This is a genomic window from Pseudomonas rhizophila, assembly GCF_003033885.1.
GTDB classification, from domain to species: Bacteria; Pseudomonadota; Gammaproteobacteria; order Pseudomonadales; family Pseudomonadaceae; genus Aquipseudomonas; species Aquipseudomonas rhizophila.
On the sequence record NZ_CP024081.1, the window covers coordinates 3,107,053 to 3,332,689 of the forward strand.

General features: G+C 60.6%; 208 protein-coding genes, 12 tRNA genes and 4 pseudogenes (2 of these 224 running past the window's edge). 124 read left to right on the forward strand and 100 right to left on the reverse strand.

The window, feature by feature from the left end:
- The 3 genes in view from pvdO to pvdM are tightly spaced (at most 24 nt apart) and all read right to left on the reverse strand, a layout consistent with a single transcriptional unit that may run on beyond the window.
- Nucleotides 1–256 carry the 5' portion of a dihydropyoverdine dehydrogenase gene (gene pvdO / locus CRX69_RS14415; RefSeq protein ID WP_107322208.1) on the reverse strand. It extends 620 nt beyond the left edge of the window, so 256 of the gene's 876 nt are visible here — the first part of the coding sequence; its start codon is at nt 254–256; its stop codon lies beyond the left edge, outside the window.
- A 24-nt stretch (nt 257–280) separates the two neighbouring features.
- Nucleotides 281–1,561 carry a pyoverdine-tailoring periplasmic protein PvdN gene (gene pvdN, locus CRX69_RS14420; protein ID WP_107322209.1) on the reverse strand — a complete coding sequence of 427 codons (1,281 nt, stop codon included), beginning with the start codon at nt 1,559–1,561 and terminating at the stop codon, nt 281–283.
- A complete protein-coding gene (pvdM, locus tag CRX69_RS14425) occupies nt 1,558–2,928 on the reverse strand; it encodes a pyoverdine-tailoring dipeptidase-like protein PvdM (RefSeq protein WP_107322210.1) in 1,371 nt (456 codons plus the stop codon). The genes pvdN and pvdM overlap by 4 nt, the downstream gene beginning before the upstream one ends.
- 314 nt (nt 2,929–3,242) lie before the next feature.
- On the opposite strand from pvdM, the gene pvdP reads away from it, so the two are divergent.
- Nucleotides 3,243–4,859, forward strand: a complete 1,617-nt coding sequence (pvdP, locus tag CRX69_RS14430) for a pyoverdine maturation tyrosinase PvdP (RefSeq protein WP_107322211.1) — start codon at nt 3,243–3,245, stop codon at nt 4,857–4,859.
- 200 nt (nt 4,860–5,059) lie between these two features.
- On the opposite strand, the gene CRX69_RS14435 is transcribed toward pvdP, so the two are convergent.
- The 4 genes from CRX69_RS14435 to CRX69_RS14450 all read right to left on the reverse strand — a co-directional run bounded on the left by CRX69_RS14435 (nt 5,060) and on the right by CRX69_RS14450 (nt 10,463).
- Nucleotides 5,060–5,386: a DUF6124 family protein gene (locus CRX69_RS14435; RefSeq protein ID WP_107322212.1), complete on the reverse strand. Its 327-nt coding sequence runs from the start codon at nt 5,384–5,386 to the stop codon at nt 5,060–5,062.
- A gap of 549 nt (nt 5,387–5,935) precedes the next feature.
- Nucleotides 5,936–7,330 (reverse strand): efflux transporter outer membrane subunit, encoded by a 1,395-nt coding sequence (locus tag CRX69_RS14440; protein WP_107322213.1) that lies wholly within the window; start codon nt 7,328–7,330, stop codon nt 5,936–5,938.
- A gap of 10 nt (nt 7,331–7,340) precedes the next feature.
- Entirely contained in the window at nt 7,341–9,311 is a 1,971-nt protein-coding gene (locus CRX69_RS14445) for a MacB family efflux pump subunit (protein WP_107322214.1), read from the reverse strand.
- Nucleotides 9,312–10,463 (reverse strand): efflux RND transporter periplasmic adaptor subunit, encoded by a 1,152-nt coding sequence (locus tag CRX69_RS14450; protein ID WP_107322215.1) that lies wholly within the window; start codon nt 10,461–10,463, stop codon nt 9,312–9,314. It lies immediately after the preceding gene.
- Nucleotides 10,464–10,585: 122 nt separating this feature from the next.
- Here CRX69_RS14450 and CRX69_RS27595 point away from each other — a divergent pair, with 122 nt between their 5' ends.
- The 12 genes from CRX69_RS27595 (at nt 10,586) to CRX69_RS14505 (ending at nt 25,169) form a co-directional block, all read left to right on the forward strand.
- Nucleotides 10,586–10,903 carry a hypothetical protein gene (locus CRX69_RS27595; RefSeq protein WP_155417191.1) on the forward strand — a complete coding sequence of 106 codons (318 nt, stop codon included), beginning with the start codon at nt 10,586–10,588 and terminating at the stop codon, nt 10,901–10,903.
- Between the two features lie 27 nt (nt 10,904–10,930).
- Nucleotides 10,931–11,413: a sigma-70 family RNA polymerase sigma factor gene (locus tag CRX69_RS14455; protein ID WP_107322216.1), complete on the forward strand. Its 483-nt coding sequence runs from the start codon at nt 10,931–10,933 to the stop codon at nt 11,411–11,413.
- 145 nt (nt 11,414–11,558) lie between these two features.
- The gene (locus CRX69_RS14460; protein WP_107322217.1) at nt 11,559–12,893 is read left to right on the forward strand and encodes a lysine N(6)-hydroxylase/L-ornithine N(5)-oxygenase family protein; all 1,335 of its coding nucleotides are present in this window, start codon (nt 11,559–11,561) and stop codon (nt 12,891–12,893) included.
- A 197-nt stretch (nt 12,894–13,090) separates the two neighbouring features.
- A complete protein-coding gene (locus CRX69_RS14465) occupies nt 13,091–16,375 on the forward strand; it encodes a transporter substrate-binding domain-containing protein (RefSeq protein WP_107323261.1) in 3,285 nt (1,094 codons plus the stop codon).
- Nucleotides 16,376–16,503: 128 nt separating this feature from the next.
- A complete protein-coding gene (locus CRX69_RS14470) occupies nt 16,504–16,938 on the forward strand; it encodes an ANTAR domain-containing protein (protein ID WP_107322218.1) in 435 nt (144 codons plus the stop codon).
- Between the two features lie 115 nt (nt 16,939–17,053).
- Entirely contained in the window at nt 17,054–17,668 is a 615-nt protein-coding gene (locus CRX69_RS14475) for a response regulator transcription factor (RefSeq protein WP_047229283.1), read from the forward strand.
- Between the two features lie 181 nt (nt 17,669–17,849).
- Nucleotides 17,850–18,716, forward strand: coding sequence for a pirin family protein (locus CRX69_RS14480; protein ID WP_107322219.1), 867 nt, complete (start codon nt 17,850–17,852; stop codon nt 18,714–18,716).
- Between the two features lie 180 nt (nt 18,717–18,896).
- On the forward strand, nt 18,897–20,339 hold the full coding sequence (locus CRX69_RS14485) for a mechanosensitive ion channel family protein (protein ID WP_047229281.1): 1,443 nt from the start codon (nt 18,897–18,899) through the stop codon (nt 20,337–20,339).
- 111 nt (nt 20,340–20,450) lie between these two features.
- A complete protein-coding gene (locus CRX69_RS14490) occupies nt 20,451–20,891 on the forward strand; it encodes a carboxymuconolactone decarboxylase family protein (protein ID WP_107322220.1) in 441 nt (146 codons plus the stop codon).
- A 219-nt stretch (nt 20,892–21,110) separates the two neighbouring features.
- The gene (locus tag CRX69_RS14495; protein WP_107322221.1) at nt 21,111–21,611 is read left to right on the forward strand and encodes a sigma-70 family RNA polymerase sigma factor; all 501 of its coding nucleotides are present in this window, start codon (nt 21,111–21,113) and stop codon (nt 21,609–21,611) included.
- Nucleotides 21,612–21,648: 37 nt separating this feature from the next.
- Nucleotides 21,649–22,632: a FecR family protein gene (locus CRX69_RS14500; protein ID WP_076383901.1), complete on the forward strand. Its 984-nt coding sequence runs from the start codon at nt 21,649–21,651 to the stop codon at nt 22,630–22,632.
- 98 nt (nt 22,633–22,730) lie between these two features.
- Nucleotides 22,731–25,169, forward strand: a complete 2,439-nt coding sequence (locus CRX69_RS14505; RefSeq protein ID WP_107322222.1) for a TonB-dependent siderophore receptor — start codon at nt 22,731–22,733, stop codon at nt 25,167–25,169.
- 213 nt (nt 25,170–25,382) lie between these two features.
- On the opposite strand, the gene CRX69_RS14510 is transcribed toward CRX69_RS14505, so the two are convergent.
- A complete protein-coding gene (locus tag CRX69_RS14510) occupies nt 25,383–26,534 on the reverse strand; it encodes an MFS transporter (RefSeq protein ID WP_047229274.1) in 1,152 nt (383 codons plus the stop codon).
- Between the two features lie 177 nt (nt 26,535–26,711).
- Here CRX69_RS14510 and CRX69_RS14515 point away from each other — a divergent pair, with 177 nt between their 5' ends.
- Nucleotides 26,712–27,704 carry a diaminopimelate epimerase gene (locus CRX69_RS14515; protein ID WP_107322223.1) on the forward strand — a complete coding sequence of 331 codons (993 nt, stop codon included), beginning with the start codon at nt 26,712–26,714 and terminating at the stop codon, nt 27,702–27,704.
- 125 nt (nt 27,705–27,829) lie between these two features.
- On the opposite strand, the gene codA is transcribed toward CRX69_RS14515, so the two are convergent.
- From codA to CRX69_RS14565, 10 genes and pseudogenes are all read right to left on the reverse strand, one after another.
- Nucleotides 27,830–29,077: a cytosine deaminase gene (gene codA, locus CRX69_RS14520; protein WP_107322224.1), complete on the reverse strand. Its 1,248-nt coding sequence runs from the start codon at nt 29,075–29,077 to the stop codon at nt 27,830–27,832.
- Nucleotides 29,078–29,091: 14 nt separating this feature from the next.
- A complete protein-coding gene (gene codB, locus CRX69_RS14525; RefSeq protein ID WP_107322225.1) occupies nt 29,092–30,363 on the reverse strand; it encodes a cytosine permease in 1,272 nt (423 codons plus the stop codon).
- Nucleotides 30,364–30,534: 171 nt separating this feature from the next.
- Nucleotides 30,535–31,365, reverse strand: coding sequence for an alpha/beta fold hydrolase (locus CRX69_RS14530; RefSeq protein WP_107322226.1), 831 nt, complete (start codon nt 31,363–31,365; stop codon nt 30,535–30,537).
- 78 nt (nt 31,366–31,443) lie between these two features.
- Nucleotides 31,444–31,800, reverse strand: a complete 357-nt coding sequence (gene queD, locus CRX69_RS14535) for a 6-carboxytetrahydropterin synthase QueD (protein ID WP_107323262.1) — start codon at nt 31,798–31,800, stop codon at nt 31,444–31,446.
- Nucleotides 31,801–31,863: 63 nt separating this feature from the next.
- A pseudogene (locus tag CRX69_RS14540) lies at nt 31,864–32,084 on the reverse strand (helix-turn-helix transcriptional regulator).
- A gap of 167 nt (nt 32,085–32,251) precedes the next feature.
- Nucleotides 32,252–32,458: a hypothetical protein gene (locus CRX69_RS14545; protein ID WP_107322228.1), complete on the reverse strand. Its 207-nt coding sequence runs from the start codon at nt 32,456–32,458 to the stop codon at nt 32,252–32,254.
- A gap of 36 nt (nt 32,459–32,494) precedes the next feature.
- Nucleotides 32,495–32,878, reverse strand: coding sequence for a hypothetical protein (locus CRX69_RS14550; RefSeq protein ID WP_107322229.1), 384 nt, complete (start codon nt 32,876–32,878; stop codon nt 32,495–32,497).
- A 50-nt stretch (nt 32,879–32,928) separates the two neighbouring features.
- A complete protein-coding gene (locus CRX69_RS14555) occupies nt 32,929–33,270 on the reverse strand; it encodes a hypothetical protein (RefSeq protein WP_157952127.1) in 342 nt (113 codons plus the stop codon).
- 99 nt (nt 33,271–33,369) lie between these two features.
- Nucleotides 33,370–33,603 carry a hypothetical protein gene (locus CRX69_RS14560; protein WP_107322231.1) on the reverse strand — a complete coding sequence of 78 codons (234 nt, stop codon included), beginning with the start codon at nt 33,601–33,603 and terminating at the stop codon, nt 33,370–33,372.
- A gap of 367 nt (nt 33,604–33,970) precedes the next feature.
- The gene (locus tag CRX69_RS14565; RefSeq protein ID WP_420821173.1) at nt 33,971–34,240 is read right to left on the reverse strand and encodes a hypothetical protein; all 270 of its coding nucleotides are present in this window, start codon (nt 34,238–34,240) and stop codon (nt 33,971–33,973) included.
- A 949-nt stretch (nt 34,241–35,189) separates the two neighbouring features.
- Here CRX69_RS14565 and CRX69_RS14575 point away from each other — a divergent pair.
- Both CRX69_RS14575 and CRX69_RS14580 read left to right on the forward strand, forming a co-directional pair.
- Nucleotides 35,190–36,128 carry an SGNH hydrolase domain-containing protein gene (locus CRX69_RS14575; protein WP_157952129.1) on the forward strand — a complete coding sequence of 313 codons (939 nt, stop codon included), beginning with the start codon at nt 35,190–35,192 and terminating at the stop codon, nt 36,126–36,128.
- Nucleotides 36,129–36,199: 71 nt separating this feature from the next.
- A pseudogene (locus tag CRX69_RS14580) lies at nt 36,200–36,356 on the forward strand (lysis protein); the annotation flags it as partial.
- Between the two features lie 12 nt (nt 36,357–36,368).
- Here the strand turns inward: CRX69_RS14580 and CRX69_RS14585 are convergent.
- Nucleotides 36,369–36,929, reverse strand: coding sequence for an acyltransferase (locus CRX69_RS14585; RefSeq protein WP_107322234.1), 561 nt, complete (start codon nt 36,927–36,929; stop codon nt 36,369–36,371).
- Between the two features lie 209 nt (nt 36,930–37,138).
- On the opposite strand from CRX69_RS14585, the gene CRX69_RS14590 reads away from it, so the two are divergent.
- Complete coding sequence (locus tag CRX69_RS14590; protein WP_240539534.1) at nt 37,139–37,351, forward strand: hypothetical protein; 213 nt, start codon at nt 37,139–37,141, stop codon at nt 37,349–37,351.
- Between the two features lie 92 nt (nt 37,352–37,443).
- Here CRX69_RS14590 and CRX69_RS28245 read toward each other — a convergent pair.
- Nucleotides 37,444–38,603, reverse strand: a pseudogene (locus tag CRX69_RS28245) (tyrosine-type recombinase/integrase).
- 271 nt (nt 38,604–38,874) lie between these two features.
- Nucleotides 38,875–39,954 carry a patatin-like phospholipase domain-containing protein gene (locus CRX69_RS14600; protein WP_047229268.1) on the reverse strand — a complete coding sequence of 360 codons (1,080 nt, stop codon included), beginning with the start codon at nt 39,952–39,954 and terminating at the stop codon, nt 38,875–38,877.
- A 163-nt stretch (nt 39,955–40,117) separates the two neighbouring features.
- Here CRX69_RS14600 and CRX69_RS14605 point away from each other — a divergent pair, with 163 nt between their 5' ends.
- From CRX69_RS14605 to CRX69_RS28255, 7 genes and pseudogenes are all read left to right on the forward strand, one after another.
- A complete protein-coding gene (locus CRX69_RS14605) occupies nt 40,118–40,423 on the forward strand; it encodes a PepSY domain-containing protein (protein ID WP_047229267.1) in 306 nt (101 codons plus the stop codon).
- The gene (locus CRX69_RS14610) at nt 40,423–40,734 is read left to right on the forward strand and encodes a PepSY domain-containing protein (protein ID WP_047229266.1); all 312 of its coding nucleotides are present in this window, start codon (nt 40,423–40,425) and stop codon (nt 40,732–40,734) included. Before CRX69_RS14605 ends, CRX69_RS14610 begins: the two co-directional genes overlap by 1 nt.
- Nucleotides 40,734–41,402, forward strand: a complete 669-nt coding sequence (locus CRX69_RS14615) for a response regulator transcription factor (protein ID WP_047229265.1) — start codon at nt 40,734–40,736, stop codon at nt 41,400–41,402. Before CRX69_RS14610 ends, CRX69_RS14615 begins: the two co-directional genes overlap by 1 nt.
- The gene (locus CRX69_RS14620; protein ID WP_107322235.1) at nt 41,399–42,712 is read left to right on the forward strand and encodes an ATP-binding protein; all 1,314 of its coding nucleotides are present in this window, start codon (nt 41,399–41,401) and stop codon (nt 42,710–42,712) included. Before CRX69_RS14615 ends, CRX69_RS14620 begins: the two co-directional genes overlap by 4 nt.
- 248 nt (nt 42,713–42,960) lie before the next feature.
- Nucleotides 42,961–44,277: a Na+/H+ antiporter family protein gene (locus CRX69_RS14625; protein ID WP_177513945.1), complete on the forward strand. Its 1,317-nt coding sequence runs from the start codon at nt 42,961–42,963 to the stop codon at nt 44,275–44,277.
- 219 nt (nt 44,278–44,496) lie between these two features.
- A pseudogene (locus tag CRX69_RS28250) lies at nt 44,497–45,318 on the forward strand (cache domain-containing protein); the annotation flags it as partial.
- A gap of 102 nt (nt 45,319–45,420) precedes the next feature.
- A complete protein-coding gene (locus tag CRX69_RS28255; protein WP_371264138.1) occupies nt 45,421–46,176 on the forward strand; it encodes a methyl-accepting chemotaxis protein in 756 nt (251 codons plus the stop codon).
- Nucleotides 46,177–46,445: 269 nt separating this feature from the next.
- On the opposite strand, the gene trhP is transcribed toward CRX69_RS28255, so the two are convergent.
- The gene (gene trhP, locus CRX69_RS14635; protein ID WP_076386590.1) at nt 46,446–47,771 is read right to left on the reverse strand and encodes a prephenate-dependent tRNA uridine(34) hydroxylase TrhP; all 1,326 of its coding nucleotides are present in this window, start codon (nt 47,769–47,771) and stop codon (nt 46,446–46,448) included.
- A 146-nt stretch (nt 47,772–47,917) separates the two neighbouring features.
- On the opposite strand from trhP, the gene CRX69_RS14640 reads away from it, so the two are divergent.
- Nucleotides 47,918–48,979, forward strand: a complete 1,062-nt coding sequence (locus tag CRX69_RS14640; RefSeq protein WP_047229261.1) for an AI-2E family transporter — start codon at nt 47,918–47,920, stop codon at nt 48,977–48,979.
- Here the strand turns inward: CRX69_RS14640 and CRX69_RS14645 are convergent.
- From CRX69_RS14645 to CRX69_RS14660, 3 genes are all read right to left on the reverse strand, one after another.
- Nucleotides 48,976–49,158 (reverse strand): hypothetical protein, encoded by a 183-nt coding sequence (locus tag CRX69_RS14645; RefSeq protein ID WP_047229260.1) that lies wholly within the window; start codon nt 49,156–49,158, stop codon nt 48,976–48,978. The two genes, CRX69_RS14640 and CRX69_RS14645, sit on opposite strands and share 4 nt — an antisense overlap.
- Before the next feature lie 88 nt (nt 49,159–49,246).
- On the reverse strand, nt 49,247–49,441 hold the full coding sequence (locus CRX69_RS14650; RefSeq protein WP_047229259.1) for a hypothetical protein: 195 nt from the start codon (nt 49,439–49,441) through the stop codon (nt 49,247–49,249).
- Between the two features lie 245 nt (nt 49,442–49,686).
- Nucleotides 49,687–49,762, reverse strand: a tRNA-Asn gene (locus CRX69_RS14660).
- Between the two features lie 234 nt (nt 49,763–49,996).
- Between CRX69_RS14660 and CRX69_RS14665 the strand changes: the two genes are divergently transcribed.
- Nucleotides 49,997–50,224 carry a hypothetical protein gene (locus CRX69_RS14665; protein WP_047229257.1) on the forward strand — a complete coding sequence of 76 codons (228 nt, stop codon included), beginning with the start codon at nt 49,997–49,999 and terminating at the stop codon, nt 50,222–50,224.
- A gap of 212 nt (nt 50,225–50,436) precedes the next feature.
- Here the strand turns inward: CRX69_RS14665 and CRX69_RS14670 are convergent, their stop codons facing one another.
- Nucleotides 50,437–51,633, reverse strand: a complete 1,197-nt coding sequence (locus tag CRX69_RS14670; RefSeq protein ID WP_107322238.1) for an amino acid aminotransferase — start codon at nt 51,631–51,633, stop codon at nt 50,437–50,439.
- 332 nt (nt 51,634–51,965) lie between these two features.
- Here CRX69_RS14670 and uvrB point away from each other — a divergent pair, with 332 nt between their 5' ends.
- From uvrB to CRX69_RS14725, 11 genes are all read left to right on the forward strand, one after another.
- Nucleotides 51,966–53,981: an excinuclease ABC subunit UvrB gene (gene uvrB, locus CRX69_RS14675; RefSeq protein ID WP_107322239.1), complete on the forward strand. Its 2,016-nt coding sequence runs from the start codon at nt 51,966–51,968 to the stop codon at nt 53,979–53,981.
- Between the two features lie 231 nt (nt 53,982–54,212).
- Entirely contained in the window at nt 54,213–55,694 is a 1,482-nt protein-coding gene (gltX, locus tag CRX69_RS14680) for a glutamate--tRNA ligase (RefSeq protein ID WP_107322240.1), read from the forward strand.
- A 146-nt stretch (nt 55,695–55,840) separates the two neighbouring features.
- A tRNA-Ala gene (locus CRX69_RS14685) sits at nt 55,841–55,916 on the forward strand.
- Nucleotides 55,917–55,995: 79 nt separating this feature from the next.
- A tRNA-Glu gene (locus CRX69_RS14690) sits at nt 55,996–56,071 on the forward strand.
- Nucleotides 56,072–56,124: 53 nt separating this feature from the next.
- Nucleotides 56,125–56,200: transfer RNA gene (locus CRX69_RS14695), tRNA-Ala, on the forward strand.
- Nucleotides 56,201–56,275: 75 nt separating this feature from the next.
- Nucleotides 56,276–56,351, forward strand: a tRNA-Glu gene (locus CRX69_RS14700).
- A 180-nt stretch (nt 56,352–56,531) separates the two neighbouring features.
- Entirely contained in the window at nt 56,532–57,071 is a 540-nt protein-coding gene (locus tag CRX69_RS14705) for a TetR/AcrR family transcriptional regulator (RefSeq protein ID WP_076383913.1), read from the forward strand.
- A 28-nt stretch (nt 57,072–57,099) separates the two neighbouring features.
- Nucleotides 57,100–57,933 carry an alpha/beta fold hydrolase gene (locus CRX69_RS14710; RefSeq protein WP_047229252.1) on the forward strand — a complete coding sequence of 278 codons (834 nt, stop codon included), beginning with the start codon at nt 57,100–57,102 and terminating at the stop codon, nt 57,931–57,933.
- Nucleotides 57,934–58,018: 85 nt separating this feature from the next.
- Nucleotides 58,019–58,468 (forward strand): acyl-CoA thioesterase, encoded by a 450-nt coding sequence (locus tag CRX69_RS14715; protein ID WP_047229251.1) that lies wholly within the window; start codon nt 58,019–58,021, stop codon nt 58,466–58,468.
- 247 nt (nt 58,469–58,715) lie between these two features.
- Nucleotides 58,716–59,675 carry a tRNA dihydrouridine synthase gene (locus tag CRX69_RS14720; protein WP_107322241.1) on the forward strand — a complete coding sequence of 320 codons (960 nt, stop codon included), beginning with the start codon at nt 58,716–58,718 and terminating at the stop codon, nt 59,673–59,675.
- A 120-nt stretch (nt 59,676–59,795) separates the two neighbouring features.
- Nucleotides 59,796–60,248 (forward strand): Hsp20 family protein, encoded by a 453-nt coding sequence (locus CRX69_RS14725; RefSeq protein WP_047229249.1) that lies wholly within the window; start codon nt 59,796–59,798, stop codon nt 60,246–60,248.
- Between the two features lie 75 nt (nt 60,249–60,323).
- Here CRX69_RS14725 and CRX69_RS14730 read toward each other — a convergent pair whose 3' ends face one another.
- Together CRX69_RS14730 and CRX69_RS14735 are read right to left on the reverse strand one after the other, a co-directional pair.
- On the reverse strand, nt 60,324–63,602 hold the full coding sequence (locus CRX69_RS14730; protein ID WP_047229248.1) for an EAL domain-containing protein: 3,279 nt from the start codon (nt 63,600–63,602) through the stop codon (nt 60,324–60,326).
- A 69-nt stretch (nt 63,603–63,671) separates the two neighbouring features.
- Nucleotides 63,672–64,562: a LysR family transcriptional regulator gene (locus CRX69_RS14735; RefSeq protein ID WP_047229247.1), complete on the reverse strand. Its 891-nt coding sequence runs from the start codon at nt 64,560–64,562 to the stop codon at nt 63,672–63,674.
- Nucleotides 64,563–64,718: 156 nt separating this feature from the next.
- On the opposite strand from CRX69_RS14735, the gene leuC reads away from it, so the two are divergent.
- From leuC to CRX69_RS14830, 19 genes are all read left to right on the forward strand, one after another.
- Nucleotides 64,719–66,137, forward strand: coding sequence for a 3-isopropylmalate dehydratase large subunit (gene leuC / locus CRX69_RS14740; protein WP_107322242.1), 1,419 nt, complete (start codon nt 64,719–64,721; stop codon nt 66,135–66,137).
- A gap of 11 nt (nt 66,138–66,148) precedes the next feature.
- Nucleotides 66,149–66,793, forward strand: coding sequence for a 3-isopropylmalate dehydratase small subunit (gene leuD, locus CRX69_RS14745; protein ID WP_047229245.1), 645 nt, complete (start codon nt 66,149–66,151; stop codon nt 66,791–66,793).
- 135 nt (nt 66,794–66,928) lie between these two features.
- Nucleotides 66,929–67,693: a class I SAM-dependent methyltransferase gene (locus CRX69_RS14750; protein WP_107322243.1), complete on the forward strand. Its 765-nt coding sequence runs from the start codon at nt 66,929–66,931 to the stop codon at nt 67,691–67,693.
- Nucleotides 67,694–67,744: 51 nt separating this feature from the next.
- On the forward strand, nt 67,745–68,827 hold the full coding sequence (gene leuB, locus CRX69_RS14755) for a 3-isopropylmalate dehydrogenase (RefSeq protein ID WP_047229243.1): 1,083 nt from the start codon (nt 67,745–67,747) through the stop codon (nt 68,825–68,827).
- A gap of 54 nt (nt 68,828–68,881) precedes the next feature.
- Nucleotides 68,882–69,994: an aspartate-semialdehyde dehydrogenase gene (asd, locus tag CRX69_RS14760; RefSeq protein ID WP_047229242.1), complete on the forward strand. Its 1,113-nt coding sequence runs from the start codon at nt 68,882–68,884 to the stop codon at nt 69,992–69,994.
- Between the two features lie 250 nt (nt 69,995–70,244).
- Nucleotides 70,245–71,255 carry an aspartate-semialdehyde dehydrogenase gene (locus CRX69_RS14765; RefSeq protein WP_107322244.1) on the forward strand — a complete coding sequence of 337 codons (1,011 nt, stop codon included), beginning with the start codon at nt 70,245–70,247 and terminating at the stop codon, nt 71,253–71,255.
- Between the two features lie 208 nt (nt 71,256–71,463).
- Complete coding sequence (locus CRX69_RS14770) at nt 71,464–74,028, forward strand: FimV/HubP family polar landmark protein (protein ID WP_047229240.1); 2,565 nt, start codon at nt 71,464–71,466, stop codon at nt 74,026–74,028.
- 304 nt (nt 74,029–74,332) lie between these two features.
- Nucleotides 74,333–75,157, forward strand: coding sequence for a tRNA pseudouridine(38-40) synthase TruA (truA, locus tag CRX69_RS14775; protein WP_047229296.1), 825 nt, complete (start codon nt 74,333–74,335; stop codon nt 75,155–75,157).
- A 62-nt stretch (nt 75,158–75,219) separates the two neighbouring features.
- Nucleotides 75,220–75,843: a phosphoribosylanthranilate isomerase gene (locus tag CRX69_RS14780; protein WP_047229239.1), complete on the forward strand. Its 624-nt coding sequence runs from the start codon at nt 75,220–75,222 to the stop codon at nt 75,841–75,843.
- A 265-nt stretch (nt 75,844–76,108) separates the two neighbouring features.
- Nucleotides 76,109–77,029, forward strand: coding sequence for an acetyl-CoA carboxylase, carboxyltransferase subunit beta (accD, locus tag CRX69_RS14785; protein ID WP_047229238.1), 921 nt, complete (start codon nt 76,109–76,111; stop codon nt 77,027–77,029).
- Entirely contained in the window at nt 77,026–78,333 is a 1,308-nt protein-coding gene (gene folC / locus CRX69_RS14790) for a bifunctional tetrahydrofolate synthase/dihydrofolate synthase (RefSeq protein WP_047229237.1), read from the forward strand. Before accD ends, folC begins: the two co-directional genes overlap by 4 nt.
- Nucleotides 78,317–78,985, forward strand: a complete 669-nt coding sequence (locus tag CRX69_RS14795; protein WP_047229236.1) for an SPOR domain-containing protein — start codon at nt 78,317–78,319, stop codon at nt 78,983–78,985. Before folC ends, CRX69_RS14795 begins: the two co-directional genes overlap by 17 nt.
- 99 nt (nt 78,986–79,084) lie before the next feature.
- Nucleotides 79,085–79,645: a CvpA family protein gene (locus CRX69_RS14800; RefSeq protein WP_039593931.1), complete on the forward strand. Its 561-nt coding sequence runs from the start codon at nt 79,085–79,087 to the stop codon at nt 79,643–79,645.
- A gap of 41 nt (nt 79,646–79,686) precedes the next feature.
- The gene (purF, locus tag CRX69_RS14805; RefSeq protein ID WP_047229235.1) at nt 79,687–81,192 is read left to right on the forward strand and encodes an amidophosphoribosyltransferase; all 1,506 of its coding nucleotides are present in this window, start codon (nt 79,687–79,689) and stop codon (nt 81,190–81,192) included.
- 56 nt (nt 81,193–81,248) lie between these two features.
- Nucleotides 81,249–82,460 carry an O-succinylhomoserine sulfhydrylase gene (locus CRX69_RS14810; RefSeq protein WP_047229234.1) on the forward strand — a complete coding sequence of 404 codons (1,212 nt, stop codon included), beginning with the start codon at nt 81,249–81,251 and terminating at the stop codon, nt 82,458–82,460.
- Nucleotides 82,457–83,230, forward strand: coding sequence for an SDR family oxidoreductase (locus tag CRX69_RS14815; RefSeq protein ID WP_047229233.1), 774 nt, complete (start codon nt 82,457–82,459; stop codon nt 83,228–83,230). The genes CRX69_RS14810 and CRX69_RS14815 overlap by 4 nt, the downstream gene beginning before the upstream one ends.
- Nucleotides 83,231–83,332: 102 nt before the next feature.
- Nucleotides 83,333–83,408 (forward strand) — tRNA-Val (locus tag CRX69_RS14820).
- 58 nt (nt 83,409–83,466) lie between these two features.
- Nucleotides 83,467–83,543, forward strand: a tRNA-Asp gene (locus CRX69_RS14825).
- A gap of 89 nt (nt 83,544–83,632) precedes the next feature.
- Nucleotides 83,633–83,709 (forward strand) — tRNA-Asp (locus CRX69_RS14830).
- A gap of 208 nt (nt 83,710–83,917) precedes the next feature.
- Here the strand turns inward: CRX69_RS14830 and CRX69_RS14835 are convergent.
- Nucleotides 83,918–85,201 carry an NAD(P)/FAD-dependent oxidoreductase gene (locus tag CRX69_RS14835; RefSeq protein WP_107322245.1) on the reverse strand — a complete coding sequence of 428 codons (1,284 nt, stop codon included), beginning with the start codon at nt 85,199–85,201 and terminating at the stop codon, nt 83,918–83,920.
- A 183-nt stretch (nt 85,202–85,384) separates the two neighbouring features.
- Here CRX69_RS14835 and CRX69_RS14840 point away from each other — a divergent pair.
- Nucleotides 85,385–85,461 (forward strand) — tRNA-Val (locus tag CRX69_RS14840).
- A 132-nt stretch (nt 85,462–85,593) separates the two neighbouring features.
- Here CRX69_RS14840 and CRX69_RS14845 read toward each other — a convergent pair.
- Nucleotides 85,594–85,881 (reverse strand): type II toxin-antitoxin system Phd/YefM family antitoxin, encoded by a 288-nt coding sequence (locus tag CRX69_RS14845; RefSeq protein ID WP_107322246.1) that lies wholly within the window; start codon nt 85,879–85,881, stop codon nt 85,594–85,596.
- Nucleotides 85,882–86,412: 531 nt separating this feature from the next.
- Between CRX69_RS14845 and CRX69_RS14850 the strand changes: the two genes are divergently transcribed.
- The 10 genes from CRX69_RS14850 (at nt 86,413) to CRX69_RS14900 (ending at nt 91,565) form a co-directional block, all read left to right on the forward strand.
- Nucleotides 86,413–86,736 carry a DUF2388 domain-containing protein gene (locus CRX69_RS14850; protein ID WP_047230558.1) on the forward strand — a complete coding sequence of 108 codons (324 nt, stop codon included), beginning with the start codon at nt 86,413–86,415 and terminating at the stop codon, nt 86,734–86,736.
- A gap of 71 nt (nt 86,737–86,807) precedes the next feature.
- Nucleotides 86,808–87,089 carry a hypothetical protein gene (locus CRX69_RS14855; RefSeq protein ID WP_076383936.1) on the forward strand — a complete coding sequence of 94 codons (282 nt, stop codon included), beginning with the start codon at nt 86,808–86,810 and terminating at the stop codon, nt 87,087–87,089.
- A 298-nt stretch (nt 87,090–87,387) separates the two neighbouring features.
- Nucleotides 87,388–87,519 carry a YHYH domain-containing protein gene (locus CRX69_RS14860; RefSeq protein ID WP_107322247.1) on the forward strand — a complete coding sequence of 44 codons (132 nt, stop codon included), beginning with the start codon at nt 87,388–87,390 and terminating at the stop codon, nt 87,517–87,519.
- 457 nt (nt 87,520–87,976) lie between these two features.
- Nucleotides 87,977–88,408 carry a papain-like cysteine protease family protein gene (locus CRX69_RS14870; protein WP_275112863.1) on the forward strand — a complete coding sequence of 144 codons (432 nt, stop codon included), beginning with the start codon at nt 87,977–87,979 and terminating at the stop codon, nt 88,406–88,408.
- A gap of 207 nt (nt 88,409–88,615) precedes the next feature.
- Entirely contained in the window at nt 88,616–88,816 is a 201-nt protein-coding gene (locus tag CRX69_RS14875; RefSeq protein ID WP_007895617.1) for a hypothetical protein, read from the forward strand.
- Between the two features lie 112 nt (nt 88,817–88,928).
- The gene (locus CRX69_RS14880) at nt 88,929–89,435 is read left to right on the forward strand and encodes a P-loop nucleotide/nucleoside kinase family protein (protein WP_047228563.1); all 507 of its coding nucleotides are present in this window, start codon (nt 88,929–88,931) and stop codon (nt 89,433–89,435) included.
- Between the two features lie 181 nt (nt 89,436–89,616).
- On the forward strand, nt 89,617–89,814 hold the full coding sequence (locus CRX69_RS14885; RefSeq protein ID WP_047228562.1) for a hypothetical protein: 198 nt from the start codon (nt 89,617–89,619) through the stop codon (nt 89,812–89,814).
- 205 nt (nt 89,815–90,019) lie between these two features.
- Complete coding sequence (locus tag CRX69_RS14890; protein WP_076383939.1) at nt 90,020–90,388, forward strand: hypothetical protein; 369 nt, start codon at nt 90,020–90,022, stop codon at nt 90,386–90,388.
- A gap of 161 nt (nt 90,389–90,549) precedes the next feature.
- Complete coding sequence (locus CRX69_RS14895; RefSeq protein ID WP_047228560.1) at nt 90,550–91,260, forward strand: AzlC family ABC transporter permease; 711 nt, start codon at nt 90,550–90,552, stop codon at nt 91,258–91,260.
- On the forward strand, nt 91,257–91,565 hold the full coding sequence (locus tag CRX69_RS14900) for an AzlD family protein (protein ID WP_107322250.1): 309 nt from the start codon (nt 91,257–91,259) through the stop codon (nt 91,563–91,565). The genes CRX69_RS14895 and CRX69_RS14900 overlap by 4 nt, the downstream gene beginning before the upstream one ends.
- Nucleotides 91,566–91,614: 49 nt before the next feature.
- On the opposite strand, the gene CRX69_RS14905 is transcribed toward CRX69_RS14900, so the two are convergent.
- Nucleotides 91,615–91,821, reverse strand: coding sequence for a hypothetical protein (locus CRX69_RS14905; RefSeq protein WP_047228558.1), 207 nt, complete (start codon nt 91,819–91,821; stop codon nt 91,615–91,617).
- Between the two features lie 204 nt (nt 91,822–92,025).
- Nucleotides 92,026–93,240 carry an MFS transporter gene (locus CRX69_RS14910; RefSeq protein WP_047228557.1) on the reverse strand — a complete coding sequence of 405 codons (1,215 nt, stop codon included), beginning with the start codon at nt 93,238–93,240 and terminating at the stop codon, nt 92,026–92,028.
- Between the two features lie 125 nt (nt 93,241–93,365).
- On the opposite strand from CRX69_RS14910, the gene CRX69_RS14915 reads away from it, so the two are divergent.
- Nucleotides 93,366–93,884 (forward strand): anti-virulence regulator CigR family protein, encoded by a 519-nt coding sequence (locus tag CRX69_RS14915; protein WP_107322251.1) that lies wholly within the window; start codon nt 93,366–93,368, stop codon nt 93,882–93,884.
- A 99-nt stretch (nt 93,885–93,983) separates the two neighbouring features.
- Here the strand turns inward: CRX69_RS14915 and CRX69_RS14920 are convergent, their stop codons facing one another.
- Entirely contained in the window at nt 93,984–95,828 is a 1,845-nt protein-coding gene (locus CRX69_RS14920; protein ID WP_047228555.1) for a sigma-54-dependent Fis family transcriptional regulator, read from the reverse strand.
- A 418-nt stretch (nt 95,829–96,246) separates the two neighbouring features.
- Between CRX69_RS14920 and CRX69_RS14925 the strand changes: the two genes are divergently transcribed.
- Genes CRX69_RS14925 through CRX69_RS14950 form a run of 6 tightly spaced genes read left to right on the forward strand, consistent with a single transcriptional unit; the run spans nt 96,247 to nt 102,196 of the window.
- Nucleotides 96,247–97,341, forward strand: coding sequence for an ABC transporter ATP-binding protein (locus CRX69_RS14925; protein ID WP_047228554.1), 1,095 nt, complete (start codon nt 96,247–96,249; stop codon nt 97,339–97,341).
- Nucleotides 97,341–98,450 (forward strand): ABC transporter ATP-binding protein, encoded by a 1,110-nt coding sequence (locus CRX69_RS14930; protein WP_107322252.1) that lies wholly within the window; start codon nt 97,341–97,343, stop codon nt 98,448–98,450. The genes CRX69_RS14925 and CRX69_RS14930 overlap by 1 nt, the downstream gene beginning before the upstream one ends.
- Nucleotides 98,447–99,313 (forward strand): carbohydrate ABC transporter permease, encoded by an 867-nt coding sequence (locus tag CRX69_RS14935; protein ID WP_047228552.1) that lies wholly within the window; start codon nt 98,447–98,449, stop codon nt 99,311–99,313. Before CRX69_RS14930 ends, CRX69_RS14935 begins: the two co-directional genes overlap by 4 nt.
- Before the next feature lie 10 nt (nt 99,314–99,323).
- The gene (locus CRX69_RS14940) at nt 99,324–100,124 is read left to right on the forward strand and encodes a carbohydrate ABC transporter permease (protein ID WP_047228551.1); all 801 of its coding nucleotides are present in this window, start codon (nt 99,324–99,326) and stop codon (nt 100,122–100,124) included.
- Nucleotides 100,125–100,134: 10 nt separating this feature from the next.
- Nucleotides 100,135–100,407, forward strand: coding sequence for a DUF2160 domain-containing protein (locus CRX69_RS14945; protein ID WP_047228550.1), 273 nt, complete (start codon nt 100,135–100,137; stop codon nt 100,405–100,407).
- Between the two features lie 46 nt (nt 100,408–100,453).
- Nucleotides 100,454–102,196: an ABC transporter substrate-binding protein gene (locus CRX69_RS14950; RefSeq protein ID WP_047228549.1), complete on the forward strand. Its 1,743-nt coding sequence runs from the start codon at nt 100,454–100,456 to the stop codon at nt 102,194–102,196.
- A gap of 186 nt (nt 102,197–102,382) precedes the next feature.
- Here the strand turns inward: CRX69_RS14950 and CRX69_RS14955 are convergent, their stop codons facing one another.
- From CRX69_RS14955 to CRX69_RS15040, 17 genes are all read right to left on the reverse strand, one after another.
- A complete protein-coding gene (locus CRX69_RS14955; protein ID WP_107322253.1) occupies nt 102,383–103,324 on the reverse strand; it encodes an alpha/beta hydrolase in 942 nt (313 codons plus the stop codon).
- 96 nt (nt 103,325–103,420) lie between these two features.
- Nucleotides 103,421–104,215, reverse strand: a complete 795-nt coding sequence (locus tag CRX69_RS14960) for a ChbG/HpnK family deacetylase (RefSeq protein WP_107322254.1) — start codon at nt 104,213–104,215, stop codon at nt 103,421–103,423.
- Entirely contained in the window at nt 104,187–105,365 is a 1,179-nt protein-coding gene (locus tag CRX69_RS14965) for a GNAT family N-acetyltransferase (protein WP_076386594.1), read from the reverse strand. Before CRX69_RS14965 ends, CRX69_RS14960 begins: the two co-directional genes overlap by 29 nt.
- Before the next feature lie 5 nt (nt 105,366–105,370).
- Nucleotides 105,371–106,060, reverse strand: coding sequence for a hypothetical protein (locus tag CRX69_RS14970; RefSeq protein WP_047228547.1), 690 nt, complete (start codon nt 106,058–106,060; stop codon nt 105,371–105,373).
- Between the two features lie 214 nt (nt 106,061–106,274).
- Nucleotides 106,275–106,964 (reverse strand): GNAT family N-acetyltransferase, encoded by a 690-nt coding sequence (locus CRX69_RS14980; protein ID WP_076383944.1) that lies wholly within the window; start codon nt 106,962–106,964, stop codon nt 106,275–106,277.
- A gap of 239 nt (nt 106,965–107,203) precedes the next feature.
- On the reverse strand, nt 107,204–108,508 hold the full coding sequence (locus tag CRX69_RS14985; RefSeq protein ID WP_076383945.1) for a lipopolysaccharide biosynthesis protein: 1,305 nt from the start codon (nt 108,506–108,508) through the stop codon (nt 107,204–107,206).
- On the reverse strand, nt 108,505–109,509 hold the full coding sequence (locus tag CRX69_RS14990; RefSeq protein ID WP_107322255.1) for a polysaccharide deacetylase family protein: 1,005 nt from the start codon (nt 109,507–109,509) through the stop codon (nt 108,505–108,507). Before CRX69_RS14990 ends, CRX69_RS14985 begins: the two co-directional genes overlap by 4 nt.
- An 11-nt stretch (nt 109,510–109,520) precedes the next feature.
- Nucleotides 109,521–110,657 carry a glycosyltransferase family 2 protein gene (locus tag CRX69_RS14995; protein ID WP_047228542.1) on the reverse strand — a complete coding sequence of 379 codons (1,137 nt, stop codon included), beginning with the start codon at nt 110,655–110,657 and terminating at the stop codon, nt 109,521–109,523.
- Nucleotides 110,650–111,606, reverse strand: coding sequence for a glycosyltransferase (locus tag CRX69_RS15000; protein WP_047228541.1), 957 nt, complete (start codon nt 111,604–111,606; stop codon nt 110,650–110,652). The genes CRX69_RS14995 and CRX69_RS15000 overlap by 8 nt, the downstream gene beginning before the upstream one ends.
- Complete coding sequence (locus CRX69_RS15005; RefSeq protein ID WP_047228540.1) at nt 111,603–112,973, reverse strand: O-antigen ligase family protein; 1,371 nt, start codon at nt 112,971–112,973, stop codon at nt 111,603–111,605. The genes CRX69_RS15000 and CRX69_RS15005 overlap by 4 nt, the downstream gene beginning before the upstream one ends.
- Nucleotides 112,970–114,073 (reverse strand): glycosyltransferase family 4 protein, encoded by a 1,104-nt coding sequence (locus tag CRX69_RS15010; protein WP_047228539.1) that lies wholly within the window; start codon nt 114,071–114,073, stop codon nt 112,970–112,972. Before CRX69_RS15010 ends, CRX69_RS15005 begins: the two co-directional genes overlap by 4 nt.
- A complete protein-coding gene (locus CRX69_RS15015) occupies nt 114,070–115,662 on the reverse strand; it encodes a GumC family protein (RefSeq protein WP_047228538.1) in 1,593 nt (530 codons plus the stop codon). The genes CRX69_RS15010 and CRX69_RS15015 overlap by 4 nt, the downstream gene beginning before the upstream one ends.
- A 2-nt stretch (nt 115,663–115,664) precedes the next feature.
- Nucleotides 115,665–116,714 carry a polysaccharide biosynthesis/export family protein gene (locus CRX69_RS15020; protein WP_107322256.1) on the reverse strand — a complete coding sequence of 350 codons (1,050 nt, stop codon included), beginning with the start codon at nt 116,712–116,714 and terminating at the stop codon, nt 115,665–115,667.
- A gap of 21 nt (nt 116,715–116,735) precedes the next feature.
- Nucleotides 116,736–117,380, reverse strand: a complete 645-nt coding sequence (locus tag CRX69_RS15025; RefSeq protein WP_047228536.1) for a CpsD/CapB family tyrosine-protein kinase — start codon at nt 117,378–117,380, stop codon at nt 116,736–116,738.
- Nucleotides 117,381–118,127 carry a sugar transferase gene (locus CRX69_RS15030; RefSeq protein WP_047228535.1) on the reverse strand — a complete coding sequence of 249 codons (747 nt, stop codon included), beginning with the start codon at nt 118,125–118,127 and terminating at the stop codon, nt 117,381–117,383.
- Nucleotides 118,124–119,194 (reverse strand): NAD-dependent epimerase, encoded by a 1,071-nt coding sequence (locus CRX69_RS15035; protein ID WP_107322257.1) that lies wholly within the window; start codon nt 119,192–119,194, stop codon nt 118,124–118,126. Before CRX69_RS15035 ends, CRX69_RS15030 begins: the two co-directional genes overlap by 4 nt.
- Complete coding sequence (locus CRX69_RS15040) at nt 119,191–120,555, reverse strand: UDP-glucose dehydrogenase family protein (RefSeq protein ID WP_076383950.1); 1,365 nt, start codon at nt 120,553–120,555, stop codon at nt 119,191–119,193. The genes CRX69_RS15035 and CRX69_RS15040 overlap by 4 nt, the downstream gene beginning before the upstream one ends.
- A gap of 378 nt (nt 120,556–120,933) precedes the next feature.
- Here CRX69_RS15040 and CRX69_RS15045 point away from each other — a divergent pair, with 378 nt between their 5' ends.
- Nucleotides 120,934–122,685, forward strand: a complete 1,752-nt coding sequence (locus CRX69_RS15045) for a sulfatase-like hydrolase/transferase (protein ID WP_107322258.1) — start codon at nt 120,934–120,936, stop codon at nt 122,683–122,685.
- A 291-nt stretch (nt 122,686–122,976) separates the two neighbouring features.
- Here the strand turns inward: CRX69_RS15045 and CRX69_RS15050 are convergent, their stop codons facing one another.
- Nucleotides 122,977–124,896: an acyltransferase family protein gene (locus CRX69_RS15050; RefSeq protein WP_107322259.1), complete on the reverse strand. Its 1,920-nt coding sequence runs from the start codon at nt 124,894–124,896 to the stop codon at nt 122,977–122,979.
- 247 nt (nt 124,897–125,143) lie between these two features.
- Here CRX69_RS15050 and CRX69_RS15055 point away from each other — a divergent pair, with 247 nt between their 5' ends.
- From CRX69_RS15055 to CRX69_RS27685, 5 genes are all read left to right on the forward strand, one after another.
- A complete protein-coding gene (locus CRX69_RS15055; protein WP_047228530.1) occupies nt 125,144–125,812 on the forward strand; it encodes an ABC transporter ATP-binding protein in 669 nt (222 codons plus the stop codon).
- Nucleotides 125,812–128,280 carry an ABC transporter permease gene (locus CRX69_RS15060; protein ID WP_107322260.1) on the forward strand — a complete coding sequence of 823 codons (2,469 nt, stop codon included), beginning with the start codon at nt 125,812–125,814 and terminating at the stop codon, nt 128,278–128,280. The genes CRX69_RS15055 and CRX69_RS15060 overlap by 1 nt, the downstream gene beginning before the upstream one ends.
- Nucleotides 128,270–129,343 (forward strand): lipocalin-like domain-containing protein, encoded by a 1,074-nt coding sequence (locus CRX69_RS15065; RefSeq protein WP_047228528.1) that lies wholly within the window; start codon nt 128,270–128,272, stop codon nt 129,341–129,343. Before CRX69_RS15060 ends, CRX69_RS15065 begins: the two co-directional genes overlap by 11 nt.
- Nucleotides 129,344–129,408: 65 nt before the next feature.
- A complete protein-coding gene (locus tag CRX69_RS15070) occupies nt 129,409–129,651 on the forward strand; it encodes a hypothetical protein (protein ID WP_047228527.1) in 243 nt (80 codons plus the stop codon).
- 31 nt (nt 129,652–129,682) lie between these two features.
- Nucleotides 129,683–129,853, forward strand: coding sequence for a hypothetical protein (locus CRX69_RS27685; RefSeq protein WP_177218183.1), 171 nt, complete (start codon nt 129,683–129,685; stop codon nt 129,851–129,853).
- Between the two features lie 313 nt (nt 129,854–130,166).
- Here CRX69_RS27685 and CRX69_RS15075 read toward each other — a convergent pair whose 3' ends face one another.
- The 4 genes from CRX69_RS15075 to CRX69_RS15090 all read right to left on the reverse strand — a co-directional run bounded on the left by CRX69_RS15075 (nt 130,167) and on the right by CRX69_RS15090 (nt 134,850).
- Nucleotides 130,167–130,685 (reverse strand): Hcp family type VI secretion system effector, encoded by a 519-nt coding sequence (locus CRX69_RS15075; protein WP_047228526.1) that lies wholly within the window; start codon nt 130,683–130,685, stop codon nt 130,167–130,169.
- A 230-nt stretch (nt 130,686–130,915) separates the two neighbouring features.
- Nucleotides 130,916–132,292 (reverse strand): 2-oxoadipate dioxygenase/decarboxylase HglS, encoded by a 1,377-nt coding sequence (gene hglS / locus CRX69_RS15080; protein ID WP_107322261.1) that lies wholly within the window; start codon nt 132,290–132,292, stop codon nt 130,916–130,918.
- A gap of 157 nt (nt 132,293–132,449) precedes the next feature.
- Nucleotides 132,450–133,379 carry an alpha/beta fold hydrolase gene (locus tag CRX69_RS15085; protein ID WP_047228524.1) on the reverse strand — a complete coding sequence of 310 codons (930 nt, stop codon included), beginning with the start codon at nt 133,377–133,379 and terminating at the stop codon, nt 132,450–132,452.
- 16 nt (nt 133,380–133,395) lie between these two features.
- Nucleotides 133,396–134,850, reverse strand: coding sequence for a flavin-containing monooxygenase (locus CRX69_RS15090; RefSeq protein ID WP_107322262.1), 1,455 nt, complete (start codon nt 134,848–134,850; stop codon nt 133,396–133,398).
- Between the two features lie 182 nt (nt 134,851–135,032).
- On the opposite strand from CRX69_RS15090, the gene CRX69_RS15095 reads away from it, so the two are divergent.
- From CRX69_RS15095 to CRX69_RS15105, 3 genes are all read left to right on the forward strand, one after another.
- Nucleotides 135,033–136,118, forward strand: coding sequence for a diguanylate cyclase (locus CRX69_RS15095; RefSeq protein WP_107322263.1), 1,086 nt, complete (start codon nt 135,033–135,035; stop codon nt 136,116–136,118).
- 124 nt (nt 136,119–136,242) lie between these two features.
- Nucleotides 136,243–136,929: a cysteine hydrolase family protein gene (locus CRX69_RS15100; protein WP_076383957.1), complete on the forward strand. Its 687-nt coding sequence runs from the start codon at nt 136,243–136,245 to the stop codon at nt 136,927–136,929.
- A gap of 2 nt (nt 136,930–136,931) precedes the next feature.
- Nucleotides 136,932–137,819, forward strand: a complete 888-nt coding sequence (locus CRX69_RS15105; protein WP_107322264.1) for a LysR family transcriptional regulator — start codon at nt 136,932–136,934, stop codon at nt 137,817–137,819.
- Between the two features lie 122 nt (nt 137,820–137,941).
- Here the strand turns inward: CRX69_RS15105 and CRX69_RS15110 are convergent, their stop codons facing one another.
- Nucleotides 137,942–138,859, reverse strand: coding sequence for an AraC family transcriptional regulator (locus CRX69_RS15110; RefSeq protein ID WP_107322265.1), 918 nt, complete (start codon nt 138,857–138,859; stop codon nt 137,942–137,944).
- A 247-nt stretch (nt 138,860–139,106) separates the two neighbouring features.
- Between CRX69_RS15110 and CRX69_RS15115 the strand changes: the two genes are divergently transcribed.
- From CRX69_RS15115 to CRX69_RS15125, 3 genes are all read left to right on the forward strand, one after another.
- Nucleotides 139,107–140,129 carry an alpha/beta hydrolase gene (locus CRX69_RS15115; protein ID WP_076386596.1) on the forward strand — a complete coding sequence of 341 codons (1,023 nt, stop codon included), beginning with the start codon at nt 139,107–139,109 and terminating at the stop codon, nt 140,127–140,129.
- Nucleotides 140,130–140,250: 121 nt separating this feature from the next.
- Entirely contained in the window at nt 140,251–141,471 is a 1,221-nt protein-coding gene (locus tag CRX69_RS15120) for an MFS transporter (RefSeq protein ID WP_107322266.1), read from the forward strand.
- Between the two features lie 123 nt (nt 141,472–141,594).
- On the forward strand, nt 141,595–141,855 hold the full coding sequence (locus CRX69_RS15125; protein ID WP_177513908.1) for a hypothetical protein: 261 nt from the start codon (nt 141,595–141,597) through the stop codon (nt 141,853–141,855).
- A 75-nt stretch (nt 141,856–141,930) separates the two neighbouring features.
- Here the strand turns inward: CRX69_RS15125 and CRX69_RS15130 are convergent, their stop codons facing one another.
- On the reverse strand, nt 141,931–143,082 hold the full coding sequence (locus CRX69_RS15130; RefSeq protein ID WP_047228517.1) for a mechanosensitive ion channel family protein: 1,152 nt from the start codon (nt 143,080–143,082) through the stop codon (nt 141,931–141,933).
- Nucleotides 143,083–143,274: 192 nt separating this feature from the next.
- On the opposite strand from CRX69_RS15130, the gene arsN2 reads away from it, so the two are divergent.
- On the forward strand, nt 143,275–143,706 hold the full coding sequence (arsN2, locus tag CRX69_RS15135; RefSeq protein ID WP_107322267.1) for an arsenic resistance N-acetyltransferase ArsN2: 432 nt from the start codon (nt 143,275–143,277) through the stop codon (nt 143,704–143,706).
- Here arsN2 and chrA read toward each other — a convergent pair.
- Nucleotides 143,703–145,058, reverse strand: coding sequence for a chromate efflux transporter (gene chrA, locus CRX69_RS15140; RefSeq protein ID WP_107322268.1), 1,356 nt, complete (start codon nt 145,056–145,058; stop codon nt 143,703–143,705). The genes arsN2 and chrA overlap by 4 nt on opposite strands.
- 300 nt (nt 145,059–145,358) lie before the next feature.
- On the opposite strand from chrA, the gene CRX69_RS15145 reads away from it, so the two are divergent.
- The 4 genes from CRX69_RS15145 (at nt 145,359) to CRX69_RS15160 (ending at nt 150,422) form a co-directional block, all read left to right on the forward strand.
- A complete protein-coding gene (locus tag CRX69_RS15145) occupies nt 145,359–146,930 on the forward strand; it encodes a sensor domain-containing diguanylate cyclase (protein ID WP_107322269.1) in 1,572 nt (523 codons plus the stop codon).
- Nucleotides 146,931–147,037: 107 nt separating this feature from the next.
- Complete coding sequence (gene xth / locus CRX69_RS15150; protein ID WP_107322270.1) at nt 147,038–147,832, forward strand: exodeoxyribonuclease III; 795 nt, start codon at nt 147,038–147,040, stop codon at nt 147,830–147,832.
- A 110-nt stretch (nt 147,833–147,942) separates the two neighbouring features.
- Complete coding sequence (locus CRX69_RS15155; RefSeq protein WP_107322271.1) at nt 147,943–148,761, forward strand: arylamine N-acetyltransferase family protein; 819 nt, start codon at nt 147,943–147,945, stop codon at nt 148,759–148,761.
- Between the two features lie 140 nt (nt 148,762–148,901).
- On the forward strand, nt 148,902–150,422 hold the full coding sequence (locus tag CRX69_RS15160) for a nucleobase:cation symporter-2 family protein (RefSeq protein ID WP_092400548.1): 1,521 nt from the start codon (nt 148,902–148,904) through the stop codon (nt 150,420–150,422).
- A 96-nt stretch (nt 150,423–150,518) separates the two neighbouring features.
- On the opposite strand, the gene CRX69_RS15165 is transcribed toward CRX69_RS15160, so the two are convergent.
- Nucleotides 150,519–150,869, reverse strand: coding sequence for a hypothetical protein (locus CRX69_RS15165; RefSeq protein ID WP_047228510.1), 351 nt, complete (start codon nt 150,867–150,869; stop codon nt 150,519–150,521).
- Between the two features lie 161 nt (nt 150,870–151,030).
- Here CRX69_RS15165 and CRX69_RS15170 point away from each other — a divergent pair, with 161 nt between their 5' ends.
- Nucleotides 151,031–151,849 carry a shikimate 5-dehydrogenase gene (locus CRX69_RS15170; protein WP_107322272.1) on the forward strand — a complete coding sequence of 273 codons (819 nt, stop codon included), beginning with the start codon at nt 151,031–151,033 and terminating at the stop codon, nt 151,847–151,849.
- Here CRX69_RS15170 and CRX69_RS15175 read toward each other — a convergent pair whose 3' ends face one another.
- On the reverse strand, nt 151,850–152,497 hold the full coding sequence (locus tag CRX69_RS15175) for a YceH family protein (protein ID WP_047228508.1): 648 nt from the start codon (nt 152,495–152,497) through the stop codon (nt 151,850–151,852). It abuts the gene before it with no gap.
- Nucleotides 152,498–152,627: 130 nt separating this feature from the next.
- On the opposite strand from CRX69_RS15175, the gene CRX69_RS15180 reads away from it, so the two are divergent.
- On the forward strand, nt 152,628–153,137 hold the full coding sequence (locus CRX69_RS15180) for a DUF1993 domain-containing protein (RefSeq protein ID WP_107322273.1): 510 nt from the start codon (nt 152,628–152,630) through the stop codon (nt 153,135–153,137).
- 189 nt (nt 153,138–153,326) lie between these two features.
- On the opposite strand, the gene sstT is transcribed toward CRX69_RS15180, so the two are convergent.
- Nucleotides 153,327–154,559 carry a serine/threonine transporter SstT gene (sstT, locus tag CRX69_RS15185; protein WP_047228506.1) on the reverse strand — a complete coding sequence of 411 codons (1,233 nt, stop codon included), beginning with the start codon at nt 154,557–154,559 and terminating at the stop codon, nt 153,327–153,329.
- A gap of 283 nt (nt 154,560–154,842) precedes the next feature.
- Between sstT and CRX69_RS15190 the strand changes: the two genes are divergently transcribed.
- Entirely contained in the window at nt 154,843–156,000 is a 1,158-nt protein-coding gene (locus tag CRX69_RS15190; RefSeq protein ID WP_047228505.1) for an MFS transporter, read from the forward strand.
- Here CRX69_RS15190 and nhaR read toward each other — a convergent pair.
- Complete coding sequence (gene nhaR, locus CRX69_RS15195) at nt 155,997–156,893, reverse strand: transcriptional activator NhaR (RefSeq protein WP_107322274.1); 897 nt, start codon at nt 156,891–156,893, stop codon at nt 155,997–155,999. The genes CRX69_RS15190 and nhaR overlap by 4 nt on opposite strands.
- 136 nt (nt 156,894–157,029) lie before the next feature.
- On the opposite strand from nhaR, the gene CRX69_RS15200 reads away from it, so the two are divergent.
- Entirely contained in the window at nt 157,030–157,281 is a 252-nt protein-coding gene (locus CRX69_RS15200) for a hypothetical protein (protein ID WP_107322275.1), read from the forward strand.
- Nucleotides 157,282–157,309: 28 nt separating this feature from the next.
- On the forward strand, nt 157,310–158,059 hold the full coding sequence (locus CRX69_RS15205; protein WP_047228502.1) for a TerC family protein: 750 nt from the start codon (nt 157,310–157,312) through the stop codon (nt 158,057–158,059).
- Between the two features lie 76 nt (nt 158,060–158,135).
- Here CRX69_RS15205 and CRX69_RS27690 read toward each other — a convergent pair whose 3' ends face one another.
- A complete protein-coding gene (locus CRX69_RS27690; RefSeq protein WP_171061342.1) occupies nt 158,136–158,303 on the reverse strand; it encodes a hypothetical protein in 168 nt (55 codons plus the stop codon).
- A 223-nt stretch (nt 158,304–158,526) separates the two neighbouring features.
- Here CRX69_RS27690 and CRX69_RS15210 point away from each other — a divergent pair, with 223 nt between their 5' ends.
- Together CRX69_RS15210 and CRX69_RS15215 are read left to right on the forward strand one after the other, a co-directional pair.
- Complete coding sequence (locus CRX69_RS15210) at nt 158,527–159,204, forward strand: peptidase C39 family protein (RefSeq protein ID WP_047228501.1); 678 nt, start codon at nt 158,527–158,529, stop codon at nt 159,202–159,204.
- Between the two features lie 99 nt (nt 159,205–159,303).
- Nucleotides 159,304–159,507 carry a DUF6021 family protein gene (locus tag CRX69_RS15215; RefSeq protein ID WP_076383965.1) on the forward strand — a complete coding sequence of 68 codons (204 nt, stop codon included), beginning with the start codon at nt 159,304–159,306 and terminating at the stop codon, nt 159,505–159,507.
- A 45-nt stretch (nt 159,508–159,552) separates the two neighbouring features.
- On the opposite strand, the gene pbpG is transcribed toward CRX69_RS15215, so the two are convergent.
- Nucleotides 159,553–160,491, reverse strand: a complete 939-nt coding sequence (gene pbpG, locus CRX69_RS15220; RefSeq protein WP_076386598.1) for a D-alanyl-D-alanine endopeptidase — start codon at nt 160,489–160,491, stop codon at nt 159,553–159,555.
- Nucleotides 160,492–160,760: 269 nt separating this feature from the next.
- Nucleotides 160,761–161,615, reverse strand: a complete 855-nt coding sequence (folD, locus tag CRX69_RS15225) for a bifunctional methylenetetrahydrofolate dehydrogenase/methenyltetrahydrofolate cyclohydrolase FolD (protein ID WP_047228500.1) — start codon at nt 161,613–161,615, stop codon at nt 160,761–160,763.
- A gap of 281 nt (nt 161,616–161,896) precedes the next feature.
- Here folD and CRX69_RS15230 point away from each other — a divergent pair.
- From CRX69_RS15230 to CRX69_RS27695, 11 genes are all read left to right on the forward strand, one after another.
- Nucleotides 161,897–161,973: transfer RNA gene (locus CRX69_RS15230), tRNA-Arg, on the forward strand.
- Nucleotides 161,974–162,022: 49 nt separating this feature from the next.
- Nucleotides 162,023–162,098, forward strand: a tRNA-His gene (locus CRX69_RS15235).
- A 57-nt stretch (nt 162,099–162,155) separates the two neighbouring features.
- Nucleotides 162,156–162,240: transfer RNA gene (locus tag CRX69_RS15240), tRNA-Leu, on the forward strand.
- Nucleotides 162,241–162,655: 415 nt separating this feature from the next.
- A complete protein-coding gene (gene tig, locus CRX69_RS15250) occupies nt 162,656–163,966 on the forward strand; it encodes a trigger factor (protein ID WP_047228499.1) in 1,311 nt (436 codons plus the stop codon).
- Nucleotides 163,967–164,059: 93 nt separating this feature from the next.
- Nucleotides 164,060–164,701: an ATP-dependent Clp endopeptidase proteolytic subunit ClpP gene (gene clpP / locus CRX69_RS15255; protein ID WP_003183177.1), complete on the forward strand. Its 642-nt coding sequence runs from the start codon at nt 164,060–164,062 to the stop codon at nt 164,699–164,701.
- Nucleotides 164,702–164,808: 107 nt separating this feature from the next.
- Nucleotides 164,809–166,092, forward strand: a complete 1,284-nt coding sequence (clpX, locus tag CRX69_RS15260; protein WP_047228498.1) for an ATP-dependent Clp protease ATP-binding subunit ClpX — start codon at nt 164,809–164,811, stop codon at nt 166,090–166,092.
- A gap of 161 nt (nt 166,093–166,253) precedes the next feature.
- Complete coding sequence (gene lon, locus CRX69_RS15265; RefSeq protein WP_047228497.1) at nt 166,254–168,650, forward strand: endopeptidase La; 2,397 nt, start codon at nt 166,254–166,256, stop codon at nt 168,648–168,650.
- 148 nt (nt 168,651–168,798) lie between these two features.
- Nucleotides 168,799–169,074 carry an HU family DNA-binding protein gene (locus CRX69_RS15270; protein WP_047228496.1) on the forward strand — a complete coding sequence of 92 codons (276 nt, stop codon included), beginning with the start codon at nt 168,799–168,801 and terminating at the stop codon, nt 169,072–169,074.
- A gap of 225 nt (nt 169,075–169,299) precedes the next feature.
- Complete coding sequence (locus tag CRX69_RS15280; RefSeq protein ID WP_047228495.1) at nt 169,300–171,171, forward strand: SurA N-terminal domain-containing protein; 1,872 nt, start codon at nt 169,300–169,302, stop codon at nt 171,169–171,171.
- A gap of 221 nt (nt 171,172–171,392) precedes the next feature.
- The gene (locus CRX69_RS15285) at nt 171,393–172,343 is read left to right on the forward strand and encodes a DUF2242 domain-containing protein (RefSeq protein WP_047228494.1); all 951 of its coding nucleotides are present in this window, start codon (nt 171,393–171,395) and stop codon (nt 172,341–172,343) included.
- A gap of 116 nt (nt 172,344–172,459) precedes the next feature.
- On the forward strand, nt 172,460–172,606 hold the full coding sequence (locus tag CRX69_RS27695) for a hypothetical protein (RefSeq protein ID WP_171061343.1): 147 nt from the start codon (nt 172,460–172,462) through the stop codon (nt 172,604–172,606).
- A 41-nt stretch (nt 172,607–172,647) separates the two neighbouring features.
- On the opposite strand, the gene CRX69_RS15290 is transcribed toward CRX69_RS27695, so the two are convergent.
- Both CRX69_RS15290 and CRX69_RS15295 read right to left on the reverse strand, forming a co-directional pair.
- A complete protein-coding gene (locus tag CRX69_RS15290) occupies nt 172,648–173,685 on the reverse strand; it encodes an AraC family transcriptional regulator (RefSeq protein ID WP_047228493.1) in 1,038 nt (345 codons plus the stop codon).
- Between the two features lie 4 nt (nt 173,686–173,689).
- Complete coding sequence (locus CRX69_RS15295) at nt 173,690–174,820, reverse strand: carbon-nitrogen hydrolase family protein (RefSeq protein WP_076383970.1); 1,131 nt, start codon at nt 174,818–174,820, stop codon at nt 173,690–173,692.
- A gap of 209 nt (nt 174,821–175,029) precedes the next feature.
- Between CRX69_RS15295 and CRX69_RS15300 the strand changes: the two genes are divergently transcribed.
- Both CRX69_RS15300 and CRX69_RS15305 read left to right on the forward strand, forming a co-directional pair.
- Nucleotides 175,030–177,069 (forward strand): oxidoreductase, encoded by a 2,040-nt coding sequence (locus CRX69_RS15300; protein ID WP_107322277.1) that lies wholly within the window; start codon nt 175,030–175,032, stop codon nt 177,067–177,069.
- Between the two features lie 202 nt (nt 177,070–177,271).
- Entirely contained in the window at nt 177,272–178,180 is a 909-nt protein-coding gene (locus CRX69_RS15305; RefSeq protein WP_047228490.1) for a 1-aminocyclopropane-1-carboxylate deaminase/D-cysteine desulfhydrase, read from the forward strand.
- Between the two features lie 6 nt (nt 178,181–178,186).
- Here the strand turns inward: CRX69_RS15305 and CRX69_RS15310 are convergent, their stop codons facing one another.
- The gene (locus CRX69_RS15310) at nt 178,187–178,735 is read right to left on the reverse strand and encodes a cytochrome b (RefSeq protein ID WP_107322278.1); all 549 of its coding nucleotides are present in this window, start codon (nt 178,733–178,735) and stop codon (nt 178,187–178,189) included.
- 189 nt (nt 178,736–178,924) lie between these two features.
- Nucleotides 178,925–180,331, reverse strand: coding sequence for a type VI secretion system Vgr family protein (locus CRX69_RS15315; protein WP_107322279.1), 1,407 nt, complete (start codon nt 180,329–180,331; stop codon nt 178,925–178,927).
- A gap of 220 nt (nt 180,332–180,551) precedes the next feature.
- Between CRX69_RS15315 and CRX69_RS15320 the strand changes: the two genes are divergently transcribed.
- The gene (locus tag CRX69_RS15320; protein ID WP_047228487.1) at nt 180,552–181,256 is read left to right on the forward strand and encodes a YebC/PmpR family DNA-binding transcriptional regulator; all 705 of its coding nucleotides are present in this window, start codon (nt 180,552–180,554) and stop codon (nt 181,254–181,256) included.
- Here the strand turns inward: CRX69_RS15320 and CRX69_RS15325 are convergent.
- From CRX69_RS15325 to CRX69_RS15360, 8 genes are all read right to left on the reverse strand, one after another.
- Entirely contained in the window at nt 181,253–182,608 is a 1,356-nt protein-coding gene (locus tag CRX69_RS15325) for a leucine-rich repeat-containing protein kinase family protein (RefSeq protein WP_107323263.1), read from the reverse strand. The two genes, CRX69_RS15320 and CRX69_RS15325, sit on opposite strands and share 4 nt — an antisense overlap.
- 151 nt (nt 182,609–182,759) lie before the next feature.
- Complete coding sequence (locus tag CRX69_RS15330; protein ID WP_076383975.1) at nt 182,760–183,821, reverse strand: ABC transporter substrate-binding protein; 1,062 nt, start codon at nt 183,819–183,821, stop codon at nt 182,760–182,762.
- Between the two features lie 18 nt (nt 183,822–183,839).
- Nucleotides 183,840–184,955 carry an NAD(P)/FAD-dependent oxidoreductase gene (locus tag CRX69_RS15335; RefSeq protein ID WP_107322280.1) on the reverse strand — a complete coding sequence of 372 codons (1,116 nt, stop codon included), beginning with the start codon at nt 184,953–184,955 and terminating at the stop codon, nt 183,840–183,842.
- The gene (locus CRX69_RS15340) at nt 184,952–186,307 is read right to left on the reverse strand and encodes an FAD/NAD(P)-dependent oxidoreductase (RefSeq protein ID WP_047228484.1); all 1,356 of its coding nucleotides are present in this window, start codon (nt 186,305–186,307) and stop codon (nt 184,952–184,954) included. The genes CRX69_RS15335 and CRX69_RS15340 overlap by 4 nt, the downstream gene beginning before the upstream one ends.
- 154 nt (nt 186,308–186,461) lie before the next feature.
- Nucleotides 186,462–186,752 (reverse strand): (2Fe-2S)-binding protein, encoded by a 291-nt coding sequence (locus CRX69_RS15345; RefSeq protein ID WP_047228483.1) that lies wholly within the window; start codon nt 186,750–186,752, stop codon nt 186,462–186,464.
- A 7-nt stretch (nt 186,753–186,759) separates the two neighbouring features.
- Nucleotides 186,760–187,554, reverse strand: a complete 795-nt coding sequence (locus CRX69_RS15350; RefSeq protein WP_047228482.1) for an ABC transporter permease — start codon at nt 187,552–187,554, stop codon at nt 186,760–186,762.
- A gap of 6 nt (nt 187,555–187,560) precedes the next feature.
- Nucleotides 187,561–188,430 (reverse strand): ABC transporter permease, encoded by an 870-nt coding sequence (locus CRX69_RS15355; protein ID WP_107322281.1) that lies wholly within the window; start codon nt 188,428–188,430, stop codon nt 187,561–187,563.
- Nucleotides 188,427–189,452 carry an ABC transporter ATP-binding protein gene (locus CRX69_RS15360; protein ID WP_107322282.1) on the reverse strand — a complete coding sequence of 342 codons (1,026 nt, stop codon included), beginning with the start codon at nt 189,450–189,452 and terminating at the stop codon, nt 188,427–188,429. The genes CRX69_RS15355 and CRX69_RS15360 overlap by 4 nt, the downstream gene beginning before the upstream one ends.
- Nucleotides 189,453–189,698: 246 nt before the next feature.
- Between CRX69_RS15360 and CRX69_RS15370 the strand changes: the two genes are divergently transcribed.
- Nucleotides 189,699–190,535 (forward strand): IclR family transcriptional regulator, encoded by an 837-nt coding sequence (locus CRX69_RS15370; RefSeq protein ID WP_107322284.1) that lies wholly within the window; start codon nt 189,699–189,701, stop codon nt 190,533–190,535.
- A 44-nt stretch (nt 190,536–190,579) separates the two neighbouring features.
- Here the strand turns inward: CRX69_RS15370 and CRX69_RS15375 are convergent, their stop codons facing one another.
- Complete coding sequence (locus CRX69_RS15375; protein ID WP_047228478.1) at nt 190,580–191,332, reverse strand: anti-sigma factor family protein; 753 nt, start codon at nt 191,330–191,332, stop codon at nt 190,580–190,582.
- The gene (locus CRX69_RS15380) at nt 191,329–191,835 is read right to left on the reverse strand and encodes a sigma-70 family RNA polymerase sigma factor (protein ID WP_047228477.1); all 507 of its coding nucleotides are present in this window, start codon (nt 191,833–191,835) and stop codon (nt 191,329–191,331) included. The genes CRX69_RS15375 and CRX69_RS15380 overlap by 4 nt, the downstream gene beginning before the upstream one ends.
- 164 nt (nt 191,836–191,999) lie before the next feature.
- Between CRX69_RS15380 and CRX69_RS15385 the strand changes: the two genes are divergently transcribed.
- Both CRX69_RS15385 and CRX69_RS15390 read left to right on the forward strand, forming a co-directional pair.
- Complete coding sequence (locus tag CRX69_RS15385; protein ID WP_047228476.1) at nt 192,000–193,082, forward strand: catalase family peroxidase; 1,083 nt, start codon at nt 192,000–192,002, stop codon at nt 193,080–193,082.
- Nucleotides 193,079–193,615, forward strand: coding sequence for a cytochrome b (locus tag CRX69_RS15390; protein WP_047228475.1), 537 nt, complete (start codon nt 193,079–193,081; stop codon nt 193,613–193,615). The genes CRX69_RS15385 and CRX69_RS15390 overlap by 4 nt, the downstream gene beginning before the upstream one ends.
- 98 nt (nt 193,616–193,713) lie before the next feature.
- Here the strand turns inward: CRX69_RS15390 and CRX69_RS15395 are convergent, their stop codons facing one another.
- Both CRX69_RS15395 and CRX69_RS15400 read right to left on the reverse strand, forming a co-directional pair.
- Nucleotides 193,714–194,865 carry a M14 family metallopeptidase gene (locus CRX69_RS15395; protein ID WP_047228474.1) on the reverse strand — a complete coding sequence of 384 codons (1,152 nt, stop codon included), beginning with the start codon at nt 194,863–194,865 and terminating at the stop codon, nt 193,714–193,716.
- A 490-nt stretch (nt 194,866–195,355) separates the two neighbouring features.
- Complete coding sequence (locus CRX69_RS15400) at nt 195,356–195,697, reverse strand: DUF6124 family protein (RefSeq protein WP_047228473.1); 342 nt, start codon at nt 195,695–195,697, stop codon at nt 195,356–195,358.
- 129 nt (nt 195,698–195,826) lie between these two features.
- On the opposite strand from CRX69_RS15400, the gene CRX69_RS15405 reads away from it, so the two are divergent.
- Entirely contained in the window at nt 195,827–196,474 is a 648-nt protein-coding gene (locus CRX69_RS15405; RefSeq protein WP_107322285.1) for a LexA family protein, read from the forward strand.
- A gap of 30 nt (nt 196,475–196,504) precedes the next feature.
- On the opposite strand, the gene CRX69_RS15410 is transcribed toward CRX69_RS15405, so the two are convergent.
- Genes CRX69_RS15410 through CRX69_RS15425 form a run of 4 tightly spaced genes read right to left on the reverse strand, consistent with a single transcriptional unit; the run spans nt 196,505 to nt 202,066 of the window.
- A complete protein-coding gene (locus CRX69_RS15410) occupies nt 196,505–198,454 on the reverse strand; it encodes an acetyl/propionyl/methylcrotonyl-CoA carboxylase subunit alpha (RefSeq protein ID WP_047228471.1) in 1,950 nt (649 codons plus the stop codon).
- Nucleotides 198,454–199,269 carry a gamma-carboxygeranoyl-CoA hydratase gene (locus CRX69_RS15415; protein WP_047228470.1) on the reverse strand — a complete coding sequence of 272 codons (816 nt, stop codon included), beginning with the start codon at nt 199,267–199,269 and terminating at the stop codon, nt 198,454–198,456. The genes CRX69_RS15410 and CRX69_RS15415 overlap by 1 nt, the downstream gene beginning before the upstream one ends.
- Before the next feature lie 13 nt (nt 199,270–199,282).
- A complete protein-coding gene (locus tag CRX69_RS15420; RefSeq protein WP_107322286.1) occupies nt 199,283–200,890 on the reverse strand; it encodes a carboxyl transferase domain-containing protein in 1,608 nt (535 codons plus the stop codon).
- 12 nt (nt 200,891–200,902) lie between these two features.
- Nucleotides 200,903–202,066 (reverse strand): isovaleryl-CoA dehydrogenase, encoded by a 1,164-nt coding sequence (locus tag CRX69_RS15425; protein WP_047228468.1) that lies wholly within the window; start codon nt 202,064–202,066, stop codon nt 200,903–200,905.
- Between the two features lie 187 nt (nt 202,067–202,253).
- Here CRX69_RS15425 and CRX69_RS15430 point away from each other — a divergent pair, with 187 nt between their 5' ends.
- Nucleotides 202,254–203,951: an AMP-binding protein gene (locus tag CRX69_RS15430; RefSeq protein ID WP_107322287.1), complete on the forward strand. Its 1,698-nt coding sequence runs from the start codon at nt 202,254–202,256 to the stop codon at nt 203,949–203,951.
- A 629-nt stretch (nt 203,952–204,580) separates the two neighbouring features.
- Here CRX69_RS15430 and CRX69_RS15435 read toward each other — a convergent pair.
- The 3 genes from CRX69_RS15435 to CRX69_RS15445 form a co-directional block, all read right to left on the reverse strand.
- Nucleotides 204,581–205,480 carry a hydroxymethylglutaryl-CoA lyase gene (locus tag CRX69_RS15435; RefSeq protein ID WP_107322288.1) on the reverse strand — a complete coding sequence of 300 codons (900 nt, stop codon included), beginning with the start codon at nt 205,478–205,480 and terminating at the stop codon, nt 204,581–204,583.
- A 47-nt stretch (nt 205,481–205,527) separates the two neighbouring features.
- On the reverse strand, nt 205,528–205,929 hold the full coding sequence (locus CRX69_RS15440) for a MerR family transcriptional regulator (protein WP_047228465.1): 402 nt from the start codon (nt 205,927–205,929) through the stop codon (nt 205,528–205,530).
- Nucleotides 205,930–206,121: 192 nt separating this feature from the next.
- Nucleotides 206,122–207,051 carry a LysR family transcriptional regulator gene (locus CRX69_RS15445; protein ID WP_047228464.1) on the reverse strand — a complete coding sequence of 310 codons (930 nt, stop codon included), beginning with the start codon at nt 207,049–207,051 and terminating at the stop codon, nt 206,122–206,124.
- Nucleotides 207,052–207,229: 178 nt separating this feature from the next.
- On the opposite strand from CRX69_RS15445, the gene CRX69_RS15450 reads away from it, so the two are divergent.
- Nucleotides 207,230–208,459, forward strand: a complete 1,230-nt coding sequence (locus CRX69_RS15450) for an acyl-CoA dehydrogenase (protein WP_047228463.1) — start codon at nt 207,230–207,232, stop codon at nt 208,457–208,459.
- A gap of 74 nt (nt 208,460–208,533) precedes the next feature.
- On the opposite strand, the gene CRX69_RS15455 is transcribed toward CRX69_RS15450, so the two are convergent.
- From CRX69_RS15455 to CRX69_RS15495, 8 genes are all read right to left on the reverse strand, one after another.
- On the reverse strand, nt 208,534–209,403 hold the full coding sequence (locus tag CRX69_RS15455) for an isocitrate lyase/PEP mutase family protein (RefSeq protein ID WP_047228462.1): 870 nt from the start codon (nt 209,401–209,403) through the stop codon (nt 208,534–208,536).
- A 234-nt stretch (nt 209,404–209,637) separates the two neighbouring features.
- Nucleotides 209,638–210,672, reverse strand: coding sequence for an arginine N-succinyltransferase (gene astA / locus CRX69_RS15465; protein ID WP_047228461.1), 1,035 nt, complete (start codon nt 210,670–210,672; stop codon nt 209,638–209,640).
- A gap of 61 nt (nt 210,673–210,733) precedes the next feature.
- The gene (locus CRX69_RS15470; RefSeq protein ID WP_047228460.1) at nt 210,734–211,750 is read right to left on the reverse strand and encodes an arginine N-succinyltransferase; all 1,017 of its coding nucleotides are present in this window, start codon (nt 211,748–211,750) and stop codon (nt 210,734–210,736) included.
- A gap of 111 nt (nt 211,751–211,861) precedes the next feature.
- Entirely contained in the window at nt 211,862–213,211 is a 1,350-nt protein-coding gene (locus CRX69_RS15475; protein WP_076383984.1) for an APC family permease, read from the reverse strand.
- 74 nt (nt 213,212–213,285) lie between these two features.
- Nucleotides 213,286–214,038 (reverse strand): N-formylglutamate amidohydrolase, encoded by a 753-nt coding sequence (locus tag CRX69_RS15480; protein ID WP_047228458.1) that lies wholly within the window; start codon nt 214,036–214,038, stop codon nt 213,286–213,288.
- Nucleotides 214,022–215,374, reverse strand: a complete 1,353-nt coding sequence (locus CRX69_RS15485; RefSeq protein WP_076383985.1) for a type I glutamate--ammonia ligase — start codon at nt 215,372–215,374, stop codon at nt 214,022–214,024. Before CRX69_RS15485 ends, CRX69_RS15480 begins: the two co-directional genes overlap by 17 nt.
- On the reverse strand, nt 215,371–216,015 hold the full coding sequence (locus CRX69_RS15490) for a cysteine hydrolase family protein (RefSeq protein WP_076383986.1): 645 nt from the start codon (nt 216,013–216,015) through the stop codon (nt 215,371–215,373). Before CRX69_RS15490 ends, CRX69_RS15485 begins: the two co-directional genes overlap by 4 nt.
- Nucleotides 216,016–216,017: 2 nt before the next feature.
- Nucleotides 216,018–216,872, reverse strand: coding sequence for a MurR/RpiR family transcriptional regulator (locus tag CRX69_RS15495; protein WP_047228455.1), 855 nt, complete (start codon nt 216,870–216,872; stop codon nt 216,018–216,020).
- Between the two features lie 300 nt (nt 216,873–217,172).
- Between CRX69_RS15495 and CRX69_RS15500 the strand changes: the two genes are divergently transcribed.
- Together CRX69_RS15500 and cobF are read left to right on the forward strand one after the other, a co-directional pair.
- Nucleotides 217,173–217,751: a histidine phosphatase family protein gene (locus CRX69_RS15500; RefSeq protein WP_047228454.1), complete on the forward strand. Its 579-nt coding sequence runs from the start codon at nt 217,173–217,175 to the stop codon at nt 217,749–217,751.
- The gene (cobF, locus tag CRX69_RS15505) at nt 217,748–218,503 is read left to right on the forward strand and encodes a precorrin-6A synthase (deacetylating) (protein WP_047228453.1); all 756 of its coding nucleotides are present in this window, start codon (nt 217,748–217,750) and stop codon (nt 218,501–218,503) included. The genes CRX69_RS15500 and cobF overlap by 4 nt, the downstream gene beginning before the upstream one ends.
- Nucleotides 218,504–218,551: 48 nt before the next feature.
- Here cobF and ftrA read toward each other — a convergent pair whose 3' ends face one another.
- The gene (gene ftrA, locus CRX69_RS15510) at nt 218,552–219,526 is read right to left on the reverse strand and encodes a transcriptional regulator FtrA (protein WP_047228452.1); all 975 of its coding nucleotides are present in this window, start codon (nt 219,524–219,526) and stop codon (nt 218,552–218,554) included.
- Nucleotides 219,527–219,629: 103 nt separating this feature from the next.
- Here ftrA and CRX69_RS15515 point away from each other — a divergent pair, with 103 nt between their 5' ends.
- The 4 genes from CRX69_RS15515 to CRX69_RS15530 all read left to right on the forward strand — a co-directional run bounded on the left by CRX69_RS15515 (nt 219,630) and on the right by CRX69_RS15530 (nt 223,029).
- The gene (locus tag CRX69_RS15515) at nt 219,630–220,064 is read left to right on the forward strand and encodes a rhodanese-like domain-containing protein (RefSeq protein WP_047228451.1); all 435 of its coding nucleotides are present in this window, start codon (nt 219,630–219,632) and stop codon (nt 220,062–220,064) included.
- A 187-nt stretch (nt 220,065–220,251) separates the two neighbouring features.
- Complete coding sequence (locus tag CRX69_RS15520) at nt 220,252–221,031, forward strand: ABC transporter substrate-binding protein (protein ID WP_107322290.1); 780 nt, start codon at nt 220,252–220,254, stop codon at nt 221,029–221,031.
- 104 nt (nt 221,032–221,135) lie between these two features.
- On the forward strand, nt 221,136–222,248 hold the full coding sequence (locus CRX69_RS15525) for a M14 family metallopeptidase (RefSeq protein ID WP_107322291.1): 1,113 nt from the start codon (nt 221,136–221,138) through the stop codon (nt 222,246–222,248).
- 64 nt (nt 222,249–222,312) lie between these two features.
- Nucleotides 222,313–223,029, forward strand: coding sequence for an alpha/beta hydrolase (locus tag CRX69_RS15530; protein WP_107322292.1), 717 nt, complete (start codon nt 222,313–222,315; stop codon nt 223,027–223,029).
- A 214-nt stretch (nt 223,030–223,243) separates the two neighbouring features.
- Here CRX69_RS15530 and CRX69_RS15535 read toward each other — a convergent pair whose 3' ends face one another.
- The 3 genes from CRX69_RS15535 to CRX69_RS15545 form a co-directional block, all read right to left on the reverse strand.
- Complete coding sequence (locus CRX69_RS15535; RefSeq protein WP_107322293.1) at nt 223,244–223,831, reverse strand: DcrB/PsbP domain-containing protein; 588 nt, start codon at nt 223,829–223,831, stop codon at nt 223,244–223,246.
- 70 nt (nt 223,832–223,901) lie between these two features.
- Nucleotides 223,902–224,687, reverse strand: a complete 786-nt coding sequence (locus CRX69_RS15540) for a hypothetical protein (protein ID WP_047228446.1) — start codon at nt 224,685–224,687, stop codon at nt 223,902–223,904.
- Between the two features lie 53 nt (nt 224,688–224,740).
- A protein-coding gene (locus CRX69_RS15545) for a LysR family transcriptional regulator (RefSeq protein WP_047228445.1) crosses the window boundary here: on the reverse strand, nt 224,741–225,637 show its 3' portion. Its footprint extends 36 nt past the window's final position; the window shows 897 of its 933 coding nt (coding positions 37–933); its start codon lies beyond the right edge, outside the window; the stop codon is at nt 224,741–224,743.

Consider the following 225,637-nt stretch of genomic DNA (forward strand, 5'->3'; position numbering starts at 1 on the left):
CGCCCTTCAAGACTTGGAAGCGGCTGATCGCCAGTGGCTTGGCGAACGTCACCGGGTGCATCGGGCCTTCGTCGGGCTCGCGACCCACTTCGTCTTCCGGGGTGCCCATCTGAAAGGTGCCGGTGGGCAGCACGACCATTTCCGGGCAGTCCTTGCAGTCGCGAAAGACCTGGCCCGGTTGCGAGGCCTGGGCACCGGAGGGCAGCAGGGCGGCGAGGGCCAGTGCCGGGAATAGCTTCAACGAAAAACTGTTCATCCATCTCTCTCGATAAAGTCAGGTTCAGAGTGTCTTGCCCAGCAAGCCCATGAAGCGATCGATCTCGGCTTCGGTGTTGAGCAGGCCCGGCGCGGTTCGAATGACAGGCCCGGCGTCGCGATGCACGGCGTCGGCGATCACCCGGTTCTGCATCAGGTAGGCGGCGATCTCGTCGCTCTTGCGGCCCTTGACCCGGAAGAAGGTGAAACCGGCCGACACGTCCGGGCTTATGGGCGTGACCAGCTCGATTTGCGGCAACGCCAGCAGCTGTTTTTTCAAGTAGGTGTTGAGCGCGTGAATGCGCGCCTGCACGTCGGCCTTACCCAGTTGCAAGTGCAGCTTGAACGCCTCGTCCGCCGCCCAGCGATGCTCGAAGGCGTGGTAGCCGCCGGGCGTCATGGTGGTGGAAAACGCCGTGGCTTCGGAGAAGGTCGGGATGATCGGCGTGACGTACTTGAGCTCTTCGCTGCGGCTGCACACCAGGCCGGTGCCGCGGGGACCGAACATCCATTTGTGGGTGCCGGCGATGAAGAAGTCGCAATTCATCGCTGGGAAGCTCAGGTCTTCAACACCGAAGCCGTGCACGCCGTCCACCACGTAGATGATGCGTTGCGTATCGCTGCGGCCCTGGTTGTGCTTGTCCACCAGCGCGCCGATCTTGTCGATCGGCAGCTTCACGCCGCTGCCCGAATGCACCCAGGTCATGCCCAGTACGCGGGTTTCGGGACGGATGTTGCGGTCGATGGCGCTCAGGATGTCATCGTGGCTGGCGCTGTGGGCGTTCTCGAACAGTTTGATCTTGCGCACCCGGGTGCCGTCGCGTTGGTTGCGTAAATCAAGGATGGTATGGGTGGCGTAATGTTCGTGGGCGGTGCTGAGGATTTCCTGGTCGGCTGCCACATGGACGCCGCCGTAGATGATCGACAAACCTTCGGTGGTGCTGCCGGTGAGGGCGATCTGCTTCGGGGTCGCTTGCAGGTAGCGGCCGGCCCAGGTGCGGACGTTTTCCTCGCGCTCCTCGGTGACGCCCAGGTCCCAGTCCATCAACAGTCCCGGGTTTTTATCCAGCGCGGCGCGATGCCGGTCGATGGCCTCACGTACCGGGCGCGGGTGGGTGGTGACCAGGAAATTGGAGAAGTGCAGGTAGTCCGGGTCCTGGTTGAACAGCGAGCGCAACTGCGCCCATTTGTCCCGGGGCAATGGCGGCAGGGGATCGGCAATGGCCGGGGCGGGAAGACTGGCGGCCAGCGGCAGGCCGGCGACAAGGATCCCGGCGTGCTTGAGAAAGGTCCGGCGCTCATTCATGGCTGGACCGCCTTCTGGGTCGAGGCCACGGCAGGCCGCGCGGCTTGCTGGACCTGATCCCAGACCCGCAGAAAGTTGCCGCCCCACAGTTTGGCGATGTCCGCTTCGGAGTAGCCGCGGGTCAGCAGTTCGGCGGTGACGTTGCGGATCTCGCCCACGTCTTCCCAGCCTTTGACGCCGCCGCCCTCGTTGAAGTCCGAACTGATGCCGACATGGTCGATACCGATCTTGCGTACGGTGTAATCGATGGCGTCGCCCAGGTCCTTGAGGCTGGCCTTGGGTTCCTCCTCCAGAATGCCATAGAGCTGGCCGGCGTATTCACCGAATTTCTGTTCCGGCCACGCGGCGATGATCGGATCGCCCGGCATCAGCGCCATGGCCAGGTTGGGCAGCGGTGGCAGGTCGAAACGTTGGCGCAGGTCGTTGAGTTTGTCCTGGGTCTTTTGCGTCAGCGGGCGCAGGTATTGGGAGAAACCGACGACCTGTACCACGCCGCCGCTGGCCTTGATCAGCTGCATTTCCTTGTCGCTGAGATTGCGCGGGATATCCACCATGGCCCGGGGTGCGGAATGGGAGGCCACCAAGGGCGTGCGGCTCAGTTGCGCAACTTGCTCCAGGGCCTGGGTCGACATCTGCGACACGTCGATGATCACGCCCAGGTCGTTCAGGCGCGTCACCGCTTGCTTGCCAATCTCCGACAGGCCGCCGAGGGCGTCAGGTGAGTCGTTGAAGAACGGCAGAGGGCGCGAGGAGTCGGCCCAGTCGTTGTTGCCGATGTAGCTGAAGCCGAACATGCGCATGCCCCGCGCCGTCCACAGGTCCAGCAGGCTCAGGTCATGGCCAAGGGGATAGGCGTTGAGCATGCTGATGAAAATCGCGAACTTGCCTTCGCCATGCAGGCGCCGGAAGTCATCCGGGGTGTAGGCGATGGCGACCTGGTTGGGAAAGTCGCGGACCATGCCGGTGATGATCTTGAAGCGCACTTCCTGCTGATTGCGCGCTTCCTCGACGAAGCCGGCGGTGGGCTTGTGCGGCGCGTTGGGGCCGTTCCACAGCTCCGGCCAGCCGAAGATCGTCAGGGCCGCGCCGGACAGGTGCCCGCGGTTGGCTTTGACCAGGTCGAACTGGCCTTTACCGTCTTTGTCCGCCTCGTGACCGGCGGTGCCGAAATTCAGTGGCACGGAGATGCGGCTGTCGAAGGACAGCAGGCGCTCGTGCAGTTCCCTGGCCTCTTTCATCACCTTGACCGGGTAGCCAGGGTTGTCCCGCCACCAGTGGTCCCAGGCCGCCAGGCCGCCGCCGACCGCCAGTGCAAGGGCCAGGGGCACGCCGATGAAGAGAGCTTTTTTCGAACGTGGTGTTGTCATTGCCGATCTCAGTCAGGTTCGCTGCGGGGGGGCTTTGCTATCTGGGGAGAACGAGTGATCGGCGGGGAAATTTAGGTGGGGCCAATGGCCCTATCGCGAGCAGGCTCGCTCCCACATTGAACGCGCTCACCTGTGGGAGCGAGCCTGCTCGCGATAGCGGTCTGACGGTCGACCGATCTCTCGCGGATGTACCAGATCCATTGTGGGAGCGAGCCTGCTCGCGATGAGGCCCTCGCAGCCCCTATAAATTTGTCAGTCCCCCCATCGTTCTAGCTTGGATAAAGCCCGCTCCAGGGCCGAACACAGGTAAGGCAATGACGATTTCTCGACGATGGTTCATGGCGGGCCTGGCGCTGACCGGTGCCGCCGTGCCTGCGGTGTATTACGGGCATCGCGAACTGACCCGGCCGGACCCCACCATCACCCCCGGCGAGGCCTCATTCGATGTGGCGGACGTGGCGGGGCAGCGCCGGGCCGATACGCTGCGGGGTATCTGGACGATCCGTTTTTCAGGAAGCGACGCGGGCCTGGACGGTTTGCCCGGCGACGGTCTGCAAGTGTTCCTCGACATCGCCCACAAGGGCCGTGGCCTGGTGGGCTGCCTCGACACCGCTGAGCGGTTGCGCGCCGGTGATGAGCCGCATTATCGAGTGCTGGGCGACTTGGCGGGGGATGACAAGAAACAATTGAGCTGGCGCCTGATCGGGACCCGGCAGGACGCGCCGGTCTACGAATTCATCATGACCCTCGACGAGGTCTGGGCCGGCTTCGGCAATGCCGGCACTGCCACCCTCAGCGGTCGCGTGTTGCGCCTCGATCGCCCGTTGGCGCTGCCGGAACTCGACAATCAGTTCATCGCCCGCAAGCTGCCGTTCCCCGAAGCCCGGGAACGCACGCCGCTGAGCCCGCCCTTGCTGGCCTGGCTGGTGTCGCCGGAGCATCGGTTGTTCCATCAGCTCTGGCACGCCTCGCGGGACAAATGGCACAGCCTGGACGAAGACAAGCGCAATGCCTTGCGAGGCATCGGCTGGCAGCCCGGCCCGCGGGACCATGAACGTGACGCTCGTGGCAAGCGCAAGGATCGCAACGGCTCGGGCGTGGATTTCTTTTTCATGCACCGGCACATGCTCGGCACGGCCCGTTCGTTCCAGCCGCTGCAGTCGTGGCCGCGCTTCCCGTTGCCGCAGCCGGAACTGGAGCGTGATCGACTGGGCTTTGCCCGGTATTTCGATAACCACGATGGCACAGCTTTGCCGCCCACCTGGCTGGCCAGTGGCGACGAGCAGTACGCCCAATGGGTGAGTGACATCAAGACTGCCGAGACCTATCACAGCAATTTCCAGGTCTGGGAATCGCGCTACCGCGACCCGCGCTACCTGTCGAAACTGACCCTTGGCCAGTTTGGCTCGGAAGTGGAACTGGGCCTGCATGACTGGCTGCACATGCGCTGGGCTTCGGTGCCCCGCGATCCTTCCAACGGCCACCCGGTGCCCTTCGCCCGCGACCCGGCGGACTTCGCCCAGCGCTGGTATGAACCGGAAAATGACTTTCTCGGCGACCCGTTTTCCTCCCATGTGAACCCGGTGTTCTGGGCCTTCCACGGCTGGATCGACGACCGCCTCGAAGACTGGTTCCGCGCTCACGAACGTTTCCATCCGGGTGAAGTGAGCCGGCTGGAAGTCAACGGCGTGCCCTGGTTCGCCCCCGGCCGCTGGGTAGAAATCGCCGACCCCTGGCTGGGCCCGGTCACCCACGGCTGCAGCACCACGCCGGGTTTGCAGCCCGGACGTTCGGTGGAAATGGACCCGGAAACCATGAAACTGGCCCTGCGCATCACCTTCGGCAGCGACGACAAAAAACTCTCCGAACTGTTCCGCCGCGTGCCGCAGCGGCCGTGGTATGCGCGTAATCTCAAGAGTACGCCGGTGTAAAGCTTCGCTTCCCAAAGAAAACCAAAGCGAACGCTGTTGTGGCGAGGGGATTTATCCCCGCTGGGCTGCGAAGCAGCCCCAAACCAGCGCACTCAAAACAACTGACTCACCGAGGTGCCGGCTAAAGGGGCTGCTGCGCAGCCCAGCGGGGATAAATCCCCTCGCCACAAATATCACTTGGCTTGAGAGGGCATGCGCCTTTAACGCGGCACTGCGATGTCCAGGGCGCGGTTCGCCAGCAGCTCACTCAGCTCGACCATCTGCTGGATCCCCAAGGCAAAACTCCGTCGCGCGCCGTCCAAATCAAATGCCAGGTCGCTGGCCATGACATTGACTGACGCAAGGGTTTCGCTGAGGTTGGCCAACAGGCATTCCAGGTCCGCACCTTCCGCAACGGTGAACAACTGGCCCGGCGGTAGAGTGGGGTTTTCAGGTTTGGGGTCGAGGTAAAAGGCGAGGGCGCGGTCGGCGGCTTCGTTGAGTTTTTTGGAATCGTCTTCGGGGGGATTGGGGGTGATCTTGAACATGGTGCAGCTCCTGATTATTCAAAGGGCGCTGCCAGACATCACTTGCAGATGATGGGGTGGCAGCTATGCGCGGGTCTGCAAGACCGGGAAACCAGGAACCCGGCAGACCCGAAGGTCTCCCGCACACAGCCGCCATAAAACGAACACGAACGTGTCGATTGGCTTCGGCTATGCGCCTGGTATTCGGCGGGCTTGCAGACCCGATCACTGATGAGCAGTGACGGGGAACAAGTTATCGGCAGGGGACCAAGCGCACAAGCCGACGGATTCTGGCGCAGTTGTAGGCAATGGCGCAAGGCAGCGTAGCCTTGCTCGGACGTCCTACATGGCCGGATAAACAGAACCTAAGCCGAACCCCCTTTAATGAAACGTGGAGAATTATCTGTGGCGAGGGAGCTTGCTCCCGCTGGGCTGCGAAGCGGCCCCAAAACCAGCCCCCTCAAACGATCTGACCCACCGAGGTACCGGCCATTGGGGCTGCTGCGCAGCCCAGCGGGAGCAAGCTCCCTCGCCACGGGTGTCACTTGGCTTGATAAGGCGGGCGAAGGTTTACATCACCCGCCAACCCCCACCCAGCGCCCTGTACAACGCCACGCTCGCCTGCACTCGCGCCAATCGCAATTGCACGTTCATGTCCTGGGCGGCGTACAGCGTGCGTTGGGTTTCCAGCACGGTGAGCAGGTCTTCGGCGCCGGCCTGATAACGGCTCTGGGCGATGTCGAAGGCGCTCTGGGCTTGGTGCAGTTCTTCGCTTTGCCATTGTCGCTGCTGGTCGAGCCCGTGGATGCCGTTCAGGGCTTTTTCGACGTCGGCGAAGCCGTTGATGATGGCGGCGCGGTAGAGCTCCAGCAGTTCTTCCTGGCGCGCGGTGGCTCGGTCGCGTTCGGCCTTGAGGCGGCCATTGTTGAAGATCGGCGCGGCCAAACCTGCGGTGAGGTTGTAGACGTTGTTGCGCAGCAACTGCTCGGCAATGTCGGCGCCGGTGGCGAGGCTCAGGCCCAGGGTCATGGAGGGCAACATCGCCGCGCGGGCTACGCTGATGTCGGCCTGGGCGGCGGCGAGGCGGGCTTCGGCGGCGGCGATGTCGGGGCGGCGACTGAGCAGGTCGCTGGGCACCCCGGCGTCGATGGCGGGCCAGTGCAAACGGTCGAAATTCTCATCGTCGAGTGTGACCGACTGCACCGGTTGCCCCAGCAGCGCCGCCAGGCTGATCAAGGCTTCCCGGGCCTGCTGCTGCACTTGAGGCAACCTGCGCTGTTGCGCCGCCACCAGGCTTTTTTGCTGGGACAACTCCAGGGCCGTGGCACTGCCGGCGTCGTAGCGGGTTTGCACCAGATCGAGTACGCGTTGGGCGTTGTCCAGGTTCTGTTCGGCGATGCGCTGTTGCTCGCGCAGGGACAGCGCCTGGGTGTAGCTATTGGCGACGCCGCTGAGCAGGGTCAATTCCACGGTCGCCCGGTCGAACTGGCTGGCTGACAGACTGCTCAGCGCGCTGTCCCTGGCCGCTCGTTTGCCGCCCCAGAAGTCCAGCTCATAGCTGGCGCTGAGGTGGGCGTCGTAGTAGTCGATGGTGCGGTTGTCCCGATTGACGTCCAGTTGGCTGTAACCCTTGCCCCGCAACAACTCTTGACGAGTGCCGTTGAGTCCGGCCGTGACCGCCGGCAGCAACGGCGCGCCGGCGATTACTGCGCTGGCCTCGGCCTGGCGCACTCGGGCCATGGCGGCAGCGAGGTCGTGGCTGTCCCGGCGCGCCTGCTCGATCAAACGGTTCAATTGCGGACTACCAAAGTGCGTCCACCATTGCTGGTTATCGGTTCGAGCGGTGGCGGTGTCGAAACTTTGCCAGGCCGGTGGCGGCTGGATGCCGCTGTCCGGCGTCGGCGGGGGGGTGCCGCAGGCCGCCAGTAACAGGCCTGCGGCCAGGAGGGTCAGGTGCGCTTTCATAAGGTGAGGTTCATTCACTGGTGAGGGCCGCGACCGGGTCGAGGCGAGCCGCCTTGCGGGCCGGCATGAAACCGAAGACAACGCCGGTGACCAGGGCGCAGCCGAAAGCGCCGAACACCGCCAGCCATTCGAAGGCCACGGCGATCTTGCCTAGCAGCAACGCACCGCCCACCAGCAAGGCCAGGCCGATCCCGGCCAACCCACCGACCACCGAGAGCATCACCGCTTCGGTGAGGAACTGGCGCAGGATGTCCCGCTGGCGCGCGCCGGTGGCCATGCGAATGCCGATCTCGCGGGTTCGCTCGCGCACGGTCATGAGCATGATGTTCATCACGCCGATGCCACCCACTAGCAGCGAAATCGCGGCAATGGCCCCGAGCATCAGCGACAGTGTGCCCTGGGTGCGCGCCTCGGCCTGGATCATCGCGGCGTTGTTGGTCAGTTCGAAATCCTGCTTGCCGTCATGCAGGCGCAACAGGGTGCGGGAGATGGCCTGTTCGGCCTCCCTGACCTTGCCCGCGTCCCGGGCGGCGATCACCACGTACTCGGGATGCCGGCTGCCGAACAAGCGCACGCTGGCGGCGGAGTAGGGCACGGCGATGCGGTTGTCGGCGTCCGAATCCCCGGAACTGGCACCTTTTTCCGCCAGCACGCCGACCACCTGAAAGGGCACGTTCTCAATCAGGATGTAGCGGCCGATGGGGTCGTCGACCTCCTTGAGCAGCTTGTGCCGGACCTTGTGACCGATCACCGCCACTGCCGCCGCGCTGCGTTCATCGGCATCGGTGAAGTAGCTGCCCTGGGCCACCGGCCAATTGAAGATGGTCGGGAAGTTCGTATCGTTGCCGCCGACGTAGCTGGTGTGGTCGAGGTTGCCGAAACGCACGCTGGCGTCGGCGCCGTTGACCGGCATGATGCGCTGCACCTCGGGCAGGGCGGCGAGGGCCGCCAGGTCGTGTTCGCTGATGATGCCCTTGGCGGCGCGCGGGGTGGGCGCGGTGCCGTTGAGGTAGATGATGTTGGAGCCGAAGGCGCCCATCTGGGCCATGACCTGACGTTTGCTGCCTTCGCCCACGGCCAGCATCACCACCACCGAGGCCACGCCGATGACAATGCCCAGCAGCGTCAGGGCGGTGCGGAAGCGGTTGATCCACATCACCCGCCACGCCGCTTGCACGGCGTCGAGCAGTTCGCCTTTCCAGGCGCCGTTGTGTTCGCTGCCGGCGCTCAGGCGCTGGCGCAGGTCCACCGCTTGCAGTGCCTTCGGATTGGCTTGCACGTGGTGCGGCAAAGCGCCGGCGTTGTCGCTGATGATCAGCCCGTCGCGAATCTCAATGATGCGCTTGGCCCGCGCCGCCACCTCGCGGTCGTGGGTGATCAGGATCACCACATGACCCTGGCTCGCCAGTTCATCGAGCAACGCCATGACCTCGATGCCGCTCTGGCTGTCGAGGGCGCCGGTGGGTTCGTCGGCGAGGATGATGTGGCCGCCGTTCATCAATGCCCGGGCAATCGACACCCGTTGCTGCTGACCGCCGGACAGTTGATGAGGGCGGTTGCCGGTGCGGCTGGCCAGACCCAGGCGTTCGAGCAGGGCGCTGGCCCGGGCGTGGCGCTCGGCGGCCGAAGTGCCGGCGTAGATGGCCGGCATCTCGACATTTTCCTGGGCGGTGCCGGACGGGATCAGGTGATAGCCCTGGAACACGAAGCCGAAGGCTTCGCGTCGCAGCCAGGCCAGTTCGTCACTGCCCAGGCCGGCGACGTCTTCGCCGGCAAACCAGTAATCGCCGCTGGTGGGGCGGTCGAGGCAGCCGAGGATGTTCATCAAGGTGGACTTGCCGGAGCCGGACGCTCCGACAATCGCCAGGAATTCCCCGGCGTGAATGGACAAGTCGATGCCGCGCAGTACCTCCACCCGAGGGCTGTCGCCACCGCCGTAAACCTTGCGAATGTCCCGCAGTTCGATCAGGGGCGCGTCCATTCAGCCTCCACTGCCGACGGCCGGACCGATCAGCACCCGGTCGCCTTCACTCAGGCCGTCGAGAATTTCGGTACGCAGCCGATCGCTGGCGCCGGTGCGAACAGTGCGCGGCTGGACATCGCCATTGTCGGCCACCACCTGCACTTGCCTGGCGTTGGCCTGCAACGCAGCGCTGGGCACGGTCAGGACATCGCGTGCCTGGGCGGCAACAAAAAACACCTGGGCGGTCATTTCCGTCATCAGGGCGCGGTCGGCGTTATCCACATCCAGCAACACGGTATAGAGCACCACCCGTTCGCTGCCACTGCGCCCGCCCGTGAGGCTGCCGCCCTGGCTCGCTTCCAGCGGGCGCGGCGGCACCGGCAGGATCTGGCGCACGGTGCTGCTCCAGCGGCGGGCGCCGCCGGCCAGGGTGGTGAAGTAGGCGGTCATGCCCGGTTTGACGTGGCCGATGTCCGCTTCCGAGACTTCGGCCCAGACCGTCATTGGCGACAGGCGCGCGATGCGCAGAATCAACGGGGTTTGCTGCTGGGCGTTAAGAGTCTGGCCTTCCCGGGCACCGACGGCGACCACGGTGCCGCTCATGGGCGCGAAAATGCGCGTGTAACCCAGCTCGGCCTCGTCACTGCGCAGGTTGGCCTGGGCCTGGCGGATCTGGGCCTGGAACATGTCGATGCGCGCCTGGGTCGCCCGCACTTCGGCCTGGGCAGTCTGCACGTCTTCCTCGCGGGTGGCGCCGCCGGCCTTGAGTTGCTGCTGGCGGCGGAATTTCTGCTGGGCCAGATCGTGCTGGGCTCGTTGTTCCTGGAGCTGGGCCTTGAGGTTTTCAATGGAGAAGCGTCCGGCGTCCAGCTTGGCCTTTTGTGTGGAGGGATCGATCTCAACCAGCAATTGGCCTTCGCGAACTTCGTCGCCGGCTTCTACATGAATCTTGCGGATCTGCCCGGACGCCTGGGCGCCGACGTCCACGTAACGCCGCGGTTGCAGGGTGCCGAGGGCGGTGACGCTGTTTTCGATATCGCCACGGGTGACGGGGGCGGTAATAAGCGATTCACGGCTCGGGGCCACCGCTTGCCAGGCGGCAAAGGCCACGGCTGGAAGCAGGGCGAAGGTTAAAAGCCAGGCGCGTCGGGTAGGGCGGGGACGTTTCATGCAGGGTTCCGGCCGGTGGTGTCGGGCCCGTTCCATGAGGGGCAGGGACGGGAGGCTGTCTTGGTAAACGAGCGCTTCGGACGGGAATTTACTGTGTGAAACACTTGGTAGCAGGATGGCGGATGGGCAACGCAACAACCAAGACAGGTGATGTTGTGGCGAGGGGATTTATCCCCGCAGGGCTGCGCAGCAGCCCCAAAACCTGCTACTCAAAACATCTGGCACACCGAGTTGTTGGCTATGAGGGGCTGCTGTGCAGCCCAGCGGGGATAAATCCCCTCGCCACAACATCAGTGTCGGTGCCAGTAGAAATGAACGAATCAGCCTTGATACAAACCAAAGCTTTAAATCTATATGAGAATTACTATAAATTACGCGATGAAATCTGCCACTATCGTGCCATTGCCGATTTCAGGCACGCCGATCTGGCACAGGGATAGCTGTCGCAGCCATTGCGCAGGGGAGTCATGTTGGAAAACTACTATCGCGAGCTGGTGTGTTTCCTGAACGCCAGGCTAGGCAACCGCCAGGCGGCCGAGGATGTGGTGCATGACGCCTATGTGCGGGTACTTGAGCGCGCCAGTGACACGCCCATCGAACAGCCCAGGGCGTTCCTGTACCGCACCGCGTTGAACCTGGTGATCGACGGGCATCGGCGCAATACCCTGCGCCAGGTCGAATCCCTGGACGTGCTGGACAGCGAAGAGCGTTTCTTCACGCCATCGCCCCATACCAGCCTTGACCACGGTCAGCGCCTGGACCTGCTCCAGCGCGCCCTGGCCGAATTGCCACCGCTGTGCCGCGAGAGTTTCCTGCTGCGCAAGCTCGAAGGCCTGTCCCACCCGCAAATCGCCGAACGCCTGGGCATTTCCCGGGCGCTGGTGGAAAAGCACATCGTCAACGCCATGAAGCATTGCCGCACTCGTATGCGGCAGTGGGACGCGCATTAATCCGTCCACGCCGGTCGCATCGCGGTAAATTTTTTTTCACTGTCCTCGTTCCTCTCAACAGACGACTTGCCGGCTTGCCAAAGATCGGTCGGGTCACCCCAGGCTTTTCGCGCCCTGTTGAGGGGCCCTCCAGAGGACACTGGACATGACACAGGCAATTGCTTCGCCCAACGTTCACGACTTGATCGGTATCGGCTTCGGCCCCTCGAACCTGGCGCTGGCCATCGCGCTGCAGGAGCGGGGCCCGGTCCAGGGCGAACTGGATGTGCTGTTCCTCGACAAGCAGGCTGACTACCGCTGGCATGGCAATACCCTGGTGACCCAGAGCGAGTTGCAGATTTCCTTCCTCAAGGACCTGGTAACCCTGCGCAACCCCACCAGCCCGTATTCGTTCGTCAATTACCTCAAGCATCACGGCCGCCTGGTGGACTTCATCAACCTTGGCACGTTCTACCCGTGCCGCATGGAGTACAACGACTACCTGCGCTGGGTGGCCGGGCAGTTCACCGGGCAGAGCCGCTACGGCGAAGAAGTGCTGCGCATCGAGCCGGTGTTGCACAACCAGCAGGTCGACGCCTTGCGGGTGATTTCCCGCGACAGCCAGGGCGAAGAGCTCGTGCGCAGCGCCCGCTCGGTGGTGGTCAGTGCTGGCGGTACGCCGCGTATCCCCGACGCGTTCACCGCCTTCAAGGAGGATGCTCGGGTGTTCCACCATTCCCAGTACCTGGAGCGCATGGCGACTCAGCCGTGCGTGAACGGCCAGCCCATGACCATCGCCATCATCGGCGGCGGGCAGAGCGCGGCGGAAGCCTTCATCGACCTCAACGACAGTTTTCCTTCGGTGCAGGTCGACATGATCCTGCGCGGCTCGGCCCTCAAGCCTGCCGATGACAGCCCGTTCGTCAACGAGGTGTTCTCCCCGGAATTCACCGATCTGGTGTTCCAGCAGCCCCACAGCGAACGCGAACGGCTGGTCAACGAGTACCACAACACCAACTATTCGGTGGTGGACATCGACCTGATCGAACGCATCTACGGGATTTTCTATCGCCAGAAAGTCTCGGGCGTCGCCCGTCATGCCTTCCGTACCCTCACCACGGTGGAGAAAGCCACGGCCACCGATGCCGGCGTGGAGCTGGCGGTGCGCAACAACGCCACCGGCGAGTTGAGCGTGCGCCGTTATGACGCGGTGGTGCTGGCCACCGGTTACGAACGGCAGATGCACCGCACATTGCTGGCGCCACTTGAGCAATACCTGGGGAATTTCGAGGTAGATCGCAACTACAAATTGATCACCGACGAGCGCTGCAAAGCGGCGATCTACATGCAGGGCTTCTGCCAGGCCAGCCACGGCCTGAGCGATACCTTGTTGTCGATCCTGCCGGTACGCGCCGATGAGATCGCTGGTTCGCTGTACGAGCACAGCAAACATCGCGGACAGAGCCGTTCGGTGCGCGACCTGAAGCTGGCCACGGCGTAAGCAATCGGCAGTCTCGCCAGGAAATTCTTCAGAAACTTCCTACACTCACCTCACGTGTCCTGTCTTTCAGGCAGGCGCGTTGACGGTTCGCTGTTCTCTCGCTTTGGCAGTCTGAACCCATCAGCCGGTCTCCCTGACTTGACGTGAAGTCGGGGGTGTTCCGGGCCGACTACGCCAAACGAAACAACCTGAGCCAAATGACGCTGTTCTTACGCACAGGCCTGGTGGCGCTGTTGCTGGGCTTATCAAGTGTGACGCCGCAGGTTGGCGCGGCACCTGAGTCGCTGCAAGTGCTCGGGCGCTCCAGTGTGAGCGACTATTCGGTATCCCTGGGGGAGGCCGACTGGAACTGGCTACGCGGCAAGGGAACGTTGCTGTTGGGGGCCTCGGCGCCGGATTACGCACCGTTCGGTATCACCAGCAATGGCCGCGACTATGAAGGCCTCACTGCTGACTATGCCCAGTTGCTGGGGCAGATGTTGCACGTCGATGTGCGGGTGCAGCGTTACGCGTCACGGGAGGCATCGCTCCAGGCGCTGCGCAGCGGTGAGATCGACATGCTCGGCACGGCCAACGGCTTCGAAGCCAGCGACCCGGCGTTGGCGATGTCCCAGGCCTATGCCGATGACCTGCCCACCCTGGTGGCCCGCGTCGCGGATAGCCAGGACTTGCCCACGGACCTGGCGGGCATGCGCGTGGCGATGCTGTATCACTATTTGCCCACCGAGACAGTCAAGGCGTTTTATCCGGATGCGGCCTTGCAGTTATACCCCTCGACCTTGAGCGCCATCGGCGCTGTGGCGTTTGGGCAGGCCGACGTTTACCTGGGGGATTCGATCAGCTCCAATTACCTGATCAGCAAGAACTACCTGAACAACGTCCAACTGGCTGATTTCTCACGCATGGAAGTACAGCCGTTCGCCTTTGCGGTCAGCCGCGAGAACGCACGCCTGCTGCGCATTATCAACGCCGCGCTACAAGCCATCCCCGCCAGTGAACGCATGAGCATCCTGCGGCGCTGGAGCGCTGGCGGTGCGAGCATACCCGGTCAGCAACCCCTGCATTTCAGCGTCAAGGAACAGCGTTGGCTGAATGCACATCCGCGGATCACAGTGGCCGTCAACCAGAACTTCCCGCCACTCACGTTTATCGATGAACAAGGCCATTTGCGCGGTATCAGCGCCGATGTGCTGGCCCGGATCAGCCTGCGCACCGGCCTGAAGTTCGATATCCAGCGGGGTAACTCGCTTCATGATGTGATCGGGCGCGTCAGAAGCGGTCGGGCCGACGTACTGGCCGCCGCTCCACCGAGCACCGAACTTGAGGGGGCGTTGCGTTTTACCCGGCCCTACCTGAGCAATCCGTTCGTGTTGGTGGCGCCCTTGAGGAGCAAGGTCCCGTTGACGTTGGACCAGATGGAGGGCAAACGCCTGGCGCTGATCCGGGGCAATGTGCTGCGTGAGTATCTGCTGGAACAATTTCCCCGAGTGCACCTGGTGCCGGCTGAAAACGCGGCGGACGCGATGTCCATGGTCGCCGCCGGCACGGTGGACGGCGCAGTCAATTCGCTGATCAGTGCCCGCTATATGATTTCCCGCCAGTACCGCGGCAAACTGCAAATCACCAGCACCGTGGGAACGTTTCCGGAGAGCGTGGCCCTGGCGACTCATCGTGATGCGCCGGAGCTGCATTCGATCCTGGACAAGGCGCTGCTGAGCATTTCTCCCGAAGAAATGGACGAGCTGACCAATCGTTGGCGCAGTGAAGTGGTGATCGACGACAACTACTGGTTGCGCAACCGCACCACCATCGTCCAGGGGTTCGCCATCGCCGCGCTGCTGTTGCTGCTGGCATTGGGGTGGGTCGTTTACCTGCGGCGTCTGCTGGAACAACTGCGCGTGGCCAAGCAAAGCGCCGATGATGCCAACCGGGCCAAGACCACTTTCCTGGCGACCATGAGCCATGAAATCCGCACCCCCATGAACGCGGTGATCGGCATGCTGGAGCTGGCCCTGAAAAAAGCCGACCAGGGTGTCATGGACCGGTTCGCCATCGAAGTCGCGTCGGGCGCCGCTCGCGGCATGCTCGACTTGATCGGTGACATCCTCGACATCGCCCGCATCGAGTCCGGCAGGTTGTCGCTGACCCCGCAGCGGGCCAACCTGCGGGAACTGATCGAGTCGGTGGCACGGATCTTTGAAGGCCTGGCCTGGCAGAAACAACTGCACTTACAGCTTGAACTCGACGCCGCGATCAACCGCGACGTATTGATTGATCCGTTGCGTTTCAAGCAGATCGTGTCGAACCTGCTGAGCAACGCCATCAAGTTCACCGACCAGGGGCAGGTGCGCTTGAGTGTGCGAGCCGCACCGGGCGATGACGCGCAGTGCCTGCCGATCCGCTTGCGCGTCGAAGACACCGGCTGTGGTATTTCGGCCGAGGATCAGCGCCGCCTGTTCAGCCCCTTTACCCAGGCCAGCAACAACACCCAGTCGGCCCGCAGCGGCTCCGGGTTGGGGCTGGTGATCAGCCGCACGCTCTGCGAAATGATGGGCGGCACCCTGACGTTGAGCAGCGTGCCGGGGGAGGGCACGCAGATTGAAGTTCTGCTGAGCTTGCCGGCGCTCGATGCCTTGGCTCAAGCGCCGTCGGCGCAAGTCGAGGCGCTGGCACCGGTGCGGGGGCTGAACATTCTGGTGGTGGACGACTACCCGGCCAACCGTTTGCTGCTGTCCCAGCAACTGAGCTATCTGGGCCATCGCGTCCGCGAAGCCGACGATGGTGTCCAGGGGTTGCGCGCCTGGCGTGCTGAACGATTCGATGTCGTCATTACCGACTGCAACATGCCGTTGATGAGCGGCTACGAACTGGCCCGGGCCATTCGCGAGGCGGAGCGGGCCGAGGGTTTGTCGCCGGGGGTGATCCTGGGTTTCACGGCCAATGCCCAGCCCGAGGAAAAGGCCCGCTGTGTCGAGGCCGGCATGGACGATTGCCTGTTCAAACCCATCAGCCTCAAGGAACTGAACAGCTGCCTGGCTTCGGTCACGCAGGATTGCGCCGCAGTGCCCGATGAGCGGGTGCCTGCGCCGACCACCGGCGACATCGACTTGAGCAGCCTTGAACTATTGAGCGCAGGTGACACGGGCTCAATCAAAAAACTGCTAGTGGAAATGGTCAACAGCAATGCCGAAGACCTGGCGCAATTGATGCGTCTGCTCGCCCGACAAGACCTGCCAGGGCTGGCGGACCTGGCGCACCGGGTCAAGGGGGGCGCGCTGATGATCAGGGCCCAGCGCCTGATTGCCGCCTGCGAAGCCCTGGAAAGTGCCTGCCGTGGCGGCGACCGGTCGTTGCTCGCCGCCGCGGTGGATGACGTGCGCCAAGCCATGGAGCACCTGACTGAACGACTGGAGGCCTATGTGGCGGGGGAGCTTGCTCCCGCTGGGGCGCGAAGTGGTCCCCGCGGGTCTTCTCATGGATAAGCGAGCCGCGTAGTCATCCCGAAGCTACATGCGAAGTACCTTTTTCCTCCCTTTTTTGGGATTCGTCCTACAGCGCCTCTCAAAAGCTTCCTCTAGCCTGACGCCCCTTAACGATTGGGATGCCTGTCATGCCGAACAAAGCATTACGTATCATGATTGCCGACACGCAACATGCTCATCGAATGAGGCTTGAGCACCTGTTCAATCAACAGGGTTATTTTCGGATCGCCCCCGTGAGTGGTCTGCAGGAGCTGTTGACGCTGGTGGAATACGGCAGCGAGCCGTTCGACCTGGTCGTGGTCAATGCCGGCTTGGCCAACGGCGCGCTGAACCTGCACGATTTCATTCTCGATAACCCACAGCTTCGTCACGCGATGATTTACAACACACCACAGGTCGGTCTGTCCTCGGCGGCGGTCGCGCGGCGACCGGGCATGCACTTGAGCACGGCCCAGTTGCCTGACCTTGCGTCACTGGCAAGTCTGATGGAGCGGATTGATCCCCAGGCCAGCGAGTTGACGCGACCCTGGCTTCGCCCTCTCAGGCAAGGTCACGCAGGGTGAAGCTGCACCGTTGGTCGGCACTGTCAGACCTGACAGGTGGCATGGCCCGGCGCCTGTGCAACAGTCCGAAGCAGTCATGGCATCGGCGCCGTTTGCATTTACGTGGGGAGTTGCCTTGAAAGACGTATTGATCGTGGATGACCACCCTGTCATACGAGGGGCATTGCGGCTCATTTGCCAGAACGAGGGGTTTACCGGAGTCAGGGACGCGAGCGGTGTCGCCGACGCCAGGGCGTTGATCAAGGAAAAGGCCCCAGACCTGGTGATTCTGGACCTGGTGATGAACGGATTCGATGGCATGGATCTGTTGGTCTGGATCATGACCCAGTTCCCAGAGTGCGGGGTGCTGGTATTCACTTCCCAGGACGCGCAGCACTTCTGCAACCGCTGCATCTCGGCCGGAGCCAGGGGCTTTGTGACCAAGAAAAGCGACCTGAAAGAACTGATCAAGGCCATTCATGCGCTGAAATCCGGCTACTCCTATTTCCCTCAAATGCCAGTCAGGCTGGATTTTCAACAACGCACTGAACAGCAGACCCTGGAAAGTCTCTCGACCCGCGAGCTATCCATTCTGCGAATGCTGGCCATGGGAATGCGCGGCAAGGACATCGCCGAGGCCTTGTTCCTGAGTCCGAAAACCGTCAGCACCTACAAGACCCGTCTGCTGGAAAAACTCGGACTCAAGACGCTGGTGGGTCTGTCGGATTTCGCCAAGCGCAATCATTTGTGATCCCTGTGTGCGGGCTCATTGCAGCCCCGTGCGATGGCATATCAGTGAAGTTGGGGGGGCGATCGTTCTCTCTATAGAACGCTAAGACTGATTTTTGCAGTCTAGTGCGGCTGCGTTCGTGGTTTTAATCTGTGTCCATCGAATCGCAACGTCTGATTCGCAACACGATTGGAGCCACCGCATGAAAAACATCATCGGCGTCTACACCAGCCCCCGAGCCCATTGGGTCGGTGACGGCTTCCCGGTTCGCACGCTGTTTTCCTACGACAACCTGGGCAAGCACATCAGCCCGTTCCTGCTGCTGGACCACGCCGCTCCCACGCAATTCGAACCCACCGCCGAGCGTCGCGGTGTTGGCCAGCACCCTCATCGCGGTTTCGAAACCGTGACCATCGTCTACCAGGGCGAACTGGAACACCGGGATTCCACTGGCAGCGGCGGCAAGATCGGCCCTGGCGACGTGCAATGGATGACGGCGGCTTCCGGGATCATTCATGAAGAGTTCCACTCCGAGGACTTCGCTCGGCAAGGCGGGTTCATGGAGATGGTCCAGCTGTGGGTCAACCTGCCCGCCAAGGACAAAATGGCCCCAGCCGGCTACCAGACAATCCTCAAGAGCGACATTCCGAGCATCGACCTGAAGGACAACGCCGGCAGCCTGCGCCTGATTGCCGGCCGCTTCGAGGGGCATCAGGGCCCGGCGAAGACGTTTACGCCCATCGATGTCTGGGACATGCGCTTGAATGCCGGGAAAGACCTGACCCTCGACGTACACGATGGCCACAACACCGCACTGGTGGTGCTGCGTGGCACGGTTCAGGTCAACGGTCGCGAGCGGGTCGAGGCCGGGCAACTGGCGTTGTTCGACCGGGCCGGCGAGCAGTTGCACCTGCACGCCAATCACGACGCGGTGGTGTTGCTGCTCAGCGGCGAGCCCATCGACGAACCCATCGTCGGTCATGGCCCGTTCGTGATGAACAGCGAGCAGGAAATTCACCAGGCCTTCAACGATTTCCACTCCGGTCGTTTTGGCGCGATGGACGACTGACCAGAGACAAGTCCTGTGGGAGCGAGCCTGCTCGCGATAGCGGTCTGACAGTCGATGCATCATTGACGGATACGCCGCAATCGCGAGCAGGCTCGCTCCCACATGAGTTTCTGCGGTGCTCTCTACGCCGCGTTCAATTTGTGCCAATCTTCGCCCCATGACCTTCCTGGAGCTGTCGCGATGCTGTCTCTGATCTCCGATCACCCACTGCTGAGTGCCTTGGTGCTGTTGGTGCTCGACATTCTGCTGTGGCGGCTGGTCAGCGCTGATCGGACTTATTGGAAGATCGGCGGGCGGCTGCTGATTTTTTCGTTGTTCAGCGCGCTGCTGTTCAACGAAGGCCTCAACCCCCTGCAACCGGCGCAGTGGGTTGACGACGTGCCACGCCACTTGGCGGCCACCGGTTTACAAATTGCCTGGTGGCTGTTCGCTGCGCGGACCCTGACGGTGATGATCGGCGCGGTGATGATGCAACGGGTGGGTCATACCGGGCGGCTCTTGCAGGATCTGATCGGCGCGGTGATCTTCCTGATCGCCGTCATCGCTGCCCTGGCGTATGTGCTGGACTTGCCGGTCAAGGGCGTCCTGGCAACCTCCGGGGCGATGGCGATCATCGTCGGCCTGGCCTTGCAGAGTACCCTCAGTGACGTGTTCTCCGGGATCGTGCTCAACACCACCAAGCCCTATCAAGTCGATGACTGGATTTCCATCGATGGCACCGAAGGCCGGGTCACCGACATCGACTGGCGCGCCACGCGGTTGCAGACCGCCCAGGGCAGCATGGCGGTGATTCCCAACTCCTTGGCGGCCAAGGCCAAGATCGTCAACTTCAGCCGGCCCAGCGATGTCCACGGGTTATCCATCAGCATCCCGGTCAGCCCGCATGCACGGCCACAAACCGTGATCGATGCGCTGGAGCGGGCGATGATTGGTTGTCGTTCCCTGCTTGCCAGCCCGGCTCCCTGCGTGACACTCAAGAGCACCGGCAGCACCGGGGCGGAATATGAAATCAGCGGGTTCGTCGCGTCCATGGGCCAGAAGCGCGAGGTGCGCAATCAGTTGTTCGACCTGGCTTTCCGGCATTTGCAGGCATCGGGCGTAAGCCTGTTGTCCACCAGCGAAAGCGCGTCCACCAATGGCGTGTCGCGGCCCCGTGCGCTGCTGGAAAGCTCGAGCATTTTCTCCACCTTGCGCCAGGATGAGAAAGACACCTTCAGCCAGAACATGACCCTGCAGACCTTCCGCGCCGGCGACATGATCCTGCCGGCCGGGGAGGTCAGCGATCATTTGTTCATCATCGAGTCGGGGGTGGTCAGCGTGACCCTGTTTCGTAACGGCCAGCCGTTCGAGGCCGGACGCATGGGGCCGGGAGAGGTTATTGGCGAAGCCGGGATCGTTTCCGACCAGGCCGCGCTGGCGAACTTTTCCGCCAAGACCTTCTGCACCCTTTATCGCATCGAGAAGAGCTACCTCAAACCCTGCCTGGACGCTCGCCGCGACATCAACGACGCGATGAAAAACCTGCTGGACGTGCGCATGCACCTGGCCCAGAACCTGACCCGCGACGTCCCCAAACCGGTGGCCAAGAAGCGCTTCCTGCAATGGTTGCGTAGTCGGGCCTGAGCAAGTATCAAGGGCGTGCATTGGCCCCCCGAACTTCCCAATAATTGGCTATTTGTACCGCGCCACCGCGAGGCTAACGTAGCGCCACACCCAATTGTTCTGGAGTTCACCATGCAACCGCGTATCGATTTCTACACCGCTTCCCCTGAAGCTTTCAAAGCCATGCTGGCGTTCGAAACCGCTGTTTCGAAACTGGGCCTGGAAAAATCCCTGCTGGAACTGGTCAAGCTGCGTTCCTCGCAAATCAACGGTTGCGCCTTCTGCATCGACATGCACACCGCCGATGCCCGCAAGGACGGCGAGACGGAGCGTCGCCTGTATGCCGTGACCGCCTGGCGCGAAGCCCCGTTTTTCACCCCTCGCGAACGCGCCGCGCTGGCCTGGACCGAAGCGCTGACCCGCTTGAGCGACACCCATGCGCCAGACGCCGACTACGAACTGCTGAACCAGCATTTCACGCCCAAGGAAATGGTCGACCTGACCGTGGCAATCAACGCCATCAATGGCTGGAACCGCTTGGCGGTGGGCTTTCGCAAGATTCCTGAGGCGTAGTCGAAAGCAGACACTACCTGTGGGAGTAAAGCTTGCTCGCGATAACGGTCAGACAGTTCGATGCACCATCGACTGACACACCGCCATCGCGAGCAAGCTTTGCTCCCACATAGATTTAATGCTCGGCTTGAAAGCTTCGGACGACAGGCACTGCAATAGGTTTGCTTCGGCTTAATAGGAAGCATTACTATTCACGCCCCGTCCCTACAGCGCAGTGCGATGACCCCCAAGCCGCCCCGCAGACCTGGCTTTTTCGAGCATTACGAAGAGTTGATCGGCACCTGGACTCGTCGCCTGCGCAATCGCCAGCAGGCCGAGGACCTGGCTCACGATACTTTCGTGCGGGTGCTCGAGTCCGATTCGGCTGATGTCCAGCAGCCGCGGGCTTATTTGCACCAGACGGCGCGCAATATTGCGGTGGATGGCTATCGGCGCGAAGATCGGCGGGGCGCCATGGAGGAGGCGGCGCTCGATCACAGCCAGTCGCTTTCGGGCGACCCGGAGCACTACATGCACGCGATCCAGTTGGCAGACTCCATCGAAAGGGCACTGGCCGAGCTGCCGGCCAATTGCCGTACGGTGTTTGTCTGGCAGAAGATCGAAGGCTTGACCCAGGCGGAAATCGCCGAGCGCCTGGGCTTGTCAAAAAACATGGTGGAAAAGTATATGATCCGCACCCTGCGGCATCTGCGCGATCGTCTGGACGGGGCTGGCCAATGATCCGTCGTTATCTTCCACCTGAGCCACAGGACCTTCCATGATGGATAACCGTGAATGCCCGTGCGGGCAGAACCGGGTTCGCGACGAGGCGGCGCAATGGTTCGTACGCTTGCAAGCTCCCGTCATGGGTGTCGATGAGCGCCAGCGTTACGAGGCCTGGCTGGACGAGCATCCTAATCACCGCGACGAAATTCTACTTCTACAGGGGATCTGGAGCGCCACGGATCTGCTGCCCAAGGAACGTCTGCAAGCGTTGTGCGAACCACCCGCCAAACGTCCCCAGCGTCGACCGCTGCTGCGCTTCGCCGTGGCCGCCGGGCTGTTGGCGATGGCGGTCGGGCTGGGCTTGTTCAGCGGCTTGGGTGCTTCCAGCGATTACAGCGCTGAATTTGCCACGGCCCTGGGCGAGCGCCGGCACATCGCGCTGCCGGACGGTTCGGTGATCGACCTCAACAGCCGCAGCCGCGTGCGTGTTCAGTTCGTCCACCATCAACGGCGCGTGGAACTGGCCGAAGGCGAGGCGTTGTTTCGCGTCGAGCATGACGCTGGCCGGCCGTTTACGGTGGAGGCGGGCAACGGCCGGGTGACGGTGACCGGAACGCGCTTCGATGTGCGCCGCGATGCCGACTCAACCCGGGTGGCGGTGGAGCAGGGCAGTGTCAAGGTTCAGGGGCGCGACGCGGCGCAGGCCGAGTTCGTCAGCCTCACGGCCGGCCTTGGCACCCGTATCGATGCGCAGGGCAAGGTCGCCGCACCTTATGGCATCAACGCCGATGAACTCACCGCCTGGCGCCACGGCAAACTGGTGTTCAACAACGCTCCCTTGAGCGAAGTCGTCCAGGAGGTTTCCCGTTATCGCGCTAAACCCCTGCGCGTCGGCAGCGCGGCGGTGGGCAACTTGCGCCTGACCAGCGTGTTTCGTGCCGATAACCCCGAGGCGCTGCTCAAGGCTTTGCCCAACATCCTGCCGGTGGCCGTGCGCACCCTGGATGACGGCAGCCAGGAAATAATTGCGCGGTAAATTCAGGTTTTTTTCGAGTTCTTCGTCTTCTTGTCCAACTGCAACTGGTTTGCATTAACAGGCGCGTATTCTTGCGATTCAACAGGACAAGGTTCGACGTGAAAACCACCTTCAAAAACAACAACCGCGCCCCCGCCCGCTGGCTGCCGCTGGCCCTGACCCTGGCCGTCAGTGCCGCATTGCCCCAGGCCTTCGCCGATCAGGCGGCCACGTCCATTCACATCCAGGCGCAGCCGCTGGGCCAGGCCTTGAGCCAGCTCGGCCAGCAGACTTCTTTGCAGGTGTTCTTCAGCCCGGAGCTGGTGGCCGGCAAGCAAGCCCCGGCGGTGGACGGCAACTTGTCCCCAGAAGCGGCCCTGGGCCAACTGCTGCAAGGCAGCGGCCTGCAATACCAGATCAATGAAGGTTCGGTGACCGTGCTGCCGGCGCCCTCGGCGTCCACTGGCGGTCCGCTGGAACTGGGGGCCACCGACATCCAGGTGGTCGGTGACTGGCTCGGCGATGCCAATGCCGAAGTGGTGCAGAACCATGCCGGCGCGCGCACGGTAATCCGCCGCGAAGCGATGGTGGAGCAGGGGGCCATGAACGTCGGCGATGTGCTGCGGCGGGTGCCGGGGGTGCAGGTGCAGGATGCCAATGGCACCGGCGGCAGCGACATCTCCCTGAACGTCGGCGTGCGCGGTCTCACTTCGCGCCTGTCGCCCCGTTCCACGGTGCTGATCGACGGCGTGCCGGCGGCGTTCGCGCCTTACGGTCAGCCGCAACTGTCCATGGCGCCGATTTCTGCGAGCAACCTGGACAGCATCGATGTGGTGCGCGGCGCCGGGTCCGTGCGTTACGGGCCGCAGAACGTCGGCGGCGTGATCAACTTCGTGACCCGCGCCATTCCGGAAAAAGCCACCGGTGAAATCGGCACCACCCTGGAAACCTCCCAGCGCGGCGGCTGGAAGCACATCGACAGCGCTTTTCTCGGCGGCACGGCCGATAACGGCATGGGCGTTGCGCTCCTGTATTCGGGGGTCAACGGTAATGGCTATCGCCGCAGCAACAACGACAATGACATCGACGACGTCATCCTCAAGACCCATTGGGCGCCCACCGAGGTGGATGATTTCTCGCTGAACTTCCATTACTACGACGCCAAGGCTGACATGCCCGGCGGCCTGACCCAGGCGCAATACGACGCGGACCCGTATCAGTCCGACCGTGACTGGGACAACTTTGCCGGCCGGCGCAAGGACGTGTCGTTCAAGTGGATCCGCGAGATCAGCGACCGCACCCAGGCCGAAGTGCTGACCTATTATTCCGACAGCTACCGTGGCAGCACCATCGCCTCCCGGGACCAGCGCAACCTGGCGTCCTACCCGCGTACTTACTACACCTTCGGCATCGAACCGCGGGTGTCCCATGTGTTTGACCTGGGCTCGACCACCCAGGAAGCCAGCGTCGGTTATCGCTACCTCAAGGAAGGCATGCACGAAGAGGCCAGTCGCCTGGCGCTGCGCGATAACCAGCCGGTGGTGCGGCCGGGGTCCGATGGTCACGTCTATCAGGACCGCACTGGTGGCACCGAAGCCCATGCGGTCTACATCGATGACAAGATTGATGTCGGCAAGTGGACCATCACCCCGGGCATCCGTTTCGAACGCATCAGCACCCAATGGCACGACCGCCCGGTGCTCGACACCGACGGCAGTCCGGTACAGGAAAAACGCCGCAGCATCGACAGCAACGAACCGCTGCCGGCCTTGAGCGTGATGTATCACCTGTCCGATGCCTGGAAGCTGTTCGCCAACTACGAGACGTCGTTCGGCAGCCTGCAATATTTCCAGCTCGGCCAGGGCGGCGACGGCAACAACACCGCCAACGGCCTGAACCCGGAAAAAGCCAAGACCTACGAGATCGGTACGCGCTACAACGATGACGTCTGGGGCGGGGAAGTGACGCTGTTCTACATCGACTTCGACGACGAGTTGCAGTACATCAGCAACGACGTGGGCTGGACCAACATGGGCGCCACCAAGCACCAGGGCCTGGAAGCCTCGGTGCGCTACGACATGGCCGCGCTGGACCCACGCCTGGAAGGCCTGAGCGCCAATGCCGGGTTCACCTACACCCGCGCAACTTATGAAGGTGATATTCCAAGCTTCAAGGGCCGTGACCTGCCGTTCTACTCGCGTCAGGTGGCGAACCTGGGCTTGCGTTATGAGATCAATCGCTGGACTTACAACCTCGATGCCTTTGCCCAGTCCAAGCAACGCTCACCCGGCAACAGCGTGAACCCCGACGGCAGTTTCAGCGACGACTACATCACCGACGGCAGCGCCGATGGACGTTACGGTGACATGCCGGGTTACGTGCTCTGGAACGTGCGCGCTGGCTACGACTTCGGATCGCAACTATCGAACCTGAAGGTCGGCGCCGGGGTGAAGAACCTGTTCGACCATCAGTACTACACCCGCTCCAGCGACAACAACTCGGGCATCTACGTCGGCGCACCGCGTACGTTTTTTGTGCAGGCGAGTGTAGGGTTCTGATGAAAAACCAGGATTGACGCGTACTCCTGTGGCGAGGGGATTTATCCCCGTTGGGCTGCGCAGCAGACCCAAAGCGGCAGACTCAATCTGCCTGACACACCGAGTTGGTGATTTTAGGGCTGCTTCGCAGCCCAACGGGGATAAATCCCCTCGCCACAAATAAATCCCCTCGCCACAGATAAATCTCCTTTCCACAGAGAGGGGTGTAACGCCTCAAACCTTCAACACTTTCCCACTGACCGCCACCGCCACCAACGACAGCGCAATCAACCCGAACGCAAAGCTCAGGCTGCTGCCATGGGCGACGAATCCGATCAGCGCCGGGCCTGCGAGGATGCCGGCGTAGCCGATGGTGGTGATGGCCGGTACGGCGATCGCTTCAGGCATCAGCGTCTGCTTGCCGACCGCGGTGTACAACACCGGCACGATGTTCGAACACCCGGCCCCGACCAACGCATACCCCAACAGCGCCGCCTGCCACATCGGTGCCAGGGTCGCCAGCAGGAACCCGGCCGCAGCGGTCGCGCCGCCGTAGATAATCACGCGTCTGGCGCCCAGGCGATGCACCACCGAATCCCCCGTCAGGCGGCCGACGGTCATGGTCAGCGCGAACGCGGCATAACCGAGCCCGGCATAGGCGGTTTCCACTCCACGCTCGGCCGTCAGAAATACCGCGCTCCAGTCCAGCACCGCGCCTTCGGCCAGGAATACGATGAAACACAGGATGCCGATAAACAGCACCACGCCGTGGGGAATGGCAAACGCCGGGCCCGAACTTTCACTGCCATAGGGCAGCAGATGCGGCGCCGCCTTGAACAGCGCCACCAGCAACAGTGCATTGACCACCAGCGTCGCCCCCAGGGGCGAAAGGCCGAGGCCGAGCAGCGCGCTCACACCGGCCGCGCCAATGATCCCGCCGAGGCTGAACATGCCGTGAAAACCCGACATCATGGTCTTGCCGCTGGCCCGCTCGACGATCACCGCCTGCAGGTTGACGGTCGAGTCCACGGTGCCGAGGCCGGCGCCAAACAAGAACAAGGCTGCCACCAGCCAGGGCAAAGACGTCATCGTTGCCAGCGCGGGCAAGGCCAGGCAGATCAGAATCGTGCCGCCACTGAGCACCCGCCGGCAGCCAAATCGCGCCGCCAGTGCGCCGGAAATCGGCATCGCCAGAATCGACCCCACCCCAAGGCACAACAGCAGCAACCCGAGAGTGCCTTCGTCCAGGTTCGCCCGCACCTTGGCGTACGGCACCAGCGGCGCCCAGGCCGCGATCCCGACACCGGCGATGAGATAGGCGATGCGGGTGGACATCTGTTCCAGGCGTCCGGGGATGAAGGTTGGCGGTGGGGTAATGGCAGTCATGAAACGTCCTTGGTTTGGCGAGGCGATGGTGCGGGCGGGCCCTATGCTTGCACATCCACTGACCGCGCCGCGACCTCAAGGTGCCGAAGAGGTGCGTGGGTGGCAAGCACGCTTTGCCTGCACAGCCTTGGCCGGAATAAAGTACCGGCTTTCGCTGGCTGAATCCGGGTCTGGTCCATGACGCAGTTCTATGATGCACGGGGCAATATTTATGGCGTGGTCTCACCGCAGCAGGTCCGTGCCCAAGGCATTGACCTGCCGCCGACAGCCGCCCAGGCTGCCCAGGCCCGCCAGGCCTGGACCCGCGCCGCAGTGCAGGCCTTCTGTAGTTGGGCGCCGGGTCAGGCGCCGCCGGATGCCAAGGCCCATTGCAGCGATGGTCTGCTGATCGGCCCGTTCCAGAATGAGCTACCTTTTGACCTGTTGATCGTTAACACCGATGGGACCCTGGCCGAGCGCAGCGGCAATGGCCTGACGATTTTCTCCCAGGCGCTCAAAGAGCAAGGCTTGATGCCGAGCGACGGCGAATGTGTTCTACAGGTTCATCACGACAAACGTGAAGGCGTGTCACCGCTGCAAACGGCGGTCCGCGTAGCGGAGTTCGAAGGTCTCTCGGGTTTCTGGCTGGACTTGGGAAAACCACTTTTCGGCCCCGGCGCTGTCGCGGCTCAAGGCGTGCAAAGCGTGATCGTCAACCAGCGCGAAGTCAGCCGTGTGGCTGCGCTTCATGCTTTGAATCCGGCCTGGGGCAGCAGTCAGTTCGTGAACATTGGCAACCCGCACTGCGTGACCCTGGTGGACAGCGCCGAGACGTTGCCAAGTAACCCGCAGATGCGTGCCCCAGCGTTGGCCCAAAGCCTGACGCGCATTGCCTATGCGCCGCCCGGTGGGTCCGGGATTCCCTGCCCGGCGGGGGTGAATCTGCAGTGGGCCTGGCGCCAGGCCGAAGCAAGCATTGCCGCGCGGATTTTTGAACGAGGGGAAGGTCCCACCGCTTCTTCGGGCACCAGTGCCAGTGCGGTGGCGTGCGCCGCGTGGCGAGTGGGTTGGGTGAAGGCGGGGGCGGTGAGTGTGGTGATGCCGGGTGGCACTGCACCGATTCTGCTGGAGGAGCAGGCGGGTGAGCTGCTGCGGGTCAGGTTGTTTGGTGTTGCGCGGTCTGTGTCATAGACGATCTGCGCCGCAGCCAATGACGCCATCGCGAGCAGGCTCGCTCCCACATTCGATCTTCAGCGGGCACAAAAATGCGCGTACGGCGCCGCTCCACTGTGGGAGCGAGCCTGCTCGCGATGACCTCAGCCTGGCTGAACCGCAAACTCCACCATCGGCATCTGCCGCTTCATCAGCACTTCGCCATTGCGAATGGAGTAAAGCGGTAGGCCCTGGCTGCGGATCACTTCGTAGTCACTGTCGGCCGAGAGGATCAGCAGATTCGCCGGGCGCCCGGTTTCCAGGCCGTAGCGCTCGCCCAGGGCCATGGCCTTGGCGCTGTTATCAGTGACCAGGTCCAGGGCGCTTTGCAGGTTGCGGTAACCCAGCATGTGGCAGATGTGCAGGCCAGCTTCCAGCACCCGCAGGATATTGCCGTTGCCCAGGGGGTACCACGGGTCGACGATGGAGTCCTGGCCGAAGCACACGTTCATCCCCGCTTCGAGCAATTCGTTGACTCGGGTGACGCCGCGGCGTTTAGGGAAGTTATCGAAACGTCCTTGCAGGTGGATGCTTTCGGTGGGGCAGGAAACGAAGCTGATGCCCGAGTGCCCGAGCAGGCGAAACAGCTTGGCGCAGTAGGCATTGTCATAGGAGCCCATGGCCGTGGTGTGGCTGGCGGTGACGCGGGCGCCCATGTCGCGGCTGCGGGCTTCTTCGGCCAGCACTTCGAGAAAGCGCGAGTGCGGGTCGTCGGTCTCGTCGCAATGCACGTCCACCAGGCAACCGGTGCGCTCGGCCAGGTCCATCAGGAATTTCACCGAGCTTACGCCTTGATCCCGGGTGTACTCGAAATGCGGAATGCCGCCCACCACGTCGGCACCCATTCGAATTGCTTCCTCCATCAGTTCGCGGCCGTTGCGGTAGGACTCGATGCCTTCCTGGGGAAACGCGACGATCTGCAGGTCGATCAGGTGACGACTTTCCTCACGCACTTCAAGCATGGCTTTGAGGGCGGTGAGGTCAGGATCGGTGACATCGACATGGGTGCGCACATGCTGGATGCCATGGGCGGCCAATGCCTGGATGGTTTTTTTGGCGCGGGTCTTGGTGTCTTCCTGGGTGATGGTGGCCTTGCGCTCGCCCCAGCACTCGATGCCCTCGAACAGCGTCCCGCTCATGTTCCAGCGGGGTTCGCCGGCGGTGAGGGTGGCATCCAGATGAATGTGCGGTTCGACGAACGGCGGCACCACCAGATTACCGCCGGCGTCGAGGTCTTGCGGGCCGAGGCTCGGGGCTTCGGTCTGGCGTGCAATGCTGGCGATCAGGCCGTTTTCCAGGTGCAGTTCATGCAAGCCTTCGCGGTTGCGCAGGCGGGCGTTGATGATGTGCATCAAGCGAGTCCTTCTCAAAGATCTTGGAGGGGGGTATCGGTGGCGCGAATTCCCAATAGGCCGATCAATATCACATACGTTAGCGCGCCGGTGGCGATTCCTACCAGTGGCGCAACCCAAGGCGAAGTGAACGCCGCGAGGGTGCCTGCGCCGTACGCAAACAGCCCCGGCCAGTTGAAGGCCGGCAGCTGCGCTTGGGCCAGACGCGGATAGCGGCCGCGCCAGCGGAAGAAGAAATCGGCCATGATCACTCCGCCAATCGGCGGGATCACCGTGCCCAGCAAAATCAGGTAAGGCACCAGCAGATCGTACATGCCCAGCAGGGCCAGCAGTGTGCCGATCGCCGCGCCGCCCAGGGTCACGGTTTTGCGCCGACGGGTGCGCAGCAGGTTGCAGCCGGCCACGGCAAAGTTATAGATGGTGTTGTCCTGGGTGCTCCAGATGTTGAGCAGCAGCATCGCCATCGCCGCCATGGCGAAGCCTTGCAACAGCAGAACTTCCACTACGTCCGGCTGCTGATAGACGATGGCTCCGTAGGCGCCGATCAATACCATCAGGCCGTTGCCGATGAAAAAGCCGATCAGGCTCGCCAGCACCGCGATCTTCGCCGAGCGGGAAAACCGCGTCCAGTTGGTCGCCTGGGTGGCACCGCTGACGAACGTGCCGAACACCAGCGTGATGGCGGTGGACCAATCGAGGCTGCCCGTCGGCACCACCGCCAGCAACCCATCCAGGCCACCGACCTTTACCGTCGCGACCCACATCGACAACATCAGCAACAACATCATGGCCGGCACGGCGATGTACGACAGGATCTCCAGCCCGCGATAACCGATGTAGGCGGTGACGCAGAACCCCAGGCCGAACAGCACCATCAGCCCCAGCACGGTGCCTTCGTTCAAATGAAAATACTTGCCCAGTACCACCGCCGCCGTCGCCGTGCCCCAGGCGTACCAGCCGATCTGGGTGAGACCCAGGATCAAGTCGCTGAGCTTGCTGCCCACCTCACCGAAACAGAAGCGACCCATCAGCACCGAATTGAGCCCGCTCTTGAAGGCGATATAACCCAGGCCGGCGGCGTACAGGCCCAACAGCAGATTGCCGATCACGATGACCGTGAGCATTTCGGCAAAACCGAACGCTACCCCCAGCTTGCCACCGGCAAACATCGTGGCGGTGAAAAAGGTGAAGCCCAGCAGCACCATGGCCGTGGAGGCCAGGCCCTTGCGGGCATGCATCGGGACTTCGCTCAAGGGATAGTCGTTGCCCGGATCGTTTTGAGTCATGTGGAGGTCCTTGCGCAGGAGGAAGATGTCGCAAGCGTGCAGCGCCCGTGCCAAGCGAGTGATCGCGAGGTTATTTATAGCCAATCCGTGGGATTGGGTAAGTGAAGAGAACGAAAGCGGTGCGGCGGTGGTTCAAGTTGGAACACAGTTTCCACTGCCTATGCGGTTTCTTCAGGTGGGAGAGTGCAGCGCTAGAAACCGCAACACTGCCGCGACGATGGCCTCCGGCGCGTCTTCCTGGACCAAATGCCCGGCATTGGGAACGGGATGAAACTGTGCGCCCGGTATCATCCGTTGCAACGCACGACCGCGTTCGATGGGGATCCACTGATCGTCCTCTCCCCAAAGGATCTGCGTCGGGCAGCGCACGGTTGCATACAGCGGTTCGACCTCGCGGGTATAGCGTTCGTCCATCTGCGCGATCTGCCGATAGAGCGCGGCCTGGCCGGTCTCGCCAAGCCAGGGCTGCACGTACGGCGCCAGTTCTTCATAGGGGATCTGCCTGTTGATCGCACCCCGGATATAGGTCGGTACGATGGCCCGCTGAATGTAATCGGGCAGGCCGCTGAACGCCGCTTCGTACTGGCGCACATGCTGGACAAAAGGTGAACCCCAGGGCGACAGCGCCACCGGATCGATCAGGGTCAGGCTGCGGTAGTGCTTGCCGTTGAGCAGGTGCGTGCGCAGGGCGGTTGCGCCACCAAAATCGTGGGCCACCACGTCCGGGCAATCCAGGCCCCAGTGGTCCAGCAACTGTGCGAGCAACTGGTTTTGCACACCGAGGGAAACGTCGGCGTCCGGTTGTGCGGATTGGCCGTAACCCAGCAGGTCAAAGTAATGCACCTTGCGAGTGGCGAAGAACAGCGGGGCGATTCGGTGCCACACGTAGGAAGAGAAGGGCGTGCCGTGGACAAACACCAGCGGCGGGCCGTCGCCGTGGACGGCGTAACGGATGCGGTGTCCGTTGAAGTCGTATTCGTGATCCAGGGGCCAGTGGCTCATGGTCGCGTCCTCTTGGCATGTTCGAGCCAAAAAGCATAGACACAAAAAAAGCCAATGCCACAGGTCCCTGTGGCCCGCTTACTCGCCGCGGTAGATGCAACCGCTGGTGCAGGTCTCATGGATGCGAATGGCACTGAGTTCCGGCAACAATGGCTTCAACTGTTCCCAGATCCACTTGGCCAGGACTTCGCTGGTGGGGTTTTCCAGGCCGGGGATGTCGTTGAGGTAGTTGTGGTCCAGGCGCTCGTAGAGCGGCTTGAAGATCGCCTTGATCTCCGAGAAGTCCCGAATCCAGCCGGTGTGCGAGTCGATGTCGCCGCTCAGGTGAATCGCCACTTTGAACGAGTGGCCGTGCAGGCGGCCGCACTTGTGACCGTCTGGCACGTGGGGCAGGCGGTGGGCGGATTCGAAGGTGAATTCTTTGAAAATTTCCACGGTTTGACCTGTAGGGCTTGAATACAGCGGGTTCTGATGAGGTGTCAGCATCTGGTGTACTGATCAATGTACTGATTGGTCGTTGCTGGGCGTGATTGAGGTCATCCATTCAGCGATTGCCGACTGGCGCCAGGCGACCGAGTTCGGGCCTATTCTAACCTGTTTTGGGAACGTGCCCTCCCTGATCCTGCGACAAACAGTGTTTCGGCCCGGGCTGGTGGTGTGACGCACCTCGTCGAGGCGCAGGAACGGTCAATGTTCTCGGTCGTCGCTCGGTTGTTCATACCTTTCTCCAGGCTTCACGTTGTGCCTTGTTCCAGCCGTCAATCCATCTCTGCTTGGAGAAAGGAGATGTGTCGTTTTCCGTATCGAACGGGTTTTGCTTGAGGCTCTGCCCCTTGAGGAAGGTCGAGTATCCCTGCTCGAACGGGTTGATCTTCGTCCGTACAGCTCAGCAGTTGCCGTGGCGGGCCACCTCCGTGACTTGATTGATGCCATTGGCGTAATCCGGCGGCCGAATCCTGGCGACTTCCTCCAGGTTGCAGGCCGTTGTTTCAACTGGCCCGCGCTCGTCGAACATGCACTTTGGCAGGTGTGATGCAGACTCAAGCATCTGCACCGCGAAGACTTGGCCTTCGCGTAATTCGATGTGAGACATGGTGTGCTCCATGCCGCGCGTGGCGGCAGAAGGTGGTTATTCGTTTTTTGCGGGGAACCACTCGTTGTCGTATTCGAACTGGGTCACCAGCTCAGGCGTGAGACTCGGCAACTGGCGATCGAAGACCAGGTAGCCGAAGGGCTTTTCGATCCATTCAGGGGCAAGCTTCATGAGCTCGCCCTTGTAGATCCGTAGCAGGTGATCGGCCGCTTTCTCGAACTCATCCTCGCGATAATTGCCCTCGCAGGTGATGCCGTTACTGACGCGCCAGACGGTGCGCTTCGGCTGGGCCTGGGCGGCTTTGATCTTCTGGTCCATCTGATCGCGGGCGTAGACGAGCTGGTCCAGGGTCAATACAGCAACCCAATCGTAGGTGCTGACGTTCTGCTCATGGCCGTGGAAGCACTTTATTACGGGCATAGCGATATCCTCCGCCCGCCGCTCACCGGCAGGCTGAAGGTGGATTGGGGTTAGGGTTTGAGCTGTTCGGCGGCAGCCCGGACAATTGCGCGGCGCATAGCAGAACCTGGTCCCTGATTCTGGTTCCAGTGCCAATACCAATACTCGACAGCGAAGCCTTCAGCTAACCACTTGGCGACGCATTTCTGTTCGGCGGAGTACGAGTAGATCAGCAGGTCCAGTTGCACGACCAAACGCAGCGCATCGCCGGCATCGCTGTGGTCGTTAAGCGGATCCCACCAGTGGCCATTTTCAGCGGTGCCGACCCAGGCGGAGAGCACGCCGTTCTTATCGAATAGCGGATCCATCCCAACTGCATTTGCGGCAAGCTCGAGCAATTGCTGATCTCTCATGGCCTAGGTCCCCTATACACGAGCCAGGCCATGTAGAGCAGGGGGAGAAATCGTGGGGCTTCCTTGCTCATGGCGACGGTGGCCAGCCAAGCTTTCCCGTCAGCGGTATTCGGGCCCTGCCCGGAAGACAATTTTGAACGCGCTGACTTGCCCGCCGTCAGTGACACGATCGCTAATCGCCTGGCGCAGCGCCTCGTTCTCGGTGATCAGGGCCAGGACTGCCGACGGGAAAGCTTCGATCTCGGCGAACCAGCTGGCCCGCATGCCGAGCGGCTTCCATGCAAGCGTTGCAGCTTCGATGCCTGAGCACACCGAACCATATGTGACTTCCATGCGTAGGCCTCGCCGGTTGGCGTGATTCGAGTTTGTGGGTATCTGGACAGCAGACTTCGGCATCAGGCTTTTTATCGTACCCCTCCTCGCGAACAGGGCAGACCCAGACGGCCGTAACCTCCGGGGCGCAGCACGATTCAGCCTGGTGTTCGTGACTGTGAAGTTTATTGCATGATCCGCACTCCCACTTGCGGACAACCTTATCTCTGATGCCCATAGTTGGCCCTCAGGATGGCGACGCCCTCCGGTGACCGGATGCGCAGCATGGGGTAGGGGCTATTTCGGAACTTCGATTTCGTCGTCAGGCTCAGACGGATCGTCGGCGAGCGACTTCAGTCCAGCAGCCCGGATAATGAGTGACACCTTTTCAGTAACAGCGAAAGGTGTCGTGTCTCGATGCAGCATCTTTACCGGTCTCTAAGTCCGCTTCAATCAGGTTCGATAGAAGTCTCTGGTGAACGTCCTGCTGGTTGTTGATGCCGTGGGCCTTCATGACTCTCTGCAGGTCCGACTTGAACACGCCCGCTACCTCAACCGTGAACTTCTCGATGCCCAGCGCCGCAGCCTTCACCGCTGCCTTCTCGCGCTTTCGGCGCTGTTTGAGCGCTTCCGCCGTTGGCTGTTGTGTTTCGGCCATGGCCCGCTCCTTCAATTCCACTGGCCGACAGTGCCAGCCAGGTCTGTCGTTTGCGTTGTTGGGTGCGGAAACGTCTCACGTGGCTACCTTGGCCTGATTCCACACACCGACGGCGTTGAAGATGGCGTAGGCCTGGGCCTCGTCGAGCGAAACCACGTCAGGCATGGCAATCCAGCCTGACGCTATCAGGTGCATAGGGTTTGCGCTATTCAAGCCACTACTGCACACGTGGTCGCTGAGTGTCGAGGAGCAGTTTTTATCTAATTTGGCTGTTGTCACTTTTTCTGCTGATGAAGTACCTGCCTAGGTGGCTACTGATTCCCTCAGTTGTGGTTGGTGGCCTTGCCAGCCTTGGGCTCAACCTCGTGCTGCAAGACGGGCATAGCAGTATGCTTTCCACCATTAGCCCATTAATAGCGTCTTTGTTCGCGGATGGTCAATCGTCGATCTTCTATCTGACTCCATTCAGGATATTTGAGTTTGCCATTGGCGCTCTGTGCATATGGCTACCAACGGCAAAGTCCCGCGATTCCATCCTGTTGGATGTGCTTCTTGCCATTGGCTGGGCGCTGATCTCTTATGCAATATTTTCATTCGATGAAAGAACGGTTTTTCCTTCTACAATGCATTGATTCCATGCATAGGAACAGCCTTAGTTATTTGCTCATGCGGGGCTAAAAGATTTGTCTTTCTCGTCAGTAACAAGCTGTCAGTCAGAATTGGGCTTATTAGCTATTCGATATATCTGGTTCATTGGCCGATAATTGTTTTTTATAAGTACTACACCATGAGCCCGCTCGGTTTAATGGAGAAGTGCGCAATAGTGGCTATTTCGATATTCCTGGGATGGCTGCTCTATAGCTTCGTTGAGACTCCTTTCAGAAGGGTTAAATCAGATAGCCCTACATCAGATGGCTACCGGTTCGGTCTTATGTGCACGTTGCTATCGATGACTCTCATCTTGCCGGCGGCAACGGCATGGGGCGGCGGCTGGGCTTGGCGCACGGGAGCCATGCCGGCATGGGTAACTGCTCAGCTAAATAATTCCAAACAGTTTCACACCGATCAATACGGTGGGGCCGGCTACCCATATAATGGCTGGATCAGCGGTGGGACATCTGCCGTCGCAGACCTTGTGGTTCTGGGCGATAGCCATGCCAGACATTATGCCGAGGGATTGAACAAGGTCATCGGCGGGCCTAAATCGAAGAGCATCTATATCAGATCCACCAGTTGCATCCTTTTGCCAGGGATTACCCGGCTGACGCCAGGCGAGGATTGGGACAAGCTTTGCGCCGGTGCATTGAACTCTGCCATTCAGGTGATAAAGAAGAGTCCGGGCGCCGCGGTCATGCTGAGCGAGAGCTGGGGCGAACAACTACAAATGGGCGGGCTCATGGAGTCCCGGAAATCAATCCCTGGAGGCGACACCGATCAGGGATACCGGTTCATCGCCGGCAAGATCGAAGAGTTGAGAAACGCAATTCGTGGCCATCAGTTGATCCTGATCGGCAATGTCCCAGGCGCAGGAAGTCCGGACGTCATCGGCTGTTTTGCCAGGCCAAAATACTTTCCAATCGATTGCGCGTCGAAGCTTGTGCGGCGTGAAGCTGATATCCCCACCCGGTCTGGGAGCTTGATCCTCGAGGAATACGCGAGCTCAAAAGATGACGTAACTTATCTCAACCCGTATCGGGCTTTTTGCTCTGGGGGGTACTGTCGTGCGATTGATGACGATGGCGTCTTTTATAGCGACACCTATCACTTGTCGAAGCACGGGTCCCTAGAGTTTGTGCGCTACTTTGAAGCGCAAATTTTTGGCATTTTGAGTCAAGACTTGAAGGTTTCTGGGCGCGGAGTTACATCCAACTCCGCACCTGACGGGTGATGCATTAATCGTGTTTGCCGAAGAAACAGCGATGCGCTTAACCCTTCCAGAATCCAGTCAGTTGCAACGCAGTGCCTGCCACCGCCGGCGCCGTCGGCGTGGTTCATGGCAGAGCAAGAGTCCAACTTGACCCAGCATGCTCAACGAATTGTCGCCATCACCGACGACGGCGACCGAGGGTTCAAGCTGGCGGCGTGCCAGGCCTATGTCAATGAGTTGAGCCAGTAAAGTATGCCCGGCTTACTTCTCGGATGCCAAATATTCGGATTCGAGCTCAAGCAGATCTTTACTTCTGTTTTTCAGGCGTTTAGCTGGAATTCCGAAGTAGATTCCCCATGGCGTAGTGGACTTTGTCACCATCGACATTGCACCAACCGAGCAGCCTTCCGCCAAGTGAACTCCAGGCAACACAATCGACGATGTTCCGATGATGACGTGGCGCCCTATATAGATGGCTGACTTGACTTCTTTTTTGTAAGTGGCAGGCACCGTTGGATTCGTCAGCGCTTTCCCAGAGTAATCGTCAGACTGCGAAAAGACCTGACAGCCGTATGCCAGCCCTGAAAAATCATCCATGGTGACGCCCTGCTCGCCGCCGGCGATGTTGCTGAAAATTGCGACATGCACGTTACGGCCCAGCGTCACCTTTCCGGAGATAACGCAGAAGTCATCAATTCTGGTGTTGTCGCCAATTGAGATTTTATCGCAGTTATAAATCGCTGCTTTGTCGCTGATCTTTACGTTCTTTCCGATGCTCTTGAAGCCCATGTCGCGGAGCTGAGTGTCTGTCATGAATGCCATGGTCTATCCTTGGTTGAATTGATTGAGGCGTCAGTATCGGGTGAAGGCGCATTCTACAGTTTGCGCTTTTCCATGCCAGCATGGATGGCATTCTTAAACACCATCGTCACCCGTATGAGCCTATAGATTGAAACCGCGCTCGTCGGCATGATTTGAATTGGCTTGGTTCTGGTACCGGCACTGTAATTTTGTCCAGTATCGAGTTGAACATGAGATTTCTGATCGTCCAGCGGCGCGTCTTTGGCGTTGCCATTCCGAAAGAACAGCTAAGGCAAATCGCTCCCATCAAGGGTGACGTCATTTTCAGCGAGTGTCCCGATCCAGAATTTGGTCGGTCGGTATTCAGCACCTGTGTTTACAGTTCTAGTCCTGGGCTGGACATCATTCCTCGGCTGCATGACGTAAGGATTACCGGAAAATGATCCAGGGAGGCCTGAATCTGACGGGAGTGGAAAAGATTGGCGATGCTTACTATTCACAGTCGTGGTGGTGCCCGTTTGCGCGATAGGGAAGTTTATAGTTGCGGCGAAATTAGGTCGGCCCAAACTTGCATCATTTCCCTGCGCTGCTCCAGGTACGCCGCGTGGTTGTACACATCACGGATGAAGCCGGTGTCGGCGTGCGCAAGCCGTCGCTCAATCCAGTCACGGTTATAGCCGCGGCCATTCATTTCTGTTGAGAACAGGTGACGGAAGCCGTGGGGTGACTGTCTGCCAGTCAGTCCGCGTGCCTCCATGACGTTGTTGGCGTAGTTGGTGCCGATTGGCATGGTCGGGTCGCTGCGGTTCGTGAAAACGTAGCGCAGGTGGCCGGTGACGGGGAGTATTTCCCGCAGCAGCTTTACGGCCTGTCTCGGTAGTGGCACCACGTGATCGCGGCGCATCTTCATCTTCGAGGGCGGCGTGGTCCAGATGGCGGTGTCGAGATCGATCTCTGACTATTCCGCATGGCGCACCTCGCCCGGGCGTGACGCCGTGTAGATCATCAGCATGAAGGCCGACCGGAGCTGTTGGCCGGTAACGCTCTGTTGAATGGTGGCCATGGTCTTCGGCAGTTCGCTGGACGGAAGGAATGGATGGTGCTTGTGCTGACCAATCTTTTCCGTGACCGCATGCATCTCTGCAGTTGGATTGGCGTCGATCAGGCCTATGGCGATGGCGTAGCTAAACACCTGGCCCATGCGCTGGCGAATCTTGACTGCTGTGGCCGCCGACCCGCGCTTCTCGATTCTGCGGATAAGGGCGATGACATCAGCACGCTTAATGGACTCGATCTGTCGGCCACCAAATGTCGGAAGAACGTCAAGCTCCATGGCGTTGCTGATGATCCTGTAGGTTCCCGGCGAAATGCTTCCCTTCCTGAATGCCAGCCACTCGTCGTAGATTTTTCGAAAGGTACTGGTATTGGCCTCGATCATTCCTACCTTTTCTCCTTTCTTGATTCGCGCGGATCAATGCCGCGCGCGATTCTTCCCGCGCCTGATCTCTCCTAGCGCGCCTCCTTAAACCCGGTGTCCGGGTATGTCCCGAAAGAAATCCTCACCTGCTTTCCAAGCCAAGTGAATCGGAAATACCATTTCTTTATCCCGCTTGGCGCGACAAAGAACGATAGCCCGAGCGGGTCTGGTAGCGTGTACGCCTTATCCTTCGGCTTTGCCTGCCTGGTTGCGGTAATGCTTGATCGCCATTTAGCACATCCTCTGAAATCTGCTTTCGATGTACTGATTAATGTACTAACCAAATGGCGATGGGAGGTATTCGGTGGTACACGCTGGTACATTCAGCGCTCGGTAGTGCTGGGGTTTTGGTGATCCGGCGCGGTTTTCGAGGGGAGGCAACCGTAGAATCTTTGAAAATTTCCACAGGTTCAGGCTCTTTAGGGTAGCGGTCGCGAGGCAGGCGGCGGAGTTTATCAGTTTGGTTCCGGCGTTGCGCGACCGTGCTGACTAAAGGGTCAGCAAACGCCCGCCCAGCCCACCGTTGGCCGCCAGTTCAAGAAACTCGTCACCGAGCCGGCGGCTTTCGTCCATCGCCGTGCGCCAGTATTTGCGGCGGCTGGTGTCATCGCCCATGAAACGCTTGAAGTCGTTACGGTCCGGCAGCTTGCCGAAGGGCAGGCGCGCCAGGTATTCGCGGGACGGCGCTAGTAGCAGCACGTCCTGCAGACGCTCGACGTTCCCCCGGCGCCATGGCAGGCCCTTGTCGAACCAGCCGGGAATGACCCGGTCGGTGAAGTGCGGATACAGCACGATGTCTTCGCCGCTGTAGGGCAGGTCCAGGTGGTAGTCCAACAGGCCGCCGTCGCGGTAGGTGCCAACGCCGGCGCCGGGTAGGTCGCGCACGCCCTCCATCACCATCGGGATCGAGCCGGATGCCAGCAGCGCCTGGCGCAGATTACCGGCCTCCAGCGCGACGAAGCGTGACGGAAAGTCGTTCAACGGGTGCAACGGCGGCGCCCGGCGTGGGTCGTGGACGATCAGCCGTTCGAAATGCCGCGACAGGCGCGCTCGGCCCCGCAGGTTGTCGGCGATCACCGACGACAATCCCAGGCCGAGCCGCCCGCGATGATCCTGGGCCAGCAAACCGTGACTTTTGACCACCATGATATTGAGCCGGTAATGCGGGTTTTCGAGGATCGACGTGTCGCGGCCCTGGAGCAGATCATCGAGCATGCGCTGCGAACTCTGGCTCACCCCGGCCATAGTCACGCCTTTGGCAAAGCTTTGCTCGTTGTACAAGGTGCCCAGGCGCCGGATCCCCTCGGCGGCATCCGGCAGGCAGGCGCTGGCGAAGCGCCAGGAGCCCACCGAAGCACCGATCAGCGAGCGCTCCCGGGGCGCGGCGGGCAGCCACTCGCCAAACAGCGCCAGGTCCAGCCCCTGAATGCCCAAGGCCTTGGGGCCACCGGCGGCGCCCGGCAGAATGCCGACATCGGCAGCGTTCAGGCCAGCCTGGCGAATGCGTGCCAGAGCACGAGGGCCGGCCTTGAGGGTCAGGGCAGGGAACTTGATGTGGATGGCGGTCATACCGGTCTCGAATGGTGCAACGGATAATTTAACGGCGTCAGCCCTGTGGCAGCGAACAGGCTCGCTCCCACATTGATCTGTGTTCAATGATGGCAATTCAGTTTCAGTTAAGTTCGCCCCGATACAGTTCCCCGGTGAAGATTACAAAAAAAGGAGACAACCCATGAACCGCCTGACTGCCTTTTTCATCGTTACCCTGATGGCCATCAGTGGCCTGGCCAGCGCACGAGACCTCACGGCCGACGAAGCCCAAAAGCTACAGGACGCTGGTACCATTCTGTCGGTTGAAAAACTCAACGCCACTGCCTTGTCCAAACACCCTGGCGCCACCTTGACCGATACCGAGCTGGAACAAGAATACGGCAAGTACATCTATCAGGTGGACTTGCGCGATGCCCAGGGCGTTGACTGGGAACTTGAATTGGACGCGGTTGACGGCAAGGTACTCAAGAATCATCAGGATCTGTAATGAAGCTTAATTTACGCCCCCGCAGCCGTTGGGGGCTGGCGCTGCTGGTGTTCTGTTCACTGGCCGTCGCTCGAGACCTGGACCAGGATGAGGCCCTGCAATTGCGGCAGCAGGGCGTGATCCTGCCCCTGGAACATTTGCTGCAACAGGCGCTGGATCGCCACCCCGGCGCCAAACTGCTGGAGGCCGAGCTGGAAGAAAAACACGGCGTCTATATTTACGAGGTCGAATTGCTGGCTACCGACGGCGTTGTGCGCGAACTGGACCTGGAGGCCGCGACCGGCCGTTTACTCAAAGATGAGGAAGACTGATGCGCCTGCTTCTGGTGGAAGATCATGTTCCCCTGGCCGACGAAGTGATGGCCGGGCTGACGCGGCAGGGTTATGCCGTCGACTGGCTCGCCGATGGTCGCGACGCGGTTTATCAGGGCAGCAGCGAGCCTTATGACCTGATCATCCTCGATCTCGGCTTGCCGGGGGTGCCGGGGCTTGAAGTGTTGGCCCAATGGCGAGCGGGCGGCCTGAGCACGCCTGTGCTGATCCTGACCGCCCGCGGTTCCTGGGCCGAACGCATCGAAGGCCTCAAGGCCGGGGCCGACGATTACCTGACCAAACCCTTTCATCCCGAAGAGCTGCACCTGCGGATCCAGGCATTGCTGCGCCGCTCCCATGGCCAGGCCAACCAGCCGACGCTCCAGGCGGCCGGGCTGCATCTGGATGAAGGTCGCCAGTGTGTGAGCCGCGACGGCACCGAAATCCAACTGACCGCGGCCGAATTTCGCCTGCTGCGCTACTTCATGCTTCATCCCGAGCAAATCCTTTCCAAGAGCCATCTCGCTGAACACCTGTATGACGGTGAAACCGAGCGCGATTCCAATGTGCTGGAAGTCCATGTCAATCACTTGCGGCGCAAGCTGGGCCGCAGCGTGATCGAAACCCGTCGCGGCCAGGGTTACCTGTTCGGCGGGCAGGCGCAGTGAGATCGATCCAGCGGCGTCTGAGCCTTGGCCTGATCGGTGTGATGGTGGTGGTCGGCCTGGTTCTGGCGCAGACCAGTCTGTGGTTGTTCGAGCTGGGTCTGCAGCGGTATCTGGAGGCGGGGTTGCGCAACGACAGCGAGAACCTGCTAGTGGCCCTGGTGCGTGGTCCGCAAGGCCTGCAACTGGATGAGCGACGCTTGTCGCCGGCTTATCTGCGACCATTTTCCGGGCATTATTTCCGCATCGATTTTGCCGATACGCATTGGCGCTCCCGCTCCCTTTGGGACCAGGAGTTGCCCCATCTCGACCATCCGGGGCTGCACAGCAACCTGCAATTGGGGCCTGAAGGTCAGAAGCTGCTGGTCCTGCGCACCGACTATCGGCGTCTGGGCCAGGCCATTTCCATCAGCGTGGCCCAGGACTACACGCCCGTGCGGGACAGCTTCCTGCGCATGCAGCAGATCGGCCTGGGACTTGGGTTGGCGGGGTTGCTGTTGATTCTGTTGTTGCAACGCATCACGGTGCACCGCGCCTTGCGCCCGCTGGACAAAGCCCGGGAGCAGATCGCCCAGTTGCAGCGCGGGCAGCGTTCGCAACTCGACGAACAGGTGCCGCGGGAACTGGAACCGCTGGTGGCGCAGATCAACCATCTGCTGGCCCATACCGAGGACAGCCTCAAACGTTCCCGCAACGCCCTGGGCAACCTGGGTCATGCCCTGAAAACCCCGCTGGCGGTGCTGCAAAGCCTGGCCTCGAATGAAAAACTCGACCCTTACCCCGAGCTGCGCAAGCTGTTGCTCGAACAACTGGAACAGGTCCGTCAGCGCCTGAACCGCGAACTCAACCGCGCCCGACTGTCCGGCGATGCCTTGCCCGGTGCCCATCTTGACTGCGACGCGGAATTGCCGGCGTTGCTGGCCACGCTGAACATGATCCATGGTGAGCACTTGCACTTGGCTTACGTCGCGCCGCCCGGCCTGCACCTGCCCTGGGATCGTGAAGATCTGTTGGAACTGCTGGGCAACCTGCTGGACAACGCCTGCAAATGGGCCGACGCGCAAGTGCGCCTGACCGTGAGCGAGACAGCCGAGGGGTTCAGCCTGGCGGTGGAAGACGATGGGCCAGGCATTCCCGCAGACCGCCGCGATCAGGTCTTCAGCCGCGGCACGCGGCTCGATGAGCAGACCGACGGCCACGGCCTGGGGCTGGGCATCGTGCGGGACATCGTCGACACCTGGGGCGGGACGCTGGCGCTGGGCGACAGCGAGTGGGGCGGGCTGAAGGTCACGATCGGATTGCCTAAGCGCTGATCTCTGGTGGGAGCGAGCCTGCTCGCGATAGCGCCGGGTCAGCCACTTCAATATCAACTGACAGACCGCCATCGCGAGCAGGCTCGCTCCCACATTGTTTTGGGGCTGGACTCAAGATATCGGTGCGTTCCCGCTCTCATGCGGATATAAAACCCGCCGCATGACCCTTGCAGCTTCTCGCCGCTTCCTGCAAAGTCGCGACCTTTTTGTCCGGTGGCTCTCCATCGCTGTGCTTTGAGGTAATGATGATAAATGCAGTAATTGCCGCGGTTGGCGTGATGCTGGTGCTCAGTCTGTCCCGCGTGCATGTGGTGATCGCGCTGATTATCGGCGCTCTGGTGGGCGGTCTGACTGGCGGCCTGGGCATCGACGCCACGCTCAAGGCGTTCAATGCCGGCCTCGGGGGCGGGGCAACCGTGGCGTTGTCCTACGCTTTGCTGGGTGCTTTCGCCGTAGCGATTGCCAAGTCCGGCATGGCTCACGCCCTGGCCGACAAAGCCCTGACCATGGTGGATCGCCAGGACGTCGCCGGTGGCTCGGGGGTCAAATGGGTCCTGATCGGCTTGCTGGGAACGGTAGCGGTCGCCTCCCAGAATATTCTGCCGATCCACATCGCCTTTATCCCGCTGTTGGTACCGCCGCTTCTTTATGTACTGACCAAGCTGCAGCTGGACCGCCGGTTGATTGCCTGCGTCATGACTTTTGGCTTGATCACGCCCTACATGTTCTTGCCGGTGGGCTTTGGCAACATCTTCCTCAACGAGATCCTGCTGGCCAATGTCGCCCGCAGCGGCGTGGACGTCAGTGACATCAACATCACCCATGCCATGGGCATTCCGGCGCTGGGCATGGTGTTTGGTTTGGTCATGGCGTTTTTCACGTATCGCAAAAAACGCATCTACGACCTGAAAACAATCGCCAGGGCCGAACAGGTGACCGTGCGCTACAACCCGTTGAGCCTGTTGGTGGCGGGACTGGCGATCGCGGCGGCGTTTGCCATTCAGCTCCTGCTGGATTCGATGATCATCGGTGCCCTGGTCGGGTTTCTGATTTTCTCGGTATCGGGGGTGGTGCGTTGGCGCGAAACCGACGACCTGTTCACCGAAGGCATGAAGATGATGGCGATGATCGGTTTCATCATGATCGCCGCCTCAGGCTTTGCCGAAGTGATGAAGGCAACAGGTGAAGTCCAGAGCCTGGTGGAAACCTCGGCGGCCTGGATCGGCCACAACAAGGGCATCGGCGCCCTGTTGATGTTGCTGGTGGGCTTGCTGGTGACCATGGGCATCGGTTCGTCGTTCTCCACGGTGCCGATCCTGGCGACGATCTTCGTGCCGCTGTGCCTGCAATTGGGTTTCAGCCCGCTGGCGATCGTCTGCATCGTCGGCACCGCCGGAGCCCTGGGCGATGCCGGCTCGCCCGCTTCGGACTCGACCCTGGGCCCGACCTCCGGGTTGAACATCGATGGCCAGCACCACCACATCTGGGACACCGTGGTCCCGACCTTCATCCATTACAACTTGCCGCTGCTGGTGTTTGGCTGGGTGGCGGCGATGGTGTTGTAATTCGGGACCCAGTCGCCTTCATCGCGAGCAGGCTCGCTCCCACAGAGGTGTTCACAGAATATCCAATGTGAGAGCGAGCCTGCTCGCGATAAGGCCCCCAAAATCCAGCACCTCTTTAGCTGACCACTCGGCGCAAGCCCTTCACCTTGTCCTACAGTTTTCCCGCGCCGTGCCGTTAACACAGTTAACCACGCCATAAAACCGATAAGAGTGAACAGTATGCGCCTGAGCCTGAAGGCTAAAGTTCTGTCCTTGGCAATACTGCCTGTATTGCTATCCGCCGCTATTATCAGCCTGACCACGGCCTTCATTCTGAAGGAACAGGCCGGCAAAGAGGTTCAGCAAACCCGCGAGCGCTTGCTCAGCGACGCCAAGGCCACCCTGCAGAATTACGTCGCGGTGGGGCTTACTGCCATCAAGCCGTTGTACGACGCGTCGGCGCCCGGGGATAACGCCGCGCGGGCCGAGGCTATCAAGCTACTGTCGAACGTCACCTACGGCAAGGACGGCTATTTCTTCGGTTACGACTCCGAAACTGTTCGTCTCTTCAAGGCCAACAGCCCCGACGGTGTGGGCAAAACCTTCAAGGACAACCGCGATCCCAACGGTGTCTATGTCAACCGTGACCTGGTGAAAGTCGCCAAGGACGGGACACACTATCTGGAATACAGCTCGCCACTGCCAAACAGCAACGAACTGGTGCCAAAGCTCGGCTACACCGACTACTTGCCCAAGTGGGACATGGCGGTCGGCAGCTCGGTCAACCTGGACGGCATTGAAGCTCAGGTAGCACTGGTTGAGGCCAAGGTTCAAGAACGTCTGCAAGGCGTTCTGCTGAGCATCGTGGGTATTGCTGTGGTGGTATTGCTGGTGATTGCGGTGGTGGGCATGTTGCTGGCCAATGCCATCCTGCGGCCGCTGCACCTGATGAAAGACAACCTCGATGACATCGCGGCGGGCGAGGGCGACCTGACTCGCCGCCTGGCGATCACCAGCCAGGACGAACTCGGCCAACTGGCCGGCTCGTTCAACCGTTTTGTCGACAAGATCCACGGTCTGGTACGGCAGATCACCGAAATGACCTCGCAGCTGACTGGGCTGGTGGCGCAGGTTTCCGAGCAGGCACAGCGCTCCGAGCAGGCCATGGAGCGTCAGCGTCACGAAACCGACCAGGTCGCCACGGCGATCAACGAGATGTCTTCGGCCGCCCAGGAAGTGGCTCGCAGTGCCCAGGGTGCCGCGGTCGCGGCCCAGCAGACCGACGAAGAAGGCCAGTCCGCCAAGCGTGTGGTGGCCGGCAGCATCCAGCAGATTCATGCACTGGTGAACGATATTCGCAGCAGCGGCTTGTCCCTGGACAGTTTGCAACAGGACGTGGCTTCGATTGTCAGCGTGTTGGGGGTGATTCGCTCGATCGCCGAGCAGACCAACCTGTTGGCGCTGAACGCCGCCATCGAGGCCGCTCGCGCCGGGGAAGCGGGCCGCGGTTTTGCCGTGGTGGCTGATGAAGTGCGGGCCCTGGCCAGTCGGACCCAGCAAAGTACCCAGGAAATCCAGGGCATGATTGATCGCTTGCAGTCGGGCACCCACGCAGCGGTAGAAGCGATGCGCCGCTCCAGCGAAGCGGGCGATGGCACGTCGGTGCAGGCCAACGAGGCCGGGGCGTCCCTGGACACCATGGCGCAGTTGATCGGCACCATCAATTCGATGAACGCCCAGATCGCCAGCGCTGCTGAAGAACAGACCGCCGTGGCCGAGGAAATCAACCGCAGCGTGCACCAGATCGCCGTGGCGGTGGATAGCGTCGCCGACGAAACTCAACTCGGTGCCCAGACCTCCCGCAGCCTGGCCGATCTGGGCCAACGCCTGGGCAAACTGGTGGGGCAGTTCCGCATCTGAGTCGTGCAGCAGGAGCTGCCGAAGGCTGCGATCTTTCGTGCTCGATCCGGATGTTTCGCCTGGGCAACCGGGCCCTATCGGGAAAGGAGGATCGCAGCCTTCGGCAGTTCTTGCCGGGCGAAGGCAAACACGACCTTGTGGGAGCGAGCCTGCTCGCGATGGCGGTCGATCAGTCAATGACGATGTTGACTGTGAAGGCGCTATCGCGAGCAGGCTCGCTCCCACAATTGTTTGGCGGTGTCTGCATGATTGGGGAGGCCGTGCAGGTGCTACGCTTCTCGCACATCGCGCATCAACAACCCAAACCGCAAATCCACCGCATCCGGAATCGGCACGTACACCACATGCCCGTCTCCCGGAGCCACGTCGATGCCCTGGCCGTTGACGTTCTGCAGTTGATGCAGGTCGAAGTGAAAGTTGCCCTTGGGGGTCATCAATTCCATGTGATCGCCCAGGCCAAAGCGGTTCTTGACCCGGACTTCGGCCAGACGCTCGCGCCGCTGGCCGGTCAATTCACCGACGAACTGCTGGCGCTCCGACACTGAGCTGCCGTTCTGATAGTTCTGGTACTCATCATGAACATGCCGGCGTAGAAAACCCTCGGTGTAGCCGCGCTGGGCCAGGGATTCGAGATCGGTCATCAGGCTGCGGTCAAACTCCCGGCCGGCTACGGCATCGTCGATCGCCCGGCGATAGACCTGGGTGGTGCGTGCGCAATAAAAGTGCGACTTGGTCCGGCCTTCGATCTTCAAGGAATGCACGCCCATGCGGGCAAGCCGTTCCACGTGCTGTACGGCCCGCAGATCCTTGGCGTTCATGATGTAGGTGCCGTGCTCATCCTCAAAGGCCGGCATCGATTCCTCCGGGCGGTTCGCTTCCTGAAGCAGGAACACCTGGTCGGTGGGCGCGCCGAGGCCCAGGGTCGGTTCGGCTGGCCAGGTCTGCACGATATCGCCCACCGCGTTTTCCTGCGCCGGTTGCGCCGAATATTTCCAGCGACAGGCGTTGGTGCAACTGCCCTGGTTGGCGTCGCGCCGGTTCAGGTAGCCCGACAGCAGGCAACGCCCGGAATAGGCCATGCACAGCGCCCCGTGAACGAACACTTCCAGCTCCATGGCCGGCACCTGCTCACGGATTTCGGCGATTTCCTCCAGGGACAGCTCCCGGGACAGGATGATGCGGCTCAAGCCCTGCTGTTGCCAGAACTCGACGCTGGCCCAGTTCACGGTGTTGGCCTGCACCGACAGATGAATCGGCATCTGCGGGAAATGCCGGCGCACCAGCATGATCAAGCCGGGGTCGGACATGATCAGCGCGTCCGGTGCCATGGCAATCACAGGCTCCAGGTCTTTGAGGAAGGTGCGCAGCTTGGCGTTGTGGGGCGCGATGTTCACCACCACATAGAAGCGCTTGCCCATGGCCTGGGCCTCGCCAATGCCCAAGGCCAGGTTGGCGTGGTCGAACTCGTTGTTACGCACACGCAGGCTGTAGCGCGGCTGACCGGCGTACACCGCGTCGGCGCCGTAGGCGAAGGCATAACGCATGTTTTTCAGGGTGCCGGCGGGGGCGAGCAGTTCGGGGGCAACGAAGGGCATGGTGGCGTCGGATCGCAAAAAGCGCCGAGGGTACGCCACGACGGGTACCGTGCAATTGATCTGGATCAACACCGGATGCAAAGGGAAAGGCACTCCGGCGAATCCTGGCTGACTAACGTTTATCGCGCCAAGGATATGGAAAAGAAATGAACCGAAAGACCCTGCAAGACAAGTCCCAGATGCTGATGTTGATTCTGGTCACCATCGCTTTCATCTGGATCCTCCTGCCGTTTTATGGCGCCGTGTTCTGGGCAGTGATCCTGGGGATCGTCTTTGCCCCGATGCAGCGCCGCCTGCAACTGAAACTCGGCTGGCAGCGCAACCTCACTTCGTTGCTTACATTGAGTATTTGCGTGGTGATCGCGATCTTGCCGGTGATCGTCATCAGTACGTTGCTGGTCCAGGAAGGGGCGGCGTTGTACAAGAGCCTGGAAAGCGGAGAGTTGGACATTGCCGATTACCTGGCCCGCTTCCGGGATGCCTTGCCGCCTTACTTCCAGAACCTGCTCGACCGTTTTGGCCTGGGTAACCTGAACGGGCTGCGAGAGCGGATCGTCAAAGGCGCGATGCAAGGCAGCCAATTCTTCGCCACCCAGGCGTTCAGCTTCGGCCAGGGCACGTTTCAGTTCCTGGTGAGCTTCTTCGTCATGATTTATCTGTTGTTCTTTTTCCTGCGTGACGGCCCTGAGCTGGTGCGCAAGGTCCGTACCGCCGTTCCCCTGGCGGAGTACCAGAAACGTCGCCTGCAGTTGAAGTTCAACCGTGTGGTGCGAGCGACCGTGAAGGGAAACCTGCTGGTGGCCATCACCCAAGGGGCGTTGGGTGGGCTGATTTTCTGGATCCTGGGGATTCCCACGGTATTGCTCTGGGCGGTGCTGATGGCCTTTCTGTCGCTGTTGCCGGCGGTGGGCGCGGGCTTGGTCTGGGCGCCGGTGGCAGTGTATTTCCTGCTCTCCGGGGCCATCTGGCAGGGCGTGGTATTGACCCTGTTCGGGATATTCGTCATTGGCCTGGTGGACAATTTCCTGCGCCCCATCCTGGTGGGCAAGGATACGAAGATGCCCGACTACATGGTCCTGGTCTCGACCTTGGGCGGGCTGGCGGTGTTCGGGCTGAACGGATTTGTGATCGGCCCGCTGATCGCCGCGCTGTTCATGTCGTGTTGGGCGCTGTTCGTCGAAAGCAAGCCGCGGGTGCGATTGCCCTAGGCGGTCAGCAGATAAGGGCCGATGCGTTGTGACAGGGCTTGGGCGGCGGGCAGAGAAGTCAGCGGACCGCTGATGGTGACGCCGTCCTGCACCAGATACCAGCAGGCCAACAGACCACGCTCCCTGAGCGGGGCGGGCACGGCGCTGCCAATGACAGACATGATTTGAACCTTGGGCATGGGAACCTCCATCAATCGATGGAGTTACCTTACGACTCAGCAGGGGGGAGGAAAAATCAACCGCTTCAATAGTAGGAATCGATGCTGCTCAATCGACGACCAGATCGAGCATGTGCACCACTTCCTGCTCGTTGAGCAAGCCCTTGCGCACCAGGTGTTGCGTCAGCAGCGAAAGGAATTTGGCGCTGCGGTGGCCTTCCAGGTGCTTGAGTTCAGTCAGCGCGGTGTACACCTTGCTGGAGGTACACAGATCATTGTTGCGGTGCGGGTGTTGCGTGGGCATGTCTTCGTCCTTGTTGTTATGGAGATGTTTGTTGGCGGACAACGCCAGTTTGCGACGTCCTCATGACGTGCACGTGACGGTCGGGCCTGGCAAATTCAAGCAGGATTCAGACCATGATGCCTGTTCGGGCCTGACTGATTGTTCCGCCAGCGACATCGGCAAGCCTTTTCAATCAATCAGCCCTTTCTTTCGCCCACAAAAAAGCCCCTGAATCTTTCGATTCAGGGGCTTGATTTGCTGCTGTCTGGCTCCACGACCTGGACTCGAACCAGGGACCCAGTGATTAACAGTCACTTGCTCTACCAACTGAGCTATCGCGGAATGACGCGTATGTTACTGATTGGAAAAGAGAAGTCAAGCTTCTCTTGCCGGCCGGCACATTCCTCAGGTCCGTTGGCGATTAATCGGCGATTGGCGGTTACCGCAACGGCAGGAGAGGGCTACCATGGTCCCCCGGAAGTGGCTGAACGCGCTACCGGCCATTCGCCAAACAAAGGTTTGCGCCATGAATCATCTGTTACCGCTTCACACAGGCAACCACACTGAGGTGCGCCTATGAGTACCGCCCAGATCAGCTTGCCCAAGGGCGTGGGACCGCACGCGGAGAAACTCTACGATGCCATCACCCAGGCCAGCACCGCTGACGAATTGAACCGTGCCGGTGGCAAGGCCGAGGGTTTTGTCCTGGGGCTGGAAAGCACCAAGGCCATCAAGAGTCAGATTGCCGAGTCGTTGTATGTGATCTACGACGATGCCGCGAGTCAGCGGGCGACGGAGCTGTAATTTCGACGAGTTGCTTTTGTGGCGAGGGAGCTTGCTCCCGCTGGGCTGCGCAGCAGCCCTAGGAAATGCTTGAGTCAATCAGTCTGACACACCGAGGTGGCTGGCTTTAGGGCTGCTTCGCAGCCCAGCGGGAGCAAGCTCCCTCGCCACGGGGTCAGCGTGAACGCAAAAAAAGGGAAGCCTTGGCTTCCCTTTTTTCATCCCGGCGACCTTCAGATCACCTGAACAATCGCCTTGGTCACCGCATCGATGTTGTTCTGGTTCAGCGCGGCCACGCAGATGCGGCCGGTGTCCAGGGCATAGATGCCGAACTCGTTGCGCAGGCGCGTCACCTGTTCAACGGTCAGGCCGGAGTAGGAAAACATCCCGCGCTGGCGTGCGACGAAGCTGAAATCCCGCTGCGGAGCGGCTTTAGCCAGCATATCCACCATCTGGTTGCGCATGCCGCGAATCCGCAGACGCATTTCGGCCAGTTCCGCTTCCCATTGGGCCCGCAGTTCCGGGCTGTTGAGCACGGCTGCGACAATACTGGCGCCGTGGGTCGGCGGGTTGGAGTAGTTGGTGCGGATCACACGCTTGACCTGGGACAGTACCCGGGCACTTTCCTCTTTCGATTCGCTGACGATCGACAGGGCGCCAACGCGCTCGCCGTACAGCGAGAACGATTTGGAGAACGAGCTGGACGCAAAGAAAGTCAGGCCCGACTCGGCGAACAGGCGCACGGCGGCGGCGTCTTCGTCGATACCGTCGCCAAAGCCCTGATAAGCCATGTCCAAAAATGGAACGTGGTTCTTGGCCTTGACCACGTCCAGTACGTTTTTCCAGTCTTGCGGGCTCAGGTCCACGCCGGTGGGGTTATGGCAGCAGGCGTGCAGCACGACGATCGAGCGGTCGGGCAGGGCGTTGAGGTCTTCCAGCAGGCCGCTGCGGTTCACGTCATGGGTGGCGGCGTCGTAGTAGCGGTAGTTCTGCACCGGGAAACCGGCGGTTTCGAACAGCGCGCGGTGGTTTTCCCAGCTTGGATCGCTGATGGCCACGACGGCGTCAGGCAGCAGTTGCTTGAGGAAGTCGGCGCCGATCTTCAGTGCGCCAGTGCCGCCCACGGCCTGGGTGGTGATGACGCGGCCGGAGGCGATCAACGGCGAGTCCTTGCCGAACAGCAGGGTCTGGACCGCCTGGTCGTAGGCGGCAATGCCGTCGATCGGCAGGTAACCACGGGAAACGTGTTGGGCCACGCGGATCGTCTCGGCTTCGACAACGGCGCGCAGAAGTGGAATGCGCCCCTCCTCGTTGCAGTAAACACCCACGCCCAAGTTGACCTTATTGGTACGGGTGTCGGCGTTGAATGCTTCGTTGAGGCCCAGGATGGGGTCGCGTGGTGCCAATTCGACAGCGGAAAACAGGCTCATTATTGCGCGGCTCTGAATGGAGTGTGAGGGGACGTGTAGCGCTCCAGCCGAATGCACTAGAGCGGTGCACAAACGGGGAGCTAGTATAGAGGCCATCACCGGGCGCGGCGACAGGCGATTCGGTTTTTAAGGTAAGTATTTTCGTTTTTTTTCGACCGTTAGTCCCCTGGCGGCGTCAAAGACTTCAAGGCGTGTAGGACGTTCGTCTTGAAAGCGAAGGCATTCACCTCCACATTGTATGCATCCCAGTTTTTTCCTCGGGCGACATCAGTCGTTTCGGTCTTTCTCGTTCCTGTTGGCTGGCCGACAGGGGTGAACCCAGAGGTTATGTTATGTCTGAATTCCAGCTAGTCACCCGATTCCAGCCCGCCGGCGACCAGCCGGAAGCCATTCGCCAGATGGTCGAAGGCATCGAGGCCGGACTGGCGCACCAGACGCTGCTCGGTGTGACAGGCTCGGGCAAGACTTTCAGCATCGCCAACGTGATTGCCCAAGTGCAGCGCCCGACCCTGGTGCTGGCACCGAACAAGACCCTGGCGGCGCAGCTGTATGGCGAGTTCAAGGCGTTTTTCCCCAATAACGCGGTGGAGTACTTCGTCTCCTATTACGACTACTACCAACCCGAAGCCTACGTACCGTCTTCGGACACCTTCATCGAGAAGGATGCTTCGATCAACGATCACATCGAACAGATGCGGCTCTCGGCCACCAAGGCATTGCTCGAACGCAAGGACGCGATCATCGTCACCACGGTATCGTGCATCTATGGTCTGGGTAGCCCGGAAACGTACCTGAAGATGGTCTTGCACGTTGATCGCGGCGACAAGCTCGACCAGCGAGCCTTGCTGCGTCGCCTGGCGGACCTGCAGTACACCCGCAACGACATGGATTTCGCCCGGGCAACGTTCCGGGTCCGTGGCGACGTGATCGACATCTACCCGGCGGAATCGGACCTGGAGGCGATCCGCATCGAGCTGTTCGATGATGAAGTGGAGAGTCTTTCGGCGTTCGATCCGCTGACCGGCGAGGTGATCCGCAAGCTGCCGCGCTTCACCTTCTACCCCAAGAGCCACTACGTTACGCCCCGGGAAACCCTGCTGGGCGCTATCGAGGGGATCAAGGTTGAATTGCAGGAGCGCCTGGAATACTTGCGGTCGAACAACAAACTGGTGGAAGCCCAGCGGCTGGAGCAGCGGACCCGATTCGACCTGGAGATGATCCTGGAGCTGGGTTACTGCAACGGCATCGAAAACTACTCGCGCTACCTGTCGGGTCGCCCGGCGGGCGCGCCACCGCCTACGTTGTATGACTATCTGCCGGCCGATGCCTTGCTGGTGATCGACGAATCCCACGTCAGCGTGCCCCAGGTCGGCGCCATGTACAAAGGCGACCGGTCTCGCAAGGAAACCCTGGTGGAATACGGCTTCCGTCTGCCTTCGGCCCTGGATAACCGGCCGATGCGTTTTGACGAATGGGAAAGTGTGAGTCCGCAGACGATTTTCGTCTCCGCCACCCCCGGCAACTACGAGACCGAGCATGCCGGCCGGGTGGTCGAGCAGGTGGTGCGACCCACCGGGCTGGTCGATCCGCAGGTTGAAGTGCGCCCGGCGCTGACTCAGGTCGATGATCTGCTCTCGGAAATCTCCAAGCGTGTGGCGGTGGAGGAGCGGGTGCTGGTCACCACGCTGACCAAGCGCATGGCCGAAGACCTGACTGATTATCTGGCCGACCACGGTGTGCGGGTGCGCTACCTGCACTCGGACATCGACACGGTGGAGCGGGTCGAGATCATCCGCGACCTGCGCCTGGGTACGTTCGACGTGTTGGTGGGGATCAACCTGCTGCGCGAAGGCCTGGACATGCCGGAGGTGTCACTGGTGGCGATTCTGGACGCCGACAAGGAAGGTTTCCTGCGCTCCGAGCGTTCGTTGATCCAGACCATCGGTCGGGCGGCGCGTAACCTCAACGGCCGGGCGATTCTTTATGCCGATCGCATCACCGGTTCCATGGAACGGGCTATCGGCGAGACCGAGCGTCGTCGCGATAAACAGATTGCCTTCAACCTGGCCAACGGCATCACGCCGAAAGGGGTGTTCAAGGACGTCGCCGACATCATGGAAGGCGCCACTGTGCCCGGCTCGCGCAGCAAGAAGCGCAAGGGCATGGCCAAGGCCGCCGAAGAGAGCGCCCGTTACGAAGCCGAACTGCGCTCGCCGAGCGAAATCAGCAAACGTATCCGTCAGTTGGAAGAAAAAATGTACCAGCTGGCCCGGGACCTGGAGTTCGAAGCGGCTGCGCAGTTGCGTGACGAGATTGGCAAGCTGCGCGAGCGGTTGCTGACTGTCTGAGGTTGTGTGGCCACGGTAATGGCCTTATCGCGAGCAGGCTCGCCCCCACAATGGACCGCGTCCAGTCCGGGCAACTTGGTTCCCTGTGGGAGCGAGCCTGCTCGCGATTGAAGGTGCCTCGGTCTGACAGGTGCCACACAAATCCCCCTCTCACTGGAGCCTGCCCACCATCGCCTGTTACCATTCGCCCCCTGTTTCATCTTCGCTTTTATATTCTTTCCGAGACATGCCATGACCACCGTCCGCACCCGCATCGCGCCTTCGCCCACTGGCGATCCCCATGTCGGCACCGCTTACATCGCTTTGTTCAACTATTGCTTTGCCAAGCAGCACGGCGGTGAGTTCATCCTGCGGATCGAGGACACCGACCAGCTGCGTTCGACCCGCGAGTCCGAACAGCAGATCTTCGACGCCCTGCGCTGGCTGGGCATCGACTGGAGCGAAGGTCCGGACGTTGGCGGCCCGCACGGTCCCTACCGCCAGAGCGAGCGCGGTGACATCTATCAGCAGTACTGTCAGCAACTGGTAGACATGGGCCACGCCTTCCCGTGCTTCTGCACCGCCGAAGAGCTGGACCAGATGCGCGCCGAGCAGATGGCCCGCGGCGAGACCCCACGCTACGACGGCCGCGCGCTGCTGCTGTCCAAGGAAGAAGTCGCCCGTCGCCTGGCCGCTGGCGAGCCCCATGTGATCCGCATGAAGGTGCCGACCGAAGGCGTCTGTGTGGTGCCGGACATGCTGCGCGGCGATGTCGAGATCCCGTGGGATCGCATGGACATGCAAGTGCTGATGAAGACCGACGGCCTGCCGACGTATTTCCTGGCGAACGTGGTCGACGATCACCTGATGGGCATCACCCACGTCTTGCGCGGTGAAGAGTGGCTGCCGTCGGCGCCGAAACTGATCCTGCTCTACGAATACTTCGGCTGGGAACAACCGCAGCTGTGCTACATGCCACTGCTGCGTAACCCTGACAAGAGCAAGCTGTCCAAGCGCAAGAACCCGACGTCGGTGACCTTCTACGAGCGCATGGGCTTCATGCCTGAGGCGATGCTCAACTACCTGGGGCGCATGGGCTGGTCGATGCCGGACGAGCGCGAGAAGTTCTCGCTGCAGGAAATGGTCGAGCACTTCGACCTGTCGCGGGTGTCGCTGGGTGGTCCGATCTTCGATGTCGAGAAACTCTCCTGGCTCAACGGTCAGTGGTTGCGTGACCTGCCGGTGGAGGAGTTTGCTGCGCGTGTACAGAAGTGGGCATTCAACCCTGAGTACATGATGAAAATCGCTCCCCATGTGCAGGGCAGGGTGGAGACGTTCAGCCAGATCGCACCCCTGGCCGGCTTCTTCTTTGCCGGCGGCGTGACCCCGGATGCGAAGCTGTTCGAGTCCAAGAAGCTTTCCGGTGATCAGGTGCGCCAATTGATGCAACTGATCCTGTGGAAGCTCGAAAGTCTGCGTCAGTGGGAAAAGGACAGCATCACCGCGACCATCCAGGCCGTGGTCGAATCGCTGGAGCTGAAACTGCGTGATGCCATGCCGCTGATGTTCGCCGCCATTACTGGCCAGGCCAGCTCGGTGTCGGTGCTCGATGCCATGGAGATCCTTGGCCCGGACCTGACCCGTTTCCGTCTGCGCCAGGCCATCGATCTGCTCGGTGGTGTGTCGAAGAAGGAGAACAAGGAGTGGGAAAAACTGCTGGGCGCGATTGCCTGAGTGCTCGATGAGGCAGGACATACCCCGGTTTTCCGGGGTTTGTCGGTAAGTGATTGTTATCCCGGCAAAAAACTTTCAAATTTGTTGAAAATAAATTTGACAGCCCTCGGATACGCCCTTAAGATTCGCCCCGTCCTCAGCGATGAGGGGCTATAGCTCAGCTGGGAGAGCGCTTGCATGGCATGCAAGAGGTCGACGGTTCGATCCCGTCTAGCTCCACCAATTTACACTTCAAGGCCTGGCCACACCGGTCTTGAAGCGATCAACACTCAGCGTTGATCAGTTGTATAGAAGGGTTTGCGTCCCCTTCGTCTAGTGGCCTAGGACACCGCCCTTTCACGGCGGTAACAGGGGTTCGAGTCCCCTAGGGGACGCCAGTTTTACAGAAGCGATGTTGCAAGATGTCGCTCCGCCGCGAGGCGAAAAATCCGGGGCTATAGCTCAGCTGGGAGAGCGCTTGCATGGCATGCAAGAGGTCGACGGTTCGATCCCGTCTAGCTCCACCAATTACAGGTTCAAGGTTTGGCCACACCGGCCTTGAATCGATCAGTTCTCAGCGCTGATCAAGTTAGAAGGTTTGTGTCCCCTTCGTCTAGTGGCCTAGGACACCGCCCTTTCACGGCGGTAACAGGGGTTCGAGTCCCCTAGGGGACGCCACGATTACCCGCTCTGCGGGATTTTATAAGGGTCATTCAATTCTTGAATGGCCCTTTTGTTTGTCTGGCGTTCGGCCAATCTTCAATTCCTTTAACGATGCTTCTGACCAGCGGTCAAAATTTCCGCTTGCGGAAAATTATTACATGGATAATATTTCAGTCGTAATATTCGGAGGTAACGATGAGCGATAAAAAAGCGCAAACCCGCGAACGCATACTCAAGGCCGCCAGTGCTGCGCTGATTCAGCGGGGTCCGGCCGAGCCGAGTGTCGGCGAAGTGATGGGCGCCGCCGGGCTGACAGTGGGCGGCTTCTATGCCCACTTCGAAAGCAAGGATGCCTTGATGCTCGAGGCATTCAAGCAACTGCTCAGCCAGCGTCGTGGCTTGATCGCTGACATGGATGCCGAGCTGAGCGGTGAGGAGCGGCGAACCCTGGCAGCCGCGTTCTACCTGTCGCGCAAGCACCGTGATACCACCGATCTGGCCTGCCCGATCCCGGCATCGGTCGGCGAGCTCGGGCGGCTGCCGGATGAGTTTCGTGAGGTGCTCAATGAGCATATTGAGCTGATGGTTGCGCAGTTGGCGGCCAGCCCGGAAGACGCCGATAAGGCCTTGGCTGACATTGCCCTGATGGTCGGCGGCCTGGCCTTGGCGCGAGCGTTGGGCCCGGGAGAGTTATCGGATCGGTTGCTGCGCGCTGCCAAGTCGGCGGTGCGATGAGCTAAGGCGCAAGCCCTGGAGATGAGCGATGAACAGGTTTAGCTGGATTCGTGGCGTCAATGGCACGCTGGGATGGGTGGCTCCGGGCCTGGTGGCGAAGAAGATGCGATCGCTGTTCATGCGTCCCCGGGACTTGCCGCCAAGGGATTGGGAGCTGCCATTGCTGGCGACCTCCGAGCGCATCACCTTACGCTTCGGTCTGTCCGCCTTGCGTTGGGGCAAAGGTCCGACCGTCTTGTTGATGCATGGCTGGGAAGGGCGACCCACGCAATTTGCCGCGCTGATCACGGCGCTGGTAGGTGCCGGCTACACGGTGGTGGCGTTGGACGGCCCGGCCCATGGCCGCTCACCTGGGCGCGAGGCCAATGTCCTGCTGTTCGCCAGGGCCATGCTCGAAGCCGCGGCGGAGTTACCACCGCTGCAAGCCGTGGTTGGGCATTCCATGGGTGGTGCCAGTGCCATGCTCGCGGTTCAGCTGGGGTTGCGGACCGAGACTCTGGTCAGCATTGCGGCGCCTGCGCGCATTCTTGGCGTGCTGCGTGGGTTCGCCCGGATGATGGGGCTGCCGCCCAAGGCGCGATCGGCCTTCATTCGCCAAGTGGAAAACGATGTGGGCATGCCGGCTTCGAGGATGGATGTCGCCCATTACCAACTGGACGTGCCCGGGCTGATTGTCCATGCCGAGGACGACACCTTCGTTTCGGTCAAGGAATCGCAACTGATTCACGAAGCCTGGTTCGACAGCCGCTTGCTGCGCTTGCCGCAGGGCGGCCACCAGCGGGTGCTGGCCGATCCTCGCGTCATTGATGGCGTGTTATCCCTGCTGGCCGGGCGCAGTCTGCAAGCGCGGCAATCGGCTTGATCTGTGGGAGCGAGGCTTGGCCGCGATGGCGGTCAAGCTCGGATCCGTTACACTGGCCCCCACCAAATTCGACCGGGAGAGGGGCATGGGCTGGGATAGGGCAACGCCGTTCATTATTGATCTTCAAGTAAATGCCGAAGACATCGACGGGCTGGGCCACGCCAATAACGCGGTATACGTCACCTGGCTTGAGCGCTGTGCCTGGCGCCATTCCCAGCGCCTGGGGCTGGATCTGGTGGAGTATCGGCGGCTGGACCGGGCCATGGCGGTTGTGCGTCATGAGATCGATTACCTGGCGGCGGCCTACGAAGGTGACGAGTTGCAACTGGCTACCTGGATCGTCGACTGGGATCAGCGATTGAAGATGAATCGGCATTTCCAGCTGATTCGCCCCAGCGACAACACCACGTTATTGCGGGCCCAGACCACATTTGTCTGCATTGAACTGTCCACCGGCAGGCCCAAGCGCATGCCACCGGAGTTCATCGAGGGTTATGGTCCTGCGCTGATGACATCCGGCATTCTCATAGACTGACCCAGCGCTATCGCGAGCAAGCTCGCTCCCACAGGGATCTGTGGTGGATGCAGAATCTGTGAACACGCGGGATCCAGTGTGGGAGCCGAGCTTGCTCGCGATGACGGCCGCACATTCGGTATCAATGCAAGCTGACCCAGCGCTATCGCGAGCAAGCTCAACTCCCACAGGGGATTGGTGGTGAATTCCGATGTTGTGGGCAAAATCCGGTAAACTGCCGCACGTTTTTCGTTGAGTGTGTTTTTCCATGCAAATTGCCCTGGCGCCCATGGAGGGGTTGGTTGACAACATCCTGCGGGACGTTCTGACCCGTGTTGGCGGTATCGACTGGTGCGTGACCGAGTTCATTCGCATCAATGACCGTCTGCTCACACCGGCCTATTTCCACAAGCTTGCCCCTGAGCTGCTGACCGGTGCCCGGACCGCTGCCGGCGTACCGCTGCGGGTGCAATTGCTGGGTTCCGATCCGGTGTGCCTGGCGGAAAACGCCGCATTGGCCTGCGAGCTGGGTTCGCAGGTTATCGACCTGAACTTCGGCTGTCCGGCCAAGACTGTGAATAAATCACGGGGTGGGGCGGTGTTGCTCAAAGAGCCGGAGCTGCTCAACGAAATTGTCGAGCACGTGCGCCGCGCGGTGCCCAGGCACATTCCCGTTACCGCCAAGATGCGCCTGGGTTTCGACAGCCCGGATGGGGCGTTGGTCTGTGCCACGGCATTGGCCGAAGGTGGCGCGGCGCACATTGTGGTGCATGCGCGGACCAAGACCGACGGCTATAAACCACCGGCCCACTGGGAGTGGATCCCACGGGTTCAGGAGGTGGTCAAGGTCCCGGTATTCGCCAACGGCGATATCTGGAGCGTTGAAGACTGGCGCCGGTGCCGCGAGATCAGTGGTGTGGAAGACATCATGCTCGGCCGCGGACTCGTTTCCCGTCCTGATCTGGCCCGGCAGATCGCTGCGGCCAGGGCCGGTGAAGAGGTGATCGAGCTGTCCTGGGCCGAATTGCAACCGATGCTCGAGGACTTCTGGGTGCAGGTGGTCGAGCAATTGACCCCACGCCAGGCGCCCGGCCGGTTGAAGCAGTGGCTGGCGATGCTGACTCGCAATTATCCCGAAGCGGTGGAGCTGTTTACCGCCCTGCGCCGGGAAACCGACCTGGACGCGGTAGGCCATTTGCTGGGCGTGCAGCGCACCGAAGCGGCCTGAAAAAAATTTCAAAACAACCTCTTGAAAAGTTTTTGGCGGTCCCTAGATAGGGATTACGCGATGCCGAATTCGGGTCGCGGAGACAAAAAACCTTGCTGAACTTTTCAGGAGATTTGAATCATGAGTACTGCATTTTCCCTGGCCCCTCTGTTCCGTTCCTCGGTGGGCTTCGACCGTTTCAACGACCTGTTCGAAACCGCCTTGCGCAACGAACCGGGCAGTAGCTATCCACCCTACAACGTGGAAAAACATGGCGATGACGAGTATCGCATCGTGGTTGCCGCCGCCGGGTTCCAGGAAGACGACCTGGACCTGCAAGTGGAAAAAGGTGTGCTGACCATCAGCGGTGGTAAGCGCGAAGCGAGCAACGACAGCGTGACCTACCTGCACCAGGGTATCGCCCAGCGTGCGTTCAAGCTGTCCTTCCGGTTGGCCGATCATATCGAGATCAAATCCGCCGGCCTGAGCAACGGTCTGTTGAGCATCGACCTGTTGCGAGTGATCCCGGAAGAGGCGAAAGCCAAGCGCATCCCGATCAACGGGGCGCAGCAACAACCCGCGCTGCAAAACTGATGCATCGCAACTAATGAAGAAGGGCGCCATTGGCGCCCTTTTTCATTTGTGGAGCCCTCATTGCGGGCTCCTTTGTCAGGGCAACAGTCGCTCAAACGCGTCTAGCGGCAACGGCCGACTGTGCAGGTAGCCCTGGTACAAATGGCAACCCAGCCCCTGCAGGAAACTCAGTTGTTCCGGGGTTTCGACACCTTCGGCGATCACCTCCAGCTCAAGGCTGCGGGCCATGGCGACGATGGCGCGGATGATTTCGGTATCGTTGGGGTCGCTGGTGGCGTCGCGCACGAATGACTGATCGATTTTCAAGGTGTCCACCGGCAGACGTTTAAGGTAGGTCAGCGACGAATAACCGGTCCCGAAATCGTCCATGGCGAAGCTCACTCCCAATTTTTTCAGGCGACGCATCTTGGCGATGGTGTCGTCCAGATTCTGGATCACGATGCCCTCAGTGATTTCCAGCTTGAGCATGGCGTAAGGCAGGCCATAGGTGGCGAGGCAGCTTTCGATGCGCTCGACGAAGTCGCTCTGGCGGAACTGCCGTGGGCTGATATTCACGCACAGGCTGAATTGCAGCGGATCGATCTTGCCCTTGGCGATCAGTTGTTTGAAGCCGTTGCAGGCTTCATCGAGAATCCAGGTGCCAACTTCCAGAATCAGCCCGCTGTCCTCCAGCACTTTGATGAATTCATTCGGCGATTGGGCGCCCAATTCGGGGTGATGCCAGCGCACCAGCGTTTCGGCGCCGATGATGCGGTTGTCCCGGGCGTCGACCTGAGGTTGGAAATGTACGCTGAACTCCCCGCGAGCCAAGGCCTGGCGCAGGTCGGTTTCCATGCGCAGCCGTTCGCTGGCGGCTTTTTGCATGGTGGTGTGGAACATCTGCGAGGTGTTGCGCCCCGAATCCTTGGCGCGGTACAGCGCAATGTCGGCGCGCTTGAGCAGGTCGGTGGGGGTGGAGCCATGGTCGGGAATCAGCGCCATGCCGATGCTCGGCGTGACCTGCAACCGTTGGCCATCGAGAAACATCGGCTCCGACAGTAATTCGCGCAGAGTGTCGGCCAGGTTCTGTACCTGTTGGCTGACTGCGCTGCGGGTGCCTTCCAAGCCGCTGAGCAGCACCACGAATTCGTCGCCGCCCAGCCTCGCCACGGTGTCTTCCAGGCGCACGCTGGCTTCCAGGCGTGCGGTGATGATTTTCAGCACCGTGTCGCCCACCGGGTGGCCCAGGGAGTCGTTGATGTGCTTGAAGTGGTCCAGGTCCAGAAACAGCAGAGCGCCCCGCAGGTTATGGCGCTTGAGCAAGGCGATCTGCTGGCTCAGCCGATCCATCAGTAAGGCGCGGTTGGGCAGGTTGGTCAGCGGATCGTGATAGGCCAGGTGGCGGATCTGTGCTTCGGCATTGCGCAACAGGCTCACGTCCCGGGCGGTCAGCAGCAGGCAGGCCGTCTCATTGAGCATGATCGGTTCGACCGAGACCTCCACCGTGAGGATCTCTCCGCGTTTATTGCGCCCGAGCATTTCCTGGTGATGCACCCGGCCCTTGAGCTCCAGTTCGGCCAGCAATGCCATGCGTTGTTTTTCTTCGGCCCAGATACCGACCTCGTAGACCGTATGCCCGATCACTTCGTCGGCGCGGTAGCCGGTCAGGCGGCAGAAGCCGTCATTGACTTCGAGGTAGCGGCCGCTGTCGCGTTCGGTGATGGTGATGGCGTCAGGGCTGGAATGGAAAGCCTTGGCGAATTTCTCCTCGCTGGCCTTGAGGGCCGCTTCAGAGCGCTGCTGCTGGGAGATATCCCGCAGGGTGGTGACAATGCAGGGCTGGTTGCCGACGTTGATCTGGCGACTGGAAATCACGCATGTCAGCGGCTGGCCGTTTTTATGGTGGACGACGACGGCCACGTTGTTCAGGGAGCGCTCGCGTATCACCCTTTCGATGCGTTGCAGGCTGCTCCCCGAGGCGTCCCACAGGCCGATTTCGTCGGCGCTCAGGCCGATCACGTCGGTGGCTGACCAGCCGAAGGTCTGGGTGAAGCTGGAATTGATTTCGAGGAACCGGCCACTATCCTGATGAGTTACGCAGATCGGGTCGGGGCTGACCTGGAACAGGGTGGCGAATTTTTCTTCCGACGCCGCCAGGCTCTGTTCGCGTTCTACCTGGTCAGTGATGTCCAGCAAGGTACCGGCCATGCGCAGCGGGCTGCCGTCGTCATTGCGATAGAGACGTGCGCGGCTTTCCAGGTATCGGGCGCTGCCGTCCGGCATTTGTACGCGGTAGGTCAGTTGATAATTCCCCGCCGGGCCTTCCCGCAGGCTGCGGTAGGCGTTGCGCATGTTGTTGCGCTCGTCATCGGGCACCCCTTCGAAAAACGCATCGAACGACTCGTGGAACGGCTTGGGCTCCAGGCCATGCAACTGCGCCGCCCGGGCCGAGCCGTAGAGCATGCCGCTGGGAATATGCCAGTCCCAGGTGCCCAGTTGCGCCGAATCGAGGGCCAGATCAAGGCGTTCCTGGCTGTCCTTGAGGGCCTGTTCGGCGAGTTTGCGTTCGGTGGTATCGAGGAAGGTGCTCAGCAGATAAGGTTGGCCTTCCAGCTCGACCTTCTGGGCGCTGAGCAGGCCGCTGTGGATCTGACCATTGCTGGCCTGCAGTTCCACCTCCATGCTCGCCATTTCGCCGTTGGCCTTGATGATCTCCACCAGTTTTGCCCGCTGTCCGGGGTCGACCCATAGGCCCAGTTCCAGCGTCGTGCGGCCGATGATGTCGTGCAGCGGCCAGCCAAACAGACTTTCGAAATACTGGTTGGCCTCGATGATCAGCCCGTCTTCCTGGCGGGTCAGCAACACCATATTCGGACATAGGTGAAAGAGCGTGGCGAAGCGTTTTTCCGAGTTGCGCAGTGCCTGCTCCCGTTCGCGCTGGTGCGTGATCTCCCGGATTACTCCGATCATCCGCGGGCGGCCGTGTTTGTCGGGTAATACGCTGCCGTTGATTTCCAGCCAGTGCAGGCTGCCGTCGGGCCAGACGATGCGATGGTGCATGGCCTGTTCCAGCGGCGCACCGGCCACAGCCGCATGAAAGGCGCGGATGGCCTTTGCTCGGTCTTGGGGGAGCAACAGGTCCAGATAGTCCACATCCGCCGGCAATGGCTGGCGCGGATCGAAGCCGAACAGCGCCTGGGTGCCCCGTGACCAACTGATCCGCCCGGTATCAATGTCCCACGACCAGGCTCCCAGGCGCGCGCCGTTCAAGGCGGCCAGCAACTGGGGGGCGCTGTCCCAGCTTTGCTCGGACCGTTTCGGGTCTAGCGCCTGAATGCGCGGCAGGGGCGGGAATTGGTCAGCGGATTTGGGCATTATCTCGCGAGCCTTGGGCAATTTGGGGCGTTGGGCGCAGGCGTTTCGGCTCTATAGGAGTAGCACAACCTATGCCCTTTTCCCTGGCAGATCGATTTGTGCGTCCAGTAAGGACATGAAAGCCCGTGCAGCATTCGACAGCGTCCGTTCGGTGTGCAAGATATAGCCTAGCTGGCGACTGAGCTGTATGCCCGGCAAAGGAATGCGTGCCACCTGTTCATCGAGCATGGTGCGCGGCAGGACGCTCCAGGCCAGGCCGATGGAGACCATCATTTTTATGGTTTCCAGATAATTCGTGCTCATGGCGATGTTCGGCGTCAGGCCCTGGGCTTCGAACAGGCGTTGAACAATGTGGTGGGTAAAGGTATTGCCGCCGGGGAAAACCGCCGGATGCAAGGCGATGTCTGCCAGGCTGACCGGGCCGTTGTCCAACAGCGCGTGTTCCGGCGCCACCACGAAATCCAGGGGGTCGTCCCACACCGGCGTGGCGCGTACCAGCGTGTGCGGTTCCGGGGCCAGGGTGATGACCGCCAGCTCCGCCCGGCCGTGGAGAATTTCTTCGTAGGCCACTTCCGAATCGAGGAACTGAATATCCAGCGCCACCTCAGGGTAGCGTCGGGTGAACTCCCTCAATAGAGGTGGCAGCCGATGCAGGCCGATATGGTGGCTGGTGGCGAGCGTCAGGCGTCCGGTCACTTCGCCGGTCAGGTTGGTCAGGGCGCGGCGGGTGTCATCCAGCACGTTCAGAATCTGATAGGCCCGTGGCAGAAGGGCTCGGCCAGCCTCGGTCAGGCCGACTTCTCGACCGAGCCGATCGAACAGACGCACTTTGAGCTGTTGCTCCAGCCCGGCGATACGCTTGCTGATGGCCGGCTGGGTCAGGTGCAGGCGTTCACCGGCGCCGGAGAAACTGCCGGTCTCGGCGATGGCGATAAAGGCGTTAAGGCTGGCGAGGTCCATGGTCGTCCTGGTCGAATTCCAAATGGTTATGCAAAGCATGAAAAATATGAATTTGAGTTATTTAATGTAGCCTCATAAGATCAGCCTCACAAGCCAAGGGGTTATTGATTCACTCAAGACCCGGGGCATAGAAACAAGCTGATGAGGAACCGTCTGATGGCCGGCAAAACGCTCTACGACAAGCTCTGGGATTCGCATTTGGTCAAGCAGCGCGACGATGGTTCGGCGCTGATCTACATCGACCGTCACATCATCCATGAAGTGACTTCGCCGCAAGCCTTCGAAGGCCTGCGTCTGGCCGGGCGCAAGCCGTGGCGCATCGATGCCAATATCGCGACCCCGGACCACAACGTACCGACCACGCCGGAGCGCAAGGGCGGCATCGAAGCCATTGCCGATCAGGTGTCGCGCTTGCAGGTTCAGACCCTTGACGATAACTGTGACGAATACGGCATCGTTGAATTCAAGATGAATGACGTGCGCCAGGGTATCGTTCACGTCATTGGCCCGGAGCAGGGCGCGACTTTGCCCGGCATGACCGTGGTCTGCGGCGACTCCCATACTTCCACCCATGGTGCGTTTGGCGCCTTGGCCCACGGCATCGGCACCTCCGAGGTCGAGCACGTGCTCGCTACCCAGTGCCTGGTCGCCAAGAAAATGAAAAACATGCTGGTGCGCGTCGAGGGCAAGCTGCCGTTTGGCGTGACCGCCAAAGACATCGTCCTGGCCGTGATCGGCAAGATCGGCACTGCCGGTGGTAACGGCCATGCCATCGAGTTCGCCGGCAGCGCCATCCGCGATTTGTCCGTGGAAGGGCGCATGACCATCTGCAACATGTCCATCGAAGCCGGCGCTCGTGTCGGGCTGGTGGCCGCCGATGAAAAAACCGTGGAGTACGTCAAGGGCCGTCCGTTCGCCCCCAAGGGCGCCGAGTGGGACATGGCGGTGCAAGCCTGGAAAGACCTGGTTTCCGATGCCGACGCGCAGTTCGACACCGTGGTCGAACTCGACGCGACGCAAATCAAGCCGCAAGTCAGCTGGGGCACTTCCCCGGAAATGGTCCTGGCCGTGGACCAGAACGTTCCCGATCCTGCCCAGGAGATGGATCTGGTCAAGCGAGACTCCATCGTCCGCGCCCTGAAATACATGGGTTTGAGCGCCAACCAGGCGATCACCGACATTCAGTTGGACCGTGTGTTCATTGGCTCCTGCACCAACTCGCGGATCGAAGACCTGCGCGCAGCGGCGGTGATCGCCAAGGGCCGCAAAATCGCCTCGACCATCAAGCAGGCCATCGTGGTGCCAGGCTCGGGCCTGGTGAAGGCCCAGGCGGAAGCCGAAGGTCTGGACAAGATTTTCCTCGAGGCCGGTTTCGAATGGCGTGAGCCTGGGTGCTCGATGTGCCTGGCGATGAACCCGGACCGTTTGGAGTCGGGCGAGCATTGCGCCTCCACCTCCAACCGTAACTTCGAAGGCCGTCAGGGCGCCGGTGGCCGTACGCATCTGGTCAGCCCGGCCATGGCCGCCGCCGCCGCCGTCAACGGCCGTTTCGTCGACGTCCGTGAATTGATCTGAAGGAGCGCAGCATGAAAGCTTTTACCCAGCACACTGGTCTTGTCGCGCCTTTGGATCGTGCCAACGTCGACACCGACCAGATCATCCCCAAGCAGTTTTTGAAGTCGATCAAGCGCACCGGCTTCGGCCCGAACCTGTTTGACGAGTGGCGCTACCTGGATGTGGGCCAGCCGTACCAGGACAACTCCAAGCGCCCTTTGAACAAGGATTTCGTCCTCAACGCCGAACGTTACCAAGGCGCCAGCGTGTTGCTGGCCCGCGAAAACTTCGGCTGCGGCTCCAGTCGCGAACACGCGCCATGGGCCCTTGAAGAGTACGGCTTTCGCAGCATCATTGCGCCGAGCTACGCCGACATCTTCTTCAACAACAGCTTCAAGAACGGCTTGTTGCCGATCATCCTGAGCGACGCTGAAGTCGATGAGTTGTTCCAGCAGGTCGAGGCCAACCCCGGCTATCAACTGCAGATCGACCTGGCGGCCCAGACCGTGACCCGTCCTGACGGCAAGGTGTTGCGTTTCGAGATCGATGCATTCCGTAAGCACTGCCTGCTCAACGGTCTGGACGACATCGGCCTGACCTTGCAGGACGGCGAGGCGATTGCCACGTTCGAGGCCAAGCACCGGGCGAGCCAGCCTTGGTTGTTTCGGGATGCTTGATCTTGTGTAAGGCGTGAAGATGCCATCGCGAGCAGGCTCGCTCCCACATTGGATTTGCGGCGCTGACAAAATCCCTTGTGGGAGCGAGCCTGCTCGCGATGACGCCAGAACAGACCCAGCCAAAAGGAAGTCCCCATGACCAGCACCGCCCACAGTCAGGTCGTACAAAAGCAATTCGGTGAACAGGCTTCGGCCTATCTGAGCAGTGCTGTGCACGCCCAGGGCACTGAGTTCGCCCTGCTGCAGGCTGAGCTTGCCGGGCGCGGCGAGGCCCGTGTGCTGGACCTGGGCTGCGGCGCTGGGCACGTGAGTTTCCATGTGGCGCCGCTGGCCGGTGAAGTGGTGGCCTACGACCTGTCCCAGCCAATGCTTGACGTTGTAGCTACGGCGGCAGCGGATCGTGGCCTGAGTAACATCACCACGGTGTGCGGCGCCGCCGAACGCCTGCCGTTCGCTGACGCTGAGTTCGACTTCGTGTTCAGCCGCTATTCGGCGCATCATTGGAGCGACCTGGGCTTGTCGCTGCGGGAAGTGCGCCGGGTGCTCAAGCCGGGTGGAGTGGCGGCGTTCATTGATGTCCTGTCACCCGGCATGCCGTTGTTGGACACGTACCTGCAAAGCGTTGAGGTGCTGCGTGACACCAGCCATGTTCGCGATTATTCGGCCGGCGAGTGGTTGCGCCAGGTCAGCGAGGCGGGGTTGCATACCCGCAGCACCACGCGCCAGCGTCTGCGCCTGGAGTACCAGTCGTGGGTCGAGCGCATGCGCACCCCCGAAGTGATGCGTGGGGCGATCCGTGAGCTGCAGCGATCGATGGGTGTTGAGGTGCGTGAATATTTTGAGATTGAGGCCGATGGTTCGTTCAGTACAGACGTACTGGTGCTGTGGGCCGAGCGATAGCACTTTTTCCGGCCAGTCCAAGCGCGGGCCGACAGAGCAAACGAGGAAAACATGAGCAAGCAGATTCTGATTCTCCCAGGCGACGGTATTGGCCCGGAAATCATGGCCGAAGCGGTCAAGGTCCTAGAGCTGGCGAACGACAAGTACGGCCTGGGCTTTGAACTCAGCCACGATGTGATCGGCGGCGCTGCGATCGACAAGCATGGCGTCCCCCTGGCCGATGAAACCCTGGATCGCGCGCGTGCCGCCGATGCCGTACTGCTGGGCGCCGTGGGCGGCCCGAAATGGGACAAGATCGAACGCGACATCCGTCCTGAGCGCGGCCTGCTGAAGATCCGTGCGCAACTGGGCCTGTTCGGCAATCTGCGTCCGGCAATCCTCTACCCGCAACTGGCCGACGCTTCGAGCCTGAAGCCGGAAATCGTTTCGGGCCTGGACATCCTCATCGTCCGTGAACTGACCGGCGGTATCTACTTCGGCGCCCCGCGCGGCACCCGTGAGCTGGATAATGGCGAGCGCCAGGCCTACGACACCTTGCCGTACAGCGAGAGCGAAATCCGCCGTATCGCCCGGGTCGGTTTTGATATGGCGCGGGTGCGCGGCAAAAAACTGTGCTCGGTGGACAAGGCCAACGTCCTGGCTTCCAGCCAACTGTGGCGCGAAGTGGTCGAGCAGGTGGCCAAGGATTACCCGGACATCGAACTGAGCCACATGTACGTCGATAACGCTGCCATGCAACTGGTGCGCGCGCCCAAGCAGTTCGACGTGATCGTCACCGACAATATGTTCGGTGACATCCTGTCCGATGAAGCCTCGATGCTCACCGGCTCCATCGGCATGCTGCCGTCGGCCTCCCTGGATGCCAACAACAAAGGCATGTACGAGCCATGCCACGGTTCGGCGCCGGACATTGCCGGGCAGGGCATTGCCAACCCGTTGGCAACCATCCTGTCGGTGTCGATGATGCTGCGCTACAGCTTCAGTCTCAATGACGCGGCTGATGCCATCGAGAAGGCGGTCAGTGTGGTATTGGATCAAGGTTTGCGCACGGGCGACATCTGGTCGACCGGTTGTACCAAAGTCGGTACGCAGCAAATGGGCGATGCAGTAGTCGCCGCGTTGCGTAATCTGTAATCTTTGCGGCCCACCGCTTCGACGGTGGCCCACTTTTGTATAGGTGTAGTTGCGATGAAACGTGTAGGTCTGATCGGTTGGCGCGGCATGGTCGGTTCCGTGCTCATGCAGCGAATGCTGGAAGAGCAGGATTTCGATCTCATTGAACCGGTGTTTTTCACCACCTCCAATGTCGGTGGCCAGGGCCCGTCCGTGGGCAAGGACACCGGTGCGCTCAAGGATGCCTACAGCATTGACGAGCTCAAGACCCTCGACGTGATCCTGACCTGTCAGGGTGGCGACTACACCAGCGAAGTCTTCCCAAAACTGCGTGAAGCCGGCTGGCAGGGTTACTGGATCGACGCCGCCTCCAGCCTGCGCATGCAGGACGACGCCGTGATCATTCTCGACCCGGTGAACCGCAAGGTCATCGACCAGCAACTGGACGCGGGCACCAAGAACTACATTGGCGGCAACTGCACCGTCAGCCTTATGCTGATGGGCCTGGGCGGCCTGTTCGAGGCCGGTCTGGTGGAGTGGATGAGTGCCATGACCTATCAGGCGGCCTCCGGGGCCGGCGCGCAGAACATGCGTGAACTGATCAAGCAAATGGGTGCGACCCACGCCGCTGTCGCCGATGACCTGGCCAACCCGGCCAGTGCCATCCTGGACATCGATCGCAAGGTCGCCGAGGCGATGCGCAGCGATGCGTACCCGACCGAGAACTTTGGCGTGCCGTTGGCCGGCAGCCTGATCCCGTGGATCGACAAGGAACTGCCGAACGGCCAGAGCCGTGAAGAGTGGAAGGCCCAGGCCGAAACCAACAAGATCCTCGGTCGCTTCAAGAGCCCGATCCCGGTGGACGGCATCTGCGTGCGTATCGGTGCCATGCGCTGCCACAGCCAGGCGCTGACCATCAAGTTGAACAAAGACGTGCCGATCGCCGACATCGAAGGGCTGATCAGCCAGCACAACCCTTGGGTCAAGCTGGTGCCGAACAACCGCGAAATCAGCATGCAGGAGCTGAGCCCGACCAAGGTCACCGGCACCTTGAACGTACCAGTGGGTCGTCTGCGCAAGTTGAACATGGGCTCGCAATTCGTCGGTGCCTTCACCGTCGGCGACCAGTTGCTGTGGGGCGCGGCCGAACCGCTGCGTCGCATGCTGCGGATTCTGCTCGAGCGTTGATCGGTCTCTGCTGTGAAAGAACCCGTGCCTTGTGAGAGGTGCGGGTTTTTTTATGGGAACGGTGTCGTCCGTGACATCGCCATCGCGAGCAAGCTCGCTCCCACAGTGGATCTTCAGTGGCCACAACACCTGTGGGAGCGAGCTTGCTCGCGATGGGGCCAGTACAACCACTGCAAACTCCCCTGCCAATTGCCTGCATACCCCCCACCCGGTAAAGTGCCGCTCCCCACGTTTTACCTGAGGTAGACCCATGAGCCAGTCCTTTGATATTGCCGTGATCGGCGCCACCGGTACTGTCGGCGAAACCCTTGTCCAGATTCTCGAAGAGCGTGACTTCCCGATCGGCAACCTGCACCTGCTGGCCAGCAGCGAGTCGGCGGGAAGCTCGGTGATGTTTCGCGGCAAAAATGTGCGGGTGCGCGAAGTCGACGAATTTGATTTCGGCAAAGTCCAACTGGTGTTTTTTGCCGCCGGCCCGGCGGTGACCCTGAGCTTCGCCCCGCGTGCCACGGCGGCCGGTTGCGCGTTGATTGACCTGTCCGGCGCCCTGCCGCCTGAGCAGGCGCCGCAGATCGTGCCGGAAGCCAACGCCGGGCTGCTGGCGAGTCTGAGCAAGCCGTTTCAAGTCAGCAGTCCCAGTGCGTCGGCGACCGCGCTGGCCGTGGTGCTGGCGCCGCTGCGCCAATGCCTGGCGTTGCAGCGCATCAGCCTGACCGCCAGTCTCGCTGTGTCCGCTCAGGGCCGCGTCGCCGTCAGTGAACTGGCCCGTCAGACTGCCGAGTTGCTCAATGCACGTCCCCTTGAACCGAAATTTTTCGATCGGCAGATGGCGTTCAACCTGCTGGCTCAGGTGGGTACCCCGGACGAGCAGGGTCACACGCTGCTGGAAAAGCGTCTGGTGCGTGAATTGCGTCAGGTGCTGGAACAGCCTTCGTTAAAGATTTCCGTCACTTGCATTCAAGCCCCGGTGTTTTTTGGCGATAGCTTTAGCGTGACTGTGCAGGCAGCCGGCGCCGTCGACCTGGCGAAAGTCAACGCAGCCTTGGAGGCGGCACCCGGCATCGAGCTGGTGGAGGCGGGCGATTACCCGACCCCGGTGGGCGATGCGGTAGGGCAGGATGTAGTCTACGTTGGACGTGTGCGCGGGGGGATCGATGACCCGGCGGAACTAAATATGTGGCTGACGTCAGATAACGTACGCAAGGGCGCGGCGCTCAATGCTGTGCAAGTGGCTGAGTTGTTGATAAAAGACCTGCTGTAAAAGATACTTGGCAACAATTTGTCGAATGATTCTAGCTGGGCGCTATGCTTGGCCAGAGTGCTGAAGGCGAACCTCCCTCTCGGGGCTTTCCCCGAGCATGAGTGAAACGATCGCGCGCGCCGTTGCTTCGGGGGGCGCGCAATGCCTTACGGCAGCGGCATCAACACCTTCTCGCTGGCCGAGGAATGTTCAAACAAAGGAAGAGGCTATGGTTCAAGTTCGCAAACTGGTGTTAGCAATAGCGGCCGCCTCGGCGCTGTCCTCCGGTATGGCGCAAGCACTCGGGCTCGGGGAATTGACCCTGAAGTCGCCGCCGAACCAGCCTCTGGTCGCCGAGATCGAGCTGCTCGACGTCCAGCAATTGACCGCCGCCGAAGTCGTGCCGAGCCTGGCCTCGCCCGAGGAGTTTGCCAAGGCCGGAATCGACCGCCAGGCGTTTCTCAATGACCTGACCTTCACCCCGGTAATCAATGCCAATGGCAAGAGCGTCTTGCGGGTGACTTCCAGCCAGCCGCTGTCGGAGCCGATGGTCAAGTTTCTGGTGCAGGTGATGTGGCCCAATGGCCGTCTGCTGCGCGACTACAGCGTGTTGATCGACCCTTCCAAATTCTCCCCCCAGGCGGCTGATGCCGCCCGGACGAAGCCTTCCCAGGTCGTCTCCACGCCGGTGACGGGCGCCACCAAGCCTTCCCAATACACCACCACGCCGCGCGATACACTTTGGGAAATTGCCGCCAAGGTGCGCAACGGCGGGTCGATCCAGCAAACCATGCTGGCGATCCAGGCGTTGAACCCGGACGCATTCATCAACGGCAACATCAATCTGCTCAAGACCGGCAAGGTATTGCGTCTGCCGGACCCGGTGCAAAGCACCGCGTTGCCGCAACCCCAGGCTATCGCTGAAGTGGCTGCGCAGAATGCCGCCTGGCGCCAGGGGCGGCGGGGCGTTGCGCGTTCCGGCCAGCAGCAGTTGGACGGTACCAAGCGTGGTGGCAGTCAAGCTGCACCGGCCCAGGCGGCCGGTCGCGATAATCTGAGTCTGGTCTCCGCCGAGGCCGCGAAGGCCGGCGCCAAAGGCGCTGCCGGCGATGCCCAAGCCCTGAGCAACCAGCTCGCGGTCACCCAGGAAAGCCTCGATTCGGCTCGCCGCGACAATGAAGAGCTCAAAAGCCGCATGGCGGATCTGCAGAGCCAACTGGACAAGCTGCAGCGCCTGATCGAGCTGAAGAACAATCAGCTGGCCAAAATGCAGGCTGATGGTGTCGCCGTACCGCCGCTCGATGAGTCGGCCCCGGCGATGTCGGCAGAATTGACGCCGGACCCAACGGCACAAGCTCCTGCGCCCGCGCCTGAAGCGACGCCGCCCGCGACTCCCGTGGAGCCAGCTCCGGCAGCGTCCAGCGAACAAAAGTACAACGATCTGCTGACCAATCCGATCCTGTTGGGTCTGGTTGGCGGTGGCGCGTTGATCCTGCTGTTGTTGCTGCTGTTGCTGGCCCGTCGCCGCAAGGCGCAACAGGAAGCCGAGAAGCACTTGCGCATGGCCCGAGCCCTAGAGGAGGAGGCTGATTTCTCCCCGGAGCTCGATCTGCCCCCGAGCAGCTTCGAGGGCATTGAAGTTCCACCGCCAAGCGTAAAGCTCGAACCAAAACCCGCTCCTGCGCCAGCGCCCAAGCCAGCCCCGGTGATTGCGCCCGTGATCGTCACGCCGCCGATCGCCGCGCCATTGGTGGCTCCGGCTGCCGAGCGTTCCGACGATGTGCTAGGTCAGGCCCAGTCCCACATTGATCGTGGTCGTTTGAATCAGGCGGCCGATCTGCTTGAGCAAGGCATTAAGGCCGAGCCTCAGCGCAGCGACCTGCGCCTGAAACTGATGGAAGTCTACGGTCAGCAGGGCGACCGCGATGCTTTTGTTGCCCAAGAGCGCCAATTGGTGGCCAACGGCGAAAACTATGCCCAGGTCGAACAGCTCAAAAGCCGTTTCCCGGCCATGGTGGTCGCCACCACTGCCGGTCTGGCCGCCGCGGCAGTCGCTGCCGAGCTGGACGCCCAGTACGTCAAGGATTTGCTGGAAGATACGCCGCCCACCGATGAGGAGCTCGACAGCGCCTTCGACCTGAGCCTTGAGGATCTGGAAGCCGCACCGGCAACGCCTGAGCCAGAGCCTGTCGTCGAGCTGGATGCATTCCCGTCCGATGATGACCTGGACTTCGAATCGTTGCTCAAGCAGCAGACCGAGGCCAATGAAAGCCTGGATGACCTGTCGGAGTTCGACCTTGACCTGGGTGCCGACGCCCCGGCGCCGACGCCGGCCCTGGCCGACGAAGACTTCCTGCTGGACCTGGATGACGACCTCAAGGGCCTGGATGAGCCTGCCGTCCAAACCCCTGCGGTGGCCGACACCCCGTCTGACGACCTTGAGCTGCCGGAAGATTTCGACCTATCCCTGGCCGATGAAATGGACGAGCAAGACAAACCCAAGGACGCCTTCGAGTCCGAACTGGACGATGTCAATGCCGAGCTTGAGCGCCTGTCCGACAGCCTCGCTCAGCCGACTTTTACTGCTGAAGACGCGTTGGCCAGTGCCGACGATGAGCCGGATTTCGACTTCCTCAGCGGTACCGATGAAGTGGCGACCAAGCTCGATCTGGCCCAGGCCTACATCGACATGGGTGACAACGATGGTGCCCGGGATATCCTCGGCGAAGTCCTCAGCGAAGGCGATGCCACGCAAAAGAGCGAGGCGCAGGAAATGTTGTCGCGCCTGGCCTGAGGTGATCGGGTAAACAAAAGCGGCAGCCGGTGAGGCTGCCGTTTTTGTTTGGGATGGAGTTTAGGGTGGCTGGCGGGCCTCATCGCGAGCAGGCTCGCTACCACAGAGGTTCTCGGGTATTCATAAATCCTGCGCCCAGCACAAATCCCTTGTGGGAGCGAGCCTGCTCGCGATGGCGCCAGTACATTCAACACATGACCACCGGTTGGACTGGCATCCCATCCCGCCGGCCTTATAATGCCCGCCTTTGCGTACTTCAGCAGGCTGTAATTCCTTGGCAAACATAGACAACCCGGCCGCCGAAATGGCGGCCGACGGCTTTTTCCGGATCGCCCTGGGCGTTGAATATAAAGGCTCGCGCTATCGCGGCTGGCAGCGCCAGGCCTCCGGTGTGGCGACGGTGCAGGAAACCCTCGAAAACGCACTGTCCAAAGTCGCTGATTCGCCCGTGTCGCTGCATTGTGCCGGCCGTACCGATGCCGGCGTGCACGCCTGCGGCCAGGTGGTGCATTTCGACACCCAGGTCGAGCGTTCGATGAAGGCCTGGGTCATGGGGGCCAACATCAACTTGCCTCACGACGTCAGTGTCAGCTGGGCCAAGGCAATGCCGGCGCATTTCCATGCACGCTTCAAGGCCATCGCCCGGCGTTATCGCTACGTGATCTACAACGACCAGATCCGCCCCGCGCATCTGAACGAAGAAATCACCTGGAACCACCGTCCGCTGGACGTCGAGCGCATGGCTGAAGCCGCGCAGTACCTGGTCGGTGTTCATGATTTCAGCGCCTTTCGCGCCGGCCAGTGCCAGGCCAAGTCACCGATCAAAGAGCTGCATCACCTGCGGGTGACCCGCCACGGCAAAATGATCGTGCTCGATATCCGCGCCAGCGCCTTCCTGCATCACATGGTGCGCAACATCGCGGGCGTGCTGATGACCATCGGTGCCGGTGAGCGGCCGGTGGAGTGGATCAAGGAAGTGCTCGAAAGCCGCATCCGGCGTTCCGGCGGCGTGACGGCGCACCCGTTTGGCCTGTACCTGGTGCAGGTCGAATACCACGATGAATTCGAGCTGCCGCAGCGTTACATCGGGCCACATTTCCTCACGGGCTTCTCGGAACTCGACGGCTGACGCCCTGCGCAGCATTTGCTACCATCCGGGACTTTCACGGATTTGCCTGAGGTTTTGACGACATGCCGGCCGTTCGCAGCAAGATTTGCGGGATCACCCGCGTCGAGGACGCGCTGGCGGCGGTGGAGGCTGGTGCCGATGCCATCGGGCTGGTGTTTTATGCCAAGAGCCCGCGCGCGGTGACGGTGCAGCAGGCGAGGGCGATCATCCAGGCCTTGCCTCCGTTCGTGACCCCCGTCGGCCTGTTCGTCAACGCCAGTCGTTGTGAGCTGGGCGAGATACTCGACGCGGTGCCGTTGGCCCTGTTGCAGTTTCACGGGGACGAGACGCCCGCCGATTGCGAGGGCTGGCATCGGCCGTACATCAAGGCGTTGCGGGTCAAGGCCGGTGATGACATCGCGGCCAGTTGCGATGCCTTTGCCGGTGCCAGTGGCATACTGCTGGACACCTATGTGGAAGGCGTTCCCGGTGGGACCGGTGAAGCATTCGACTGGTCGCTGGTGCCCCAGGGCCTGAGCAAACCGATTATCCTCGCCGGTGGGTTGACGGCGCAAAACGTGGCCGAAGCCATCCGTCAGGTTCGCCCTTACGCGGTCGATGTCAGCGGTGGGGTAGAGCAAAGCAAGGGCATCAAGGATCCGGCCAGGATTCGTGCGTTCATGGCCGCTGTACGCAGCAGCCAGTAGTCAATGTGACGGCTGGCAGACTGCCGCCGTCCATACCAGCACTGTACAAAGCAGGCAGGCGCCGCCTCCGGGTGGGCCGATAGCGTAGTGGTAGCCGCGGTGCCGCGGTTGCCGGGATGGCTGAGGAGGTTGGGCTGCACGCAGGTCATGCTTCGCGCTGATCGTGGTGGTCCCTCGACCCTCGCCGCACAATGAATTTAGCTCAAGGGCATACGCGGGACCGCGAACCAGAGCGTTCGGGTCACCGGTACTGGAGAAAGAAAGCATGAGCAACTGGTTGGTAGACAAACTGATCCCTTCGATCATGCGTTCCGAGGTGAAAAAAAGCTCGGTGCCTGAAGGTCTGTGGCACAAATGTCCATCCTGCGAAGCGGTGCTGTACCGCCCCGAGCTGGAAAAGACCCTGGACGTTTGCCCCAAGTGCAACCATCACATGCGCATCGGTGCGCGTGCCCGTATCGACATCTTCCTGGATGCCGAAGGCCGTGTTGAGCTGGGTGCCGACCTGGAGCCGGTGGACCGCCTGAAATTCCGCGACGGCAAGAAGTACAAGGATCGCCTGACCGCGGCCCAGAAGCAGACCGGCGAAAAAGACGCCCTGGTGTCCATGAGCGGCACCCTGCTGGGCATGCCGGTGGTGGTTTCGGCCTTCGAGTTCTCCTTCATGGGCGGCTCCATGGGGGCCATCGTCGGTGAGCGCTTCGTGCGTGCCGCCAACCATGCCCTGGAAAACCGTTGCCCGATGATCTGCTTTGCCGCTTCCGGTGGTGCGCGTATGCAGGAAGCGCTGATCTCCCTGATGCAAATGGCCAAGACCTCCGCGGTGCTGGCGCGTCTGCGTGAAGAAGGCATTCCGTTCATCTCGGTGTTGACCGACCCGGTCTACGGCGGCGTTTCCGCCAGCCTGGCGATGCTGGGCGATGTGATCGTTGGCGAGCCGAAGGCGCTGATCGGTTTTGCCGGCCCGCGCGTTATCGAGCAGACCGTGCGCGAAAAATTGCCGGAAGGCTTCCAGCGCAGTGAGTTCCTGCTGGAGCACGGCGCCATCGACATGATCATCCACCGCCAGGAGTTGCGTCCGCGTCTGGGCAATCTGCTGGCGCAACTGATGGGCCTGCCGACCCCGAAATTCGTCGCCGCCCCCATCGAGCCGATCGTGGTTCCGCCGGTGCCAGCGAACATATGACCCAACGTACCCTGGGCGATTGGCTTGCCTACCTTGAGCAGTTGCATCCGTCAGCCATCGACATGGGGCTGGAGCGCTCGCAAGCGGTAATGTCCCGCATGGGACTGGCCAAGCCGGCGCCCCGGGTCATCACCGTTACCGGCACCAATGGCAAGGGTTCGACCTGCGCCTTCGTGGCCTCGCTGTTGCGGGCCCAGGGGTTGAGCGTAGGTGTCTACAGTTCGCCGCACCTGTTGCGCTACAACGAGCGGGTGCAGATCAACGGCGTCGAAGCCTCTGACGCCGAGTTGTGCGAAGCCTTTGCTGCGGTGGAAGCCGGGCGGGGCGAGATTTCCCTTACCTATTTCGAGATGGGCACCCTGGCGGCGTTCTGGCTGTTCGCGGGTGCCGGTCTTGATGCCGTGGTGCTTGAAGTCGGCCTGGGTGGCCGGCTTGATGCTGTCAATCTGGTGGATGCGGACGTTGCGCTGGTCACCAGCATCGGTGTGGACCATACCGATTACCTGGGTGACACCCGTGAGTCCGTCGCCTTCGAGAAAGCCGGCATCTTCCGCCCGGGCGCGCCTGCGCTCTGTGGTGACCTCAATCCCCCTCAACCGTTGCTGGACAAGGTCCGCGAGTTGGGCTGTCCGTTCTTTCTGCGCGGGCGGGATTTCGACCTGGCAATGACTGAGCAGCATTGGCAATGGCGGGGCAGTGACGCCCGGGGCAATCCGGTGGAGTTGCGCGATTTGCCGCTGCTGGAGCTGCCGATGGAGAACGCCGCGCTGGCGCTCCAGGCCTACCTGTTGCTGGACCTGCCATGGCATGCCGGGCAAATTATCGAAGCGTTGCAAGCGACTCGCGTCGTCGGTCGTCTCGATCGCCGCCAGTTCGATTGGCACGGCAAGCGCCTGAATCTGTTGCTTGATGTCGGCCACAACCCTCATGCGGCGCAGTATCTGGCCGAGCGCTTGGCGCGGCGGCCGGTAGCCGGGCGCCGCCTGGCGGTATTTGGGCTGCTTGGCGACAAGGATCTGGATGGCGTTGTCGATGCGTTGGGTGCTAGTGTCCAGCATTGGGCGGTAGCACCGCTGGATTCACCGCGCTCGCGCCCGGCTGCCGAGCTACGGGAAGCCTTGCAGCGTCGCGGCGCTTGCGTAGAGACTTATGACAGCGTGGCCGCGGCGCTGGAAGGGCAGTGCGCCCTGGCGACGGTCGACGATGAGATCCTGCTGTTCGGATCATTTTTTTGTGTTGCCGAGGCCCTTCAATGGCTGGCCCGGCGCTCCACGGAGGAAGCTGCAGATGGCATTGCTGGATAAAGCGTACAAGCAGCGCATGGTCGGGGCCCTGGTATTGGTGGCCTTGGCGGTGATTTTCCTGCCGATGCTGTTTTCTCGTCAGGATGAGCAGCGCCAGGTTACGGTCGACGCTCCGGCTGCCCCCCAGGCGCCGTCTGTCGCGCCCGTGCAGGTCGAGCCGGTGCTGGTGCCTGAACCTGAAGCGCTACCCCAGGAACCCGTTCCGAGCGACGAGGAGCTGGCCGAGCAACCTGCGCCTTCCCTGCCGATCGAGCCTGCGCCGGCGGCACCCGCCACGGCAGCGCCGGCTCCGAGCAAGCCGGCAGTCGCTCCAGCCCCGGCAGCACCGGTGGCCAAGCCGGCCCCGACCCAACCGATTACCCCAGCCCCGGCCAAGCCGGATACCACGCAAAGCCGCGTGGACGCCAACGGTCTGTCGGTCAGTTGGTCCGTTCAGTTGGCCAGCCTGAGCAATCGTGAGAGTGCCGAAAAACTTCAGAAAACCCTGCGCAGCCAGGGCTACAACGCCTATATCCGCACCGCCGATGGCAAGAATCGCGTATTTGTGGGGCCGCTGATCGAGCGTGCCGAGGCTGATCGGCTGAGGGACCTGCTCAGCCGCCAGCAGAACCTCAAGGGTTTTGTGGTGCGTTTTCAGCCTGAGCGCGGTTGACGGCGGTTTGCCTGATTTGAATCACACTGACAATCGCAGCTTACCGACAGCTCTGGCCTCTGCTAAAATGCGCCGCCTTATCCGTCTGTAGGCTGCACCGTGCCATTTACCTGGGTTGACTGGGCGATCGTTGCAATCGTCGCCATCTCCGCATTGATCAGTCTGAGCCGCGGCTTCGTCAAGGAAGCCCTCTCGCTGCTGACCTGGATCATCGCGGGGGTCGTAGCCTGGATGTTTGGTGGTTCGTTGTCCCAGTACCTCGCCGGATACATTGAAACTCCGTCGGCCCGCGTGATCGCGGGCTGTGCCATCTTGTTTATCGCCACCTTGCTGGTCGGCGCAATGATCAACTACCTGATCGGCGAACTGATTCGCGTCACCGGGCTTTCCGGGACGGACCGGTTCCTGGGCATGGCCTTCGGCGCGGCGCGTGGCGCGTTGCTGGTGGTCGTGGCTGTCGGGCTATTGAGCCTGGGGCCGGTACAGCAGGATACGTGGTGGCAGGAGTCCCGGCTCGTGCCACAATTTCTATTGGTCGCAGACTGGTCCAAGAACCTGATCCTGGGTTGGAGCAGTCAGTGGCTTGCCAGCGGTATCAGCGTACCCGCTGAAATACCGTTCAAGGAACAACTCTTGCCGATGGCCAAAACGCCGCAGTGAGTGTTGTTCAGTTCAGATCCATTAAGTAGGGGTTGTGTCGCATGTGTGGCATCGTCGGTATCGTCGGTAAGTCGAACGTCAATCAGGCGCTGTATGACGCGCTAACCGTGCTCCAGCACCGCGGCCAGGACGCTGCCGGTATCGTGACCAGCCATGACGGCCGGTTATTCCTGCGCAAGGACAACGGGCTGGTGCGTGACGTGTTCCATCAGCGTCACATGCAGCGCCTGGTTGGTCACATGGGCATTGGCCATGTGCGCTACCCAACAGCGGGCAGCTCGACTTCGGCCGAAGCCCAGCCGTTCTACGTCAACTCGCCGTACGGCATCACGTTGGCGCACAACGGCAACCTGACCAACGTCGAGCAGTTGGCCAAGGAGATCTACGAATCGGACCTGCGCCACGTCAATACCAACTCCGACTCGGAAGTGATGCTCAACGTCTTCGCCCATGAACTGGCCCAGCGCGGCAAGCTGCAGCCTACCGAAGAAGACGTGTTCGCCGCTGTGACCGACGTGCATAACCGCTGCGTCGGCGGCTACTCGGTCGTGGCGATGATCACCGGTTACGGCATCGTCGGTTTCCGCGACCCCCATGGCATCCGCCCGATCGTGTTCGGCCAGCGTCACACCGACGAAGGCGTCGAGTACATGATTGCCTCGGAAAGCGTGTCCCTGGACGTGCTGGGCTTCACCCTGATTCGCGACCTGGCCCCGGGCGAAGCGGTCTACATCACCGAAGACGGCAAGTTGTTCACCCGCCAGTGCGCGACCAACCCGAGCCTGACTCCGTGCATCTTCGAGCACGTCTACCTGGCGCGCCCGGACTCGATCATCGACGGCATCTCGGTCTATAAGGCCCGCCTGCGCATGGGCGAGAAACTGGCCGACAAGATCTTGCGCGAGCGGCCGGACCACGACATCGACGTGGTCATCCCGATCCCGGACACCAGCCGCACCGCGGCCCTGGAACTGGCGAACCACCTGGGCGTCAAGTTCCGCGAAGGCTTCGTGAAGAACCGTTACATCGGCCGTACCTTCATCATGCCCGGCCAGGCCGCGCGGAAAAAATCGGTACGCCAGAAGCTCAACGCCATCGAACTGGAATTTCGCGGCAAGAACGTGATGCTGGTGGATGACTCCATCGTGCGCGGAACCACGTGCAAGCAGATCATCCAGATGGCCCGTGAAGCCGGTGCCAAGAACGTATACTTCTGCTCGGCGGCGCCGGCCGTGCGTTATCCGAACGTCTACGGCATCGACATGCCGAGCGCCCACGAGCTGATCGCCCACAATCGCACTACCCAGGAAGTGGCCGACCTGATCGGCGCCGACTGGCTGATCTATCAGGACCTGCCGGACCTGATAGAAGCGGTGGGTGGTGGCAAGATCAAGATCGAGCAGTTCGACTGCGCAGTGTTTGACGGCAAGTACGTCACCGGTGACGTCGATGAGGCCTACCTGAACAAGATCGAGAACGCTCGTAACGATGCGTCCAAGGCCAAGACCCAGGCGGTCAGCGCGATCATCGATCTGTACAACAACTGAGTGACAAGCCGGCCCTGAGGGGCCGGTTTGCGTTTAATGACTACAGGAGCGACAGCATGAGTCAGGATTGGGATGCCGGTCGGCTGGACAGCGACCTTGAGGGTGTAGCGTTCGATACCCTGGCGGTCCGCGCCGGTCAGCACCGCACGCCGGAAGCCGAGCATGGCGATCCGATGTTCTTCACGTCCAGCTACGTGTTCCGTACCGCTGCCGATGCGGCGGCCCGGTTTGCCGGCGAGGTGCCGGGCAACGTCTACTCGCGCTACACCAACCCCACCGTGCGGGCTTTCGAAGAGCGCCTCGCTGCTCTGGAAGGTGCCGAGCAGGCTGTGGCCACCGCCACCGGCATGGCGGCGATCATGGCCGTGGTCATGAGCTTTTGCAGCGCTGGCGACCACGTGCTGGTGTCGCGCAGTGTCTTCGGCTCGACCATCAGCCTGTTCGAAAAGTACTTCAAGCGTTTCGGCGTGGAAGTCGATTACGTGCCCCTGGCGGACTTGTCCGGTTGGGATGCGGCAATCAAGCCCAATACCAAGATGCTGTTTGTCGAATCGCCGTCCAACCCCCTGGCCGAGCTGGTGGACATCGCCGCGTTGGCGGAAATCGCCCACGCCAAGGGCGCCATGCTGGTGGTCGATAACTGCTTCTGCACGCCGGCGTTGCAACAGCCACTGAAGCTGGGTGCCGACGTGGTGGTGCATTCGGCGACCAAGTTCATCGACGGCCAGGGTCGTTGCATGGGCGGCGTGGTGGCCGGTCGTGGCGAGCAGATGAAAGAAGTGGTGGGCTTCCTGCGCACCGCCGGGCCGACCTTGAGTCCGTTCAACGCCTGGATCTTCCTCAAAGGCCTGGAAACCCTGGGCCTGCGTATGAAAGCCCATTGCGCCAACGCCCAACTGCTGGCTGAGTGGCTGGAGCAGCAGGATGGCATCGAGAAAGTGCACTACGCCGGCCTCAAGAGCCATCCGCAACATGACCTGGCCGCGCGTCAGCAGCGCGGTTTCGGTGCGGTGGTGAGCTTCGAGGTCAAAGGGGGCAAGGAGGGCGCCTGGCGCTTCATCGACGCCACCCGGTTGATTTCCATCACCGCCAACCTGGGTGACAGCAAAACCACCATCACTCACCCAAGCACCACCTCCCACGGTCGCCTGACGCCCCAGGAGCGTGAAGCAGCGGGCATCCGCGACAGCCTGATCCGCGTCGCGGTGGGTCTGGAGGACGTGGCTGACCTGCAAGCCGATCTGGCCCGTGGGTTGGCCGCCTTGTGATCGAGCTGGCAACGCCGCACGGCGGCACTCATGGCCGGGTAGCACTGGTGACAGGCGCCGCGCGGGGTATCGGCCTGGGGATTGCCACCTGGCTGATCTGTGAAGGCTGGCAGGTGGTGCTGACTGACCTGGATCGTGAGCGCGGCTCCAAGGTCGCCAAGACGCTGGGGGAGAACGCCTGGTTCATCACCATGGACGTGGCGGACGAGACGCAAGTCGCCACGGGAATCGCCGAGGTGTTGGGCCAGTTTGGGCGGCTTGACGCGCTGGTGTGCAACGCGGCCATCGCCGATCCCCACAACATCACCCTGGAAAGCCTGGATCTGGCCTACTGGAATCGGGTCCTGGCGGTGAACCTGGGTGGTCCCATGCTGCTGGCCAAGCATTGTGCTCCTTACCTGCGTGCCCACAATGGCGCCATCGTCAACCTGGCCTCGACCCGTGCCGCACAATCAGAACCCGACACCGAAGCCTATGCGGCAAGCAAGGGCGGCTTGCTGGCCTTGACCCATGCCTTGGCGATCAGCCTTGGGCCGGAGATCCGGGTCAATGCTGTCAGCCCCGGCTGGATCGACGCACGGGACCCGTCCCAGCGTCGCGCGCAGCCGCTCAGCGATGCCGATCATGCTCAGCATCCGGCAGGCAGGGTAGGCACGGTGGAGGATGTAGCGGCGATGGTGGCGTGGCTGTTGTCGCGCAATGCCGGTTTTGTCACGGGCCAGGAGTTCGTGGTGGACGGCGGCATGACCAAGAAAATGATTTATGAGTGAGAGCGGTTGTGCGTGCCGCTTGAACTGTTTTGAAAAAACTTCAACCCTGCTATTGACTTAGCTTCGGTACCTGCGTAAATTTCGCGGCCTCAACGAAGCAAAGGGTGATTAGCTCAGCTGGGAGAGCGTCTGCCTTACAAGCAGAATGTCGGCGGTTCGATCCCGTCATCACCCACCATGTTTTACGAGAGTTTTGCGAAAGCAAGACGGAAGCTGTTAAAAGCCTCCACCGACGCGCAGCGGTAGTTCAGTCGGTTAGAATACCGGCCTGTCACGCCGGGGGTCGCGGGTTCGAGTCCCGTCCGCTGCGCCATATTTTCCGAAGCAGGTTCGCCTGGTTCGAGATCCAAACCCAAGAGGTTGGATCAGACGAGTTAACTGGACGCAAGTCCATAGCGATACGCAGCGGTAGTTCAGTCGGTTAGAATACCGGCCTGTCACGCCGGGGGTCGCGGGTTCGAGTCCCGTCCGCTGCGCCATATCTGCTTCGAGGCCCACTGAACGCCTTGAAGCTAAGAAGAAAGCTGAAAAGCTACTTCTAGTCGATAGCAAAGACCCTGGTCGAAAGACCGGGGTTTTTTGTTTTCGGGATAATGACACTGAAAGGTTGGAACGCGCCCGTGGCGAGGGAGCTTGCTCCCGCTGGGCTGCGCAGCAGCCCTTTTCTATGAAGTCGTCCGACGAGTCTCAGAACCCAAGCCTATCCCGCAGCCCGTAATACCAAGCCCCCATCGCCGCAAACGGCGTACGCAACAACTGACCGCCGGGGAAGGGGTAGTGGGGCAGGTCCGCAAACGCATCGAAACGCTCAGCCTGGCCACGCAGCGCCTCGGCCAGGACCTTGCCCGCCAGGTGCGTATACGTCACGCCATGGCCGCTGCAGCCCTGGGAATAATAAATGTTGTCCCCCAGGCGCCCGACCTGCGGAAGGCGCGATAGCGTCAGCAGGAAGTTTCCGGTCCAGGCGTAGTCGATCTTCACGTCCTTGAGCTGCGGGAATGCCTTGAGCATCTTCGGACGAATGATCGCTTCAATATTCGCCGGATCCCTCGCGCCATACACCACGCCGCCGCCGAAAATCAGACGCTTGTCGCCCGTGAGTCGGTAGTAATCGAGCAAGTAATTGCAGTCTTCAACACAATAATCCTGGGGCAACAGGCTGCGAGCCAGCTCATCGCCCAACGCTTCGGTAGCAATCACCTGTGTACCGCAAGGCATGGACTTGGCTGCCAGCTCCGGCACCAAATTGCCCAAGTAAGCATTGCCCGCCACGATGATGAACTTGGCCCTGACCTTGCCCTGCGGTGTATGCACAACCGGGCTGGCGCCACGCTCGATGCGCACCGCCGGCGACTGCTCATAAATCACCCCGCCAAGAGACTCCACCGCCGCCGCCTCACCGAGGGCCAGGTTCAGCGGATGAATATGCCCACCGCTCATGTCCAGCATCCCGCCCACATACTCCTCGCAGGCCACCACCTCGCGAATACGCCGCTGATCGAGCAACTCAAGCTGGGTATGCCCGAAACGCTCCCACAAACGCTTCTGCGACTCCAGATGGCCCATTTGCTTGGCGGTAAGGGCAGCGAATACTCCGCCATCCTTCAAATCACACTGAATCTGATACTTCGCCACCCGCTCGCGAATGATCCGACCGCCCTCGAACGCCATATTGCCCAGCAACTGCGCCTGCTGAGGCCCGACACTGCGCTCGATCACGTCGATGTCGCGGCTGTAACTGTTAACGATCTGCCCGCCATTACGACCTGAAGCGCCAAAGCCAACCTTTGCCGCCTCAAGGACCGTGACCTTGAAACCGTTCTCCAGCAGAAACAGCGCAGAGGACAGGCCGGTGTAACCAGCGCCGATCACGCAAACATCCGTTTCGACATCATCCTGCAGGGCAGGGCGAGCTGGAACCGGATTGGCCGACGCGGCGTAATAAGATTCTGGATACGGTGTGTTCGCCATTCTGCAACCTCTGTTTTATATTTTTTACGAATGCGCCGATCCTACCCGAGATAAAAATCAGCCGCCAGCCACCGCCAAATCTTCGGCGCTTTGGCGAAATTAAATATTTTGCATATTCATAGGGTTAGGTGAAAAAAAGGTATTGACACCCCTTCGGAATTCCGTAGAATGCCGCCTCACAGCAGGCACGTAGCTCAGTTGGTTAGAGCACCACCTTGACATGGTGGGGGTCGTTGGTTCGAGTCCAATCGCGCCTACCAAACAAAATCCGCTCTGCTGGGCGGTCTAGAGGGGTCAACCGAGAGGTTGGCCCTTTTTTGCGTCTGGGGTTTGGGGAAACCTATACAGTGAAAGTCACTGATAGCCCGCTGATGCGCGAGCTTTTTCGCTACTCAACGGCCATTGGCGATATCTGCTTCGGCCTCGCCAATCAGATCGTCGAGAGATACTCGAACAGGTGTTTCGTTGGCGTCGAGACGTGCATTGACCAGGTGTACGAGTTCCAGTTCGTCCAGGCGCTCGACCATCGCCTCATAGACATTCGCCGGGACCATGTAGCCCACAACGCGGTTGTGGTTCAGCACGGCCACAGGTAAGCCATTGGTGCTGCTCAAGACGGAAGATGGGTTCTTCTTGAGTTCAGATACGCTGACGGCCACATCGGCAAGAATATTTTGCATGGATATGACTCCTGAATAGGTCTTTATTCTGGTCTTTTTATTCTGGAGTGACCACTGCCCAGAATCTCCATGCCAGGCCCAAGTCCAGTCAAACCACGGGACATCGCTCAGTCCGTCGTGCGTATGCCGCTGGCGTATTTGCTCCGCTACCTTCTTCACCAGTGAGCATCCCGACGCTTAGTTTTCGTCCTTGCTGATTTATGTCAAAAGCGGGCGACTTATGAGTCGCCCGCTTTTTGTAGGTCTCAGTTTCTAAAAGCAAGGACTCGGTCCGATTGTCTACCGCTTGCGCTGACATCAATCCGCAGTAGAAAAGGGGACAGATTTATTTTTACTTCGCTGCGCTGAGAGTTTTCATCGAATGTATTCGCTTGGATCAACTGGCAGCCGGCTAGAAAATAAATCTATCCCCTTTTAGCCCGTCCCCTTTCAGCCCTTCGCACGGCCCGGTCCAGCGCCGAGCTTCTTGTTTCTGGTGAGTACCTACTCTGCTATCGTGGTGCCCCTAGATCGAAATGGAAGCATCAAAGAATGGATTCATGGATGACTGTGGCCGTCGCCATCATGGTGTCGATCAGCGCTCAAGCGGTAGCGGAAGATAAGGGCTCGTATCAAAACTCGATGATGATGATAACGCTGGCACCTACCTTCCTTCTTGCAGGAACGACTGGGCTCTCTCTGCAGGCTACAAAGAACTTCAAGCCTGCCAAGGCTGATGCGCTCGCGTTTATGGGTTCAGATGGCGAGATCCGCGGTGCACAGTTCGAACAGGCTTGCCGATATTACCGCGCGACCTACACGTCACCTCTGATGTCTGATATGCAACTTGCTCAGGCAATCGCGACGTCCTATTGAAGAAAGATTGGGAAGAGCTGCACAGTTGTTTACTAAAGCGGACCTGGTTTCACTAACGATATGGAAATCTCATGAATAAAGTCATCACAATTTTCGCTATCTTCGCTCTTACCGGCTGTGCCTATCAGAAATCCCAGTACGTGCTGGACATAGAAAACGCGCCAGTGCCGACGACTCCTGAAGCAACGACCAGCGAGTGTGCTCGCATCTACGATGAAATCGATAAGAATAACCAAGCTATGGCTCGCAGCTACCAAGACGGTAGCTTCACCATGAAGGCTCAGAACGAAAAGGATGCGCGTAACGAAGCGTTATCCATTCGGACATTCAAGATAGGCTGTCCTCGACGGTAACGGCTTTCTCCTGAACCCCAGCTTTGAAGTGGAGGAAACGGGACATACCACGATTATGAATCGGGCCGATTACAAGAGGCCCCAAAATCGGGGCCTTTTCCCAGTTTTACCCCTGACCCTATGGCAAAGGGCAAGCCCTGTTATGCGGCTCGTAGTGGCGAAGTAATGGTGCTAAATTCTATGCATTCAGCATGTATGAATCGCCTGACGAGGCGGGGAGATATAGGCACCACGATCTACTCGCGTCGGTCAGCCAAATCGGCACAACCCAGGAACTCGCAATCACAGGAAGTGGACCATGAAAATCATCACCCTAGTACTGGCAGCAATTATTGCAGTCACCTCTGTATCCGCAATTGCTCATGGTGGCCGTACGGACAAGCAGGGCTGTCATAACGACAAGAAAGCTGGAACACGCCACTGCCATTGACCCGAACAGCACCGGGATCTGAAGAGGCTGCGGTCTTCTCAAGTGGATGGGCGTCGATCTGATCCCGTCTGTCGCGCGAATGTCGGAAGCCGGGCAGGAAAGACGAGGCCAATTGGAAAAGGGGGGACAGATATATTTCGCCGCGCTGAAAGCCCTTTGTTTTGGCTGGTTCGGGAAAAAACTGGCTGCCGTTAAGTTTTCGGAAACCAGGCGGAAGACGGGACCCGCGAGTTGACCGCGACCGCTGTCAGTTTTCAAGAATTGTGCATGCATCCTGCCTCCGGCATAGGAATCCTCGAGATTGTGGAAAAATGTGCATTGATCAACTACAAGTAAATAGTTGGACAGTTACGTTTAACGTATGGATTGATCGATTGGCTTTCCAATGAAAGGGAGTTCATATGGCATATGAAGGTGTCACTCGAGAAAAGTTTTTTCTATTTTTCCTAAGCTTGAGATACAAAAGGTGAGTCATAGTTGCTGGGCTGCGAGCTTTTCAGTGCTTATGCGATTAAATGATGTTCAGGTCTCGGAGCAGGCTGTAATTGGCTTCTATCCTGAATGGGTTCACGACGGGATAACTTTTCATCAGTTAGAAGAGCTGGCCAAATATTACAATACCTATCACTTTTCAAAGGAAACTGGACTTGTGCATGGGGCAAGAGAGCTTAAAGCTTATGCAAAGCTGGAGCCTATTTTGCAGTATGCAAGCCAATATTCAGGGTTCTTGGTGTTTGTTGAATCTCACTACGTGGTCGTATTGGAATATGATGATTCTGCTAATACAATCGATTATTATGACCCTTGGTTGGGCGTTATTGAGACGTGTGCCCTAGGATATTTTTTGGCATGGGGTACTCAGCAAACATTAGTTGTTGCAAAAGATTGATTCTTTCGTAATCAAAGCGAATAACGGGGCAGGTCACGATTTGAGACAGGTGGGTGATCAGAGACTAAGAATTGTGGTCTGGCCCTCCAGTTCTCTCTCCTTCGCCAAGAGGCAGGAGCGGCAGTTCTCCATTTTGAAGCAGGTGTTCCGGTTGGCGAAGTATTCGCACTGAAGCTGATGCAACACGCCCTGAGGAAGGGTTAACCAATGCCAAAGAAACATCAGGAAAGCAAAGCAGCGACGGCTGCTGACATTGAACGCTCTATCCAGGCACTGAACAAAATGGCTGAACGCCTCTGGGGTGATGGTCGGGAAGCTGAGGCCAAAGCTCTGCTCGATGCCTTGGATGCTTTAAACCGGGCGCTCGATAGGATCAGGATTGGGGAGAGCCGCAGGGTTCTTCATTGAGGCGTGAAGGAAAATGGGATACCTCCCACAATATGAAACGGGACGATTCCAAGGGGCCAAATCGTGGTCGGTCCCCGGTTTTCTACCTGACGCATTAATCGAAGGATATGGAATGCTCATCGTCTTCAGCGGCCTTCCCGGCACCGGAAAAACGACTATCGCCAATGATCTCGCCGCGACAACAGGCGCCATGTACCTGCGGATCGATACTATTGAGCAGGCGATTCGAAACTCGGGCGCTCTTGCGCAAGATGTAGGGCGCAGTGGTTACATGGTCGCCAATGAGCTTGCGCGGAGTAATCTTCGTTTGGGCCGCACGGTCATTGTTGATTGTGTCAATCCCGTCCTCGAAAGCCGGATCGCGTGGAGCGAAATCGCCTCACAGGCCAGTGTCCGATTAGCAAATATCCAAGTGGTCTGTTCCGATAAAGATGAACATCGACGCCGGGTCGAAACAAGGATGGTTGATGTTCCAGGGCTGACTCCACCAACCTGGCAATCGGTACTGGATCATGAATATGAGCCATGGGATGAAGCTTCGTTTTGCATAGACACAGCCTTGGTCTCTCCGGTGCAAGCGGTCTCGATGATCATCGACCGATTCCTGTCCCGTGAGTAACGTCGGCGCGCGGCGCAGTCCACTCAGAACTCCGTGTCCAGCGCCAACGCTCCCTGAATCCACCGATCCAAACTCCGTTTTTTCTGTACCTGCCGTTCATCCATTGCCCGGCACTTGCAGTTGCCCAGACATCTCTGATGTTTAAGCGTGGAAATCCCTCGCGTCAGAACGGAGAGCCAACATGGAAATCGACGAGAATGCCCCTGGGAACAAATCCCAGCAGGACGTAACCCGTGGCACGGATAATGAAACAGGCCACGATCCCAAGAAGGACGGCCCCGAGGTTCCATTGCCGGCGGATGATGAGGCTCCTGTCGAGGAGGATATGTCTGATGTGGAGGCCGCCGATTCGGTGGCCAGTGAGCATCCCGACGCTTAGCTTTTGTCCTTGCTGATTTATGTAAAAAGCGGACGACTTATGAGTCGCCCGCTTTTTGTAGGTCTCAGTTTCTAAAAGCAAGGACTCGGTCCGATTGTCTACCGCTTGCGCTGACATCAATCCGGGGATCTGCTTGATCTTGCGCGAAAAAATGATGCTGGTATGGTGGCGCCTCGTTTAAATCAGCGTTCAAGAGGGATCTTCTATGCACTCATTTTTCGCCAAGACCTTTGGGGGTCTTACTACCAGCTATTACATCCGTCAGTTCCTTTTTGGGCTGGTGTTCGCTGTGATGATCATCTCTTTGGCGGCCAATGGCCCTGGAGGAATCGGTGCCAAGCCTGGGCTGATTGTGTTGGCGGTCATCAACTCATTGCTCTATCCGTATTCTCGGTTCGTCTACGAAAGCGTTGTTGGCTACATCATGGGTAACAACGTTTTTTTCGTGAATGCGCTGTTCATGCTGATGGTGAAGGTTTTCACCATGGCGATGTGCTGGTCGTTGGCGATTTTCATAGCGCCGGTGGGGCTGGCGTACCTGTTCTGGCGTAACAGCCGGTCGGCGGTTGAGTAAGTCAGCAGTTCAGTGCGCTCGCAGTGATAACTGACGAGAATGGCTAAAGGAAGCCCTACATTGAATCGTAGGGCTCCCAATGACTTCTTTGCTGACACGGTTCCTGTCTTGCGGCCCTGGGTTGTTCAAGTGACGCAGCAAATATTTTAAGAGGCCATCTCTTGTCGAACGTAGAATCTCGTCTGCATGAACTAAAGCTCCATCACATCTACGACGGCTTCAAACAGCTGCTCCCCATTTCTCTGTTCGTCGTTGTATTCGGCGTCGCCTTTGGCCTGGCCGCAGCGCAGTCGGGGTTGAGTGATGTTTCAGCCGTGCTCATGAGCACGCTGGTATTCGCCGGCGCTTCTCAATTTGCTGCGCTGGATCTGTGGGGCCAACAGGTCCCGGTCGTTCCGTTGATGATCACCGTCTTTGCCATCAACGCCCGGCACCTGTTGATGGGCGCCACGCTCTACCCATGGCTACGGGAGCTGCCGGTTGCCAAGCGTTATGGGGTGATGCTGGTGGTCTCGGACGCCAACTGGGCCATGGCGATGCAAGCGTTCAGCCGTGGAAAACCTGGGCTGGGGCTTTTATTTGGCGGTGGCATCGCGCTCTGGGTTGCCTGGATCCTGGGCAGTTGGCTGGGGCTGCACTTTGGCAGCGCCATTGAAGACCCGGTCAGTTTCGGGCTCGACATGGTGATGGGGTGTTTCCTGTTGGCGATGGTCGTGGGCGGGAAGAAGAACCTGCGCATGCTCATCATCTGGACGGTGGCGGCCTGTTCATCGCTGTTGGCCTACTGGTATCTGCCGGCTAACAGTCATGTCGTGGTGGGGGCTTTGGCGGGAGGTATTCTGGGCGCGTTGTGGATGGAGAAAAAACAATGAATATCGACGCTGCGGGCCATGGCACCCTGATCATCATCCTGATCATGGCCATCGTGACGTTGGCGACCCGCTGGGGCGGTGTTTTCGTGATGTCGTTCGTGCCGATCAACTATCGGGTGCAGCAATTCATCACGGCAATGTCCGGCTCGGTATTGGTGGCCGTGCTTGCCCCGTTGGCGATCGAGGGTGACAACGGCGCGCGCCTGGCTTTGCTGAGCACCGCAATCATCATGGTGATCGTGAAGAAACCTCTGCCGGCGATTGCGGCCGGGATACTTGCAGCCGCTTTGGTCAGGCAGTTCTGAAACCATGTCGCCCGCTCACAAGCGGGCGATGAATTCCAAGTAACACAGGTCAGAAGTTCAGGGCCAATGCCTCCCCAAACGAGTGGTCCTGAACGCCGGCCATGAAGTGCAGTGGCATCTTCTGTTTCGCCTCGACCGGCGCAATGTCAAAACTACCGACTATTTGACTGTGAAGTGCACGTAGCCGTATCGACTCTTCTTCCTTTGCCTTTGCCATTCTCGCGTGGTTCGCTGCGATTTCATTGAGAGTTGACACGGTACATCTCCGGTGACTGACCAGCAGTGATAAGACGGCCGCCGCGTCAGGGTTACGTCGCCCTGGGGCTGCCATGACAAGTCGGTGCAAACCCTGAGCCAGACGTGGCGGCGAAATGCGCGTCACCTTCCATTAGCGACGAATGGTGGGCACCGGGAAACTCTAACCGCCCACAGATGAATATTTAAAGACGCGGGGGACTTCTCAAGCGTCTGTGTCGGCGCCATAGCCGGCCGGCATGCCTGCCGTCTTGCTGAAGAACGCGACCACGGTGATGCCGATCAGGCTGGTGGCAAGCGCCAGCAGCAGGATCACCTGCTGCGTTCCGACGGGCGCTGCCAGCAGCGCGACCAACAGCCCCGCCAAGGGCTGTGACAGGTTGTTGAGCAGGGTAATGACGCCGACAGTCTTGCCAAAATCCCTGGCTGGAATGACCTGCTGGCGAATGCTGCGTATGTAGACGTTGAACATCTTGTCGAAGCCGACGATCAGCAGAAATCCGACGATGTAACCCCATACTGTCGGGCTGAGTGCTGTGATGAAGGCGCCGGCGGCGATCAGCGTGTAAGACACGCTGCCCAAGACTCTCAAGGGCAAGGTCACCCGCGCCAGGAAGAACAGAATGATGATGGTGGTCACGGCCCCGGCTGCCTGTAACCAGGCGTAGTAGTCCTTGCCGGCGCTGTACTCGCCGATCACCATGGCCGCCGAGGTGGCGAGGGTGACGCCGATGATCAGGTTGACCCCTACGGCCAGGCCGATGATTTTTTTCAGCTCGGCCAGGTTGCGGATGTGACCGAAGGCAATGCGCAGCGGGTTCAGCCAGACGTCGTGATGTTGTTCGAAGGTTTCCAGCGTCACCGCGCTGGTCCGCTGCCAGAACAGCATCGCCAGGTCCGCCAGCAGGAACAGTACGGCAATCGCCAGCACCACCCAGTGCCAGGCCCATACCTCCAGCATCAGCGCGGCGATCAGCGGGCCCAGCACCAGCCCGGTCTGGTCGGCGATCTGCGAGTACGACAAGGTCTTGGTGTAGGTGTAATGCTTGAAGATGTAGGGCATCACCACTTCGCGAGCCATGATGCCCTGGGTGGTCAATACACCGCAGACCGCCGAGAGGGCGACGATCCAATAAATGCCGCCAAAAATCATGAAGAGCACCACGGCGGCGATGCACATCACGGCGCGATAAACCTGGCTGATGTGCAGGATTCGAATGGGCGAGAACTTGTCGCACAGCGCCCCGCAGATCGGGAACGATAGAAAGCGTGGCAGGGATTCGACGAAGAAAGCCAGGCCCGCCCAGGAGACGCTTTGGGTGGTTTGGAAAACAATCAGCGGGACGATGAACAGCAGTATCTGGTCGGCCAGCCGTGAGAGGAACATTGAAACGAAAAAGGCCAGGTAATCCTTGCGCATGGAGCTCCTTGAAAACGTCGTTGTACGGTATCGGGCCTTGCTGTCAGCGCGCAGTATGATATGGAACTAATATCACTGTTAGCCTCTATATTCACAGGGATGTTCCCTTTTCAGTGAGAACCACCATGTTCAAATCGCGCTCGTTGATTGTTGCGGTTACCTGCTTCGCCCTCGTGGCGGGTTCTACCGCTGTAGTGGCGAACCCGGGTAACGACAAAGGGAACGCCAAATTCGATCAAGGCCAGGGTCAAGGACAAGGAAACAAAGGCGGGCAGGGCAACAAGGGCGGTCAAGGCAACCCAGGTAGCAATCAGGGCGGCAAAGGTAACCAGGGCGGCAAGGGCAACCCATCGGGTGGTGATTGGCACAACGGCCCCAGCATCGACCGCGGCGGCATTCTCGGCCTGGTGAGCGGTCACCGTGATTATTGGAGCCCCGGTCCGCCACTGCCGCCGGGTATCCAGAAAAACCTCGCCCGAGGCAAGCCGTTGCCACCGGGCATTGCCAAGAAGCTGGATGGGCGCTTGCTGGGACGCCTGCCGCACTATGACGGGTACGAATGGCAGCAGGTGGGCACGGACCTGATTCTGGTGGCGATTGCCACCGGCATCATCTATGAAGTGCTTAACGGTGCGTTCGACTAAAGCGCCAATGGAATAAATAGCAGCCTCATTCGGAGTGATGCCAGTCAGTTAAGCGAAACGCCTGTGGGAGCGAGCAAGCCCGTTCCCACAGGTTTTGCATCAGCTTTCAAGTTGTCGCAGGCGCTTGTACAAGGTGTTGCGGCTGACCCCCAGCCGCCGCGCCAGGTGCGAAATGTTCCCGCCCACCGCCTGCAACTGACGGTTCAGGTCCTCGACATCGTTCAGGTCGACTGTCAGCGGCTCCGGTGTTTCCACCGGCTCCATTTCAAGATCAATGAAGAAGTCGTCTGGCAGATGTTCCGGTCGGATCGGCTGCTCTTCGGCCATCGCCAGGGCCACTTGCAGCACGCTGCTGACCTGGCGCAGGTTGCCTGGCCATGGATGGCGTTCGAACAGATCCAGCACTTCGCGGCTCAGGCCGGCCCATTGTGTGGGTTCGCGGTGGTGTTCCCAAAGACGTTTGAACAGGGCCTGTTTGTCATTGCGTTCGCGCAGGGGTGGCAGTTCCAGGGTCAGGCCGCCGATGCGGTAGTACAGGTCTTCGCGGAACCGGCCCAGTTGCACCTGTTCGCGCAACGAGCGGTTGGTGGCGGAGATGATACGAATGTCCACCGCAAACAGCTCGGCGCTGCCCACCGGTTGCACGCAACGCTCTTGCAATACTCGCAGCAATCGGGCCTGAGTCGGGAGGGGCATGTCACCGATCTCATCGAGGAACAGGGTGCCGCGGTCGGCCTTGCGGATCAGGCCGATACTGCCTTTTTGATTGGCGCCGGTGAAGGCGCCTTTTTCATAACCGAACAGTTCCGATTCCACCAGCTCGGCGGGGATCGCCGCGCAGTTGACCGCAATGAACGGCTGCTTGCTGCGGGAGCTGGCCTGGTGAAGGGCTTTGACGAACACTTCCTTGCCGACCCCGGTTTCGCCGTGGATCAGCAGTGGAATGTCCTTCTCCAGCAAGCGCTCGGCCTGGCGTACGGCTTTTTCCACGCGGCTGTCGCCGAAGTGCAGGGTATTGAGGCTGATCACGTTCGCGGCGGGGGCGGACGAGGGCGCTGGCTCGCTGAAGACCCGGGCCTTGACCGTCACCTGTTGCGGGCGTCTGAGCAAACACTGGAAGCGATTGCTCCCCGACGCTTGCAGGGCGAACGGCAGGCCGTCGGGCTGGTTCAGCAGCTCCAGCAGCGAAACCTTGAACAGGCTTTCGATGCTCACCCGTGACAGGCGCAGGCCCAGCAGATTGTCGGCGCGGCGGTTGGCGGAGAGCACCTGGCCGGTTTCATCGAAAATCAGCAGCCCGGCCCATTGGCTGTCGAGGTTGTTCAAGCCGGTGTTGAAGGTCAGTTGGAAATGCTCACCGCGAAACAGGTTGAGGATCAGCCGGTTTTCCACGGTCTGGCTCATCATCTTGACCATGCCCAGGGTGTGGGAGGGCGGCAGGTAGCTGTCGCTGGAAACGTCCAGCACTGCGATGACCTTGCGCTCGGCGTCGAAGATCGGCGCGGCGGAGCCGGTCATGAAGCGGTTGGCCTTGAGGAAGTGTTCATCGTGTTCGATGTGCACCGCCTGTTCACAGGCCAGGGCGGTGCCGATGGCATTGGTGCCGCTGCAGCGCTCCATCCAGCTCGCCCCGGCGCTGAAACCATGGGCCAGTTTCGGTTCGATAAAGCGCTGGGTCCCCCACGAGGTCAGCACCTGGCCCTGGTTGTCGGCCAGCATGATCAGGCAATTGGAGTTGCTCAGGATATTCTCGTAATACGGCAGGACTTCCTGGTGGGTGGTCTGCACCAGCGAATGCTGGCTTTCCAGCAACTGGGCAATGCCTTCTGCGGGCAATTGATCGAAGGCAGGCACACTCTGGTGATTCAGGCCAAAGGCGCGGCAGCGGGACCAGGAGGCCTGGATGATGGCTTCGTGGGACAAGGCTGGAGCAGGTGCGGCCATGGGGCACTCTCGCAGATGTTGTTTTTATTGTTGTGATAAGTCTCGCACATCCTCCTTGTGCTGGGGCATGCCTGAATGTCACTTGATACACGAAACCTGTGGGAGCGAGCCTGCTCGCGATAGCGTTTGATCAGTAGCATTGATGGGCCTGACACAAAGCTATCGCGAGCAGGCTCGCTCCCACAGGATCGAAGTCAGGCCGGCCGAAAACCTTTATTCAGTGTTGTTCAAAATTGTTCATTGTCAACCAGCAATCTGTTCAGTTGTTCAGTCAGGTTGTTCATTTTCGTTCATCAACGAACGTTCTTTTCTGAAGGAAAAGAGAAAAAATCAACAGGATCATGGGCTTGTGATTTCTGGCACGGCTTTCGCTTTTAGACTCGGGTCGCTTGACTCCAAATAATAAAAAGGCCGAGCCATGTCATTAACGCTTGAGCACATTTGTCGCACCGTCGAAGGCCAGACCTGGATCGACGATGCCAACCTGAGTTTCGAACCCGGATCGTTCAACGTTCTGCTGGGCCGCACGCTGTCCGGCAAGACCAGCCTCATGCGCCTGATGGCCGGTCTGGACAAGCCCGACAGCGGTCGCATCCTGATGAACGGCGTCGATGTCACCCAGCGCCCGGTGCGCCTGCGTAACGTGTCGATGGTCTATCAACAGTTCATCAACTACCCGACCATGACGGTGTTCGAAAACATCGCCTCGCCGCTGCGCCAGGCCGGTGTGTCCAACGAGGTGATCCAGAGCAAGGTGCTGGAAACCGCGAAGATGCTGCGCATTGAGAAGTTCCTGCAGCGTCACCCGCTGGAGCTGTCCGGTGGACAACAGCAGCGCACCGCTATGGCCCGGGCGCTGGTCAAGGACGCCGAACTGATCCTGTTCGACGAGCCTCTGGTGAACCTGGACTACAAGCTGCGTGAGGAACTTCGCCAGGAAATGCGCGAACTGTTCCAGGCCCGCCACACCATTGCCGTCTACGCCACCACCGAACCCAACGAAGCCCTGGCTTTGGGCGGCACCACGACGATTCTGCATGAGGGCCGGGTGATCCAGAGCGGCAAGTCGGCCTCGGTGTATCACCAGCCGCAAACCGTACTGGCCGCCGAGCTGTTCTCCGAGCCACCGATCAATCTCATGCCGGGCCGCATCGCCGGCAATGAAGTGAGCTTTGCCAATTTCGTGCACTTTCCGCTGAACGTCGATCTGCGGCCGGTGGGCGAGGGTGAGTTCCGCTTCGGTGTGCGGCCCAGTCATATTTCCCTGGTGCCGAGCAACGACGACGACCTGGAACTGGCGGTGACTGTCGAGGTGGCCGAGATCAGCGGTTCGGAGACATTCCTGCACGTGCGCAACGAGCATTTCCTGCTGGTGCTGCACTTGTCCGGCGTCCATGAATACGACGTGGATGAGCCGATCCGCATCTACATTCCGACCCACAAACTGTTTGTCTTCGATGCCCAGGGCAAGCTGGTCCAAGCCCCAGGCCAGCGTATTGCGAGGGTTGCCTGATGGCTGAAATTCGTTTGCAGAACCTCGCCCACAGCTACACCAGCACCCCGTCGGGCCCAGAGGATTACGCGATCCGCGAGATGAACCACATCTGGGAGCAGGGCGGCGCCTATGCGTTGCTCGGGCCATCGGGCTGCGGCAAATCCACCTTGCTCAATATCATTTCCGGACTGCTGAGTCCCTCCGAAGGCCAGGTGATGTTCGACAGCAAAGTCGTCAACGACCTGACCCCGGAGCGTCGCAACATTGCCCAGGTGTTCCAGTTCCCGGTGGTGTACGACACCATGACGGTGTTCGACAACCTGGCCTTCCCGCTGCGTAACCAGGGCATGGCCGAGGCAAAAATCCACACCAAGGTGCAGGAAATCGCCGAGGTCCTGGACCTGCAGAACCTGCTGGACAAAAAGGCCCGCAACCTCACCGCCGACGAAAAACAGAAAGTCTCCATGGGGCGCGGGCTGGTGCGCGACGATGTGTCGGCGATCCTCTTCGACGAACCGCTGACGGTGATCGACCCGCACCTGAAATGGAAGCTGCGGCGCAAGCTCAAGCAGATCCACGAGCAGTTCAATATCACCATGGTCTACGTCACTCACGACCAGTTGGAAGCTTCTACCTTCGCCGACAAGATCGCGGTGATGTATGGCGGTCAGATCGTGCAGTTCGGTACGCCTCGGGAGTTGTTCGAGCGTCCGAGCCACACCTTTGTCGGCTATTTCATCGGCAGCCCGGGGATGAACCTGATCGAGGTCACGGCACAACCCGGCGGCGTCGGTTTCGCTTCCACCCACTTTCCGCTGTCCGAAACGTTGCAACGCGGTATTGCCCAGGCCGAAGGCAAAAGCCTGAAGGTCGGTATTCGTCCTGAATTTGTCCATGTCTGGGACGGGCCTTACGACGATGCGATGCGGGCCGATGTGGTCCACGTCGAGGACCTGGGCACCTACAAGATCCTCACCCTCAACCTCGATGGCGCGCCGATCAAGGTGCGCCTGGCCGAAGACAAACCGGTGCCCGAAGGCACTGCGTACATCAGTTTTCCGGGCCAATGGCTGATGGTGTATGCCGATGAATACTTGCTGGAACCGTTGAGCGAGGTGCAGCCATGAACAAGGTGCAGAACAACAAGGCCTGGTGGCTGGTGTTGCCGGTGTTCCTGCTGGTGGCGTTCAGTGCGGTGATCCCGATGATGACCGTGGTCAACTATTCGGTGCAGGACATCTTCGACCAGTCCAGCCGCTATTTCGTCGGTGCCGATTGGTACAGGCAGGTGCTGCTCGATCCACGGCTGCACGACTCGTTACTACGCCAGTTCATCTATTCGGCGTGCGTACTGCTGATCGAGATTCCGCTGGGCATCGCCATCGCCCTGACCATGCCGACCAAGGGCAAATGGTCGTCCCTGGTGTTGATCATCCTGGCGATCCCGCTGCTGATTCCATGGAACGTGGTGGGCACCATCTGGCAGATTTTCGGCCGCGCCGACATCGGCCTGATGGGCTCCACGCTCAACGCCATGGGCATCAACTACAACTATGCGGCCAACACCATGGACGCCTGGGTCACGGTATTGGTGATGGACGTCTGGCATTGGACGTCCCTGGTGGCGCTGCTCTGCTATTCCGGGTTGCGGGCGATTCCGGACGTGTATTACCAGGCCGCGCGAATTGACCGGGCCTCCAACTGGGCGGTGTTCCGGCATATTCAGTTGCCGAAAATGAAGAGCGTGCTGCTGATCGCGGTGATGCTGCGCTTCATGGACAGCTTCATGATCTATACCGAGCCGTTCGTGCTCACCGGCGGCGGGCCGGGTAACGCCACCACGTTCCTGAGCCAGACCCTGACTCAGATGGCCATCGGTCAATTCGACCTGGGCCCGGCGGCTGCGTTTTCCCTGGTGTACTTCCTGATCATTCTGTTGGTGTCGTGGCTGTTCTATACCGCCATGACTCATTCCGACGCCAACCGTTGAGGCCCGCGCCATGAGCAAGAGAAAGCTGATTCCGTTGCTGATCTACATCCTGTTCCTGCTGGTGCCCATCTACTGGCTGCTGAACATGTCGTTCAAGAGCAACACCGAGATCCTCGGCACCCTGACGCTGTGGCCCCAGGATTTCACCTTCCAGAACTACAAGGTGATCTTCACCGACCCGAGCTGGTACACCGGTTACCTGAACTCGCTGTACTACGTCAGCCTGAACACGGTGATTTCCCTGGCTGTGGCGTTGCCGGCGGCCTATGCGTTCTCCCGCTACCGGTTCCTGGGGGACAAACACCTGTTCTTCTGGCTGCTGACCAACCGCATGGCGCCGCCAGCGGTGTTCCTGCTGCCGTTCTTCCAGCTGTACTCGTCCATCGGGCTGTTCGACACTCATATCGCTGTGGCCTTGGCCCATTGCCTGTTCAACGTGCCGCTGGCGGTGTGGATCCTCGAAGGGTTCATGTCCGGGGTGCCGAAAGAAATTGACGAGACTGCCTACATTGACGGCTACAGTTTCCCCAAGTTCTTCGCGAAGATCTTCATCCCGTTGATCGGCTCCGGCATCGGCGTCACGGCGTTTTTCTGCTTCATGTTTTCCTGGGTCGAACTGTTGCTGGCGCGCACCCTCACCTCGGTGAATGCCAAGCCGATCGCGGCGGTCATGACCCGCACGGTCTCGGCATCGGGTATCGACTGGGGCGTGCTGGCGGCGGCGGGGGTGTTGACTATCCTGCCAGGCATGCTGGTGATCTGGTTCGTACGCAACCATGTGGCCAAGGGCTTTGCCCTGGGCCGGGTCTGAGGAGACGATGATGGAATGGATGAACTGGACCGGCCCGACGGCGGCCTTCTTTGGTGTCATCGCCTTGCTGCTGGCAGGCATGACTACGTGGGAACTGCGTTCGCCGAGTATCCCTCGGCGCGGTTTCCTGCCGATTGCCACCACCCGTGGCGATCGGTTGTTTATCGGTCTTCTCGGTAGCGCCTACCTGCATCTGCTGGTGATCGGCGCCACCGACTGGAGCATCTGGATAGCGTTCGCGTTGTCTTTGGTGTGGCTGTTGGCAGTGATGCGGTGGGGCTAGTCGAAGGTTCGACGATCAGGCTCTTAAACCCAAACAGGAGGTCTCTATGTTCGATAAAAACAATAAGCTGCGACATAGCGTTTCATTGGCAGCCGTGCTGGCACTCAGCGGGTTGAGCGCTGCGGCCTGGGCCGACGCCTATGAAGACGCGGCGAAAAAATGGATTGGCAGTGAATTCAAGCCGTCTACCCTGACAGCCGAACAGCAGCTCGAAGAGCTCAAGTGGTTCATCAAGGCGTCCGAGCCATTTCGCGGCATGAAAATCAACGTGGTGTCGGAAACCATCGCCACCCACGAATATGAATCCAAGGTGCTGGCCAAGGCCTTCAGGGACATTACCGGGATCGAGCTGACCCACGACCTGTTGCAGGAAGGCGACGTGGTGGAGAAGCTGCAGACCCAGATGCAGTCGGACAAGAACATCTACGACGGTTGGGTCAATGACTCGGACCTGATCGGCACGCACTTTCGCTACGGCAAGACCGCATCGATCACCGATATGATGGCCAACGAAGGCAAGGCCTACACCTCGCCGACCCTGGACCTCAAGGACTTCATCGGCACTTCGTTCACCACCGCGCCGGACGGCAAGCTCTATCAACTGCCGGACCAGCAGTTCGCCAACCTGTACTGGTTCCGCGCCGACTGGTTCGAGCGGGCCGACCTGAAGGCCAAGTTCAAGGAAAAGTACGGCTACGAGCTGGGTGTACCGGTGAACTGGTCGGCTTATGAAGACATTGCCAAGTTCTTCACTGAAGACGTCAAGGAAATCGACGGTAAGCGCGTCTACGGTCACATGGATTACGGCAAGAAGGATCCGTCCCTGGGCTGGCGCTTTACCGATGCCTGGTTCTCCATGGCCGGTGGCGGCGACAAGGGCCTGCCCAACGGCTTGCCGGTGGACGAGTGGGGGATTCGCGTCGAGAATTGCCATCCGGTCGGCTCCAGCGTGACCCGTGGCGGCGACACCAACGGCCCCGCGGCTGTGTTCGCCACCACCAAATACGTGGACTGGATGAAGAAGTACGCGCCACCGGAAGCGGCGGGCATGACCTTCTCCGAATCCGGCCCGGTGCCGTCGCAAGGCAACATCGCCCAGCAGATCTTCTGGTACACCGCTTTTACGGCCGACATGACCAAACCGGGCCTGCCGGTGATGAACGCCGATGGCACGCCGAAATGGCGCATGGCGCCGTCGCCGCGCGGACCGTATTGGGAAGAGGGCATGAAGCTGGGCTATCAGGACGTGGGTTCCTGGACGTTCCTCAAGTCCACGCCTGAGAAGCAGAGGCTGGCCGCCTGGCTCTATGCGCAGTTCGTGACGTCCAAGACCGTATCGCTGAAGAAAACCATTGTAGGTTTGACGCCGATTCGTGAGTCGGACATCAACTCTCAGGCCTTGACCGATCTGGCGCCGAAACTCGGTGGGCTGGTTGAGTTCTATCGCAGCCCGGCCCGTGTGCAATGGACCCCGACCGGGACCAACGTGCCGGACTATCCACGCCTGGCTCAGCTGTGGTGGAGCCACATCGCCGAAGCCGCCAGCGGCGAGAAGACTCCGCAACAGGCACTCGACGGGTTGGCCAAGGATCAGGACGCAATCATGACCCGTCTGGAACGCTCCAAGGCCCAGGCCACCTGCGCCCCGAAAATGAACCCTGAGCGCGACGCGCAATACTGGTTCGACCAACCGGGCGCTCCGAAGCCGAAACTGGCCAACGAGAAGCCTAAGGGTGAAACCGTGAGCTACGCCGAGCTGCTGAAATCATGGGAGGCGGCGCGTAAATAAGCTGGACCTGCAATGAATGAACGGCACCGTAAGGTGCCGTTTTTTTGTGCCCGGCCCCTCGACGCGCAAAACGGTGGGAGCAAGGCTTGCCGCGATGGCGGTGGCACATCCCGCATTAATGCCAACTGACCCACCGCCATCGCGAGCAGGCTCGCTCCCACAGGGGGATTGGGCGGCGGATTTGAATCAGCCCGCCTTGGCCGGGCTGGTAGGAGGGTGTCCGGCCACGGGCGATGGCCCGGCTTTCATCAGGGCCTCCAATGCTTGGCGGTAGGTGCTGCCCGCCAGGTTCATGCTGTTGTTGTGGGTTGCGCCTGGCACCAGCAACAGACGCTTTGGCTCCAGGGCGGCGTTGAATAATTGTTCGCTCAAGCGTGGCGGGACGTAGCGGTCGGCGGCGCCGTGCACCACCAGCAAGGGCATGTTGATCTCGCGGATCTTGTCGATGGAGTCGAACTTCTGCGACAGCAGCCAGCGCACCGGCAGGGAGGTGTTCGCCATGGCGGTGGCGACATCGCCCAGGGAGGTGAACGTGGATTCGATGACCAGACCTCGGGCGGGCACGAGGCTGCCGTCTTTCGCCGCCTTCTGGCCAAGCTCCGCGGCGAGGTCTACCGCGACGGCGCCACCCAGTGAATGGCCGTAGATCAGCCGCAGGGCCGGGTCCGGTTGCAGCACTTCAAGACGCTGCCAGGCAATGCGCGCATCTTCATAGACGCTGGCTTCCGACGGCAGATCGCCCTGGCTTTTGCCGAAACCACGGTAATCGATGGCCAGCACCGAAAAGCCCAGGGCCCTTAACTGCCGAATACGAAACAACTGACCGGTCAGGTTCCAGCGCACCCCGTGCAGGTACAGAATCGCCGGCGCGTTCTTGCGTTCGGCCGGCCACCACCAGCCGTGGATATTTTCCCCGGCCTTGAAGCTCTTGGGCTTGAGGTCGAACTCCTGCACGTCGCCCGGCAAGCCGCTGAACCAGGTTGCCGTACCTGGCTCGATCCGAAACACCAGTTCACGTTCCTTGTGCTGCAACACGCCACAGCCCACCGGCAGCCCGACCACCATCGCGCTCATGCACAGCAAAGCCAGCCAGCGTCGCCCAAGACGGGAGATAAGAGACGAAGACATCGATGCGATTCGCTACTCAAGGCATGAAGGTGCTTTTTATCAGATTCGCTGGAAGGGTGGAGGGATTTCGGATGGCTTGTTGTCGCGTATCCTAAATCACTGCACATCCCCATATTGGGTCAATATCAAAGCCTTCACCGCCGCGCCGTACGCCACCCTAGGTACGCCCGACAGGCGTTTATGCAACACTTGGGTCAGTGATTCCCCTGGCATCAGGCTCGCGTCGCCAAAGTCTTCATCCAGGTGCAGTGGATGAACGATTACCTCAAGCGAGCCGTGACCTGGCGGCGCGGCGTGGTGCAGGTCGGCGGGTGTGCAGACGTAGTCGGCTGTCGCGCCGCACAGGCTGCGCAGGCGACGGTTGAGCATGGTCTTGAACAGGCGCTTGGGCAGGTTGAGATTCGCCCCCAGGTTACGCGCCAACCGAATCGGCACGCCGTGTCGGGCGGCAAAGCGGGCCACCAGCTCTCCAATGGGCCAGATGTTATGTACGTGTTGATGAGAATCGAGGTGGCTAGGCCGCAGGTCGTGGTCCAGGCAGCGTTGCCATTGGGCATCAAGCTCTTCCTGTACCGCGCGGAGGTCCTTTGAACCAAGGCGCAGGCAGTAGCGCGAGAGGTTCAGGTCGAACTCGCCGTTCGTGTCGCAAAACGCCGGTCGCGAAGCAATGGTCTGGCTCAGCGGGCGGCCGAAGCTGAGATTGAAATGCAGGCCGATTCGGCCGTCGAGTAGCGGTTTGCGGGCCATTTCACAAGCTTGCTCGAAAGCCGGCATGTTGGCCATGGCCGTGGCCGAACTGATCACGCCAGCCTCGAAGGCCCGCAGAATCAGGGAGTTTTCGTTGAGATCGAGTCCGAAGTCGTCAGCGTTGACGATCACTTGGCGTGGCATTCACATTCTCCTGGCGCTTGGGGGTAGATGACGAAGTCGCTGTCGCGCTTTGCCCGGTCGGGCGCTTGCGCAGTAACGGTTTCAGGCTTTTCCATAACCGCAAGGCGAGCCCCAGTACCAGGCCATCGGGCTGCCATGAATAAAAACTCCAACGCCAGTGCTCCAGTTGTCCGGTCATGCGTTCATGCAGTTGATGGCTCGAGTTCTCCAGGCTGACCCGCGAGGCATCGATCCAGCGCCAGTTGTCATCCAGCCCCCAGCGAATCCACTCCTCGAGCAGAACCCGACCACTGCCCAGGTCGGCATGCTGTGGCAGGAACGCCAGGTTGTAGTCGTACAGTCGTCCCTGATCCAGCAGGCCGAGGCGATAACTGATGCAGCGACCGTCCAGTTCCAGTATCACCACCCGCACCATGCCCTCGGCGGCGAGCGCAGTGAAGGCGTGATTCATCCATTGCCGACGGCTGGGGTCGGCGAAAATGCCGACACCTTCTTCTCCTTTCCAACTGGCTGCCTCGACTTCGGCAAGGTCGTGCAGCAGCAGCCCCATGCTGATGGCATCGGGTGTCACCCGGCGGATTTGGGCACCGCATGCGGCGATCCGCTTGCGCGCCCGGCGTAACTTGTAGCGCGGATCACCGGATATCTCCTGGCGGTCGCTGTCGCTGATCAAATGCACCGGCACCCGGCAACTGAGTCGCCGTTCCCCGGTCGAGCTCAGGGCCATCCAGGCACTGAGGACGCTTCCTTCACCCACCGGTTCGGTCACTTCATTCAACTGTAGTAACGCATGGGGCAGATGTTGGCGGATCTGCATCAGCGCCTCTGCCATACCCTCGGCTTCCAGACGTATCAGCGGCGCGATGCGGTCAGCCAATGGATAGCCCAAGTGACGCAATACCCGGAAACGCAGCCCACAGATACGTTCGCGCCCCGAAATGAGCGGCAGACACAGGCACAGTGTCTGATCCTGCCAGCCAAGCAGTATGTTGAGCTGCTGATCTGGCAGCAGCGCAAATTCCGCCGCTTGCAGCCAGGCCAATGTGTTGAACGGTGTAGTGTCGGGCACCAGGGTTCGCAGCTGTTCATAAGCTGTTGCAGGGAACTGCGCCGCGCCCAAGGAACGGCACCATTGGAACCTGATCGCCATGGACATCAGGCCGCCGCAGTGGTGGCGGACGGCTGGGCCGGTTTGCGAAACGGGTCCAGTAGTGAGCCGCTATAGAACGTGTCGCGGAAAAAACGCCAGCGGCCAAACAGGCAATACACGTGGGTGATTTGTCCGCGCTCCTGATAGTCCATGCGCAGGTGCAGTTTTACGGCTGGAATGTTCTCCAGATCGCAGACGTCGACTACTTTGTCGCTGCCTTTGTCGGCCATGGTCTTCCAGAGATCCAATTGCACATCCACCGATAGCTGACTGCCCCAATAGGCGCGGATCATTTCACCGCCGAACTCGAAGAACTCGCCCGGCTTGACCGGGAACCAGCAACCATAGAAATGGCGGTCGAAATAGTCGCGTTGACTGCCCCAGATGAAAGCGACGGTGTTGCCCTTGTCGTCCAGATACATCAAGCCGGTGTGGCCTTCGGCTGCCAGCTCACGCATGGTCTCGACACGGTCGCCGAAGTGAGTGGCGAAAGCGTCGGCGTTGCTGGTAGTGATGACTTCCCTGCGCAAAAGTGGATAAGGCTTAAGTTTGCAAGGCCGCACAGGACTGACCAGATCCCGCTCCATCCATATCAGTTGGGAGTGAAAAAACACGTAGCGTCTGCACAGCTTTTTGAGCACGGTGCGCAGGCCTTTCTTCTGAATGCGATCACGCAATTTTTGCAGAACGTTCATAGTGCCTCCTGACGGGTGGCGGGTTGGGAAATGGCCCCCATCGCGAGCTGGCTCGCGATGGGGTTTTGGCTGACGAGCGCACTCATGCTGATGTCCCCATCAGCCTCCGGCGCATCGGCAGCCAGTCGCTGGGCAGGATGATCTGTGTCTGCCACGGCGCCACACCGCTGGGACGGCAAGGAGCGACACCATTTGAGCCGGATCGCCATGGACATCAGGCCGCCGCAGTCGATGCAACCGGCTGATCCGGTTTTTGAAAAGCGCCCAGTGCCGAGCCGCGGTAAAACGTGTCGCGGAAAAACCGCCAGTGACCGAACAGGCGATACACGTGGGTGATCTTGCCGCGCTCCTGGAAGCCCATGCGCAGGTGCATCTTGATCGCCGGGATGTTTTGCAAGTCGCAGACATCGACCATCGTGTCGCAACCTTTGTCAGCCATGATCTTCCAAATTTCCAACTGCATGTCCGCCGACATCCTGGAACCCCAGTAGGCACGGATCATCTCGCCACCGAACTGAAAGTACTCGCCAGGCTGGATCGGGAAGTTGCAGCGATAGAAATGGCGGTCGAAATAGTCTCGCGTACTGCCCCAGGCGAAACCCACGGTGTCGCCTTGAGCATCCAGGTACATCAAGCCTGTGTAGCCCTCCGCCGCCAGCTCGCGCATGGTTTTGACGCGGTCGCCGAAGTGCCGGGCAAACGCGTCGGCATTGCTGACCGTGATGAACTCCAGGCGCATTGGTGGGTAGGGTTTGAGGTTATGCGGGGGAAGCGGGGTCCGCACATCGTGCTCCAGCCACACCAGTCGGGAGTGGAAATACGCGTAGCGCCTGAACAGCTGTTTGAGCACAGCGCGCAGGCCTTTCTTCTGGATGCGATCACGCAATTTTTGCAGGGACTTCATGGTGCCTCCTGACGGGTGGCGTGGTGGGAGAAACGAGGTGTGTTCCAGTCCATGGCAAAACAGGGTGTCCCCGGGCAGGAGATACCCGATCTGAGGGGTTTGCATAAGCTCCGGGCCGACCCCATCGCGAGCAGGCTCGCTCCCACATTGGAGGTGTAGCGGCCGCAGCTCTTGTGTTCGGCGGCGAGCCACTGTGGGAGCGAGCCTGCTCGCGATGACGATCTGCCTGACGACGGCGTTCATGCGGATTTCCCCATCAGCATCTGCCGCATTGGCAGCAGGTCACTGGGCAGGATGATCAGCGTCTGCCATAGCGCCACGCCACTGAGGCGGCAGTACATCGTCAGTAGCGCGACGGTCACGGCCATATAGGCGATCGAAGACGCCGCGGCGGCCCCGACGATGCCGTAACGCGGAATCAGGATCAGGTTCAATGCCAGGTTCAATAACGCTCCCACACCCATCAGCAGTGAAACCGTGCCGGGCCGGTTCTTGCCCAGCAGATCCAGGCGCAGGATGCTCGCGTAGCACAATCCGAACAGCCCCGGCAGCAGCGCCAGCAAGGCGGGATAGGCTGGTTGGTAGGCCGCGCCGAACAGCGTGACGATCAGCCATTCACCAATCAGTGCCATGCCCAGGCAGGCGCCGAGCATGACCGTGGCGGTCAGGCGCAGGGCCAGAGGCGTCAGGCGTTTCATGTCGGAGTCCTGCTGCAACAAACGCTTCATCAGCGGCGTGGTGACCGCCTCAGGCACAATCAGCAGCAGTTCGGCGGCGGCGCTGGCCATGGCGTAATGGCCCAGGGCAGTGCTGCCCAGCAGGGCGCCGATGAACAGGTAGTCCGAGCGCAGTACCACTTGCTGGAACAGTAAATCGGGGTGGCTGCGGGCACCGTAGCGCAACAGCTCCTTCTGGTTGGAGCGATCCCATTGCAGGGTGAACCTGTGGTCCCGCCGCAGCCAGACCCAACCGGCCAATACCACCAGGCTCAGACCCGCCAGCCAACTGATCAGTGCGGCCTCCAGGGCGGTGTCTTTCCACATCCAGAACAGCGCCAGAAACAGCAACAGCGGCGCCAGGGATTCCATCAGCCGCAGGGCATTGAAGGCGCCAACGCCGCCGGACGCATTGTGCAGTGTCAGCAGGCCGCTCTTGAGCACGGTCAACGGCACGGCCAACAGCAGCAGCCACGCCAACAGTCCCAACTGTGTGGTGATGTCCAGTTCGCCGCCGAATTCGCGCACCAGTGCCACCACCAGCACCGTCAATAACCCGGCCAACAGGCAGCCGAAGACCAGCACCTGGCTGAGCAGCAGGCCCATCGAGCGTTGTTGAGCCGCTTGATAGCCCACGGCCGAATTCAAGCCGCCACTGGTGACGGCGCTGATCAGGTCCGGCAGGGTGCTTAGCAGGGCGAACAGCCCGCGTTCACTGGGCCCCAGGATCCGCGCCAGCAGCACATTGCGCAGCAGGCGCAGGCCGATCATCGCCAGGCGCGTGCCCATGCTCAGCGCCAAGTGCTTGAGGTAGTGGCCGCGGCTCATGGGCGTGTCCCCCGGCGAATGCGCCAGGCCAGCAATTCAGGGTGCTGGGCATTGCGTTGGCTGACGCCGAAGCGTGGCAGGTTCAATGGATCGCCGTCGGTGCGATACAAGCCGGTTTCGGTGCCCAGGGCAAATGGGAAACCGTGGGCTGCCACCTGTTGACGCACGCGCTCATCGTGATCGCCGTTGGGGTAGCAATACACCGGCAGCGGCTGGGCGCAACCGTTCTCCAGGGCAGCCCGACTGCGGCTCAGCTCTTCGTGCAGACGCTGATCATCCAGCGCGGTGAGAATTGCGTGGCTGGCACCATGGGGGCCGAAGCGGATGAGCCCGGAATCTTCCAGCATTCGTACCTGGAACCAGTCCAGGGCCTGGGGCTGGGCGCCCGTGGGACAGGCGTCGGTGAGGTCGTTCAAGACCTGCGGGTCAAGGCTCTTGAGGCTCTGCAGATAGTGCATCAGCGACAGGCTGCGGCGCTGCTCATCCAAGTCATCGAGCATCACCGGCAATGGCCGGCCGGCGTGCTGCAAATGCTCGATCAACGAGTGTCGCGCCACTTGGCCATGGCTGCCCCACAGGGTTTCGCCGATGCTTTCCCACCAGAAGTGCTGGCGGCTGCCGATGAAGTCGGTGGACAGGAAAATACTCGCCGGCACCTGGTATTGGCGCAGCAAAGGAAAGGCATTCATCGCGTTGTCGCGCCAGCCGTCGTCGAAGGTCAGCGCCACTCGCGGGCGATTCGGGACGCTTTCAGGATCGGCCAGCAGCAGGCTCATCAAGGGCACGCATTCGAAATAGCGTTGCAGCCAGATCAGCAAGCGCTCGAAAGCCTCAGGTCCCACGCACAATTCGTTGCGATGGGGCAGTTCGGCGGCGCGGTCATTGTTAAGGACCCGGTGCAGCATCAGAATCACGCCGGCGCCACGCAACGGACCACGGCCCAGGGACGTGTTCAGGTACAGCCAGCCGCCGGTGCGCTTGCAGACTTGTTTGATGGACATGGGCCGTCTCCTTAGCGGTTCTGCTCGGGGTTCCATTGGCTATAACGATGACCTCGCAGAAACTGCCACAGCCCGATGCTCATGCCCGCCAGCGTCACCAGCACGAACGCCGCCAGGCGAAAGGGCCTGGGCAATCGGTGGCCTACGTCCAGTAAGCCGATCATTGCAATGGCGTAGCCGAGCAGTTGCGCCACCAGGCTCAGGCGATAGAACAGATGTTCATTCCACAGCCAGGCGTTGCTCAGCAGCAGCGGCAATAGCAACACCGGCGCCAGACGGCGGATCAGTTTGTGACTGATCAGGCCGATGGCGTAGAGCCCGTGACGAAGAGGGTTGAGCAACTGCCGGCGCTGGGCCAGGCTTTGCAGGCCGCCAACGGTGACCCGCTGGCGACGGCGAAACTGTTTGTCGGCTTCGTCCACGCCTTGATCGGTGACCCGGGCCAGTGGCGCATACACGATGGACTTGCCCGCCGCCGGCGCACAGGTGCTGAGGAAGAAGTCGTCGTTGACCTGCGCCGGTATGGGTTCAAACAGTTCGCGCCGCAGGGCCAGCAAGGCGCCGTCGGCCGAGACCATGCAACCTGTGCGGCTCTCTACCTGACGCAGCCAGCCTTCGTAGTGCCGATACAGGCTATCGCCCAGGCTCAGGCCCTTGCCCGGCACGGGGATTTCCATATGCCCGGCACAGGCGCCGACTTGCGGATCGCCCAGCGGGGCCAACAGGTGGCCAAGGGTATCGGCGGCCCATTGGTTGTCGGCGTCGGTGAACACCAGGATCTCTCCAGTGCTGTGGGCCACGCCGGTATTCAGGGCGGCGGCCTTGCCCTGGCGCGGCAGGTCGAGCACGGTGATGCGCGGGTCGATGACCCGCCGAGCGCAGGCCACTGTGTCGTCGGTGGAGCCGTCGCTGGCCAGGATGATTTGCAGCGAGCGCGCCGGGTAGTCCTGGGCCAGCAAGGTGCGCAGTTTCTCTTCGATGTGCCGTGCCTCGTTGTGGGCGGCAATGACAATGCTGACGTCCATCGGCAACGCCGGCCCGTAGCGCCGGAGTGGAAAAAGTGGCGCCAGCAGACTCAGCATCAACGGATAACCGAGGTAGGCGTACACCGGCAGCAACAGGCACGACCAGTAAAGAAATTCAGCCACGGGCAGGTCTCCTGACGTTCCAATGACATAGGTTGAGAAGCAATGCGGCGCCGGTCAGGTGCAAGCGCACCCCGTGCAAGGCCCACAGTTGCAGCGTCAGGCGCAGGTCACGCCCGCTTTGACGCAGACTGAGGAACAACGCGGGCAGAGAGGTCAGCAACAGCAGCATCAGCGCGATGCGCGGCTGGCCCTGGAACAGAGCGACCAACGCCAGAAAGTCCAGGCCCCAGGCACCGATGGACAGCGCCGGAAAACGCAGCAGGCGCAGACTCGGCCCATGGCTGCGCAGCAACTGCAAATGGCTGCCCTGGCGCCACAGTTCCTTGCTCATCCACTCCCGCCAACTGCCTTCGTAACCCCAATGCAGGGCCACGTTTTCATTGACCAGCAGCAACTGCGCCCCGGCGTTGCGCAGGCGCAGGGAAAAGTCCTTGTCTTCGCCCGTGCGCAGGGTTTCGTCGAACCCCCCGACCTGCTCAAACCACTGGCGACGCAACAACAGGTTGGCGCTGGGCAGCCACTGCACCCGGTGCAAGGGACGCGAGCCTGGGCGTTGGCTGCGGCGTTGCCAGGCTTGAGCGAACCAAGGCGCCTGAGCGGGGGTGTCCAGGTCCAGGCCCAGCACATCGCCCTGGCCTTGGAGTTCCAGCAGCAGCTTGAGCCAGTTGGCCGGCATCTCGATGTCGGCGTCGATGAACGCCAGCCATTCCCCATGGGCGATGGCCGCACCGCGGTTGCGCAGGGCGCCGATGTGCACGCCGGGCACGATCAGCACGCGCGCCCCCAGTTCGTTGGCAATGCGCGGCCCATGATCGTCCGAGCCGTTGTCCACCACGATCAACTCACAGTCCAGTTGCGCCTGGCGAGCGGCTTCCTGCGCCGCCAGCAACGTACGGCCAATGTGTCGGGCCTCGTTGAACATCGGGATCACAATGCTGATGCGGCTCATGGACGGGCCTCCTGCGGTGTTGCCTGTTCGGCGTCGTAGCGCAACACGCTGGTGATGGCGAGCATGATCCACAGCAACTTATGGTTGGGGGCGCTGAGGAACATCAAAAACAGCGCCAGCGACAGGAAACTCATGCCCAGGTGCGTCAGCAGGTCCGCCTGCACCCAGTCCCGACGTTGCAACCAGAGCTGGCGGGCGCGCCACAGGTTGTAGAGGCCCAGGCCGATCATGCCGACGAACATCAGCCCGCCAGGGATGCCGATCTCGCTGAAGATTTCCAGGTAAGTGTTGTGGGCCCGGCGATACAGATCCCCCAGCTTGCGATTGGCCGAGAACGCCTTGGCGTAGCCCGTGGGGGCGTAGTGCAGCGGGAACGTGCCCGGGCCGCTGCCCAGCACCGGGTTCTCGCGGATCATTTTGCTGCCGACCACGATGTACGAGGCACGACGGCCCAGGGATTCGTCTTTGTGGGCACTGGCGCCGGCGCTGAGGATGCTCAGCGACTGGATGCGCGCCACGTAGCCGGCCGGCATCACCGCAATCACCAAGGGAATCATGATTGCCAGCCCGAGCATGGCGAAGCCCAGGTGTCGCGGGCGGATGCGCGGCATTTGGGCACGATAGTGATAGAGGCCAATCACCAGGCTAAGCAACAGCACCACCAGCCCCGAGCGCGATTCGGTCTTGGTCATGCCGCCCAGCAGCAGGATGAAACAGCCACCCCAGAACAATCGGTGTAGCAGGTTCGGGCTGCGCAACACCAGCAACAACGCCATCGGCACGGTAAAGGCGATCAACAGGGCAAAGGCGTTCGGGTCTTCCAGCAGGCCGGATGCGCGGCCCTGGTCCTGGTATTTGACCGAAAACATTGCCAGCACGCAGGTGGTGGTCACGCTCAGGGTCATCAGTCGGCAGAACAGGTCCAGGTTCAGCTCGCGCCCGATCAGCAGGGTAATCACGAACAGAATCAGCCCTACCATCAGTTCGCGCAGATGGGTCATGGACAGGCCCAGGTTCTGCGACAGCATCAGGCTCAGGCCATAGAGCATCATGAAGGCGATCAGCGGCCGCCAGATATTGCTGCGCAAGCGTGATGAGGGAATCTGGCGCAGGGCCAGTTGCAGCATCAGGATCAGAATCAGCGCCACGCCGAAGAATTTGCTGCCCGAAAAAGCATTCTCCTTGAACAGACCTTCGAACGGCACCAGCGCCGCAATGCCCAGCAAGCCCCAGCCGGGTTTGCGGTACAGCACGGCGACGCCCACCAGGCCGAGCACCGCTCCCGGCGCCAGGAAGGGATAGGGGCTGGCCAGCAACGCCAGGCAAACCAGGCCCAGCAGACTGACGATCGAGAGCGGGACAATCATGGACGAGCCTCCCGTGCCGTGCGGATATAGAGCTGCGACCAGCGTTCGGCCAGGGCGCGCAGGTCATAACGGTCCCGTTGGGTACGGCGCGCGTTATCGGCCAGAATCCGCGCCAGGGGCGGTTCGCCAAACAGTGTTTCGATTTGCCGGGCCAGTTCGGCGCTGTCGGCCGGCGTCGCGAGCAGACCGTTGTGGCGATCCTGCAGCACATCGGGAATGCCCCCCACTCCGAACGCCACCACCGGCACTCCGGCCTGCATCGCTTCGAGCAGAATCATCGGCGTGCCTTCTGTGCGCGAACTGATGACCAGCGCGTCGAGCTGACTCCACCAGGGGTTCATGTCGGTCTGATAGCCGGGCAGCTCGATGCGAGTAGGTAGGCCCGCGTCGGCAATGCGCTTGAGCAAGGCCTGACGTTCCGGGCCGTCGCCGAGCATCACCGCGTGCAGCGATGCATGCCGCTGGCACAGGGGGATCATGGCGTCGAGGAACAGGTCCGGGCCTTTCTCGTGGCTCAAGCGACCGACGTAGCCGACCCGCCAGCGCAGCCGGTCGTCACGATGAGGCAGCGGTGCTGTGATCGACGGCAGGCCGTTGGGGATCACGTCGAGTTTTTCCGCGCGCACGCTGGCCTGGCGGTGCAGCACGGCAATGCTTTCGGCCACGCAGACCACGCGCTTGACCGAGGCGGTGCGGCACAGTTGCAGGCTCAGCCACGTGTAGAATCGCTGCTTGGTGCTGCGAGGCGTAAAGCCGTGCTGAGTGATGACCAGGGGCAAGCGCAGCAGCGTGGCCGCAGCCCAGCCGAACAGCAGGCCCTTGAAGTTATGGGTGTTGATCAGCGGCTGCTCGTCCCGTCGCTGGCGCAGGTGCTGCAACAGCTCGCCCCAACTGGCGCAGTGGCGGCAATCGACCCCGGCCTGGCGAAAGCGCGTGATCAAGGTCGGCGGCGCCGCCAGGAACAGCACCTGGTGCTGCCCTGGCGTGGCCAGGCAATGATCGAGCAACATCCGCTCGGCCCCGTAGAAGCCGCCGCTGTCGAGCAAATGAATGATCGGCAGGGCGCTGCTGCGGCAGGTCGGGCCAATCGGCGCGTTCAATTGCGCACCCAATGGACAAGGCTGGGCAGGCTCCAATTGCGGTGCGGGTTGACCTGTTCGGGGTTCTGCTCGTTGATCACCAGCAACACCGGTACATCCAGTTGCTGGGTAATCTGGGCAGGGTGCTTGAAGCGATGGTCGAAGAACTCACGCACATAGACCAGGGCGATCGCCAGGAGCAAGCCGCTGAACAGACCGAACGCAATAATCAGCATCGGCTTGGGAAACGCCGGGGCGGTCGGTTCGAACGGCGGGCTGAGGACGCGAGCATTGGACAGGTCGTTGTCCAGCGCGCGGGCGGTGCTGCTCTCGGCGAACCGCTGGGCGTAGGTGGAAAATGCCGCATGCAGGGCATTGATCTCGGTGTCCATCTGCCGCAGCTTGCTCTGGGTTTGCTGCAACTGATGGATACGCTCCTTGAACTCGGCGATGCGCGCGGTTTTCTGGTCGATCACCGAGCTGACGACTGCCAGGTCGTTGGTGCGTTCCTGGATGCGGTTGCTCACCACTTTGAGAAACTGCTGGCGGGTGCGCGCGATCTGCTCCCGAGTCAACAGCATCGGCTCGCTGCCGGGCTGGAAGATCGCCAGATCATTCATGTAGCGGCTGACCTGAGTGGTCAGTTGCTCGCCCAGTTGTTTGATTTCCCGGTCTTCGAAGGCGATGTTGTCCATGGTGGTGGTGAAGGTGAACGGGAAGGTGTAGTCGTTGAACCGTGAGTTGTTCGCCGCTGCCAGGCTGGTCTTGAGGTAATCCAGCCAGCGTTGGCTTTGCAGCAGACGATCGCGGTACAGGTTCAAGGCCTGTTCTTCGGTGTTGATGGCGTTCAGGCGGAAGGTGATCTCCTCTTTGGGATCGGAGGAGCTGACGTCTTCAAGCAGCGCCAGGCGGGTGCCCTCCAGTCCGTCGAGGCGAGTCTGGTACTGGGTTTTCTTCTGCTCATAGAAGGCTTGCGGCAGCTCGATCGATTGCAGGTCCTGGCGACCGGAGAGGTAGTTCTCCAGCAGTTGCGCCACGAACCGGGTGCCCTGGGCCGGGTCGCCGAAGCTGTAGACGATGGAGATGACGTTGGAGCCTGGCAGGGTTTCGATTTTCAGGTTGGCGATGGCTTCGTCGGTCAGCATGTCGAGCGTGGTATCTCGCACCGGATCGACTTCCAGCCCCAGGCCGTCGCGCAGCGGGTTGACGACGTACTCGCGCAGCGGCGTGGTGACATAGTGCTTGAGCGGCTCGCTCACCCATTTGTTGAAGATGCCGGGGCTAGGGGTGTACTCGCCCTGGTCGCGCAGGGTGCTGATGGTCTGCCGGATCAGGGCCGGCGAGCGCAGGATATTGCTCTCGGTTTCCATGTCCGCCAGGGACGGTGGAATGAAGGTGGCGTCTTCCTGGTTCAGCGACGTGGTGGCGTCGCCCTGGGAGAGTTTTTTCGACTGGACGATGACCTGGGCGGTGATGTCGAAGCTCTGTTTGAGCATCAACGGCAGCGCCAGGGCGATCACGGCGAAGATCAGGAAGACGCGCTTCACCCACTGCTTGTTGGCGAAGAAAATCCTGAAGAACTCATGCAGATAGTTTTCCTTGGGATTCATGATCAATTACCTGCTGCAGAAGTGTTGGACCTGCCGTTGTCGCCTTTGCTGTCAAGGCGGTAGCCGAAGCTGACTCCCATGCCCTGGAACAGCACCACGTCGGCCAGTTGCCGAGCCATTTCACCGGCTTTGGCCAGCCCGGTCTTGGGCACGAAAAGCATGTCTTCGGGCTGCAGGTAGGCGATCTGCGAGGCGTCACCGCTCAGGGCTTTTTCCACGTCATAGTGGCGGGCTTCGACCTGATTTCCGTTGCGGCGCATGATCACCACCGAGTCGAGTCGGGCCTTGACGTTGGTGCCACGGGCCAGGGTCAGGGCCTCGAGGACCGAGATCGGCCGGCGGATCGGGTAGGAACCGGGCTGGGCCACTTCCCCGAGGACATAGATCTCGTTGCCAGCGGTGGATTTGAGCAGCACATCGACGGACATGCGCCCCGGCAATTGGGCGTAGCGCTCGTTAAGGTAGGTTTCCAGTTGATTGACGGTCATGCCTTGCAGCGGCACGGCACCGATTTCGGGGAAGCTTGCGTAACCATCCCGGCCCACGGTGATCTCCCGACTCATGCCGGTGCCCGGGTGGGTCAGGGTGTTGCGCAGTTTTGTCTCGTTGCTCAACGGGCTGGTGACCTGCACCGTCAATTGATTGCGGTTGGGCTGGAACAGCATTTTGCGGTCATAGGCACGCTGTACCTCCAGGCGTGCTTCGTCCGTGGTCAGCCCGGCGATTTTTACCGAGGTGTTGGCCCCCGGCAGTTCGATACTGCCGTCGGGCATTACCTGTTGTGCGCCGTTGAGCTGGCTGGCGGCGGTGAAGTTCAAGGCCACCTGGTCACCCGGCTGGACCCGGTAGGCATCCGGCCCGCTGGTGCTGATGTGAAAGATCACATCCAGCACATCCTGGGGACGCAGGGTCTGTTCGACCCGGGGCATGTCGGTGGCCTGGGCGTTGGCCGGTGCCGCCGTAAGGATCTGCACCGGCATGGAGCGGGTTTCGGTGTGGCTGGTGCAACCGGCAAGCGGCAACAGCAGCAGGACAAGCAATCTGGCGTTCATCTCGTCATCCTTTTTGCAGGCTTACAGGTTGTTGTAGAGCCACTTGGGCATGTAGTACTTGCGGCGGTTGAACACGCTGCCCACCACCTTGGCGCCGGCCTGGGTCAGACGCAGGCGAGCGGCCTGGGCCACCTCCCAGCGGGTGTCTTCACCGCGCACCACCAGCACCACACCGTCCACCTGGGTGCTCATGACCAGGGTGTCGCAGGCCGAGTACACCGCGTCAGCGTCGATCACCACAAAGCGATACTGCCCGGCCAGTTGCTTGAACAGCGGGCGAAGCTGCTCGGGGTTCAGGCGCTCGGCATTGCGCCCCAGACGACCGTTGGGCAGCACGTCGAAGGGCAAGCTGGAGGTCTGCACCACGCAGTCCTGCAACAAGGGCGGTGCGAGGCTGTTGAACAGCAGGTCGCTGAAGCCGCGCTCCTTGTGCAGCGACAATTGCTGGCTGAGGTTGCGCGGCGACTGGCTGGCGTCCACCAGCAGTACGCGGCCGCTGCTCATCTGCGCCAGTTGAGCGGCCAGGGCCATGGCACTGGTACTGGTTCCGGTGCCGGTGTTGGCGGCCGTCAGAAGCAGAATCCGTATGGATGGGTCAAGCACGGTTGAGGTCAGGTTGGTCTCGCTCGGGCTTGCGATGCTCAGGATATTGGTTGAACCGTCCATTTAACTCGCTCCGTGGCCGCTGAAAACTTTGAAAGGGGTGATCATCAGGATCTTCAAGTCCAGCAACAGGCTTTGTTCGGCGATGTAGCTGAGGTCCAGTTCCACGCGCTGGTCGAAGTCGATGTTGCTGCGCCCGGAGATCTGCCACAGGCCGGTCAGGCCGGGGTAGATGCTCAGGCGGACAAGATGGTTGTCCTTGTAGCGGTAGGCGTTGAACGAGGTCGGCCGCGGGCCGACCAGGCGCATGTCGCCGGTCACCACATTGATCAGGTTGGGTAACTCGTCGAGGCTGCTGCGTCGCAGGAACCGGCCGACGGGGGTGATGCGCGGGTCGTTGTCGATCTTGAAGTCGATGGCATCGGCGCCGTGCTTGTTGAGGTGGCGCAGTGATTCTTTGAGCGCCTCGGCATCAGCAACCATGGTGCGGAACTTGTACATGCCAAAGACCCGACCGCGGTATCCGGTGCGTTTCTGCACAAACAGCACTGGACCGGGGCTTGAGAACTTGATCAGCAGGGCCAGGCCCAGCAGCAGCGGGCTGAGCAGTACCAGGATCGACAGCGCGCCGAGACAGGCCACCACCCGATTGGTGCGCGAGACCGTCCAGGGTCGACCGCCGTCGCGACCAGTCAGCCAGCCGCGGCCCTGACGATGGATGGCCGCGTCCAGGCGTCGGCGGTGTTCGGGATCGACACGCTTGTCGCCCCCGCGGGCGGTGATAGGGATGCATTGCTCATGTCGGGTCATAGACTCCTCCGCTGAAGGTTGGTCGCATGCGTTGGGCTGCAAGCGGTGTCGGCGATAGGCAGGGCGTAGTAATCGAGGAACCAGGCAATGAAGCGCCCCAGGCCCTCGTCCAGCTCGATGCGCGGCTGAAAACCGGTGGCCCGCGCCAGGCCGCTGGCATCGGCGCAGGTGTTCAACACGTCCCCTGGTTGCAGGGGCAGCAGTTCGATCCGGGCGGTTTGCCCCAAGTGCTTTTCCAGCAATGCCACATAGGTGCGCAGCGCTACCGGGTGCTGCCCGCCGATGTTGTAGATCCGCCAGGGCGCTGCGCTGGTGGCCGGGTCCGGTTGATCGCGATCCCACTGTGGCGTGGCATGGGGCGGGCGTTCGATCAGCCGGGCGATGCTTTCGACGATGTCGTCGATGTAGGTGAAATCGCGCTGGTGCTCGCCATGGTTGAACAACTGCAACACGCGGCCTTCGGCGATGGCGCGGGCGAACTGGATCGGCGACATGTCCGGCCGGCCCCAGGGGCCGTACACCGTGAAAAACCGCAGGCCGGTGCATGGGATGCCAAACAGATGGCTGTAACTGTGGGCCATCAACTCGTTGGCTTTCTTGCTGGCCGCATACAGCGACAGCGGATGGTCCACGCCGTCCTGTACTGAGTAAGGTGTGCGCTGGTTGGCGCCATACACGGAGCTTGAGGAGGCGTAGATCAGGTGCTTGACCGGATGGCGACGGCAGCTTTCCAGAATGTTCAGGAACCCGCTGAGGTTGCTGTCGACGTAGGCCCGTGGATTCTCCAGGGAATAACGCACGCCGGCTTGGGCGGCGAGATGAATCACCACGTCGGGGCGGTGTGACTGGAACAACTCATCGATGGCCGAGGCGTCGGTCAGGTCCACCCGGGCCAACGCAAAGTCCCCCGCCTGATCCTTCACCCACGCCACGCGGTCGTGCTTGAGCTGCGGGTCGTAGTAGTCGTTGAAATTGTCCAGCCCCCACACCTGATGGCCGTCGCGCAGCAGCCGCAGCACGCAATGGGCGCCGATGAAACCGGCCGCGCCGGTCACCAGAATGTTCATGCCCGTGGCCCCTGGGTCAGGCTGCTGGGCACGGTGTGACGCAATCCGATGCCGCGATACAAGAGGCCGGCGGCGGCCAGATGTTCGGGGTTGTACAGGTTGCGGCCATCGATGATGACCCGGGCGCGCAACTTGTTGGCCAACAGAGCGAAATCCACGACCCGGAAGTTCTTCCACTCGGTGCAGATCACCAGGGCGTCTGCATCCTCCAGGGTGTCGTCGCGGGTGGCGCACAGGTTCAGGTCTTTGCGGTAGCCGTAGAGGCGGCGGCATTCGGACATGGCCTCCGGGTCGTAGGCATGGACCCGAGCGCCTTCGCGCCACAGCGCTTCCATCAGGTAGCGGCTGGGGGCTTCGCGCATGTCATCGGTGTTGGGTTTGAAAGCCAGGCCCCAAATCGCAATCGACTTGCCGGCCAGGCCGCCGGAGAACTGTTGCGTCAGTTTCTCGAAGAGAATGTGTCGCTGGCTGTCGTTGACGTCGGTGACACTGCGCAGCAGGCGCAGGGGCATGCCGCTCTGTTCGGCGGTATGCAGCAGGGCGCGCAGGTCCTTGGGAAAGCATGAACCGCCGAAGCCGCATCCGGGGTAGATGAAGTGATAGCCGATACGAGGGTCCGAACCGATGCCCTTGCGTACCGCTTCGATGTCGGCGCCCAGCCTTTCGGTGAGATTGGCCAGTTCGTTCATGAAGCTGATGCGGGTGGCGAGCATGGCGTTGGCCGCGTACTTGGTCAGTTCGGCGCTGCGGTTGTCCATGAACATCAGCTTTTCGCGGTTACGGCAAAAGGGCGCGTACAGCTCGCTCATCTGATCGCGGGCCAGCGGGTCGGCGGTGCCGATGATGATCCGGTCCGGGCGCATGCAGTCGGCCAGGGCGCTGCCTTCCTTGAGAAACTCGGGGTTGGACACCACTCGCACGTTCAGCTGTTTCAGGCCCCGGCGAGCCAATGCCTGATGGGCACATTCGGCGACCTTGTCGGCGGTGCCGACCGGCACCGTGGACTTGATGATCAAGGTGCGGTCGCTGTCCATGAAGTCCGCGATCTGGCGGGTGACCGCCAGTACATGGCTCAGGTCTGCCGAACCGTCTTCATCGGCTGGCGTGCCGACGGCGATGAAAATCAGTTCGCCGTGATTGACCGCATCGCTGGCCTGATCACTGAACAGCAGCCGGCCACTCTTGATGTTCTCTTCGAGCAGTTCGGACAACCCAGGCTCGCTGATCGGTGGCACCGCTTGCTGCAGCTGACGGATCTTGTTGGGGTCAATGTCGATGCACAAAACACGGTGACCGACGTCGGCCAACGCAGCCGCTTGAATCAATCCCACATACCCCGTACCAAATACGCTCACATCCATTTTTGGCGTGCCTCGCAAGACGGTTGATGTAACTCGGATGAAACTGTTTAGAGGGGTATAGCGCAGCTTCAGAAAAGCGTGTCAGCAAAATGACAGTTGTCACTGTTGGCAAACTCGACAGAACTTGGCCTTTTGATATCAAGTCATTGACTGGTTTAGAAAAGTGCCGTTTTTAAAGGGCTGTAACGGCTTTTAACTAGGCGATGAACGGTATTTATCCATAGATTTTTACGTTTAACTGGCTTCAAGTGTGTCATTTTTGGGCTAACTTTTTTTTGACGCATTGGCCGTTCGTCCCTTTTCTTGCGCTTTGCAAAGCCGCTGCTAACGTGCAGAAAACGACCCTCTATCCAACGCCGCCCTATCGCCGAGAAACACATGCTCCGATACCTCAAGGAACTGTTGCTGGTGCTGTACCTGATCAGGGGATATGACTATTACCTTGATCGTCTGAATGCCTTGGGTTTGGGATTCGCCACGTTGCTGTTCGGCGCGATGTTCGTGGTGTTGGTGGTGGCGCTGTGGATGAGTGCGTACATCCGCCAGACCTTCGTGCGCCACTTGTTTGCCTTGGCGATGTTTGGTTCGGCGGTGTTTTTCGAGGTTTACACGAGGGTGACCGACAGCTACCTGACGTACAGCCAGTTTGTGTCGCTGGTGTATTCGGGTGGTTTTATCGGGGAGGCGGCTTCGCAGTACCGCGAAGTGATTGTCAGCGCCGCCACCGGTGGCCTGTTGCTGCTGCTGGGACTGGGTCTCAAGCCTCGGCGGTCGGTGTCATTGCCCGGTTATTTGCCAATCGCCGCGCCTGTGTTGGGCGTGTTGTTGCTCAGTGGTGTTCTGTTCTTCCGGGCGGGCGAGGGCGCGCGGGGGCTGCCGGTGATGTACACACCGCTGGCCTATCTGAATCTGTTCGTTTACGAAGCCCTGCAAAACACCGTCGGTCCTCGGGAGCCGATCCGCCTGACGCGGCCAACATCGCCGATCGAGCATGATATTGTGCTGATTATCGATGAAAGCGTCGCTGGGAATTATCTGGACATCAATACGCCGTTCGGCGTGCACACCGGCCTCAAGACCCCGCCCGATGGGGTGCAGGTGTTCAATTTCGGTTACGCGGCTTCCATTGCCAACTGCAGCGCCGACACCAACGTCACCTTGCGTTACGGCGGCACCCGGGCCGATTACGTGCGCATCAACAGCACGTTGCCGTCGATCTGGCAGTATGCAAAAAACGCCGGGTTGCGCACGGTCTATATCGACGCCCAGCGTACCGGTGGTCACCTTCAGAACCTGATGACCGACACTGAAAAAAACGATATCGACGACTTCGTGCAGTTCGACCGCACCCCGGTGTTCGAGCGAGACATGGCGGTTGCCGCGCAACTGATCGAGCGGCTGGGCAATGACCGGGCCGAGCTGGTGGTGGTGAACAAGCTCGGTGCGCATTTTCCCGTGCACGACAAATACCCGGATGAGTTCATGAGCTATCGTCCCGCACTGCCGCGTGGGCGCTTTCTCGAAGTCGCCGATACCGGCCAGCGTGACGGTTTTGATGGCCGGACTCATGACTGGGAGCTGTACCGCAATGCCTACCAGAACACTTTGCTGTGGAATGTCGGAGAGTTCTTCAGGCGGATCTTCCAGCAGGCCGATTTGGGCAACGCCGTGCTGATCTACACCTCCGACCACGGCCAGGACCTTCACGAGCGCGGCAACCCTGGGCTCAATACCCACTGCGGCGGTGACCCGGTGGCGGAGGAAGGGCTTGTGCCGCTGGTGGTCATAGAAGGCGCGCGCTTGCAGACCCTGGATTGGCAGCGGACATGGGCACAGAACAAGGACCGCTCCAGCCACTACAACATCTTCCCGACGCTGTTGCAGTTGATGGGGTACGACCCGGCCGGTGTTGAAGCGACCTATGGGAAATCCCTGAGCCAGCCGACCGAAGACGCCTTTACCTTCAACTACCGCTTCAATGCGCGGCTGGGGGCGATGCCTGAATGGAAACACATTGACCTCAAGCACATTGTCACACCAGGCCCGGTTCAGGCCGAGATGGCGGCGGGTCAGGCGGGATCGATGTTGAAAGTGCCGCCGTCATCGCGAGCAGGCTCGCTCCCACAGTAGTCCGAGTTGTCCGCAGGCCTTGCATACCCCCGCAAATCCCCTGTGGGAGCGAGCCTGCTCGCGAAGGCGGTGTGTCGGTCGGAATCGATGTTGAATGTGTCGCCGTCATCGCGAGCAGGCTCGCTCCCACAGTAGTCCGAGTTGTCCGCAGGCCTTGCATGCCTCCGCAAATCCCCTGTGGGAGCGAGCCTGCTCGCGAAGGCGGTGGGTGGGCTTGCAGCATAGAATCTCCCACAGTAGTCCGAGTTGTCCGCAGAACTTGCATACCCCACAAACCTGCGGGGAGGGGGCTCACTGGGTTGTGGCGATCGGGCCGAGTCGGGCCGGGTCGTGCAGTAGGGAGAATCCCAGCTCGCGCAATGTGCGGCCGATGAAGCGTGAGCCCACGTCATTCAAGTGTGCGTCATCGCGGTACAGCAACTGCCCGTCCATGATCGGGCTGCATAGCCCCGCTGGGCAGATCACTTGATTGGGGTCGATAAAGCGCACCTGGGGGAGTCTGGCGCGTATCCCCTCCCAATACGGCGCGGTGACGTCCAGCGGGGCCGAGCATGGGCGATCGGTGCCGAACATCAAGCGGCGCACGGGGCAGGTCGCTGCATTGTCGATGTTCTGGTTGCGCAGGATCACGATGACCTGACCGGTGTTGTTCGCCACGTGCTTGATGCTCGCTTCGATAATTTGTGCGGCCGCCGCATCCTTGGGCCAGGCGCCGGCCAGCACGACGTATGGGTAGTGGTTCTGCTTGATCAGCTCGAACACCCGGTCGTTGCGCGCCATGCAACGGTCGCCATACGCCTCGGACACCTCGGTGGCATAGCCGAAAATCGGCGGGCAGGCGTCCAGTGTGTAGTCCATTAATCTGATGCCGTTGGGTTTGGCCAGGATATCGACCATGCCCGTGAAATGATTGGCGAACGAGTCACCCACCATCATTCCGTCCAGTTGCTCCTTGTGTGCACCGAGCTGGCAATTCGGATCAGGTTCGGCGCTGTACCTCGCACTGGGCATATGGCAACCGCTGCGAAGCCTGTTCGGTTTGCTCAGTGCCATGGCCTCGAGCCTCGACACTTCAGGCGCAAAACGCTGTGGGAAGCCGTTCCATTGCAGGCTCAAGGTCGCCAGGACGGCCAGCCCCAGGGCCGGGACTATGAATCGGCGGACCAGTACGCGGGGAAACTGCAATTGCGCGCCAGTGCGCCGAAAGGGAATTTCGACATACCGCCAGGACCACCAGGACAACAGAATCGACACCAGCACCAGTGACATGCCCACAGAAAGGGTTATCTCGATGCCCAGGTAATTCAGGTAGGCAATCAACGGCCAGTGCCATAAATACAGCGAATAGGAAATCAGGCCTATGAACACCATGGGCCGGTTGGTCAGCAGGCGGGAGCGAGCCTCACCGCTGTCGGCCAGAATCAGCAGTGCCGCGCCCAGGCAAGGTATCAGCGCATTGACGCCGGGGAAGGGGGTGTCCCGGCTCAGGGCAAACAAGGAAAAACCAATCAGCCCATACCCCGCCGCTCTATAGGCCAGCACTTCTATCCTGCCGAGTGTACGTGGCTGATAAAGATAGATACCCAGTGCTCCGCCCAGCATCAGCTCGAAAAACCGTGTGGGCAGCAGGTAATAGGAAGCCGTGACGAAGACGTTCGTGGCGTATTCAGAAAGCCCCACCGCCGCCACGATACCGACGGCCAGCACCGGCAGGACATAACGCGGCGTCAGGCGATAGAGCACCAGGATCAGCAGCGGCCAGATCACGTAGAACTGCTCTTCAATCCCCAGGGACCAGGTATGCAGCAGCGGCGCTTCGCTGGCATCGGCGGCGAAATAGTTGCCGTACTTCATCCAGATATAGATATTCGAGACCCCCAGCAGGGAGAACAGCGCACTGACGTTGAGCCGCGTCAGGTCGGCGGGGGAAAGGATGAAGGCCCCTGCGATCACGCTCGCCAACAACACAGTGACCAGTGCGGGCACGATGCGATTGATGCGCCGCTGATAAAAGCGCTTGAGCGAAAAGCTGTTGCCCTTGATCTCGGAAAACACCTGGGAAGTGATGAGGAAACCCGAGATGACGAAAAAAATATCGACCCCCACGAACCCGCCTGGCAGCAGGTCGGCGTTGAGGTGATGGATGAGTACGGCCAGCACTGCAATACAGCGAAGCCCATCGATATCGAGGCGATATTTTGTTTGAGGCATGTCGGCGATCGTCCTTGAATAGGAGGCAATCCAGGTGCGTCATGTTTATGACGAATTGGCCGACTGCATGTAAACGGCACGTATTAGTCATTGATTGATAGCTGGAAATTTATGCTTTGCAAGGCGTCGGGCAAAACAAGGCGGGGCAGACGACCAGCGGTGTTTGCCCGTCGCCTGAGCGCATCCTTGGTCTGCCCGTCACCCAACTCCGCTATCCTGAGCCTCACGTTTACCCATGAGCCTTTTCATGCTTGAAGTTCGCGACGTATTTAAGAGCTATGCCACGCCGCAAGGGCCATTGCCGGTGCTGCAGGGTATCGACCTGACGTTGGCCCCTGGCGACAGCCTGGCACTGATGGGTGAGTCCGGCAGCGGGAAAAGCACCTTGCTGCATCTGGTTGCCGGTCTGGACAAGGTCGACCGTGGCAGCATTCGCTTTGGCGAGCGCAGGCTCGACGGCATGAGCGAAAGCCAACTGGCAAGCTGGCGACGTACACAGATCGGCCTGGTGTTCCAGCAGTTCAACCTCATCAGTAGCTTGCCGGTGGAGGATAATCTGGCGTTCCAGGCGCGTCTGTGCGGTCGCTATGACCCTGCCTGGCAGACCCATCTGGTGCAACGGCTCGGCCTTTCGCAACTGCTGCACCGCTATCCCGAACAACTGTCCGGCGGCCAGCAGCAACGGGTGGCATTGGGGCGGGCACTGGCCTCCCGGCCGCCCTTGTTGCTGGCCGACGAACCCACCGGCAGCCTCGACGAAGCCACCAGCGACGAGGTGTTGCAACTGTTGCTGGAGTTGCTGGACGGCAGCCCGACGAGCCTGCTGATGGTGACCCACAGTCCCCGGGTGGCGGCCCGTCTGAGCCGTCGAGTGGTCTTGCAAGGCGGACGTCTGGCGCAGGTGGCCCAAGGGTGATGATCCTCCGCCAGACGCTCAAGGCCTTGCTCAGCCATTGGCGCCAGCACCCGGTGCAGTTTTTCAGCGTCCTGACCGGGCTCTGGCTCGCCACCAGCCTGCTCACTGGCGTGCAGGCGCTCAACAGTCAGGCCCGGGACAGCTACGCACGAGCCAGCCAGTTGATTGGTGGCGAACCCCAGGCCAGCCTCAGTGCGCCCGGCGGCGGCACCTTCACTCAACAATGGTTTGTCGATCTGCGTCGCCTGGGATGGCCGGTGTCCCCCGTGTTGCAGGCTCGGGTGACGCTGCAGGGGCACGAGGATCAGCGCCTGCAGTTAATGGGCATCGACCCGGTGTCTTTGCCCCCCGGAGCGGCAGTGGCGGGGCAGGTCCGGGAGATGGCAGACGTGGTGGAGTTTTTCACTGAGCCTGGCCGCACCTGGATCGCTGCGCAGACCTTGCAGGCCTTGGGGCTGAGCGAGGGGGACCGGCCCCGGACGGTCGATGGACAATCCCTGCCACCGTTGCTTGTCCAGGCGGACATGGCGCCCGGCGTGCTGCTGATGGACATCGGCTTCGCCCAGCAGGTGCTTGGACGGCCGGACCAGCTGTCGCGCTTGCTATTGCCTGCCACGTTCAACGCGCCCTTGCCGACGGCGTTCAACGGCCGGCTGCAGTTCAAGCGCGCCGATGAAGAAAACAATCTGTCACGCCTGACCGAAAGCTTTCACCTGAACCTCGACGCCTTGGGGGTGCTGTCCTTCGTGGTGGGGTTGTTCATCGTTCACGCCGCCATTGGCCTGGCGCTGGAACAACGCCGCAGCTTGCTGCGAACCTTGCGGGCCTGTGGCGTCAGTGCGCGGTTGCTGGTCACCAGTCTGGCCCTCGAACTGGGCGCCTTGGCCTTGCTCGGCGCAATCGCAGGAGTGCTCAGCGGCTACTGGCTGGCGAGTCTGTTGTTGCCCGATGTCGCGGCGAGCCTGCGCGGCTTGTACGGCGCCGAAGTGGCCGGCCACCTGAACCTCAGCCCGTGGTGGTGGCTCAGCGGCGTGGGCTTGGGCTTGCTCGGTGCGTTATTGGCCGGCGCCGACAGTTTGCTGCGGGCGGCGCGCCTGCCGCTGTTGGCGCTGGCCAATCCCCAGGCTTGGCATCAGGCCCATGCCCGCTGGCTGCGGCGCCAGGGGTGGGTGGCGACATTGGCGGGGTTGCTCGCGGTATCGGCGTTGATCTGGGGTGACAGCCTGGGCAGCGGTTTTGTCTTGATGACGGCGTTGTTGCTGGGCGCTGCCCTGGCTTTACCGGTGTTGCTCAGTGGCACGCTGAAGTTGCTGTTGCGCCGCAGTCGTTCGGTACTTGGGCAATGGTTTCTCGCCGACTGCCGTCAGCAATTGCCGACGCTGAGCCTGGCACTGATGGCGTTGCTACTGGCTCTGGCGGCGAATATCGGTGCCGGCAGCATGACCGCAGGTTTTCGCCAGACCTTCAGTAACTGGCTCGAGCAACGTCTGACCGCCGAGCTGTACATCAATCCGCAAACCCCGGCCCAGGCGGGCGAGCTGCACGTCTGGCTCAAGGAGCAGCCGGCGATCAGCACGATATTGCCCAACTGGCAGGTCTCGATTCCTTTGCAAGGCTGGCCGACGGACATCTACGGCATCATCGATCACAGCGCCTATCGTCAGCATTGGCCGTTGCTGGAGTCGGTTTCCGACAAGCCTTGGGAGCAACTGGCCGGGGGTGACACGTTGATGCTCAGCGAACAACTGGCCCGGCGTCTCAACGTGAATATTGGCGATCGATTGACGATCCCGACGCCCCAGGGACCCTGGACGCCGCGCCTCGTCGGGATCTATGCCGACTACGGCAACCCCAAGGGCCATGTGCTGGTCAATGCCGACCACTTGCTGCGGCATTGGCCGCAACTGACGCCGAACCGCTTCAACCTGCGCATCGAACCCTCCGCGATCCCGGCGTTGCTGACGGCGTTGCAGGCCCGGTTCAGCCTGGATGACAGCCGAATTGTCGATCAGGCGCGGCTCAAGGGCTGGTCGACGCAAGTATTCGAACGCACCTTCGCCGCCACCGCTGCCCTCAATAGCCTGACGCTGGCGGTGGCCGGGGTGGCGTTGTTCATCAGCCTGCTGACCCAGAGCCAAAGCCGCCTCGGCCAGTTGGCGCCGCTGTGGGCGCTGGGGGTAACGCGCCGGCAGTTGATGTTGCTCAATCTGGGCCAGACCTGGCTGTTGGCGCTATTGACCCTGGTACTGGCCTTGCCACTGGGCATCGCCTTGGCCTGGTGCCTGGACGCGGTAATCAATGTGCAGGCCTTCGGCTGGCGCCTGCCGTTGCGGGTATTCCCGTGGCAATTGGCGCAGTTGCTGGGCCTGGCGATGCTTGCCACGCTGCTGGCATCGGCCTGGCCGCTGTATGCGTTGTACCGCACGCAACCGGCGGATTTGCTGAGGACCTTTGCCCATGAAGATTAAACTGGGCTTGATGCTGATAGCGCTACTGCTCTGCGGTTGTGATAACCGGCAACCGCCGCCGAAGGGCTTCGCCGGCCTGGGTGAGCAGGCCGGCGCATTCACGCCCGTGGTGCCGGGGCGGGTATTCAGTTTTCCCGCCGATCATGGTGTTCATGAGGGGTTTCGCATCGAGTGGTGGTACGTCACTGCCAATCTCAAGGATGCCGAGGGCCGCGATTACGGTGTGCAATGGACGCTGTTTCGCAGCGCCCTGAACGCCGCGCCCCAGGCCAGCGGCTGGCGCAACCAGACGATCTGGCTCGGTCATGCCGCGGTCACTTCCAGCGCCGTCCACCATGCCGCCGAGCGCTATGCACGGGGCGCAGTGGGGCAGGCCGGGGTGCAGACGACTCCTTTCGACGCCTGGATCGATGACTGGCGGTTCGCTACACAAGCGTCGGGGGCCGATCCATTGGCGGACATGCAGCTCAAGGCCAGTGGCCCACACTTCAGTTATGAGTTGCGCCTCACGTCGACGCGTCCGCTGGTGCTACAGGGCGATAAGGGGTTCAGCCAGAAATCCGAACAGGGCCAGGCGTCGTACTACTACAGCCAACCGTTCTTCCAGGCCAGCGGCCATGTGGAAATCGATGGCCAGCGTTATACGGTCAGCGGCCCGGCCTGGCTCGACCGCGAATGGAGCAGCCAGCCACTGACTGCGAACCAGACGGGCTGGGACTGGTTTTCCCTGCACCTGGACAGCGGCGAGCATGTGATGCTCTACCGCATGCGCCACAAGGAGGGGGCGCCATACCTCACGGGCACCTGGATCGATGCCCAAGGCCAGGCGCAGACCCTGCATGCCGGGCAGATCAGCCTTGAACCACTGGACACCGCCGTGGTTGCCGGGCGCTCGATGCCGGTGCGCTGGACGATCAGGATCCCCGGCAAGCGACTCGACATCACCACCGATGCCTTGAACCCCAACGCCTGGATGAACCTGCGCATTCCCTATTGGGAAGGGCCGGTGCACCTGAGCGGCAGCCACAGCGGCAACGGTTACCTGGAAATGACGGGCTACTGAGAATCGCCGGAACTCCCCGGGAACGTCGACCCTCATACCTTATGAATGCCTCTGAGGAGTCCGTCATGAGTGATGACCTCACACTTCCCTCGCTGGCCGACTGGCAGCGCTTGTTCGACGACAAGACCTACTGGCAGCAGTCGCCCGACGTCCATTTCACCGAGCTGATGCGGGTGGCCGATGACCTGTTCGGCCAGGGCGCTATCGACCTGGCACAGTGGCAGGAACTCAAGGCCAAGGCCGAACAACTGCACCATCGTTCACCCGACGCCAACGTCGCTGAAGAAGTCGCCGATCCTGACGCCTGACGCGCAGGCCCGAAAAACCAAGGAGTTCGCCATGAAACCCAGTGATCAAACGTCGCACAATCCAGACGAGCCGGCGATGCCGGGTGAGGTGGAGCGTGACAACGACGCCCTGCGCCCCAACGATCCGGCTAAACGCAAACAGCAGGAAGGCGATACTGAAGCGGGGGAGACGGATGCACAAAAGACCGCGCGACGGGGCTGAGGATTGATAGACCGCGCGGTCTTGAAAACGCATTTGTTAATGCTGCTTTACTTGCCCGGTCTTGTTCGGCGTAGCGGATATGTTTTTTTATACTGCTGTTGGATTTTGTATAGCTGTTTGTATAGCTGTTATTGATTGGGCGTTAATAATGACGACTAAAGATAAATAATTATTTAAACAAGCTCCCGGACATATTTTGCAAGTTCCACTATTATTATGCCCGTTCGCCCAGTGTCAGGCTCTTTACCAGTGCATGGAATGCCGAGGCCGTCGCACTGGGCGAACACCATCCTGAATCAATATCTATCGACGACTATCCGGCGACCGGTGAACGCCAGTCATCGGAGCCCGACGTGCCGCTGACTTCGTGGGTCCAGGTGATCTTGCGGTAGGTGAAGTGCACATCTTCCAGATGGGTGAAGTGCGCGTTCGCCGGGTCCTGGCAGTTGAGCATGTAGTCCTTGATATCGACGATGATCGCGTCCTCCAGAGTGGTGGTGTAGTAATGCTCCTGGGTGCCGGCCGCCGAGGTGCGGTACCACTGGATCTCGACTTTGGTCAGGCGTTCTCCGCAGGTCAGGGCCGCCAGCAGCAGCGGCGAGGCCTTGTCGAACACCTTGGTGATGACCAGGGGTTTATGCACGCGCTGGCCGGTTGGCTGACCCGACTGAGGATCGCGGGGGATGATGACCTGGTGCTCGAAGCCTTGCACCATGACTTGATCTTCATGACCTTCCTGGTAGGTGTTGCCCACCGAGTCGGCCGTAAAGGCGCCGGCAGTGATCAGACCTTGTTTGGTGCCTTCGATGGACATGTAAGCGGGGGTAGCCAATGGATGCTCTCCTTGCGGGATAACTAAAGGGACCTGGGAAGGGAATCGTCCCCAGGTGGCCTGACGGTTATCAAGAGCTATGCCATCTTCTATAAAAACTATGTATATCAATAAGTTAGGATCATGTGTCGGTCCGTGAGCGCTCCGGGTACAGAGGAATGCGCGCGGGGAGTTGCGTAGTTGGCAAGCCGGATGCGCAACTTCTTACGCATTCGGCTTTCCGGTTTTTCCTACATTCCCAGGGCGGACATGCACTCATCCATCGAGCGCTGTTGCGTTTCGGCATACAACTGCAGCTCATCGATGGTCGGTTGTCCCAGCGCTTGCTCGAATGCCTGGCGATTGGACTGTCCGGCGTAGTGAGTTTGGGCAGCATCGCCGAGGTTCGACTGGAAGATGCCGGCGGCGCTCACGGGCAGGAAGTCCTCGTACACCAGGGGTTCGGCTCGCAGGTATTGCGCTTCCAGCAAGCGTTCCAGCGAGACCGGTTGCTTGATCGTGCCTTTGGCAGCGAGGCCCTTTGGCGTCACGAAATAGCGAAAGTACGCCAGTGCCTGCCGACGCAGCTCATCGTGGTTGTCAGGGAACTGGGCAAAATGCTCGGTCATCAGTGCGTTATAGCGTTCGGCGTTGGCTTCGTTGGGAAGCTCCCCCAGCGCATCCCGAGCGGCGTTCAGCAACTGATCGTAGAGTGCGCGACCTTTCGGGGTGAGGGCGGCGCCCCGTTGCTCGATTTCGCCGAAGCGGGCGCTGTGGCTGCCTTGGGAGTGGGGCTGGTCGGTGAACGCTACAGGTTCGTCGAGCGCCTTGAAGCTGGTCTGCCGCAGCAGGATCGGGCACTGCCGACGGGGCGGGCCTTCGACGACTGCCTTGGGGGTGATGCCGTGTACGGGCATCTGGGCCTGCACGATGTCGATGTCCAGGGTGCGTGGCGTCAGGTGATTGATGTGCGGGCCCTTGAAAGCCACCACGTCGGCGATCAGCCGATGCTGGGCGCTCAGTTGCCGATATTGCTCGGCCGTGACGGTGGCGCTGTGGTGCCAGCGAAAGGTTTCCAGGGCTTGCAGGACGAAGTCATCAGCCTGTGGTTCGGTCAGACCCCCTTGGCGTTCGGCGAGGTCGATGAGCTGGAGCGCCTCGGAGGTGAAGATCTGGCGCTTGTTCAGTACCGATTCGGCAAAGGCCCGAAGCTCGGCGTTTTCGATCAGTTCCAGACGCAGCAACGAGGTAAACACCCGGAACGGGCTGACCTGCAAGGCGCTTTCATGCACGGCTCGAAATGCCGTGGAATGCACAGGCACCCCGGCGGGCGTGAGGTCGTAGTAGCCCACCGGGTGCATGCCCATGACCGCGAACAGACGCCCCAGGGTTGCCAGTTCTGCGGCGGTGCCGACACGGATCGCGCCGTGGCGCTCCAGGTCCAGACGCTGGAGTTCACCGGTACTGCGCAAGTGTTCGGCCAAGTGCGGGTCGTTGACCAGCACCTGGGCATTGGTCTGTTCCACCAGGTTCATCAATGCCCCGTACAGCGGCACCTCGTCGCGGTACATGTCGGACATCGCCTTGGAGAAGCGTTGGCGGATCAGGTCGGGACTGACGAAGCTCATTGTGAGAATTCCTGGCGCAAGCTGTGGGAAAGTGGAAGGAAAGATCGCAGCCTTCACCAGCGTCGACAAACGAAGAATCTTCAGGACTTCATTCTGTCAGGGACTGATCCGCCTCCTTCACCGTGGCTCAGGCAAGCCTTGAAGAGCGGCATCAAGGTCACTGGCCCAGGCCCTTGAGAAAGTCGCGATACAGCGCGGCGGTTCTCCCGGGGCGCTCGACCATGGGCATATGGCCTACCCCCTCCCAGATTTCCACACGCAAGTCGGCGATGCCCTTGCTCCATACGGGCACACTGCTGACGTCAATCAGCCGGTCCTTGCGACCCCAGAGCAGCAGCGAAGGCGCGCGGATGTCGGGCAGGCGCGGCTCCATCGGCGGGCTGGCGCGAAAATCCACGAAGATCTCTTCCAGTTCATCCCGGCGTTGCTCATAACGCTCGGCCAGCGCCGCCAGCACCACACTCGGCACCCATGGCGGCGAGGCCATCGTCATCGCGTAGAACGGAGCGAAATCGTCCCGCGAGCGCACCAGAAACGGGTTGTGGCCGGCTGCCAGGTGCCGCTCCATGTCGCTGGGTTCGGGCGCGGTGACGCCGGCCGGGTCGATCAGGGCCAGGGTGAGTATCCGTTCCGGGGAGGTCGCCGCCAGCCAGGCGGCGAGATGACCGCCCATGGAGTTGCCGATCACATGGACCTTGTCCAGGCCGCAGGCATCCAGCAGTTCGATCACCCGTCGGGCCTGGGTCGGGATGTCATAACCGCCGCCGGCCTTGAAGCCGGTTTCGCCATGACCGGCCAGGTCAGGAATCACCACCCGGTAGTCGCTGACAAAATGCCGGGCAAAACGCAGCCAGAGGTTCTTGTCGGCGCTGTAGCCGTGCAGCATCAATATGCTGCCGGACGCTTCGTAGGGCCCGCCTTGCCAGGTCGACACGGTCATTTCGCTGATGGGCACCGTGATCTTGTGCAGTCGGTACAGACGCGCTTCCAGGGCCATGCCCATGTCGTACAGCACATGGCCGATGCCTGGATACGTCAGCCAGCTCCAGGCGATAAACACGGCGAGGACTACCCACAACACCAACATGCTTTGCCCTCCAGGGTCAGGACAGAATGTGATCGGCCAACCGGAGCCGACGAGTCAGATAGTGATAAGTGAAGCTGAAACCGGGGAACATCGCGACGACGTGGCCGCTTTTGCTTTGATACCAGCTGTGACAGCCGCCGGATTTCCATACAGTGCGTTGCATTTCCCGGTGGATCATTTCGGTGTAGCGCTGTTCGGCGGCAGGCTGCACTTCGATGCTGCGCAGGTTTTGCCGGTTCAAGGTGCGGATGCAGTCCAGGATGTAGTTCATCTGCGACTCGATGATGAACAGTGCCGAGGTGTGACCGATGCCGGTGTTGGGGCCGGTCACGATGAACAGGTTGGGGAAGTCCGGCAGGCTGGTACCCAGGTAGGCGCGCGGGTATTGGGCCCAGACGTCGTGCAGTCGGGTGCCGTTGCGGCCGGTGACGGGATAGGAAATCACCCCGTCGGTGGCGTCAAAGCCTGTCGACCAGATGATCAGGTCCAGTGGGATGTGCTGGCCGTCCCGGGTGATGATGCCGGTTTCATCGAGGGCGGCGATGCCGTGCTCCTGGCCATGCACGCTGACGTTGGCCCGGCACAGGGCCGGGTACAACGTACTGGACAGGATGACGCGCTTGCAGCCGATCAGGTAGTCAGGGGTCAAGCGACGACGCAGAACCGGATCAGGCACTTGGCGTTCAAGCATGTTCAGGGCCTGGCGCTGGACCATGCGAACCGCCGGCCGTGAATATTTGAACGCAATCACCCGGGTTTCGAATTGCCAGTAGATCGACCAGCGCAACAGGGTGCGCATCGGCGCCAGGCTCAGCAACCAACGTTCGAGACGGTTGAACGTGCGGTCGCGGCGTGGCAGTACCCAGTGGGGCGTACGCTGAAACACGTGCAGATGGGCGACTTCTGGCGCAATGGCCGGGATGACTTGGGCGGCGCTGGCGCCACTGCCGACGATGGCAACGCGTTTGTGGCGATAGTCGTAGGTGTGGTCCCAATCATTGGTGTGAAACGTCTTGCCCTGGAAGCGATCCCGGCCTTCGAAATCAGGGATCACCGGTTGGCTGAGGGGGCCTGTGGCATTGATCAGGAATTGCGCATGAAAGGTCTCTAGGCTGGCGGTGTCGACGATCCAATGTCGGGCAATGTCGTCCCATGCCACCCGCTGCACATTCGCGCTCAGTTGTACCTTGTCCTGCAGGGCGAAGCGTTCGATCACGTGCCGGGTGTAGCGGTGCAGCTCCTCCTGGCCGGCGAACATCCGGCTCCAGTCGTAAGCGGCGAATGAGAGCGAATACAAGGGCGACGGCACGTCTACCGCCGCGCCGGGGTAGGTGTTCTGGCACCAGGTGCCGCCGAAGAAATTCCGTCGCTCCAAGAGCAGGAAATCCGTTATGCCCTCTTTGAGGAGATTGATTGCCGCGCACTGGCCCCCGAACCCGCTGCCGATGATCAACACCTGATAGCTGCGCATGGGCCTCCTTTCTGGTGGTGGTTGCCGATTCCCTTTGTCATGTATAGCCAAAATCCGAGCGGAGCCGTGCATTTGATGGCGAATAAATAACCCTTCATCGATGGTGGCTATTTGATGCTGCCCTGATAGACTCCAAATAACCCTATCCCACAACCCGGGAAGCCCTCGGTGCAGAGGCCTCTATGCAAAGAACGGGACGAAAGGGACTGTCATTGGCCAGGAGGCTTTACACCTCACGAATCCTGGGCCTGATGCTAGGGTTGTTGTTGGTGAGTGTCGCCGTCTATCCCCTTGACCCGGCACCTTGGGTCTGGTGGGCCATGCTGTTCAACGGCTTGTTATGGCCGCATGTGGCCTATCAGTGGGCCCGTCGCGCGGCGCAGCCGTACCAGGCTGAACGCCGAAACTTGCTGATTGACGCCTTTCTTGGCGGTTTCTGGGTCGTTGCGATGCAATTCAATCCGCTGCCCACGGCCGTTACGCTGGCAATGATGGCGATGAACAACGTTTCCATCGGGGGCTTGCGTTTTCTGTTCGCCGGGGCGGCGGTCCAAGTGACGGGCATCGCCCTGGGCCTGGCGATCTTCCCGTTGACCAGTGTGCCGATGACCAGTTCGGCGCAGCTCTATGCCAGTTTGCCTCTGTTGTGCATATATCCGCTGGCGTTGGGCTGGATCTGTTTTCGCCAGACCGACATCCTGGGCCGGCAAAAGCGCGAGTTGTTGGCCCTGAGCCGTACCGACAGCCTGACCGGTCTGCTCAATCATGGGGCGTGGAAGGACCGGCTTAACGAGGAGTTCCAGCGCTGCCTGCGACAGCCACACGATGGGGCTGGTCACGGGGTGATTGCGCTGATGGACATCGACCACTTCAAAGCCATCAATGACACCTATGGCCATGGCGCTGGTGACATCGTGTTGCGTCAGCTGGGCAAGATGCTCAAGCAAAACCTGCGGGCCACCGACATTGTCGGACGTTATGGGGGGGACGAGTTCTGCGTGATTCTGCCGGACCTGACGTTGCACAAGGCCGTGCTGGCCATGGAGGCCCTGCGTGAGCGGTTCGCCCTGCTCGGCTACGAGCAGGCCCCCGCGCTAAAGGGCAGTCTGAGCATTGGCCTGGCCGCCTTCAACCCGGCCTATGGCGACGCCACTCTCTGGCTCAACGACGCCGACCAGGCGCTTTACGAGGCCAAGACCGGCGGGCGCAACCGGGTCGTTTGCCATCGGCAGTGCCAGATGCTCGAGGAACCGGCGGTTTCTTTCTGACCCAACCGAGGAAGAGGGTTTATTTGTGCTAAACACAAACAAGTCCTGTTCCAGCCGCACTGTGTTCCGGCCTGAACTATCCCCCTAGGATTGCTTCACTCAACCACTTGTGAAGGAATCCCTCATGCAACGTTTTACCCGTCGTTTGCTCGCCGCTTGTGCGTTCTCCGGTATTGTCGCCAGCACCGGCGCATTGGCTGATGCCCATCCCACCATTCGAGCCATGGCTGGCGCGGAGCCGGTCAACCAACTCCCGGCCGGTAAAACCGCGTTACTGGTAATCGATTTCCAGAACGAATATTTCACCGGCAAAATGCCCATCCCTGACGGCGCTGCTGCGTTGGCCAATACTCGCGAACTGATTGATTTCGCCGATGATCACCACATGCCGGTGTTCCATATCCAGCACATTGCGCCGGCCGGTTCGGCGGTGTTTGCCGAGGGTGGCGAAACCGTGAAATTCCATCCGGACATGCAGCCCCGGGCCCAGGATGTTGTCTTGCAAAAGACCACTGTCAGCGTCTTCGGCAGTACCGACCTGGACAAGCGTTTGAAGAGCGCTGGTATCGAAAACCTGATCATCTCCGGCCTCATGACCCACGCGTGCGTGGCCGGTGCTGCCCGTGATGCGGCGCCGCTTGGCTACAATGTGTTGGTCGCCTCCGATGCATCGGCTACCCGTGCGATCACCCGGGTCAGTGGCGAAGCGATCGACAAGGACGCCTTGCACAAGGCCGCACTGGCCGAGGTCGAGGATACTTTCGGTGATGTGATGACCACCGCCCAAATCATCAAGCTGCCGGTACGCTGAAAATGAATCAGATGCTCGCCATGCGCGTGTTTCGCTGCATCGTGGAGGCTCAGGGGTTTTCAGCCGCGGCCGAACGATTGGACACCACTCATTCGTCGGTGTCGCGCAACTTGCAGCAATTGGAGTCCGTGCTGGGCGTGCGCCTGATCAATCGCAATACCCGACGCATGAGCCTTACGGCAGCAGGCGAGCGCTACTACACCGCTTGCGTGGATATTCTGGATCGCGTTGATGCCGCGTCCCAGGCGGTGACCCTGGAACAGGAACGGCCCTCCGGGCTGCTGCGCATCAGTTCACCGCTGGTGATCGGTACGCTGGAGCTGGCCCGTTGGTTGCCGGCGTTCCAGGAGCGCTATCCGGACATCCAGGTCGATCTGTCCTGCTCGGATCCGCTTGTCGATCTGGTGGCCGATGGGTTCGATGTGGCGTTACGGATTTGCGGGCCGCTGGCCGACAGCAGTCTTGTCGCGCGCTTGCTCAGCGTTTCGCCGCTGGTTCTGGTGGCGGCACCGGCCTATGTCTTCAAGCGCGGGCTGCCTCGCGGCGTTGCTGAACTCAACGACCATCGGCTGCTGACGTATGCCTCGGCCACGCAGTGGGTGCTGGTGGGGGAAGCAGGGGAGTCGAGCACGGTGGATTGCGCCAGCAGCTTTCACACGGACACCATCACCGCCTTGCACGCCTGCGCTCTGGCGGGCGGGGGCATTGCCGCGTTTACCCTGGCGACGGTGCAGGATGACTTGCTGACGGGAAGACTGGTGCGGATTCTGCCTGAGTACACGCTTGGGCAGCGGCACTACTATGCGCTTTACCCGCATGCGCGGAATTTGCCGGCCAAGGTTCGAGTGTTTGTGGATTACATGGCGCAGTATTACGGCGCCAGGAACTGATGGACCTTGGACTGAACAGCGCCGGGGCCTGAAAAGCCCGGACAACGTTGCGACGATTTGAACGATGTAGCTGAGCCGTGGCGAGGGAGTTCCCTCGTCACAATGGGGCAAGCCACAATGAATCAAACAGCCTTGGTGTGATCGGCTGGCCCGCGCAACGTCGCAATATCCCGCTTGGGCGGCATGCCAAACAAACGGCCGTACTCACGGCTGAACTGCGAGGGGCTTTCATAGCCCACTTTGAAGGCCGCACTCGCCACGTCCATATGTTCATTGAGCATCAAGCGCTTCGCTTCGTTCAACCGTAGCCACTTCTGGTACTGCAGCGGACTCATCGCGGTGAGCTGGCGGAAGTGATGGTGGAAGGTGGGGGGGCTCATCTGCACACGCGCCGCGAGGTCCTCTACGCGGATGTGTTCGGTGTAATTCAATTTCAGCCAGTCGATGGCTTTGGCGATCCGGTAGCCCTGGCTGTCCACGGAGGCGATCTGACGCAGCCGCGAAGCCTGGTCGCTCATCAACAACCGATAATGAATTTCCTGTTGGATCAGCGGCGCCAGTACAGGGATCGCGTCAGGCTCATCCAGCAGCGCCAACAAGCGTGCGAACGGCGCCAGAAGCTCAGGTGTTGCTGTACCAATGCCTGCGCCAATTCCGATGGGCCGGTCTCGATACGGCGTCATGCCGCTCTGGGCGACCAGATCGGCGACCATGCGCAAGTCGAGCTTGAAGACCAGGCCCAGGCAAGGTTGCTCCGGGCTTGCCACCATCACTTCAGAATTGGCGGGGATGTCCAGCGAAGTGATGAGAAATCGTGTGGTGTCGTATCCATACGCCTTGCCACCTACCCATACCTGTTTCACGCCTTGGGCCACGAGCACGATGCTCGGTTCGATCATGCAGATGACGGGATGCGCCGGGGCTTCACGTCGAAAGAAACTAAGGCCGGCCACCGGCATATCAAAGTCCCCCGTCTGTGGGGTCCGGGCGTCAATGATTCCGGCGAGCGTCTCTTGCAGGGATTTGCGTTGGGTGGTCATGGCGGGTTCGGGGGTTGTCCAGGGCTGATAGCTATAGGCAGAACAGTAACTCGCCAAGCGAAGCGCTGCCTACCCGAACTGGGTGAACTCATAGGATCGGGCAAGAAAAGCAGCGCAATGCGCTACCTGAAATCCGGGTTGAGCGCTGAAAATTTGATCCGACCTGACTCAGGAGATCATTACTCAATGCATGTTCGAGCCTACGCGGGCGACACCCCTCGAATCACTCAAACAGAAGGACTATCCAGTGAAAAGAATGCTGCTTGCCCTCGGTCTGCTTATCGTCTCTTGCTCATCCATGGGGGCTGATATGTCCAACGGTGCTGACAACTTCTACAAAAGTGACAAGGTGACAGTGGAAAAGGTCGCCTTCAAGAATCAATACGGGATGGAGGTGGCAGGTAATCTGTTTGTCCCAAAGGGACTGGACCCGAAGGCAAAGAGCGCCGCCATCATCGTGGGTCATCCCATGGGCGCGGTGAAGGAGCAGAGTTCCAATCTGTACGCGACCAAAATGGCCGAGCAGGGTTTTGTTACGCTCTCCCTGGATTTGTCGTTCTGGGGGGAGAGTGAGGGTACGCCGCGCAATGCGGTGTTGCCGGACATGTACGCAGAAGACTACAGCGCTGCGGTGGATTTTCTCGGCACCCGGCCGTTCGTCAATCGCGAGCGCATCGGCATCATTGGTATCTGCGGCAGCGGCGCTTTCGTCATCAGCGCAGCCAAGATCGACCCGCGCCTGAAGGCCATCGCGACGGTCAGCATGTACAACCATGGCGACTTGTACCGCAAAGGCCTGGGTAACTCGACAACGGCGGAACAGAAAAAACAGTTCCTGGCCACGGCAGCCGAGCAGCGCTATGTGGAGTTTATCGGTGGAAAAACCGCGTACACCTCTGGCTCACCGCTGAAATTGACGGGCGATGCCATCGCGGATGAGTTCTTTGACTTCTACCGGACCCCGCGTGGCGAAGTCACTCCCGCCGGCGCTTCGCCGCAGACCACGACCATGCCCACGCTGTCCAGCAACGTCAAGTTCATGAACTTCTACCCGTTCGATGACATTGAAAGCATCTCGCCGCGTCCTTTGCTGTTTATCACCGGCTCCGAGGCGCACTCGCGTGAGTACAGTGAAGATGCCTACAAGCGGTCTGCGCAACCCAAAGAGTTGCTCATCATCCCGGGAGCCAACCATGTGGACCTTTACGACCGGGTGAACCTGATCCCGTTCGACAAGTTGGCCGGGTTCTTTCGCAACAATCTGAAGTAACTCCCTCAATCACGCCATCACTTGGCACCTCTTGTCCTGCGGCAGCGATCTTCGGTGCCGCAGTTCGTCCCCTCGAGTCTTCAGTGGACCCGACGCTCAAGAAACACAGGATTCATATCCCATGACCGATAGCGTATTGCCCATCTCCCAAGACCGCCCCACGTGGAGCGCGGTGCTTGCCATGTCCCTCGCTGCGTTCGCCCTCGTTGCATCGGAGTTCATGCCGGTCAGCCTGCTCACGCCCATTGCGGCCGATCTTCACATTAGCGAAGGGCAGGCCGGTCAAGGCATCGCCGTGTCTGGCGCCTTCGCCCTGATCACCAGCCTGTTCATTGCATCGATTGCCGCTAGGGTGGACCGTAAAAGTTTGCTCCTGCTGCTGACACTGTTGATGATCATTTCTGGAACCGTGGTCTCATTGGCACCCAATTACGCGGTATTCATGGCCGGACGCGCACTGATCGGCGTTGCGATTGGCGGCTTTTGGTCGTTGTCAGCCGCCACGGCCATGCGGCTGGTGCCGGATCAGCAGATCCCACGGGCCCTGGCGATCGTCAATGGCGGCAATGCGTTGGCGACGGTGGTGGCGGCGCCGCTGGGCAGTTTTCTTGGGCAGATAATCGGTTGGCGTGGCGCGTTCTTTTGCATTGTGCCTGTCGCCGCCACCGCTTTGGTCTGGCTGCTGTTACGCCTGCCCTCCATGCCGGCACAGACGAAGCAGGGTAGCGCCAACGTGTTCAAATTGATGGAGCGAGCCCCCATAGCCTTGGGCATGCTGGCTGCCAGCGCATTCTTCATGGGTCAATTCATGTTGTTCACCTATCTACGACCGTTCCTTGAAACGGTGACGCAGATGAGCGTGTCTTTGCTTTCGTTTGCATTGCTGGTGATTGGCGTGGCCGGTTTGCTCGGTACCTTTGTGATCGGTGCGTTCTTGAAAAATGGCCTGTACCGGACGCTCATCGTCATCCCGTTGCTGATGGCAGCGATTGCACTTGCCCTGGTGGGGTTCGGGGCGTCGGCAACCATCACGATTATCCTGCTGGGACTTTGGGGTTTAGTGGCCACCGCTGCCCCCGTCGGCTGGTGGACCTGGCTGGCGCGAACGCTGCCAGATGATGCCGAAGCAGGGGGTGGATTGATGGTCGCGATCATTCAGCTTGCGATTGCGGCGGGTGCCACGGTGGGCGGCATCCTTTTCGATCTGAGCGGCTATCAGGCGACTTTCGAAGCCAGCGCGGTTGTGCTGGGTGGTGCAGCCGTTCTCGGCATCCTGGCTGCACGGGCCGCGGTTCGGGATTGCCCAGACATCCGCGCCCGGGCGCAAGCCAAGGCCGTTTGAGCAGATGACCGTTGAGCGCCTGCGGTTGGTGGCACATTGATATATTGGTAGGCTAGGGGATCGTTACCTATCGAGTGGGTCAGTGTGACTACCGAGCGAATTTTCCAGTTGGAGCAAGCCCTTATGGCCGTGATCGCTGCGGCGGGAAAGATGGGGGTCTGCAGTGATGAACTGTGCGCGCAGGCGGTGGGCGGGTTGATGTTTGAACACCATTGGAGCTGGGCAAACGCACAGTACGCACAAGGGGCGGCCGACGAGATCGACAACGCGTTGAGCCTTCTCGTAGGGAAACCGCCGGTGGAAAACAGGTCGCCGGCGATTGAGACCGGCTCCAATGCATTGCTCAATCCGCCAGCTAATTCGCGGTCTGTCAGTTTTATTTGATACGAGTGGGCGCCCATTTGCGTGTGCGCCCTCATCGCGAGCAAGCTTTGCTCCCACAGGGTAAGTGCTTGGAGGTCAATGCTGCGAGCGATATTCAGGCGCGGCTTCCAGCGAGGTCTTGTGAGCGTTTTCCTTGGACGTTTGCCCCTGCGTATCGGGTAGCGAGGCGACATGAACGGTACGGGCCGGGATCGCAAACCGCACACCGATTCTGGCGAATTCTTCCATCATGCCCAGGTTGATCGCCTGTTGGACATCCATGTAAACGTTGTAGCTGGGGTCCAGCACGATGTACACCGTTTCGAATTCCAGTGCGCTCTCGCCGAAACCGCGAAAGTGCGAGCGGTCGAAGCGGGTCTTTTCCTGAGCCTTGATGATGTTTTCGACGATGACCGGCACTTGCCTTAGCTGTTCTGTCGAGCAGTCATGGGGCAGGGCGAATTCAAAGACGATCCGTCGTTCCTGAAGCCGTTTGTAGTTCTGAATGGTGGTGCTGATCATTCCGGCATTGGCCATCACGATCTGCTCGCCACCCAGGCTACGGATCCGCGTGGTTTTCAAGCCGACATGTTCCACGGTGCCGGCCAGGGAACCCACGACAATGAAGTCGCCGACCTCGAACGGTTTGTCCACGGCGATGGACAGCGAGGCGAACAGATCACCGAGGATGTTCTGCACCGCCAGCGCCACGGCGATACCACCGACCCCGAGGCTGGCGATAAAGGCGGTGATGTTCACGCCCAGGTTGGAGAGCATCGCCAGGAGTACCACGGCCCAGAGAAACACCTTCGCGCCCCACAGGCTCAGGGTGGCCAACGCGCTTTTCTGGTGGATGTCGGAGTGGCTGTGGCGGGCGAAATAGTGCAGCAACGCCAGGGCAATTGCCCGGTTGGCCCAGAGCCCCACCTGCAAGGCTGCGACCACGAACCAGAGGCTGCTGACCCGGTCAAGCCAACGCTCCGGCAGGTCCAGGACGCCGACGCCAATGAGGATGGAGGCCAGTAACAACAGCGTATTGCTGGTGCTGGACAGGACTTCGACGGCGATGTGGCTGACATACGCATCGGGTTTCTGTGCCCGGGCCTGCACTTTTCTCAACAGCAAGCCGATGCCGGCCCTGACGATGATAAAACTCACCACCATCACACCCAGGGCCAGGAGCCAGTTGGCGATGGAGATGCCGAGTAATTGGGTGTCGGTAAGGAACTGGAGAGAGCTTGAGTCCATGTGAACGGTCACCTGTGCCATTGCTGTTCAGGTTTTGGCCCTTGCCGACTTTGGTGTGAGAACCTGGGCAGGGCATGAACCTGGTTAGTTCGCGCAAAGCACGGGCCGTTCAATTTTGTTCTGCGCGAGCAGTTGCGTAGGAGAGTGCTGGCGGCGTAGTTTCCTGGGCAGAACCTCTGTCAGAGCAATGCCATGCACATGACCGAACTGAGCAATGAGGAGTTGGAACCGTTGCGCCAGGCGCTGATCCTGGCGGGTCTGCCAGTGGACGACCTGAACCAGCAGGGCCGACGTTTTTTCAGCTTCAGGCAAGCAGACGCTCAGGCGGCGTTTGGCGGGATCGAGGGGGAGGGCGCGGACCGATTGTTACGCTCTCTGGTGGTCCCTGAGGGGCTGCGGGGGCGCGGCATAGGCGCAGCGATGCTGGTCGCTCTGGAAGACTTTGCGAAAAACCAAGGTGTGGAGCGCCTTCACCTGCTCACTGCCAGTGCTGCTAGCTTCTTTGTCGCCCAGGGGTATCAGGCGCGTGACCGTTCGCTGGCGCCGATGTCGATCAGCGAAACGGCCCAATTCAGATCATTGTGCCCGGCCTCGGCGGCCTACCTGAGCAAATGCCTCATCTAACGCAGTAGATGCACGGCCAGGCCGGTCAGTCCGCATCCCAGTAGCACCTGGATGACGCCGCGTTTGTAGCGAAACAGCGCAATGGCGGCGGCGAGCGCGATGATTGCCGACGGCCAGTCCAGCGCACCGGAAAAACCGCTGGGCCAAAGCACGTGGTAACCGAAGAAGCAGGCCAGGTTGAGGATCACCCCGACCACGGCGGCAGTAATCGCCGTCAGCGGTGCGGTGAATTTCAGCTCGTTATGCGTCGACTCCACCAATGGCCCACCCGCGAGGATGAACAGGAATGAGGGCAGGAACGTAAACCAGGTCACCAGCGTGGCTGCAACCGCGCCAGCGAGGAAGGCCTGTTCAGGGCCGAACACCTGCATCACGTAGCCACCGACGAAGCCGACGAAAGCGACCACCATGATCAACGGGCCGGGAGTGGTTTCGCCGAGGGCCAGACCATCGATCATCTGTGTCGGTGTCAGCCAGCCGAAATGTCCGACAGCGCCTTGATACACATAGGGCAGAACCGCATAGGCTCCACCAAACGTCAGCAAGGCCGCCTTGGTGAAGAACCAGGCCATTTGCGTCAGGGTGCCTTCCCAGCCGAACAACAGGGCCAACACACCCATCGGCAAGGCCCACAGCAGGGCGCCGATGATCGCCAGCCGGGCCAGTCGCAAGGCGCTGAAGCGGGCATGCTCCGGGGGCGGGGTGTCATCGTCGATCAATGCCGGGCCAAAGGATTGATGCGTGGCGTTGTGCCCGCCCAGGCTGAACTTTTCCGGTGCCCAGCGGCCGCCGACGTACCCGATGACCGCCGCTCCCAGCACGATCAGCGGGAAGGGGAGATTGAAAGCGAATATCGCGGTGAACGAGCCGGCGGCGATGGCCCACAGCCAACTGTTCTTGAGCGCGCGCGAACCTATCCGGTGGGCGGCATGCACGACGATCGCGGTCACGGCTGGCTTGATGCCATAAAAAATCCCGGCCACCACCGGCACTTCGCCAAAGGCGACATACAGCCAGGACAATGTGATGAGAATGAACAGCGAAGGCAGCACGAACAGCGCCCCGGCAATGATCCCGCCCCAGCTGCGGTGCATCAGCCAGCCCAGGTACGTCGCCAATTGCTGCGCCTCGGGGCCTGGCAGCAGCATGCAGTAATTGAGGGCATGCAGAAAGCGTCGTTCGGAAATCCAGCGTCGGCGCTCCACCAGCTCCTGGTGCATGATCGAGATTTGTCCTGCCGGCCCACCGAAGCTGATAAAGCCCAGCTTGAGCCAGAACCAGAACGCCTCGCGCAAGCTGATGGCCGAGGGGCTGGACAACGGGTCGTCGACGGTCGGGATGGGTTTATTCATGGTCGGCCGGTGCTTGGATGGCAAAGGCGACCTACGTTATGGGGCGTTACGCAATTTTGATAGCCCTGGCAAAGCGATTCATGAAAAAAACCGGCTTTCCGGGATTGTCGCCATTGAGGGGGATTTTCCGGCCAGAACGGGTGAATTTGACAGGGCCATGCGCAGGATTTTGGATCCATTGAGCCACCCATCGGCTATGCCACACCGGCAAATTGCCGCCCCCCCAGGCGGTAGGCTAAGCTCACGAATATTGGGGGCTTTGAGGGTTTCGCTCATGCTTTGCCCCCCTCAGGAATTCGCTTGCCTATCCCCCATTTTGATCCGTTCCATGTCCCCGGCGGTGCCCTCAAGCGCCTGCCGTTGCTCAAGGCAGCGGTGGCGTTTATCGCGGCGGTCTGCCTGTGCCTGTGTGGCCTGCTTTTTTTGCAACTGGAACAGTCTCGTCGCTACGATCTGGAGTCGGCGCGCACCGCCTCAGCCAACCTCACCCGGGCCATGGCCCAACAGGCTCAGGACACGTTCCAGCAGACAGACCTGGTCCTGACCAGCCTGGCGGACTGGATAGAGAGCGACGGTTTCGGTCCGGCGCTGCAACCACGTCTGCAGAAAACCTTTGCCCGGCGCGTGCAAGCCCTGGAGCAATTGCATGGCCTGTTCCTGTTCGACAAGCACGGTCATTGGGTCATTACGTCCTTTGAACAACTGCACAGGGGCCCAGGGGTAGCAGATCGGGACTACTTTACGTTCCATCAGCAGAACACCGCCCTGACCACTCATATCGGGCCTGCTATCCGCAGTCGACAAAATGGCGACTGGATCATCCCGGTGTCGCGGCGCTTGAATGATCAGGACGGCAATTTCCAGGGCGTATTGTTGGCCGGGATCAAGATGTCGTACTTCGATCGATTCTTCGAAAGCTTCAGCCTCGCTGACCAAGACGAGATGGTCCTGGCCTTGTCCGACGGGACCTTGCTAGCCCGGCGGCCCTTCGACGAGGCGAAAATCGGTCGATCCCTGGCCGAGGAACCGGTCTTTCAACATGAGCCGTACGGCGAAAGCGTCGGCACCGCGACCATCCGTTCCGCTGCCGATGGCGTCCTCAGGCTCTATGACCACCAGCATTTACAGGCCTATCCACTGGTGGTCACTGCCGCGATGTCCGAACAGGCGATCCTGGCGGGTTGGCACGACAGAGCCTTCAAATCCAGTCTGATCGTGGCAGTGGTGGTATTAGGTATCTGCCTGTTCGGCTGGGTGTTCGTGCGTCAGGTGCGCAACAGCGAACGGATCGAAGCGGACCTGCGCAAGGCCCAGGAAGCGTTGGAACTGATTGCCACCCATGACAGCCTGACCGGGCTTGCGAACCGTCGGCTGTTCGAGCGGGCCCTGGACATCGAGTTCGGCCGGGGCGCCCGCCAGCGCAGCCCCTTGAGCCTGATCATGCTCGATATCGATTTCTTCAAGCGTTACAACGACACCTACGGCCACGTGGCCGGGGATCATTGTCTGGCAGAAATGGCGAAGGTGCTCAAGGGTTGCTGTCATCGCAAGGCTGACCTTGCCGTGCGTTATGGCGGCGAGGAGTTCGCGGTGCTGCTGCCCGATACCAACCTGCAAGGGGCCTTGGCCCTGGCCGAGCAGATCCGCCGCAGCGTTATCGACCAACACATCACCCATGCCGGCTCTCCTACCGGCTACTTGACGGTGAGCCTGGGCTGCTACGCGTTTGTGCCCAGCAGTCTGGACAGCATTGAAGTGTTCCTCCAGCGGGCCGACGCGGCGCTTTATCAGGCCAAGCACAGCGGACGCAACCGAGTGGCGGCGTTATCGATGGAAGACGGGTTTGATACGCTGGCGCGCTCGGATCGCTGAGGTCGCAGAAATCATCAAAATCGATGGCCGGGAGATCGTACATCGTTGCAACCACCACGGTGGCTTGTCGGTCACAGCTAGTGTCCTGGATCTGGAGCTCTGGCCCGATGAAAAACCTGCGCATAGCGACCTTCAATATCAACGGCATCCGGGCTCGACTGCCCAATCTGCTGGAGTGGCTGGAGCGGGAGAAATCCGACATTGTCTGCTTGCAGGAACTCAAGGCAGCGGACAAGGATTTCCCCACAGCGCAGCTGGAATCGGTCGGTTACGGATCGCTCTGGCACGGCCAGGCGTCCTGGAATGGCGTTGCGATCCTGGCCCGTGATGCGCAACCGCTGGAGAGCCGCCGTGGCTTGCCCGGTGGCGACGATGACCGCCACAGTCGTTACCTGGAGGCAGCGGTGCATGGCGTGCTGGTGGGTTGTCTTTATCTGCCTAACGGCAACCCGCAACCAGGGCCCAAATTCGATTACAAACTGGCCTGGTTCGAACGGCTGATCGCTTATGCCCAGGGGCTGCAGGCCAGCGATCATCCGGTGGTGCTGGCGGGTGACTACAACGTGGTGCCCACCGATCTGGACATCTACAACCCGCGTTCCTGGCTCAAGGATGCCCTGCTGCAACCCGAAAGCCGCGAGTGTTATCAGCGGCTGCTCGACCAGGGTTGGACCGATTCATTGCGCCACCTGTACCCGGACGAGCGGGTATACACCTTCTGGGATTATTTCCGTCAGCACTGGCAAAAGAACTCTGGGCTGCGCATCGATCACCTGCTGCTCAACCCGGCGGCCAGTCCTTATCTGAGCGAGGCGGGCGTGGACGCATGGGTCAGGAATCAACCGCATCCCAGCGACCATGCTCCGACCTGGATCCGGCTCGCTTCGCGAAAACGTCGGTGAGGGAGCGAGGTCTGCGGTCGGTTATTGTCTCGCAAAGGCGAATGCCTTATATCTGCACCCCAGCAGCGGACTTTTTGTAAGCCCTGCACTGGACAGGAAAGGACATCCTCATGAGCCAAACCCGACTGAACGATTCGGGCCGTTATCTGCAACGCCTGGGCTTCGACACACCGCCAGCCCCGACCCTCGACACCTTGCGCCTGCTTCAACGACGCCACACCGCCGAGTTCCCCTTTGAAACCCTTTCGACGCTGCTGGGCCAACCCGTCCCCATCGACCTCGAATCAGTGGAGCGAAAAGTCTTCGAACAAGGCCGCGGCGGCTACTGCTATGAGCTCAATCAATTGTTCCTGGCGCTGCTGTTGGAACTGGGCTTCGAAGCCCGAGGCATCACCGGACGGGTGGTGATGAATGCCCCCGAGGGTGCCTGGCCCGCCCGCACCCACCGCCTCAGCCTGGTGACGCTTGACGGCGTGCGTTACACCACCGATGTCGGCTTCGGCGGCATGGTGCCTACTGCGCCGCTGCTGCTGGACAGCCGTGACATCCAGGCCACTCCCCACGAACCCTATCGCATCGAGGCTCACCCGGACGGCTATCTGCTGCGTGCCTGCGTGGCCGACGAATGGCGGCCGATGTACCTGTTCGATCTGCAGCGCCAGGAAGACATCGACTACACCGTCGGCAATTGGTACGTCAGCAACCACCCCGAGTCGCCATTCATGGGCCGGTTGATGGTGGCTCGCACTGGCGATGGATTGCGCAAGACCCTGAACGGAAACAGCTATGCCTTGCACCGGATAGGCGAGCAAAGCGAGCGCCGGACAATCACCGACGCCGACGAACTGATCGACCTGCTGGAAAACGAGTTTGGTCTGCGCGTACCGCCACGCGAGCTTTTACGGCCCGCCGTGGTTGGGCTTCTGTAACGAAGTGGGGTAGCAGGGGAGGCGCAAGGATCCGCGGGAGAGGATGGCTGTGCGCAATAAGTTGTATACAACTCTATGGACATTTGTCCTGAGTTTTGAATACAGTGTGCGCATAACAAAAAACAGGGAACTCCCGAACCATGAAAACGCCCCATGTTTCACTCCCACGGCCCGAGGACGAAAACCTTGGCGTCGGCGCGAATATGGCTTACGGCCTGCAACATGTGTTGACCATGTACGGTGGCATCGTCGCTGTGCCACTGATCATCGGTCAGGCCGCCGGTTTGTCACCGGCGGACATCGGCCTGTTGATCGCGGCGTCATTGTTCGCGGGGGGGCTTGCAACATTGTTGCAAACCCTTGGCCTGCCGTTTTTCGGCTGTCAGTTGCCTCTCGTGCAGGGCGTTTCGTTTTCCGGGGTCGCGACCATGGTGGCGATCGTCGGCAGCGGCGGAGAAGGGGGGTTCCAGGCCATCCTCGGAGCGGTGATCGCCGCGTCCTTGATCGGCTTACTGATTACTCCGGTGTTCTCGCGAATCACCCGGTTCTTTCCGCCGCTGGTCACTGGCATCGTCATCACCACCATTGGCCTGACCTTGATGCCGGTAGCCGCTCGCTGGGCGATGGGCGGCAATAGCCACGCCGCCGATTTCGGCAGCATGGCCAATATCGGTTTGGCCGCCGTCACCCTGGTCCTGGTGCTGCTGCTGAGCAAAATGGGCAGCGCGACGATCTCGCGGCTGTCGATTCTGCTGGCAATGGTCATTGGTACGGTCATCGCCGTATTCCTGGGCATGGCGGACTTTTCATCCGTCAGCCAAGGCCCGATGTTCGGCTTCCCCACACCTTTCCACTTTGGCATGCCGACTTTTCATGTCGCGGCCATTCTGTCGATGTGCATCGTGATCATGGTGACATTGGTGGAAACGTCCGCCGATATCCTCGCGGTGGGCGAGATCATCGACACCAAAGTCGACTCCAGGCGTCTGGGTAACGGCTTGCGGGCCGACATGCTGTCGAGCATGATCGCGCCGATCTTTGGCTCTTTCACCCAGAGCGCCTTTGCCCAGAATGTCGGGCTGGTGGCGGTGACGGGGATCAAGAGCCGTTTTGTGGTGGCAACTGGCGGGGTATTTCTGGTGGTACTCGGCCTGCTGCCGTTCATGGGCCGAGTGATCGCCGCGGTGCCGACTTCGGTGTTGGGCGGTGCCGGTATCGTGCTGTTCGGCACCGTGGCTGCCAGCGGCATCCGCACGCTGTCAAAAGTCGACTACCGCAACAACGTCAACCTGATCATCGTCGCCACCTCTATCGGTTTCGGCATGATTCCCATCGCCGCGCCGAATTTCTACGATCATTTCCCGAGCTGGTTCGCGACGATCTTCCATTCGGGCATCAGCTCTTCGGCGATCATGGCAATCGTGCTGAACCTGGCCTTCAATCACTTCACCCGGGGTAACTCGGATCAACAGTCCGTATTCGCCGCCGGTACCGAGCGGGTGTTGCGTTATCAGGACCTGGCGGCGCTGCGTGAAGGCGACTACTTCAGTGACGGCAAGCTGCACGACTGCGATGGCAACGAGATTCCGGTGGTGGCGGAGGCAGCCCATGCACCGGTAGAGCATGGCCCGGTACGATTGAAAAGCAGCGAGCACGTCTAGCCTCGTGACGACGGCGCTTGCTCGGCTTTATGTCTCTTAATAAGGAAAGGCCTGTGATCGAGGATCACAGGCCTTTCTTTTTGCCTCAGAGACTGATCACCAGCGCCCGTAATGACCGCGCGGTGGGCCGTAGTAATAGCCCCGTGGTGGCCCGTAATACACCGGCGCCGGACGATAGTAGACAGGGCGCTCGATGTAGACCGGCTGTGGTTGGTAGTAGACCGGTGGCGGCTGCTGCACATAAACCGGTTGTGGCTGGACGTACACCGGTTGCTGCACGTAGACCGGACGATCACGGTTGATGATCGCTGAGCCGACGATGGCCGAACCAACGATTGCGCCAAACACGGCGGGCCCCTCCCAACCACCTCGACCATGGGCGGATGCCTGGCCGGTGACCGCGAGTGCCCCCATGAGCAGGGCGATGATGGGGAGTTGACGGTTCATAACGATTCCTCGTTTTGGCCCCGGCGCCTGTGGTCTGCAACAGACCCGAATGAGGGTCGCGGGGATACTTGCTCTGACAGCGATTTTTTCAGAATTTGCCGTGCCGTTGGGTAAATATTGTGTAAGGTCTGTAGCGGTTTCTTTACTGCAAGGAGTCACGCATGCAGATCAACCCCAACAAAGACACTCAACTGTGCATGTCACTATCGGCGCGCCCTGGGAACTTCGGCCTGCGCTTTCACAATCACCTGTATGAGCAACTGGGGCTGAATTTTTACTACAAGGCATTCAGCAGCCAGGACTTGCCCGGTGCTGTAGGCGGCATCCGCGCCTTGGGCATCCGCGGGTGCGGGGTGTCGATGCCGTTCAAGGAGGATTGCATCGCCCTGGTCGACGAACTCGATCCTTCCGCCGCCGCGATCCAGTCCATCAATACCATCGTCAACACCGATGGCCATTTAAAGGCCTACAACACCGACTACATCGCGATCGCCCAATTGCTGCAAACCCATGCGGTGCCCAAGGATTCAACCTTTGCTCTGCGCGGTAGCGGCGGCATGGCCAAGGCCGTGGCCAGCGCCTTGCGCGACGGTGGTTACTCAAACGGTTTGATCGTGGCCCGCAACGAAACCGCCGGGCGAGCCTTGGCCGGCTCCCTGGGTTACGAGTGGCAGGCTGAACTGGGGCAGCGACGGCCGCAGATGCTGATCAACGTCACGCCGATCGGCATGACCGGTGGCCCGGAAGCCGATCAACTGGCGTTCGAGCCCGAGACCATCGCAGCGGCCGAGACGGTGTTCGATGTGGTGGCGATCCCGTCGCAAACGCCGCTGATCGTGCGCGCCCAGGCTGAGGGCAAACGGGTCATCACCGGGCTCGAAGTGATTGCGATCCAGGCCCTGGAGCAGTTTGTCCTGTACACCGGCGTGCGGCCCAGCGCGGAACAATTCAAGAAGGCCGTGGCGTTCGCTCGATCCTGATTACTCCAGTCGCGCCAGCCGTTCTTCCAACGCCGCGATCCGCGCTTCGAGTTCTTCGATGCGCTCCAGCGACACGCCGCTGCCGGCACCACGCTCCACGGGATGCTGGCGGGCGGCGAGGATCGCTTCGATATCCGCCGGGTCGCCCATGGCGTGCATGTAACGGTCTTCCCGCTGGCCTGGCTGACGCGGCACCAACAGCGCCAAACCACGGGCGATCAGCCGTTCAAGCTGATGCACCACCTGTTCGGTGTCTTCGAAATCGTGCATCCGCCCGCTACGGGTCAGCAGTTCATTGACTGTCTGCGGGCCGCGCAAGAACAGCAACCCCATCAGAATCACTTGGGCCGGCACCAGCTCCAGGGCCTTGTCGACCCGATGCTCCCAGCGGTCGGCGCGGCTGCCCATCACCAGTTTGGTAAAGCCGCGACCTTCCAGCGCACGCAGGCTCTGGCCGACCTGGCCCGGATTGAGGTTCATGACCGGCTCACGGCTGGTCTTCTGGTTGCAGGCCAGCACCAGGGCGTTGAGCGTCAGCGGGTAGGTCTCGGGGTTGGTGGCCTGCTTTTCGACCAGCGCGCCGAGAATGCGGATTTCCGTGCTGTTGAGCCGCGGTTCTTCGGCCGGGCTTTGTTCTTCGATACTCATCGCGCGTTCCCTATGCTGTGGAAGCCGCCTAGCCTAATCCTTGCGCAATAAAAGACAAGGTGCGCAACAAGGCGTGGCTATAATCGCACCCGTTTGATTTGTCCTTTCCTGCCACCTGCATGAGATCGCCATGACTATTTCCCTGTACGCCGCTTCCATCCCGGTTTTCAAGCAGATGCTCAACGCCCTGAGTGATGTCCTGAACAAGGCTGAAGCCCACGCCACTGCGAAAAACATCGACCCGAACGCGTTCCTGCAAGCCCGCCTGTACCCTGACATGTTCCCCCTGGTACGCCAGGTGCAGATCGCGGTGGACTTCGCCAAAGGCGTGTCCGCGCGTCTGGCCGAGCTTGAAGTGCCGAAATATGACGACAGCGAAACCACCTTTGCCGAACTGCAAGCCTTGATCACCAAGGTATTGGCGTTCATCGACGGCATCAGCCCCGAGCAGATCGACGGCAAGGAAGGCATCGAAATCGTCACCCGTCCGGGCACGCCGAAGGAAAAACGCTTCACCGGCCAGACCTACCTGCTGAGCTATGGTCTGCCGCAGTTCTTCTTCCACGTCACCACCACCTATGCGCTGCTGCGCCACAATGGCGTGGAAGTGGGCAAACGCGACTACATGGGCGCGTTCTAAACCCGCCAGCATGAAAAAGCCCGGGACGGTGTGGGCCGTCCCGGGCTTTTTCATGCTGGCGGTCTGTTTACACGGTGGCTGTGCCATCGCTATCGCGAGCAGGCTCGCTCCCGCATTGGATTTGTATCTGCCACAAACCCTGTGGGAGCGAGCCTGCTCGCGATGACGGTCATACCTCCAGCGCCGCTGTCAGGCCACGCGTTCGCGCTTCTCTTCCTCACCCAAGCAAGCCGCCGCGGTGAACAGCACATCGGTAGAGGAATTGAGCGCAGTCTCCGCCGAATCCTGCAGGACGCCGATAATGAAGCCCACGGCGACCACCTGCATGGCGATGTCGCTGGGAATGCCGAACAGGCTGCATGCCAGGGGAATCAGCAACAGCGAACCACCGGCCACGCCGGACGCGCCGCAGGCACAAATGGCCGCGACGACGCTCAGCAACACGGCGGTCGGCACGTCGACCACGATACCCAGGGTATGCACCGCCGCCAGGGTCAGTACGGTGATGGTAATGGCGGCGCCGGCCATGTTGATGGTCGCGCCCAGCGGGATCGATACCGAATAGGTGTCTTCGTGCAGGCCCAGGCGTTTGCTCAGTTCCAGGTTCACTGGGATATTCGCCGCCGAACTGCGGGTGAAGAATGCGGTAATGCCGCTCTCGCGCAGGCAGGTAAAGACCAGTGGGTACGGGTTGCGACGCAGCTTCCAGAACACGATGAGCGGGTTCATCACCAGCGCCACGAACAGCATGCAGCCAATCAGCACGGTCAACAGGTGAAGGTAGCCCAGCAACGCGCTGAAGCCTGAGGTTGCCAGGGTCGAGGCCACCAGGCCGAAGATCCCCAGCGGGGCGAAGCAGATGACCACGCGCACGATCACGGTCACGCCGTTGGACAGATCCCCGAGCACGGTACGGGTGGTTTCGCCAGCATGGCGAATGGCAATGCCCATCCCGATGGCCCAGGCCAGAATGCCGATGAAGTTGGCATTCATCAGGGCGCTGACCGGATTGTCCACCACGCTGAGCATCAAACTCTGCAGTACTTCGCCGATGCCGCCGGGGGCGGTGACGGCGACGTCATGGGACACCAGGACAAGGCTGGACGGAAACAGGGTACTGGCAACCACCGCGACCACTGCGGCGGCGAAAGTGCCGAGCAGGTACAGGAAGAGAATGGGCCGGATATGGGTTTCCTGACCGTGCTTGTGGTTGGCGATCGACGCCATGACCAGCACGAACACCAGGATCGGTGCCACGGCCTTGAGCGCTGACACAAAGACCTTACCGATGAAAGCGGTGGACTTGGCAAGGTCCGGTGCCAGCCACGCCAGGATGATGCCGGCGATCAGACCGATGACGATTTGCGTCACCAGGCCGGTGCGTTTGAGGCGGTGTAGAACGGAAGGAGACAAAGCAGTCATAACGGCATCTCTGATTTTTTTTGTGTGCAACGGTCGACCCCTCAGGGCAACAGACGGGCAGGCCACGTGAGCGGGACCGAAAAGAAAGTACAGCGTTTGCAGGCCGCGGACTTTATCACAGCCCGCGGAAAAACCTGACGGACCTGTGACGATCCGTCGCTTGGGCGTTCACACGCGTTTGTCTGAGGGGCGCATTCTGTTAGGCTTTGGGCCAATCCCCTTTCTACTCTGCCAGCGACCCTTTTGGGCTGACGCTGGTGTCGTTGTTTTGCTGGAGTTCTGCATGTTGTCTGTTTTTCTGTTGTCGGCGGCTGGTTTTACAGTGCTGACCACCGAATTCATTATCGTCGGCCTGTTGCCATCCATCGCCCGCGACCTGCAAGTCACGATTGCCCAGGCCGGGCTGCTGGTCACGCTGTTTGCATTTACCGTGGCGGCATTCGGGCCGTTCCTGACCGCCTGGTTCGCCCGCTTTGAGCGGCGCAAGCTGTTTATCAGCGTGTTGGTGATGTTTGGTCTGGCCAACACACTGGCGGCGCTGGCCCCCAATATCGGTGTAATGGCCGTCGCCCGATTGATCCCAGCCTTGGGGCTACCGGTGTTCTGGGCATTGGCCAGCGAAACGGCAGTGGACATTGTCGGGCCGCAGTTTGCCGGGCGGGCCATCGCCCGGATCGGGTTCGGCATTGTCTGTGCCACGGTGTTCGGTATTCCGGTAGGCACGCTGATTTCTGATGCGTTCGGCTGGCGCAGCGCCTTTGCCATCCTGGCGTTCGTTGCGTTCGCCAAGGCCTTGCTGCTGTTTGTCTACCTGCCCAAAACCAATCTGCATCAGCACCAGGTCAGTTTGCGCTCGCAACTCAAGATATTGCGCAGCCCGTTGATGCAGGGCCATGTGCTGCTGTCGATCCTGGTGTTCAGCGGCATGTTCACCGCGTACACCTACCTGGCCGATATCCTCGAGCGCCTGGCCGGGTTCGACGGCACACTGGTGGGCTGGTGCCTGATGGGCTTCGGGGCCGTGGGGCTGGTGGGTAACTCTCTGGGCGGCCGCGCGGTGGACCGACACCCTTTGATCGCCTCGATGGTGTTTTGTCTGTTCCTGATCGGCGGCATGGTGGCGCTGGTGCCGAGCATTCATTCGACCGTCGGGCTGGCGGCAGCGATGGGCATCTGGGGAGTGACCCAGGCGGCCCTGTTCCTGGTCAGTCATGTACGACTGATGAAGGCCGCGCCTGAGGCTCCAGCCTTTGCCGCATCGCTGAACATCGCCGGGGCCAATCTGGGAATTGGCTTGGGGGCGATGGTCGGTGGGCGCGTCATCGATACCCTGGGCCTGGGCAGCGTTGGTTTTGCCGCGTCCGGGTTCATCCTCATATCGATCCTGCTGGCGTTATTGCTGATGACCTTCAAGCCCCGTGCCGCCTGCGCGCAGTCCTAAGCGCTGAACAGCTCGCGTCGGGCCCCTTCGGCGATGGCGACGATGCCCGGATGGCTGACCTTGCGCTCTACGGAAATGGCATAGAACGACTCGCTGACCGCATCGGTCTGGCCGATCACCTGCACGCCGTACTGACGCTGAACTTCTTCGGCGATCACGCTCGGGCCGATGAAAATTCCGCTGCCTGATTGCCCGAAGGCCTGCATCAGCGCGCTGTCGTCGAATTCGCCGACGATGCGCGGCTGGATCTGTTGCTCGGCGAACCAGCGTTGCAAGCGGCTGCGTACCACGGTTTCGGCACCTGGAATCAGCAGCGGGGCGTCATGCAGGCTGCGGGGGAAATCCTGCCCATAGCGCTCGGCCAGCGCAGCGGTGGCAAAGAAGCTGATCCCGCACTCTCCCAACTTCTGGCTATAACCCTTGATGTCCAGGTGGGTCGGCATCGGGCTGTCGGAAATCACCAGGTCCAGGCGCTGGATCGCCAGGTCCGCCAACAGCCGCTCGAGTTTGTCTTCGCGGCAGGTGATGCGCAGCGGCTCACTCAGCTCCATGGTCGGCGCCAGCAGCCGATAGACAATGGACTTGGGCACCACGTCCGCCACCCCGACCCGGAACAGCGTCTGCTGCTCATTGGGTTGGGCCCGGAGCATAAGCTCCAGTTCGCCACCCAACTGGAACATGTGTTCGGCATAGGGCAGCGTCTGGCGGCCAGCCTCGGTCAGTTCCAACTGTCTCCCGACGCGGCGAAACAACTTGATGTTAAAGGTTTGCTCAAGCAGCGAAATCTGCCCGCTGATGGTTTGTGGTGTCAGGTTCAGTTGCTCGCAGGCCCGCACGATGCTGCCGGTTTTGGCCACCACCCAGAAGTAATGCAGCTGTCGGTAATTGAGCATAAGGCACGCCGATTCGTAAAAGCCGAAGTATAACCGCTGAAAATACGAATTTTCCTGAAGTATTCACCTCTCTAGAATGCCGGGCCATCGGTGAGCCACCTTTGGTGCTCTGTTTAACCCTGAGAGGCATTTATCCATGACGTACAAAACCCTGGGTTTGGCGGCCTTGTTGGCAGTGTCTTCAATCGCCCTCGTTGGCTGCGAACAGGCCGAAAAAAGTGCCCAGCAGTTGATGGGGCAAGCCGCGGAAACGGCCAAGCAGGCAATCGATGACACCCATAAGGCTGCGGAACAGGCGATCAGCGAGGCCACTGGCGGGTTGATCAGCCCCAAGAAGAAGCCGGCGGATGAGGCTGAAGAATCCGAAACCTCCACCCAAACCATTTAACCCCGTCATATCGAGTCAGGACTGACCCATGGATTATCTTTTACAACTCGCTGCCAGCCCCACTGCATGGATCGCGCTGGCGACTCTGGTCGTCATGGAAATCGTGCTTGGCATCGATAACCTGATCTTCATTTCGATCCTGACCAATAAACTGCCCGAACAGCACCGCGCCAAGGCGCGGCGTATCGGCATTGGCATGGCGCTGATCCTGCGCCTGGGCTTGTTGAGTACCATTGCTTTCATCGTGCAGTTGACTGAGCCGGTTATCGAAATCCTCGGTCAGGCATTCTCCTGGAAGGACATGATCCTGATCGCCGGCGGCCTGTTCCTGCTGTGGAAAGCCACCACCGAGATCCACCACAGCATGGACCCGGCACCGAATGATCCGAAATCCGCCACCTCCGGCGTGACCCTCGGATTTGCCGCTGCGATCGGTCAGATCCTGATGCTGGACCTGGTATTTTCCATCGACAGCATCATTACCGCCGTGGGCATGACCGAGCATCTGCCGATCATGATCATCGCCGTCGTGATCTCGGTGTTGGTGATGTTGCTGGCGGCCGAGCCGCTGGCCAAGTTCATCAACGACAACCCGACAGTGGTCATGTTGGCGCTGGGCTTCCTGATCATGATCGGCATGACGTTGATCGCCGAAGGCTTTGGTGCTCATGTGCCCAAGGGCTATATCTACGCAGCCATGGCGTTCTCGGCAGCGATCGAGGTGTTGAACATGATGTCGCGTCGTCGTCAGCAAAGGGCGTTGGCTGACAAAGCCTGATTACAGGCACTCAAAAGCCGCCCGGGTCCATGCCCGGGCGGCTTTTTTTTTGGATTTTTGAAGGGCGGCGGGCCGGTCAGTGTGCGGCGGCGTGGCGCCTGGCCGGTTTTGGTGCTTTTTCCGCCCGCGCTGGTCGTGGCGCAGGATGATGGCGGCGTGCAATGCGCAAAACGCCCCACAGCATGGCTGTGGCGACGCTTAACCAGCCGAATATCAGCATCAGGATTGTTGTGGTCAGGCTCATCTGTGCCTCCTTCTGCCCAAGTTCAGGGCGACGCACTCGTTACAATGGACAGTCTAGTCGCTAAAGTGTTGCAGGGAATCGATCGGTATTGATGACAAACGGACCGCTTCGTTCTATCGCCGCGATGGGACTGCTGTTTAAGGCTATACCCACGTCTGTCTGCACCTTATGATCGACGGCCCTTGCCTGGCCCGATGTCGGGTGCCTTAACAAGAGAGTCCTAATGTTTCCGGTAATTTCCTCTTTTCGATCACTGGTACTGGTGACGGCCTGCCTGGCGGCCCTGGCGGGTTGCGCAGGCAGTGTGTCGCCGCAGATTCAGCGCCTGCCCGAGCGGGTGGAACTCAACAGCGTGCCGTTTTTTCGCGGTGAGATGTACCAGGGTGGCCCCCAGTCGCTGGCCAGCCTCTTGACGCTGCAAGGCACGGTAATCACCCCGGGGCTGCTGGAGAAGCCTCTGCATCTGCCGGAAGGCGAGGCTCATTTGCAGCAGAACCTGCAGACCCTGGCGCGAGAGTATGGGCTGGTGGTGTACCCCCTCGACAGCGAACTGCCGGCACTGTTGGAGCAAGTCGCGGCAGGTTATCCCGTGTTGGTGCGCTATACGGAGGGGTCGGCTTTCTGGTCTGGGCCCAGGTACGGCATTCTCGTCGGTTATGACCGCCAAAAGCAGACGGTCTTGCTGCGATCAGGGATGAACCGGCGGCTGCTGATGAGCTTCAGTGGGTTTGAGTCGGCTCTCAAGGATGCTGGAGGCTGGGCGGTATTGGTCCAGCGACCTACGCAGCTCCCGGCCAAGGTAGACTCTCAGCGCTGGCTGAAAGCTGCGGGCGAACTGGCCGGGGCAGGGCAGGAGCAGGCAGCGGCCCGGGCGACTCAAGCCCTGAGCGGCGCACACTGATCTCACCCCCGTTCGTCACTTGTCGGGCACCACCCGCCATGCCAGAGGCTCCTAACCTCAGGGCCGGAATATCCGGCCCATGCTTGCGAGGAGAAAAGCATGGCACAGTCGAAAACACCTACGGGGCCACATTCTTCCGAACATTCTTCTGGCGATGATTTGGGGTTTGATCCCGACTCGCCGGATCTCGGCGATCCTCAAGTCGATCCGATAGGCCCCGCCAAGGCGCCTCTGGACGAAGAGGATGAGCAGGAGGAGCCCGGTTCCAGAGCGTATGACCCGTTGGGTGATCTAAAACCTTGAATAAAACAAAGCCCCGATGAGTCGGGGCTTTGTTTGCCTGGTTAATTAATTCGACGCTTCGACTACACCGGTTTGGCGGCTCTTGAGGTTCTTAGCCGCCTTGTATTGAAGGGCCGCGGCAGGGACGCTGGCGCTTTTGCCGGTTTCCACCCAGCTACGGATCCGGCTGGCATCGGCGAAGTGGGTGTATTTCCCAAACGCATCCAGCACCACCAGGGCCATCGGTCGATTGCTCATTTTCGTCACCAGTACCAGGCAGTGGCCGGCCTGATTGGTGAAGCCGGTCTTGGTCAGCTGGATGTCCCAGCCAGCCTTATGGACCAAGTGGTCGGTATTGCGAAAGCCCAGGCTATAAACCGGTTTGCGGAAGGTTACGGTCTTTTCCTTGGTGGTACTCAGTTCGCTCAGCAATGGATATTTGCGTGCCGCGATCAGCAGTTTGGTCAGGTCCCGGGCGGTGGATACGTTGTGAATCGACAGGCCTGTGGGCTCGACATAGTGGGTGCTGCTCATGCCCAGCGCCTTTGCCTTGGCGTTCATGGCCGCGATGAACGCTGCGTACCCGCCCGGGTAGTGGTGGGCGAGGCTGGCGGCGGCGCGGTTCTCCGACGACATCAGGGCAATCAGCAACACGTCCCGGCGTGACAGTTCGCTGTTGAGCTTGACCCGGGAAAATACTCCCTTCATCTCCGGTGTATTGGCGATGGTCATGGAGATGTATTCATTCAGATCCTGCTTGGCATCCAGCACGATCAGTCCGGTCATCAATTTGGTCACCGAAGCGATGGGCACCACTACGTCGGGATTGCTGGCATAAACGACTTTATTCGTCTGCAAGTCCAGCAGTATCGCGCTGCCCGAGGCGACTTGCAGTTTTGAGGTGTCTCGCGGGGTGGCGATGGTTTCCTGCGCCTCGACATTCTGCGTGATAAAGGTACCTGTGAAAGCGAAGAACAGGCTGAGGATAGAAAGACGGATTTTCACGCGAGTAGACTCGATAGAGTTGAAGGTGCCGTGCAGCAATGGCTTGTTAAAAAAGCGCTGCATTTTATGAGTATGGGCGACGACAGCGCCATATGCCTGTACCGCCGGGGCTTGCGATTAAATAAAGTTTAATGAAGGGCGCAAAAACTCCTGTGGGAGCGAGCCTGCTTGCGATAGCTGTGTGTCAGTCAGCATGGATGAAGGCTGAGACAAAGCTATCGCGAGCAGGCTCGCTCCCACAGGGATTGGAACTGCGCTGAAAAGGCGTATCAGCTATGCAGCGTTTCCGCCGCATACAAGGTGTTTTCCAGCAGACAGGCACGGGTCATCGGACCTACGCCGCCAGGGACTGGAGTGATCCAGCCTGCACGGGGCAGGGCGGTTTCGTAGATCACGTCGCCGACCAGCTTGCCATCGTCCTGGCGGTTGATGCCCACGTCGATGACGATGGCGCCTTCCTTGATCCACTCGCCCTTCACCAGGCCAGGCTTGCCAGCGGCAACGACCACCAGGTCGGCGCGGCCGACGTGTCCAGCCAGGTCCTTGGTAAAGCGATGGGTTACGGTGACGGTGCAGCCGGCCAGCAGCAACTCCATGGCCATCGGACGGCCAACGATGTTGGACGCGCCAACCACCACGGCATCGAGACCGTACAGGTCCACGCCGGTGCTTTCCAGCAACGTCATGATGCCTTTGGGGGTGCAGGGGCGCAGCAGCGGGATACGCTGGGCCAGGCGACCGACATTATAAGGATGGAAGCCGTCGACATCTTTGTCCGGGCGGATGCGCTCCAGCAGTTTGGAGGCGTCGAGGTGTTCAGGCAGGGGCAGTTGGAGCAGAACGCCGTCGATGTTCGGGTCGTCGTTCAGGCGATCAATCAGATCAGCCAATGCTTGCTGAGTGGTTTCGGAAGGCAGGTCGTAGGCCTGGGAAAGGAAGCCGACCTCTTCACAGTCTTTACGCTTGTGCGAGACATAAACCTGAGAGGCAGGATCGCTGCCGACCAGGATCACCGCAAGGCCGGGCGTGCGCAGGCCTTGCTGGCGACGTTCGGTGACTCGTTGGGCGATCTGCTGGCGCAGGCTGGCGGCGATCGATTTGCCGTCGATAAGTTGTGCAGTCATTGCGCGTGGTTAACCATCGAGAGGGGAAAAAAAGAGAACGCATTCTCGCATGCCGAGGCGTGAGGGCAAAGGCGCTTGGTCTGCAAATTCCCCTAACCCCTTTAATTAAATGAATTTTTTTTAAAAAAGAGTTGACGACCTATCAGGCCGTCTATAACATTCGTCGCACTTGTCGGGCACAGCCTAGCACTGGTTAAGAAGGTGGAGCAGAGTTGGTTGTTTTAACTCGGTAACACTGAAAGCACTTAGTTTGTAATCGTCCAAGAATACAGATTAAAAAGGCGCCCGTAGCTCAGCTGGATAGAGCATCCGCCTTCTAAGCGGATGGTCGCAGGTTCGAGTCCTGCCGGGTGCGCCAATTAGGCAGCTTTGGCACAAGTAAGGCAACAAGGCAACAAGGCAATATGGTGGGCGTAGCTCAGTTGGTAGAGCACGGGATTGTGACTCCCGTTGTCGTGGGTTCGATCCCCATCGTCCACCCCATATTCTAGAAAGGCGCCAGATTAACAGTCTGGCGCCTTTGCTTTAAAAGCTTGATACGCGGATGTGGTGGAATTGGTAGACACACTGGATTTAGGTTCCAGCGCCGCAAGGTGTGAGAGTTCGAGTCTCTCCGTCCGCACCATACAAGTCGCTATTTAAATAGCAGAGAACGGCGCAGTACCTGAAGAGGGCTGCGCCGTTTTTGTATTCATGGTTTTTTGTCGCCGATCCTGGTTCAGGGTTGTGCGGGGTGCCCGGGTCGTCACGATTGTGTTTCCTGATGATGCGCGGCATGCCCGTTGGTCTCCTCGCGAGACCGGATGCCGGGCGCGCGGGTTTGCTGCTCCTATATATAGAAGCATTGACCCAGAGCCTTGCAGTGATCGACTGTATTTGCAATCCGGGTGAGGCATGACCGTATGTCCGCTCCTAAATTCGGCGCCTGTTTCCAGCCCTTTTTCAGTAGGGTGACTTCTTGAGTTTGACCTACTAGAATGCATGCCCTTGATTCTGGGGTCGGAAACGCCCGGCCAACGTCTGTGCAACGAGGAATATCCATGCAAGTTTCTGTTGAAAATACTTCTGCTCTTGAGCGCCGCATGAGCATCACCGTGCCGGCTGAGCGCATCGAGACTCAGGTCAACAAGCGTCTGCAGCAGACTGCCCAAAAGGCCAAAATCCCAGGTTTCCGCCCAGGCAAAGTGCCAATGAGCGTGATCCGTCAGCGTTATGAAGCTGACGCACGTCAGGAAGCCGTGGGCGATGTGATCCAGTCTTCGTTCTACGAAGCGGTCGTCGAGCAGAAGCTGAACCCGGCCGGTGCTCCGTCCGTCGAGCCTAAAGTGCTGGAAAAGGGCAAGGACCTGGAGTTCATCGCCACGTTCGAAGTGTTCCCTGAGTTCACGGTTGCCGGTTTCGAGTCCATCTCCGTCGAGCGTCTGAGCGCCGATGTTTCGGATGCCGACCTGGACAAGATGCTGGACATCCTGCGCAAGCAGAACACCCGTTTCGAAGTGGCCGATCGTGCTGCCCAGAACGAAGATCAACTGAACATCGATTTCGTCGGCAAGGTCGACGGTGAAGTGTTCGCCGGTGGTTCCGCCAAGGCTACTCAGCTGGTGCTGGGCTCTGGCCGCATGATCCCTGGCTTCGAAGATGGCCTGGTTGGCGCCAAGGCCGGTGAAGAGCGCGTTCTGAACCTGACCTTCCCTGAGGATTATCAGAACCTGGACCTGGCTGGTAAATCCGCCGAGTTCACCGTGACCGTCAACAGCGTTTCCGAGCCGAAACTGCCAGAGCTGAACGAAGAGTTCTTCGCCCAGTTCGGCATCAAGGAAACCGGTCTGGAAGGTTTCCGCGCCGAAGTTCGCAAGAACATGGAGCGTGAGCTGCGTCAGGCCATCAAGTCCAAGGTCAAGAACCAGGTCATGGACGGTCTGCTGGCCTCCAACCCGATCGAAGTGCCAAAGGCTCTGCTGGACAACGAAGTGAACCGTCTGCGTGTACAGGCTGTTCAACAGTTCGGCGGCAACATCAAGCCGGATCAACTGCCCGCTGAGCTGTTCGAAGAGCAAGCCAAGCGCCGCGTTGTGCTGGGCCTGATCGTTGCTGAAGTGGTCAAGCAGTTCGAACTCAAGCCTGACGAAGCCCGCGTTCGCGAGCTGATCCAGGAAATGGCTTCGGCCTATCAGGAGCCTGAGCAAGTCGTGTCCTGGTACTACAAGAACGACCAGCAACTGAACGAAGTCCGTTCGGTTGTGCTGGAAGAACAAGTTGTGGATACTGTTCTGCAGAAAGCTAGCGTGACCGATAAAGCGGTCTCTTACGAAGAAGCGGTCAAGCCGGTGGAAGCTCCACAAGCCGATTGATCGTTCTGCGGTAAGAAATACACACCCATAAGCCAGCCTTCGCGCTGGCTTATGCGTATTCAAGACATAACTATTTGGGAGTGACTGCGAGACATGTCCCGCAATTCTTTTTATCAGCAGAGCTCTGACATCCAAGCCGCAGGCGGCCTGGTCCCGATGGTTATCGAGCAGTCTGCCCGTGGCGAACGTGCCTATGACATCTACTCGCGTCTGCTCAAGGAACGCGTCATCTTCCTGATCGGCCCCGTTGAAGACTACATGGCCAACCTGGTTGCGGCGCAACTGCTGTTCCTTGAAGCGGAAAACCCGGACAAGGATATCCATCTGTACATCAACTCACCTGGTGGCTCGGTGACAGCAGGCATGTCGATCTACGACACCATGCAGTTCATCAAGCCTGACGTTTCCACCATCTGCATCGGCCAGGCCTGCAGCATGGGCGCATTCCTGCTCGCCGGTGGCGCAGCGGGCAAGCGTCACTGCCTGCCTAATTCGCGCATGATGATTCACCAGCCGTTGGGTGGTTTCCAGGGGCAGGCGTCGGATATCGACATCCATGCCAAGGAAATCCTCCACATTCGTTCGCGCCTGAACTCGCTGCTGGCCCATCACACCGGCCAAAGCCTCGAAACCATTGAGCGTGACACCGAGCGTGACAACTTCATGAGCGCTGAGCGTGCGGCCGAATATGGCCTGATCGACTCCGTGATCAACAAGCGTCAAATGCCTGCCTAAGCCGCTCAAAATGCAGGTGGTTGGGATGACCGGCCGCCTGCGGGCTTGAAAAAGCCCGCAATTGCCTTCATCTTGTGTTGCAAGCCTATCGGATTTGGATCGATCGAATGACTGACACCCGCAACGGCGAGGACAACGGCAAACTGCTTTATTGCTCCTTCTGTGGCAAAAGCCAGCATGAAGTACGCAAATTGATTGCCGGCCCCTCGGTCTTCATTTGCGACGAGTGCGTCGACCTGTGCAATGACATCATCCGCGAGGAGGTGCAGGAAGCCCAGGCCGAAAGCAGCGCGCATAAGTTGCCTTCGCCTAAAGAAATCAGCGGCATCCTTGATCAATATGTCATTGGTCAGGAGCGCGCGAAAAAGGTACTGGCCGTAGCGGTGTACAACCACTACAAGCGCCTGAACCAACGTGACAAAAAGAATGACGAGGTCGAGCTCGGCAAGAGCAACATCCTGCTGATCGGCCCGACAGGCTCGGGTAAAACCCTGCTTGCCGAAACCCTGGCCCGTTTGCTGAACGTTCCGTTCACCATCGCCGACGCAACCACCCTTACCGAGGCGGGTTATGTGGGTGAGGATGTCGAGAACATCATTCAGAAACTGCTGCAGAAGTGCGATTACGATGTGGAAAAGGCCCAGATGGGTATCGTCTACATCGACGAAATCGACAAGATTTCCCGCAAGTCCGACAACCCGTCCATCACCCGGGATGTTTCCGGCGAGGGCGTGCAGCAGGCCTTGCTCAAGCTGATCGAAGGTACCGTGGCTTCCGTTCCGCCTCAGGGTGGTCGCAAGCATCCGCAGCAGGAGTTCCTGCAGGTCGACACGCGTAACATTCTGTTCATCTGCGGTGGCGCGTTCTCCGGCCTGGAAAAGGTTATTCAAAACCGTTCCACCCGTGGCGGCATTGGTTTCAACGCCGAAGTGCGCAGTAAGGAAGAGGGTAAGAAGGTCGGTGAATCCCTGCGTGAAGTCGAACCTGATGATTTGGTCAAGTTCGGTCTGATCCCGGAATTCGTGGGTCGCTTGCCGGTCCTGGCGACACTGGACGAGTTGGATGAAGCTGCACTGATGCAGATTCTGACCGAGCCGAAGAATGCCCTGACCAAGCAATATGCCAAGCTGTTCGAAATGGAAGGTGTAGACCTGGAGTTCCGTTCCGACGCGCTGAAATCGGTTGCCAAACGAGCCCTGGAGCGTAAAACCGGTGCCCGTGGGTTGCGCTCGATTCTGGAAGGCGTATTGCTCGACACGATGTATGAGATCCCCTCGCAGTCTGAGGTGAGTAAAGTCGTGATCGATGAAAGCGTTATAGAAGGTAAGTCCAAGCCTTTGTATATCTACGAAAACAAAGAGCCGGCTGCCAAGGCCGCGCCGGACGCTTAAGCGTCCCGGTGCCGGAATAAAGAAGGGGCCTTCGGGCCCCTTTGCTTTTTGCGCGTTTTAGACGTGTCTTTGCGCTTGTTTTTTTTCAAGGCTGCCCCCATCTTGGTTTCAAGCTTACTTCCATCTGTTTCCGGCCTTGTGGCCGCCGTAGAGGCGAAATCATGAAGACAACCATCGAATTGCCTCTCCTGCCATTGCGTGATGTCGTGGTTTATCCGCACATGGTTATCCCGCTGTTCGTGGGGCGCGAGAAGTCTATCGAAGCCCTCGAGGCTGCGATGACGGGTGACAAGCAGATTCTTCTGTTGGCGCAGAGAAATCCTGCTGACGATGATCCCGGCGAAGACGCACTTTATCGCGTAGGCACAATTGCAACAGTTCTGCAGCTGCTCAAGCTGCCCGACGGCACCGTCAAGGTCCTGGTCGAAGGTGAGCAGCGTGGCACGGTCGAGCGTTTCAGCGAAGTGGACGGCCATTGCCGGGCCGAAGTGTCGCTGATCGACGAAGTGGACGCGCCCGAGCGTGAGTCTGAGGTGTTTGTCCGCAGTCTTCTGTCGCAGTTCGAACAATACGTGCAGTTGGGCAAGAAGGTGCCTGCTGAGGTCCTGTCGTCGCTTAACAGCATCGACGAACCTGGGCGGCTGGTCGATACGATGGCGGCCCACATGGCCCTCAAGATCGAGCAGAAGCAGGAAATTCTCGAAATCATCGATTTGTCTGCCCGTGTCGAACACGTGCTGGCACTGCTGGATGGCGAAATCGACCTACTGCAGGTCGAGAAGCGCATTCGTGGTCGCGTCAAGAAACAGATGGAGCGTAGCCAGCGCGAGTACTACCTGAATGAGCAGATGAAGGCCATTCAGAAGGAACTTGGCGATGGTGACGAAGGGCACAACGAAATCGAAGAGCTGAAAAAGCGCATCGATGCTGCGGGCCTGCCCAAGGATGCACTTGCCAAGGCCCAGGCCGAGCTGAACAAGCTCAAGCAAATGTCGCCTATGTCTGCCGAAGCCACTGTGGTGCGCTCCTATATCGACTGGCTGGTTCAGGTGCCTTGGAAGGCGCAAAGCAAGGTCCGTCTGGACCTGGCCCGCGCCGAAGATATTCTCGATGCCGACCATTACGGTCTGGAAGAGGTCAAGGAACGTATCCTCGAATACCTCGCCGTGCAAAAACGCGTGAAGAAAATTCGCGGGCCGGTACTGTGCCTGGTGGGGCCTCCCGGGGTCGGTAAAACATCGCTGGCAGAGTCGATTGCCCACGCTACCAATCGTAAATTCGTGCGCATGGCCCTCGGTGGCGTGCGCGATGAAGCGGAAATTCGGGGGCATCGCCGCACTTATATCGGGTCGATGCCAGGAAGATTGATTCAAAAGATGACTAAGGTTGGCGTGCGCAATCCGCTGTTTCTTTTGGATGAAATCGACAAGATGGGCAGCGATATGCGCGGCGATCCCGCTTCTGCGCTGCTCGAAGTGCTCGATCCGGAGCAGAATCACAATTTCAACGATCACTATCTGGAGGTCGACTACGACCTGTCGGACGTGATGTTCCTCTGCACCTCCAACTCCATGAACATTCCGCCAGCACTGCTGGACCGGATGGAGGTGATCCGTCTGCCGGGCTACACCGAAGACGAGAAGATCAACATCGCCGTCAAATACCTTTCGCCCAAGCAGATCCAGGCCAACGGCCTGAAAAAAGGCGAGCTGGAATTTGACGAGGAAGCGATTCGCGACATTATCCGCTACTACACTCGCGAGGCGGGTGTGCGTGGTCTGGAGCGGCAAATTGCCAAGGTCTGCCGCAAGGCGGTCAAAGAGCATGCGCTGGAAAAACGCTTCGCGGTCAAGGTTACTTCGGACCTGCTGGAGCACTTCCTGGGTGTTCGCAAGTTCCGCTACGGCCTCGCCGAACAGCAGGATCAGATTGGTCAGGTGACTGGCCTTGCGTGGACTCAGGTCGGTGGCGAGTTACTGACTATCGAAGCGGCCGTGGTACCGGGCAAGGGGCAACTGATCAAGACCGGTTCGCTGGGCGATGTGATGGTCGAGTCGATCACCGCGGCGCTGACGGTCGTGCGCAGCCGCGCCCGGAGCCTGGGCATCCCCCTGGACTTCCACGAGAAGCGCGACACCCATATCCACATGCCTGAAGGGGCTACGCCCAAGGACGGCCCGAGCGCCGGCGTAGGCATGTGCACGGCCCTGGTATCCGCGCTGACCGGCATTCCTGTGCGCGCCGACGTCGCTATGACGGGTGAAATCACCCTGCGTGGCCAGGTATTGGCCATCGGCGGTCTGAAGGAAAAACTGCTGGCGGCTCACCGTGGCGGGATCAAGATCGTGATCATTCCCGAGGAGAATGTCCGCGATTTGAAGGAGATTCCTGACAACATTAAGCAGGATCTTCAGATCAAACCGGTTAAATGGATTGACGAGGTCCTGCAAATTGCGCTGCAATACGCGCCGGAGCCCTTGCCGGATGTGGCTCCGGAGATAGTCGCGAAGGATGACAAGCGAGAGTCTGACTCTAAGGAAAGAATTAGCACGCATTAATACGCATTTGCCTGGGGGGCTTCCTTGACAGTTTTTTAGAGCCCTTGTTATAAAGCGGCTCTTAAGTGTCTGTAGGCCATTCAGCACTCGTTTTTGCTTTCACCAAAAAAACTTAGAATCATCTCAAATAGATATAAGGGGACTTAGAGTGAACAAGTCGGAACTGATTGATGCTATCGCTGCATCCGCTGATATCCCGAAAGCTGCTGCTGGCCGTGCGCTGGACGCTGTAATCGAATCCGTCACTGGCGCTCTCAAGGCCGGCGACTCCGTAGTTCTGGTTGGTTTCGGCACCTTCTCCGTGACTGATCGCCCAGCGCGTACCGGCCGCAACCCGCAGACCGGCCAAACGCTGGAAATCCCTGCTGCCAAAAAGCCTGGTTTCAAAGCTGGCAAGGCATTGAAAGAAGCTGTTAACGACTAAGGTTTCACCGAGTTTATCCGGGTCGGGGTCATGCCTGGCTTGGCAGCGGAGCGGTCATACAGCCGGTTTGTAGCCGGTGTGTCACGCCAGGACTCGCGGGTTTGAGTCCGGTCCGCTCCGCCAGTTACGAGAAGGCGCATCCTCGGATGCGCCTTTCTTCTATCCGGATTCTACCCACGCTCCACGGTTGCCTAAATTTGAAGTTCAACCGTTTCTGGGGGACGCATGCTGCAGAATATCAGGGACAATTCACAAGGCTGGATTGCCAAAACCATCATCGGGGTCATCGTCGTATTGATGGCGTTGACCGGTTTCGATGCCATTTTTCAAGCTACCACCAACAGTAATGACGCAGCCAAGGTCAACGGCGAAGAGATCAGCCAGAACGAGCTGAGCCAGGCGGTCGACATGCAACGCCGCCAGCTCATGCAACAGCTGGGCAAGGATTTCGACGCTTCGTTGCTGGACGAAAAAATGCTGCGCGACTCAGCGCTCAAAGGCCTGATCGATCGCAAGCTGTTGCTGCAAGGCGCGCAAGATTCGAAATTCGCTTTCTCCGAAGCCGCGCTGGATCAAGTGATCCTGCAAACGCCTGAGTTTCAGGTCGATGGCAAATTCAGCGCCGAGCGTTTCGATCAGGTGATCCGCCAGCTGGGTTACAGCCGCATGCAATTTCGTCAGATGCTGGCTCAGGAGATGCTGATCGGCCAGTTGCGCGCAGGTCTGGCGGGGAGTGGTTTTGTCACCGACGCCCAGGTGTTGGCCTTCGCCCGTCTGGAAAAACAGACCCGGGATTTCGCCACCTTGAATATCCAGGCCGACTCGTCGACGGTCAAACTGACCGATGATGAGGTCAAGGCTTACTACGATAAGCATGCCAAGGAATTCATGACGCCCGACCAGGTGGTCATCGACTACCTTGAGCTGAAGAAGGCTTCTTTCTTCGATCAGGTCAGCGTCAAGGATGAAGACCTGCAAGCGGCCTATCAGAAAGAAATCGCGAACCTGTCCGAACAGCGTCGTGCTGCGCACATCCTGATCGAAGTGAACGACAAGGTCACCGAAGCCCAGGCCAAGGCGAAGATCGAAGAGATTCAGGCTCGTTTGGCCAAAGGCGAATCGTTTGAGGCGTTGGCCAAGGAGTTCTCCCAGGACCCAGGTTCGGCGAACAGCGGCGGCGATCTCGGTTATGCCGGTCCGGGTGTCTACGATCCGGAGTTCGAAAAGGCTCTGTATGCGTTGAGCAAGGATCAGGTATCGGCACCGGTGCGTACCGATTTCGGTTTTCACCTGATCAAGTTGTTGGGAGTCGAAGCGCCTGAAGTGCCAACGTTTGCCAGCCTCAAGGACAAGCTTGTTCGCGAGCTGAAAACCCAGCAGGTTGAGCAGCGTTTCGTGGAGGCGACCAAGCAACTGGAGGATGCCTCTTTCGAAGCCTCCGACCTGGCACAGCCGGCTCAGGACCTGAAATTGACCGTCCACACTTCGGCGCCGTTCGGCCGTGAGGGTGGGGAGGGGATCGCGGCCAACCGCGCCGTGGTGACCGCCGCGTTCAGCCCGGAGGTACTGGATGAGGGTGCAAACAGCACCGCCATCGAGCTGGACCCGGAAACCGTGGTGGTGCTGCGTGCCAAGGAGCACCGCAAGCCCGAGCAAATGCCACTGGAAAGCGTGGACGGGGCCATTCGCGCTCAACTGGCGAAGGAACATGCCAGTGCCGCGGCCAAGACCCGGGCCGAGGAGTTGATTGCCGGTTTGCGCGATGGCAAGACGGCCCTGGATCAACCTGTCGACGGTCAGAAATGGAAGGTCATCGAGGCGGCGACTCGAAGCCAGGAAGGGATTGATCCGGCGGTGTTGCAGGCATTGTTCCGGATGCCTAAACCCGAATCGAAAGACAAGCCGACGTTCAGCAGTGTGACGTTGCCCGATGGCAGTCTGGTCATCGTGCGTTTGAACGGCGTGAACGAAGCGGCGGCACCGAGCGATGAGGAGAAGGCGCAATACCGCCGTTATCTCGCTTCTCGTGTCGGCCAGCAGGACTTCGCTGCCTATCGCAAGCAGTTGGAGAGTGAGGCGGACATCGAGCGCTTCTAAGTGCTCTGATGGTTTGCCCCACAACGACCCGGCCGAAAGGCCGGGTTTTTTGTGTCTGCTTGTTGCATCGGGCAGTATCTTCGTCGCTCCACCGAATTCGCGTCTTTTTCCCGCAAATAACCCCCAGTAGACTTGTAACCCGTTTGAGACAAGATTAGCCACGCGGCCTGGCAGCGTTCTGTTGCACAATACGCCCCGGATCGTTTTCCTCAGGATGTTCAATGTTCAAATCATTCCCTATGCGCACCGTCGGGCTGGCACTGGTGCTGGCCGCTGCAGCCGGTTGCTCGTCGAAGAAAACCGCTATCTACGAGCATGAAAACTTCGATGACTCCGGTACGTTCTCGCGTTCCTATTCAGTGAATGATGCGGCGACCTGCGAAGCCGGGCGCCGGGCATTGCTCAGCCAGGGCTACATCATTACCAGTAGCGATCCGAAGCTGGTCAGCGGTCACAAGAGTTTTCAGCAGACCGGCGAAACCCATATGGAGATCAGCTTCAATCTGGTCTGTGCGCAAGACAGTGGTCCCGGACACCGTGCGACCATGTTTGCCAACGCCTTGCAGGACCGTTATGCGCTGAAAAAAACCAACAACTCCGCCAGCTTGGGCGTGGGGGTGCTGGGATCGGTGTCGATGCCGATCGGCTCGTCCGATGATTCGATGGTCAAGGTCGCCAGCGAAACCGTGTCGTCGGCGAAGTTCTATGAGCGTTTCTTTGCCCTCGTGGAGTTGTTCCTGCCTCCCGAGGCGAAGAAACCCGTGGAAGAAACCGAAAAACCCAAGGCTGAGCTTGGCGTTCCGGAACCCCAGGTCGAGCCGGCGGCGTTGTCACCGGTTTCTACTCCGGAGCCGACACCGATGCCTGTTCCTGCACCAGAGCCGGCACCGATTCCTGTACCTGCTCTTGCTCCAGAGCCGGAGCCGGCTCCCGAATCGGCTCCCGAACCGGCACCAGCGCCAGTCGCGCCGGTGGAGGAGGCCACGCCCGCGCCTGCCGAGACTTCTCCGGCCAGTTCGGAGCCGGTCGCGCCGCCGGCAGAGCCCGCGCCCATCGCACCCAGCGAGCCTCAACTATCAGAGCCTGAGTCGTCGACGCAAGCCATTACACCGCCACCCTCCAGCGCCTTGCCGGCCCCCTCCGAGCCGATCCAGCCGCTTCCCGCCTCTTGATGCTCAGTGGCAAGGGTGGAAATCCCTTGCCACACCTGCACGCAGTAATTTCCCAGCGCTGTGCTACGTTTAATTCATGAAGCTTTTGCTTCATGTTTTGTTCATAAAGCGGCTTTATGCTGATTCCAGCGCCATCAGGCATCGGTTTCAACGTTACGTTATGGGAAGGATTCAAGATGGATGATTATCAGGAAGAGCTGCTGGAATATCAGGCGTATGAGCTTGATCCCCTGGAACCCGCCGAGGATGCGACAGAGCTGTAAATCCGCTAAAAACGGCACGTTATCAGCGGCAGGTTTGCAGCTTAACTGCTTCTACGACTGCGCCGAAACTCGCCCGGAGTCTGGTTGTTCCAGCGCTTGAAGGCGCGTTGAAAGGCTTCCGCTGAGGCGAACCCCAGCAGGTACGCGATTTCACCGAACGCCAGTTCAGTGTCGCGAATGTAGGTCATGGCCAGGTCGCGGCGAGTGTCGTTGAGGATTGCGCGAAATTGCGTGCCTTCTTCGGCCAGTTTGCGACGCAGTGTCCAGGTCGGCAGCTTCAGACGCGCCGCCACTTCTTCCAGGTCGGGTTCCCGACCGCCGTTGAGCAAGGGCCCCAGCAGTTGGATGATGCGCTCGCGCAGGCTGCGGGTGCGCGTCAATTGCTCCAGCTCCCGTTCACACAACTGAACCAGGTGTCGCCAGGTGCCGGGGCAATGTTGGGGGTTGCGTTGGGCGAGACTGTCGAGTCCCAGGCGTAGCTGATTATGTTCGGCACCGAACTGGATCGGGCAGTCACCGAGCGCGCGATAGGCCTCCAGGTATGCCGGTGCTTCGAACTCGATTTCCACCCGTTCAGCCCTCAACGCGACAGCACTCACGCAGGACAGCTGCGCCAGCCAGCCGGCGATGATCGAATCCACGACGAAGCGGTTGTAGGCGTTATAGGGGCTGATGGAATAGAACCGCAGCCACGCGCCTCGGGCATCTTCATGAAAACTCGACTGACCGCGATAGTTGGAGCCGTACAGCGGCTCGAAGCGGATCATGCACCGCGCGGCTTCGCGCACCGTCGGTGCCTGGGCCGCCGTCACGCCTGCCAGCCCGGCCTGGCTCAAGCGGCTAAGTTGGCCCATGCGCAAACCCAAGGCAGGGTCCTGGGTCTGTTGGATGGCGGCGTGCCCCAGGCGCATGTAGCGCGGGATCGACAGACGAGCACCGGGCTCGGCCAGGCGTGCCGCATCCAGACCGTATTGTTCAAGCAAAGGCTGGGGGTCGTGGCCATGGCTGGCAACCGCGTCGGCCAGGCTATGGACGAAGCTGACTGACAAGTCTCCCAGTCGCATCGGTTGCGGTTTCATGGTGTTACAGCCACAGGTTCAGCAGACGGGCGCCACGAGCTTCACCGTCGGGAAAATGCTCGCCGTCATGGCTGATGAAACTCTGCCCGGCGTTACCGTTGTCCCAGAACTGACCTCGCAGGAAGACACTGACGCCGCCCCTGGCCTGGCTGCTGGGCGGCTGGCTGGTCAGTGTCAGGCGATGCCAGGCCTGGCCTTCACTCACTTCCCCAGGCTTGAGGCTGACTTCGCTCGGTGTGGACAGGCCCCTATAGCCACCCCAGGGTTTTTCCCAGGTATGGCGACCGTTGACAAAGGCAGGCACTGCCACCAATTGCGCCCCCTGTTCATTCAACTGCCGATAATGAACCGGGTACCAACTGTCGCTGCCGATCAGCACGCCCAGGCGACCGGCAGGGGTGTCGACGACGCTGATTGTGTCCGGATGGTCTGGCCCCAGCACGCCCTGTTGCTCGAACATGGGGTGCTGTTGGCGCTGTGGCTGGCCCAGCGGCCGACCGTCGCGGCCGAACACCACGCTACTGTTGTACAACGGGCCCCGGCCAACTTTCAGTTGGCCATCGCTGACGCTTGGCTCGGGCAGCACGATGGAGCCGGCCACCAGAGTCACGCCGAACTCCTTGGCGAGTCCGCCGAACAGTGCCTGGTAGTCACGGGCCATGGTGTCGGCTTTCATGCGCAGGTAAGCATCGTCCAGCCGGTTGTCACCTTTTGCGCTGACCAGCGCCTGGATGAACGCCAGCGGGTTGCTGACCGCCAGCCAGTTCATCGCTTCCTTCAACGTGGCGGCCTGATACAACTCGTCTTTTTCCCCGGCGATCATCAACCAGGTGCCAATGTGCTCGGGCAAGACCACCACGGTTTTGTCATTGAGCAAGCCCAGGTCACGAGCGGTTTGCAAATAGGCCGCCAGTTTGCGGTGCAGGCGTTCGGGGCTCTGGTAGTCGGTGGGGAACAGTTCGGGCTGGATGCCCAGCAAGTTGCCTTGATCGGCAGGGGTGCCCTGGTTCACCGCCAGGTTGATGCGAAGGTCTGACAGGTAATGACCCGCCGGACGATCCACCGTCCACAGTGCGTAGGTGATCAGGGCGGCAATCAAGGCCAGTGACAACAGCAAGTACAGAAATTTGCGCATGGGGAACAGTCAGCGGCCGTGTGCGGATTCACTGACTAGGGTAGGGCCCACGATGGGGTGTTGCCAAGGGGCGTTGCGCATTTGGATCATTAAGTTGTCAGTTACGGCCATTGAGCACGCAGCTTCCCGCTCTTAGGCTGTCTGGCATGACTGATGGAAGCCGCAGAGCCTCCGCATTTTTTCCGTGATCGCCCGTTGTGGAGTTATCGATGACCACCCCTCATTACCCGCACCTGCTGGCCCCGCTGGACCTGGGTTTTACCACGTTGCGCAATCGCACCCTGATGGGGTCGATGCACACGGGTCTTGAAGAAAAGCCCGGTGGTTTCGAGCGCATGGCGGCGTATTTTGCCGAGCGCGCTCGTGGCGGCGTGGGGCTGATGGTCACCGGCGGAATCGGGCCGAATGACGAGGGCGGCGTTTACTCCGGCGCGGCCAAGCTGACCACCGAGGAAGAAGCCCTCAAGCACCAGATTGTGACCCGTGCCGTACATGAGGCCGGCGGCAAGATCTGCATGCAGATTCTCCACGCCGGGCGCTATGCCTACAGCCCCAAGCAGGTGGCGCCGAGCGCGATCCAGGCACCGATCAACCCGTTCAAGCCCAAGGAGCTGGACGAAGAGGGCATCGAAAAGCAGATCAGTGATTTTGTCACCTGTTCGGTCCTGGCCCAGAAAGCCGAGTACGACGGTGTCGAGATCATGGGCTCGGAAGGTTATTTCATTAACCAGTTCCTGGCGGCCCATACCAACCACCGCACCGATCGCTGGGGCGGCAGCTATGAAAACCGCATGCGCCTGCCGGTGGAAATCGTGCGTCGGGTGCGTGAGGCGGTCGGCCCCAACTTCATCATTATCTTTCGCCTGTCGATGCTCGACCTGGTGGAAGGTGGCAGCAGTTGGGATGAAATCGTTCAGTTGGCCAAAGCCATCGAGCAGGCCGGGGCGACGATCATCAACACCGGTATCGGCTGGCACGAGGCGCGGATTCCTACCATCGCCACCAAGGTTCCGCGGGCGGCGTTCAGCAAGGTCACAGCCAAACTGCGCGGCTCAGTGAGTATTCCGCTGATCACCACCAACCGCATCAACACCCCGGAAGTGGCCGAGCAGATCCTGGCCGAAGGCGACGCCGATATGGTGTCCATGGCGCGGCCTTTCCTGGCCGATCCGGAGTTCGTCAACAAGGCTGCCGCCGGGCGCGCGGATGAAATCAATACCTGCATCGGCTGTAACCAGGCCTGTCTGGACCATACCTTTGGCGGCAAGCTCACCAGTTGCCTGGTGAACCCGCGGGCGTGCCATGAAACCGAGCTCAATTACTTGCCGGTCACCGAGGTGAAAAAAATCGCTGTGGTCGGTGCCGGTCCGGCCGGTTTGTCCGCTGCTACCGTGGCGGCCGAACGGGGTCATCAGGTGACGCTGTTCGATTCGGCCAGCGAAATTGGTGGCCAGTTCAATATCGCCAAGCGGGTGCCGGGCAAGGAAGAGTTCTTCGAAACCCTGCGTTATTTCAAGCGCAAGTTGCAGACCAGCCACGTCGAGCTGTGCCTCAACACGCGGGTGGATGTCGCGCAATTGGTCGCGGGCGGTTTTGACGAGATCATCCTGGCCACCGGTATCGCACCGCGAGTGCCGGCGATTCCCGGGGTGGAGCATGCCAAGGTCCTCAGCTACCTGGATGTGATTCTGGAGCGCAAGCCAGTGGGCCGCAGCGTCGCGGTGATCGGGGCCGGCGGTATCGGCTTCGACGTGTCGGAGTTCCTGGTCCACCAAGGGGTTGCCACCAGCCAGGACCGTGAAGCGTTCTGGAAAGAATGGGGGATCGATACCCTGCTCCAGGCGCGCGGCGGTGTGGCGGGTATCAAAGCCGAGCCCCATGCCCCGGCGCGGCAAGTATTCCTGTTGCAGCGCAAGAAATCCAAGGTGGGCGACGGCCTGGGCAAGACCACCGGCTGGATTCACCGCACGGGCCTGAAGAACAAGCAGGTGCAGATGCTCAACAGCGTCGAGTACCTGAAAATCGATGACGAAGGCTTGCACATCCGCATCGGTGAAACCGGCGAGCCGCAGGTGCTGGCCGTGGATAACATCGTGATCTGCGCCGGCCAGGATCCGTTGCGTGAGTTGCAGCAAGGCCTGGAAGCCGCAGGGCAAACCGTCCACCTCATTGGCGGTGCCGACGTAGCGGCAGAACTGGATGCCAAGCGGGCGATCAATCAGGGTTCGCGATTGGCGGCGCAGTTGTAAGACACCGAATCTGTGGGCGCCTGGATCCACTGTGGGAGCGAGCCTGCTCGCGATAGCGATGAGTCAGTTGCATGAGTGTTTACTGACCCACCGCCATCGCGAGCAGGCTCGCTCCCACAAGGGGTTGCAATGAACACAGGCACTGAGGTCATCCGCGACCTAGCTGTTAAACTTGCGGCTCGTCCCGATTCGGCCTGCTGCAATGTTGCTTTCCTGCCTCGACTGGCACCCCCAACCCCGCCTGGAACTCCTTCATCTGGACTGGCTCGCCCGTGCCGGAGTTGAAGTGGCGGTGCTGCGTCTGGACCAGATTGACCCCCTGATCAGCGGCAACAAGTGGTTCAAGCTGGTTCACCATGTGCGCGCTGCCCATGAGGCCGGTGCCAAGGGGATCATGAGCCTGGGCGGTGTCTATTCCAACCATCTGCATGCGCTGGCGACGGCTGGCAAGCGCTTCGGGTTCCCAACGGTCGGGCTGCTGCGCGGCAATCCCCAGGAAACGCCGACGGTCCTTGACCTCAAAGCGTTCGACATGGATCTGCACTGGCTGGGTTATGGCGGATACCGAGGGCGGCACGCCGCGGACTTCTGGCAACCCTGGCAGGCGCAATACCCGCAGCTGCATCCGGTGCCTGAGGGCGGTTCAGGGTTGTCCGGCGCGCAGGGTTGCATGGATTGGGTGGCCGGGGCGCGTGAACAATTGGCGGCGTTGGGCTGGGTGGATTATCACGGCTGGTGGCTGGCCTGCGGTACCGGGACCTCCCTGGCGGGGCTGGTGTTGGCTGAAGCGGGGGAGCACCCGGTCTACGGCGTGTTGGCTGTGCCTGCGGATCACGGCGTGGCGCAGCAGGTCGAAAGCATCGTGGGGCAAGCAGGTCTCTGCAACCCGCGTTATGAGTTGTTCGACGGCAGCCGTGGCGGCTTCGCCCGGGTCGACGCCGAACTCGTCGCCTTCATCCACGCCACTGGCGCCATCGAACTGGAGCCGCTGTATACCGGCAAGGCGTTGATGCTGCTCAAGGCGCGGGTCGAGGCCGGACAGTTTGCCCGTGGCACCCGCTTGATTTTCGTTCACACCGGCGGCTTGCAAGGCCGCCGAGGGTTTGAATAACCAGCGTCAGCCGCGTTTGGGCATCATCCGCAGCAGGGTGTTATCGCGCACGATGTAGTGGTGGTACAGCCCCGCCAGGGCATGCAGGCCAATCAGCCAGTAGCCGATGGTGCCTCCCAACTCATGCCAGCCCTCCAGTTGTTTGGCAAAGTCTTTGTCCTGATCGATCAGCAGTGGCAAATCGAAACCATAGAACATCACCTGATGCCCTTCGGCACTGGTGATCAGCCACCCCAGCAATGGCATGGCGATCATGAACAGGTACAACGCCCAGTGCATCAGGTGGGCAAGGAAGGTCTGCCAGGCAGGCGAGGCGGGAAAGATGGCTGGAGCCTTCCCCATGCTGCGGGCGAACAGGCGTAGCCAGACCAGCACAAACACGGTCAGGCCGAGCATGAAGTGAGCTTCTTTGATCAGGGTCCGGCCGTCACTGCCTTTGGGGAATATCCCTCGCAGTTCGATGCAGGCATAAACCACGGCCAGTAGAATCAGCATCAGCCAATGCAGGGAGACCGTGACGGTACTGTAGCGGTTTTCCGAGCTTTTCCAGGGCATGCAGGTATCTCCAGTCATCAGGTAGAGCACCGTCTTATGCGGCGTAGTGCTCCTACTGTAAGCCCGTTTTTTCGGGTTCGCTTGAGCCAGATCAGTTTCGCCAGTATGGACAACCCCGATCAATGCATTCACAGGATGGCGGCTGTTGCGCCGCTGCGCGGGAGTAAGCGCCCTGGTCACGCAAGGAGGTCAGGGTGTCAGGTCTGGCGGATTCAGGAGCCAGTCCAATAGCAGCCTTGTGTCATTTTGACCCTGCACCGGTTTCGTTTGTATGGCGGGCTGCCCACCGCCGACATCGCCTACCCCCAGGCACAGCACCGGTCGGTCGGGGTCACCATCGAGAAAGCTCACCAGCACTACGCTGCCGATCCTCAGGACGGGCCGTTCATTCAGCGTCAGGCGTGACACCGGCAGCGTGATGCCTTCGTTATCCGGGGTCCACAGGCTGACCGTGACACGGCCGCGTTGATCGGGGCGTGTCGGCTGATCGCCAGGGTCGAGTACGTACGCGAGGTGATAGCCGGGGATGCAGGGTCTTGGATGCTTGAGGGCAGGCCTGAATACGGTGGACCATGGGATGGCCGAAAACCGGTTACGGTAATCGCGGGTCGCCGGTATGGGCGACAGGTTGGTTTCAAGGATGGAAAATTGCCGCCCGCGATGCTGGATATCGGTGATCAGCCACTGGTCGTTGAAAGTGGACTCCGGGTGTTCACTGATCTGCACGATATGGCCGCTGCGCAGGAAGGGCTGGTGGCTCTGGCCCTGGATTTCCCGCTGTCGACAGCGCAGCCGCTCAAGTCTGCGGCGGCCGGCCTGGTAGCGATGAGCCAACGTCGGACTGCTGCGTATCGTCTCGTGATTTTCACCTTCGAAGGCGTGATTGGCCGCGCTGTCCCCGGCTTGGCTTGTGTCGCGATCACTGAAGCCGGCCGGCAGGCCATGGGTCATTGCGCAGTGTCGCTGGTACACCTGCCTGATGGCTGGTTGCTGGCCGGGATCAGGGCGCAGGTTCAGTTCGATCGGACGGGCGGGAAAACTTTTCGGGTCTTCGGCGAACACCAGGACATGGCCATGAACGGTGTGTTCGAATTGGTAATGAATGCCTTCTTCTTCACACAACCGGTGCAGCAACTCCAGATCGCTCTCCTCGTACTGGATACAGAACGGGCGGCACGGGTACTGCCCATGGGGCAGTTCAAAGCGGTAGCTGTGGGCCGGCAGCGCATTGTCTTCCAGCAGTCGATGCAGGATCTGCACAGCGCTAAGCCGGTAGAACACCCGTCGCCGTGGGCCCTGTTCCAGGCGCTGGAGGTACGGCACCAGCGTCAAGCGATAGCCGATGCGCTGTGGGGCATGGCTCGTCACGCCGACGCTGTGCACAACGCCATGCACACCGCATTCGCCATCGAGGCGCAGGAAGGCAGGCTGGTCCAGCAACGTGTCGGGATTGATCGGCGGCGACAGCCCGATCAATTCAAGGTCGAAACGGTATGGCTGATTAAGCGCTTCGCGACCGTTAAACCTCAGGACTTGCAGGCGCAAATCGCTTTGCGTGAGGGTCAGGCTGAAAGGACTTTCCGATTCGTTGCGCATCGCGGTTCTTACTGGCTGGGAAGATAAGTTCACGAGAGTACGAAACCGCAGGAGGAAAGGGGGCCCCAAATCGCCATTTCAGAAACTCCCTACAGCACGTCGGGGAAATGTTGATTCATCGGCGGTGATTTTTTGGTCGATCAGCCGGTTTAGGCCGTATAAACTTGCGCCACAGCGCCGGCCAGCAGATGTCTCGGCGCGACAGACAAGAGAGTGAGTAATGGGCGCACAGTGGAAGGTTAAACACAAAGAAGCGGCTGCCAACGCCAAGGGCAAGATCTTCGGCAAGCTGGTGAAGGAAATCACCATTGCCGCGCGCAACGGCGCTGACACTGCCACCAATGCGCATCTGCGACTGGTGGTCGAGCAGGCGAAAAAGGCCTCGATGCCCCGCGAGACCCTGGAGCGCGCGATCAAGAAAGGCTCCGGCCAGCTCGGCGAAACCGTGCAGTACCATCGTGTGACCTACGAAGGCTTCGCACCGCATCAGGTGCCGCTGATCGTCGAATGCGTGACCGATAACATCAACCGTACCGTCGCCGAGATTCGCGTTGCGTTTCGCAAGGGCCAACTGGGCGCCTCGGGTTCGGTCGCGTGGGACTTCAACCATGTCGGCATGATCGAAGCCGCCCCGGACAGCCCCGACGCTGATCCGGAAATGGCCGCCATCGAGGCCGGCGCCCAGGATTTCGAACCGGGCGAAGACGGCGCGACGCTGTTCCTCACTGATCCTTCCGACCTGGATGCGGTGCAGAAGGCGCTGCCGGAGCAAGGTTTCACTGTGCTGTCCGCCAAGCTCGGCTACCAGCCGAAAAACCCCGTCAGTGGCCTGACGGACGAGCAGATGGCCGAAGTCGAGGCGTTCCTTGAGGGCCTGGACAATCACGACGACGTGCAGGACATGTTTGTCGGGTTGGCCGGTTAAGCACCACAACCCCCTGTGGCGAGGGAGCAAGCTCCTTCGCCACAGTCGCGCAGTAAGCCTTCAATCTCCTCAAACCCCGGCCGCCCCAGCACCTGCGGCTGACAGCAGCGCGCCTGCAGATCCTGCAACGTTGCCAGTTCCTCAGCACTGAGCCCCGGTTCGATCCGCGCCAGCAGTTCCCCCAGCAAAATCCCGAACGCCCGCACTTCGATGCGTTGTAACGCACGGGTTTGCACCGTGTCGGCAGTGGCATGGAACGACGCCGCGCCAAAGTCGCCCAACAGACAGTCGCCCTGGTCATTGCACAAAATATTGTGCCCGTACAAATCACCGTGGGTAATGCCCTGGCGGTGCAGGTGCGCCGCCACCGAGGCGATGCCCAGGGCGATGCGCAAGGCCACGGGAGCGCTTAAACGCAGTGCGTCGGCATACACGTCGCGGGTGCAGGACTCCAGGCTCGGCAGCCCCGCCAGGTTGCGGTAGCTGGGCGCGATCAGGTCCATCACCAGTCCGGCCTGTTGCTCGGGGTGCCCGTTGATCTGGCCCAGCACGTCGATAAGGTTCGGATGACGACCTGCGGTGATGCAGGCGTGCATTTCATGCAATGGCGAGCCGTCGCTGGTCATCTGGCCTTTGTACAGTTTGAGCGCGACGTGTCGCGCGACCTGACCCGGTGGTTGCCATAGCGCCTGATGAATCACCCCCGAAGCGCCTTCGCCTAATTGTTGATGCACGTTCAGTTGCGACCAGTCGATGGGCGTCGTCCTCGCCAGGAGGTCGGCGTTGGCCTGGGTTTCCAGCGGGTTGCCGGCATAGGCCAGCCAGCTCAGGCTTGGCAACTCGAGCAACCATTGCGGCAGCTCGGTCAATTGGTTGGCGGCGATGCGCAGCAGTTCGAGACGATGGCACTGCCCCAGGCTCGTGGGCAACTGCTGTAATCGGTTGCCGGCCAGCATGAGCTTTTGCAAGTGCGGGCGTTGGCCGAGCTCTTGCGGCAACTGACTGATGCGGTTGTCCGTCAGGATCAGCCAACGCAATAGTGGCGGCAGGGCAGTGCCGGGCACGCGTTCGATGCGGTTAGCCTTGAAACCGACCATGGTCAATGCCGCGCAGCGGCCCAGGCATTCGGGCAATTCAATGAAGTGGTTGTCCGAGCAGAACAACACCCGCAGGTGGGGCAACCGATGCAGATCATCGGGCAGCGCAGTCAACTGGTTGCCGCTGAGATTGAGGACTTCGAGCGAGTCGGCCAGGTCGAAGATTTCCCGGGGGAACTGTGTCAGGCCGCAGGACAGATCCAGCCGTTTGATGCCCGACAGCTGGCCGGCGCGCAGTTGAGCGAGGGTGTGCATGAGAGGTTCGCTGCTGATCAAGGGGCGGGCATCAAGCCCGAAGCCGCACAGTTAACCAATAATCAGTTCAACACAACACCCTGTGGCGAAGGTTTTATCTGTGGGAGCAAGACTTGCCCCCACAAGGCCCCCTCGCCAGCGTCGAAGGTGTCTAGCGCTCGACGCTGCGGTTCCATCGTGCGTTCCAGGCCGGGCGTTGCTCGTTGACCTGGTCCCAATCCACTGCAATCGCCGTTTCCAGGTACTGCTTCATTGCCTCTACCTGGCCGCGGGTTTTGTCAGTGGTCGGTGTGGTGGGGTTGGACGGGATCTGGTCGCCTTCTTCCAGGGCGATGGCCTGGGCTTCGGGCGTCAGCAGGAAGGCGGCGAGCTTTTGCGCCAATTCAGGCTGGGTGTTCTGGGCAATGGCGCACTCAGCGACATTGAGCACCACCGCGCCTTCTTTGGGTTGCGCGTACTCGACCGGCATGCCCTTGAGTTTGAGCGCGGTCACTTGGGTCGGCGTCAACGGGAACAGCGCGGCTTCGTCGGTTTGCAGCATTTCGGAGATCTTCGCTGAGCTGGGGATGTATTCCAGCACGTTGCGTCCGACGGTGTTTGGCCAGGCCTTGAAGCCCGGTTCGACGTCAGTTTCGCTGCCGCCCTGGATCCGGTTGAACATCAGAAAACCGTGCAGGCCGAAGGTCGAGGAAGCCAGGGACTGGAACACCAGTTTGTCCTTGAAGCGTGGATCGGCCATGTCCATCCAGGAGGTGGGCGCACTCCAGCCATTTTCCTTGAACAACCGTGTGTTGTAGGCAAGTCCCGTAACACCGAGGCTGACGGCCACGGCTTGATCCTTGATGCGGCCCTTGGCCGGAATCTGGGCCAGGGGTGGGCTGTCTTCGAGCTTGTCGCACAGCCCCATGGCGATGGCGCGGTACATGATGCCGTCGTCGAGGAACATCACGTGCATTTGCGGGTTGCCTTTACTGGCCTGGACTTTCGCCAGGATGTCGGCGGAGGTGCCGGGCACGATCACCACTTTGACGTTGTTGGCTTTTTCGAAGGCCGGCAAGACCTTGTCGGCGTAAAGCCGCTCCATGGTCCCACCGTTCATGCCCAGATAAAGCGTCGGCTCGGCCATCGCCTGGCTGACGGGGAGCAGGGCGCCCAGGCAGGAGAAACCCAGCGAGCAGAAACCGAACAGTGCACTGCGTTTGACGTTATTCATTGGCGCGACCTTCCTCTATCAAGCAACGGAGATGGAGTGAAACCGGGTGATTGAAAACGCATCCAGCGACGTTTTTGACGCGCCGCAGCAGATGATCTCGGTGAGCGCCTGGCCCACCGCGGGACCGATCTGAAAACCTGCGCCGGCAAAGCCGAACGCATGCAACAGGCCGGGTTGGGTGCTGCTGTGACTGATCACCGGTTGGCGATCGGGCAGGTAACCTTCGGTGCCGCTCCAGGTGCGAATCGCCTGGGCACCTTTCAAAAAAGGGTAGAGCTCGACGGCTTGGCGCAGGATGTCGATCACTGCGTTCTGGCCGGGGCGGGCGCGGGCATTGTCCAGGGCGAAACCTTGGCCGCCCCCCAGCACGCAATTGCCACGGGCGACCTGGCGGGCGTAGATACCGCCGCCCTCCACGCCAGTGCTGGCATCCATCACCAAGGGTAATGGCTCAGTGACCAGCATCGCTGGATGCCCGGCGTGCATCGGCACCGCTTCGCCAAATTGCGCGGCAAAATGGCTCGCCCAGGCGCCCGCGCAGTTCAGCAGCCAGGGGGCCTGAAGCACCAGGCCCGTTTCGGTACGCACACTAAAGTGCTGACCGTCATGCTGCACATGGCTGACTGCGCATTGTTCAAAGACCTGTGCGCCATGCCTGCGGGCCGCCTGGGCAAATGCCGGGGACACCAGTCGCGGATTGGCGTGGCCGTCGTCCGGGCAGAGGGATGCTCCGACTGCAACTGCACCGACCCATGGGAAGCGGGCGCGCAACTGGTCACGGTCCAGCAGTTGCAGATCAAGGCCGAAGCCCTGGCTGTTGGCGGCATAGTCGTGCAGGGCTCGCAAGTCGTCGGGGCTGCGGGCCAATTTCAGGTGACCGCTGCGCTGGTACTCCCCGTCGATGCCGATCAACTGCGGCAACTGGCTCCAGATTTCATGGGCCCGTTGCGACAACGGCAGTTGTGACAACGGTCGACCCTGGCGCCGCACGCCGCCGTAGTTGACGCCGCTGGAGTGCGAACCGCAGAAGTCTCGCTCCAGCAATGCCACCCGGCGTCCGGCCTTGCTCAGGAACAGCGCGGCCGAGGCCCCGACGATACCGCCGCCAATGATCACGACATCCACTTCGATCATGGCTCGACCTCCAGGCCAAACGGTACGGGTTTGACCGGTGCCTGTGCCCGCATCCGGCCGATTTCGCCGACCGGACGCCCGCTCTCGCTGGCAATGATTTCCGCCGCTGCCGCGCCGCACATTCTCCCTTGGCAACGCCCCATGCCGACCCGGCAATGGGCCTTGACCCGGTTGATTTCCCAATGGCCTTCACCCACTACCTGGCGGATCTCGCCTGCGCTGACTTCTTCGCAGCGGCAGATCATCAGGTCGTCAGCGGCGTGGGCGGCCCAATCCGTGGGAAAGACAAAGGCGTGCTCCAGGCCCTGTCGGAAACGGCCGATGCGTTTCAGGGATTGTTCCAGTTGGGCGCAACGCTGCGGGTCGACCAGGTAGCCGAGGTCTTCGAGCAAGGCCAGGGCCGCACGTTCGCCGGCGATTTCCGCGGCGTCGGCACCCATGATTCCGGCCCCGTCGCCTGCCAGGTAGATCCCCGGCACGCTGCTGCGACCGGCAGGGTCACGCTGCGGCAGCCAGGCACGGTTTAGGGGGCTCCAGGAAAATTCGCAGCCCAGCAGGTCAGCCAGTTGGGTTTCGCTGCGCAAGCCGTGGGCGAAGGCCACCGCGTCGCAGTCGAGCGATTGCAAGCCTTTTGCATTGCGCCACTGCAATGACTGGACGCGTCGTTCTCCGTCGATACGCGACAGGCTCGCACCCTGATGCACAGCGATGCCGTGGCTGCTCAGCCAGGCGCGATAGTAGAGCCCCTTGGCCAGTGTGGCCGGTTGAGCCAGCAGGCCGGGCAGGGCGCGGGCCTGGGCGCTCAAGGGCGAGCTGTCGAGTACCGCGACCACCTTGGCGCCGGCCTTGGCGTATTGATAAGCCACCAGATAAAGCAAAGGGCCGCTGCCGGCGAACACCACCCGTTCGCCGATGGCGCAACCCTGGAACTTCAGGGCGATCTGCGCCGCGCCCAGGCTGTACACACCTGGCAGAGTCCATCCCGGAGCGGGAAGGATTCGGTCAGTGGCGCCCGTTGCGACGATCACGCTGGCGTACTCCAGGCGCGCGGCGCGGCCTTCATGCAAGGTATCCAGCAGGCCCGACTCGGCGTTCCACACCAGTGTGTCTGGCCGGTAATCGAGCTGTTCGCGCAACGCGTCGAAGGTTTGGTGCAGGGCGCTGGCTTTGTGCGCCTCAAAGCCATACAGCTTGGCCGGCGAGCGCTTGAAGTTGGCCGGTTGTTGCCGATAGATCTGTCCGCCACCGCGTGCGGCTTCATCCAGCAGGACGGGGTATACGCCGTGGGCGACCAAGGTCTGGGCGGCGCGGATACCCGCCGGCCCGGCCCCGATGATGACTACCGGTTTCATAGCCACCTCGCAGGCGATGCTGTGGGATTTATGCTGCTATCGCCGCCGCCATCGCGAGCAGGTTCGCTGCCACAGGGGGACGGTGGTGATGCTTGCTGCAAGTCCCCTGTGGCAGCGAGTCTGTTCGCGATGGGGCCATTCCAGACGGCATTGTTCATGGCTGGCGCCCCGGTTCGCGGGTGATCTGCTGGCCGGCTTCAAGTAGCGTCGAGCAGGCGCGCACGCGACGGCCGTCGCCCAAGCGGACCCAGCAATCCTGGCAGGCGCCCATCAGGCAGAAACCGGCCCGGGGCTCGGCGCTGAAGTCGCTGCCGCGCAAGTGTTCACTGCAGGTCAGCACAGCGGTAAGCAGGGTATCGCCCAGCAGACCGATGGCCGGTTTGCCGTCGAGGATAAAGTCCAATGCCGGGCGGTCGCCTTCGGCCAGTCGTTTCAACAGAGCCATGGTGCCCTCATTGTTTGCCCACCAGAACCCGATCCAGGCCATAGACCCGGTCGAGCAGAATCATGGTCAGCGCCGTGAGCGCGATGACCAGCGCCGACACCGCCGCCATCATCGGGTCGATGGATTCGGTGGCGTAGACATACATGCGCACCGGCAGGGTTTGCGTGGCCGGTGAAGTGACGAATATCGACAAGGTTACCTCGTCGAAGCTGTTGATGAACGCCAGCAACCAGCCTCCTGCTACCCCGGGCAGGATCATCGGCAAGGTGATTTGCCGAAACAGCGTGAAGCGCCCGGCCCCTAGCGATTGCGCGGCCTGCTCGGCGCTGCGGTCCAGGCCGATGGCCGAGGCCAGCACCAGACGCAGTACATACGGTGTAATCACCAGCACATGGGCGAAGATCAGCCAGGTGAAGCTGCCGTTCACGCCCATCAGCGCAAACAGCCGCAGCAACGCCACACCCAGTACCAGGTGTGGAATGATGATCGGCGACAGGAACAGGCCATTGAAAAAATCCCGGCCAGGGAATTCGAGCCGTGTGATCGCCAGCGCCGCCGGCACCGCGATCAACGTCGCCAACGACGCCGCACTGAATGCCAGGATCAGGCTGTTGTAGAACGCATCGATAAAGTCGGCGCGTTCGAACACCGCACGGAACCAGCGCAGGGAAAACGCCGTGGTCGGCAGGCTCAGGGTATTTTCCGGGGTGAAAGCAACAAGACAGACCACCACCAGCGGCGCCATCATGAACACCACCACCAGGGCATGAAACAACAGGGCGAAAGGACCGTTCCTGGACATGACGAGTTACCCCAATGACTTCTTGTAGCGGCCTTCGATCATGCGGTTCCACGACAGCATGATCAGCAGGTTGAGCAGCAGCAGCGCGACGGCAATGGCCGCGCCCATCGGCCAGTTCAGCTCCGACAGGTACTGGTCGTAGATCAGCGTGGCGACCATTTTCAGGCGGCGCCCACCGAGCAGGCCGGGAATGGCGAAGGAACTGGCGGCGAGGCCGAACACGATGAGGGTGCCGGACAAGACGCCGGGCATGATCTGCGGCAGCACGACCTTGCGCATCACCGTCAACTGGCTCGCGCCCAAGGACAGCGCGGCCTGTTCGGCGGCCGGATCGAGCTTTTGCAGCGAGGTCCAGACCGGGATGATCATGAATGGCAGCATCACATGCACCAGGGCGATGACCACGGCAAACGGCGTATAGAGCAGCTTCATCGGTGAGCCGCCGAAGGCTTGCAGCGTCTGGTTGACCAGCCCGTCGGCACCCAGCAGCAGGCTCCAGCCGAAGGCCCGCACCACCACCGAAATCAGCAGCGGCGTGAGAATCAGAATGAGGAAGATCGAGCGCCACGGCGCGCCCATGCGGCTGAGGATATAAGCCTCGGGCACGCCGATCAGCACGCACAAAATAGTGGTGAGTGCGCTGATCCAGAATGTGCGCAAGAAAATCTCGTAATAGTACGGGTCGCTCAGCAGGCTGGCGTAGTGGTCGAGGGTGTAGGCGTCCCCGTCGATGCCCGTGCCGTAGTCGAAGACATTGAACGACAGCACCAACGTCAGCCCCAAGGGAATGACCAGCAGACCCAGGTACCAGGCCAGGGCGGGCGCGGACATCAGATAGCCTTGCCTTCCCCGGCGCATTCCATCGATCAGCTTCATGCCGGCACCTCGTCCACGCTCAGCACCCGCAGCAGCGCCGGATCCCAGTCAAGACCTACCGCCGTGCCTTCGGTCATCGGCGCGCAGCCGTCGTTGCGGCGCACCACGCTGAGCTCGCCCAGGTTGGTCGAGACGCCGTACAGCCATTGGCTGCCGAGAAAGAAGCGGCTGACGATGACGCCTTGCAACCGACCCGAGCCGGCTTGGCACAGATCGATTTTCTCTGGACGCAGGCTCAAGACCAGTGGGCCGTGGCCCTGGCTGCAAGCTTGAACATTGCCCTGGCCGTCGCGCTCGCCGGGCAGCAGGTTGGCTTTGCCGACGAAGCCGGAAATGAACTCGGTGCGCGGGTGTTCGTAGAGGGTGTACGGCGCGTCGATCTGAGTGATTCGCCCGGCCTGCATCACCACGACTCGGTCACTGATGGACAGTGCTTCGGATTGGTCGTGGGTCACCATCAATGTGGTGATGCCGACTTCCCGCTGAATGCGGCGGATTTCGTACTGCATCTCCTCGCGCAGGTTGGCGTCGAGATTGGACAGCGGTTCGTCGAGCAGCAGCACTGGTGGTTCGATCACCAGCGCCCGGGCCAGTGCCACGCGCTGGCGCTGGCCGCCCGAGAGTTCCCGCGGGTAGCGCTCGGCGTGCTGGTCCAGACGCACCAGCTTCAGCACCCGATCCACCCGTTGTTGCAGCTCGGCGCCGGGCACTTTGCGCATGCGCAGGCCGAAAGCGACGTTGTCCTTGACGGTCATGTGGGGGAACAGCGCATAGCTTTGGAACACGACGCCCAGGCCCCGACTGGCGGGCTTGGCATGGGTGATATCGCGACCGTCCAGCAGGATGCGCCCACTGCTGACTTCGACGAAGCCGGCGATCATTTGCAAAGTGGTGGTTTTGCCGCAGCCGGAGGGGCCCAGCAGCGAGACGAATTCGCCTTTTTCCACCGAGAGATGGGTGTCCACCACGGCATCGATGGCGCCGTAACGTTTGCCAAGTCCTTCAAGTTGCACAAAAGCCATGATTGCGCTCCACCTGAGATTGTTATGCGTCGCCACAAGGCGCGCTTTTTTGTATGGGCAGATACGAAGGGATGCTGCGGGGTGCGTTGGCGCTCGACGTCAAGTCGGCTGCCGCTGTTGTTCGAATCGCCCCTGTATGGACGCAGAGTAGGACGAAGAATAGGATGGGCTCAATGGACTATTTCACTGAGACGATGACTATTTTCATTTTCCTTCAGTCAGTAAATTTAACCAGCGAGAAACTTCATGTCTGATTCCACTGATCGGAATATCGAAAAAAACGAAGTCGGGGTCGGCGCGGTCTCTCGACTGTTTGCCGTGTTGCGCAGCCTGGGTGACACCGTCGAGGGCGGGGAGCGGGTCACGCAACTGGCTCAGCGCATCGGTCTGTCTCAACCCACCACACATCGCATGCTGCGCAGCCTGATGGACGAGGGCATGGTCGAGCAGGATGCGCGCAGCAAACGCTATCGCCTGAGCCTGGACTTTTTTGCCTTGGCCGCGCGTGCCGGGAACACCGGCAACCTGCGTGAGTTGACGCGCCCTGCCATGCTGCGGCTGTCGGCGTCCCTGGGGGATTCGTTGTTTCTGCTGGCGCGCAGTGGTTTCGATGCGATCTGTCTGGACCGCAGTGAAGGTCCTTTCCCGATCCGCACATTCACCGGCGACATAGGCGGTCGCGTGGCGTTGGGCGTGGGGCAGGGCAGCCTGGCGATCCTGGCATTCCTGCCGGAAGAAGAGCGCGACACGGTGATCCAGTACAACCTGCCACGGCTCAAGGATTTTCATTTGTACGATGAAGTCTTCCTGCGCACGGAAGTGGAGAGCGTGCGTGCGCTGGGTTACGCCGGACGCAACACCGGGGTGTTGCAAGGCATGGCCGGGGTGGCTGTGCCAATCCTGGACCGGGAGGGCCGCGCCGTGGCGGCGTTGAGCGTGGCGACCGTGAGTGATCGACTGGGGCCCGACCGGCTGCCGACGGTGGTGGAAATGCTCAAGCGCGAGGCCGCCCTGATCGGACCGCGAGTCAACCCGTTCGACCCGCTGCTGCGCAGACCTTCGCAGGTGTTTGGGCAGGGTTGAATTTCACGGGCATCCCCGACCTCTGTGGGAGCGGGCTGCAGCGCTCAGAAATTCAGGGTTTGCTTGAGCTTTTGCGCCGCTGGCGTATCACTGGGTATGACCATCGCATAGTTGTATCCCGGTCCGGACCAATACTCGGCTTGCAACTCGCCGTCACGACGGCTGCCGCGCGGTAGCAGGAAATTTTTCGGGCCTGGTGGACGCACGTAGAAGCTGATCTTCTGGCCGCTCGGGTCCTGATAAACCACCATCGCCGCCGCGCCTTGCTCGGTGCTCAGCAATCGCCCGCTGACCGGCTTGAATCCTGCCGCCGACAGATCTGGCAGGCGGTCGGCCCGCGTGAAGTAACGGTCGAGCCAGCCTTGCATGGTGCTCTCATCGCCGCCTTGGTAATCGGCCGGCAGGATGCCTTGCTGGGCAAACAATCGATACGCCTGCAAGGCGTCGCTCATGGGCAGCATAGCGCTGACGAGCGTCATCTCCCGGGCCTTCCAGCCGCTCAAACCGCCGACACTGACGGCCAACACCAACACTGCCGCGCTGGCCAGATGGCGATGGAACCGATGTTTCAGGCGTTGGCGGATCGCTGTCGGGTCGAGGTCCGGATTAGGCGCGTGTTGCAGGCCTGCGTTCAGAGCCGCGCGCAAGTGTTGTGCGTCCTGTTGCCAGGCCTGGACCCGGGCGGCGACTTCCGGGTGATTGGCCAAGTAGTTTTCCATCAGACGCTGGTCGGCTTCGCTCAGTTGACGATCGACGAAGGCGTGCAAGTCGTTGTCGCTGGGGGGCATGCTGATCATTTGAGTATCCGCAGGGCAGGGCGGGTGATTTCGCCGTCGCTGAGTTGGCGCAGGGCCTGGCGGGCGCGGGATAGGCGCGACATCACGGTGCCGGTCGGCACGTCGAGGATGTCGGCCACTTGTTGGTAGCTCAAGCCTTCCACCGACACCCACAGCAACAGCGCACGTTGTTCGGTCGTCAGTCGATCGAAAGCCTCGAGGGACGATTGGGCGATCACGCTGCGCTCGGCTGAAGGGTGAGCATCATCGCGACCGGTGAAAAATTCCAGCATGCGTGCATAGCGTCGGGAACGACGATGGCTATCGAGAAACTGTCGATAAAGAATCGAAAACAGCCAGGCCCGAAGGTCACCATCGGCCCGTTTGTCATTCCATTTTGACAATGCCCGCTCCAGGCACGCTTGCACCAGGTCGTCAGCATTGCTGGGGTTGCGCGTCAACGACACGGCAAAACGCCGTAGTCGGGGGATGAGCGTGCGCAACTGTTCGTCGAGTTCGTTCATGGCTGTGCTTCTTTGGCAGTCACTGCGCCGGGAGTGGAAAGACGACTCGCGAACGAGATTATTCCAGCCTGGGAAAAATAAATACGAAGTGTGGGAATAAAACCCTCTGGCTTTCGTCTGACGGGTCCTTTAGTACAAACGGCCTTGGGCCTTGGAGCTTCGTCATGGTTGACCCTTCCTTTGAACCGAGCCGGCCGCCGTTGAGTGCCGCCAGCCTGGCGCTGCGCCTGACCGGCATTGCTGTGATTGTTGCCGCGTTGGCCGGGACATTTGCCTACGTCAACGGAACCCTTGACCCACAACGCCTGACACCGAATGCGCTGGTCAACGTGCTGGAAAAGAACAACGGTGTGCACCCGGGCTTTCGTCGCAATCACTCCAAAGGGGTTTGCGTTGCGGGCTATTTCCAAAGCAGCGGTGAGGCTCGCCCCTATTCCAGTGCCCAAGTCTTCCTGGAGGCGCGCACGCCGGTCGTCGGGCGGTTTGCCTTGCCCAGCGGCAACCCCTACGCGCCGGACAACAGCGTGCCGATCCGCAGCCTGGCGCTGCGCTTCACCCAAGCCAACGGGCAGCAGTGGCGTACCGGCATGAACAGCATGCCGGTGTTTCCGGTGGGCACGCCCGAAGCGTTCTATCAGTTGCAACAGGCACAATCGCCGGATCCGGCCACGGGCAAACCCAACCCTGCGGCCGTACCCGCCTTCTTTGCCGCGCACCCGGAAGCCAAACCGTTCCTGCAATGGATCAAGACGGCCAGGCCATCGGCCAGCTATGCCACCGAAACCTACAACGGCATCAATGCGTTCTATCTGGTCAATCCTGCGGGACAACGCCAGGCGGTGCGGTGGGGCGTGGTGCCAGTGGCTTCGGATGGCACGGACGTGACGCCACCCCAGGGCGCTGACTTTCTGGAACAGGATCTGGTCAAGCGCCTGGCTGCGGGGCCGTTGCGCTGGCAGCTGAATATCACGTTGGCCAATCCGGGCGATCCGGTGAACGATGCCAGCAAAGCCTGGCCCGAAGATCGAACGGTGCTCAACGCCGGTACGCTGGTGCTGGAGCGCACCCAGTCACAGGACGACGGCGAATGCCGCGACATCAACTATGACCCGCTGATTCTGCCGAGCGGCATCGAAGGTTCAGATGACCCGCTTTTGGCGGCGCGCTCTGCCGCGTATGCCAGTTCGTACTTGCGGCGCACCAGCGAAGTCAGTCAATTGCCCGCCAACCAGGAGTCCCGCCCATGAGCGCCCCTCGACACTTCGCACCGCTGGCTCGACTGCTGCACTGGTTGATGGCATTGATGGTCATTGCCATGCTCTTTATCGGCGCGGGCATGGTGGCCTCGGTGTCCGAGCGCCATGAATGGCTGCTTCAGTTGCACAAACCCTTGGGCATCGCGATTTTGCTGCTGGTGATCGTACGCCTGGTGGTGCGTTTTACGACACGCCAACCACCATTGCCGGCCGATCTGCCAGGCTGGCAGGCGTTGGCGGCCAAGGCGTCCCATGCTCTGTTGTATGCCTTGATGTTGATTCTGCCCCTGTTGGGCTGGGGCATGATTTCAGCGGCGGGAGACCCGGTGATGCTCAGCAGCTCCCTGCAATTGCCTTCCATCGTACCGGCGGATGCCCAGACTTTCGCACTGTTGCGCAAGGCCCACGGCTACCTGGCTTATCTATTGTTCCTGACCGTGCTGGTGCATCTGGCGGCGGCACTGTTTCATGGTTGGGTGCGTCGGGATGAGGTGTTGGACAGTATGTTGCGAGGACGGGATTGAAGTCCCCGCCACCTGTCGACAAACGATAACTTGTGGCGAGGGAATGAATCCCTCGCCACCGAGTGCCCACCACGGGGAGGGCGTTGGATGATGGAGCGTTAGCGCAGCTCGTCGACCATGTCCGCTATGGTGCTCAATACATCCTTGCCCAATTGCATCGAACGCTTGCCGGACCAGCCGGTGCGAGGATCCGGGTGGTCGTCATGATCCTTGAACGGCATCTCCAGGGTCAGGGACAGGCAGTCGTATTTCTGGCCGACCGCGTTACAAGCCAGGGTCATGTTGGCCAGGCCCGGTGCGTCGCGGGTGTAGCCGTGAGCGGTCTGAAAGTCTTTGGTCTGGTGCTTGAGATCGCTGCGAAAGCGCTCTTCGAGTTCGGCAATGCGTGGCGTGTAGCCGGGGTTGCCTTCGCAACCGGCAGTGAAGACGTGAGGGATTTCCTCGTCACCGTGAACGTCCAGGAACAAATCTACGCCGTATTTTTCCATTTGCTGCTGTACGAAAAATACCTCAGGACTGATTTCCGGACTGGCGTTCTGCCAAGCGCGGTTGAGATCCTGCCCCATGGCATTGGTACGCAGATGGCCGTGGAAGGCACCGTCAGGATTCATGTTGGGCACCAGATACAGATCGGCCTTGGCAAGCAGTCGGTTCAAGCGCGTGTCGTCCTGATGCTGCAGGCGTTCGATCACGCCCTCCATGAACCACTCGGCCATGTGCTCGCCGGGATGCTGCTGGGCGATGATCCAGACTTTGCGTCGACCTTCGGCACCGCTGCCCTTGCGCAGTAGTTGAATGTCGCGGCCTTCCACGCTTTTGCCGACGGCCAGCAGTTCGGTCCCGGCCTTGTGCAGAGCCTGCTCGATCAACCAGTCGTGACGACCACGGCTGTAGGGTTCGAAATAGGCAAACCAGGCATGGGACTGTTCGGCTTCCAGGTGAAAGCGCAGGGCGTCGCCTTCGAACTGTGTGGGAATACGGAACCAGTTGACGTGATCATAAGAGGCAACGGCCTGGTAACCCGTCCATGCCTTGTTGTAGGACGATTGACTGGCATTGAGCAAACGAAAGGAATATTCCTGGCCGACATGCAAGCCACTGGCCTTGAAGTGGAACCACTGGAAGTGGGCGCTACGGGTGTCGGGTCTGATCTTCAGCAGTGATTGCAAAGGATTGCTGATGTCGACGATCTCGATGTTGCCGCTGTCGAAATTGGCGCTGATATCAAAGGAAGATTTAGCCACGGTCACGATTCCTGTGATGGATTTTATGACCGTTACTTTACACGCAAGGAGGAGGATGTCGGGACGATTGCGTGACAGAAAAGAGGGGGCGTCCTCCCTGGACGCTATTGGAGCTTAGTGAGTCCGCGATTGATTCTCAAGTGCTGCCTGTCGATAGTTTTCGTCGGTATGGCGTGGAGTGCTTGAAAAGGGATATTCATTTGCTATCATCGCCGCCATCGAATGAGCGACACCCAAAAGACTTCATTAGCCTGAAGCCATAAGCCGAAAAATCGGCAAAAAAAGACCCGGCAAAAAGCCGGGTCAAAAACCGTGATTAGCCTGATGAGGAGATATTCCAGAAGTCCGACCTAAGGTCTTCTGGCCTATCGACTGATCTCGCGACCAGCTGATGCAATAATAATCATTATCATTTGCAAGTCAAATGTTTTTATCCTGCCTATTGGAAAATATTTTCCTGGTCCCGCATTCGCGGTGCCATTCCCAAGTGCTACGCCTAGCGAGTAGGGTAGCCATCCAGTGACCGGTCAAGCATCACCTTGACCAGATCAATCATATGCACCACTGAAAAAGCCAGGTCGCGGCTCGACCCTTGTAGTCGGCTGGCGGATTCCTGGGCGGTGGCGGCCGCACAGCGCAGCAGGTCGCAAGCATGAACCAAGGCCTCTTCTGCGCTGATGTTGCGGTTTACGTCGAAGAAGCGATGTTCTGCAGGCGCTTCCGACATACCCGGTTTCAAGTAGTAGTCCAGAGCGCGTTGGGCCGCCGGGCAGTCCTTCAGCGAGGTGAGTGTACTGTCGAAAGGGCGGGTGGGCTCATCGTTGTTGAGTCTGTCCATGGTGTCTAGATTCTCCGTGTAGGGGCTGAAATCCTGAATCCAGAATAGTACCTATCGTAATTGTGACGATAATTTAAATACTACATTTTGTGTTTTGATGGTCGGAGCCAGCCAAGTATCGTGCCGCTCATGGATAAATGGATAGAGTTGGTCAAGGCCAAGATGAAGGAGCTGCGCATCACGCAAGTGGTGCTCGCAGAACGTTTGGGAATGTCCCAGGGCGGCGTCGGCCATTGGCTGACCAAGCGCCGGCAACCCAGTGTCGACGACATGAACCGGGTCCTGCGGGAGCTGGGGCTGGAGTTTCTGGAAGTGGCGATGGTGATCCGCGAGCCGGACACCTCCACCGAGGAAGGCATGGCCCTGGCTCAGAAGTACAATCCGTACTTCCGCTACCCGGTAAGTGATTGGAGCGAGGTAGGCGGGATTCGCGAAGGCGATCTGGCGTCCTACAGCCAGGCGCGCTATGAGCTGACGGACTATCACGCTCAGGGGGACGCATTCTGGCTCGTGGTGGTGGGAGATGCGATGACGTCACCCAGCGGGTTGAGCATTCCCGAGGGTATGTCGATCCTGGTGGACCCGGCCATTGACGCGGTGCCAGGCAAACTGGTGGTTGCCCAATTGCCTGACAGCAGTGACGCCACCTTTCGCAAGTTGATTGAAGAGAGCGGGCAGCGTTACCTGGTCCCGCTCAATCCCACCTACCCGAAAACCCTGTACACCGAGCAATGCCGCATCATCGGTGTGGTCGTGCAGGCCACCATCAGGTTCTGACTGGATCGGCCCGTGGGAGCGGGCCGATACTTACTCTTCGAACTCCACCAACGCGCAGCCCTCGCTGACCATTTCACCTTCCTGGCAATACAGTGCCTTGATCACACCGGCTTGGGGCGCGCGAATGCTGTGCTCCATTTTCATCGCCTCCAATACCACCAGTTGCGCCCCGGCTTCCACCGTCTGACCGGCGCTCACCAGCACCCGAACGATACTGCCGTTCATGGGGGCGGTCAGGCCGCCTTGGTGGCTGTGGCTGGCTTCGGCGGCGGCCAGCGGGTCGTACACGTCGACTCGGTGCAGGTCACCTTCCCATTGCAGATACAGGCTGTCGCCCTGGCGAATGGCGCGATGCCTGCGCCGCAGGCCATTGTGCTCGGTCACCAGTTGCTCACCCCGGAATTCTGTACGACCAGCCGTGACGTCCAGGGTCAATGCTCGATCCTGGCCCTCACAGCTAAGGTGCACAGTGGTCTGTCTTGGCAGCCCCAGACGCAGTCCGGCGGTGTTGGCCCAAGGTGAGTTGGCGTCATCGGACCGTGCATGCGGCGTCAGACTCAAGGCGAAGCCATGGGCCGCCGCGAGCCAGAAGTCGTCATCCAATTCGCCGGGCTCTGGCAATAGTTGCGTCTGGTAACGTGGGATAAATCCAGTGTCCAGCTCCGCCGCCGCAAAGGCGGGGTGGGCCACGATGCGTCGTAGAAATCCGATGTTGGTTTTCAGCCCGCCGATGGCAAACTCATCGAGCATGCTCAAAAGCCGCAACCGCGCCTGTTCACGATCCTCGCCCCAGGCAATCAGCTTGCCGAGCATCGGGTCGTAGAACGGTGAAATCTCATCGCCTTCCTCCACGCCGCTGTCGACCCGACGACCCGGTGCCGCACTCGACTCGCGATACAACGCCAGGCGCCCGGTAGCCGGCAGGAAGTCGTTGGCCGGGTCTTCGGCGTACAGGCGCACTTCGATAGCGTGGCCCCGCAGTGGCACTTGCTCCTGTGTCATGGGAAGCCGCTCGCCACGTGCCACGCGAATCTGCCATGCCACCAGATCGAGGCCGGTAATGGCTTCGGTGACCGGGTGTTCGACTTGCAGGCGCGTGTTCATCTCCATGAAGAAGAACTCACCGCGTGCATCCAGCAAAAACTCCACGGTACCGGCACCGACATAACCGATGGCTTGAGCCGAGCGCACGGCGGCTTCACCCATGGCACGCCGCAGTTGTGGGGTGAGGCCGGGGGCAGGGGCTTCTTCCACCACTTTCTGATGCCGACGCTGGATCGAGCAATCACGCTCATTGAGGTACAGACAGTTGCCGTGCTGATCGGCAAAAATCTGGATTTCCACGTGCCGTGGCTTGAGCAGATATTTTTCCACCAGCATCCGCGAATCGCCAAACGACGATTGCGCTTCACGCTGGGCCGAAGCCAGGGCTTCGGCCAGTTGGCTGACGTCCTCGACCACTTTCATGCCTTTGCCGCCGCCACCGGCAGTGGCCTTGAGCAGTACCGGATAGCCAATGCGTTCGCAGGCGTCGCGGAAGGTCTCCAGGTCCTGGGCTTCGCCGTGATAACCGGGCACCAGAGGCACACCGGCGGTTTCCATGAGGGCTTTGGCGGCGGACTTGCTGCCCATGGCATCAATGGCCGAGGCGGGCGGGCCGAGGAAGATCAAGCCGGCGTTTTCGATGGCCCGGGCGAACCCGGCATTTTCCGAAAGAAAACCATACCCGGGATGGATGGCCTGGGCGCCGCTGGTCTTGGCCGCGTCGATCAGTTTGTCGATTTGCAAATAGCTGTCAGCGGCCTTGCTACCGCCCAGGTCAACGCGGATATCGGCTTCACGGCTGTGACGGGCATCGCGGTCGGTGGCGCTGTGGACGGCCACTGTGGTCAGCCCCATGGCCTTGGCGGTGCGCATCACGCGACAAGCGATTTCACCACGGTTGGCCACCAGCAACGTGGTGAGGATGGGGACGCTCATCAACGCGGCTCCTTGTTGTTCGATTCGGCCTGCCAGCTGGGCGAGCGCTTTTGCAGGAACGCTCGTAAACCTTCCTGGCCTTGCGCACTGACGCGGATGCGGGCGATGGCGTTTTCGGTGTAGCGCCGCAATGCAGGTGTGAGGGCGCCGTTGCCGACTTCACGCAACAGTTCCTTGCTGGCGCGCATGGCCGCCGGACTGTTGAGCAACAGGTTGTCGACCCATTGTTCGACCTGCTGGTCCAGTGTTTCGGCCGGGTAACTTTCCGACAGCAGACCGATTTCTTTTGCCCGTTGTCCGTCGAAGCGTTCCGCGGTCAGGGCGTAACGCCGCGCGGCCCGCTCTCCGATGGCTTGCACCACGAACGGGCTGATCACCGCCGGCGCCAGGCCAATGCGTACTTCCGACAGACAGAACTGCGCTTGATCAGCGCCAATGGCCATGTCGCAGGCGCTGATCAGCCCCAGCGCACCGCCAAACGCTGCGCCCTGGACCACCGCCACGGTAGGAATTTTCAACTTGGCGAGGTTGTACATCAGCTCCGCCAGTTCCCGGGCGTCGTCCAGGTTGGTGTGGTAATCGAGTTCGGCCGACTGCTGCATCCAGGCCAGGTCGGCACCGGCGCTGAAGTGTTTACCGCGACCACGGATCAGCAGAAAACGCAGGTTCGGATCACTGCTGACATGGTCCAGGGCAAGGATCAGCTCGCGGATCATTTCGGCGTTGAACGCGTTGTTTTTCTGCTCACGGCTGAGCCACAAGGTCGCAAAGCCGCGGGGGTCGCTGAGCAGTTCGAGGGTGTTGAAGTTATCCATGTGCATTCCCCGTTTACATCCGGAACACGCCGAAGCGGCTCGGTTCGATGGGCGCGTTCAATGACGCGGACAAGGCCAGGCCCAGTACATCGCGGGTCTGGGCCGGGTCGATGACCCCGTCGTCCCACAGCCTCGCGCTGGAATAGTAGGGGTGGCCCTGCTCTTCGTACTGATCGAGAATCGGTTGTTTGATTTCAGCTTCCTGGGCGGCGCTGAACGGATGGCCGCTACGTTCGGCCTGTTCGCGCTTGACCTGCACCAGTACGCCGGCGGCCTGTTCGGCACCCATCACGCCAATCCGCGCATTCGGCCACATCCACAGGAACCGTGGGTCGTAGGCGCGGCCGCACATGCCATAGTTGCCGGCACCAAAGCTACCGCCGATGATGACCGTGAATTTCGGCACCTTGGCGCAGGCCACCGCCGTCACCAGCTTCGCGCCGTGTTTGGCAATGCCGCCGGCTTCGTATTTCTGCCCGACCATGAACCCCGTGATGTTTTGCAGGAACAGCAGCGGGATACCGCGTTGACAGGCCAGCTCGATAAAGTGCGCGCCTTTTTGCGCGGCTTCGGCGAAGAGGATGCCATTGTTGGCGAGAATCGCGATCGGGTAGCCGTGCAAGTGAGCAAAACCGCAGACCAGCGTCGTCCCGAACAGCGCCTTGAACTCATCGAACACCGAACCGTCCACCAGCCGCGCAATCACTTCACGCACGTCAAACGGCTGCTTGGCGTCCGCCGAAACCACGCCGTACAGCTCGTCGCTCGAATACAGCGGGGCGATGGGGGCACGTTGCTGCACTTCGCCGAGCTTGTGCCAGTTGAGGTTGGCAATGCTGCGGCGGGCAATGGCCAGGGCGTGTTCATCGCTGTCGGCGTAGTGATCGGCGACGCCGGAGATCTTGCAGTGCACATCGGCACCGCCCAGGTCTTCAGCACTGACCACCTCTCCGGTGGCCGCTTTCACCAGCGGTGGGCCGGCCAGGAAGATCGTGGCTTGCTGGCGAACCATGATCGCTTCGTCGGCCATCGCCGGCACATAGGCGCCACCGGCGGTGCAGGAGCCCATGACCACGGCAATTTGTGGAATGCCCATGGCGCTCATGTTCGCCTGATTGAAGAAGATCCGCCCGAAGTGCTCACGGTCGGGAAACACTTCGTCCTGGCGCGGCAGGTTGGCGCCGCCGGAGTCCACCAGGTATATGCACGGCAAACGGTTCTGTTGAGCGATGGTCTGCGCGCGCAGGTGCTTTTTCACGGTCAGCGGGTAATACGAACCACCTTTTACGGTGGCATCGTTGGCGACAATCATGCACTCGACGCCTTCCACCCGGCCGACCCCGGCAATCACGCCAGCGGCCGGCACGTCTTCGCCATACACCTCGTAAGCTGCCAATTGGCTGATCTCGAGAAACGGCGAACCCGGATCGAGCAAGCGATTGATGCGCTCACGGGGCAGCAGTTTGCCCCGCGAGGTGTGGCGCTCCTGCGCCTTGGGGCCGCCACCTTGTTGAACCTGAGCGAGCAGGGTGTGCAAAGCGTCGACCTGTTTGAGCATCGCCTCGCGGTTGGCAATAAATTCCGCTGAGCGCGGATTGAGCTGGGTATGCAGCGTGGCCATGGACAGCTCCGTTTAGCGGGTTTCGTTGAACAGTTCACGACCGATCAACATCCGGCGAATCTCACTGGTACCAGCACCGATTTCGTACAGCTTGGCGTCACGCAGCAGGCGACCGGCGGGGAATTCATTGATGTAGCCGTTACCCCCCAGAATCTGGATCGCGTCGAGGGCCATCTGCGTGGCGCGTTCGGCGCTGTAGAGGATGACCCCGGCGGCGTCCTTGCGGGTGGTTTCGCCGCGCTCGCAGGCTTGGGCCACGGCATAGAGATAGGCTCGGCTGGCGTTGAGCTGGGTGTACATGTCCGCGACTTTGCCCTGGATCAACTGGAATTCGCCGATGCTCTGGCCGAACTGCTTGCGGTCGTGGATGTACGGCACGATCAGGTCCATGCAGGCCTGCATGATCCCGGTAGGGCCGCCCGACAGCACGACACGCTCGTAATCGAGGCCGCTCATCAGTACCTTCACGCCACCATTGAGCACCCCGAGGATGTTCTCTTCCGGGACTTCGACGTCATCGAAAAACAACTCGCAGGTGTTGGAGCCGCGCATGCCGAGCTTGTCGAATTTGTTGCTGCGACTGAAGCCCTTCCAGTCGCGCTCGACGATGAAAGCAGTAATACCGTGGGGGCCTTTTTCCAGGTCAGTCTTGGCGTAGATCACGTAGGTGTTGGCGTCGGGACCGTTGGTGATCCAGGTCTTGCTGCCGTTGAGCACGTAGTGGTCGCCGCGCTTGTCGGCCCGCAACTTCATCGACACCACGTCAGAGCCGGCGTTGGGTTCGCTCATGGCCAGTGCGCCGATGTGTTCGCCGCTGATCAGCTTGGGCAGGTACTTGGTTTTCTGTTCGTGATTGCCGTTGCGGTTGATCTGGTTGACGCAGAGGTTGGAGTGGGCGCCGTAGGAGAGGGCGACCGAGGCCGAGCCGCGGCTGATTTCTTCCATTGTCACCACGTGGGCCAGATAACCCAGGCCAGCGCCGCCATATTCTTCCGGGACGGTGATGCCCAGCAGGCCCATGTCGCCGAATTTGCGCCACATGTCGGCAGGGAACAGGTTGTCGATGTCTATCTGGGCGGCCCGTGGCGCTAGCTCGGCTTTGACGAAGGCCTGCACCTGATCACGGAGCATGTCGATGGTTTCGCCGAGGGCAAAGTTCAGGGATGGGTAGCTCATGGGACACCTTTTGGCTTTTTTGTCGGGTGTGGAGAGGGGGGATTGGCTCTCACCTTTACGTTAACGTAAGCCTGTGACGAATGGCTGTCAATCACCCTTTACGTTAACGTCAACTTACGCCAAAGTAAGTGCGCTTGAGTCAGCAGGTTCACCGATACACCCACTAATAAAGACAAGAGGGGTCATCATGGATCAACCCGGTTCGCAATCGCAGCTCAGCTACACCCGCGGCTCCCAGGACAAGACTCTGCTGGCGCACACCATCGGCGAGGCCTTTGATCAGACTGTGGCCCGGTATCCCGATGGCGAGGCGTTGGTGGTTCGCCATCAATCGCTGCGTTATACCTGGCGGCAACTGGCCGAAGCCGTCGACTTGCATGCCCGAGCCCTGTTGGCGCTGGGCTTGAAAGCCGGCGACCGTCTTGGCGTGTGGGCCCCCAACTGTGCTCAGTGGTGCATCAGCCAGTTCGCCAGTGCGAAGATCGGTGTCATTCTGGTCAACATCAACCCGGCGTATCGCAGTTCCGAACTCGAATACGTGCTCAAGCAGTCAGGTTGCCAATGGCTGGTCTGCGCCGCAGCGTTCAAAACTTCGGATTATCACGCCATGGTGCAAGCGCTCGCGCCTGAACTGGCGGAGCAATCGATAGGCCAGTTGCACAGCGAGCGTCTGCCGCTGCTACGAGGCGTGATCAGTCTGGACGCCCAACCACCGTCAGGCTTTTTACCCTGGTCACAACTGGCAGCCCTTGGCGCTGCGGTTTTGCCTGAGCAACTGGTCGAGCGCCAGGCCAGCCTGCATCATGATGACCCGGTGAATATCCAGTACACCTCCGGCACCACCGGGTTCCCCAAGGGCGCGACCCTCAGCCATCACAACATCCTCAACAATGGTTACATGGTCGGCGAAAGCCTGGGTCTGACGGCGAGCGACCGGCTGGTGATCCCGGTACCGCTCTACCATTGTTTCGGCATGGTCATGGGCAATCTGGGCTGCATGACCCACGGCAGCACCATGATCTACCCCAACGACGCCTTCGATCCGTTGCTGACCCTGCGTACCGTGGCCGAAGAAAAAGCCACGGCGCTGTATGGCGTGCCCACCATGTTCATCGCCATGCTGGACCAGCCGCAACGAGGCGATTTTGATTTGTCCAGCCTGCGCACCGGGATCATGGCCGGGGCCACTTGCCCTATTGAGGTGATGCGCCGGGTCATCAACGAGATGCACATGGCCGAAGTGCAGATTGCCTACGGCATGACGGAAACCAGTCCTGTGTCGTTGCAGACCGGTCCTTCAGACGAACTGGAATTGCGCGTGACCACCGTTGGCCGTACCCAGCCGCAGTTGGAGAGCAAGATCGTCGACGAGGCCGGCAATATCGTTGCCCGTGGCACCATCGGCGAGTTGTGTACCCGTGGCTACAGCGTGATGCTCGGCTACTGGGACAACCCTAGCGGCACTGCTGACGCCATCGATCAGGACGGCTGGATGCACACTGGCGACCTGGCGACCATGAACGAAGAGGGTTATGTCTGCATCGTCGGACGCAACAAGGACATGATCATCCGAGGCGGCGAGAACATTTATCCGCGTGAGCTGGAAGAATTTTTCTTCACCCACCCCGCAGTGGCTGATGTGCAAGTGATCGGCATTCCGTGCTCGCGCTACGGTGAAGAAATCGTCGCCTGGATCAAGTTCCATCCCGGCCACAGCGCCACCGAGCAAGCCTTGCAGGCCTGGTGCAAAGAGCACATTGCCCACTTCAAGACGCCACGTCATTTCAAGTTCGTCGAGGAGTTCCCGATGACCGTGACCGGCAAGATCCAGAAGTTCCGCATGCGCGAAATCAGCATTGAAGAACTGCGCGAAAAGGAAAGCTGAGAAAAATCCCCTGTGGGAGCGGGCTTGCTCACGAATGCGGTGTGTCAACCAAGGTGATATGGCTGACACATCGCCCCGGAAAACCCAAATCCCAGATAGCACAAAGGGGAGCCGAAGCTCCCCTTTAATTTTGTCGTTACGTGCTCTTTTTTTTATTATTGAGGGGCGGCCTGTTGTTGTTTTTAGTAGCCGTGACCCTTTACCGCTGTTTTGGTGATCCCCATCCGGGATCAAGAGCAAACGTATTTTTTTGAGCGCTGACCTGCTTTTTCGCTTCGCGATCCAACCGATTCGGGGGCTACCTGAAGGTAGTTTTATTGTTCTCTGCCCGGTTGCGGGTTGCTCCTGAAAGCACCCTGAAAAGCCCATCCTCTCCAAAAAAATCTGTTAGCTGCGCCTCTGTCGTGTTGTTTTTGTTATGTCAGAGTCGTTTCGTCTTGTTTTTATTGGGTGTATCGCATTTTTTATTTTTGTTATGCAAAAGGTATAGCAGGGTGCGTGCCAACTTTTATAAATGCTTTATAAATCAATGATTTGGGTTTTTTGTCGGAAATATCCGCCCGTCCAGACCTGACAAATTGTTTCCGTGTTACTCGTTTCGTAGCTGTTACACCGGGAGCGGTAACACCTCACTGTGCGGCGCGCGCCTTGGCTACCCGCGAACCGGTAGGGCGACCCAGCACGTCACAGATCTGCCGGCCGGCACCTATCAGTGCGTCCAGGTCGACGCCGGTTTCAATGCCCAGGCCATTGAGCAGGTACAACACGTCTTCGGTGGCAACGTTACCGCTGGCGCCCTTGGCATACGGGCAACCGCCCAGGCCTGCGACAGAACTGTCGAACACGGCGATGCCTTCCAGCAGACTGGCGTAGACGTTGGCCATGGCTTGGCCGTAGGTATCGTGGAAGTGCCCGGCGAGCTTGTCCCTGGGCACTTCAGCCGAAACCACCTCGAACATCTTGCGTGTGGCGCCAGCGGTGCCGGTGCCGATGGTGTCCCCCAAGGACACCTCGTAGCAGCCCATTGCGTACAGTTCGCGGGCGACCCACGCCACTTGTTCGGGCTTGACCGCGCCTTCGTACGGGCAGCCCAGCACGCAGGAGACGTAACCGCGCACGCTGACACCGTTCTGCCGGGCGGCTTCCATGATCGGCGCAAAGCGCTCAAGGCTTTCCTTGATGGAACAGTTGATGTTGCGCTGGGAGAATGCTTCGGACGCGGCGGCGAACACGGCGACCTCTTTCACGCCGGCCGCCAGCGCGTCTTCAAAACCCCGCAGGTTCGGCGCCAGGGCGCCATAGGTGACGCCGGGTTTGCGCTGTATCTGCGCGAACACCTCGGCGGAGCCGGCCATTTGCGGCACCCACTTGGGCGAGACAAAACTGCCGGCTTCGATATAACCCAGGCCGGCGGCGCTCAGGGCGTCCACCAGGTGCACCTTGTCGGCGACACTGATGGGTTGTGCTTCATTCTGCAGGCCGTCGCGAGGGCCAACTTCAATCAGGCGTACAAAGGAGGGAAGGGACATGGGGATTGACCTGTAGTGGGCTGCCAGTATCAAGAGGATGACAATGATTACTGCACGGTTTCCTGACCTTTGATCGTCTGCTCCAGGGCCTGGATGCAGCGTTCTTCGGCGGTGTCGAGTTCCAGCTTCATCTGTTCGATGTCCAGCAGTTGCTGTTCGAGCTGTTCCCGACGTTCGGTGATCTTCGCCAGCATGCTGTGCAGTTGTTTCTGGTTGCCGCTGGTGGGGTCGTAGAGTTCGATCAGTTCACGGCACTCGGCCAGGGAAAAACCGATGCGCTTGCCCCGCAGGATCAGCTTCAGGCTGACCTTGTCCCGAGGCGAATAAATGCGTTCCTGGCCACGTCGCTCCGGGCTCAGCAGGCCTTGCTCTTCATAGAAGCGGATGGCCCGGGTGGTGATATCCAGTTCGCGGGCGAGGTCGGAGATGCTGTAGGTCTGGCTGCTCATGGAAGCGCTCGAAACGAAAGGGGCTGGCGCTAAGCTAATGGCAGGTTGACGTTCACGTCAAGCAATCAGATCCCAATGCAGACACACCCCTTGTGGGAGCGAGCCTGCTCGCGATAGCGGTATACCTGTCAGCATTAATGTTGACTGACCCGGCGCCATCGCGAGCAGGCTCGCTCCCACAATTTTGATCGCCTAAACCTTGTCGAGCTTCTTCTCATGCGCCGTCACCTGCTGGCACAGCTCGATCATCTGTTCGCGCATCCAGCGATTGGCCGGGTCCTGGTCGGTGCTTTCATGCCAGTAGAGATGGGTTTCCACGGGGGGCACATCGTTGACCGGCAACACGAAGGCATGCAGATCGTGACGACGGGCAAAGCGCTCGGGGACGGTCATGACCATGTCGGTCTGTTGCAACACCTGGGACGCCATCAAGTAATGCTGGGAGCGTAGGGCGATCTTGCGCTGGATGCCCATCTTGCCCAGGGCCAGGTCGACATAACCCAGACCGTTACGGCGGCTGGAAATATGCACATGAGTCTGTGCCAGGTAATCATCGAGGCTGATTTTTTCCTTGCCCGCCAGTGGGTGCCCCTTGCGCATGGCGCACACGTACCGGTCTTCCATCAGCTTGACGTGGCGCACTTGCGGGTCGGTATTGAGTGGCGCGTCGACGGCGAAGTCGAGGCGACCGGCGGCCAGTTCCTTGGTGGTTTCACGGCGCTTGGACAGGAAGCTCTCGATGGCCACGGTCGGCGCCAGGCGTCGCAGGCGCTGGAACAACAGAGGCAGGATCACGCCTTCGGTGAGGTCGGTCATGCTGATGCGGTAGGTCTTGACCGCCTGCAGCGGATTGAAAATCCGGCTTTCCTGCACCGACACTCGCAGCAACGATAAGGCATTGCGCACCGGGCCAATGATGTTCTGGGCCATGGGCGTGGGCACCATGCCCTGGGCCGTGCGCACGAACAGCGGGTCATTGAAGGTCTCACGCAAACGCGCCAGGGCATTGGACACCGCCGGCTGAGTGATGCCGACGATCTGTCCAGCGCGGGTCAGGTTGGCTTCGGTGTAGATCGCGTCAAAAACGATAAAAAGGTTGAGGTCGACCTTGCTCAGATTCATGGCGCTGCACTCTTGTTCTTGGGCTTGTTGTGAGGTGCCGGGTGGCGATGAAAATCAGTGAACCATATATCGGTGATGAATGTTAATACACGCCGAGAATAGGTTAGGTAAATTTTCGTAGCTGAACTAGCATCGATTTCATGACCTAAAAACAACCTCTGCCAAGAAGGTGCTTCTCATGGATTTTGCGTATTCCCCCAAGGTTCAGGAACTGCGTGAACGTGTCACCGCGTTCATGGACGCCTACGTATACCCGGCTGAAGCAGTGTTCGAACGACAAGTGGCCGAAGGCGACCGCTGGCAGCCCACCGCCATCATGGAAGAGCTCAAGGCCAAGGCCAAAGCCGAAGGGCTGTGGAATCTGTTCCTGCCCGAGTCTGAGCTGGGCGCTGGCCTGACCAACCTCGAATACGCGCCGTTGGCAGAGATCATGGGCCGTTCGTTGCTGGGGCCGGAGCCGTTCAACTGCTCGGCGCCGGACACGGGCAACATGGAAGTGCTGGTGCGTTACGCCAATGAAGAACAGAAACAACGCTGGCTGGAACCGCTGCTGCGCGGCGAGATCCGCTCGGCCTTCGCCATGACCGAGCCGGACGTTGCTTCTTCGGACGCCACCAACATGGCCGCCCGCGCCGAGCGCGATGGCGACGAGTGGGTGATCAACGGCAAGAAGTGGTGGACCTCCGGGGCCTGTGATCCGCGCTGCAAGATTCTGATCTTCATGGGCCTGAGCAACCCCGACGCGCCGCGTCATGCCCAGCACTCGATGATTCTGGTGCCGGTGGACACGCCAGGGGTAAAAATCGTACGTCCGCTGCCGGTATTCGGCTACGACGATGCGCCTCACGGCCACGCCGAAGTGCTGTTCGACAATGTGCGGGTGCCGTACGAAAACGTCTTGCTGGGCGAAGGGCGCGGTTTTGAAATTGCCCAGGGTCGCCTCGGCCCGGGCCGGATCCACCACTGCATGCGTTCCATCGGCATGGCCGAGCGTGCATTGGAGTTGATGTGCAAACGTGCCGTCAGCCGCACCGCCTTCGGCCAGCCGTTGGCGCGCCTGGGCGGCAACGTCGACAAGATCGCCGATTCACGGATGGAAATCGACATGGCGCGCCTGCTGACCTTGAAAGCGGCGTACATGATGGACACCGTCGGTAATAAGGTCGCCAAGAGTGAGATCGCCCAGATCAAGGTCGTTGCGCCGAACGTGGCCTTGAAGGTTATCGACCGGGCCATCCAGATCCACGGCGGCGCCGGGGTTTCCAACGATTTCCCGCTGGCCTACATGTACGCCATGCAACGCACCTTGCGCCTGGCCGACGGCCCGGATGAAGTGCACCGCGCCGCTATCGGCAAGTTCGAAATCGGCAAGTACGTGCCCAAGGAGATGTTGCGCAGCGGGCGCTAGGAAGTTAGCCCACTACGAGCCTTTGTAGGAGCAAAGCTTGCTTCCACAGGCTCATCTTGTGGGGGTGAGCTCGCTTACTCCTTGACGCTCATATATTCCTCGGCCCAGCGGATGTAATCCTCGGGCTGGGTGTAAGTGTGGGTCAGCTCGGTGGCGCTCAGGTCTGACGCCTGGGTGAAGATCTGCCGCTGTTCGCGCAGGCTGTCATAGGTGGCCTTGATCGCGGCGAAGTAGGCACCGTGACCATCGATGGTGACGCGCACGCCGAGTTCCGCCAGGCGTTTGTCGTCACGCAGCAACGGATTGCCATAGGTGACGAGCATCAACGGCACGCTCAGGTTTTCGCTGATCTGCGCCAGATGGTCGAAGTCCTGCACCCCCACCATGCAAATCCCGTCGGCGCCGGCACGTTCGTATTGCTGGGTCCGACTGATGATTTCCTGGACCGGTAGGATCCCGGCGTTGGTGCGGGCAATGATCGCCATTTCCGGGTCGACCCGGGCTTCCAGTGCTGCGCGAATCTTGCCGACACCTTCGGCGACGCCGATCAGGTCGGTGGATTTGCGGCCGAACTGGGCCGGCAGCAGCGTGTCTTCGATGGTCAGGGCCGCCACACCGGCGCGTTCGAGTTCGATGATGGTGCGCATCACGTTCAGGGCGTTGCCATAGCCGTGATCGGCGTCGGCAATTACCGGCAGTTGGGCTACGCGGCCAATGCGCGTGGCCTGCTCGGCGAATTCGCTGAGTGTGATGAGGGCAAAGTCCGGCGCCCCCAACACTTGCAGCGACGCGACCGAACCTCCCAGTATCCCTACTTCAAAACCCAGGTCGGCGGCGATGCGCGCTGACATCGGATCAAACACCGAGGCGGTGTGGTAGCAGGTTTCGCTCGCCAGCAGTTGGCGAAAGTTGCGACGCAAGTCTTGATGGGAAAGCCTGGGCATATGAGTTCCACCATTGGAATGGAAAGGCTTGAGCAAAAGTGTCAACGCCGAAAGATCCAAAGGCTATCACGCGCAAGGCTTAAAGATGATGACGAATGTGCATGGGCTATGTGTGTGCCGGATTGCAGAGGATCCCGACAGGCTGTCAGCGATGATCGAGCTGACCAAGGTGCAGGCAAAGGGGGCGGAGGCTAATGCGTGTCAGTGGATGAGGTATTTGTGCTCGAACCCAGCCTACGCCGCCACCGCTTGCCGCCCCTGTTGAAGCAACGCCACGGCGCGCACCGTGTCACCTGGTTGCATTTGCAGACGTTTGGCCGTGAGACGGTCCACCAGCAGGCTGTGACCGTGCTGGTGGGCTCGGGCACTGGTAACGCGGCAACTCGCCAGCCGTCGGTTGTGGATCAGCCAGACCGGTGCCTGTTCGTCCGGCATACCGATGGCCAGGGTCAGCGACTGGCTGTCGCGCACGGTCCGGATTTTCGCCACTGGCGCTTCGATCACCGGACCGCCATCGAAAATGTCGATGTAGCCTTTATGGGCAAAACCCTCGGCGCCGAGGATTTTCAGGGCCGGCTCGGTATTCGGGTGGGCCCTGCCGATAGCCGCCTGGGCCTGTTCGGTGAGCAGGCAGGTGTACAGGGGTTGGCGCGGCATCAGCTCGGCGATGAAGGATTTGTTGCCCATGCCGGACAATTGGTCGGCGTAGCTGAAGTCTTTCTGGAAGAAGTGCCGGCCCAGGCTGTCCCAGAACGGTGAACAGCCGTGCTCGTCGGCGTGTCCTCGCAATTCGGCGATCAGTTTTTCACCGAACAGCTGGGAAAACTCGGCCACGAACAGCAAGCGCGCCAGGGACAGCAGGCGTCCGTTATGGCCGCGGCGGTGTTCGGGATGCAGAAACAAGGAGCAGATCTCCGATTGCCCGGTCATCTCATTGTTGAGGAATAGTGTGGGTATCTGCCGCTGGATGCCCAGTTCAGGCGCGGAGCTGACGGTGACCCCGACTCGATAGTTGTACCAGGGCTCACGCAGCCCGACCGCACCGGTCAGGGCGCTGATACCGACTACTTGCCGGTCATCGTCCTCGAGCACGAACAGGTAATCGGCATCGGCGCGTTCGACTTGTCCGGCAAAGGTGCGCTGGGCCCAGCGCACTCGATGGGCCAGGCGTTCTTCGTTGGCCGGCAGGCTGGTGAACCCGGGGCCCGCGCAATGGGCCAGGTCCAGCAAGGCGGGCAGATCCGTCAGAGCGACCGGGCGCACAATCATGATGCAGCTCCTTCATCGTGCCAATCGGGGCGCTGATGCCAGGTGAGGAATCGCGTCAGGTTCATAACGCAACCACCCGGGCCCGCTCGCCGTCGGTGATACCCAGTGCTGCCAGCATCTGCGGTGTCAGGGACACGGTGCCCTCGGCACTGACGTCAAGCTCGGCCACGATGGCCCGGTAATTCTCCAGGCCGTCGTTGCTCAGCAGGAAGCGGCCGCCGAGGTCAATGTCTGAGCATTGTCGGGCCGTGGCTATACGGCTTTGGGTGATCGAGCGGATGTTCGCCACACGAGCATGCAGTGTCGGCCCGCCGTCGAAGATATCCACGTAGCTGTTGGTTTCGAAACCCTCGCGTTCCAGGATGTCGAAGGCTTCCTGGCCGTCGGGATGCACCCGGCCGATACAGGCTTGGGCCGCCTGGGACAGCATGGGTACATAAATCGGGTATTGCGGCATCAGTTCGGCGAGAAAGGTGCGGCTCTGCAGACCGCACAAGCGTTCGGCTTCGGCGTAGGGCAGGTCGAAAAAATGCTGGCCGACGGCATCCCAGAACGGCGACTGACCGTCATCGCTGCTGAAACCAACGATCTCGGTGATCACTGATTCGGCAAAGCGTTGCGGATGGGCGGCGATGAACATCAGCCGCGCGCGGGACAGCAACTCCGATTCCGGCGTGCGTACCCGTCCGGCGTCGATATGAAAACCGCGCAGCAGCGTCTGGCCATTGAGGTCCTGGCAAAGCGACAGCGCAGGTACGCCGTGCTGGATGTTCAGTTCCCGGGACTCGCTGGTAAACGGGCGATGCCGCAGGCTGTAGAACGGCTCATTGCAGCCGGTGCTGGCGAGAATCTCGGAACAGCCGGTCAATTGCCCGGATGCCAGGTCCTCCAGGACGAAGAAATAATTCTCTGCGCCAGGGCTCTGCACGTCGGTCTCGAACGAGGCACATGAATCGAGGATTTTGTCCCTCAGGCGTTCGGTATCGTCGGGAAGCGATGTGACGCCCACCAGACTGTCACGGGCCAGTTGCTGCAGTTGCGGCAGGTCGCTTAATTGAACTGGACGTAAGGCCAGCATGGATTGCACTCCTTTTCCAAAGAGCCCGGTGACATGCACCGGGCTTGACGATCACTGTCGATGTCCACGCATTGTGACGACGGCTGGTCGAACCCCTTCGACCGCCGATCCTCACTGTCCCGCAGGGTCAGGCAGGGCAGTATCGGTGCCGAACTTATTGAGCACGGCCAGATAGACCAGGCCTGCGGCAATCCATATCAAGCCGAGCTTCTGCGCATCCACGCCCATGTTGTACATGATGGCCGCGACGATGGCGAAGCCGATCAAAGGGCAGATCAGGTGGCGAATCACTTGGCCGGACCGCTGGCGGCGCCAGTGATGGTTGATCACGGTGATATGCAACAACATGAAGCCGCTCAAGGCGCCGAAATTGACCAGGGAAGTCAGGGTGTCCACGGCATCGATGAACAGGTAGCAGATCAACAGCGACAGCACCGCTACCAGATAGATGCTCAAGTATGGGGTGTTGTGTTTCGGATGGACCTTGGCCAGCACCTTGGGGAGCTTGCCGTCCCGGGCCATGCCGAACAACAGGCGCGACACTGCTGCTTGCGAGGTAATCGCCACAGCCACGCCCCAGGCCAGCGCCGTGGCGACGGCGGTCAAAGTGGCCAGCCAACTGCCGGCCGCCAATTCGGCGATTTCATAAAACGCGGTATCGGCGGACTTGAAGCCCATGCCGGCCGCCAGGTCGGTGGCAATCCAGGTCTGCACGACGAAAATCACCCCCATCACCAGCAGTGTGATCAACGCCGCCTTGCCCACGCTGCGCCCCGGATCATTCTTGATTTCTTCGGCCAGGGTGGAAATGGCATCGAAGCCCAGGAACGACAACACGGCGATAGACACGGCCTGCATCAACAGCGCGAAATCAAAACGTTCCGGGCTGTACAGCGGCGCCAGGGTCAGTTGGCCGTTACCGGCGCCCCCCTGCAAGGCATTCCAGGCGTAGAACAGGAAAATGGCCAGCACCATTAGTTGCGCCAGCAGGAAAATGATATTCATCCGTGCGGTGAAGGTGATGCCCCGCAGGTTGACGAAGGTCGCGCTGACCAGGAATGCCAGAATGAAACCGACCTTGGGAACGTCCGGGTACAGATGGTTCAGCGCCATGGCGGCGTAGACATAGAGCAGGGGCGGGATCAGCAGGTAGTCCAGCAGCATCAGCCAACCGGCGATGAAGCCCACGTGTGGGTTAAGGCCCCGTTGCGCATAGGAATAGACGGAGCCGGCCACCGGAAAAGCTCTGGCCATGCTGCCGTAGCTCAAGGCCGTGAAGAGCATCGCCACCATGCCGATGATATACGCCAACGGCACCATCCCCGGCGCCTCGGCGTTAACGTAGCCATACACGCCGAACGGTGCGATGGGGATCATGAAAATCATCCCGTACACCACCAGGTCCGTCAGCGACAGGCTGCGCTTCAATTCCTGTTTATAGCCAAATGCCTCGATACTCATAAGCCGTTCTCCTTCTCAGCTGTGTGGGTGTGCTCTTGCTTGTCGCTTGCCGCTCGAACCTTGCCGCTGCTTTCCTACAACAATGGCGCCAGGTAAGCGCTCCAGGCCTGCACCGCTGTCGGGCTGCGTAGCAGGTCGTTGCGCACTTCGATCAACACCGAATCCAGGCCGCGTCCATCGCCATGTACCGGAACCGTCATATCGGTCGAAGGGTTGATCTTGTACGGCTGGTTGCCGGCTACCCGTAGCGAGTGCCGGCTTAGCCCGTCGACGATGCGCTGGGCATAGTCCTTGGCCTCGCCGAACAGCACGCCCGCTTCCAGGGCGCGCGGTTGGCCGTAGAACACCGGCGTAAAACTGTGGATGCCCACCACCCGCACCGTCCGGTTGTCGGCCAGGCGCTGGTCGATCAACGCTCGCAGTCGATCATGGAAGGGATGGAACAGGCACCGCTGGCGATATTCACGGGTGGCCTCATCCAGGGACTGGTTGCCCGGAATCTGGTAGATCTCGCTCTGGTGCGGGATGCTGTCGGCGACGTGAAGGGGACGGTTCAGGTCGATCAGCAGCCGTGAATAGTTGGCCGCGAGCAAGGTCGCTCCAAGGGTTTCGGACAGTTGTTCGGCCAGCGCCAGGGCACCTATATCCCAGGCAATGTGCTCCTGGGCCGCCGTCTCATCCAGGCCAAGGTCGTTCAACGCGGCGGGGATAAAGCGGTCGGCGTGTTCACACACCAGGATCAACGGGTGTTCGGCGTCTTCCCGGATCAGGCGATAAGCCGGCCCGGTATAAAGGCCCGATTCAGCACATTCAATAGATTCGCGCATAGTGCTCACACAGCTCGGCAGGTGACAGCGCCTGGGTCAAGGCCAGCTCCTGGGCCTTCAAGGCGAAATAGGTTTCGACCAGCGGGCCGGGCAGGGCTTCGAACAGCGCCCCGCTGTGGCGCAGGCAATCCAGCGCCTGGGCCAGGGTCGTCGGCAGGGCGATAATGCCACGGGCACGACGGTGTTCTTCGTTCAATTCATCGGGTATTTCATCGGTGACCGCCGTGAGCGCCAGCCGTTGCTCGATGCCCAGTCGCCCGGCGATCAACAGCGCCGCCAGCGCCAGGTGCGGCGAAGCGGTGGCATCCATGGCGCGAAATTCCAGGTTGTACTGGGTCGCCACCGGTTTGCCGCTCACGCTCACCGTCGGGCAGATGCGCAGCGCCGCTTCGCGGTTACGTTGCCCCAGGCAGGCGTAGGACGCGCTCCAGTGATGGGGTTGCAGGCGTTCATAGGACACCGGTGTCGGCGCGGTGATCGCGCACAGGGCGGGCAGATAGTGCAGCACCCCGGCGGCCCAGTGCTGGCCCAGGTCCGACAGCCCGTTGGCGCCGCCAGCATCATGCAGCACGGGGACGCCGTCCAGGTCTTGCAGGCTCATGTGCAAATGCACGCCGTTGCACACGGCATGTTCCGAAGTCTTGGGGGCGAAACTCACATCCAGGCCCATCTGCCGGGCGATCTCCCGGGTGATTTCCCGCACGTTCACCGCACGGTCGGCGGCGGCCACGCCCAGGGTCGGGCGGCAGGTGATTTCATACTGATGCTTGCCGTATTCCGGCAGGAACATTTCCGGTTCCACGCCGCCTGCCCGCAATGCGCTGAGCAACCATCCGGCGAACCCGGCCTGCTGGCGCTGGGCCTGGAGGCTGAAGGCCAGGCGATCCGGTTGGGGTTGAGGGGTATCGAGGCTGAATTCATGCTCGAACGCGGCGAACACCTGCAAGCCCAGCTCGGCGCGATAACGTTGCACTTCGTCATGCAGCAAGGTGCGAGGGCAAGCGGCCCAGGGCCGACCATCGGTTTCCCGCACATCGCAATGAATGAAATCCAGGGCAGGCGCCTGGGCATCCGGGCCATTGTCGACAGTGACCCGGCTGGCCAGGTCCGGGATCAGTCGCAGGTCGCCATAGGCCCCCCAAGGGTTGACCGATGCAATGATGTCCTGGGGCGTCAGCGCACTGTTGGCCGGCACCCAGCCACAACCGGCGTCGACGTAGTGGGGCAGTTCATCACTGGGGAACGAGCGGCCGCGGGTCACGCCGATCAGGTCGGTGCAGACCAGCGTGGACACGGGCAGCGGGGCCAGCGGCGTTGCGGCATCGAGACGGCTCACGGCTGCATCTCCTGCAACCGACCGAGCACGGTGTCGGTATCGGTGATCCAGCAATAACCTTTGATCGCGTTCAGGCAGGCCAGATGACGTTGTTCGCTGTAAGTGGCGCAGGCATCTTCCACCAGCGTGACCAGGTAGCCGCGGTCGGCGGCGTCACGCACGGCCATGTCGACACACTGGTCGGTGACGATGCCGGCGATGATCAGATGACGGGTCTGCAGATTGCGCAGCACGTAGTCGATGTTGGTGGAGTTGAAGACCCCCGAAGACGTCTTGGGCAGCACGATCTCGTTTTCCCGCGGCGCCAGCTCGGCGATGATCTGGGCTTGCGGGCTGTCTTTGGGCAAATGCATGTCCGACAGCTTGTGGTCCAGCGAGCGATCGCGACCATCGGCAGTCAGGCTCTGGATGTGGGTGTGCAACACGTTTTGCTGCGCCGCCCGCACCGCTTCGAGCAGGCGCTGCTGATTGGGGATCACCTGTTGGCGGGCACGGCGGATGAAATAGTCGGCCTCGGGCGTGGCCAGGTGGGCATCGAATTGCGGTTCCAGCCAGGCGCGTTGCATGTCCACCAGCAGCAAGGCGGTATGGTCGCAGGTGAATGGCAAATCCCGAGGGGAGTGGTGAGGGAGCGAGAACATCCTTATTTTTCCTCCAGCAGGTGCGTGTTGAACGCCGTGCGCAAGGTGTCGATACCTTCCAGGCGCTCGGCCAGATCAGGGCATTGCAAGGTCAGGCAGGCGATAAGCGCTTCGACCTGGGCCAGCGCCGGCACCAGGCTGTCGAAGGCCGAGATCGATTCCACCGGAGCGCTGATGATCAGGTCGGCCAGTTCCCGTAGCGGTGAGGTGTAGACGTCGCTGAACAGTACGACCCGCGCGTGGCGCTCCTTGGCCGCGCTGGCCACGCGTTGGGCCTGGGCCTGGTAGCGACGATAATCGAAGATCAGCACCACATCCTGGCGCTGCACGTCGAACAACCGGTCGGGTAACTGGGCGTTGTCTTCCAGGGCAAAACAACCCGCACGCAGCAAGCGCAAGTGGTTGAGCAGGTATTGGGCGAGGAAGCTGCTGAAGCGCCCGCCAAAACAATGCACCTGATGCCGGCTGTCGAGCAGCCATTGCACGAGAATACGCACGTCTTCGGGTTGAGTCAGGGCCTGGGTGTCGGTGAGGATGCGCTGGCTGGTTGCCAGGTACTGGCTCCAGGTGTCGCCTTGCTGCAATTTGGCCCGCGGTTGCAACAGGGTGCGAGGGGAGCGCAGGCGATGGTCCATGTCACTGAGCAGCGCATCCTGGAATTCGGCATAACCGCCAAATCCGAGTTTTTTCACCAGCCGCACGATAGTCGGGTCGCTGACCCCGGCATGATCGGCCAGGCGCGACATCGGCCCGAGGCCGTTGCGCGGGTAATGATCGAGCAGGGCCCGTACGACCTTGCGTTCCGACGGCGTCAAAACCAAGCCCGGATCGGTAATCAGGTCTCGAAGAGGCGGCATCCGTGCTCCTTGCCTGGATGGGTGTTGGATTTCTTTCATAACTCCTGAAAATAGTATTTATGTAGCGGGTACTACATGTCCAGTGGTTTTTACGTTCTGTTTAAAATGCACGAAAGTAGTGCGAAAGCCTTGTAGGACGGGGACTTGAATCGCATAGATCCGATATGTCAGTTGATGCCTCTGTCGGTGTAAGACATAACGCCTTTTTGTCTCAGTTATTTGATTTCATATAAGGTGCTGTACAAGAAAAAGCCGGAGTATCACCTCCATGAAACCCGTTCGACTGTCTGAGTACCGTGTGTGCAAGCCACTCGCCTGACCCTGATCTGCCATGCCCGCACCGTCGCCCAGAAGCAGGCGCGTTTTGGCCTGGATGAACCGCTGGATGCCGACTGGCTGGGCAAACGCCCGGAGCCGGGCCACGGCTACCGAAATGTCCGGCAGTTGCTCTGCGGGCCGGAGTTGCGCACCCGGCAGACTGCCGCCCTGTTCGGCGACGACGCCCAGGTGGTCGCTGACCTGGCCGATTGCGATCTGGGTCGCTGGCGTGGCTTGTCCATCGACCAGTTGCTCAAGGTCGAACCGCAACCCCTGCAAGCCTGGCTCGACGATCCCGATGCGGCTCCCCATGGCGGCGAATCCGTCACCCGCTTGTACCATCGTGTCAGCGACTGGTTGGCCAGCCTGGAAGGCCGGCCAGGGCATGTGTTGGCCGTCACTCATCCGTTCGTGATCCGCGCGGCCGTGGTGACCGTATTGGGCTGTCCGGCAGCTGCCTTCAACCGTCTCGACATCGAACCGCTGTCGACTGTCGAGTTGCGTTTCAACGGTGTGTGGCGATTGCGCACCGAGGGTCCCGGCCAGGAGTCACTCGAATGAAAAAACTGTCAGTCATCGGTATTGGTGCCGGCGATCCGGATTACCTGACGATCCAGGCAGTGAAAGCCTTGAATCGGGTGGATGTGTTCTTTCTCATGGACAAGGGGCCTGCCAAGCAGGCGTTAGTGGATCTGCGGCGGGAAATCTGCCAACGCTACATCGTTGATCGTACCTACCGTTTCGTCGAAGCCTACAGCCCCGAGCGACAACGCGGCGACGTGGACTACGCCGCCAGTGTCGAAGATCTGAACCGGGCGAAGCAGGCTACCTTCGAGCGGTTGATCGAAGAGCAGTTGTCTGACGGGCAGTGCGGCGGTTTCCTGGTCTGGGGCGATCCGTCGTTGTACGACAGCACCGTGCGTATCTTGCAGTCGATTCTCGACGCGGGTCGCTGCGCCTTCGAATTCGAGGTGATTGCGGGCATCACCAGCGTCCAGGCCCTCGCGGCGCAACATAAGGTGCCATTGAACAGCATTGGCGGTTCGCTGGAGATCACCACGGGCCGCCGGCTGGCGGCAGGGCAGGTCGGTGACTCGGCAAGCGTGGTGGTGATGCTCGATGCTGAAGATGCGTATCGCCAGGTATCCGATCCGGATACGCACATCTACTGGGGGGCCTATGTGGGCACACCGGATCAGATCCTGATCGCCGGTCGGCTGGAGGAGGTGGCTGAAAGCATCGAACGCACCCGCAAGGCCGCACGGCAGGCGAACGGATGGATCATGGATACTTATTTGTTGCGCAAACCTTGATAACTCAAACCTTGATACGTCAGACCCCAATGTTCGACAGTTTCCACGTCAACTGACCGCCTTCGCCCCACGTCCAAACCGCTCCCGGTACACCGACGGCGCCAGCCCCACCACACTGCGAAATGCCACGCGAAAGCTTTCCACCGAGCGGTAGCCGCACAGCTGGGCGATGTTGTCGGTGTTGTCTTCGGTGCTTTCCAGCAACTCGCGAGCCCGGGCCAGGCGCTCATGTTGCAGCCAGGCCTTGGGCGACAGGCCGCAGGCCTGGGTGAAGTGCCGCAGGAAGGTTCGCTCGCTCATGGCCGCCTGGCTGGCCAGTTCGCGCACACCGAGCGGTTCGTGCAGGCGTTCGCGGGCCCAGTGCATGACGCCGGACAAATCGCTGCGTGGCGTGCGGCTGACCGGTGAAGGAATGAACTGCGCCTGGCCGCCCGTGCGTTGTGGTGACATCACCAGTCGCCGCGCCACGGCGTTGGCAACCTGGGTGCCGAAATCCCGCGCCACCAGGTGCAGGCAGGCATCAATGCCCGCGGCGCTGCCGGCCGAAGTAATGACTTGCCCCGAATCCACGTACAGCACATCCGGGTCTACCAGGATGGCGGGAAAACTTTTGGCCAGTTCATCGGTGTAGCGCCAGTGAGTGGTAGCGCCCAGCCCATCGAGCAAGCCGGCGGCGGCCAGCACGAAAGCTCCGGAGCAGATTGACAGCAGGCGCGCGCCCCGGGCATGGGCGCAGCGCAATGCCTCAAGCAGCGCCGGCGGCGGTGGTTCGTCGCGACTGTGCCAGCCGGGCACCACGATGGTTTGCGCCGTTTGCAATAATTCCATGCCGCCATCGGCCAGGATCTGGAAGCCGCCCATGGCCCGCATCGGGCCGTCATCGACGGCAACGATCCGATGTTTGTACCAAAGGAAATCGAACTCAGGTCGGGCAAGGCCGAATATCTCGATGGCGATGCCGAATTCGAAGGTGCACAGGCCGTCGTAGGCGAGGATGGCGACCAGACCGGGATTGGGCTGCATATGGCGGAAAATTCCCACAGAGTGTCTTGTGCGCCACTGTAGCGGTAAGCATCGGCCGGATAAAGTCTGCTCACCCCCTCATTTGTCTGTGGAGTACACACTCATGACCAGCCTGGTTCGCCAAGTGCCTGCTGCCCCGTCCGACCTAGCCCTGCAACATTTCAGCCGGCGTCTGACGTTCGAAACTGATTGCTCCGACGTTCACGCCAGCCAACAGGCTGGAGAAGTCGATTTCGTCCTGGTGGACGTGCGCGGGCCACTGGCTTTCGAGCGCGGGCATGTGCCCGGGGCGATCAACCTGCCAACCCGCTCGCTGACCGCCCAGGCGCTGGCGGCTTATCCCAAGACCGCGCTGTTTGTGGTCTATTGCGCGGGCCCGCATTGCAATGGCGCGAACAAAGCGGCAGTGCGTCTGGCGACCTTGGGTTATCCGGTCAAGGAAATGATTGGCGGTGTCATGGGCTGGCTGGACGAAGGCTTCCGGCTGACTGGCGCAGTGCAATGCGCGGCGGACCAGGCTGTCGGCTGCGACTGCTGATCCTTTCCAGCCAGCAGGGTGCAAACCCTGTGGCTTGGTTGTTTCTATAAATATTTGTCGCCTCAACACAATTCGCCTCCTGAGTGCCCCTCTAGACTGCCGGCCACTTCGGTTTTTAATGACCGAACGCTGCCTAAGAATCTGCCGATAACCCGCTAATAAAAAACCTGCGCACTCAGGAGCAAAAATGAACAAGCTAGCAATGTTTGGTGCCTTGGCACTGTCCGTGTTGTCCTTGTCGGCCGTGGCCGAGGACGCCAAGCCGATCCGCCTCGGAATCGAAGCCGGTTACCCGCCGTTCTCGATGAAAACCCCCGACGGCAAGCTGACGGGTTTCGATGTTGATATCGGCGACGCGCTGTGCAAACAGATGAAGGTCAAGTGCACTTGGGTCGAGCAGGAATTTGACGGCCTGATCCCAGCGCTGAAAGTGAAGAAAATCGACGCGATCCTGTCGTCCATGACCATCACCGATGATCGTAAGAAAAACGTCGACTTCACCATCAAGTACTACCACACCCCGGCGCGTTTCGTGATGAAGGAAGGCAGCGACGTCAAGGACCCGCTGACCGAACTCAAGGGCAAGAAAGTCGGTGTGCTGCGTGCCAGTACCCACGACCGTTTCGCCACCGAGGTGCTGGTGCCCGCCGGTATCAATCTGGTGCGTTACAGCTCCCAGCAAGAAGCCAACCTAGACATGGTCGCCGGTCGTCTCGACGCCATGCTCGCCGACTCGGTCAACCTCGACGACGGCTTCCTGAAAACGGACGCCGGAAAAGGTTTTGCCTTCGTGGGCCCGACCTATGAAGATGCCAAATACTTCGGTGGCGGCGCCGGCATTGCGGTGCGCAAGGGGGATAAGGCCCTGGCCGAGAAATTCAACGACGCCATCACGCAAATCCGCGCCAACGGCACGTACAAGAAAGTGCAGGACAAGTACTTCGCTTTTGATGTCTACGGGCATTAATCGCTGAAACCAAGGTGGCCCGCCGTTGACCCGGTCGGCCACCTTTTTCATGGGCGAGTGTTTTACCCCAGCGCCCGTCGAAATACCGTTATTGGGAGTTCCTCATGCAACGCATCGACCATACCCTGCCATGGAGCCACCTGGGCACCGAGCGCCGGCTCAGTGTGTTTCGTTACGGCCACGGTCCACGCAAGGCGTATATCCAGGCCAGCCTGCACGCCGATGAATTGCCCGGCATGCGCACGGCATGGGAGCTGAAACAACGACTCAACGAGCTTGAGACCCAAGGCTTGCTCAACGGCGTGATTGAACTGGTGCCCGTGGCCAACCCCATCGGCCTGGACCAGCATCTGCAGAGCGCGCACCTGGGGCGTTTCGAGCTGGGCAGCGGCAAGAACTTCAATCGGTCTTTCGTGGAACTCAGCGCGCCGGTGGCCCAACGCATCGGTGATCGCCTGGGCGACGACCCGGCCGCCAATATCACGCTGATCCGCCAGACCATGGTTCAGGTGCTGGACGATTTGCCGGCGCCGCCCTCACAACTCGAGGCCCTGCATCGCCTGCTGCTGCGCCATGCCTGCGACGCCGATGTCACCCTGGACCTGCATTGCGACTTCGAGGCGGCGATTCACCTCTACGCCTTGCCGCAACACTGGCCGCAGTGGCGCTCCCTGGCCGCGCGGTTGAAGGCGGGCGTGGCGTTGCTGTGCGAAGACTCTGGCGGCAGTTCGTTCGACGAGTCCTGTTCCTCGCCCTGGTTGCGCCTGGCCAAGACCTTCCCCGAGGCCGCGATCCCGCCGGCCAACCTGGCGACCACGCTGGAACTGGGCAGCATGGGCGACACCCGGGTGGATCAGGCCCAGGCCAATTGCGAAGCCATTCTCGGGTTCCTGGCCGAGCAGGGTTTCATCGGTGGTGACTGGCCGCCCGTGCCAGCGCACTGTTGTGAAGGTTTTCCGTTCGAAGGCACTGAGTACCTGTTCGCGCCGCATCATGGGGTGGTGAGCTTCCTGCGCGAGGCCGGTGAGTGGGTGGAGCAGGGCGATCCGTTGTTCGAAGTGGTCGATCCGTTGAACGATCGGGTTACTACTGTTCGGGCCGGCACCAGCGGCGTGTTGTTTGCGCTGGACCGTGGGCGCTATACCCAGCCTGGAATCTGGCAGGCGAAAGTGGCCGGGCGAGCGCCGATTCGCGCGGGGAAATTGATCAACGACTGATAACTGCTGTCTATCTCAGCGCACGCGCGTTGCCGTGCGGCTATCGAATGATGGAGGAAGACTGATGTTCAAAGCGCTCGCCCTGTTGCTGTTGGTAGTGTCTTGCGGTTTGCAGGCTCAGCCTGCGCTGCACACCGATTTGCCCCTCAATTACCTGGCCCATGCCGATGAGCAGGCCAGAAACCGGCCGCTGGTGATCTTCCTGCATGGCTCCGGCGGCAGTGAGCAAGACCTGTTCGACCTCAAGGATGAGTTGCCCAGTGACTACAACTACCTATCGGTACGAGCGCCCAAGACCGTGGAGCGGGGCCAGTATCAATGGTTTGCCAAGAAGGGCGAGGGCGCCTACGACGGTGATACCGCGGACCTGAAGGCCAGCGGCCAGATGCTGTTGGATTTCATCGAGAAGGCCCGGGTCAAGTACCCGACCGATGCGAGCAACGTATACCTGGTCGGTTTCAGCCAGGGCGCGATGATGAGTTACGAGGTCGCCCTGCGCCATCCCGAGGCCGTCGGTGGCATTGCCGCGCTGGGCGGGCGGGTGCTGTCGGTACTGCGGGCCGAACTGACACCCGACGAGTCGCGCCGGACGCTGGCGGTATTTATCGGTCATGGTACGGCGGACTCGGTGATCCCATACCACGACGGCACCGAGGCGGACAGCTTCCTCAAGACCCTGGCCCTGGAGCCCGAATTCCATGCCTATCCGGGCGTTGGCCACAGCGTCAGTGCCATGCAGGTGCGGGATCTGCGCGCCTGGCTGGAGCGGCTTAATCCCTGATTCAGTGACAGAGGTGTTGAGTGTGCCGCCGTCATCGCGAGCCGGCTCGCTCCCACCTTTTTCCCGAGTTGCTCCCAGAAACGGGATTGCCTCCAGTCCTGTGGGGGCAAAGATTGCTCGCGATGAATAGCAGATTGGATATCAAGATTCATGTCGCCCCAGAATCTCTGTGGGAGCGAGCCTGCTCGCGATGAAAACCACCCGGTCCATCAAGTCACTGACCAGCGACGATCTGCTTCACCAGCGCCTCATGCCCGGCCTTGTCGCTGGCCCGGGAAATGATCTGTACCACTGCCATGCGCATGCCTGAGGCGCCCAGCAACGTGGTATCGAGGGTCGGCCCACCGCCTTGGGTCGCCTTGGTATCGAGCTGGCGCAGACCCAGGCCGGTACCTTTTTGGGTCAGGCTTTTCTCGCTCAGGATCTTGGCATCCGGCAGGGCCTTGATTTTCTGGACGGCGAAGTCGGCCATGGTGGCATCGAGGAATGTGCTGTCGTCGTCTTTCACATTCGAGCCATCGATGATGGTGTTTTCAGCCGTGATCACCACGGTTTTGCTGGTGGCATTGCTGTACATCGTCCCCTTCGCCCCCGCCGTGCCCTGAGCGGCATCGCCGGCCGGAAGCGGTGTCGCAGTGAAGCCCTTGGGCAGGGTGAAGTTGAACTTGCTTCCCAGCAGGGAAACCTTTTGTACCTGTGCTGCGCCGCCGGTTTTGGGCTGGGCGGCATAAGCAGGCACCACCACCAGACTGGCGATGACCGTCAGCATCAGGGCAGCGGCTTGTTTACTTACCAATGACATTGAAACGCTCCACAGAGGGGTGTGCTTGAGCGCGATCATCCCATGGGCGTCCAACCGGCTCCAGCGCCGGTCACGAGTGCGCCACATCATTGGCCCGTGGGGCAGAGGCGCGCACCAGCAGGCGGCGGGTCACCAGCAGCATGACCACCGACACCGCGACACTCACGACAAAGGCCGGCATGCCGAGCAGCGGCAGGGTGAGGGCCAGGGTCAGGCAGAACGCGGTGAAGCAATACATGCCAGTGGCCGTGGCCCGCAGCAACGCGGCGGTGAAGGCCGCGCCCCGGGTTTGCTGGGAGAACACTGCCATGACGCTGCCCAGCACCGGGAACACCGCCAGTAGCCCGCTCCAGCGTTCACCCACGGTGCTGGCCAGCAGCGTCACCGCCAGGGTCAACAGCGCGCCGGCGACCATGCGTAGCAGCAGCTTGTCGGATTTGGGAGCCGGGCCGCTCATCACCGGTCGAACTGTCGGGAACAGATAGGGCGCGGCCAGCAATGCCACAATGGCGATCACGCTCGACAGCGGCAGCGAGGCCGGCAACCAGGACAGCACCATCGCCACCAGCGCCCAGACGCCCAACGCGATACCCAGCGCCCAAGGCCAGTCACGATGCTGGGCGACCCGGGCGTACACCACACAGAATGCAATCATTGCAAACATGGCCGACAGCGCCGCTGTCGCCGACTGAGCGGCAAACGCCTCGCCCTGTTCCAGGGCCAGGAACAACAGAATCGGACCCACCACCACCGGCAACCCCGACAGCCAACCGGCCACGCTCGGTCCCCAACGCCGGCCCGCCAGGGAAATCAGCAGCAGGAAAGCGGGAATCACCAATAATTTGAGGAGCAGCACGGGGTTATCCTTGTCAGGCGACGGGTCGACACGTTAGCACCGACCTCGCAGTTTCAGCGATCCCAGTAAGGTACTTCGCCAAAACACTGTAGAAAAAAGTCGATCACGGTACGCACTTTCACCGACAGACGTCGGCTGCCCGGCCAGAGAATGGCGATCTGCTGGGGCTCTAGGCTGTTGGAGGCTTCGTAGTCGCGCAACACCGGCACCAGGGTGCCGTTGCGCACGGCTTCGCCGATCAGCCACGACGGAAACATCACCAGCCCCAGGCCTTGTTCGGCCGCCTGGGTCAGGGTGTCGGCATGGTTGCCGGTGATCGGCCCTTTGACGCTGTAGGGTGTCCAGGCCTGACCCGGACGGCGGAAAAACCAGCGTTGCTGGCCGGCCACGCCCTTGTAGGCCAGACACTGATGGTTCGCCAGATCCTGGGGTTTGAGCGGTGTGCCGCAACGCGCCAGGTACGCGGGGCTGGCGGCGATCTGAAAGCGGTGCGGGGCGAGGATTCGCGCCTGCATGCCTGAATCGTGCAGCGGGCCGATGCGAAACAGCAGGTCCGCGCCTTCCTGCAGCGGGTCGACGTAGCTGTCGGTTTGCTGGATGTCCAGTTGCAGCTTCGGGTAGCGCTCACACAATGACCCCAGCCACGGCGTCAGATGGCGCTGGCCGAACACCACCGGGGCATTGATCCGCACCAGTCCAGCCGGCTCACTGTGTTGTTCCTGCAGCGCCTGTTCGGCTTCTTCGAGTTGCACCAGCAACAGGCGTGCATGATGACCCAGCAGGCGGCCGGCTTCAGTGGGCGAAACAGCGCGGGTGTGTCGATACAACAACTGCTGGTTGAGGGCCTGTTCCATCAACTGGATCTGCCGGGAAATCGACGACGGCGCCAGGCCTTCGCGCCGGGCCACCTCCGAGAAGCTGCCGTGGTCGAGCACGGCGACAAACAACCG

What these genes read in the sequence shown, in the direction of transcription:
- CRX69_RS14765 (WP_107322244.1), top strand. Translation starts at nt 70,245, where the DNA reads ATGAGCCAGTCCTTTGATATTGCCGTGATCGGCGCCACCGGTACTGTC.
- CRX69_RS15490 (WP_076383986.1), bottom strand. Translation starts at nt 216,015, where the DNA reads ATGTTCTCGCTCCCTCACCACTCCCCTCGGGATTTGCCATTCACCTGC.
- CRX69_RS15340 (WP_047228484.1), bottom strand. Translation starts at nt 186,307, where the DNA reads ATGAAACCGGTAGTCATCATCGGGGCCGGGCCGGCGGGTATCCGCGCC.
- CRX69_RS14600 (WP_047229268.1), bottom strand. Translation starts at nt 39,954, where the DNA reads ATGACCGCCATCCACATCAAGTTCCCTGCCCTGACCCTCAAGGCCGGC.
- CRX69_RS15455 (WP_047228462.1), bottom strand. Translation starts at nt 209,403, where the DNA reads ATGCCCAGGCTTTCCCATCAAGACTTGCGTCGCAACTTTCGCCAACTG.
- CRX69_RS14855 (WP_076383936.1), top strand. Translation starts at nt 86,808, where the DNA reads ATGAATAAAGTCATCACAATTTTCGCTATCTTCGCTCTTACCGGCTGT.
- CRX69_RS15310 (WP_107322278.1), bottom strand. Translation starts at nt 178,735, where the DNA reads ATGCCCTGGAAAAGCTCGGAAAACCGCTACAGTACCGTCACGGTCTCC.
- CRX69_RS15295 (WP_076383970.1), bottom strand. Translation starts at nt 174,820, where the DNA reads ATGCGCAAATTTCTGTACTTGCTGTTGTCACTGGCCTTGATTGCCGCC.
- CRX69_RS15055 (WP_047228530.1), top strand. Translation starts at nt 125,144, where the DNA reads ATGCTTGAAGTTCGCGACGTATTTAAGAGCTATGCCACGCCGCAAGGG.
- CRX69_RS15210 (WP_047228501.1), top strand. Translation starts at nt 158,527, where the DNA reads ATGTTTCCGGTAATTTCCTCTTTTCGATCACTGGTACTGGTGACGGCC.
- CRX69_RS15200 (WP_107322275.1), top strand. Translation starts at nt 157,030, where the DNA reads ATGACGTACAAAACCCTGGGTTTGGCGGCCTTGTTGGCAGTGTCTTCA.
- CRX69_RS15205 (WP_047228502.1), top strand. Translation starts at nt 157,310, where the DNA reads ATGGATTATCTTTTACAACTCGCTGCCAGCCCCACTGCATGGATCGCG.
- CRX69_RS15045 (WP_107322258.1), top strand. Translation starts at nt 120,934, where the DNA reads ATGCTCCGATACCTCAAGGAACTGTTGCTGGTGCTGTACCTGATCAGG.
- CRX69_RS14510 (WP_047229274.1), bottom strand. Translation starts at nt 26,534, where the DNA reads ATGACTGCCATTACCCCACCGCCAACCTTCATCCCCGGACGCCTGGAA.
- CRX69_RS14435 (WP_107322212.1), bottom strand. Translation starts at nt 5,386, where the DNA reads ATGTTCAAGATCACCCCCAATCCCCCCGAAGACGATTCCAAAAAACTC.
- CRX69_RS15445 (WP_047228464.1), bottom strand. Translation starts at nt 207,051, where the DNA reads ATGAATCTGAGCAAGGTCGACCTCAACCTTTTTATCGTTTTTGACGCG.
- CRX69_RS27695 (WP_171061343.1), top strand. Translation starts at nt 172,460, where the DNA reads ATGCTGATTCCAGCGCCATCAGGCATCGGTTTCAACGTTACGTTATGG.
- CRX69_RS14810 (WP_047229234.1), top strand. Translation starts at nt 81,249, where the DNA reads ATGAGTCAGGATTGGGATGCCGGTCGGCTGGACAGCGACCTTGAGGGT.
- CRX69_RS15470 (WP_047228460.1), bottom strand. Translation starts at nt 211,750, where the DNA reads ATGCTGGCCTTACGTCCAGTTCAATTAAGCGACCTGCCGCAACTGCAG.
- clpP (WP_003183177.1), top strand. Translation starts at nt 164,060, where the DNA reads ATGTCCCGCAATTCTTTTTATCAGCAGAGCTCTGACATCCAAGCCGCA.
- CRX69_RS15020 (WP_107322256.1), bottom strand. Translation starts at nt 116,714, where the DNA reads ATGAACGCCAGATTGCTTGTCCTGCTGCTGTTGCCGCTTGCCGGTTGC.
- CRX69_RS15170 (WP_107322272.1), top strand. Translation starts at nt 151,031, where the DNA reads ATGCAGATCAACCCCAACAAAGACACTCAACTGTGCATGTCACTATCG.
- CRX69_RS14555 (WP_157952127.1), bottom strand. Translation starts at nt 33,270, where the DNA reads ATGAGAGATCAGCAATTGCTCGAGCTTGCCGCAAATGCAGTTGGGATG.
- CRX69_RS14950 (WP_047228549.1), top strand. Translation starts at nt 100,454, where the DNA reads ATGTTCGATAAAAACAATAAGCTGCGACATAGCGTTTCATTGGCAGCC.
- CRX69_RS14645 (WP_047229260.1), bottom strand. Translation starts at nt 49,158, where the DNA reads ATGCCCAAGGTTCAAATCATGTCTGTCATTGGCAGCGCCGTGCCCGCC.
- accD (WP_047229238.1), top strand. Translation starts at nt 76,109, where the DNA reads ATGAGCAACTGGTTGGTAGACAAACTGATCCCTTCGATCATGCGTTCC.
- nhaR (WP_107322274.1), bottom strand. Translation starts at nt 156,893, where the DNA reads ATGCTCAATTACCGACAGCTGCATTACTTCTGGGTGGTGGCCAAAACC.
- CRX69_RS15435 (WP_107322288.1), bottom strand. Translation starts at nt 205,480, where the DNA reads ATGTCCCTTCCCTCCTTTGTACGCCTGATTGAAGTTGGCCCTCGCGAC.
- hglS (WP_107322261.1), bottom strand. Translation starts at nt 132,292, where the DNA reads ATGAGCTTCGTCAGTCCCGACCTGATCCGCCAACGCTTCTCCAAGGCG.
- CRX69_RS14515 (WP_107322223.1), top strand. Translation starts at nt 26,712, where the DNA reads ATGACGCAGTTCTATGATGCACGGGGCAATATTTATGGCGTGGTCTCA.
- CRX69_RS14705 (WP_076383913.1), top strand. Translation starts at nt 56,532, where the DNA reads ATGAGCGATAAAAAAGCGCAAACCCGCGAACGCATACTCAAGGCCGCC.
- CRX69_RS15160 (WP_092400548.1), top strand. Translation starts at nt 148,902, where the DNA reads ATGAAAACGCCCCATGTTTCACTCCCACGGCCCGAGGACGAAAACCTT.
- CRX69_RS14970 (WP_047228547.1), bottom strand. Translation starts at nt 106,060, where the DNA reads ATGAACGTTCTGCAAAAATTGCGTGATCGCATTCAGAAGAAAGGCCTG.
- CRX69_RS14605 (WP_047229267.1), top strand. Translation starts at nt 40,118, where the DNA reads ATGAACCGCCTGACTGCCTTTTTCATCGTTACCCTGATGGCCATCAGT.
- CRX69_RS15095 (WP_107322263.1), top strand. Translation starts at nt 135,033, where the DNA reads ATGCAAAGAACGGGACGAAAGGGACTGTCATTGGCCAGGAGGCTTTAC.
- asd (WP_047229242.1), top strand. Translation starts at nt 68,882, where the DNA reads ATGAAACGTGTAGGTCTGATCGGTTGGCGCGGCATGGTCGGTTCCGTG.
- CRX69_RS14885 (WP_047228562.1), top strand. Translation starts at nt 89,617, where the DNA reads ATGGAAATCGACGAGAATGCCCCTGGGAACAAATCCCAGCAGGACGTA.
- CRX69_RS15345 (WP_047228483.1), bottom strand. Translation starts at nt 186,752, where the DNA reads ATGGCTCTGTTGAAACGACTGGCCGAAGGCGACCGCCCGGCATTGGAC.
- pvdP (WP_107322211.1), top strand. Translation starts at nt 3,243, where the DNA reads ATGACGATTTCTCGACGATGGTTCATGGCGGGCCTGGCGCTGACCGGT.
- CRX69_RS14485 (WP_047229281.1), top strand. Translation starts at nt 18,897, where the DNA reads ATGCTGTCTCTGATCTCCGATCACCCACTGCTGAGTGCCTTGGTGCTG.
- CRX69_RS14945 (WP_047228550.1), top strand. Translation starts at nt 100,135, where the DNA reads ATGGAATGGATGAACTGGACCGGCCCGACGGCGGCCTTCTTTGGTGTC.
- codB (WP_107322225.1), bottom strand. Translation starts at nt 30,363, where the DNA reads ATGACTCAAAACGATCCGGGCAACGACTATCCCTTGAGCGAAGTCCCG.
- CRX69_RS15305 (WP_047228490.1), top strand. Translation starts at nt 177,272, where the DNA reads ATGTTGCTTTCCTGCCTCGACTGGCACCCCCAACCCCGCCTGGAACTC.
- CRX69_RS14610 (WP_047229266.1), top strand. Translation starts at nt 40,423, where the DNA reads ATGAAGCTTAATTTACGCCCCCGCAGCCGTTGGGGGCTGGCGCTGCTG.
- CRX69_RS15475 (WP_076383984.1), bottom strand. Translation starts at nt 213,211, where the DNA reads ATGAGTATCGAGGCATTTGGCTATAAACAGGAATTGAAGCGCAGCCTG.
- CRX69_RS15315 (WP_107322279.1), bottom strand. Translation starts at nt 180,331, where the DNA reads ATGCGCAACGAATCGGAAAGTCCTTTCAGCCTGACCCTCACGCAAAGC.
- CRX69_RS15030 (WP_047228535.1), bottom strand. Translation starts at nt 118,127, where the DNA reads ATGACCCGACATGAGCAATGCATCCCTATCACCGCCCGCGGGGGCGAC.
- CRX69_RS14530 (WP_107322226.1), bottom strand. Translation starts at nt 31,365, where the DNA reads ATGAGCCACTGGCCCCTGGATCACGAATACGACTTCAACGGACACCGC.
- CRX69_RS14750 (WP_107322243.1), top strand. Translation starts at nt 66,929, where the DNA reads ATGACCAGCACCGCCCACAGTCAGGTCGTACAAAAGCAATTCGGTGAA.
- CRX69_RS14985 (WP_076383945.1), bottom strand. Translation starts at nt 108,508, where the DNA reads ATGAGCCGCGGCCACTACCTCAAGCACTTGGCGCTGAGCATGGGCACG.
- CRX69_RS15085 (WP_047228524.1), bottom strand. Translation starts at nt 133,379, where the DNA reads ATGTTGGTGTTGTGGGTAGTCCTCGCCGTGTTTATCGCCTGGAGCTGG.
- CRX69_RS14560 (WP_107322231.1), bottom strand. Translation starts at nt 33,603, where the DNA reads ATGGAAGTCACATATGGTTCGGTGTGCTCAGGCATCGAAGCTGCAACG.
- CRX69_RS15105 (WP_107322264.1), top strand. Translation starts at nt 136,932, where the DNA reads ATGAATCAGATGCTCGCCATGCGCGTGTTTCGCTGCATCGTGGAGGCT.
- pvdM (WP_107322210.1), bottom strand. Translation starts at nt 2,928, where the DNA reads ATGACAACACCACGTTCGAAAAAAGCTCTCTTCATCGGCGTGCCCCTG.
- CRX69_RS14925 (WP_047228554.1), top strand. Translation starts at nt 96,247, where the DNA reads ATGTCATTAACGCTTGAGCACATTTGTCGCACCGTCGAAGGCCAGACC.
- CRX69_RS15070 (WP_047228527.1), top strand. Translation starts at nt 129,409, where the DNA reads ATGAGTGATGACCTCACACTTCCCTCGCTGGCCGACTGGCAGCGCTTG.
- CRX69_RS15430 (WP_107322287.1), top strand. Translation starts at nt 202,254, where the DNA reads ATGGATCAACCCGGTTCGCAATCGCAGCTCAGCTACACCCGCGGCTCC.
- CRX69_RS15385 (WP_047228476.1), top strand. Translation starts at nt 192,000, where the DNA reads ATGGTTGACCCTTCCTTTGAACCGAGCCGGCCGCCGTTGAGTGCCGCC.
- CRX69_RS14875 (WP_007895617.1), top strand. Translation starts at nt 88,616, where the DNA reads ATGCCAAAGAAACATCAGGAAAGCAAAGCAGCGACGGCTGCTGACATT.
- CRX69_RS15330 (WP_076383975.1), bottom strand. Translation starts at nt 183,821, where the DNA reads ATGAATAACGTCAAACGCAGTGCACTGTTCGGTTTCTGCTCGCTGGGT.
- CRX69_RS14880 (WP_047228563.1), top strand. Translation starts at nt 88,929, where the DNA reads ATGCTCATCGTCTTCAGCGGCCTTCCCGGCACCGGAAAAACGACTATC.
- folD (WP_047228500.1), bottom strand. Translation starts at nt 161,615, where the DNA reads ATGACTGCACAACTTATCGACGGCAAATCGATCGCCGCCAGCCTGCGC.
- CRX69_RS15320 (WP_047228487.1), top strand. Translation starts at nt 180,552, where the DNA reads ATGGGCGCACAGTGGAAGGTTAAACACAAAGAAGCGGCTGCCAACGCC.
- trhP (WP_076386590.1), bottom strand. Translation starts at nt 47,771, where the DNA reads ATGCCCTTCGTTGCCCCCGAACTGCTCGCCCCCGCCGGCACCCTGAAA.
- CRX69_RS14930 (WP_107322252.1), top strand. Translation starts at nt 97,341, where the DNA reads ATGGCTGAAATTCGTTTGCAGAACCTCGCCCACAGCTACACCAGCACC.
- purF (WP_047229235.1), top strand. Translation starts at nt 79,687, where the DNA reads ATGTGTGGCATCGTCGGTATCGTCGGTAAGTCGAACGTCAATCAGGCG.
- CRX69_RS14795 (WP_047229236.1), top strand. Translation starts at nt 78,317, where the DNA reads ATGGCATTGCTGGATAAAGCGTACAAGCAGCGCATGGTCGGGGCCCTG.
- lon (WP_047228497.1), top strand. Translation starts at nt 166,254, where the DNA reads ATGAAGACAACCATCGAATTGCCTCTCCTGCCATTGCGTGATGTCGTG.
- CRX69_RS14725 (WP_047229249.1), top strand. Translation starts at nt 59,796, where the DNA reads ATGAGTACTGCATTTTCCCTGGCCCCTCTGTTCCGTTCCTCGGTGGGC.
- CRX69_RS14935 (WP_047228552.1), top strand. Translation starts at nt 98,447, where the DNA reads ATGAACAAGGTGCAGAACAACAAGGCCTGGTGGCTGGTGTTGCCGGTG.
- CRX69_RS14770 (WP_047229240.1), top strand. Translation starts at nt 71,464, where the DNA reads ATGGTTCAAGTTCGCAAACTGGTGTTAGCAATAGCGGCCGCCTCGGCG.
- CRX69_RS15165 (WP_047228510.1), bottom strand. Translation starts at nt 150,869, where the DNA reads ATGAACCGTCAACTCCCCATCATCGCCCTGCTCATGGGGGCACTCGCG.
- CRX69_RS14965 (WP_076386594.1), bottom strand. Translation starts at nt 105,365, where the DNA reads ATGGCGATCAGGTTCCAATGGTGCCGTTCCTTGGGCGCGGCGCAGTTC.
- CRX69_RS15380 (WP_047228477.1), bottom strand. Translation starts at nt 191,835, where the DNA reads ATGAACGAACTCGACGAACAGTTGCGCACGCTCATCCCCCGACTACGG.
- CRX69_RS15120 (WP_107322266.1), top strand. Translation starts at nt 140,251, where the DNA reads ATGACCGATAGCGTATTGCCCATCTCCCAAGACCGCCCCACGTGGAGC.
- CRX69_RS14835 (WP_107322245.1), bottom strand. Translation starts at nt 85,201, where the DNA reads ATGGCGAACACACCGTATCCAGAATCTTATTACGCCGCGTCGGCCAAT.
- CRX69_RS14960 (WP_107322254.1), bottom strand. Translation starts at nt 104,215, where the DNA reads ATGCCACGCCAAGTGATCGTCAACGCTGACGACTTCGGACTCGATCTC.
- CRX69_RS15530 (WP_107322292.1), top strand. Translation starts at nt 222,313, where the DNA reads ATGTTCAAAGCGCTCGCCCTGTTGCTGTTGGTAGTGTCTTGCGGTTTG.
- CRX69_RS14845 (WP_107322246.1), bottom strand. Translation starts at nt 85,881, where the DNA reads ATGCAAAATATTCTTGCCGATGTGGCCGTCAGCGTATCTGAACTCAAG.
- cobF (WP_047228453.1), top strand. Translation starts at nt 217,748, where the DNA reads ATGAAAAAACTGTCAGTCATCGGTATTGGTGCCGGCGATCCGGATTAC.
- CRX69_RS15215 (WP_076383965.1), top strand. Translation starts at nt 159,304, where the DNA reads ATGGCACAGTCGAAAACACCTACGGGGCCACATTCTTCCGAACATTCT.
- CRX69_RS14575 (WP_157952129.1), top strand. Translation starts at nt 35,190, where the DNA reads ATGACTCTCATCTTGCCGGCGGCAACGGCATGGGGCGGCGGCTGGGCT.
- CRX69_RS15520 (WP_107322290.1), top strand. Translation starts at nt 220,252, where the DNA reads ATGAACAAGCTAGCAATGTTTGGTGCCTTGGCACTGTCCGTGTTGTCC.
- truA (WP_047229296.1), top strand. Translation starts at nt 74,333, where the DNA reads ATGGCGGCCGACGGCTTTTTCCGGATCGCCCTGGGCGTTGAATATAAA.
- CRX69_RS14920 (WP_047228555.1), bottom strand. Translation starts at nt 95,828, where the DNA reads ATGGCCGCACCTGCTCCAGCCTTGTCCCACGAAGCCATCATCCAGGCC.
- CRX69_RS14495 (WP_107322221.1), top strand. Translation starts at nt 21,111, where the DNA reads ATGACCCCCAAGCCGCCCCGCAGACCTGGCTTTTTCGAGCATTACGAA.
- CRX69_RS14900 (WP_107322250.1), top strand. Translation starts at nt 91,257, where the DNA reads ATGAATATCGACGCTGCGGGCCATGGCACCCTGATCATCATCCTGATC.
- CRX69_RS15420 (WP_107322286.1), bottom strand. Translation starts at nt 200,890, where the DNA reads ATGGCCACGCTGCATACCCAGCTCAATCCGCGCTCAGCGGAATTTATT.
- CRX69_RS15065 (WP_047228528.1), top strand. Translation starts at nt 128,270, where the DNA reads ATGAAGATTAAACTGGGCTTGATGCTGATAGCGCTACTGCTCTGCGGT.
- CRX69_RS14860 (WP_107322247.1), top strand. Translation starts at nt 87,388, where the DNA reads ATGAAAATCATCACCCTAGTACTGGCAGCAATTATTGCAGTCACCTCT.
- CRX69_RS15325 (WP_107323263.1), bottom strand. Translation starts at nt 182,608, where the DNA reads ATGCACACCCTCGCTCAACTGCGCGCCGGCCAGCTGTCGGGCATCAAA.
- tig (WP_047228499.1), top strand. Translation starts at nt 162,656, where the DNA reads ATGCAAGTTTCTGTTGAAAATACTTCTGCTCTTGAGCGCCGCATGAGC.
- CRX69_RS15035 (WP_107322257.1), bottom strand. Translation starts at nt 119,194, where the DNA reads ATGAACATTCTGGTGACCGGCGCGGCCGGTTTCATCGGCGCCCATTGC.
- CRX69_RS14455 (WP_107322216.1), top strand. Translation starts at nt 10,931, where the DNA reads ATGTTGGAAAACTACTATCGCGAGCTGGTGTGTTTCCTGAACGCCAGG.
- CRX69_RS14890 (WP_076383939.1), top strand. Translation starts at nt 90,020, where the DNA reads ATGCACTCATTTTTCGCCAAGACCTTTGGGGGTCTTACTACCAGCTAT.
- CRX69_RS14500 (WP_076383901.1), top strand. Translation starts at nt 21,649, where the DNA reads ATGATGGATAACCGTGAATGCCCGTGCGGGCAGAACCGGGTTCGCGAC.
- CRX69_RS14850 (WP_047230558.1), top strand. Translation starts at nt 86,413, where the DNA reads ATGGATTCATGGATGACTGTGGCCGTCGCCATCATGGTGTCGATCAGC.
- CRX69_RS15350 (WP_047228482.1), bottom strand. Translation starts at nt 187,554, where the DNA reads ATGTCCAGGAACGGTCCTTTCGCCCTGTTGTTTCATGCCCTGGTGGTG.
- xth (WP_107322270.1), top strand. Translation starts at nt 147,038, where the DNA reads ATGAAAAACCTGCGCATAGCGACCTTCAATATCAACGGCATCCGGGCT.
- clpX (WP_047228498.1), top strand. Translation starts at nt 164,809, where the DNA reads ATGACTGACACCCGCAACGGCGAGGACAACGGCAAACTGCTTTATTGC.
- CRX69_RS15355 (WP_107322281.1), bottom strand. Translation starts at nt 188,430, where the DNA reads ATGAAGCTGATCGATGGAATGCGCCGGGGAAGGCAAGGCTATCTGATG.
- CRX69_RS15025 (WP_047228536.1), bottom strand. Translation starts at nt 117,380, where the DNA reads ATGGACGGTTCAACCAATATCCTGAGCATCGCAAGCCCGAGCGAGACC.
- CRX69_RS15190 (WP_047228505.1), top strand. Translation starts at nt 154,843, where the DNA reads ATGTTGTCTGTTTTTCTGTTGTCGGCGGCTGGTTTTACAGTGCTGACC.
- CRX69_RS14650 (WP_047229259.1), bottom strand. Translation starts at nt 49,441, where the DNA reads ATGCCCACGCAACACCCGCACCGCAACAATGATCTGTGTACCTCCAGC.
- CRX69_RS14545 (WP_107322228.1), bottom strand. Translation starts at nt 32,458, where the DNA reads ATGTCTCACATCGAATTACGCGAAGGCCAAGTCTTCGCGGTGCAGATG.
- CRX69_RS15125 (WP_177513908.1), top strand. Translation starts at nt 141,595, where the DNA reads ATGGCCGTGATCGCTGCGGCGGGAAAGATGGGGGTCTGCAGTGATGAA.
- CRX69_RS14715 (WP_047229251.1), top strand. Translation starts at nt 58,019, where the DNA reads ATGGGCTGGGATAGGGCAACGCCGTTCATTATTGATCTTCAAGTAAAT.
- CRX69_RS14470 (WP_107322218.1), top strand. Translation starts at nt 16,504, where the DNA reads ATGCCGAACAAAGCATTACGTATCATGATTGCCGACACGCAACATGCT.
- CRX69_RS14940 (WP_047228551.1), top strand. Translation starts at nt 99,324, where the DNA reads ATGAGCAAGAGAAAGCTGATTCCGTTGCTGATCTACATCCTGTTCCTG.
- CRX69_RS27685 (WP_177218183.1), top strand. Translation starts at nt 129,683, where the DNA reads ATGAAACCCAGTGATCAAACGTCGCACAATCCAGACGAGCCGGCGATG.
- uvrB (WP_107322239.1), top strand. Translation starts at nt 51,966, where the DNA reads ATGTCTGAATTCCAGCTAGTCACCCGATTCCAGCCCGCCGGCGACCAG.
- CRX69_RS14665 (WP_047229257.1), top strand. Translation starts at nt 49,997, where the DNA reads ATGAGTACCGCCCAGATCAGCTTGCCCAAGGGCGTGGGACCGCACGCG.
- CRX69_RS15525 (WP_107322291.1), top strand. Translation starts at nt 221,136, where the DNA reads ATGCAACGCATCGACCATACCCTGCCATGGAGCCACCTGGGCACCGAG.
- CRX69_RS14955 (WP_107322253.1), bottom strand. Translation starts at nt 103,324, where the DNA reads ATGTCTTCGTCTCTTATCTCCCGTCTTGGGCGACGCTGGCTGGCTTTG.
- CRX69_RS15060 (WP_107322260.1), top strand. Translation starts at nt 125,812, where the DNA reads ATGATCCTCCGCCAGACGCTCAAGGCCTTGCTCAGCCATTGGCGCCAG.
- CRX69_RS15300 (WP_107322277.1), top strand. Translation starts at nt 175,030, where the DNA reads ATGACCACCCCTCATTACCCGCACCTGCTGGCCCCGCTGGACCTGGGT.
- CRX69_RS15425 (WP_047228468.1), bottom strand. Translation starts at nt 202,066, where the DNA reads ATGAGCTACCCATCCCTGAACTTTGCCCTCGGCGAAACCATCGACATG.
- folC (WP_047229237.1), top strand. Translation starts at nt 77,026, where the DNA reads ATGACCCAACGTACCCTGGGCGATTGGCTTGCCTACCTTGAGCAGTTG.
- CRX69_RS14980 (WP_076383944.1), bottom strand. Translation starts at nt 106,964, where the DNA reads ATGAAGTCCCTGCAAAAATTGCGTGATCGCATCCAGAAGAAAGGCCTG.
- leuC (WP_107322242.1), top strand. Translation starts at nt 64,719, where the DNA reads ATGGCCGGCAAAACGCTCTACGACAAGCTCTGGGATTCGCATTTGGTC.
- leuB (WP_047229243.1), top strand. Translation starts at nt 67,745, where the DNA reads ATGAGCAAGCAGATTCTGATTCTCCCAGGCGACGGTATTGGCCCGGAA.
- CRX69_RS14710 (WP_047229252.1), top strand. Translation starts at nt 57,100, where the DNA reads ATGAACAGGTTTAGCTGGATTCGTGGCGTCAATGGCACGCTGGGATGG.
- CRX69_RS14735 (WP_047229247.1), bottom strand. Translation starts at nt 64,562, where the DNA reads ATGGACCTCGCCAGCCTTAACGCCTTTATCGCCATCGCCGAGACCGGC.
- leuD (WP_047229245.1), top strand. Translation starts at nt 66,149, where the DNA reads ATGAAAGCTTTTACCCAGCACACTGGTCTTGTCGCGCCTTTGGATCGT.
- CRX69_RS15110 (WP_107322265.1), bottom strand. Translation starts at nt 138,859, where the DNA reads ATGACCACCCAACGCAAATCCCTGCAAGAGACGCTCGCCGGAATCATT.
- CRX69_RS15440 (WP_047228465.1), bottom strand. Translation starts at nt 205,929, where the DNA reads ATGAGCAGCCAGACCTACAGCATCTCCGACCTCGCCCGCGAACTGGAT.
- chrA (WP_107322268.1), bottom strand. Translation starts at nt 145,058, where the DNA reads ATGAATAAACCCATCCCGACCGTCGACGACCCGTTGTCCAGCCCCTCG.
- CRX69_RS27595 (WP_155417191.1), top strand. Translation starts at nt 10,586, where the DNA reads ATGGGCAACGCAACAACCAAGACAGGTGATGTTGTGGCGAGGGGATTT.
- CRX69_RS14615 (WP_047229265.1), top strand. Translation starts at nt 40,734, where the DNA reads ATGCGCCTGCTTCTGGTGGAAGATCATGTTCCCCTGGCCGACGAAGTG.
- CRX69_RS15175 (WP_047228508.1), bottom strand. Translation starts at nt 152,497, where the DNA reads ATGAGTATCGAAGAACAAAGCCCGGCCGAAGAACCGCGGCTCAACAGC.
- CRX69_RS14730 (WP_047229248.1), bottom strand. Translation starts at nt 63,602, where the DNA reads ATGCCCAAATCCGCTGACCAATTCCCGCCCCTGCCGCGCATTCAGGCG.
- CRX69_RS15285 (WP_047228494.1), top strand. Translation starts at nt 171,393, where the DNA reads ATGTTCAAATCATTCCCTATGCGCACCGTCGGGCTGGCACTGGTGCTG.
- CRX69_RS15390 (WP_047228475.1), top strand. Translation starts at nt 193,079, where the DNA reads ATGAGCGCCCCTCGACACTTCGCACCGCTGGCTCGACTGCTGCACTGG.
- CRX69_RS15100 (WP_076383957.1), top strand. Translation starts at nt 136,243, where the DNA reads ATGCAACGTTTTACCCGTCGTTTGCTCGCCGCTTGTGCGTTCTCCGGT.
- CRX69_RS14465 (WP_107323261.1), top strand. Translation starts at nt 13,091, where the DNA reads ATGACGCTGTTCTTACGCACAGGCCTGGTGGCGCTGTTGCTGGGCTTA.
- CRX69_RS15400 (WP_047228473.1), bottom strand. Translation starts at nt 195,697, where the DNA reads ATGGACAGACTCAACAACGATGAGCCCACCCGCCCTTTCGACAGTACA.
- CRX69_RS14590 (WP_240539534.1), top strand. Translation starts at nt 37,139, where the DNA reads ATGAGATTTCTGATCGTCCAGCGGCGCGTCTTTGGCGTTGCCATTCCG.
- CRX69_RS15415 (WP_047228470.1), bottom strand. Translation starts at nt 199,269, where the DNA reads ATGGATAACTTCAACACCCTCGAACTGCTCAGCGACCCCCGCGGCTTT.
- CRX69_RS14450 (WP_107322215.1), bottom strand. Translation starts at nt 10,463, where the DNA reads ATGAAACGTCCCCGCCCTACCCGACGCGCCTGGCTTTTAACCTTCGCC.
- CRX69_RS14440 (WP_107322213.1), bottom strand. Translation starts at nt 7,330, where the DNA reads ATGAAAGCGCACCTGACCCTCCTGGCCGCAGGCCTGTTACTGGCGGCC.
- CRX69_RS15360 (WP_107322282.1), bottom strand. Translation starts at nt 189,452, where the DNA reads ATGGCTTTTGTGCAACTTGAAGGACTTGGCAAACGTTACGGCGCCATC.
- CRX69_RS14550 (WP_107322229.1), bottom strand. Translation starts at nt 32,878, where the DNA reads ATGCCCGTAATAAAGTGCTTCCACGGCCATGAGCAGAACGTCAGCACC.
- CRX69_RS28255 (WP_371264138.1), top strand. Translation starts at nt 45,421, where the DNA reads ATGGAGCGTCAGCGTCACGAAACCGACCAGGTCGCCACGGCGATCAAC.
- CRX69_RS15005 (WP_047228540.1), bottom strand. Translation starts at nt 112,973, where the DNA reads ATGATTGTCCCGCTCTCGATCGTCAGTCTGCTGGGCCTGGTTTGCCTG.
- codA (WP_107322224.1), bottom strand. Translation starts at nt 29,077, where the DNA reads ATGCACATCATCAACGCCCGCCTGCGCAACCGCGAAGGCTTGCATGAA.
- CRX69_RS14670 (WP_107322238.1), bottom strand. Translation starts at nt 51,633, where the DNA reads ATGAGCCTGTTTTCCGCTGTCGAATTGGCACCACGCGACCCCATCCTG.
- CRX69_RS14565 (WP_420821173.1), bottom strand. Translation starts at nt 34,240, where the DNA reads ATGGCCGAAACACAACAGCCAACGGCGGAAGCGCTCAAACAGCGCCGA.
- CRX69_RS14460 (WP_107322217.1), top strand. Translation starts at nt 11,559, where the DNA reads ATGACACAGGCAATTGCTTCGCCCAACGTTCACGACTTGATCGGTATC.
- CRX69_RS15040 (WP_076383950.1), bottom strand. Translation starts at nt 120,555, where the DNA reads ATGGATGTGAGCGTATTTGGTACGGGGTATGTGGGATTGATTCAAGCG.
- CRX69_RS14480 (WP_107322219.1), top strand. Translation starts at nt 17,850, where the DNA reads ATGAAAAACATCATCGGCGTCTACACCAGCCCCCGAGCCCATTGGGTC.
- CRX69_RS15155 (WP_107322271.1), top strand. Translation starts at nt 147,943, where the DNA reads ATGAGCCAAACCCGACTGAACGATTCGGGCCGTTATCTGCAACGCCTG.
- sstT (WP_047228506.1), bottom strand. Translation starts at nt 154,559, where the DNA reads ATGACTGCTTTGTCTCCTTCCGTTCTACACCGCCTCAAACGCACCGGC.
- gltX (WP_107322240.1), top strand. Translation starts at nt 54,213, where the DNA reads ATGACCACCGTCCGCACCCGCATCGCGCCTTCGCCCACTGGCGATCCC.
- astA (WP_047228461.1), bottom strand. Translation starts at nt 210,672, where the DNA reads ATGATTGTGCGCCCGGTCGCTCTGACGGATCTGCCCGCCTTGCTGGAC.
- CRX69_RS15515 (WP_047228451.1), top strand. Translation starts at nt 219,630, where the DNA reads ATGACCAGCCTGGTTCGCCAAGTGCCTGCTGCCCCGTCCGACCTAGCC.
- CRX69_RS15090 (WP_107322262.1), bottom strand. Translation starts at nt 134,850, where the DNA reads ATGCGCAGCTATCAGGTGTTGATCATCGGCAGCGGGTTCGGGGGCCAG.
- CRX69_RS14990 (WP_107322255.1), bottom strand. Translation starts at nt 109,509, where the DNA reads ATGTCCATCAAACAAGTCTGCAAGCGCACCGGCGGCTGGCTGTACCTG.
- CRX69_RS15130 (WP_047228517.1), bottom strand. Translation starts at nt 143,082, where the DNA reads ATGGACTCAAGCTCTCTCCAGTTCCTTACCGACACCCAATTACTCGGC.
- CRX69_RS14915 (WP_107322251.1), top strand. Translation starts at nt 93,366, where the DNA reads ATGTTCAAATCGCGCTCGTTGATTGTTGCGGTTACCTGCTTCGCCCTC.
- CRX69_RS14780 (WP_047229239.1), top strand. Translation starts at nt 75,220, where the DNA reads ATGCCGGCCGTTCGCAGCAAGATTTGCGGGATCACCCGCGTCGAGGAC.
- CRX69_RS15000 (WP_047228541.1), bottom strand. Translation starts at nt 111,606, where the DNA reads ATGAGCCGCATCAGCATTGTGATCCCGATGTTCAACGAGGCCCGACAC.
- CRX69_RS14445 (WP_107322214.1), bottom strand. Translation starts at nt 9,311, where the DNA reads ATGGACGCGCCCCTGATCGAACTGCGGGACATTCGCAAGGTTTACGGC.
- CRX69_RS15015 (WP_047228538.1), bottom strand. Translation starts at nt 115,662, where the DNA reads ATGAATCCCAAGGAAAACTATCTGCATGAGTTCTTCAGGATTTTCTTC.
- CRX69_RS15450 (WP_047228463.1), top strand. Translation starts at nt 207,230, where the DNA reads ATGGATTTTGCGTATTCCCCCAAGGTTCAGGAACTGCGTGAACGTGTC.
- CRX69_RS14585 (WP_107322234.1), bottom strand. Translation starts at nt 36,929, where the DNA reads ATGGCATTCATGACAGACACTCAGCTCCGCGACATGGGCTTCAAGAGC.
- CRX69_RS15290 (WP_047228493.1), bottom strand. Translation starts at nt 173,685, where the DNA reads ATGAAACCGCAACCGATGCGACTGGGAGACTTGTCAGTCAGCTTCGTC.
- CRX69_RS15370 (WP_107322284.1), top strand. Translation starts at nt 189,699, where the DNA reads ATGTCTGATTCCACTGATCGGAATATCGAAAAAAACGAAGTCGGGGTC.
- CRX69_RS15375 (WP_047228478.1), bottom strand. Translation starts at nt 191,332, where the DNA reads ATGATCAGCATGCCCCCCAGCGACAACGACTTGCACGCCTTCGTCGAT.
- ftrA (WP_047228452.1), bottom strand. Translation starts at nt 219,526, where the DNA reads ATGCAGCCCAATCCCGGTCTGGTCGCCATCCTCGCCTACGACGGCCTG.
- CRX69_RS27690 (WP_171061342.1), bottom strand. Translation starts at nt 158,303, where the DNA reads ATGAGCCTGACCACAACAATCCTGATGCTGATATTCGGCTGGTTAAGC.
- CRX69_RS15405 (WP_107322285.1), top strand. Translation starts at nt 195,827, where the DNA reads ATGGATAAATGGATAGAGTTGGTCAAGGCCAAGATGAAGGAGCTGCGC.
- arsN2 (WP_107322267.1), top strand. Translation starts at nt 143,275, where the DNA reads ATGCACATGACCGAACTGAGCAATGAGGAGTTGGAACCGTTGCGCCAG.
- CRX69_RS15050 (WP_107322259.1), bottom strand. Translation starts at nt 124,896, where the DNA reads ATGCCTCAAACAAAATATCGCCTCGATATCGATGGGCTTCGCTGTATT.
- CRX69_RS14910 (WP_047228557.1), bottom strand. Translation starts at nt 93,240, where the DNA reads ATGCGCAAGGATTACCTGGCCTTTTTCGTTTCAATGTTCCTCTCACGG.
- CRX69_RS14720 (WP_107322241.1), top strand. Translation starts at nt 58,716, where the DNA reads ATGCAAATTGCCCTGGCGCCCATGGAGGGGTTGGTTGACAACATCCTG.
- CRX69_RS15180 (WP_107322273.1), top strand. Translation starts at nt 152,628, where the DNA reads ATGACTATTTCCCTGTACGCCGCTTCCATCCCGGTTTTCAAGCAGATG.
- CRX69_RS15410 (WP_047228471.1), bottom strand. Translation starts at nt 198,454, where the DNA reads ATGAGCGTCCCCATCCTCACCACGTTGCTGGTGGCCAACCGTGGTGAA.
- CRX69_RS15480 (WP_047228458.1), bottom strand. Translation starts at nt 214,038, where the DNA reads ATGCGCGAATCTATTGAATGTGCTGAATCGGGCCTTTATACCGGGCCG.
- CRX69_RS15280 (WP_047228495.1), top strand. Translation starts at nt 169,300, where the DNA reads ATGCTGCAGAATATCAGGGACAATTCACAAGGCTGGATTGCCAAAACC.
- CRX69_RS15495 (WP_047228455.1), bottom strand. Translation starts at nt 216,872, where the DNA reads ATGCCGCCTCTTCGAGACCTGATTACCGATCCGGGCTTGGTTTTGACG.
- CRX69_RS15335 (WP_107322280.1), bottom strand. Translation starts at nt 184,955, where the DNA reads ATGATCGAAGTGGATGTCGTGATCATTGGCGGCGGTATCGTCGGGGCC.
- CRX69_RS14640 (WP_047229261.1), top strand. Translation starts at nt 47,918, where the DNA reads ATGAACCGAAAGACCCTGCAAGACAAGTCCCAGATGCTGATGTTGATT.
- CRX69_RS15535 (WP_107322293.1), bottom strand. Translation starts at nt 223,831, where the DNA reads ATGTCATTGGTAAGTAAACAAGCCGCTGCCCTGATGCTGACGGTCATC.
- CRX69_RS14490 (WP_107322220.1), top strand. Translation starts at nt 20,451, where the DNA reads ATGCAACCGCGTATCGATTTCTACACCGCTTCCCCTGAAGCTTTCAAA.
- pvdN (WP_107322209.1), bottom strand. Translation starts at nt 1,561, where the DNA reads ATGAATGAGCGCCGGACCTTTCTCAAGCACGCCGGGATCCTTGTCGCC.